The 230,686-nt window shown below is 55.7% G+C and carries 201 protein-coding genes, 1 pseudogene, 1 riboswitch and 1 other annotated feature (1 of these 204 cut by a window edge); of the genes and pseudogenes, 120 read left to right on the top strand and 82 right to left on the bottom strand.

The features are described 5' to 3' along the window. From deoA to deoD, 3 genes are all read left to right on the top strand, one after another. Positions 1-1,226 carry the 3' portion of a thymidine phosphorylase gene (gene deoA, locus A3466_RS11970; protein ID WP_063450970.1) on the top strand. It extends 97 nt beyond the left edge of the window, so the window shows 1,226 of its 1,323 coding nt (coding positions 98-1,323); its start codon lies off the left edge, out of view; its stop codon occupies positions 1,224-1,226. A gap of 53 nt (positions 1,227-1,279) precedes the next feature. Then, positions 1,280-2,503 carry a phosphopentomutase gene (gene deoB, locus A3466_RS11965; protein WP_063450721.1) on the top strand — a complete coding sequence of 408 codons (1,224 nt, stop codon included), beginning with the start codon at positions 1,280-1,282 and terminating at the stop codon, positions 2,501-2,503. 125 nt (positions 2,504-2,628) lie between these two features. Next, positions 2,629-3,348 carry a purine-nucleoside phosphorylase gene (gene deoD / locus A3466_RS11960; RefSeq protein ID WP_003856538.1) on the top strand — a complete coding sequence of 240 codons (720 nt, stop codon included), beginning with the start codon at positions 2,629-2,631 and terminating at the stop codon, positions 3,346-3,348. Between the two features lie 84 nt (positions 3,349-3,432). On the opposite strand, the gene lplA is transcribed toward deoD, so the two are convergent. Together lplA and A3466_RS11950 are read right to left on the bottom strand one after the other, a co-directional pair. Continuing rightward, positions 3,433-4,449: a lipoate--protein ligase LplA gene (gene lplA / locus A3466_RS11955; RefSeq protein WP_063450720.1), complete on the bottom strand. Its 1,017-nt coding sequence runs from the start codon at positions 4,447-4,449 to the stop codon at positions 3,433-3,435. Positions 4,450-4,488: 39 nt separating this feature from the next. Next, on the bottom strand, positions 4,489-5,133 hold the full coding sequence (locus A3466_RS11950) for a YtjB family periplasmic protein (RefSeq protein ID WP_063450719.1): 645 nt from the start codon (positions 5,131-5,133) through the stop codon (positions 4,489-4,491). A 117-nt stretch (positions 5,134-5,250) separates the two neighbouring features. Between A3466_RS11950 and serB the strand changes: the two genes are divergently transcribed. The 4 genes from serB (at position 5,251) to A3466_RS11930 (ending at position 10,033) form a co-directional block, all read left to right on the top strand. Further along, the gene (serB, locus tag A3466_RS11945) at positions 5,251-6,219 is read left to right on the top strand and encodes a phosphoserine phosphatase (RefSeq protein ID WP_063450718.1); all 969 of its coding nucleotides are present in this window, start codon (positions 5,251-5,253) and stop codon (positions 6,217-6,219) included. A 74-nt stretch (positions 6,220-6,293) separates the two neighbouring features. Further along, on the top strand, positions 6,294-7,679 hold the full coding sequence (radA, locus tag A3466_RS11940; RefSeq protein WP_003856523.1) for a DNA repair protein RadA: 1,386 nt from the start codon (positions 6,294-6,296) through the stop codon (positions 7,677-7,679). 35 nt (positions 7,680-7,714) lie between these two features. Further along, positions 7,715-8,947, top strand: coding sequence for a multifunctional transcriptional regulator/nicotinamide-nucleotide adenylyltransferase/ribosylnicotinamide kinase NadR (gene nadR / locus A3466_RS11935; protein WP_063450717.1), 1,233 nt, complete (start codon positions 7,715-7,717; stop codon positions 8,945-8,947). Between the two features lie 186 nt (positions 8,948-9,133). Then, positions 9,134-10,033: a LysR family transcriptional regulator gene (locus tag A3466_RS11930; RefSeq protein WP_063450716.1), complete on the top strand. Its 900-nt coding sequence runs from the start codon at positions 9,134-9,136 to the stop codon at positions 10,031-10,033. A gap of 94 nt (positions 10,034-10,127) precedes the next feature. On the opposite strand, the gene ettA is transcribed toward A3466_RS11930, so the two are convergent. Further along, on the bottom strand, positions 10,128-11,795 hold the full coding sequence (ettA, locus tag A3466_RS11925) for an energy-dependent translational throttle protein EttA (protein WP_006810191.1): 1,668 nt from the start codon (positions 11,793-11,795) through the stop codon (positions 10,128-10,130). 226 nt (positions 11,796-12,021) lie between these two features. On the opposite strand from ettA, the gene sltY reads away from it, so the two are divergent. Both sltY and trpR read left to right on the top strand, forming a co-directional pair. Next, positions 12,022-13,959: a murein transglycosylase gene (sltY, locus tag A3466_RS11920; RefSeq protein ID WP_063450715.1), complete on the top strand. Its 1,938-nt coding sequence runs from the start codon at positions 12,022-12,024 to the stop codon at positions 13,957-13,959. A gap of 55 nt (positions 13,960-14,014) precedes the next feature. Continuing rightward, positions 14,015-14,344, top strand: a complete 330-nt coding sequence (gene trpR / locus A3466_RS11915; protein WP_003856511.1) for a trp operon repressor — start codon at positions 14,015-14,017, stop codon at positions 14,342-14,344. A gap of 27 nt (positions 14,345-14,371) precedes the next feature. Here the strand turns inward: trpR and yjjX are convergent, their stop codons facing one another. Then, complete coding sequence (gene yjjX / locus A3466_RS11910; RefSeq protein ID WP_063450714.1) at positions 14,372-14,887, bottom strand: inosine/xanthosine triphosphatase; 516 nt, start codon at positions 14,885-14,887, stop codon at positions 14,372-14,374. A gap of 47 nt (positions 14,888-14,934) precedes the next feature. On the opposite strand from yjjX, the gene gpmB reads away from it, so the two are divergent. After that, on the top strand, positions 14,935-15,582 hold the full coding sequence (gene gpmB / locus A3466_RS11905) for a 2,3-diphosphoglycerate-dependent phosphoglycerate mutase GpmB (protein ID WP_063450713.1): 648 nt from the start codon (positions 14,935-14,937) through the stop codon (positions 15,580-15,582). Here the strand turns inward: gpmB and robA are convergent. After that, the gene (gene robA, locus A3466_RS11900) at positions 15,579-16,448 is read right to left on the bottom strand and encodes an MDR efflux pump AcrAB transcriptional activator RobA (RefSeq protein ID WP_063450712.1); all 870 of its coding nucleotides are present in this window, start codon (positions 16,446-16,448) and stop codon (positions 15,579-15,581) included. The genes gpmB and robA overlap by 4 nt on opposite strands. A 215-nt stretch (positions 16,449-16,663) precedes the next feature. Here robA and creA point away from each other — a divergent pair, with 215 nt between their 5' ends. Then, positions 16,664-17,134, top strand: a complete 471-nt coding sequence (gene creA / locus A3466_RS11895; protein ID WP_063450711.1) for a protein CreA — start codon at positions 16,664-16,666, stop codon at positions 17,132-17,134. 48 nt (positions 17,135-17,182) lie between these two features. On the opposite strand, the gene arcA is transcribed toward creA, so the two are convergent. After that, a complete protein-coding gene (arcA, locus tag A3466_RS11890; RefSeq protein ID WP_003856501.1) occupies positions 17,183-17,899 on the bottom strand; it encodes a two-component system response regulator ArcA in 717 nt (238 codons plus the stop codon). A 95-nt stretch (positions 17,900-17,994) separates the two neighbouring features. On the opposite strand from arcA, the gene yjjY reads away from it, so the two are divergent. The 7 genes from yjjY to A3466_RS11865 all read left to right on the top strand — a co-directional run bounded on the left by yjjY (position 17,995) and on the right by A3466_RS11865 (position 24,858). Further along, positions 17,995-18,135, top strand: a complete 141-nt coding sequence (gene yjjY / locus A3466_RS23165; RefSeq protein WP_001541509.1) for a protein YjjY — start codon at positions 17,995-17,997, stop codon at positions 18,133-18,135. A gap of 399 nt (positions 18,136-18,534) precedes the next feature. Next, the gene (locus A3466_RS11885; RefSeq protein WP_063450710.1) at positions 18,535-19,221 is read left to right on the top strand and encodes a tRNA/rRNA methyltransferase; all 687 of its coding nucleotides are present in this window, start codon (positions 18,535-18,537) and stop codon (positions 19,219-19,221) included. A 211-nt stretch (positions 19,222-19,432) separates the two neighbouring features. Next, a complete protein-coding gene (gene thrL, locus A3466_RS22400) occupies positions 19,433-19,501 on the top strand; it encodes a thr operon leader peptide (protein ID WP_072039575.1) in 69 nt (22 codons plus the stop codon). Next, positions 19,440-19,557: a sequence feature (Thr leader region), on the top strand. It overlaps the preceding gene by 62 nt. Positions 19,558-19,581: 24 nt before the next feature. Then, the gene (gene thrA, locus A3466_RS11880) at positions 19,582-22,044 is read left to right on the top strand and encodes a bifunctional aspartate kinase/homoserine dehydrogenase I (RefSeq protein ID WP_063450709.1); all 2,463 of its coding nucleotides are present in this window, start codon (positions 19,582-19,584) and stop codon (positions 22,042-22,044) included. A gap of 1 nt (position 22,045) precedes the next feature. Continuing rightward, the gene (thrB, locus tag A3466_RS11875) at positions 22,046-22,975 is read left to right on the top strand and encodes a homoserine kinase (protein WP_063450708.1); all 930 of its coding nucleotides are present in this window, start codon (positions 22,046-22,048) and stop codon (positions 22,973-22,975) included. 3 nt (positions 22,976-22,978) lie between these two features. Continuing rightward, positions 22,979-24,265 (top strand): threonine synthase, encoded by a 1,287-nt coding sequence (gene thrC, locus A3466_RS11870; RefSeq protein ID WP_063450707.1) that lies wholly within the window; start codon positions 22,979-22,981, stop codon positions 24,263-24,265. Between the two features lie 305 nt (positions 24,266-24,570). Next, complete coding sequence (locus A3466_RS11865) at positions 24,571-24,858, top strand: DUF2502 domain-containing protein (RefSeq protein WP_063450706.1); 288 nt, start codon at positions 24,571-24,573, stop codon at positions 24,856-24,858. A 31-nt stretch (positions 24,859-24,889) separates the two neighbouring features. On the opposite strand, the gene yaaA is transcribed toward A3466_RS11865, so the two are convergent. Together yaaA and A3466_RS11855 are read right to left on the bottom strand one after the other, a co-directional pair. Then, positions 24,890-25,663 (bottom strand): peroxide stress protein YaaA, encoded by a 774-nt coding sequence (yaaA, locus tag A3466_RS11860; protein ID WP_063450705.1) that lies wholly within the window; start codon positions 25,661-25,663, stop codon positions 24,890-24,892. A gap of 66 nt (positions 25,664-25,729) precedes the next feature. Further along, positions 25,730-27,163 (bottom strand): alanine/glycine:cation symporter family protein, encoded by a 1,434-nt coding sequence (locus A3466_RS11855; RefSeq protein ID WP_063450704.1) that lies wholly within the window; start codon positions 27,161-27,163, stop codon positions 25,730-25,732. 262 nt (positions 27,164-27,425) lie between these two features. Between A3466_RS11855 and tal the strand changes: the two genes are divergently transcribed. The 3 genes from tal to A3466_RS11840 all read left to right on the top strand — a co-directional run bounded on the left by tal (position 27,426) and on the right by A3466_RS11840 (position 30,523). Continuing rightward, a complete protein-coding gene (gene tal / locus A3466_RS11850) occupies positions 27,426-28,379 on the top strand; it encodes a transaldolase (protein WP_003856481.1) in 954 nt (317 codons plus the stop codon). A 111-nt stretch (positions 28,380-28,490) separates the two neighbouring features. Further along, the gene (gene mog, locus A3466_RS11845; protein ID WP_063450703.1) at positions 28,491-29,078 is read left to right on the top strand and encodes a molybdopterin adenylyltransferase; all 588 of its coding nucleotides are present in this window, start codon (positions 28,491-28,493) and stop codon (positions 29,076-29,078) included. 122 nt (positions 29,079-29,200) lie between these two features. Further along, the gene (locus A3466_RS11840) at positions 29,201-30,523 is read left to right on the top strand and encodes an MFS transporter (RefSeq protein ID WP_063450702.1); all 1,323 of its coding nucleotides are present in this window, start codon (positions 29,201-29,203) and stop codon (positions 30,521-30,523) included. Here the strand turns inward: A3466_RS11840 and satP are convergent. After that, the gene (gene satP, locus A3466_RS11835; RefSeq protein WP_063450701.1) at positions 30,500-31,066 is read right to left on the bottom strand and encodes an acetate uptake transporter; all 567 of its coding nucleotides are present in this window, start codon (positions 31,064-31,066) and stop codon (positions 30,500-30,502) included. The genes A3466_RS11840 and satP overlap by 24 nt on opposite strands. A 296-nt stretch (positions 31,067-31,362) precedes the next feature. Here satP and dnaK point away from each other — a divergent pair, with 296 nt between their 5' ends. From dnaK to nhaR, 4 genes are all read left to right on the top strand, one after another. Continuing rightward, on the top strand, positions 31,363-33,276 hold the full coding sequence (dnaK, locus tag A3466_RS11825; protein WP_063450699.1) for a molecular chaperone DnaK: 1,914 nt from the start codon (positions 31,363-31,365) through the stop codon (positions 33,274-33,276). Positions 33,277-33,363: 87 nt separating this feature from the next. After that, positions 33,364-34,509 carry a molecular chaperone DnaJ gene (gene dnaJ, locus A3466_RS11820; protein ID WP_063450698.1) on the top strand — a complete coding sequence of 382 codons (1,146 nt, stop codon included), beginning with the start codon at positions 33,364-33,366 and terminating at the stop codon, positions 34,507-34,509. Positions 34,510-34,681: 172 nt separating this feature from the next. Next, complete coding sequence (nhaA, locus tag A3466_RS11815; RefSeq protein WP_063450697.1) at positions 34,682-35,857, top strand: Na+/H+ antiporter NhaA; 1,176 nt, start codon at positions 34,682-34,684, stop codon at positions 35,855-35,857. A 58-nt stretch (positions 35,858-35,915) separates the two neighbouring features. Continuing rightward, a complete protein-coding gene (nhaR, locus tag A3466_RS11810) occupies positions 35,916-36,815 on the top strand; it encodes a transcriptional activator NhaR (RefSeq protein ID WP_063450696.1) in 900 nt (299 codons plus the stop codon). Between the two features lie 58 nt (positions 36,816-36,873). Here the strand turns inward: nhaR and rpsT are convergent, their stop codons facing one another. Then, entirely contained in the window at positions 36,874-37,137 is a 264-nt protein-coding gene (gene rpsT / locus A3466_RS11805; protein ID WP_003856458.1) for a 30S ribosomal protein S20, read from the bottom strand. A gap of 115 nt (positions 37,138-37,252) precedes the next feature. On the opposite strand from rpsT, the pseudogene A3466_RS23815 reads away from it, so the two are divergent. From A3466_RS23815 to folA, 13 genes and pseudogenes are all read left to right on the top strand, one after another. After that, positions 37,253-37,458 (top strand): annotated as a pseudogene (locus tag A3466_RS23815) (DUF2575 domain-containing protein); the annotation flags it as partial. A gap of 7 nt (positions 37,459-37,465) precedes the next feature. Further along, positions 37,466-38,392, top strand: coding sequence for a bifunctional riboflavin kinase/FAD synthetase (gene ribF / locus A3466_RS11800; RefSeq protein WP_063450695.1), 927 nt, complete (start codon positions 37,466-37,468; stop codon positions 38,390-38,392). A gap of 45 nt (positions 38,393-38,437) precedes the next feature. Next, positions 38,438-41,254, top strand: coding sequence for an isoleucine--tRNA ligase (gene ileS / locus A3466_RS11795; protein ID WP_063450694.1), 2,817 nt, complete (start codon positions 38,438-38,440; stop codon positions 41,252-41,254). Further along, a complete protein-coding gene (gene lspA, locus A3466_RS11790; protein WP_063450693.1) occupies positions 41,254-41,754 on the top strand; it encodes a signal peptidase II in 501 nt (166 codons plus the stop codon). Before ileS ends, lspA begins: the two co-directional genes overlap by 1 nt. Positions 41,755-41,849: 95 nt before the next feature. Further along, positions 41,850-42,299: an FKBP-type peptidyl-prolyl cis-trans isomerase gene (gene fkpB / locus A3466_RS11785; RefSeq protein WP_003856450.1), complete on the top strand. Its 450-nt coding sequence runs from the start codon at positions 41,850-41,852 to the stop codon at positions 42,297-42,299. 1 nt (position 42,300) lies between these two features. Beyond that, complete coding sequence (gene ispH / locus A3466_RS11780; RefSeq protein ID WP_028015471.1) at positions 42,301-43,251, top strand: 4-hydroxy-3-methylbut-2-enyl diphosphate reductase; 951 nt, start codon at positions 42,301-42,303, stop codon at positions 43,249-43,251. Positions 43,252-43,456: 205 nt separating this feature from the next. Then, positions 43,457-44,278, top strand: coding sequence for a 4-hydroxy-tetrahydrodipicolinate reductase (gene dapB / locus A3466_RS11775; protein ID WP_063438148.1), 822 nt, complete (start codon positions 43,457-43,459; stop codon positions 44,276-44,278). A 454-nt stretch (positions 44,279-44,732) separates the two neighbouring features. Next, entirely contained in the window at positions 44,733-45,881 is a 1,149-nt protein-coding gene (carA, locus tag A3466_RS11770; RefSeq protein WP_063450692.1) for a glutamine-hydrolyzing carbamoyl-phosphate synthase small subunit, read from the top strand. A gap of 18 nt (positions 45,882-45,899) precedes the next feature. Beyond that, on the top strand, positions 45,900-49,124 hold the full coding sequence (carB, locus tag A3466_RS11765) for a carbamoyl-phosphate synthase large subunit (RefSeq protein ID WP_023315370.1): 3,225 nt from the start codon (positions 45,900-45,902) through the stop codon (positions 49,122-49,124). A gap of 140 nt (positions 49,125-49,264) precedes the next feature. Next, positions 49,265-49,498 carry a YgdI/YgdR family lipoprotein gene (locus A3466_RS11760; RefSeq protein WP_003856439.1) on the top strand — a complete coding sequence of 78 codons (234 nt, stop codon included), beginning with the start codon at positions 49,265-49,267 and terminating at the stop codon, positions 49,496-49,498. A gap of 105 nt (positions 49,499-49,603) precedes the next feature. Further along, a complete protein-coding gene (gene kefF / locus A3466_RS11755; RefSeq protein WP_063450691.1) occupies positions 49,604-50,134 on the top strand; it encodes a glutathione-regulated potassium-efflux system oxidoreductase KefF in 531 nt (176 codons plus the stop codon). After that, positions 50,127-51,992: a glutathione-regulated potassium-efflux system protein KefC gene (kefC, locus tag A3466_RS11750; protein WP_063450690.1), complete on the top strand. Its 1,866-nt coding sequence runs from the start codon at positions 50,127-50,129 to the stop codon at positions 51,990-51,992. Before kefF ends, kefC begins: the two co-directional genes overlap by 8 nt. A gap of 114 nt (positions 51,993-52,106) precedes the next feature. Further along, complete coding sequence (gene folA, locus A3466_RS11745) at positions 52,107-52,586, top strand: type 3 dihydrofolate reductase (RefSeq protein ID WP_003856431.1); 480 nt, start codon at positions 52,107-52,109, stop codon at positions 52,584-52,586. A 38-nt stretch (positions 52,587-52,624) separates the two neighbouring features. Here the strand turns inward: folA and apaH are convergent, their stop codons facing one another. Genes apaH through lptD form a run of 6 tightly spaced genes read right to left on the bottom strand, consistent with a single transcriptional unit; the run spans position 52,625 to position 59,354 of the window. Then, entirely contained in the window at positions 52,625-53,473 is an 849-nt protein-coding gene (gene apaH, locus A3466_RS11740; RefSeq protein WP_063450689.1) for a bis(5'-nucleosyl)-tetraphosphatase (symmetrical) ApaH, read from the bottom strand. A gap of 4 nt (positions 53,474-53,477) precedes the next feature. After that, the gene (apaG, locus tag A3466_RS11735) at positions 53,478-53,855 is read right to left on the bottom strand and encodes a Co2+/Mg2+ efflux protein ApaG (RefSeq protein WP_003856425.1); all 378 of its coding nucleotides are present in this window, start codon (positions 53,853-53,855) and stop codon (positions 53,478-53,480) included. Between the two features lie 3 nt (positions 53,856-53,858). Beyond that, positions 53,859-54,680: a 16S rRNA (adenine(1518)-N(6)/adenine(1519)-N(6))-dimethyltransferase RsmA gene (gene rsmA, locus A3466_RS11730; RefSeq protein WP_063450688.1), complete on the bottom strand. Its 822-nt coding sequence runs from the start codon at positions 54,678-54,680 to the stop codon at positions 53,859-53,861. Continuing rightward, entirely contained in the window at positions 54,677-55,663 is a 987-nt protein-coding gene (gene pdxA, locus A3466_RS11725; RefSeq protein ID WP_063450687.1) for a 4-hydroxythreonine-4-phosphate dehydrogenase PdxA, read from the bottom strand. Before pdxA ends, rsmA begins: the two co-directional genes overlap by 4 nt. Continuing rightward, positions 55,663-56,949: a peptidylprolyl isomerase SurA gene (surA, locus tag A3466_RS11720; RefSeq protein ID WP_063450686.1), complete on the bottom strand. Its 1,287-nt coding sequence runs from the start codon at positions 56,947-56,949 to the stop codon at positions 55,663-55,665. Before surA ends, pdxA begins: the two co-directional genes overlap by 1 nt. A gap of 53 nt (positions 56,950-57,002) precedes the next feature. Beyond that, positions 57,003-59,354: an LPS assembly protein LptD gene (gene lptD / locus A3466_RS11715; RefSeq protein WP_063450685.1), complete on the bottom strand. Its 2,352-nt coding sequence runs from the start codon at positions 59,352-59,354 to the stop codon at positions 57,003-57,005. 239 nt (positions 59,355-59,593) lie between these two features. Between lptD and djlA the strand changes: the two genes are divergently transcribed. Further along, entirely contained in the window at positions 59,594-60,406 is an 813-nt protein-coding gene (gene djlA / locus A3466_RS11710) for a co-chaperone DjlA (RefSeq protein WP_063450684.1), read from the top strand. A gap of 32 nt (positions 60,407-60,438) precedes the next feature. On the opposite strand, the gene rluA is transcribed toward djlA, so the two are convergent. The 8 genes from rluA to araB form a co-directional block, all read right to left on the bottom strand. Continuing rightward, the gene (rluA, locus tag A3466_RS11705; protein WP_063450683.1) at positions 60,439-61,098 is read right to left on the bottom strand and encodes a bifunctional tRNA pseudouridine(32) synthase/23S rRNA pseudouridine(746) synthase RluA; all 660 of its coding nucleotides are present in this window, start codon (positions 61,096-61,098) and stop codon (positions 60,439-60,441) included. Between the two features lie 12 nt (positions 61,099-61,110). Continuing rightward, positions 61,111-64,017, bottom strand: coding sequence for an RNA polymerase-associated protein RapA (gene rapA / locus A3466_RS11700; protein ID WP_063450682.1), 2,907 nt, complete (start codon positions 64,015-64,017; stop codon positions 61,111-61,113). Between the two features lie 128 nt (positions 64,018-64,145). Next, positions 64,146-66,503 carry a DNA polymerase II gene (polB, locus tag A3466_RS11695; RefSeq protein WP_063450969.1) on the bottom strand — a complete coding sequence of 786 codons (2,358 nt, stop codon included), beginning with the start codon at positions 66,501-66,503 and terminating at the stop codon, positions 64,146-64,148. A gap of 66 nt (positions 66,504-66,569) precedes the next feature. Beyond that, complete coding sequence (locus tag A3466_RS23360) at positions 66,570-66,980, bottom strand: hypothetical protein (protein ID WP_131797715.1); 411 nt, start codon at positions 66,978-66,980, stop codon at positions 66,570-66,572. A gap of 15 nt (positions 66,981-66,995) precedes the next feature. Next, on the bottom strand, positions 66,996-67,847 hold the full coding sequence (locus tag A3466_RS11685) for a hypothetical protein (RefSeq protein ID WP_063450680.1): 852 nt from the start codon (positions 67,845-67,847) through the stop codon (positions 66,996-66,998). A 137-nt stretch (positions 67,848-67,984) separates the two neighbouring features. Beyond that, the gene (gene araD / locus A3466_RS11680; protein WP_063450679.1) at positions 67,985-68,680 is read right to left on the bottom strand and encodes an L-ribulose-5-phosphate 4-epimerase; all 696 of its coding nucleotides are present in this window, start codon (positions 68,678-68,680) and stop codon (positions 67,985-67,987) included. A gap of 88 nt (positions 68,681-68,768) precedes the next feature. Next, on the bottom strand, positions 68,769-70,271 hold the full coding sequence (gene araA / locus A3466_RS11675) for an L-arabinose isomerase (RefSeq protein ID WP_063450678.1): 1,503 nt from the start codon (positions 70,269-70,271) through the stop codon (positions 68,769-68,771). 10 nt (positions 70,272-70,281) lie between these two features. Next, entirely contained in the window at positions 70,282-71,991 is a 1,710-nt protein-coding gene (gene araB / locus A3466_RS11670) for a ribulokinase (RefSeq protein ID WP_063450677.1), read from the bottom strand. 335 nt (positions 71,992-72,326) lie between these two features. Between araB and araC the strand changes: the two genes are divergently transcribed. Together araC and A3466_RS11660 are read left to right on the top strand one after the other, a co-directional pair. Beyond that, positions 72,327-73,172 carry an arabinose operon transcriptional regulator AraC gene (araC, locus tag A3466_RS11665; RefSeq protein ID WP_028015490.1) on the top strand — a complete coding sequence of 282 codons (846 nt, stop codon included), beginning with the start codon at positions 72,327-72,329 and terminating at the stop codon, positions 73,170-73,172. A 128-nt stretch (positions 73,173-73,300) separates the two neighbouring features. Next, positions 73,301-74,068 carry a DedA family protein gene (locus tag A3466_RS11660; RefSeq protein WP_063450676.1) on the top strand — a complete coding sequence of 256 codons (768 nt, stop codon included), beginning with the start codon at positions 73,301-73,303 and terminating at the stop codon, positions 74,066-74,068. Positions 74,069-74,111: 43 nt separating this feature from the next. Here the strand turns inward: A3466_RS11660 and thiQ are convergent, their stop codons facing one another. From thiQ to sgrR, 4 genes are all read right to left on the bottom strand, one after another. After that, a complete protein-coding gene (gene thiQ, locus A3466_RS11655) occupies positions 74,112-74,813 on the bottom strand; it encodes a thiamine ABC transporter ATP-binding protein ThiQ (RefSeq protein WP_063450675.1) in 702 nt (233 codons plus the stop codon). Next, positions 74,797-76,407, bottom strand: coding sequence for a thiamine/thiamine pyrophosphate ABC transporter permease ThiP (gene thiP / locus A3466_RS11650; protein ID WP_063450674.1), 1,611 nt, complete (start codon positions 76,405-76,407; stop codon positions 74,797-74,799). Before thiP ends, thiQ begins: the two co-directional genes overlap by 17 nt. After that, complete coding sequence (gene thiB / locus A3466_RS11645) at positions 76,383-77,366, bottom strand: thiamine ABC transporter substrate binding subunit (RefSeq protein WP_063450673.1); 984 nt, start codon at positions 77,364-77,366, stop codon at positions 76,383-76,385. Before thiB ends, thiP begins: the two co-directional genes overlap by 25 nt. A 31-nt stretch (positions 77,367-77,397) precedes the next feature. Then, positions 77,398-77,498, bottom strand: a riboswitch (TPP riboswitch). A 36-nt stretch (positions 77,499-77,534) separates the two neighbouring features. Then, positions 77,535-79,190, bottom strand: coding sequence for an HTH-type transcriptional regulator SgrR (gene sgrR / locus A3466_RS11640; protein ID WP_063450672.1), 1,656 nt, complete (start codon positions 79,188-79,190; stop codon positions 77,535-77,537). Positions 79,191-79,278: 88 nt separating this feature from the next. Between sgrR and sgrT the strand changes: the two genes are divergently transcribed. Together sgrT and A3466_RS11630 are read left to right on the top strand one after the other, a co-directional pair. Beyond that, positions 79,279-79,431 (top strand): glucose uptake inhibitor SgrT, encoded by a 153-nt coding sequence (gene sgrT, locus A3466_RS11635; RefSeq protein WP_003856388.1) that lies wholly within the window; start codon positions 79,279-79,281, stop codon positions 79,429-79,431. A 120-nt stretch (positions 79,432-79,551) separates the two neighbouring features. Then, positions 79,552-80,730 carry a sugar efflux transporter gene (locus tag A3466_RS11630; RefSeq protein WP_063450671.1) on the top strand — a complete coding sequence of 393 codons (1,179 nt, stop codon included), beginning with the start codon at positions 79,552-79,554 and terminating at the stop codon, positions 80,728-80,730. Positions 80,731-81,000: 270 nt separating this feature from the next. On the opposite strand, the gene leuD is transcribed toward A3466_RS11630, so the two are convergent. From leuD to leuL, 5 genes are all read right to left on the bottom strand, one after another. Next, positions 81,001-81,606: a 3-isopropylmalate dehydratase small subunit gene (leuD, locus tag A3466_RS11625; RefSeq protein ID WP_045141617.1), complete on the bottom strand. Its 606-nt coding sequence runs from the start codon at positions 81,604-81,606 to the stop codon at positions 81,001-81,003. A gap of 10 nt (positions 81,607-81,616) precedes the next feature. After that, positions 81,617-83,017 (bottom strand): 3-isopropylmalate dehydratase large subunit, encoded by a 1,401-nt coding sequence (gene leuC, locus A3466_RS11620; RefSeq protein WP_063450670.1) that lies wholly within the window; start codon positions 83,015-83,017, stop codon positions 81,617-81,619. Positions 83,018-83,019: 2 nt separating this feature from the next. After that, positions 83,020-84,111 carry a 3-isopropylmalate dehydrogenase gene (leuB, locus tag A3466_RS11615; RefSeq protein ID WP_063450669.1) on the bottom strand — a complete coding sequence of 364 codons (1,092 nt, stop codon included), beginning with the start codon at positions 84,109-84,111 and terminating at the stop codon, positions 83,020-83,022. Continuing rightward, positions 84,111-85,682: a 2-isopropylmalate synthase gene (gene leuA, locus A3466_RS11610; RefSeq protein ID WP_063450668.1), complete on the bottom strand. Its 1,572-nt coding sequence runs from the start codon at positions 85,680-85,682 to the stop codon at positions 84,111-84,113. Before leuA ends, leuB begins: the two co-directional genes overlap by 1 nt. Before the next feature lie 91 nt (positions 85,683-85,773). Then, positions 85,774-85,860 (bottom strand): leu operon leader peptide, encoded by an 87-nt coding sequence (gene leuL / locus A3466_RS23885; RefSeq protein ID WP_057979999.1) that lies wholly within the window; start codon positions 85,858-85,860, stop codon positions 85,774-85,776. 627 nt (positions 85,861-86,487) lie between these two features. On the opposite strand from leuL, the gene leuO reads away from it, so the two are divergent. From leuO to mutT, 23 genes are all read left to right on the top strand, one after another. Continuing rightward, positions 86,488-87,432, top strand: a complete 945-nt coding sequence (leuO, locus tag A3466_RS11605) for a transcriptional regulator LeuO (RefSeq protein ID WP_063450667.1) — start codon at positions 86,488-86,490, stop codon at positions 87,430-87,432. A gap of 377 nt (positions 87,433-87,809) precedes the next feature. Continuing rightward, positions 87,810-89,534, top strand: coding sequence for an acetolactate synthase 3 large subunit (ilvI, locus tag A3466_RS11600; protein ID WP_063450666.1), 1,725 nt, complete (start codon positions 87,810-87,812; stop codon positions 89,532-89,534). Between the two features lies 1 nt (position 89,535). Further along, positions 89,536-90,030 carry an acetolactate synthase small subunit gene (gene ilvN, locus A3466_RS11595; RefSeq protein WP_063450665.1) on the top strand — a complete coding sequence of 165 codons (495 nt, stop codon included), beginning with the start codon at positions 89,536-89,538 and terminating at the stop codon, positions 90,028-90,030. A gap of 176 nt (positions 90,031-90,206) precedes the next feature. Continuing rightward, on the top strand, positions 90,207-91,211 hold the full coding sequence (gene cra / locus A3466_RS11590) for a catabolite repressor/activator (RefSeq protein ID WP_063450664.1): 1,005 nt from the start codon (positions 90,207-90,209) through the stop codon (positions 91,209-91,211). A 590-nt stretch (positions 91,212-91,801) separates the two neighbouring features. After that, positions 91,802-92,260 carry a division/cell wall cluster transcriptional repressor MraZ gene (gene mraZ, locus A3466_RS11585; protein WP_014830641.1) on the top strand — a complete coding sequence of 153 codons (459 nt, stop codon included), beginning with the start codon at positions 91,802-91,804 and terminating at the stop codon, positions 92,258-92,260. Between the two features lie 2 nt (positions 92,261-92,262). Further along, a complete protein-coding gene (gene rsmH, locus A3466_RS11580; RefSeq protein WP_063450663.1) occupies positions 92,263-93,204 on the top strand; it encodes a 16S rRNA (cytosine(1402)-N(4))-methyltransferase RsmH in 942 nt (313 codons plus the stop codon). Further along, complete coding sequence (gene ftsL, locus A3466_RS11575) at positions 93,201-93,566, top strand: cell division protein FtsL (protein WP_063450662.1); 366 nt, start codon at positions 93,201-93,203, stop codon at positions 93,564-93,566. The genes rsmH and ftsL overlap by 4 nt, the downstream gene beginning before the upstream one ends. Positions 93,567-93,581: 15 nt before the next feature. Beyond that, positions 93,582-95,348 (top strand): peptidoglycan glycosyltransferase FtsI, encoded by a 1,767-nt coding sequence (ftsI, locus tag A3466_RS11570; RefSeq protein WP_063450661.1) that lies wholly within the window; start codon positions 93,582-93,584, stop codon positions 95,346-95,348. Continuing rightward, complete coding sequence (murE, locus tag A3466_RS11565) at positions 95,335-96,822, top strand: UDP-N-acetylmuramoyl-L-alanyl-D-glutamate--2,6-diaminopimelate ligase (RefSeq protein WP_063450660.1); 1,488 nt, start codon at positions 95,335-95,337, stop codon at positions 96,820-96,822. The genes ftsI and murE overlap by 14 nt, the downstream gene beginning before the upstream one ends. Next, positions 96,819-98,177: a UDP-N-acetylmuramoyl-tripeptide--D-alanyl-D-alanine ligase gene (murF, locus tag A3466_RS11560; RefSeq protein WP_063450659.1), complete on the top strand. Its 1,359-nt coding sequence runs from the start codon at positions 96,819-96,821 to the stop codon at positions 98,175-98,177. The genes murE and murF overlap by 4 nt, the downstream gene beginning before the upstream one ends. Further along, positions 98,171-99,253, top strand: a complete 1,083-nt coding sequence (mraY, locus tag A3466_RS11555; RefSeq protein ID WP_003856353.1) for a phospho-N-acetylmuramoyl-pentapeptide-transferase — start codon at positions 98,171-98,173, stop codon at positions 99,251-99,253. The genes murF and mraY overlap by 7 nt, the downstream gene beginning before the upstream one ends. A gap of 2 nt (positions 99,254-99,255) precedes the next feature. Then, positions 99,256-100,572, top strand: a complete 1,317-nt coding sequence (gene murD, locus A3466_RS11550; RefSeq protein ID WP_063450658.1) for a UDP-N-acetylmuramoyl-L-alanine--D-glutamate ligase — start codon at positions 99,256-99,258, stop codon at positions 100,570-100,572. Beyond that, a complete protein-coding gene (ftsW, locus tag A3466_RS11545; protein WP_063450657.1) occupies positions 100,572-101,816 on the top strand; it encodes a cell division protein FtsW in 1,245 nt (414 codons plus the stop codon). The genes murD and ftsW overlap by 1 nt, the downstream gene beginning before the upstream one ends. Next, a complete protein-coding gene (gene murG / locus A3466_RS11540) occupies positions 101,813-102,877 on the top strand; it encodes an undecaprenyldiphospho-muramoylpentapeptide beta-N-acetylglucosaminyltransferase (RefSeq protein WP_063450656.1) in 1,065 nt (354 codons plus the stop codon). Before ftsW ends, murG begins: the two co-directional genes overlap by 4 nt. A gap of 58 nt (positions 102,878-102,935) precedes the next feature. Beyond that, complete coding sequence (gene murC, locus A3466_RS11535) at positions 102,936-104,411, top strand: UDP-N-acetylmuramate--L-alanine ligase (RefSeq protein ID WP_063450655.1); 1,476 nt, start codon at positions 102,936-102,938, stop codon at positions 104,409-104,411. Next, positions 104,404-105,324 (top strand): D-alanine--D-alanine ligase, encoded by a 921-nt coding sequence (locus tag A3466_RS11530; protein ID WP_063450654.1) that lies wholly within the window; start codon positions 104,404-104,406, stop codon positions 105,322-105,324. Before murC ends, A3466_RS11530 begins: the two co-directional genes overlap by 8 nt. Position 105,325: 1 nt before the next feature. After that, positions 105,326-106,165, top strand: coding sequence for a cell division protein FtsQ (gene ftsQ / locus A3466_RS11525; RefSeq protein ID WP_063450653.1), 840 nt, complete (start codon positions 105,326-105,328; stop codon positions 106,163-106,165). Continuing rightward, a complete protein-coding gene (gene ftsA / locus A3466_RS11520; RefSeq protein ID WP_003856340.1) occupies positions 106,162-107,418 on the top strand; it encodes a cell division protein FtsA in 1,257 nt (418 codons plus the stop codon). The genes ftsQ and ftsA overlap by 4 nt, the downstream gene beginning before the upstream one ends. Before the next feature lie 60 nt (positions 107,419-107,478). Beyond that, positions 107,479-108,630 (top strand): cell division protein FtsZ, encoded by a 1,152-nt coding sequence (gene ftsZ / locus A3466_RS11515; RefSeq protein WP_003856338.1) that lies wholly within the window; start codon positions 107,479-107,481, stop codon positions 108,628-108,630. A gap of 101 nt (positions 108,631-108,731) precedes the next feature. Next, complete coding sequence (gene lpxC / locus A3466_RS11510) at positions 108,732-109,649, top strand: UDP-3-O-acyl-N-acetylglucosamine deacetylase (protein ID WP_006810110.1); 918 nt, start codon at positions 108,732-108,734, stop codon at positions 109,647-109,649. Between the two features lie 280 nt (positions 109,650-109,929). After that, positions 109,930-110,433, top strand: a complete 504-nt coding sequence (secM, locus tag A3466_RS11505) for a secA translation cis-regulator SecM (protein ID WP_074161027.1) — start codon at positions 109,930-109,932, stop codon at positions 110,431-110,433. 58 nt (positions 110,434-110,491) lie between these two features. Further along, positions 110,492-113,197 (top strand): preprotein translocase subunit SecA, encoded by a 2,706-nt coding sequence (gene secA / locus A3466_RS11500; RefSeq protein WP_063450652.1) that lies wholly within the window; start codon positions 110,492-110,494, stop codon positions 113,195-113,197. Positions 113,198-113,254: 57 nt separating this feature from the next. Next, entirely contained in the window at positions 113,255-113,647 is a 393-nt protein-coding gene (gene mutT, locus A3466_RS11495; protein ID WP_063450651.1) for an 8-oxo-dGTP diphosphatase MutT, read from the top strand. A 34-nt stretch (positions 113,648-113,681) separates the two neighbouring features. Here the strand turns inward: mutT and yacG are convergent, their stop codons facing one another. From yacG to coaE, 3 genes are read right to left on the bottom strand one after another with little or no spacing between them, the layout of a single operon-like run. Next, positions 113,682-113,876 carry a DNA gyrase inhibitor YacG gene (yacG, locus tag A3466_RS11490; RefSeq protein WP_003856332.1) on the bottom strand — a complete coding sequence of 65 codons (195 nt, stop codon included), beginning with the start codon at positions 113,874-113,876 and terminating at the stop codon, positions 113,682-113,684. Positions 113,877-113,885: 9 nt separating this feature from the next. Continuing rightward, entirely contained in the window at positions 113,886-114,629 is a 744-nt protein-coding gene (gene zapD, locus A3466_RS11485; RefSeq protein WP_063450650.1) for a cell division protein ZapD, read from the bottom strand. Beyond that, a complete protein-coding gene (coaE, locus tag A3466_RS11480) occupies positions 114,629-115,249 on the bottom strand; it encodes a dephospho-CoA kinase (protein WP_063450649.1) in 621 nt (206 codons plus the stop codon). Before coaE ends, zapD begins: the two co-directional genes overlap by 1 nt. Positions 115,250-115,477: 228 nt before the next feature. On the opposite strand from coaE, the gene A3466_RS11475 reads away from it, so the two are divergent. Further along, positions 115,478-116,521 carry a GMP reductase gene (locus A3466_RS11475; RefSeq protein WP_022647054.1) on the top strand — a complete coding sequence of 348 codons (1,044 nt, stop codon included), beginning with the start codon at positions 115,478-115,480 and terminating at the stop codon, positions 116,519-116,521. Positions 116,522-116,554: 33 nt separating this feature from the next. Here the strand turns inward: A3466_RS11475 and hofC are convergent, their stop codons facing one another. The 4 genes from hofC to nadC all read right to left on the bottom strand — a co-directional run bounded on the left by hofC (position 116,555) and on the right by nadC (position 120,627). After that, positions 116,555-117,739 carry a protein transport protein HofC gene (gene hofC / locus A3466_RS11470; protein WP_063450648.1) on the bottom strand — a complete coding sequence of 395 codons (1,185 nt, stop codon included), beginning with the start codon at positions 117,737-117,739 and terminating at the stop codon, positions 116,555-116,557. Next, entirely contained in the window at positions 117,729-119,108 is a 1,380-nt protein-coding gene (gspE, locus tag A3466_RS11465) for a type II secretion system protein GspE (RefSeq protein WP_063450647.1), read from the bottom strand. The genes hofC and gspE overlap by 11 nt, the downstream gene beginning before the upstream one ends. A gap of 12 nt (positions 119,109-119,120) precedes the next feature. Then, the gene (gene ppdD, locus A3466_RS11460; protein ID WP_063450646.1) at positions 119,121-119,558 is read right to left on the bottom strand and encodes a prepilin peptidase-dependent pilin; all 438 of its coding nucleotides are present in this window, start codon (positions 119,556-119,558) and stop codon (positions 119,121-119,123) included. A 175-nt stretch (positions 119,559-119,733) separates the two neighbouring features. Then, entirely contained in the window at positions 119,734-120,627 is an 894-nt protein-coding gene (gene nadC, locus A3466_RS11455) for a carboxylating nicotinate-nucleotide diphosphorylase (protein ID WP_063450645.1), read from the bottom strand. Positions 120,628-120,714: 87 nt separating this feature from the next. Here nadC and ampD point away from each other — a divergent pair, with 87 nt between their 5' ends. Continuing rightward, positions 120,715-121,278, top strand: coding sequence for a 1,6-anhydro-N-acetylmuramyl-L-alanine amidase AmpD (gene ampD / locus A3466_RS11450; RefSeq protein ID WP_063450644.1), 564 nt, complete (start codon positions 120,715-120,717; stop codon positions 121,276-121,278). Beyond that, complete coding sequence (ampE, locus tag A3466_RS11445) at positions 121,275-122,129, top strand: beta-lactamase regulator AmpE (RefSeq protein ID WP_063450643.1); 855 nt, start codon at positions 121,275-121,277, stop codon at positions 122,127-122,129. The genes ampD and ampE overlap by 4 nt, the downstream gene beginning before the upstream one ends. A gap of 18 nt (positions 122,130-122,147) precedes the next feature. On the opposite strand, the gene A3466_RS11440 is transcribed toward ampE, so the two are convergent. The 3 genes from A3466_RS11440 to aroP all read right to left on the bottom strand — a co-directional run bounded on the left by A3466_RS11440 (position 122,148) and on the right by aroP (position 126,041). Continuing rightward, complete coding sequence (locus A3466_RS11440; RefSeq protein WP_063450642.1) at positions 122,148-123,098, bottom strand: glycoside hydrolase family 43 protein; 951 nt, start codon at positions 123,096-123,098, stop codon at positions 122,148-122,150. A gap of 10 nt (positions 123,099-123,108) precedes the next feature. Beyond that, positions 123,109-124,506, bottom strand: coding sequence for a glycoside-pentoside-hexuronide (GPH):cation symporter (locus A3466_RS11435; protein WP_063450641.1), 1,398 nt, complete (start codon positions 124,504-124,506; stop codon positions 123,109-123,111). 164 nt (positions 124,507-124,670) lie between these two features. Beyond that, positions 124,671-126,041, bottom strand: a complete 1,371-nt coding sequence (gene aroP / locus A3466_RS11430) for an aromatic amino acid transporter AroP (RefSeq protein ID WP_063450640.1) — start codon at positions 126,039-126,041, stop codon at positions 124,671-124,673. A gap of 536 nt (positions 126,042-126,577) precedes the next feature. On the opposite strand from aroP, the gene pdhR reads away from it, so the two are divergent. From pdhR to lpdA, 4 genes are all read left to right on the top strand, one after another. Continuing rightward, the gene (pdhR, locus tag A3466_RS11420; RefSeq protein WP_006173806.1) at positions 126,578-127,342 is read left to right on the top strand and encodes a pyruvate dehydrogenase complex transcriptional repressor PdhR; all 765 of its coding nucleotides are present in this window, start codon (positions 126,578-126,580) and stop codon (positions 127,340-127,342) included. A gap of 123 nt (positions 127,343-127,465) precedes the next feature. After that, positions 127,466-130,129, top strand: coding sequence for a pyruvate dehydrogenase (acetyl-transferring), homodimeric type (gene aceE / locus A3466_RS11415; RefSeq protein WP_063450638.1), 2,664 nt, complete (start codon positions 127,466-127,468; stop codon positions 130,127-130,129). A 14-nt stretch (positions 130,130-130,143) separates the two neighbouring features. Beyond that, positions 130,144-132,045, top strand: coding sequence for a pyruvate dehydrogenase complex dihydrolipoyllysine-residue acetyltransferase (aceF, locus tag A3466_RS11410; RefSeq protein WP_063450637.1), 1,902 nt, complete (start codon positions 130,144-130,146; stop codon positions 132,043-132,045). Between the two features lie 175 nt (positions 132,046-132,220). Next, complete coding sequence (gene lpdA / locus A3466_RS11405) at positions 132,221-133,645, top strand: dihydrolipoyl dehydrogenase (protein WP_063450636.1); 1,425 nt, start codon at positions 132,221-132,223, stop codon at positions 133,643-133,645. Positions 133,646-133,698: 53 nt separating this feature from the next. Here lpdA and A3466_RS11400 read toward each other — a convergent pair whose 3' ends face one another. Together A3466_RS11400 and A3466_RS11395 are read right to left on the bottom strand one after the other, a co-directional pair. Next, a complete protein-coding gene (locus A3466_RS11400; RefSeq protein WP_063450635.1) occupies positions 133,699-134,490 on the bottom strand; it encodes a DUF2950 family protein in 792 nt (263 codons plus the stop codon). A gap of 10 nt (positions 134,491-134,500) precedes the next feature. Then, on the bottom strand, positions 134,501-135,994 hold the full coding sequence (locus A3466_RS11395; RefSeq protein WP_063450634.1) for a DUF3300 domain-containing protein: 1,494 nt from the start codon (positions 135,992-135,994) through the stop codon (positions 134,501-134,503). An 894-nt stretch (positions 135,995-136,888) separates the two neighbouring features. On the opposite strand from A3466_RS11395, the gene acnB reads away from it, so the two are divergent. Next, positions 136,889-139,486 carry a bifunctional aconitate hydratase 2/2-methylisocitrate dehydratase gene (gene acnB / locus A3466_RS11390; RefSeq protein ID WP_063450633.1) on the top strand — a complete coding sequence of 866 codons (2,598 nt, stop codon included), beginning with the start codon at positions 136,889-136,891 and terminating at the stop codon, positions 139,484-139,486. Positions 139,487-139,676: 190 nt separating this feature from the next. Further along, positions 139,677-140,039 (top strand): protein YacL, encoded by a 363-nt coding sequence (gene yacL / locus A3466_RS11385; protein WP_022647069.1) that lies wholly within the window; start codon positions 139,677-139,679, stop codon positions 140,037-140,039. A 31-nt stretch (positions 140,040-140,070) separates the two neighbouring features. Here the strand turns inward: yacL and speD are convergent, their stop codons facing one another. The 3 genes from speD to A3466_RS11370 form a co-directional block, all read right to left on the bottom strand. Then, positions 140,071-140,865, bottom strand: a complete 795-nt coding sequence (gene speD / locus A3466_RS11380) for an adenosylmethionine decarboxylase (RefSeq protein WP_063450632.1) — start codon at positions 140,863-140,865, stop codon at positions 140,071-140,073. Then, positions 140,866-141,735 (bottom strand): polyamine aminopropyltransferase, encoded by an 870-nt coding sequence (gene speE, locus A3466_RS11375; RefSeq protein WP_063450631.1) that lies wholly within the window; start codon positions 141,733-141,735, stop codon positions 140,866-140,868. A 101-nt stretch (positions 141,736-141,836) separates the two neighbouring features. Further along, a complete protein-coding gene (locus tag A3466_RS11370; protein WP_003856306.1) occupies positions 141,837-142,184 on the bottom strand; it encodes a YacC family pilotin-like protein in 348 nt (115 codons plus the stop codon). A gap of 145 nt (positions 142,185-142,329) precedes the next feature. Between A3466_RS11370 and cueO the strand changes: the two genes are divergently transcribed. Further along, a complete protein-coding gene (gene cueO, locus A3466_RS11365) occupies positions 142,330-143,889 on the top strand; it encodes a multicopper oxidase CueO (protein WP_063450630.1) in 1,560 nt (519 codons plus the stop codon). An 86-nt stretch (positions 143,890-143,975) separates the two neighbouring features. Here the strand turns inward: cueO and A3466_RS11360 are convergent, their stop codons facing one another. After that, the gene (locus A3466_RS11360) at positions 143,976-146,366 is read right to left on the bottom strand and encodes a glucose/quinate/shikimate family membrane-bound PQQ-dependent dehydrogenase (RefSeq protein ID WP_063450629.1); all 2,391 of its coding nucleotides are present in this window, start codon (positions 146,364-146,366) and stop codon (positions 143,976-143,978) included. A 205-nt stretch (positions 146,367-146,571) separates the two neighbouring features. On the opposite strand from A3466_RS11360, the gene hpt reads away from it, so the two are divergent. Continuing rightward, positions 146,572-147,108 carry a hypoxanthine phosphoribosyltransferase gene (gene hpt / locus A3466_RS11355; protein ID WP_063450628.1) on the top strand — a complete coding sequence of 179 codons (537 nt, stop codon included), beginning with the start codon at positions 146,572-146,574 and terminating at the stop codon, positions 147,106-147,108. 65 nt (positions 147,109-147,173) lie between these two features. Here the strand turns inward: hpt and can are convergent, their stop codons facing one another. Next, complete coding sequence (gene can / locus A3466_RS11350) at positions 147,174-147,836, bottom strand: carbonate dehydratase (protein ID WP_003856301.1); 663 nt, start codon at positions 147,834-147,836, stop codon at positions 147,174-147,176. Between the two features lie 107 nt (positions 147,837-147,943). Here can and A3466_RS11345 point away from each other — a divergent pair, with 107 nt between their 5' ends. The 4 genes from A3466_RS11345 (at position 147,944) to A3466_RS11330 (ending at position 151,501) form a co-directional block, all read left to right on the top strand. Next, positions 147,944-148,870 carry an ABC transporter ATP-binding protein gene (locus A3466_RS11345; RefSeq protein ID WP_003856300.1) on the top strand — a complete coding sequence of 309 codons (927 nt, stop codon included), beginning with the start codon at positions 147,944-147,946 and terminating at the stop codon, positions 148,868-148,870. Continuing rightward, positions 148,867-149,637 (top strand): ABC transporter permease, encoded by a 771-nt coding sequence (locus A3466_RS11340; protein WP_006810078.1) that lies wholly within the window; start codon positions 148,867-148,869, stop codon positions 149,635-149,637. Before A3466_RS11345 ends, A3466_RS11340 begins: the two co-directional genes overlap by 4 nt. 112 nt (positions 149,638-149,749) lie before the next feature. After that, positions 149,750-150,190, top strand: coding sequence for a PTS sugar transporter subunit IIA (locus A3466_RS11335; RefSeq protein ID WP_063450627.1), 441 nt, complete (start codon positions 149,750-149,752; stop codon positions 150,188-150,190). Between the two features lie 63 nt (positions 150,191-150,253). Next, a complete protein-coding gene (locus A3466_RS11330; RefSeq protein WP_063450967.1) occupies positions 150,254-151,501 on the top strand; it encodes a polysaccharide deacetylase family protein in 1,248 nt (415 codons plus the stop codon). Between the two features lies 1 nt (position 151,502). Here the strand turns inward: A3466_RS11330 and A3466_RS11325 are convergent, their stop codons facing one another. From A3466_RS11325 to thpR, 16 genes are all read right to left on the bottom strand, one after another. After that, positions 151,503-152,579 (bottom strand): fimbrial protein StkG, encoded by a 1,077-nt coding sequence (locus tag A3466_RS11325; RefSeq protein WP_082830932.1) that lies wholly within the window; start codon positions 152,577-152,579, stop codon positions 151,503-151,505. Between the two features lie 34 nt (positions 152,580-152,613). After that, the gene (locus A3466_RS11320) at positions 152,614-153,216 is read right to left on the bottom strand and encodes a fimbrial-like protein (RefSeq protein WP_074161013.1); all 603 of its coding nucleotides are present in this window, start codon (positions 153,214-153,216) and stop codon (positions 152,614-152,616) included. A gap of 29 nt (positions 153,217-153,245) precedes the next feature. Continuing rightward, the gene (locus A3466_RS11315) at positions 153,246-153,803 is read right to left on the bottom strand and encodes a fimbrial protein (protein ID WP_063450625.1); all 558 of its coding nucleotides are present in this window, start codon (positions 153,801-153,803) and stop codon (positions 153,246-153,248) included. 23 nt (positions 153,804-153,826) lie between these two features. Beyond that, positions 153,827-154,405 carry a fimbrial protein gene (locus tag A3466_RS11310; RefSeq protein WP_063450624.1) on the bottom strand — a complete coding sequence of 193 codons (579 nt, stop codon included), beginning with the start codon at positions 154,403-154,405 and terminating at the stop codon, positions 153,827-153,829. 13 nt (positions 154,406-154,418) lie between these two features. Next, positions 154,419-156,998: an outer membrane usher protein gene (locus A3466_RS11305; RefSeq protein WP_063450623.1), complete on the bottom strand. Its 2,580-nt coding sequence runs from the start codon at positions 156,996-156,998 to the stop codon at positions 154,419-154,421. A 65-nt stretch (positions 156,999-157,063) separates the two neighbouring features. Next, a complete protein-coding gene (locus A3466_RS11300; RefSeq protein ID WP_063450622.1) occupies positions 157,064-157,801 on the bottom strand; it encodes a fimbrial chaperone in 738 nt (245 codons plus the stop codon). A 62-nt stretch (positions 157,802-157,863) separates the two neighbouring features. Then, the gene (locus A3466_RS11295; protein ID WP_063450621.1) at positions 157,864-158,451 is read right to left on the bottom strand and encodes a fimbrial protein; all 588 of its coding nucleotides are present in this window, start codon (positions 158,449-158,451) and stop codon (positions 157,864-157,866) included. 398 nt (positions 158,452-158,849) lie between these two features. After that, positions 158,850-159,230 carry an aspartate 1-decarboxylase gene (panD, locus tag A3466_RS11290; protein ID WP_003856284.1) on the bottom strand — a complete coding sequence of 127 codons (381 nt, stop codon included), beginning with the start codon at positions 159,228-159,230 and terminating at the stop codon, positions 158,850-158,852. 32 nt (positions 159,231-159,262) lie between these two features. Next, positions 159,263-160,114, bottom strand: a complete 852-nt coding sequence (panC, locus tag A3466_RS11285; protein WP_063450620.1) for a pantoate--beta-alanine ligase — start codon at positions 160,112-160,114, stop codon at positions 159,263-159,265. 11 nt (positions 160,115-160,125) lie between these two features. Then, the gene (panB, locus tag A3466_RS11280) at positions 160,126-160,917 is read right to left on the bottom strand and encodes a 3-methyl-2-oxobutanoate hydroxymethyltransferase (RefSeq protein ID WP_063450619.1); all 792 of its coding nucleotides are present in this window, start codon (positions 160,915-160,917) and stop codon (positions 160,126-160,128) included. Between the two features lie 122 nt (positions 160,918-161,039). Beyond that, the gene (folK, locus tag A3466_RS11275; protein WP_063450618.1) at positions 161,040-161,519 is read right to left on the bottom strand and encodes a 2-amino-4-hydroxy-6-hydroxymethyldihydropteridine diphosphokinase; all 480 of its coding nucleotides are present in this window, start codon (positions 161,517-161,519) and stop codon (positions 161,040-161,042) included. Continuing rightward, positions 161,516-162,913: a polynucleotide adenylyltransferase PcnB gene (gene pcnB, locus A3466_RS11270; protein ID WP_074161026.1), complete on the bottom strand. Its 1,398-nt coding sequence runs from the start codon at positions 162,911-162,913 to the stop codon at positions 161,516-161,518. The genes folK and pcnB overlap by 4 nt, the downstream gene beginning before the upstream one ends. A 42-nt stretch (positions 162,914-162,955) precedes the next feature. Beyond that, complete coding sequence (gluQRS, locus tag A3466_RS11265) at positions 162,956-163,846, bottom strand: tRNA glutamyl-Q(34) synthetase GluQRS (protein ID WP_063450616.1); 891 nt, start codon at positions 163,844-163,846, stop codon at positions 162,956-162,958. Between the two features lie 57 nt (positions 163,847-163,903). Then, positions 163,904-164,359 (bottom strand): RNA polymerase-binding protein DksA, encoded by a 456-nt coding sequence (gene dksA, locus A3466_RS11260; RefSeq protein WP_001155232.1) that lies wholly within the window; start codon positions 164,357-164,359, stop codon positions 163,904-163,906. A gap of 176 nt (positions 164,360-164,535) precedes the next feature. After that, positions 164,536-165,240, bottom strand: coding sequence for a DNA/RNA nuclease SfsA (gene sfsA, locus A3466_RS11255; protein ID WP_063450615.1), 705 nt, complete (start codon positions 165,238-165,240; stop codon positions 164,536-164,538). Next, positions 165,230-165,784 carry an RNA 2',3'-cyclic phosphodiesterase gene (gene thpR / locus A3466_RS11250; protein WP_063450614.1) on the bottom strand — a complete coding sequence of 185 codons (555 nt, stop codon included), beginning with the start codon at positions 165,782-165,784 and terminating at the stop codon, positions 165,230-165,232. The genes sfsA and thpR overlap by 11 nt, the downstream gene beginning before the upstream one ends. A gap of 73 nt (positions 165,785-165,857) precedes the next feature. Between thpR and hrpB the strand changes: the two genes are divergently transcribed. The 10 genes from hrpB to fhuB all read left to right on the top strand — a co-directional run bounded on the left by hrpB (position 165,858) and on the right by fhuB (position 182,360). Further along, entirely contained in the window at positions 165,858-168,287 is a 2,430-nt protein-coding gene (gene hrpB, locus A3466_RS11245; protein WP_063450613.1) for an ATP-dependent helicase HrpB, read from the top strand. A 181-nt stretch (positions 168,288-168,468) separates the two neighbouring features. Next, complete coding sequence (mrcB, locus tag A3466_RS11240) at positions 168,469-170,994, top strand: bifunctional glycosyl transferase/transpeptidase (RefSeq protein WP_063450612.1); 2,526 nt, start codon at positions 168,469-168,471, stop codon at positions 170,992-170,994. Positions 170,995-171,337: 343 nt separating this feature from the next. After that, the gene (locus A3466_RS11235) at positions 171,338-171,910 is read left to right on the top strand and encodes a fimbrial protein (protein WP_063450965.1); all 573 of its coding nucleotides are present in this window, start codon (positions 171,338-171,340) and stop codon (positions 171,908-171,910) included. A 42-nt stretch (positions 171,911-171,952) separates the two neighbouring features. Then, a complete protein-coding gene (locus A3466_RS11230; RefSeq protein ID WP_063450611.1) occupies positions 171,953-172,666 on the top strand; it encodes a fimbrial biogenesis chaperone in 714 nt (237 codons plus the stop codon). A gap of 20 nt (positions 172,667-172,686) precedes the next feature. Then, a complete protein-coding gene (locus tag A3466_RS11225; RefSeq protein WP_063450610.1) occupies positions 172,687-175,164 on the top strand; it encodes a fimbria/pilus outer membrane usher protein in 2,478 nt (825 codons plus the stop codon). Positions 175,165-175,177: 13 nt separating this feature from the next. Then, the gene (locus A3466_RS11220) at positions 175,178-176,185 is read left to right on the top strand and encodes a fimbrial protein (RefSeq protein WP_063450964.1); all 1,008 of its coding nucleotides are present in this window, start codon (positions 175,178-175,180) and stop codon (positions 176,183-176,185) included. 202 nt (positions 176,186-176,387) lie between these two features. After that, positions 176,388-178,643, top strand: a complete 2,256-nt coding sequence (gene fhuA / locus A3466_RS11215) for a ferrichrome porin FhuA (protein ID WP_063450609.1) — start codon at positions 176,388-176,390, stop codon at positions 178,641-178,643. A 50-nt stretch (positions 178,644-178,693) separates the two neighbouring features. Continuing rightward, positions 178,694-179,491: a Fe3+-hydroxamate ABC transporter ATP-binding protein FhuC gene (gene fhuC / locus A3466_RS11210; RefSeq protein ID WP_063450608.1), complete on the top strand. Its 798-nt coding sequence runs from the start codon at positions 178,694-178,696 to the stop codon at positions 179,489-179,491. Further along, the gene (gene fhuD, locus A3466_RS11205) at positions 179,491-180,381 is read left to right on the top strand and encodes a Fe(3+)-hydroxamate ABC transporter substrate-binding protein FhuD (protein ID WP_063450607.1); all 891 of its coding nucleotides are present in this window, start codon (positions 179,491-179,493) and stop codon (positions 180,379-180,381) included. The genes fhuC and fhuD overlap by 1 nt, the downstream gene beginning before the upstream one ends. Next, on the top strand, positions 180,378-182,360 hold the full coding sequence (gene fhuB / locus A3466_RS11200) for a Fe(3+)-hydroxamate ABC transporter permease FhuB (protein ID WP_063450606.1): 1,983 nt from the start codon (positions 180,378-180,380) through the stop codon (positions 182,358-182,360). The genes fhuD and fhuB overlap by 4 nt, the downstream gene beginning before the upstream one ends. 533 nt (positions 182,361-182,893) lie before the next feature. On the opposite strand, the gene hemL is transcribed toward fhuB, so the two are convergent. Beyond that, positions 182,894-184,174 carry a glutamate-1-semialdehyde 2,1-aminomutase gene (gene hemL, locus A3466_RS11195; RefSeq protein WP_063450605.1) on the bottom strand — a complete coding sequence of 427 codons (1,281 nt, stop codon included), beginning with the start codon at positions 184,172-184,174 and terminating at the stop codon, positions 182,894-182,896. A 177-nt stretch (positions 184,175-184,351) separates the two neighbouring features. On the opposite strand from hemL, the gene clcA reads away from it, so the two are divergent. Both clcA and erpA read left to right on the top strand, forming a co-directional pair. Then, complete coding sequence (gene clcA / locus A3466_RS11190) at positions 184,352-185,752, top strand: H(+)/Cl(-) exchange transporter ClcA (protein WP_063450604.1); 1,401 nt, start codon at positions 184,352-184,354, stop codon at positions 185,750-185,752. 85 nt (positions 185,753-185,837) lie between these two features. Beyond that, positions 185,838-186,182 carry an iron-sulfur cluster insertion protein ErpA gene (gene erpA / locus A3466_RS11185; protein ID WP_003856230.1) on the top strand — a complete coding sequence of 115 codons (345 nt, stop codon included), beginning with the start codon at positions 185,838-185,840 and terminating at the stop codon, positions 186,180-186,182. A gap of 58 nt (positions 186,183-186,240) precedes the next feature. On the opposite strand, the gene A3466_RS11180 is transcribed toward erpA, so the two are convergent. From A3466_RS11180 to mtnN, 3 genes are read right to left on the bottom strand one after another with little or no spacing between them, the layout of a single operon-like run. After that, positions 186,241-186,864 (bottom strand): TRIC cation channel family protein, encoded by a 624-nt coding sequence (locus tag A3466_RS11180; RefSeq protein ID WP_063450603.1) that lies wholly within the window; start codon positions 186,862-186,864, stop codon positions 186,241-186,243. A gap of 23 nt (positions 186,865-186,887) precedes the next feature. Continuing rightward, a complete protein-coding gene (gene btuF, locus A3466_RS11175) occupies positions 186,888-187,697 on the bottom strand; it encodes a vitamin B12 ABC transporter substrate-binding protein BtuF (RefSeq protein WP_063450602.1) in 810 nt (269 codons plus the stop codon). After that, positions 187,690-188,388 carry a 5'-methylthioadenosine/S-adenosylhomocysteine nucleosidase gene (gene mtnN, locus A3466_RS11170; RefSeq protein WP_063450601.1) on the bottom strand — a complete coding sequence of 233 codons (699 nt, stop codon included), beginning with the start codon at positions 188,386-188,388 and terminating at the stop codon, positions 187,690-187,692. Before mtnN ends, btuF begins: the two co-directional genes overlap by 8 nt. A gap of 82 nt (positions 188,389-188,470) precedes the next feature. Between mtnN and dgt the strand changes: the two genes are divergently transcribed. The 3 genes from dgt to A3466_RS11155 all read left to right on the top strand — a co-directional run bounded on the left by dgt (position 188,471) and on the right by A3466_RS11155 (position 192,858). Further along, positions 188,471-189,985, top strand: a complete 1,515-nt coding sequence (dgt, locus tag A3466_RS11165) for a dGTPase (protein WP_063450600.1) — start codon at positions 188,471-188,473, stop codon at positions 189,983-189,985. A gap of 132 nt (positions 189,986-190,117) precedes the next feature. After that, positions 190,118-191,554: a serine endoprotease DegP gene (gene degP, locus A3466_RS11160; RefSeq protein ID WP_063450599.1), complete on the top strand. Its 1,437-nt coding sequence runs from the start codon at positions 190,118-190,120 to the stop codon at positions 191,552-191,554. 146 nt (positions 191,555-191,700) lie between these two features. Continuing rightward, entirely contained in the window at positions 191,701-192,858 is a 1,158-nt protein-coding gene (locus A3466_RS11155; protein ID WP_003856217.1) for a CdaR family transcriptional regulator, read from the top strand. Between the two features lie 92 nt (positions 192,859-192,950). Here A3466_RS11155 and A3466_RS11150 read toward each other — a convergent pair whose 3' ends face one another. The 4 genes from A3466_RS11150 to map all read right to left on the bottom strand — a co-directional run bounded on the left by A3466_RS11150 (position 192,951) and on the right by map (position 197,838). Continuing rightward, a complete protein-coding gene (locus tag A3466_RS11150; RefSeq protein ID WP_063450598.1) occupies positions 192,951-193,337 on the bottom strand; it encodes a DUF3461 family protein in 387 nt (128 codons plus the stop codon). A gap of 111 nt (positions 193,338-193,448) precedes the next feature. Then, positions 193,449-194,273, bottom strand: a complete 825-nt coding sequence (gene dapD / locus A3466_RS11145) for a 2,3,4,5-tetrahydropyridine-2,6-dicarboxylate N-succinyltransferase (RefSeq protein WP_003856214.1) — start codon at positions 194,271-194,273, stop codon at positions 193,449-193,451. A gap of 32 nt (positions 194,274-194,305) precedes the next feature. After that, complete coding sequence (glnD, locus tag A3466_RS11140; protein ID WP_063450597.1) at positions 194,306-196,981, bottom strand: bifunctional uridylyltransferase/uridylyl-removing protein GlnD; 2,676 nt, start codon at positions 196,979-196,981, stop codon at positions 194,306-194,308. A gap of 62 nt (positions 196,982-197,043) precedes the next feature. Further along, positions 197,044-197,838 carry a type I methionyl aminopeptidase gene (gene map, locus A3466_RS11135; RefSeq protein ID WP_022647104.1) on the bottom strand — a complete coding sequence of 265 codons (795 nt, stop codon included), beginning with the start codon at positions 197,836-197,838 and terminating at the stop codon, positions 197,044-197,046. A 321-nt stretch (positions 197,839-198,159) separates the two neighbouring features. On the opposite strand from map, the gene rpsB reads away from it, so the two are divergent. The 20 genes from rpsB (at position 198,160) to tilS (ending at position 221,640) form a co-directional block, all read left to right on the top strand. After that, on the top strand, positions 198,160-198,885 hold the full coding sequence (gene rpsB, locus A3466_RS11130) for a 30S ribosomal protein S2 (protein ID WP_003856207.1): 726 nt from the start codon (positions 198,160-198,162) through the stop codon (positions 198,883-198,885). A 117-nt stretch (positions 198,886-199,002) separates the two neighbouring features. Continuing rightward, positions 199,003-199,854 (top strand): translation elongation factor Ts, encoded by an 852-nt coding sequence (tsf, locus tag A3466_RS11125; protein ID WP_006810044.1) that lies wholly within the window; start codon positions 199,003-199,005, stop codon positions 199,852-199,854. Between the two features lie 149 nt (positions 199,855-200,003). Further along, positions 200,004-200,729 carry a UMP kinase gene (pyrH, locus tag A3466_RS11120; RefSeq protein WP_008501910.1) on the top strand — a complete coding sequence of 242 codons (726 nt, stop codon included), beginning with the start codon at positions 200,004-200,006 and terminating at the stop codon, positions 200,727-200,729. A 167-nt stretch (positions 200,730-200,896) separates the two neighbouring features. After that, a complete protein-coding gene (gene frr, locus A3466_RS11115; protein WP_003856180.1) occupies positions 200,897-201,454 on the top strand; it encodes a ribosome recycling factor in 558 nt (185 codons plus the stop codon). 92 nt (positions 201,455-201,546) lie between these two features. Next, positions 201,547-202,746 carry a 1-deoxy-D-xylulose-5-phosphate reductoisomerase gene (gene ispC / locus A3466_RS11110; RefSeq protein WP_063450596.1) on the top strand — a complete coding sequence of 400 codons (1,200 nt, stop codon included), beginning with the start codon at positions 201,547-201,549 and terminating at the stop codon, positions 202,744-202,746. A 185-nt stretch (positions 202,747-202,931) separates the two neighbouring features. Beyond that, positions 202,932-203,690: a (2E,6E)-farnesyl-diphosphate-specific ditrans,polycis-undecaprenyl-diphosphate synthase gene (ispU, locus tag A3466_RS11105; RefSeq protein WP_003856176.1), complete on the top strand. Its 759-nt coding sequence runs from the start codon at positions 202,932-202,934 to the stop codon at positions 203,688-203,690. Between the two features lie 12 nt (positions 203,691-203,702). Beyond that, on the top strand, positions 203,703-204,560 hold the full coding sequence (gene cdsA, locus A3466_RS11100) for a phosphatidate cytidylyltransferase (protein ID WP_063450595.1): 858 nt from the start codon (positions 203,703-203,705) through the stop codon (positions 204,558-204,560). Between the two features lie 11 nt (positions 204,561-204,571). Then, positions 204,572-205,924: a sigma E protease regulator RseP gene (gene rseP / locus A3466_RS11095; RefSeq protein ID WP_063450594.1), complete on the top strand. Its 1,353-nt coding sequence runs from the start codon at positions 204,572-204,574 to the stop codon at positions 205,922-205,924. Positions 205,925-205,955: 31 nt separating this feature from the next. Next, positions 205,956-208,373 (top strand): outer membrane protein assembly factor BamA, encoded by a 2,418-nt coding sequence (gene bamA / locus A3466_RS11090; protein ID WP_063450593.1) that lies wholly within the window; start codon positions 205,956-205,958, stop codon positions 208,371-208,373. Between the two features lie 123 nt (positions 208,374-208,496). Next, positions 208,497-208,991, top strand: coding sequence for a molecular chaperone Skp (gene skp / locus A3466_RS11085; protein WP_006810039.1), 495 nt, complete (start codon positions 208,497-208,499; stop codon positions 208,989-208,991). 3 nt (positions 208,992-208,994) lie between these two features. After that, positions 208,995-210,020 (top strand): UDP-3-O-(3-hydroxymyristoyl)glucosamine N-acyltransferase, encoded by a 1,026-nt coding sequence (gene lpxD, locus A3466_RS11080; RefSeq protein WP_063450592.1) that lies wholly within the window; start codon positions 208,995-208,997, stop codon positions 210,018-210,020. Between the two features lie 104 nt (positions 210,021-210,124). Further along, a complete protein-coding gene (gene fabZ / locus A3466_RS11075) occupies positions 210,125-210,580 on the top strand; it encodes a 3-hydroxyacyl-ACP dehydratase FabZ (RefSeq protein ID WP_003856165.1) in 456 nt (151 codons plus the stop codon). 3 nt (positions 210,581-210,583) lie between these two features. After that, positions 210,584-211,372 (top strand): acyl-ACP--UDP-N-acetylglucosamine O-acyltransferase, encoded by a 789-nt coding sequence (gene lpxA, locus A3466_RS11070; protein ID WP_063450591.1) that lies wholly within the window; start codon positions 210,584-210,586, stop codon positions 211,370-211,372. Beyond that, positions 211,372-212,520 (top strand): lipid-A-disaccharide synthase, encoded by a 1,149-nt coding sequence (gene lpxB, locus A3466_RS11065; protein ID WP_063450590.1) that lies wholly within the window; start codon positions 211,372-211,374, stop codon positions 212,518-212,520. Before lpxA ends, lpxB begins: the two co-directional genes overlap by 1 nt. Beyond that, complete coding sequence (gene rnhB, locus A3466_RS11060) at positions 212,517-213,113, top strand: ribonuclease HII (protein WP_006810035.1); 597 nt, start codon at positions 212,517-212,519, stop codon at positions 213,111-213,113. The genes lpxB and rnhB overlap by 4 nt, the downstream gene beginning before the upstream one ends. 38 nt (positions 213,114-213,151) lie before the next feature. Next, positions 213,152-216,634 (top strand): DNA polymerase III subunit alpha, encoded by a 3,483-nt coding sequence (dnaE, locus tag A3466_RS11055; RefSeq protein WP_063450589.1) that lies wholly within the window; start codon positions 213,152-213,154, stop codon positions 216,632-216,634. A 12-nt stretch (positions 216,635-216,646) separates the two neighbouring features. Further along, the gene (accA, locus tag A3466_RS11050; protein ID WP_006810033.1) at positions 216,647-217,606 is read left to right on the top strand and encodes an acetyl-CoA carboxylase carboxyl transferase subunit alpha; all 960 of its coding nucleotides are present in this window, start codon (positions 216,647-216,649) and stop codon (positions 217,604-217,606) included. Between the two features lie 100 nt (positions 217,607-217,706). Then, positions 217,707-219,839, top strand: coding sequence for a lysine decarboxylase LdcC (locus A3466_RS11045; RefSeq protein ID WP_063450588.1), 2,133 nt, complete (start codon positions 217,707-217,709; stop codon positions 219,837-219,839). 66 nt (positions 219,840-219,905) lie between these two features. Then, positions 219,906-220,295, top strand: coding sequence for a VOC family protein (locus A3466_RS11040; protein WP_003856151.1), 390 nt, complete (start codon positions 219,906-219,908; stop codon positions 220,293-220,295). A 58-nt stretch (positions 220,296-220,353) separates the two neighbouring features. Beyond that, positions 220,354-221,640 carry a tRNA lysidine(34) synthetase TilS gene (gene tilS / locus A3466_RS11035; protein WP_063450587.1) on the top strand — a complete coding sequence of 429 codons (1,287 nt, stop codon included), beginning with the start codon at positions 220,354-220,356 and terminating at the stop codon, positions 221,638-221,640. 26 nt (positions 221,641-221,666) lie between these two features. On the opposite strand, the gene rof is transcribed toward tilS, so the two are convergent. Next, a complete protein-coding gene (rof, locus tag A3466_RS11030) occupies positions 221,667-221,927 on the bottom strand; it encodes a Rho-binding antiterminator (RefSeq protein WP_063450586.1) in 261 nt (86 codons plus the stop codon). Continuing rightward, on the bottom strand, positions 221,914-222,114 hold the full coding sequence (locus A3466_RS11025) for a YaeP family protein (protein WP_003856146.1): 201 nt from the start codon (positions 222,112-222,114) through the stop codon (positions 221,914-221,916). Before A3466_RS11025 ends, rof begins: the two co-directional genes overlap by 14 nt. A gap of 196 nt (positions 222,115-222,310) precedes the next feature. Here A3466_RS11025 and A3466_RS11020 point away from each other — a divergent pair, with 196 nt between their 5' ends. The 3 genes from A3466_RS11020 to nlpE are packed head-to-tail and all read left to right on the top strand — an operon-like array spanning position 222,311 to position 224,007. Beyond that, complete coding sequence (locus A3466_RS11020; RefSeq protein WP_063450585.1) at positions 222,311-222,856, top strand: YaeQ family protein; 546 nt, start codon at positions 222,311-222,313, stop codon at positions 222,854-222,856. Then, positions 222,853-223,269, top strand: coding sequence for an alternative ribosome rescue aminoacyl-tRNA hydrolase ArfB (gene arfB, locus A3466_RS11015; RefSeq protein WP_063450584.1), 417 nt, complete (start codon positions 222,853-222,855; stop codon positions 223,267-223,269). Before A3466_RS11020 ends, arfB begins: the two co-directional genes overlap by 4 nt. 39 nt (positions 223,270-223,308) lie before the next feature. After that, entirely contained in the window at positions 223,309-224,007 is a 699-nt protein-coding gene (nlpE, locus tag A3466_RS11010) for an envelope stress response activation lipoprotein NlpE (RefSeq protein WP_063450583.1), read from the top strand. A gap of 45 nt (positions 224,008-224,052) precedes the next feature. Here nlpE and proS read toward each other — a convergent pair whose 3' ends face one another. From proS to metN, 6 genes are all read right to left on the bottom strand, one after another. Further along, on the bottom strand, positions 224,053-225,771 hold the full coding sequence (gene proS / locus A3466_RS11005; RefSeq protein ID WP_063450582.1) for a proline--tRNA ligase: 1,719 nt from the start codon (positions 225,769-225,771) through the stop codon (positions 224,053-224,055). Between the two features lie 112 nt (positions 225,772-225,883). After that, a complete protein-coding gene (tsaA, locus tag A3466_RS11000; protein ID WP_063450581.1) occupies positions 225,884-226,591 on the bottom strand; it encodes a tRNA (N6-threonylcarbamoyladenosine(37)-N6)-methyltransferase TrmO in 708 nt (235 codons plus the stop codon). Next, complete coding sequence (gene rcsF, locus A3466_RS10995; RefSeq protein ID WP_063450580.1) at positions 226,588-226,992, bottom strand: Rcs stress response system protein RcsF; 405 nt, start codon at positions 226,990-226,992, stop codon at positions 226,588-226,590. Before rcsF ends, tsaA begins: the two co-directional genes overlap by 4 nt. A gap of 106 nt (positions 226,993-227,098) precedes the next feature. Then, positions 227,099-227,914 carry a methionine ABC transporter substrate-binding lipoprotein MetQ gene (gene metQ / locus A3466_RS10990; RefSeq protein WP_006810023.1) on the bottom strand — a complete coding sequence of 272 codons (816 nt, stop codon included), beginning with the start codon at positions 227,912-227,914 and terminating at the stop codon, positions 227,099-227,101. A 40-nt stretch (positions 227,915-227,954) separates the two neighbouring features. Next, positions 227,955-228,608 (bottom strand): methionine ABC transporter permease MetI, encoded by a 654-nt coding sequence (locus A3466_RS10985; RefSeq protein WP_003856130.1) that lies wholly within the window; start codon positions 228,606-228,608, stop codon positions 227,955-227,957. After that, a complete protein-coding gene (metN, locus tag A3466_RS10980) occupies positions 228,601-229,632 on the bottom strand; it encodes a methionine ABC transporter ATP-binding protein MetN (protein WP_063450579.1) in 1,032 nt (343 codons plus the stop codon). The genes A3466_RS10985 and metN overlap by 8 nt, the downstream gene beginning before the upstream one ends. Positions 229,633-229,820: 188 nt before the next feature. Between metN and gmhB the strand changes: the two genes are divergently transcribed. Continuing rightward, positions 229,821-230,387, top strand: a complete 567-nt coding sequence (gene gmhB, locus A3466_RS10975; protein WP_063450578.1) for a D-glycero-beta-D-manno-heptose 1,7-bisphosphate 7-phosphatase — start codon at positions 229,821-229,823, stop codon at positions 230,385-230,387. Positions 230,388-230,686 lie beyond the last annotated feature (299 nt).

Raw genomic sequence — 230,686 nt, 5'->3', positions numbered from 1 at the left:
CCGTCTCAGAAGGGCAGATTGCTGCCCTGGCGATGACCATTTTCTTCCACGATATGTCGATGCCTGAGCGCGTGTCGCTGACCATGGCGATGCGAGATTCAGGAACCGTTCTGGACTGGAAAAGCCTCAACCTCAACGGCCCGATTGTGGACAAACACTCCACCGGCGGCGTGGGGGATGTGACTTCGCTGATGCTCGGCCCTATGGTGGCAGCCTGCGGCGGTTACGTTCCCATGATCTCCGGGCGCGGCCTGGGCCACACCGGCGGTACGCTCGACAAACTGGAAGCCATTCCGGGCTTCGATATCTTCCCGGATGACAATCGCTTCCGCGACATTATTAAAGACGTTGGCGTGGCGATTATCGGCCAGACCAGCTCTCTTGCGCCGGCAGACAAGCGTTTTTACGCGACGCGCGATATTACCGCCACCGTAGACTCCATTCCGCTGATCACCGCCTCTATCCTCGCCAAAAAACTGGCGGAAGGGCTGGACGCGCTGGTGATGGACGTGAAGGTGGGCAGCGGCGCGTTTATGCCGACCTATGAACTCTCTGCTCAGCTTGCCGAAGCGATCGTTGGCGTCTCCAACGGCGCAGGCGTGCGCACCACCGCGCTGCTGACCGACATGAACCAGGTGCTGGCGTCCAGCGCCGGTAACGCGGTTGAAGTGCGCGAGGCCGTGCAGTTCCTGACGGGTGAATACCGCAACCCGCGCCTGTTCGACGTCACCATGGCGCTGTGCGTGGAGATGCTGATTTCCGGCAAGCTGGCCAAAGACGATGCGGAAGCCCGCGCGAAGCTTCAGGCGGTGCTTGATAACGGCAAAGCGGCGGAGATCTTTGGCCGTATGGTGGCGGCGCAGAAAGGCCCGACCGACTTCGTGGAAAACTATGCGAAATACCTGCCAACCGCGATGCTCAGCAAGGCGGTCTACGCGGACAGCGAAGGTTTTGTCTCCGCCATGGACACCCGCGCGCTCGGCATGGCTGTCGTGTCTATGGGCGGCGGTCGTCGTCAGGCATCGGACACCATTGATTACAGCGTCGGCTTTACCGATATGGCCCGTCTGGGCGACAGCGTTGACGGTCAACGTCCGCTGGCGGTGATCCACGCGAAGGACGAAGCCAGCTGGCAGGACGCGGCGAAAGCGGTGAAAGCGGCAATATCTCTTGACGATAAAGCACCGGAAACCACACCGACGGTCTATCGTCGTATCACTGAATAGCGGTATACTGATCTGATCGCATTTTTATGAAGCACTAAGTACGGAGAACAATTATGAAACGTGCATTTATTATGGTGCTGGACTCATTCGGCATCGGCGCAACCGAAGATGCAGAACGTTTTGGTGACGTGGGTTCCGATACCCTGGGTCACATCGCGGAAGCCTGTGCAAAAGGCGAAGCGGATAACGGTCGTAAAGGCCCTCTGACTCTACCTAATCTGACCCGCCTCGGGCTGGTAAAAGCGCATGAAGGCTCTACCGGTAAAATCGCAGCTGGTATGGACGGTAACGCGGAAGTGGTGGGCGCCTACGCCTGGGCGCACGAGCTCTCTTCCGGGAAAGATACCCCGTCCGGCCACTGGGAAATTGCCGGTGTGCCGGTGCTGTTCGACTGGGGTTACTTCTCCGATCACGAGAACAGCTTCCCGCAGGAGCTGCTCGATAAGCTGGTGAAGCGTGCCAACCTGCCGGGCTACCTCGGTAACTGCCACTCTTCCGGCACCGTGATTCTGGATCAGCTCGGCGAAGAGCACATGAAAACCGGCAAGCCGATTTTCTACACCTCTGCTGACTCCGTGTTCCAGATTGCCTGCCACGAAGAGACGTTTGGCCTGGATAAACTCTACGAGCTGTGCGAAATCGCCCGTGAAGAGCTGACCGAAGGCGGCTACAACATTGGCCGCGTGATCGCACGTCCGTTTATCGGCGACAAAGCGGGTAACTTCCAGCGTACCGGTAACCGTCACGACCTGGCCGTTGAGCCACCGGCACCTACCGTGCTGCAAAAGCTCGTCGACGAGAAAGGCGGTCAGGTTGTTTCCGTGGGTAAAATCGCGGATATTTACGCCAACTGCGGCATTACCAAAAAGGTCAAAGCGACCGGTCTGGATGCGCTGTTCGACGCCACCATCAAAGAGATGAAAGAAGCGGGCGATAAGACCATTGTCTTCACCAACTTCGTGGACTTCGACTCCTCCTGGGGCCATCGTCGCGATGTAGCCGGTTATGCGGCAGGCCTGGAGCTGTTCGACCGCCGTCTGCCAGAGCTGATGGAGCTGGTGGGAGAAAATGACATTCTGATCCTGACCGCCGACCACGGCTGTGACCCAACCTGGACCGGTACTGACCACACCCGCGAGCACATTCCGGTGCTGGTGTACGGCCCGAAAGTAAAACCGGGTTCGCTGGGGCACCGTGAAACCTTCGCGGACATCGGCCAGACGATTGCGAAATACTTTGGTACGTCTGACATGGAATATGGCAAGGCTATGTTCTAAACGGATTGGGTGCGGCCTGATGCCCTCACCCCGGCCCTCTCCCACAGGGAGAGGGAGAACAGAATGTAGGCCGGGTAAAGCGTAGCCGCCACCCGGCAAAAACAACAATGTAAAAGGAACTGAAGATGGCAACTCCTCACATTAATGCAGAAATGGGTGATTTCGCTGACGTCGTATTGATGCCGGGCGACCCGCTGCGCGCGAAGCACATTGCAGAAACCTTCCTCGAAGACGTGCGTGAAGTGAACAACGTTCGCGGCATGCTGGGCTTCACCGGTACCTATAAAGGCCGCAAAATCTCCGTTATGGGCCACGGCATGGGTATCCCGTCCTGCTCCATCTACACCAAAGAGCTGATCACCGATTTCGGCGTGAAGAAAATCATCCGCGTAGGCTCCTGCGGTGCGGTGCGTATGGACGTTAAGCTGCGTGACGTGGTGATCGGCATGGGCGCATGTACCGACTCTAAAGTTAACCGCATCCGCTTTAAGGATCATGACTTTGCGGCAATCGCTGACTTTGACATGGTGCGTAACGCGGTTGACGCGGCAAAAGCGCTGGGCGTTGACGCGCGCGTGGGCAACCTGTTCTCTGCCGATCTGTTCTACTCGCCAGAAGGCGACATGTTTGATGTGATGGAAAAATACGGCATCCTGGGCGTGGAAATGGAAGCGGCGGGTATCTACGGCGTGGCGGCTGAGTTTGGTGCGAAAGCGCTGACCATCTGCACCGTGTCTGACCACATCCGTACTCACGAGCAGACCACCGCTGCCGAGCGTCAGACCACCTTCAACGACATGATCAAAATCGCGCTGGAATCCGTTCTGCTGGGCGATAAAGAGTAAGAGCTGTTGTGCCGGGTGGCGGCTTCGCCTGACCCGGCCTACGTTTTGCAGGCCCGCTAAGCGCAGCGCCAGCGGGCTTTTTTACTAGCGTACTGCCTGCGCAATCCATGCTGATAAGTCCCGCAACTCTTGTTCCTGTTCCGGGAAATCAACAAGTAACGCGTCACACTCCTGTTGCAGCATATCCGCCCGGTACAAACAGCCCTGCAAACGTGCCGCCAGCGCCTCCAGCGGTGCCGGATTCAGGCTATCGGTAAACACTTGCGTACGGGAGATATGACCTTTTTCCACGTCAAAGTGCAGCTCCACGCCGCCCCAGGTGAAGCGCTCGTCCAGCAGGTGTGAAAACGCCGGTGCCTGGCCGAAGTTCCACTCCCAGCTGCTCTGGCGGGCAAAGGTTTCAGCGAAGTTGGGCAGGTCGGGGGTCTTATCCGGCGAAATCACTTCCGCCTCCACGCGCTCGCCGTAATGCTCAAAGAAGGCTTCACGGATCGCATCGCAAATTTGCTTGTGGGTAATGCCCGGCAGCAGTTCCACCAGATTCGTCACGCGACCGCGTACGGAGGTGATCCCTTTCGCCTGGAGCTTTTTCTTGTCCGGGTTGAGGTAGTTTGCCAGACGGCTCAGGTCGGCGTTCAGCAGCAGGGTACCGTGGTGGAATCCGCGATCCGGGGTTTCGCGGTAGGCGGAGCCTGACACTTTCCGATTGCCCTCGGGCGTTTTCACGACCAGATCGTTACGTCCGGAGGCTTCGGCCTTCACGCCGAGCGCATTGAGCGCGTTGAGGACAATAGAGGTCGAGATGGTTTTATCGTATTCCGGCTTGCCCGCCATAAAGGTAAAGCAGGTATTGCCCAGATCGTGAAACACTGCGCCACCGCCGCTGCTGCGGCGGGCCAGGCGGACGTTGTCCTCTTCCATACGGCGGGTGTTACACTCTTTCCAGGGGTTTTGCGCGCGGCCAATGACGACCGTATCGGCGTTGCGCCAGAGAAACAGCACGCGCTGGGTGGCGGGCATCTGGCGGAAGATGCACTCTTCCACCGCCAGGTTAAACCAGGGATCGTAAGAGTCAGAGATAAGCAGGCGTAACGTCGTCATGGCAGAGTTCCTTTTCCGAATCATCTGCCTACTTTATCACTATTCTTTCTTCTCGCTCTCTTCCTCTTCGGGAACCGGCTTACTGGCGGTTAGCAGGAATGGCGACTGCTGCCAGCGGGTGCGCTTGCCCTGAAGCAACGTGCGCGCCAGCACGACGCCAATCGCCAGCGAGAGGAGCAGCATCAGGCGCAAAATATTGGTGGTGTTATCCACCTGTTTGGCTTCGGTTGGCAGGGTGTGGGTATCGAGCGTCAGGCGTAAATAGCCGAGCGGACCATTTTTGCCCTCAATAGGTTCGACGATTTGCTGATTGAAATAACCGCCGGCTTTTTTGCCGTCCAGCGCCAGCCTGTCGCGCACGTCGACATGCTCACCCGCGCGGGCAATCAGGTCGCCCTGTTCATCGTACACGCCCGCATCCAGAATGCGGCTGTTTTCCGTGAGCTGTCGTAACACCAGGGCTATCCGCTTGTCGTCCGGCGTTTCGGTGCGCATAGACGGCGCAACGTTAAGCGTCACCTGGCGCGCCAGCGTGCGGGCCAGCTCTTCAAACTGCGGGTTACGTTGCCGTTGGTGATTCTGGCTAAACCAGGATGCCCCCTGCATCAGCGCCACTAACAGGGCGAGACAGATAAGGACGATCACGGCGCGATGAAGCCGGAATTTCAGTTTTGCGCGAGCCATATTCCACCTGCTGAAAATTTACGGCTTAATGTTGCCAGAAGTGATGGTTACAGGGTAGCCTCATGCGTTATTTTCCCTCGGGAACCTTCCGGCGCGAACGAAATTACAGGAGCTTCAATGCCGAACATTACCTGGTGCGACCTGCCAACGGATGTCTCTTTATGGCCAGGATTGCCGCTCTCGTTAAGTGGCGATGAGGTGATGCCTCTCGATTACCACGCTGGCCGTAGCGGCTGGCTGCTGTACGGACGCGGCCTGGATAAGCAGCGCCTGACCCAGTATCAAACCAAACTGGGCGCAGCGATGGTCATCGTTGCGGCCTGGTGCGTGGAAGATTATCAGGTCATTCGCCTCGCGGGTTCCCTGACGCAGCGCGCCACGCGCCTGGCGCACGATGCCGGGCTGGACGTTGCCCCGCTCGGCAAGATCCCGCATCTGAAAACGCCGGGCCTGCTGGTGATGGACATGGACTCTACCGCCATTCAGATCGAATGTATCGACGAGATCGCTAAACTGGCGGGCAGCGGCGAACTGGTGGCGGAAGTCACCGAGCGCGCGATGCGCGGCGAGCTGGATTTCACCGCCAGCCTGCGACAACGCGTGGCGACGCTGAAGGGAGCCGATGCGAACATTTTGCGTCAGGTGCGCGATGAACTGCCCCTGATGCCGGGGCTGACGCAGCTGGTGCTCAAGCTGGAGACGCTCGGCTGGAAAGTGGCGATTGCCTCCGGTGGGTTCACCTTCTTTGCCGATTACCTGCGTGACAAGCTGCGTCTGACCACCGTGGTGGCAAACGAGCTAGAGATCATGGACGGCAGGCTGACCGGTCAGGTCATCGGCGACATCGTGGATGCGCAGTACAAAGCCAGAACCCTGACGCGCCTGGCGGAAAAGTATGAGATTCCGGTCGAGCAGACCGTCGCCATCGGCGATGGCGCGAACGATCTGCCGATGATCAAAGCTGCCGGTCTGGGTATTGCCTACCACGCCAAGCCAAAAGTGAATGAAAAGACGGAAGTTACTATCCGTCACGCTGACCTGATGGGGGTGTTCTGCATTCTCTCCGGCAGCATCAACCAGAAATAACGGTCTGCGCTGTAGGCCGGGTAAGCGTAAGCGCCACCCGGCACGCAGGCTGCACAGAAATAACGAGGTAAACCGTGGCGAAAGCTCCAAAACGCGCATTTGTCTGTAATGAATGTGGTGCGGATTATCCGCGCTGGCAGGGGCAATGCAGTGCCTGTCATGCCTGGAACACCATAACCGAAGTGCGTGGTGTGGCGGCTTCGCCGAGCGTGGCCCGCAATGAGCGTCTGAGCGGCTATGCGGGCAATGCAGGCGTGTCGAAGGTACAAAAACTTTCGGATATCAGCCTTGAGGCGCTGCCGCGCTTCTCAACCGGATTCAAAGAATTTGACCGCGTGCTCGGCGGCGGCGTGGTGCCGGGCAGCGCGATTCTGATCGGCGGTAACCCGGGGGCGGGGAAATCGACCCTGCTGCTGCAAACGCTCTGCAAGCTCGCCGAACAGATGAAAACCCTGTACGTGACGGGTGAAGAATCCCTCCAGCAGGTGGCGATGCGCGCTCACCGTCTCGGCCTGCCGACCGGTAACCTGAACATGCTGTCGGAAACCAGCATCGAGCAGATCTGCATGATCGCCGAAGAAGAGCAGCCGAAGCTGATGGTCATCGACTCCATCCAGGTAATGCACATGGCGGACATCCAGTCCTCGCCGGGCAGCGTGGCGCAGGTGCGTGAGACCGCCGCTTACCTGACGCGCTTTGCCAAAACGCGCGGCGTGGCGATTGTGATGGTGGGCCACGTCACCAAAGACGGTTCGCTGGCGGGTCCGAAGGTGCTGGAGCACTGTATCGACTGCTCGGTGATGCTCGACGGCGATGCGGACTCCCGCTTCCGTACCCTGCGCAGCCACAAAAACCGCTTCGGCGCGGTGAATGAACTGGGCGTTTTTGCCATGACCGAGCAGGGGCTTCGCGAAGTCAGCAACCCGTCGGCCATCTTCCTGAGCCGCGGCGATGAGATCACCTCCGGCAGTTCGGTAATGGTGCTGTGGGAAGGGACGCGTCCGCTGCTCGTCGAAATTCAGGCGCTGGTGGATCACTCGATGATGGGCAACCCACGGCGGGTGGCGGTCGGTCTGGAACAGAACCGCCTGGCGATCCTGCTGGCGGTGCTGCACCGTCACGGCGGCCTGCAAATGGCGGATCAGGATGTGTTCGTCAACGTGGTCGGTGGCGTGAAGGTGACCGAAACCAGCGCGGACCTGGCGCTTCTGCTGGCGATGGTCTCCAGCCTGCGCGACAGGCCGCTGCCGCAGGATCTGGTGGTGTTTGGCGAAGTGGGGCTGGCGGGCGAAATTCGCCCGGTGCCGAGCGGACAGGAGCGTATCTCCGAAGCGGCAAAACACGGCTTCCGCCGCGCGATTGTTCCGGCCGCCAACGTGCCGAAAAAAATCCCGGAAGGGATGCAGGTTTTTGGCGTTAAAAAACTCGCAGATGCGTTAAATGTCTTTGACGACTTATAATTACGTATTCGATTTTGCAGGAGGCACCGTAATTTATGTCATCATTTGACTACATCAAGACCGCGATCCGCCAGAAGGGCTGCACGTTGCAGCAGGTGGCGGACGCCAGCGGCATGACCAAGGGCTACCTGAGCCAACTGCTGAACGCCAAAATCAAAAGCCCCAGCGCGCAGAAGCTTGAAGCGCTGCACCGTTTTCTGGGGCTTGAATTTCCGCGGATGCAAAAGAACATTGGCGTGGTGTTCGGCAAGTTCTACCCGCTGCATACCGGGCACATCTACCTGATCCAGCGCGCCTGTAGCCAGGTCGACGAGCTGCATATCATCATGGGCTACGACGAAACCCGCGATCGCCAGCTATTTGAAGACAGCGCCATGTCGCAGCAGCCCACGGTGCCGGACCGCCTGCGCTGGCTGCTTCAGACGTTTAAGTATCAGAAAAATATTCGCATTCATGCCTTTAATGAAGAGGGCATGGAGCCGTATCCGCATGGCTGGGACGTGTGGAGCAACGGCGTCAAAGCGTTTATGGAAGAGAAGGGCATTACGCCTAACTGGATCTACACCTCTGAAGAGTCCGATGCGCCGCAGTTCCGCGAGCATCTGGGCATTGAAACCGTGCTGATCGATCCTAAACGCACCTTTATGAACATCAGCGGTGCGCAGATCCGTGAGAACCCGTTCCGTTACTGGGACTATATCCCGACCGAGGTGAAGCCGTTCTTCGTGCGTACGGTGGCGATCCTTGGCGGCGAGTCGAGCGGCAAATCGACGCTGGTCAATAAGCTGGCGAATATCTTCAACACCACCAGCGCGTGGGAGTACGGACGCGATTATGTCTTCTCACACCTCGGCGGTGACGAGATGGCATTGCAGTATTCCGACTACGATAAAATTGCGCTGGGACACGCCCAGTACATTGATTTTGCGGTGAAATACGCCAACAAAGTCGCGTTTATTGATACTGATTTCGTTACCACGCAGGCGTTCTGTAAAAAGTACGAAGGACGTGAGCACCCGTTTGTGCAGGCGCTGATTGACGAATATCGCTTTGACCTGGTGATCCTGCTGGAAAACAACACGCCGTGGGTGGCCGACGGCATGCGCAGCCTGGGCAGCTCGGTGGACAGGCGCGAGTTCCAGACCATGCTGGTTGAGATGCTTAACGAAAACAACGTTGATTTTGTGCATGTTGAAGAGTCGGACTACGACACCCGTTTCCTGCGCTGCGTCGAGCTGGTGAAGGAGATGATGGGGGAGCAGGGTTAGGGTGAGGGGAACTATCCACTCAGAACTCAACCACTACCTCCCCACGCATATACCCCTGCGGCGCAATCATTTCACTGACCTGTGCTCCTCGATGAAATGCGTCTTGTTGAGGCTAGTCTGGTAAGGGATCAGCTGCGTGATAAGATGGACAATCCAGAGCTCACCGTTCGCACGGGGTGAACAATCATGTTTAAACAGCTTCAGGATATGGCGCTGTTTGCGCTGGTGGCAGAAATGGGCAGCTTTACCGCGGCGGCGCTGAAAGCTGAGCTGCCGAAATCCAGCGTCAGCCAGCGCATCAGCCAGCTTGAACAGCAGGTGGGGATCCGTCTGCTGAATCGCACCACGCGCAGGATCAGCCTGACGTTCGCGGGCGAGCACTATCTGGTGCACTGTCGCGAGATGCTGGCGGCCAGCGAGCGGGCGGAATATGCCATTCAGCGCCTGCGCGAAAACCCCAGCGGACGGCTGCGTATGACGTGTCCGGCGGGGATTGGCGCGACCCTGCTGGCGCATATGAATGCCGAATTCCAGCTTCGCTATCCTGACGTTTCGCTCGATGTCTCAATTTCAGATGATGTCCTCGATCTTGTGGAATCGGGTTTCGACGTTGCCCTGCGAACCGGGAAACCTCAGGACTCTTCCCTGATCGGCCGCATGATAGGGCACTGTCCACGCTACATGCTGGCATCGCCCGACTATCTGGCGCGCCGGGAGCCGTTAACCCATCCCCGACAGCTGGTGGATCACCGCTGTATTACCCATAAATCCTGGGCTGAGTGGTTGTTGCAGAGCGAGAGCGAGGATTATCGCTTTCTGCCGGATAACGCCCATCTGACGGATAACCTGGTGTACGCCCGCGAATGCGCGATTGCCGGGGCGGGGATCACGCTGCTACCCGCATTCCTGCTGGAAGACAAAATCAAGAGGGGCGCGCTGGTGAAAGTGCTGCCGGAGTGGAGCGTTGAGGGAAACGATCTGTGGCTGGCCTATCCGAGCCGTAAGCTCAATTCGCCCGCGCTGATGAGCTATATCGAGTTTGCGATGCAGTTTGACGAGGTGAAGCGGTATTACGTTGGCAAATAAAAAAGCCGGGTGGCGGCTTCGCCTTACCCGGCCTACAAACAGCGCAGAACCGTAGGCCGGGTAAGCGTGAGCGCCACCCGGCTTTTTTGGGCACTTACTTAGCAATACGCTTGTACTTAATACGCTTCGGCTCCAGCGCGTCAGCGCCCAGCGTGCGTTTCTTGTACTCTTCGTATTCGGTGAAGTTACCTTCGAAGAACTCCACTTTACCTTCGTCCTGGTAGTCCAGGATGTGGGTCGCGATACGGTCAAGGAACCAGCGGTCGTGCGAGATAACCATGGCGCAGCCCGGGAACTCCAGCAGGGCGTTTTCCAGTGCGCGCAGGGTTTCGATGTCCAGGTCGTTGGTCGGTTCATCGAGCAGCAGAACGTTGCCGCCAACCTGAAGCAGTTTCGCCAGGTGCAGACGACCACGCTCACCGCCGGACAGTTCGCCCACGCGTTTACCCTGGTCGGTGCCCTTGAAGTTAAAGCGGCCAACATAGGCGCGGCTTGGCATCTCGGTATTGCCGATACGCATGATATCCAGCCCGCCGGAGACTTCTTCCCACACGGTTTTGCTGTTGTCCATCGCGTCGCGGAACTGGTCCACGGAGGCCAGCTTCACGGTCTCACCCAGGGTGATAGAGCCGCTGTCAGGCTGCTCCTGACCGGACATCATACGGAACAGGGTCGATTTACCCGCGCCGTTCGGACCGATAATGCCCACGATCGCACCTTTCGGTACGGAGAAGGTCAGATCGTCGATCAGCAGGCGGTCGCCGTATGACTTACGCAGGTTGGTCACTTCAACCACTTTATCCCCCAGACGTGCTCCTGGCGGGATAAACAGTTCGTTGGTTTCGTTACGCTTCTGGTATTCGGTGTTGTTCAGCTCTTCGAAGCGCGCCAGACGGGCTTTGCCCTTAGACTGACGGCCTTTCGCGCCCTGACGAACCCACTCCAGCTCTTTCTCGATAGACTTGCGACGGGCCGCTTCCTGAGACGCTTCCTGCGCCAGACGCTGATCTTTCTGCTCCAGCCAGGAAGAGTAGTTGCCTTCCCACGGAATACCTTCACCGCGGTCCAGCTCCAGGATCCAGCCTGCCACGTTGTCGAGGAAGTAACGGTCGTGGGTAATTGCCACCACGGTGCCTTCGAAGTCGTGCAGGAAGCGCTCCAGCCAGGCCACGGATTCCGCATCCAGGTGGTTGGTCGGTTCGTCGAGCAGCAGCATGTCTGGTTTTTCCAGCAGCAGGCGGCACAGCGCCACGCGGCGGCGTTCACCACCGGAGAGATTCGCGATTTTCGCATCCCAGTCCGGCAGACGCAGGGCATCGGCCGCGCGCTCCAGCTGCACGTTCAGGTTGTGACCGTCGTGCGCCTGGATAATTTCCTCATATTTGCCCTGCTGAGCGGCCAGTTTGTCGAAGTCCGCATCCGGCTCGGCGTATTTGGCATACACTTCATCCAGACCTTTCAGCGCGTTAACCACCTCGGACACCGCTTCTTCCACGGATTCACGTACGGTGTGTTCCGGGTTCAGCTGAGGTTCCTGCGGCAGGTAACCGATCTTGATGCCAGGCTGCGGACGGGCTTCACCTTCGATGTCTGTATCGATGCCGGCCATGATGCGCAGCAGGGTGGACTTACCGGCACCGTTGAGACCCAGCACACCAATTTTTGCGCCCGGGAAGAAGCTCAGCGAGATATTTTTAAGAATATGACGTTTCGGCGGGACAACTTTGCCGACACGATGCATGGTATAAACGAATTGAGCCACGTTGGACTTCGCCTCTTTTATCGTGATGAGAATGAATTTCAGCCTCGAAGTGTAGCCTTTTTCACGCCCTAATCCCAGCCAGGAACGTCGGGAGTGTTAAAACGTGCAAGAAAGGTAAAAAAGTGTCCACGACGTGGCGCGTTGTAGGATGCCTGGTTAGCATAAGTTGAGGTAACTTTGACGTGGCAAGACGCTGCAACTAACGAAAAACAATGAGGAAGAGCTTGTGGAAAAAGCCAAACGGGTGGTCTGGCGTCTGCTGGCTGCCAGCGTATGCGTAATGGCGGTAAGCCAGGCGGTGCATGCCGATTCACTGGATGAACAACGTAACCGCTATGCCCAGATTAAACAGGCATGGGACAACAAGCAGATGGATACCGTGCAGGCGCTGATGCCGACGCTTAAGGATTATCCGCTGTATCCGTACCTTGAGTATCGCCAGATCACGGACGATCTTATGAATCAACCGACCGTCACCGTGAATAACTTCATTCAGGCGAACCCGACCCTGCCGCCCGCGCGCACCCTGAAATCCCGGTTCGTGAACGAGCTGGCCCGTCGTGAAGACTGGCGCGGCCTGCTGGCCTTCAGCCCGGATAAACCGGGTGCGACGGAAGCGCAGTGTAATTACTATTATGCGAAATGGGCGACCGGTCAGCAGGAGGAAGCCTGGGCCGGGGCGAAAGATCTGTGGTTGACGGGCAAAAGCCAGCCAAACGCCTGTGACCCGCTTTTCAGCGCCTGGCGCGCCTCGGGCAAGCAAGATCCGCTCGCTTACCTGGAACGCATTCGCCTGGCAATGAAGGCCGGAAACACCCGGCTGGTCAACGTGCTGGCGGGCCAGATGCCAGCGGATTATCAGACCATTGCGTCTGCCGTTATCGGTCTGGCAAACGATCCCAACACCGTGCTGACGTTTGCGCGTACCACCGGCGCGACCGATTTTACCCGTCAAATGGCGGCGGTGGCCTTCGCCAGCGTGGCGCGTGACGATGTGGAAAACGCGCGGCTAATGATCCCGCAGCTGGTGCAGGCCCAGCAGCTTAATGACGATCAAACCCAGGAGCTGCGCGACATTGTGGCGTGGCGACTGATGGGCACGGATGTCACCGACGAACAGGCGCGCTGGCGTGACGATGCGGTGATGCGTTCAAACTCCGTTTCGCTGGTGGAGCGCCGCGTGCGCATGGCGCTGGGCATGGGCGACCGCCGCGGCCTTAATACCTGGCTGGCGCGTCTGCCGATGGATGCCAAAGAGAAAGATGAGTGGCGTTACTGGCAGGCGGACCTGCTGCTGGAGCGTGGCCGTGAAGACGAAGCCAAAGCGATCCTCCACTCCCTGATGCAGCAGCGCGGATTCTACCCGATGGCGGCGGCACAGCGTCTGGGCGAGGAGTACACGCTGAAGATCGACAAAGCGCCCGCCAACGCGAACCCGGCGCTGACCCAGGGGCCAGAAATGGCCCGCGTGCGCGAGCTAATGTACTGGAATCTGGATAATACCGCGCGCAGCGAGTGGGCCAATCTGGTCACCAGCCGTACCGTCGATGAGAAGGCGCAGCTTGCCCGCTACGCGTTTGATAATCGCTGGTGGGATCTGAGCGTACAGGCGACGATCGCCGGCAAGCTGTGGGATCATCTTGAGGAGCGTTTCCCGCTGGCGTACAACGATCTCTTTGAGCGCTACACCCGCGACAAAGATATCCCGCAGAGCTACGCAATGGCAATCGCGCGCCAGGAGAGCGCCTGGAACCCGAAAGTGCGTTCTCCGGTGGGGGCCAGCGGCCTGATGCAGATTATGCCGGGCACCGCGACGCACACGGTGAAAATGTTTAATATCCCGGGGTACAGCAGCCCGTCCCAGCTACTGGATCCGGATACCAACATCAACATCGGTACCAGTTACTTGCAGTACGTCTATCAGCAGTTCGGTAATAACCGCATCTTCGCGTCAGCGGCGTACAACGCAGGGCCTGGGCGCGTGCGGACGTGGCTCGGCAACAGCGCAGGGCGACTCGACGCCGTGGCGTTCGTTGAAAGCATTCCGTTCTCGGAAACGCGCGGATACGTGAAGAACGTGCTGGCGTATGACGCCTACTATCGGCACTTCATGGGGGAAAAAGATGCCCTGATGAGCGATGCCGAGTGGCAGAGACGTTACTGATCGGCGTGGGTTGTGTTATGCTGTACTCGTTAATGAGTACAAGAGGCAGCATAACATGACCCAGCATTCCCCGTATTCCTCGGCCATGGCCGAACAGCGTCATCAGGAGTGGCTTCGTTTTGTGGAGCTGCTTCGACAGTCTTATGACAAAGATCTGCATTTACCGTTGCTCCAGCTGATGCTGACGCCAGACGAGCGTGAAGCGCTGGGTACGCGGGTACGCATTATTGAGGAACTGCTGCGCGGCGAAATGAGCCAGCGCGAGCTGAAAAACGAGCTGGGCGCGGGCATCGCGACGATCACCCGTGGATCGAACAGCCTGAAGTCTGCGCCGGTTGAGCTGCGCCAGTGGCTGGAAGCGGTATTGCTGAAAAACGCCGGATGACGGCTTCGCCTTATCCGGCCTACAAACTTAACGATAAATCGCGTTATGAAACGGGCTCAGCGCCAGGATCACCGCCTGATGGTAAACCCCTGAACGCGTGAGCTTACCCGCCGTAAAGACGCCAATCGCCCCTTCTTTACGCCCAATTTCATCAATGCCGGTGTACTGTGACATCACTGGCCCGAGCGCTTCACCTGCGCGGACTTTTTCCAGAATGACCTCCGGCAGCGGCAGGGTGGCTGAACGCGCTTCGCCGCGCTGCTCGCGGCTTTCGATGACAACCCAGCTAAAGGTTGCCCCTTCGTCGATGCCCGCTTCAATCGCGACCCAGAAGTCAGCGTCGGGTGCGGCGGCTTTTGCATTCGCCACGCGATTTCGTGCGCCAGCGCGCGTTTCCTCGCTGCCAAACGGCTGTTCCGGCACGCCACTCTCGACGCCGACGGCGTCAATATGGCAGGATCCTTCGCCGAAGATCTCTTCAAATGCCCTTAGAATTGCCTGAATTTTGGCAGGATTGGTGGTAGCAGAGATAACATGGTGCATAATTAAGCTCGATTAAAAAATTCATCGCAGTATAACGGAAAAAAAGCATGTTACAGGTATACCTTGTTCGCCACGGTGAAACGCAGTGGAACGCCGAGCGACGTATTCAAGGCCAGTCAGACAGTCCTCTCACCGACAAGGGTGTGCAACAAGCGTGGCAGGTGGCGGAGCGCGCCAGAACGCTGGGCATCACTCACGTTATCTCCAGTGATTTGGGCCGCACGCAGCAGACGGCACGCATCATCGCCGATGCCTGTGGCTGTGACGTCACCCTCGAACCGCGCCTGCGCGAGCTGGATATGGGTGTGCTGGAAAAACGTCCTATCGATACGCTGACGGAAATCGAAGAAGGCTGGCGTCGCATGCTGGTGAACGGTACCGAAGATGGTCGTATTCCTGAAGGGGAATCCATGCAGGAGCTGAGCGTGCGTATGCATGCCGCGCTGGCGGAATGCCTCAAGCTTCCGGCAGGCAGCCGTCCGCTGCTGGTGAGTCACGGTATCGCGCTGGGTTGCCTGGTGAGCACCATTCTGGGTCTGCCGGCTTACGCCGAGCGCCGTTTACGTCTGCGCAACTGTTCCATTTCCCGTATCGACTATCAGGAAAGCGCCTGGCTGGCATCGGGGTGGGTGGTTGAAACGGCAGGGGACATTTCGCATCTTGATGCCCCTGCACTGGACGAATTACAGCGTTAACGACGTACCGGAATCAGGAATTCCATACGCAGATTGATAGGGCCTTCTTCCGGTTTAGCATCCTGTGCCGGATAGTAGCGCTCAATGTCCTGACCTTTACGGCGATTCAGATTCAGCATCGGCATGCAGGTCCCGTAAACGGTCAGGATGAACTCCTGTACGCCCGTTCCTAACCCTTCGTATGAGAACATTACATATTCGCCGCCTTCCAGCACGACAGGCTGCGAGCCATGAATGTACCCGTTCGCCATGTCAGGCGTGAGCGCCGTGGTATAAAACACCTCCTGCTCGTCGTCTTTTTCCTGGCTTGGATGCGTTTCGTTCAGGCCATACAAAATCGGCGGGATCGCCGGCGCGTGGCTTAAAAATTCGCGCCAGAACTGAACGCGCATCTGATGGCGGAACTCGGAGATCTGCTCCAGGGAACAGGAGTAGCTCTGGGTGGTGCCGACCAGGTGCGTTTCCGGCAGGGTGATGATTTCATATTTCGGCATCGCGAACTCGCCCAGACGCAGCGGCGGACGCATACCAAAGGAGCTCCAGTCAGGCGAGCGACGATAAAGCGCTGGCGTTAACGAGAACTGTTTCTTAAAGGCGCGGGTAAAGGTTTGCTGTGAATCGAAGCGATATTGCAGAGCAATATCGAGGATGGGTCGCGCGGTCAGACGCAACGCAACAGCAGACTTTGATAACCGACGTGCACGAATATAGGCACCGATAGCATGACCGGTGACATCCTTGAACATCCTTTGCAGATGCCACTTGGAATAGCCTGCTTTTGCCGCCACATTATCCAGTGACAATGGCTGGTCGAGATGACCTTCCAGCCAGGTGAGCAGGTCGCGAATAATTCCAGCCTGATCCATATACTATCCTCATCCTTAAAACTGCCGCAGGTGCCTGTTTACAGGTTAGCGGATAATAGCATTTTTTGACGTTTTAGCATTCAGTGTTTTTTTTGCGCATAAATGCTTTTTGTGGGGGGTTATGTGCGGATATATTCTAATCCTGTGATCTTGCTACATTTTTAGCTAACGTGTTGAATAATCGCTCAGCGTAATTTTTTATGAATGGTAACAATATGAAATACAAGGCTTTACTCTTTACGGCGTTGGTACTCATGGCGGGAAGCGCAGCGCAGGCTGAACAGGTGGGCTCTGTGGATACCGTGTTTAAAATGTTTGGGCCGGACCACAAAATTGTGGTGGAGGCCTTTGACGATCCGGATGTTAAAAACGTCACCTGCTACGTCAGCCGGGCAAAGACGGGCGGGATTAAAGGCGGACTGGGGCTGGCTGAGGATACGTCTGACGCGGCCATTTCCTGCCAGCAGGTTGGCCCGGTTGAATTGAGCGACAAAATTAAAAACGGCAAAGCGCAGGGCGACGTCGTATTCCAGAAACGGACCTCGCTGGTGTTCAAAAAGCTACAGGTGGTGCGTTTCTACGATGCGAAACGCAACACGTTAGCTTATCTGGCTTATTCCGACAAAGTCGTGGAAGGCTCACCGAAAAACGCGATCAGCGCGGTGCCCATTATGCCGTGGCATTGATAAAAAAAACGGCGCAAATGCGCCGTTTTTTACTGCGTGACGGGAGGATTATTCCTGTAGGTCACCGCAGAAACGATAGCCTTCACCATGGATGGTGGCGATGATTTCCGGCGTATCAGGCGTAGATTCGAAATGTTTACGAATGCGACGGATGGTAACGTCAACGGTACGATCGTGTGGCTTCAACTCACGACCGGTCATTTTCTTCAGCAGTTCTGCACGGGACTGGATCTTGCCCGGGTTTTCGCAGAAGTGCAGCATCGCGCGGAATTCACTGCGCGGCAGTTTATACTGCTCACCGTTCGGGCTAATCAGCGAACGGCTATTGATATCAAGTTCCCAGCCGTTGAATTTGTAGCTGTCGACGCTACGACGCTCTTCACTGACCGTACCCAGATTCATGGTGCGGGACAGCAGGTTGCGTGCACGAATGGTTAACTCGCGTGGGTTAAACGGCTTGGTGATGTAGTCGTCCGCGCCGATTTCCAGACCAAGAATTTTATCAACCTCGTTGTCACGGCCTGTCAGGAACATCAACGCGACGTTCGCCTGTTCACGCAGTTCGCGCGCCAGAAGAAGGCCGTTTTTGCCCGGCAGGTTGATATCCATAATCACCAGGTTGATATCATTTTCAGAAAGGATCTGATGCATCTCTGCGCCATCGGTCGCTTCAAAGACATCGTAGCCTTCTGCTTCGAAAATGCTCTTTAACGTGTTGCGTGTTACCAACTCGTCTTCAACGATAAGAATGTGCGGGGTCTGCATGTTTGCTACCTAAATTGCCAACTAAATCGAAACAGGAAGTACAAAAGTCCCTGACCTGCCTGATGCATGTCGCAAATTAACATGATCGGCCTAACGTGACTAAAGTACGTAATTGCGTTCTTGATGCACTTTCCATCAACGTCAACAACATCATTAGCTTGGTCGTGGGTACTTTCCCTCTGGACCCGACAGTGTCAAAAACGGCTGTCATCCTAACCATTTTAACAGCAACATAACAGGCTAAGTGACACCGGACACCCAATAAAACTACGCTTCGTTGACATATATCAAGTTCAATTGTAGCACGTTAACAGTTTGATGAAATCATCGTAGCTGAATGCTAGCCTTTGTCACAATTTTTCAATAAACCAACTAGTTGCGGACATTGATTGATAAACGATACGAATCCAATCAGAAAAGAGTATTCGTATAGTCATTATCATTACAAAACATAAGGATAATAGACTTCTGTTAACATTCTAACTGATTGTTCAGCCACAAAATAGTTTAGCTTTTTTTAATTGTTATGAAACGCTATTTCGGTGATTTGTGTTGCAAAATTGTAAATTCGTGCTGCGTAATATGTTGAAGTGAATCACATTTTTATCTGCTAACTGATTAAAAAGAGAGCATAAATGCATCTGTCTATTGTGCTGGTGGCACCAGCAAGAGCTGAAAATATTGGCGCTGCGGCGCGTGCCATGAAGACCATGGGTTTTACCGATTTGCGTATCGTGGACAGCACGGCGCATCTGGAGCCTGCCGCACGGTGGGTAGCGCACGGTTCGGGTGATATTCTCGATAATATAACCACTTACGCGACGCTCGCTGACGCCCTGCACGATATTTCGTTTACCGTCGCGACCACCGCGCGCAGCCGGGCGAAGTTTCACTATTACGCCACGCCTGCTGAACTGGTGCCCATGCTGGAAGAAAAAAGCCAGTGGCTGGAGAAAGCCGCGCTGGTGTTTGGGCGCGAAGATTCGGGGCTGACGAATGAAGAACTGGAGCTGGCTGACGTGCTGACGGGCGCGCCGATGGTGGCGGATTATCCATCACTCAATCTGGGCCAGGCGGTGATGGTTTACTGCTATCAATTAGCATCCTTAATACAAATTTCTCAGCCACCGGTGACAGAAACGGATGAAAACCAGCTGGCGGCCCTGCGCGTTCGCGCTGACAAACTGCTTATGCAGCTGGGCGTGGCTGACGATCGGAAAATGGTGGACTGGTTGCAGCAGCGCCTGGGACGTCTGGAACAGCGCGATACGGCAATGCTGCACCGATTGCTCCATGATATTGAAAAAAAATTATCCGAGTAAAATGCTGCTATAAGTTTTTAATATGGCCGATCTCGCTGATAGCTGGGGTTGCATATGGGGTATTCGGATGAAAATAAATCTGCTCGCAGCGGGACGTGAGAATGCCCCAAATTGTGATCAAATTAAAAATTCATTGACTTAAGGTGCCCGATCCTTTAACCCTAAAAGAATAGAGCACAGACAGATAATAATGACAGAGTACACAACATCCATGAAACGCATCAGCATCACCACCATTACTACAACCACCATCATTACCACAGGTAACGATGCGGGCTGACGCGTACAGGAAAAACAGAAAAAAGCCCGCACCTGAACAGTGCGGGCTTTTTTTTCGGCTAAAGGAAATGAGGTAGAACCATGCGAGTGTTGAAGTTCGGCGGTACGTCAGTGGCAAATGCGGAGCGTTTTCTGCGCGTTGCCGATATCCTGGAAAGCAACGCCAGGCAGGGGCAGGTTGCCACCGTGCTCTCTGCCCCGGCCAAAATCACGAACCACCTGGTGGCGATGATTGAAAAAACCATTGGTGGTCAGGATGCACTTCCGAACATCAGCGACGCTGAGCGTATCTTCACCGAGCTGCTTCAGGGGCTGGCAGATGCCCAGCCGGGCTTCCCGCTGGCGCAGCTGAAAACCACCGTTGAACTCGAATTTGCCCAGATTAAACATGTCCTTCACGGTATCAGCCTGCTGGGTCAGTGCCCGGACAGCATCAACGCGGCACTGATTTGCCGGGGTGAAAAACTCTCCATCGCCATCATGGCGGGCGTGCTGGAAGCGCGCGGTCACTGCGTGACGGTCATCGATCCGGTTGAAAAACTGCTGGCGGTGGGCCACTACCTCGAATCCACCGTCGATATTACCGAATCGACCCGCCGTATCGCCGCGAGCAAAATCCCCTCTGACCATATGATCCTGATGGCGGGCTTTACCGCCGGGAACGAGAAGGGCGAATTAGTCGTGCTGGGCCGTAACGGCTCTGATTACTCCGCCGCCGTGCTGGCCGCGTGCCTGCGCGCAGACTGTTGTGAGATCTGGACTGACGTCGACGGCGTTTATACCTGCGATCCGCGCCAGGTGCCGGACGCCAGGCTGCTGAAGTCCATGTCGTATCAGGAAGCGATGGAACTTTCCTACTTCGGCGCCAAAGTACTTCACCCGCGCACCATCTCCCCGATTGCCCAGTTCCAGATCCCATGCCTGATTAAAAACACCGGTAACCCGCAAGCGCCGGGCACGCTGATTGGCGCCAGCGCGGATGAAGATGACCTGCCGGTGAAGGGCATTTCAAACCTCAATAACATGGCGATGTTCAGCGTCTCCGGCCCGGGGATGAAGGGGATGGTCGGCATGGCTGCACGCGTGTTTGCCGCCATGTCCCGCAACGGGATCTCTGTTGTGCTGATCACCCAGTCCTCTTCCGAATACAGCATCAGCTTCTGCGTACCGCAGGGTGATTGCCTGCGCGCCCGTCGCGCGCTGGAGGAAGAGTTCTATCTGGAGCTTAAAGAGGAGCTGCTGGAGCCGCTCTCTATTCAGGAGCGTCTGGCGGTGATCTCCGTCGTTGGCGACGGCATGCGCACCCTGCGCGGTATCTCTGCCAAATTCTTTGCCGCGCTGGCGCGGGCTAATATCAACATCGTGGCGATTGCGCAGGGCTCTTCCGAGCGTTCAATTTCAGTTGTAGTCGATAACGACGATGCCACCACCGGCGTGCGCGTGGTTCACCAGATGCTGTTCAACACCGATCAGGTCATCGAGTTGTTCCTGATTGGCGTCGGCGGCGTCGGCGGTGCGCTGCTGGAGCAGGTGAAGCGCCAGCAGGAGTGGCTCAAGAAAAAGCACATCGATCTGCGCGTCTGCGGAATTGCGAATTCGAAAGCGCTGCTCACTAACGTCCACGGTCTGAACCTGGAAAACTGGCAGGCGGAGCTGGAAGAGGCGAAAGAGCCGTTCAACCTGGGTCGCCTGATCCGCCTGGTGAAAGAGTATCACCTGCTCAACCCGGTGATCGTCGACTGTACCTCGAACCAGGCGGTGGCCGAACAGTACGCCGACTTCCTGCGCGAAGGTTTCCACGTGGTAACGCCGAACAAAAAGGCCAATACCTCGTCGATGGATTACTATCACCAGCTGCGCCTGGCGGCGAGCAAGTCGCGCCGCAAGTTCCTGTACGACACCAATGTCGGCGCCGGCCTGCCGGTCATCGAGAACCTGCAAAACCTGCTGAACGCGGGCGATGAATTGCAGCGTTTCTCCGGCATCCTCTCCGGCTCCCTGTCGTTTATCTTCGGTAAGCTGGATGAAGGCATGAGCCTGTCGGAAGCCACCCGTGCCGCGCGCGAGCTGGGCTACACCGAGCCGGATCCGCGCGACGATCTCTCCGGGATGGACGTGGCGCGCAAGCTGCTGATCCTGGTGCGCGAAACGGGCCGCGAGCTTGAGCTTTCGGATATCGTGATTGAGCCGGTGCTGCCAGCGGAATTTGATGACAGCGGTGACGTCAGCGCCTTTATGGCGAATTTACCTCAGCTTGACGATGCCTTTGCCGCACGCGTGGCGAAAGCCCGTGATGAAGGTAAGGTATTGCGCTATGTTGGCAACATTGAAGAGGATGGCGTTTGCCGGGTGAAGATTGCCGAAGTGGATGGCAACGATCCGCTGTACAAGGTGAAAAACGGCGAGAATGCCCTGGCGTTCTACAGCCACTATTATCAGCCACTGCCGCTGGTGCTTCGCGGCTATGGCGCAGGGAATGATGTAACGGCGGCGGGCGTGTTTGCCGATCTGCTGCGTACCCTGTCATGGAAGTTAGGAGTTTAAAATGGTTAAAGTATATGCCCCGGCTTCCAGCGCCAATATGAGCGTCGGATTTGACGTGCTGGGCGCGGCGGTGACGCCGGTGGACGGTTCGCTGCTGGGCGATACGGTAACGGTTGAGGCGGCAGAGCGCTTCAGCCTGAATAACGTTGGCCGTTTCGCCAGTAAGCTGCCGCCTGAACCACGCGAGAATATCGTTTATCAGTGCTGGGAACGCTTCTGTCAGGAGATCGGCAAAAACGTGCCGGTCGCCATGACGCTGGAAAAAAGCATGCCGATTGGCTCGGGACTGGGCTCCAGCGCGTGTTCGGTAGTCGCCGCGCTGGTGGCGATGAACGAGCACTGCGGCAAGCCGCTGAACAACAGCCGTATGCTGGCGCTGATGGGCGAGCTGGAAGGGCGCATCTCCGGCAGTATTCACTATGATAACGTCGCACCGTGCTTCCTCGGCGGCATGCAGCTGATGATTGAAGAAAATGGCATCATCAGCCAGCAGGTGCCAGGGTTTGATGAGTGGCTGTGGGTGCTGGCGTATCCGGGCATCAAGGTCTCTACCGCGGAAGCGCGTGCGATCCTGCCTGCGCAGTATCGTCGCCAGGACTGTATCGCCCACGGGCGTCATCTGGCGGGCTTTATCCACGCCTGCTACACCCGCCAGCCGCAGCTGGCGGCGAAACTCATGAAAGACGTGATTGCCGAGCCGTACCGCACGAAGCTGCTTCCTGGCTTTAACGAGGCGCGACAGGCTTCAATGGATATCGGCGCGCAGGCATGCGGCATCTCCGGCTCCGGCCCGACGCTGTTCGCCCTGTGCGACAAACCAGACACCGCGCAGCGCGTGGCGGACTGGCTCTCTAAACACTACCTGCAAAATCAGGAAGGCTTTGTTCATATTTGCCGTCTGGACACGGCTGGCGCACGAGTACTGGGATAACGAATGAAACTCTACAACCTTAAAGATCATAACGAGCAGGTCAGCTTCGCGCAGGCGGTCACGCAGGGGCTGGGCAAAAATCAGGGGCTGTTTTTCCCGCACGACCTGCCGGAATTCCAGCTGACCGAAATCGATGAGCTGCTGAAGCAGGACTTTGTCACCCGCAGCACCAAAATTCTGTCTGCGTTTATTGGCGATGAAATCCCGCAGGAGCTGCTGGAAGAGCGCGTGCGTGCGGCGTTTGCTTTCCCGGCTCCGGTTCAGCAGGTGGAGCCGGATGTCGGCTGTCTGGAACTGTTCCACGGCCCGACGCTGGCGTTTAAAGACTTCGGCGGCCGCTTTATGGCGCAGATGCTGACCCACATCAGCGGCGACAAACCGGTGACGATTCTGACCGCGACCTCCGGCGATACCGGTGCGGCGGTGGCCCATGCGTTCTACGGCCTGAAAAACGTCCGCGTGGTGATCCTCTATCCGAAGGGCAAAATCAGTCCGCTTCAGGAAAAACTTTTCTGCACCCTCGGCGGCAACATTGAAACCGTGGCGATCGACGGCGATTTCGATGCCTGTCAGGCGCTGGTGAAGCAGGCCTTCGACGACGAAGAGCTGAAGGTGGCGCTGGGTCTGAACTCCGCCAACTCGATCAACATCAGCCGTCTGCTGGCGCAGATCTGCTACTACTTCGAAGCGGTGGCGCAGCTGCCGCAGGACGCGCGCAATCAGCTGGTGGTTTCCGTGCCAAGCGGCAACTTCGGCGACCTGACGGCGGGCCTGCTGGCGAAATCACTCGGTCTGCCGGTGAAGCGCTTTATTGCCGCCACTAACGCCAACGACACCGTGCCGCGCTACCTGAAAGACGGGAAATGGGCGCCGAACGCGACGCAGGCCACGCTCTCCAATGCGATGGATGTGTCACAGCCTAACAACTGGCCGCGTGTGGAAGAGCTGTTCCGCCGTAAGGTCTGGCGTCTGGGCGACCTCGGCTACGCTGCGGTGACGGATGAAACCACCAAGGCGACCATGCGTGAGCTGAAAGCCGTGGGCTATACCTCTGAGCCGCACGCGGCGATTGCTTACCGTGCGCTGCGCGACGCGCTTCAGCCGGGCGAGTATGGCCTGTTCCTCGGAACCGCTCATCCGGCGAAGTTTAAGGAGAGCGTGGAAGCGATCCTGGGTGAAACGCTGCCGCTGCCAAAAGAGCTGGCCGAGCGCGCCGATCTGCCGCTGTTGTCCCATGAGCTGCCGGCAGATTTTGCGGCACTGCGTAAGCTGATGATGACCCGAGCGTGAGTTTGTTGCCCGGTGGCGGCTACGCCTAACCGGGCCTACAAGATCCACAACGACCCCATTCGTAGGCCGGGTAAGCGCAGCGCCACCCGGCAACGACAGCTCCGGTCCGTAGGCCGGGTAAGGCGCAGCCGCCACCCGGCTTTTTTTATGGAGAAATTAAGGAGAAAAACAGCAGGAAAAAAGCAGAAATTCCCAATAAATGCGGCCACTTAGCGTTTAGGATTGCAGAGAATAACATCCGCCGTTCCCATCACGTACTCTCCTTACATCGGCCCACGCTGGGCAAGAAGAATAAGGAGTCATCTATGTCTACACTGAAACCTGCACTCATCGCGCTCTCACTGATGCTGGTCGCTCCTATGGCGGTGCAGGCCGCTGAGATCATCCTCGTGCCTGCGGTAAAGCTGCAAATTGGCGATCGGGATAATAACGGACACTACTGGGATGGCGGCCGATGGCGCGACCATGACTGGTGGAAAGCGCACTATGACTGGCGCGACAACCACTGGCGTCCGCACGATGAACATCGCGATCGTCACGATCGCCACCGTCATGACGATCATCGTCCGGGCCCGGACAGGAAACACCATTAACACAAACCCCGCCAGCTGGCGGGGTTGTCTTTTATTGCTCGTGACGCTTAAACACCAGCTCGTTTTTGCCTGACGATGCCTCGTCGAAGAAATACCCTTCGCTGTTAAAAGCGGTGAGCTGCTCCGGCTTTGTCAGGCGGTTTTGAATGATGAAGCGGCTCATCAGACCGCGCGCTTTTTTGGCGTAGAAGCTGATCACTTTAAATTTGCCGTTCTTCTCGTCGAGGAACACCGGCTTGATAATGTGCGCATTCAGCTTTTTCGGCTTCACCGATTTGAAGTACTCATCGGAAGCCAGGTTGATCACCACGTTATCTCCCTGGGCTTGCAGCGCCGCGTTAAGCTTGTCGGTGATCGTATCGCCCCAGAAGTGGTACAGATCTTTGCCTTTGGCGTTTTCCAGGCGAATACCCATTTCCAGACGATACGGCTGCATCAGATCCAGCGGGCGCAGTACGCCATACAGGCCGGACAGCATGCGCAGATGCTGCTGGGCAAAATCGAAATCGGCTTCGCTAAACGTTTCTGCTTGCAGGCCAGTGTAGACGTCACCTTTAAAGGCCAGCAGCGCCTGGCGCGCGTTGTCGGGCGTGAAGTCAGGCTGCCACTCGTGAAAACGGGTGGCGTTCAGGTCGGCGAGTTTATCGCTGATGCTCATCAGCGAGGCGATCTGCGGAGCCGACAGTTTACGCGCCTCGTGGATCAGCTGTTGCGAGTAGTCCAGCAGTTCCGGCTGGGTATAACGCTCAGTGGCGAGCGGGCTCTGGTAGTCGAGCGTTTTTGCAGGTGAAATCAGAATCAGCATATCCAGTCCTTGCAGGAAATTTAGAGCGACTTTAACAAAAAATCGCCCTGATTTGATCGATAGCTGTTATTGCCGCGGCAAATCATCCCAGGTGCCGGGGGCAATTTGTGACTCGATTTCGGGATAGCGTGTGGCGTCAAAGACGGGCGGCACGCCAAGCTTGCGCTGACGCAGATAATCCCGCGCGATCAGCGCCACAACCGGTGAAAGCAGCAAAATGGCCGTCAGGTTAGTGATGGCCATCAGCGCCATAATGACGTCCGCTATTTGCCAGACCATCGGCATGCTGAGCAGGGAGCCGACGAACACCATCCCCAGCACAGCCGCGCGAAGGACGTTGCGGGCCAGACGCGAATCGACGTTCAGAAAGACAAGGTTGTTTTCGGCATAGATATAGTTCACCGCAATCGAGCTGAAGGCAAAAAGCCCCACGACAAGGGCGACAAGACCGGCGCCCCAGCCGCCAACGAGTGAGACCAGCGCCTGTTGTACCCAATGAATGCCTGCCGTACTGCCGGATGGATGTTCAACGGCGCCGGCCAGCAGCATTATCATCGCACTGGCGGAGCAGATAACAATGGTGTCCGTGAAGACGCCAATCATCTGCACAATGCCCTGCGCGGCGGGATGCGGAGGCCAGGATGCGGCCGCGGCGGCGGCATTTGGCGTGGAGCCCATTCCCGCTTCGTTGGAGAACATCCCCCGCTGAAACCCGGCAGTGAGGGCCTGGCTAACGGTATAACCCAGTGCGCCGGACGCCGCTTCGCGCCAGCCAAACGCGCTTTTGAAGATGGTGGCGATGACGTTCGGCACCTCGTCGATATGTATCGCGCATACCAACAGGCTGGTGGACACCCACAGCAGCGCCATCAGGGGAACCAGCCACTGCATCAGGCGGGCAACCCCTTTAAGCCCGGTCACAATGGTCAGCAGGGTGAGAAGGGCAAGCGCGCCGCCCGTCAGCCACTCCGGACAATTGAAGGCAAAGCGCAGCGCGTGGGCGACGGAATTTGCCTGAATGGTGTTGAAAATCAGGCCATACGCCACCAGCAAAAAGATCGAGAACAGAACGCCCATCCAGCGCATTCCCAGCCCGCGAGCCATATACCAGGCAGGTCCGCCGCGAAACTGGCCTTTGCTGTCTTTTTCTTTGTAGAGCTGGGCCAGCGAGCACTCAGCAAAGGCGGTGGCCATGCCGATAATCGCCGTTACCCACATCCAGAACACCGCGCCCGGACCGCCCGCGCCGATCGCCAGCGCAACACCGGCCAGGTTACCGCTGCCGATGCGTGCGGCGAGGCTGGTACAGAGCGCCTGAAACGAGGTCAAACCGCCCGGTTGTGGGGTGACGCTGTTTTTCAGACTTCTGCCAAATTTGCGGATATAGCGAAACTGAATCATCCCGCTGCGCCACGTAAACCAGATACCTGCCCCTGAAAGCAGGTAAATCATGATCGAACCCCAGAGGACTTCGTTGATAAAGAAAAAGAAATCAGGCACTAACGTCCCTCTTGTTGATGCCAACGTGAATATGTAAGCGCTACCACTGATTGTGCATGCTGTTACTTAGCAGCCTGTTAATATTGTGAGTTTATCATACTCTGCCTAAGCGCACTGTCTGCGGTTGCGCTGCCTCTCACTCGTGTTATCATCAGGGCAGACCGGTTACATCCCCCTAACAAGTAAACCTGTCATTTTTCCGCTGCTGGCAGGCTGTCGGTAGTGTGAATTATCCAGGGAACGTTAAAAGAGAAACACTATCATGACGGATAAATTGACCTCCCTTCGTCAGTTCACCACTGTCGTCGCTGACACCGGAGATATTGCGGCAATGAAGCTGTACCAGCCGCAGGATGCTACAACCAACCCTTCTCTGATCCTTAACGCTGCGCAGATCCCTGAGTATCGCAAACTGATCGACGAAGCGGTGACCTGGGCGAAAGCGCAGAGCAATGACCGCGCGCAGCAGGTTGTGGATGCTACCGACAAACTGGCGGTGAACATCGGTCTGGAAATTCTGAAACTGGTTCCTGGCCGTATCTCAACTGAAGTTGATGCTCGCCTGTCCTACGACACCGAAGCGTCTATCGCCAAAGCAAAACGTCTGATCAAACTGTACAACGATGCGGGCATCAGCAACGACCGTATCCTGATCAAACTGGCCTCTACCTGGCAGGGCATTCGCGCCGCCGAGCAGCTGGAAAAAGAAGGGATCAACTGTAACCTGACTCTGCTGTTCTCCTTCGCGCAGGCGCGTGCCTGTGCCGAAGCTGGCGTATACCTGATTTCTCCGTTCGTGGGCCGTATTCTGGACTGGTACAAAGCCAACACCGACAAGAAAGAGTACGCGGCGTCTGAAGATCCAGGCGTGATTTCCGTGACGGAAATCTACGAATACTACAAACAGCACGGCTATGAGACCGTTGTGATGGGCGCAAGCTTCCGCAACGTCGGTGAAATCATCGAGCTGGCCGGCTGTGACCGCCTGACCATCGCCCCTGCGCTGCTGAAAGAGCTGGCAGAAAGCGAAGGCGCTATCGAGCGTAAACTGTCTTACACCGGTGAAGTGAAAGCGCGCCCGGAGCGCATCACGGAATCCGAGTTCCTGTGGCAGCATAACCAGGATCCAATGGCAGTAGACAAGCTGGCGGACGGTATCCGTAAGTTTGCTATCGACCAGGAAAAACTGGAAAAAATGATCGGCGACCTGCTGTAATCATTCTGCGTGACCGGGCTCCCGGTCACGCGTCTTTCCCCCCGCCTCTGTCTGAATTTTCTCTCTGCGTGTATCATTCCCATTAATCAGTACTTTTTGAATGGAATGGATATGAATACCTTACGCATCGGCTTAGTGTCGATTTCTGACCGCGCCTCCAGCGGTGTTTATCAGGATAAAGGCATCCCTGCTCTGGAAGAATGGCTGGGTAGCGCGCTGACTACCCCGTTTGAGATCCAGACTCGCCTGATCCCGGACGAGCAGCCGATCATCGAGCAGACCCTGTGCGAGCTGGTGGATGAGATGAGCTGCCACCTGGTGCTGACGACGGGCGGAACTGGCCCCGCGCGCCGCGACGTGACGCCTGACGCGACGCTGGCTATCGCCGATCGGGAAATGCCGGGCTTCGGTGAACAGATGCGCCAGATCAGTCTACACTTTGTTCCGACGGCCATTCTTTCCCGTCAGGTCGGTGTGATCCGTAAACAGGCGCTGATCCTGAACCTGCCGGGGCAGCCGAAGTCGATCAAAGAGACGCTGGAAGGCTTAAAAGCCGAGGATGGCAGCGTCATCGTCCACGGCATCTTTGCAAGTGTACCGTATTGTATACAGCTGCTTGACGGTCCGTACGTTGAAACTGACGACAAAGTGGTAGCAGCATTTCGTCCTAAAAGCGCACGCCGCGAGACAATCTCCTGAAGTTGATTAAAATGTGACATTAGCGCCAGCGGCAGTAGCGTGTAAATGGATTTACGATATAGTAATTTTTTCTTTACTATTGCTGTAAAAATAAATCCACAACACACGCACAATGGTTCGCTATGTCACATAACGCCCGACCTCTGAATCGACAGGACTACAAAACCCTCACGCTCGCTGCCTTAGGCGGCGCGCTGGAGTTTTACGACTTCATCATCTTCGTTTTCTTCGCCGCCGTCGTGGGTGCGCTGTTCTTCCCGGCCGATATTCCGGAATGGCTGCGCCAGGTACAAACCTTCGGCATTTTCGCTGCCGGGTATTTGGCGCGTCCGCTGGGCGGCATCGTCATGGCGCACTTTGGCGATCTGGTCGGGCGCAAGAAGATGTTTACCCTCAGTATCCTGCTGATGGCCGTGCCGACGCTGGCCATTGGCCTCTTGCCGACCTATGCGTCGATGGGCATTATCGCTCCGTTATTGCTGCTGCTGATGCGCGTGCTCCAGGGCGCGGCCATCGGTGGAGAAGTGCCGGGCGCGTGGGTGTTTGTCGCCGAGCACGTCCCGGCGCGCCGCATCGGCATTGCGTGCGGAACGCTGACGGCCGGGCTAACGGTTGGCATTCTGCTTGGCTCCGTGGTTGCTACCCTCATCAATACCAGCATGACGCAGCAGGCCGTTTACGACTGGGGCTGGCGGATTCCTTTCCTGCTGGGGGGGGCGTTCGGGCTGGTGGCGATGTACCTGCGTCGCTGGTTGCAGGAGACGCCAATATTTCTGGAAATGCAGCAGCGGAAGACGCTGGCACAAGAACTGCCGGTGAAAACGGTGGTGGTGCGGCACAAAAAAGCGGTGGTGGTGTCGATGCTGCTCACCTGGCTGCTGTCTGCGGGTATCGTGGTGGTCATTTTGATGTCGCCGGTCTGGCTGCAAAAGCAGTACGGTTTTGCGCCTGCGGTAACGTTGCAGGCGAACAGCATCGCGACGATTATGCTCTGCTTTGGCTGTCTGGCCGCCGGGCTGGCGGCGGATCGTTTTGGTGCCAGCGTGACCTTTATCGTCGGCAGCCTGCTGCTGGCCGCGTCGAGCTGGGCTTTTTATCATCTGGCGGGCACCCATCCTGAACAGCTGTTCCTGCTGTACGGCATCGTTGGGCTGTGCGTGGGGGTCGTTGGTGCGGTACCGTACGTGATGGTCCGGGCCTTTCCGCCGGAGGTACGCTTCACCGGGATCTCGTTCTCTTATAACGTCTCGTATGCCATTTTCGGTGGGCTGACGCCAATAGTGGTCACGATGTTGATGGGCGTGTCGCCGCTTGCACCAGCGTGGTACGTGCTGGCGTTATCCCTGATGGGGCTGGTATTGGGGATATGGCTTCGTCAGTCTGGAGGTTATCGTGCCCGCGATGCGGGCACGACAGAGGGATCAGTGTTTTTCACCAATCGGTAATACGGTGCGACCGAACTGCTCGTTCAACACTTCACCCATTGCCAGGTAGATAGCGCTTGCGCCGCACACCAGACCGACCCAGCCGGCAACGTGAACGATGCCTTCGTTATCCGCCAGGTGACCCATTGCCAGCAGGGCGAACAGCACGGTCAGGCTCAGGAAGACGAATTGCAGCGCGCGGTTCGCCTTCAGGGTGCCGAAGAACATGAACAGGGTGAAGACGCCCCACAGTCCCAGGTATACGCCCAGGAAGTGGGCGTTTGCCGCATCCGCCAGACCCATTTTAGGCATCAGCAGAATCGCGACCAGCGTCAGCCAGAACGAACCGTAAGAGGTAAAGGCGGTTAAGCCGAAGGTATTGCCTTTCTTATATTCCAGCAGGCCCGCGAAGATTTGTGCGATACCGCCGTAAAAAATGCCCATCGCCAGGATTACGCCGTCCATCGGGAACATCCCGATGTTATGCAGGTTCAGCAGAATGGTGGTCATGCCAAAACCCATCAGGCCCAGCGGAGCCGGATTAGCCAACTTAGTGTTGCCCATAAGTCCTCAAAAAAATCATCATTAAAATGGTGAAATGGTTAAACCCGCGTCAGTTCTACCTGACAGGGCGCGGCATCATAATGGGCGGCATCGGCGCCGTCTATGATCTCATCAGGGTGAAATTAAAAATTTTTTTATGTCTCCCCCTTGATGGATGACGTTGCGACCCCATCTTGTAAGCAACCGCAGTGTGTGGACCTGAAAAAAATCAAATCTGGGCAGTTGAAAAAGCACGTTCTGCCCTTATTACAGGTACACAACCACATGTTGACTGAATTTTTAGTGGAGACGTTTAGATGGGTAAAATTATTGGTATCGACCTGGGTACTACCAACTCTTGTGTAGCGATTATGGATGGCACTACTGCACGCGTGCTGGAGAACGCCGAGGGCGATCGCACCACGCCTTCTATCATTGCTTATACCCAGGATGGTGAAACTCTGGTTGGTCAGCCGGCTAAACGTCAGGCAGTGACAAACCCGCAAAACACCCTGTTTGCGATCAAACGCCTGATTGGCCGCCGCTTCCAGGACGAAGAAGTTCAGCGTGACGTTTCCATCATGCCTTACAAAATCATCGCAGCCGATAACGGCGATGCATGGCTTGATGTGAAAGGCACCAAAACGGCACCTCCGCAGATCTCTGCTGAAGTGCTGAAGAAAATGAAGAAAACCGCAGAAGATTACCTGGGCGAACCGGTAACTGAAGCTGTTATCACCGTACCTGCTTACTTCAACGATGCTCAGCGTCAGGCAACCAAAGATGCTGGCCGTATCGCAGGTCTGGAAGTAAAACGTATCATCAACGAACCAACCGCAGCGGCGCTGGCTTACGGTCTGGATAAAGAAGTCGGCAACCGTACTATCGCGGTGTACGACCTGGGTGGTGGTACTTTCGATATCTCTATTATCGAAATCGACGACGTTGACGGCGAAAAAACCTTCGAAGTTCTGGCAACCAACGGTGATACCCACCTGGGTGGTGAAGACTTCGATACCCGTCTGATCAACTACCTCGTTGACGAGTTCAAGAAAGATCAGGGCATTGACCTGCGTAACGACCCGCTGGCGATGCAGCGCCTGAAAGAAGCCGCTGAGAAAGCGAAGATCGAACTGTCTTCCGCTCAGCAGACCGACGTGAACCTGCCGTACATCACCGCAGACGCGACCGGTCCTAAACACATGAACATCAAAGTGACTCGTGCGAAACTGGAAAGCCTGGTAGAAGACCTGGTGAACCGTTCTATCGAGCCACTGAAAGTTGCATTGCAGGACGCTGGCCTGTCCGTGTCTGACATTCAGGACGTTATCCTGGTAGGTGGTCAGACCCGTATGCCAATGGTTCAGAAGAAAGTGGCTGAATTCTTTGGTAAAGAGCCACGTAAAGATGTGAACCCGGACGAAGCGGTAGCTATTGGTGCTGCGGTTCAGGGTGGTGTATTGACCGGTGAAGTGAAAGACGTACTGCTGCTGGACGTTACCCCGCTGTCTCTGGGTATCGAAACCATGGGTGGCGTGATGACTCCGCTCATCAACAAAAACACCACTATCCCGACGAAACACAGCCAGGTGTTCTCTACCGCTGAAGACAACCAGTCTGCGGTAACCATCCATGTGATTCAGGGTGAGCGTAAGCGTGCGGCGGATAACAAATCTCTGGGTCAGTTCAACCTGGACGGTATCAGCCCGGCACCACGCGGTATGCCACAGATCGAAGTCACCTTCGACATCGATGCTGACGGTATCCTGCACGTGTCTGCGAAAGACAAAAACAGCGGTAAAGAGCAGAAGATCACCATCAAGGCATCTTCTGGCCTGAACGAAGCGGAAATCGAAAAAATGGTTCGTGATGCCGAAGCTAACGCGGAATCCGACCGTAAGTTCGAAGAGCTGGTTCAGACCCGTAACCAGGGTGACCATCTGCTGCACAGCACCCGTAAGCAGGTTGAAGAAGCGGGCGATAAACTGCCAGCGGAAGACAAAACTGCGATCGAAACTGCACTGAGCGCGCTGGAAACGTCTCTGAAAGGCGAAGACAAAGCGGACATCGAAGCGAAGATGCAGGAGCTGGCACAGGTTTCTCAGAAACTGATGGAAATCGCTCAGCAGCAGCACGCACAGCAGCAAGCGGGCGCTGATGCTTCGGCGAACAACGCGAAAGACGACGACGTTGTCGACGCTGAGTTCGAAGAAGTGAAAGATAAAAAATAATCGCCCTGATGCAGGGTAATTAATCGGCACGGGCGTAGGAGAATTCTCCACGCCCGTGCTCGCATGTTAAGGGGCTTAAAAAAACCAATGGCAAAGCAAGACTATTACGAGATTTTAGGCGTTCCGAAAACTGCGGAAGAGCGTGAAATCAAAAAGGCGTATAAGCGCCTGGCCATGAAATATCATCCGGACCGCAATCAGGGTGACAAAGAGGCTGAAGCCAAATTTAAAGAGATTAAAGAAGCCTACGAAGTCCTGACCGACGCGCAAAAACGCGCGGCTTATGACCAGTATGGTCACGCGGCCTTTGAACAGGGCGGCATGGGCGGCGGTGGATTTGGTGGCGGCGGCTTCGGCGGCGGCGCTGATTTCAGCGATATCTTTGGTGATGTATTCGGTGATATCTTCGGCGGCGGTCGTGGTCGTCAGCGCGCGGCGCGCGGCGCAGACCTGCGCTACAACATGGAGCTGACGCTGGAGGAAGCGGTTCGCGGCGTTACCAAAGAGATCCGTATTCCGACGCTGGAAGAGTGTGACGTTTGCCACGGCAGCGGCGCGAAAGCGGGGACTCAGCCACAAACCTGTCCAACCTGTCACGGTTCCGGACAGGTGCAGATGCGCCAGGGCTTCTTCGCGGTGCAGCAGGCGTGTCCGCACTGTCACGGTCGCGGTACGCTGATTAAAGATCCGTGCAACAAGTGTCACGGCCACGGTCGCGTTGAGAAAACCAAAACCCTGTCCGTTAAGATCCCGGCAGGCGTCGATACGGGCGACCGCATCCGTCTGGCAGGCGAAGGCGAAGCGGGCGAGCACGGCGCACCGGCAGGCGATCTGTACGTTCAGGTTCAGGTGAAGCAGCACGCCATTTTCGAGCGTGAAGGCAACAACCTGTACTGCGAAGTGCCGATCAACTTCGCGATGGCAGCGCTGGGCGGCGAAATCGAAGTGCCGACGCTGGACGGTCGTGTGAACCTGAAGGTGCCGGGCGAAACGCAGACCGGCAAGCTGTTCCGCATGCGCGGCAAAGGCGTTAAATCCGTTCGCGGTGGCGCGCAGGGCGACCTGCTTTGCCGCGTGGTAGTCGAAACGCCAGTTGGCCTGAACGACAAGCAGAAACAGCTGCTGAAAGAGCTTCAGGAAAGTTTTGGCGGCCCGACGGGTGAGAAAAACAGCCCGCGCTCCAAAAGCTTCTTCGATGGCGTCAAAAAATTCTTCGATGATTTAACCCGCTAACCCGTCAGCTGGTTACTATCCTTTAAAGCCCGGAAGCGATTCCGGGCTTTTTCTTTACAGCGTTATTGCTCGGTTAAACTGAATCCATACCCAATATTAATCTGTTTTTACCGATCTGTTTGCGCTGATATTATGGTTTTACCGAGGTATTGTTGTAAAAGAGAGAATTAACGTGAAATTACTACACCGTTTCTTTAGCAGTGAGGCATCCGGCGGCGTCATCCTGATTATTGCTGCTGCGGCCGCCATGCTGCTCGCCAATATGGGTATGACGCGCGATCTCTATCACGCATTTCTGGAAACGCCCGTCGAGCTGAAGGTCGGGGCGCTGGAAATCAACAAAAACATGCTGCTTTGGATCAACGATGCGCTGATGGCGGTATTTTTCCTGCTGGTGGGCCTGGAGGTCAAACGTGAGCTGGTGAGCGGCTCGCTTGCCAGCCGTCAGCGCGCGGCGTTCCCTGCGATCGCGGCGATTGGCGGGATGATCGTTCCGGCGCTGCTCTTCCTCGCGTTCACGTGGCAGGATCCGGTTGCGCGCGACGGCTGGGCGATCCCAGCCGCAACGGATATCGCGTTTGCGCTCGGGGTATTAGCCTTGCTCGGTAGCCGCGTCCCGGTAGCACTGAAAATTTTCCTGATGGCGCTGGCGATTATCGATGACCTGGGCGCTATCGTGATTATCGCGCTGTTCTACACCAGCGATCTGTCCGTTCTTTCGCTGAGCGTGGCGGCCGTGGCTATCGCGGTGCTGGCGTTGCTGAACGTCTTCAACGTCCGACGCACGGGCATCTATATTCTGGTGGGAATGGTGCTGTGGACGGCAGTGCTGAAATCCGGCGTGCACGCTACGCTGGCGGGCGTCATCGTTGGTTTCTTCATCCCACTGAAGGAGCATGACGGCAAATCGCCTGCCAGACAGTTAGAGCACGTGCTTCACCCGTGGGTAGGCTTTATGATCCTGCCGCTGTTTGCGTTTGCCAACGCGGGCGTTTCCCTGGCAGGGGTGACTTTGGACGGCCTCACCTCCGTGCTGCCGCTGGGTATTATCGCCGGTCTGTTTATCGGTAAGCCGCTGGGCATCAGCCTGTTCTGCTGGCTGGCGCTGAAGCTTAAGCTGGCGTCATTGCCAAACGGGACCACCTTTAGTCAGATTATGGCCGTCGGGGTGCTGTGCGGTATTGGATTCACCATGTCGATCTTTATCTCGACGCTGGCGTTTGGCGCAAGCGCGCCTGAGCTTATCGTCTGGGCGAAACTCGGCATTCTTATCGGGTCGCTGCTGGCCGCGATTATCGGCTATACCTTGTTGAAGGTGAAGTTGTCCGGACAGGCTGCCCGGGCATAACGGGAAACCGGGAGGAGGGAAGCCTTCTCCCGATAAACTATCAGGGAGTGAAAACGTGATGTCTCATTTGAACTACAACCATCTCTATTACTTCTGGCATGTCTACAAGCAGGGCTCGGTCGTGGGAGCCGCAGAGGCGCTCTACCTGACGCCACAGACCATTACCGGGCAAATCAAAGCCCTGGAAGAGCGCTTGCAGGGCAAGCTTTTTAAGCGGAAAGGGCGTGGCATTGAGCCGAGCGAACTGGGTGAGCTGGTGTTCCGTTACGCGGACAAGATGTTCACCCTGAGCCAGGAGATGCTGGATATCGTTAACTATCGCAAAGAGTCTAACCTGCTCTTTGACGTGGGCGTGGCGGATGCGCTATCCAAACGGCTGGTAAGCGGCGTGCTGGATGCGGCGGTGGTGGAAGATGAACAGATTCATTTACGCTGCTTTGAGTCCACCCACGAGATGCTGCTGGAACAGCTGAGCCAGCATAAGCTGGATATGATTATTTCGGATTGCCCCATCGACTCCACCCAGCAGGAAGGCTTGTTCTCGGTGAAAATTGGCGAGTGCGGCGTCAGCTTCTGGTGCATCAATCCGCCACCGGAAAAACCGTTTCCGGCCTGCCTGGAAGAGCGTCGCCTGCTGGTGCCGGGAAGACGGTCAATGCTCGGACGTAAGCTGCTGAACTGGTTTAATTCCCAGGGGTTGAACGTGGAAATCCTCGGCGAGTTTGACGATGCCGCGCTGATGAAGGCCTTTGGCGAGGCGCACAACGCGATCTTCGTTGCCCCGACGCTGTACGCGCACGATCTCTATTCAGACGACAAGATTACGGAGATTGGCAGGGTGGAAAACGTGATGGAAGAGTATCACGCCATATTCGCCGAAAGGATGATTCAGCACCCCGCGGTGCAGCGTATCTGCAACCGGGACTACTCGGCGCTGTTTACGCCACCGGCAATCTGAAGACATAAAAAAACCCGCGTTAAGCGGGTTCTTTCAAACAAGCAACAACAAGTGGCGATTAAGCCAGTTTGTTGATCTGCGCGGTCAGGTTTGCTTTATGACGCGCTGCTTTGTTTTTGTGGATCAGACCTTTAGCAGCCTGACGATCCACGATTGGTTGCATTTCGTTAAATGCGTTCTGCGCTGCAGCTTTGTCGCCAGCTTCGATTGCTGCGTATACTTTCTTGATGAAAGTACGCATCATAGAGCGACGGCTTGCATTGTGCTTACGAGCCTTTTCAGACTGAACGGCACGTTTCTTAGCTGATTTGATATTAGCCAAGGTCCAACTCCCAAATATGATCTATGTGGACAATTCAAAGGCCGAGGAATATGCCCTCTATACCTTCTTTTGTCAATGGATTTGTGCAAATAAGCGCCGTTAATGTGGCGACGCTACGTTACGTAGTGATGGCGCAGGATTCTACCAGCTTGTCGTTCGTGAATACAGCTTTTCGGCGTAAAAAACGCTGTTCGCGGGCAGATTTTTTTGCTGTGAAAGGTCAGCGTGATGAAATCATACGGCTTTCTGTTTCGCGTGAACAATCGCCGGTTAACCTTAACCGCTGTACAAGGTATACTTTGGCGATTTTCACTGTTTTGAGCCAGTCATGAAGCTGATACGCGGCATACATAATCTCAGTCAAGCCCCGCGCGGGTGCGTGCTGACCATTGGTAATTTCGACGGCGTGCATCGTGGGCATCAGGCGCTGTTGCAGGGATTGCGTAAAGAAGGCGAGGCGCGAGGCCTGCCCGTCGTGGTGATGATTTTCGAGCCTCAGCCGCTGGAGCTGTTTGCGGGCGAGAAATCCCCCGCACGGCTGACCCGCCTGCGCGAGAAGTTACGCTATCTGGCGGAGTCCGGCGTGGACTACGTCCTGTGCGTACGTTTCGACCGTCGATTTGCCGCGCTGACCGCACAAAACTTTGTCAGCGATCTGCTGGTCAGGCAGCTTGGCGTGCAGTTCCTCGCGGTAGGGGATGATTTCCGCTTTGGCGCTGGTCGTCAGGGCGATTTCTTGTTATTACAGAAGGCTGGTCTGGAGTACGGGTTTGACGTCACCAGTACCATGACCTTCTGCGAGGGCGGCGTACGCGTCAGCAGCACGGCGGTACGCCAGGCGCTGGCGAACGATGATCTGGACACGGCAGAAACGCTGCTGGGCCACCCGTTCACGATTTCAGGTCGCGTGGTCCATGGCGATGCGCTGGGCCGCACGATAGGTTTCCCGACGGCGAACATACCGCTGCGTCGTCAGGTCTCCCCGGTTAAAGGGGTATATGCGGTGGAAGTGGCAGGACTGGGCGAGAAGCCTTTCTACGGCGTCGCCAACATTGGCACGCGTCCAACGGTTGCCGGTGTGCGTCAACAGTTAGAAGTACACCTGCTGGACGTTGTAATGGACCTCTACGGTCGCCATATAGATGTGATACTGCGTAAAAAAATACGCAATGAACAGCGATTCGCTTCGCTGGACGAGCTTAAGGCGCAAATCGCGCGAGATGAATTGACGGCCCGCGAGTTTTTTGGGCTTTAGAACCGGCTTAACTGCCTACGTGATAAATACGGAACCGAGAATCTGATGAGTGACTATAAATCAACCCTGAATTTGCCGGAAACAGGGTTCCCGATGCGCGGCGATCTCGCCAAGCGCGAACCGGGAATGCTGGCGCGTTGGACCGATGATGACCTGTACGGCATCATTCGTGCAGCCAAAAAAGGCAAAAAAACCTTCATTCTGCACGATGGCCCTCCATATGCGAATGGCAGCATTCATATTGGTCACTCTGTAAACAAGATTCTGAAAGACATTATCGTGAAGTCCAAAGGACTCGCGGGATATGACTCGCCTTACGTTCCGGGCTGGGACTGCCACGGCCTGCCAATCGAGCTGAAAGTTGAGCAAGAGTATGGCAAGCCAGGCGAGAAGTTCACCGCCGCTGAGTTCCGCGCGAAATGCCGCGAATATGCTGCCACCCAGGTTGACGGCCAGCGCGCAGACTTTATCCGTCTGGGCGTGCTGGGCGACTGGTCGCACCCGTACCTGACCATGGACTTCAAAACCGAAGCCAACATCATCCGGGCGCTGGGCAAAATCATCGGTAACGGTCACCTGCACAAAGGCGCTAAGCCGGTGCACTGGTGCGTGGACTGCCGCTCTGCGCTGGCTGAAGCCGAAGTGGAGTATTACGACAAAACGTCTCCTTCTATCGACGTGGCTTTCGAAGCGGTCGATCAGGACGCGATCAAAGCTAAATTCGGTCTGCCTGGCGTAAGCGGCCCGATCTCGCTGGTTATCTGGACCACTACCCCGTGGACGCTGCCAGCCAACCGCGCAATCTCTCTCTCTGGCGAGTTTGAGTACGCGCTGGTGCAGGTTGACGGCCGCGCGGTTATCCTGGCGAAAGATTTGGTTGAAAGCGTGCTGAAGCGCGCGAACATCACCAACTACACCGTGCTGGGCACCGTGAAAGGCGACGCGCTGGAGCTGATGCGCTTCAAACACCCGTTCCTGGACTTCGACGTTCCGGCGATCCTGGGCGACCACGTCACGCTGGACGCGGGTACCGGTGCGGTGCATACCGCTGGCGGTCACGGTCCTGACGATTACAACATCAGCCTGAAATACGGTCTGGAAATCGCCAACCCGGTTGGCCCGGACGGGTCTTACCTGCCTGGCACCTACCCGGCGCTGGACGGTATCAACGTCTTTAAAGCCAACGACATCATCGTTGAGATGCTGCGTGAGCGCGGTGCGCTGCTGCACGTTGAGAAAATGCAGCACAGCTATCCGTGCTGCTGGCGTCACAAGACGCCGATCATCTTCCGTGCGACCCCGCAGTGGTTCGTCAGCATGGATCAGAAAGGCCTGCGCGAGCAGTCCCTGAAAGAGATCAAGGGCGTGCAGTGGATCCCTGACTGGGGCCAGGCGCGTATCGAATCCATGGTGGCTAACCGTCCTGACTGGTGTATCTCCCGTCAGCGTACCTGGGGCGTGCCGATGTCGCTGTTCGTGCACAAAGAGACGCAGGAACTGCATCCGAACACCCTGGAACTGATGGAAGAAGTGGCGAAGCGCGTTGAAGTTGACGGCATTCAGGCGTGGTGGGATCTCGACGCCCGCGACATCCTGGGCGCGGACGCGGATAACTACGAGAAAGTGCCGGATACCCTGGACGTGTGGTTCGACTCCGGTTCAACCCATGCCTCTGTGGTTGACGTGCGCCCTGAGTTCGCCGGTCACGCTGCCGACATGTATCTCGAAGGCTCCGACCAACACCGCGGCTGGTTCATGTCATCGCTGATGATCTCCACCGCCATGAAGGGCAAAGCACCTTACCGTCAGGTACTGACCCACGGCTTCACCGTGGATGGTCAGGGCCGTAAGATGTCCAAGTCCATCGGTAACACCGTTTCGCCGCAGGACGTCATGAACAAGCTGGGCGCGGACATCCTGCGTCTGTGGGTAGCCTCTACCGACTACACCGGCGAAATGGCGGTGTCTGACGAGATCCTGAAACGTGCTGCCGACAGCTATCGTCGTATCCGTAACACCGCGCGCTTCCTGCTGGCGAACCTCAACGGGTTCGATCCGGTAAAAGATATGGTTAAGCCCGAAGAGATGGTCGTGCTCGATCGCTGGGCGGTAGGCTGCGCGAAAGCGGCGCAGGAAGATATCCTGAAAGCGTATGAGTCTTACGATTTCCACGAAGTGGTGCAGCGCCTGATGCGCTTCTGCTCCATCGAGATGGGCTCGTTCTACCTCGACATCATTAAAGACCGTCAGTACACCGCGAAAGCGGACAGCGTGGCGCGCCGCAGCTGTCAGTCTGCGCTGTACCACATCGCAGAAGCGCTGGTGCGCTGGATGGCGCCGATCATGTCCTTCACCGCGGATGAAATCTGGGGTTACCTGCCGGGCGAGCGTGAGAAGTATGTCTTCACTGGCGAGTGGTACGACGGTCTGTTCGATCTCTCCAGCACCGAAGCGATGAACGATGCCTTCTGGGACGAGCTGCTGAAAGTGCGTGGCGAAGTGAACAAGGTTATCGAGCAGGCGCGTGCTGACAAGAAAGTCGGCGGCTCTCTGGAAGCGGCAGTAACCCTGTACGCCGAACCGGAACTGGCGGCGAAGCTGACGGCGCTGGGCGATGAATTACGATTTGTCCTGTTGACCTCCGGTGCGAAAGTTGCGGATTATGCTGACGTGTCTGCTGATGCTCAGCAGAGCGAACTGCTCAAAGGACTGAAGGTCGCACTGAGCAAAGCCGAAGGTGAGAAGTGCCCGCGCTGCTGGCATTACACTACCGATATCGGCCAGGTGGCGGAACACGCAGACATCTGCGGACGCTGTGTAAGCAACGTCGCCGGTGACGGCGAAAAACGTAAGTTTGCCTGATGAGTAAAACTCTCTGTTCAACAGGACTGCGCTGGCTGTGGCTGGTGGTGCTGGTGCTGATTATCGATCTGGGCAGCAAGTTCCTGATCCTCCAGAATTTTTCTCTGGGGGATACGGTCCCGCTGTTCCCGTCGCTTAACCTGCACTACGCCCGCAACTACGGCGCGGCGTTTAGTTTCCTGGCCGACAGCGGTGGCTGGCAGCGCTGGTTCTTCGCAGGTATCGCAATGGGTATCTGCGTTGTGCTGGCGGTGCTGATGTACCGCTCGAAAGCAACGCAAAAGCTGAATAACATCGCCTACGCGCTGATCATTGGCGGCGCGCTGGGCAACCTGTTTGACCGCCTGTGGCACGGCTTTGTGGTCGATATGATCGACTTCTACGTCGGCAACTGGCACTTCGCGACCTTTAACCTCGCCGATAGCGCAATTTGCATCGGTGCGGCGTTAATTGTGCTGGAAGGCTTCTTGCCTAAACCGGCGGCGAAAGAGCAGGCGTAACCAAACCAGCCGGGTGACGCGTAGCGATCCCGGTCTACGGTTAATGTAGGCCCGGTAAGCGCAGCGCCACCGGGCAAAACAAGCGAGCAATTTGCATGTCTAAATCCGTACAGAGCAACAGCGCGGTACTCGTTCACTTCACGCTGAAGCTGGATGACGGTTCCACGGCTGAATCCACCCGCAATAACGGCAAACCGGCGCTGTTTCGTCTGGGCGATACCTCCCTGTCTGAAGGCCTTGAGCAGCAGCTTCTGGGTCTGAAAGAGGGCGAGAAAAAGGCGTTTTCGCTGGAGCCGGATGCGGCATTTGGCGTGCCAAGCCCGGATCTTATCCAGTACTTCTCGCGCCGTGAGTTTATGGATGCGGGCGAGCCGGAAATCGGAGCGATTATGCTCTTTACCGCTATGGACGGCAGCGAAATGCCTGGCGTGATCCGCGAAATCAACGGGGACTCCATCACCGTTGACTTCAACCATCCGCTTGCCGGGCGTACCGTTCATTTTGATGTTGAAGTGCTGGAGATCGATCCGGCACTGGAGGCCTGAAATGCAGATCCTGTTGGCTAACCCGCGCGGTTTTTGCGCCGGTGTAGACCGCGCTATCAGCATTGTTGAAAACGCGCTGGAAATTTACGGCGCGCCGATTTACGTGCGTCATGAAGTGGTACACAACCGCTACGTGGTCGACAGCCTGCGCGAGCGCGGGGCGATTTTCATCGAGCAAATCAGCGAAGTGCCGGACGGCGCGATCCTGATCTTCTCCGCGCACGGCGTATCGCAGGCCGTGCGTAACGAAGCCAAAAGCCGCGATCTGACCGTCTTCGACGCCACCTGTCCACTGGTCACTAAGGTCCATATGGAAGTGGCGCGCGCCAGCCGTCGCGGTGAAGAGTCGATCCTGATTGGTCACGCCGGTCACCCGGAAGTCGAAGGCACCATGGGCCAGTACAGCAACCCGGAAGGGGGGATGTACCTTGTTGAGTCACCGGAAGATGTCCTGACGCTGAACGTGAAAAACGAAGCGCGTCTGTCGTTTATGACCCAGACTACGCTCTCCGTAGACGACACTTCAGACGTGATTGACGCCCTGCGCCAGCGCTTTCCGAAAATCGTCGGGCCGCGTAAGGATGATATCTGCTACGCCACCACTAACCGTCAGGAAGCGGTGCGCGCGCTGGCGGAACAGGCGGACGTGGTGCTGGTGGTCGGTTCAAAAAACTCCTCTAACTCTAACCGTCTGGCCGAACTGGCACAGCGAATGGGCAAGGCGGCGTTTTTAATAGACGACGCAACGGACATACAGGAAGCGTGGGTTAAAAACGCGGCCTGCGTCGGCGTCACCGCAGGGGCTTCTGCGCCGGATATCCTCGTGCAAAACGTCATTGCCCGCCTGCAAGAGCTGGGCGGTGGTGAAGCCGTTCCGCTCGAAGGCCGCGAAGAGAATATCGTCTTCGAAGTGCCGAAAGAGCTGCGTATCGACGCCCGCGAAGTGGAATAATTTCTTTTCTGATGAAAGGCCAGCACCTCCTGTGCTGGCCTTTTTTTTGCTCCGGACTTTATCGTGACGACAAAATCATGTCTTTTACTGATATCTGAATCGGTTTCACGTTAAATTCTAATTATTGGTGTTTTCAGTTGGCAGCCTTTACGAAGGCTGGTTAATCTGAAAACGGTTTACATCATTTTAACGTAAGAGAATAACTATGCATGATGCACAGATCCGTGTCGCCATTGCGGGCGCGGGTGGACGTATGGGTCGCCAGCTGATTCAGGCGGCAATACAAATGGATGGCGTGGCCCTCGGCGCGGCGCTGGAGCGTGAAGGTTCATCCCTGCTGGGATCCGATGCGGGTGAACTGGCCGGCGCGGGCAAGACAGGTGTTACCGTTCAGAGCAGCCTTGATGCGGTGAAAGATGACTTTGACGTGTTCATCGACTTTACCCGTCCGGAAGGTACTTTGACTCACCTGGCGTTTTGCCGCCAGCACGGTAAAGGGATGGTGATTGGTACCACCGGCTTCGATGATGCGGGTAAACAGGCCATTCAGGATGCAGCCACCGACATTGCGATTGTCTTTGCCGCGAACTTCAGCGTAGGCGTTAACGTCATGCTGAAGCTGCTGGAAAAGGCGGCGAAGGTGATGGGCGACTACACCGACATTGAAATTATTGAAGCGCACCACCGTCATAAAGTTGATGCTCCATCAGGCACGGCGCTGGCGATGGGCGAAGCGATTGCTTATGCAATGGATAAAGATTTAAAAGACATCGCAGTCTATTCCCGTGAAGGGCATACCGGAGAACGCGTGCCGGGCACCATTGGTTTCGCAACCGTACGGGCGGGCGATATCGTCGGCGAACACACGGCGATGTTCGCCGATATTGGCGAACGTGTTGAGATTACGCATAAAGCGTCAAGCCGCATGACGTTCGCCAATGGCGCAGTACGCTCCGCATTGTGGTTGAAATCGAAAGAAAATGGTCTTTTTGATATGCGAGATGTGCTTGATCTCACTAACTTGTAAGAGTTATTACCCATCGTGATGTGGTTATTGCAGTCGTAATGTATTGATTGCATAGGGCAATAATTTATTGCCCTCTTATTTTATCTGTTTTGTATGAAATTTTGTTTTTAATGGTCATAAACCTGGGTTTTATACCATTGTTCTGTGAACTGAATGTAAATTTTGACCATTTGGTCCACTTTTTATCGCTCCCGCCTCTCAAATTCCAAAAAACCTACCGCGCAAGCGTTTTCCAGGATGATTTACCTGATCTTTTTGCCCTTTAAATCCCATTCAAGGCGCCAGTCCTGCAAAAGAATAAACAAAATACCCGTTTTAAGTTGACTTTTACATGCCAAATCCCCAGAATGCCGCCGTTTGCCAAAAATCCGCTGGCAACACATTTGCATTGATTCATGACGTGGTTATGAATTAATATGCAAATAAAGTGAGTGAATATTCTCTGGAGGGTGTTTTGATTAAGTCAGCGCTATTGGTTCTGGAAGACGGAACCCAGTTTATCGGTCGGGCCATAGGGGCAACGGGTTCGGCGGTTGGGGAAGTCGTTTTCAATACTTCAATGACCGGTTATCAAGAAATCCTCACTGATCCTTCCTATTCTCGCCAAATCGTTACTCTTACTTATCCTCATATCGGCAATGTCGGCACCAACGCGGCTGACGAAGAATCCTCTCAGGTACATGCGCAAGGCCTGGTCATTCGTGACCTGCCGCTGATTGCCAGCAACTTCCGCAACACCGAAGATCTTTCTTCTTACCTGAAGCGCCATAATATTGTGGCGATTGCCGATATCGATACCCGCAAGCTGACGCGTCTGCTGCGTGAGAAGGGTGCACAGAACGGCTGCATCATCGCAGGGGATAACCTCGACGCGACGCTGGCGCTGGAAAAAGCGAAAGCCTTCCCGGGCCTGAACGGTATGGACCTGGCGAAAGAAGTGACCACGGCGGAAGCCTACAGCTGGACGCAGGGGAGCTGGACGCTGGAAGGTGACCTGCCGGAAGCGAAAAAAGAGAACGAACTGCCGTTCCACGTGGTGGCCTATGATTTTGGCGCCAAACGCAACATCCTGCGCATGCTGGTTGACCGCGGCTGCCGACTGACGGTGGTTCCGGCACAAACGTCCGCTGAAGACGTGCTGAAGATGAACCCGGACGGCATCTTCCTTTCTAACGGCCCAGGCGACCCGGCGCCGTGCGATTACGCTATCGACGCCATCAAGTCCTTCCTCGAAACCGATATCCCGGTATTTGGCATCTGCCTCGGCCATCAGCTGCTGGCGCTGGCGAGCGGAGCGAACACCGTGAAGATGAAGTTTGGCCACCACGGTGGGAACCACCCGGTGAAAGACATCGACAACAACACGGTGATGATTACCGCGCAGAACCACGGCTTTGCCGTCGATGAAGCCTCGATGCCCGCTAACCTGCGCGTGACGCACAAATCCCTGTTCGATGGCACCTTGCAGGGTATCCATCGCACCGATAAGCCTGCGTTCAGCTTCCAGGGCCACCCTGAAGCCAGCCCGGGCCCGCACGATGCCGCGCCGCTGTTCGATCACTTCATCGAACTTATCGAGCAATACCGTAAGACTGCTAAATAATCAGGAGCTGAGAAGACCATGCCAAAACGTACAGACATAAAAAGCATCCTGATCCTTGGCGCTGGCCCGATCGTGATCGGCCAGGCCTGTGAATTTGACTATTCCGGTGCGCAGGCGTGTAAAGCCCTGCGCGAAGAGGGTTACCGCGTCATCCTGGTCAACTCTAACCCGGCCACCATCATGACCGACCCGGAAATGGCAGACGCGACCTACATCGAGCCAATTCACTGGGAAGTGGTACGCAAAATCATTGAAAAAGAGCGTCCGGACGCGGTGCTGCCAACCATGGGCGGCCAGACGGCGCTGAACTGCGCGCTGGAGCTGGAGCGTCAGGGCGTGCTGGAAGAGTTCGGTGTGACCATGATCGGTGCAACCGCTGACGCGATTGATAAAGCTGAAGACCGTCGCCGCTTCGACGTGGCGATGAAAAAAATCGGCCTCGACACCGCGCGTTCCGGTATCGCACACAATATGGAAGAAGCGCTGGCCGTTGCGGCTGAAGTAGGTTATCCGTGCATCATCCGTCCTTCCTTCACCATGGGCGGAACCGGCGGCGGTATCGCCTACAACCGCGAAGAGTTTGAAGAGATTTGCGAGCGCGGCCTGGATCTCTCCCCAACCAAAGAGCTGCTGATTGATGAATCGCTGATTGGCTGGAAAGAGTACGAGATGGAAGTGGTGCGTGATAAAAACGACAACTGCATCATCGTCTGCTCCATCGAAAACTTCGATGCGATGGGGATCCACACCGGCGACTCCATTACCGTTGCGCCAGCCCAGACGCTGACCGACAAAGAGTATCAAATCATGCGTAACGCCTCGATGGCGGTACTGCGTGAAATTGGCGTGGAAACCGGCGGCTCTAACGTGCAGTTCTCGGTGAACCCGAAAACCGGTCGTCTGATCGTTATCGAAATGAACCCGCGCGTCTCCCGTTCCTCCGCGCTGGCCTCCAAAGCCACCGGCTTCCCGATTGCGAAAGTGGCGGCGAAGCTGGCGGTGGGTTATACCCTCGACGAGCTGATGAACGACATCACCGGTGGCCGCACGCCTGCGTCCTTCGAGCCGTCCATCGACTACGTTGTGACTAAAATTCCTCGCTTTAACTTCGAGAAATTCGCGGGCGCGAACGACCGTCTGACGACCCAGATGAAATCTGTCGGTGAAGTGATGGCGATTGGCCGCACACAGCAGGAATCCCTGCAAAAAGCGCTGCGCGGCCTGGAAGTGGGCGCGACCGGCTTTGACCCGAAAGTGAGTCTGGACGACCCGGAAGCGCTGACCAAAATCCGCCGCGAGCTGAAAGACGCGGGTGCAGAGCGTATCTGGTACATCGCCGATGCCTTCCGCGCGGGCCTGTCCGTCGACGGCGTATTTAACCTGACTAACATCGACCGCTGGTTCCTGGTGCAGATTGAAGAGCTGGTGCGTCTGGAAGAGAAAGTGGCGGAGCTGGGCATCAACGGCCTCGATGCAGACTTCCTGCGCATGCTGAAGCGTAAAGGCTTCGCCGATGCGCGTCTGGCTAAACTGGCGGGCGTGCGTGAAGCGGAAATCCGCAAGCTGCGCGACCAGTATGACCTGCACCCGGTTTACAAGCGTGTGGACACCTGTGCGGCAGAGTTCTCGACCGATACCGCGTACATGTACTCCACCTATGAAGACGAGTGCGAAGCGAACCCGTCCGTCGACCGCGACAAGATCATGGTGTTGGGCGGCGGTCCAAACCGTATTGGCCAGGGCATCGAGTTCGATTACTGCTGCGTACACGCCTCGCTGGCGCTGCGCGAAGACGGTTACGAGACCATCATGGTCAACTGTAACCCGGAAACCGTGTCGACCGACTATGACACCTCCGACCGCCTCTACTTCGAGCCGGTAACCCTGGAAGACGTCCTGGAAATCGTGCGCATAGAGAAGCCAAAAGGCGTGATCGTGCAGTACGGCGGCCAGACTCCGCTGAAGCTGGCGCGCGCGCTGGAAGCCGCAGGCGTGCCGGTTATCGGCACCAGCCCGGACGCGATTGACCGCGCGGAAGACCGTGAGCGTTTCCAGCAGGCGGTTGACCGTCTCAAGCTGAAACAGCCGGCGAACGCCACCGTGACTGCCATTGAAATGGCCGTAGAGAAGGCGAAAGAGATTGGCTACCCGCTGGTGGTGCGCCCGTCCTACGTGCTGGGCGGCCGCGCGATGGAAATCGTCTACGACGAAGCCGACCTGCGCCGCTACTTCCAGACGGCGGTGAGCGTTTCCAACGATGCGCCAGTGCTGCTTGACCGTTTCCTCGACGACGCGGTTGAGGTGGACGTGGATGCCATCTGCGACGGCGAAATGGTGCTGATTGGCGGCATCATGGAGCATATCGAGCAGGCGGGCGTGCACTCCGGTGACTCCGCCTGTTCTCTGCCGGCCTACACGCTGAGCCAGGAAATTCAGGACGTGATGCGCCAGCAGGTGCAGAAGCTGGCCTTTGAGTTGCAGGTTCGTGGCCTGATGAACGTTCAGTTCGCGGTGAAAGACAACGAAGTTTATCTGATTGAAGTCAACCCGCGTGCGGCGCGTACCGTACCGTTCGTCTCTAAAGCGACCGGTATTCCGCTGGCGAAAGTGGCGGCGCGCGTGATGGCTGGCCAGACGCTGGCGCAGCAGGGCGTCACCAAAGAAATCATCCCGCCGTATTACTCGGTGAAAGAGGTGGTGCTGCCGTTCAACAAATTCCCGGGCGTTGACCCGCTGTTAGGGCCAGAGATGCGCTCGACCGGGGAAGTGATGGGCGTGGGCCGTACCTTCGCAGAAGCGTTTGCCAAGGCGCAGCTGGGCAGCAGCTCTACCATGAGAAAATCGGGCCGTGCGCTGCTCTCCGTTCGCGAAGGCGATAAAGAGCGCGTGGTTGACCTGGCCGCCAAGCTGCTAAAACAGGGCTTCGAGCTGGACGCAACCCACGGTACGGCGATTGTGCTGGGCGAAGCGGGTATCAACCCGCGTCTGGTGAACAAAGTGCATGAAGGTCGTCCGCACATTCAGGACCGCATCAAGAATGGCGAGTACACCTACATCATTAACACCACCGCAGGTCGCCAGGCGATTGAAGACTCCAAGCTGATTCGCCGCAGCGCGCTGCAATACAAAGTGCACTACGACACCACCCTGAACGGCGGTTTCGCGACGGCCATGGCGCTGAATGCGGATGCTACCGAGAAGGTGATTTCGGTGCAGGAAATGCACGCACAGATTAGCAAGTAACCCCCATTGCCCGGTACCGTTCGGTTGCCGGGCAATTTTCCCATCTTAAGAACCTTCTGGTTTTTCATCCGCTTTCAGTCAGTTAGCCTAAAATGGTTAGGTCGATAACGAAAATTCAACTGAGAGCAGGGGAAAACACCATGCAAAATAAACTACTGATCGCTTCCGTTCTGGCTGCCACCGCAATGTTCACCGTAGCGGGTTGTTCGTCCAATCAGGCCGTAAAAACCACCGATGGCAAAACGATTGTCACCGACGGTAAACCGCAAGTGGATGACGATACCGGGCTGGTGTCGTACAAAAACGCCGAAACCGGTCAGACTGAACAGATTAACCGCGACCAGGTGAAATCTATGGGCGAGCTGGATAACTAATTCAGTTTTCTGACGTTAGCCCGTCAATAATATTCACTATTAGCCTGTTGAATTACTGTCTACACTCTTCTGATAAAAGAAGGCAGTAAAACAACAGGCTACTCAATGATTCTGATAATTTATGCGCACCCTTATCCGCAGCACTCGCACGCGAATAAGCGGATGCTTGAGCAGGCAAGGACGCTCGAAAACGTAGAAATACGTTCCCTCTATCAACTCTATCCCGATTTTAATATCGATATCGCCGCCGAACAGGAGGCGCTCTCTCGTGCCGATCTGATCGTCTGGCAGCATCCGATGCAGTGGTACAGCACGCCACCGCTGCTGAAATTGTGGATCGACAAAGTCTTCTCGCACGGTTGGGCATACGGACACAACGGCAAAGCGCTTCAGGGCAAAAGCCTGATGTGGGCCGTAACCACCGGCGGCGGTGAAAGCCACTTTGAGATTGGCGCTTTTCCGGGATTTAAGGGGCTGGCGCAGCCGCTTCAGGCTACCGCCCTTTACTGTGGCCTGACCTGGCTTCCGCCTTTTGCAATGCACTGTACCTTTGTCTGCGATGATGAAACCTTGCAGGCGCAGGCTCGTCACTACAAACAACGTTTACTCGAGTGGCAGGAGGCGCACAATGGATAGCCATACGCTGATACAGGCGCTGATTTACCTCGGCGCGGCGGCATTAATTGTGCCGGTAGCGGTGCGTCTGGGGCTGGGATCGGTCCTCGGCTATCTGATTGCCGGATGTGTCATTGGCCCCTGGGGCTTCCGCCTGGTGACGGATGCCGAGTCGATCCTGCATTTTGCAGAGATCGGCGTGGTGCTGATGCTGTTTGTGATTGGCCTGGAGCTGGATCCGCAGCGGCTGTGGAAGCTGCGCGCTTCGGTATTTGGCGGAGGCGCTCTGCAAATGCTGGCCTGCGGCCTGCTGTTGGGCGGATTCTGTATTTTGTTAGGCATGGAGTGGAAAGTCGCGGAGCTGATCGGCATGACGCTGGCGCTCTCCTCGACGGCGATTGCCATGCAGGCAATGAACGAGCGTAACCTGACGGTTTCGCAAATGGGTCGCAGCGCCTTTTCCGTTCTGCTGTTCCAGGATATTGCCGCGATCCCGCTAGTGGCGATGATCCCGCTGCTGGCAACCAGCGGCGCGTCAACGACGCTGGGAGCGTTTGCCCTCTCGGCGCTGAAGGTGGTCGGCGCGCTGGCGCTGGTGATCCTGCTGGGCCGCTACGTAACGCGTCCGCTGCTGCGCTTTGTTGCGCGCTCTGGCCTGCGCGAAGTGTTCAGCGCCGTTGCGTTATTCCTGGTGTTTGGTTTTGGTTTGCTGCTGGAAGAGGCCGGGCTGTCGATGGCGATGGGTGCCTTCCTCGCGGGCGTTTTACTGGCAAGCTCCGAATATCGGCACGCGCTGGAAAGCGATATCGAGCCGTTTAAAGGGCTGCTGCTGGGGCTGTTTTTCATCGGCGTCGGGATGTCTATCGACTTCGGAACGCTGGTCACCCATCCGCTGCGCATCATCATTCTGCTGGTGGGCTTCCTGGTTATAAAAATGACCATGCTGTGGCTGATTGCCCGTCCGTTAAACGTGCCAAAACCGCAGCGCCGCTGGTTTGCCGTGCTGCTGGGGCAGGGGAGTGAGTTTGCGTTCGTGGTCTTTGGCGCGGCGCAAATGGCCAACGTACTCGATCCGGAATGGGCAAAAGCCTTGACGCTGGCGGTCGCGCTGTCGATGGCCGCAACGCCGATCCTGCTGGTGCTGCTGACGCGTCTGGAAAAAGCGGGAAGCGAACAGGAGCGAGAAGCCGACGAGATCGACGAAGAACAGCCGCGCGTAATCATCGCTGGGTTTGGCCGCTTCGGGCAAATCACTGGCCGTTTACTGCTCTCCAGCGGTGTGAAAATGGTTATCCTCGATCACGATCCCGACCATGTCGATACGCTGCGTAAGTTCGATATGAAGGTGTTTTACGGCGATGCGACCCGGGTTGACCTGCTGGAATCCGCCGGCGCGGCGAAGGCCGAGGTGCTGATTAACGCCATCGACGATCCTGAGACCAGCATGCAGATGGTTGAGCTGGTCAAAGAGCACTTCCCGAATCTGACGATTATTTCCCGCGCGCGCGATGTGGATCATTACATCCGGCTGCGTCAGGCGGGAGTGGCGGCACCGGAGCGTGAAACCTTCGAAGGGGCGCTCAAATCGGGCCGCATGGCGCTGGAAAGCCTGGGGCTTGGTGCGTATGAAGCGCGTGAGCGTGCCGATCTGTTCCGTCGTTTTAATCATGAGATGGTGGAAGAGATGGTGGCGATGGCGAGCAGTACGGCAACCGAACGCGCAGCGGTGTTTAAACGCACCAGCACCATGCTGACGGAAATCATTAACGAGGATCGTAATCACCTGTCGCTGGTTCAGCGCCACGGCTGGCAGGGGACGGAAGAGGGCAAGCATACCGGTAATCCGGAAGATGAACCGGAGAGTAAACCCTCTGCGTGAAGTGGAGTTGCCAGCAATATTAAAAAATTTCTAATTCTTTACCCTGCCGCCAGTCGACGAAAGATTAAGCTTTCCGTATAGTGGCGGCAATTTTTTGCATCCGGGAAATTTTCAATGATCAGTCTGATTGCAGCGCTGGCGGTAGACCGCGTTATCGGCATGGAAAACGCCATGCCGTGGAACCTGCCTGCCGATCTCGCATGGTTTAAACGTACGACGTTAAACAAGCCGGTAGTGATGGGCCGCCTGACCTGGGAGTCGATTGGTCGTCCATTGCCAGGGCGTAAGAATATTGTGATCAGTAGCCAGCCGGGCACAGACGATCGCGTTCAGTGGGTTAAGTCCGTTGATGAAGCGATTGCCGCCTGCGGTGATGCCGAAGAGATCATGGTGATCGGCGGCGGTCGTGTTTATGAGCAGTTCCTGCCAAAAGCGCAGAAGCTGTATCTGACCCACATTGATGCGGAAGTGGAAGGGGATACGCATTTCCCGGATTACGATCCGGATGAGTGGGAGTCCGTGTTCAGCGAGTTTCACGATGCGGATGCGCAAAACTCACACAGCTACTGCTTCGAAATTCTGGAACGTCGTTAACGGTTTTATCCTCTCCCGGTGGGAGAGGATAAACATCCTCAGGAAGCGACCGCTTCACCCTCACCTAAGTCCAGCTGTCGGTTTGATGGCTGCACAAAATAAGTTTTATCTTCCCAGCGTAAGCAGGTTAAATCCCCACCCCAGCAGCATCCGGTATCCAGCGCATAGATATTTTCCGGCGTACCTTTCCCTTCCAGCGAGGCCCAATGGCCAAATACCACGCTGTATTCATTCGTCACGGGGCCCGGAATGGCAAACCACGGCTTAAGCGGCGCAGGGGCATTTTCCGGCGTATCTTTGCAATACATATCCAGTTGCCCGTTCGGGAAGCAGTAGCGCATCCGCGTAAACGCATTGGTGATAAAACGCAGTCGCGCAAGGCCGCTGAGGTCATCACTCCAGTTGTTCGGCATGTCGCCGTACATCGCATCGAGGAAGAACGGATAGGAGTCGCTCGCCAGCACCGCTTCCGCGTCGCGCGCGCAGGTTTTTGCCGTCTCAAGATCCCACTGAGGCGTGATGCCGGCATGGGCCATCACCAGTTTTTTCTCTTCGTCAATCTGGAGCAGCGGCTGGCGACGCAGCCAGTTGAGCAACTCGTCGGCGTCCGGTGCTTCCAGCAGAGGGGTAATACGATCTTTCGGCTTATTACGGCTGATCCCGGCGTATACGGCCAGCAAATGCAGATCGTGGTTGCCCAGCACCAGCCGCACGCTGTCGCCCAGAGATTTGACATAGCGGAGGACGTCCAGCGAGCCTGGACCGCGCGCCACTAAGTCGCCTGTGAGCCAGAGCGTGTCCTGCCCGGGAATAAAGTCGACCTGTTTTAATAATGCGATCAGTTCATCGTAGCAACCGTGAACGTCGCCAATCAGATATGTAGACATTAGATTAATGAATAAGTGTAGGTACGGCGAGACGGAATACGGGAATGGCAATGCGGAAGGCATTACCGTCGGCATCGACCATTTCATAATGGCCCTGCATGGTGCCCAGCGGCGTTTCAATTACCGCGCCGCTGGTGTACTGATACTCTTCGCCAGGGGCGATATGAGGTTGTTCACCGACCACACCTTCACCCTGGACTTCAATTTCACGGCCATTGCCGTTGGTGATAAGCCAGTAGCGCCCGAGCAGCTGCACGGGCATCCGCCCCAGATTGCGAATGGTTACGGTATAAGCAAAAACAAAACGTTCTTCATCCGGTGTGGATTGGGACTCAATGTAGACGCTTTGAACCTGAACACAGACGCGGGGCGAATCAATCATGGCTTAGCTCTCCTTCGGCGGCGCATTGTCGCTGATGTAATTAGCCAGTTTGCAGTACTGCTCAACGGAAATATTTTCCGCACGCATTGCCGGGTCGATACCCAACTCAGCTAACACGTCAACGGTAAACAGATTGCCAAGGCTGTTACGAATCGTTTTACGACGCTGGTTAAAGGCTTCAGTGGTAATACGGCTCAGCACGCGCAGGTCTTTGACCGGGTAAGGCATCGTTTTATGCGGCACCAGGCGTACCACCGCAGAATCCACTTTTGGCGGCGGCGTGAACGCGGTAGGCGGTACTTCTAATACCGGGATCACGTTGCAGTAATATTGCGCCATCACGCTTAAACGACCATACGCCTTACTGTTCGGCCCTGCAACCAGACGGTTAACGACCTCTTTTTGCAGCATGAAGTGCATGTCGGCAATGGCATCAGTATAGCTAAACAGATGGAACATCAGCGGGGTGGAGATGTTGTACGGCAGGTTACCGAACACGCGCAGCGGCTGGCCCATTTTTTCTGACAGTTCGCCGAAGTTCATGGTCATCGCATCTTGCTGATAAATCGTCAGCTTCGGCCCGAGGAACGGATGCGTTTGCAGACGCGCGGCCAGATCGCGGTCAAGTTCGATAACGGTCAGTTCGTCAAGGCGTTCGCCTACCGGCTCGGTCAGCGCGGCAAGACCCGGGCCGATTTCGACCATGGCCTGGCCTTTCTGCGGATTAATGGCAGAGACGATGCTGTCGATCACGAACTGATCGTTGAGAAAGTTTTGCCCGAAGCGTTTACGGGCTAAGTGGCCCTGATGGACTCGATTAGTCATTGAGTATTAACAATCATTTTGATGGCGAGATTAAGCGCCGTAATAAAACTGCCGACATCTGCTTTTCCCTGGCCTGCCAGATCCAGCGCAGTACCGTGGTCAACGGACGTTCGAATAAAGGGTAAACCGAGGGTGATATTCACTCCGCGGCCAAAGCCCTGGTATTTTAGCACGGGCAGACCCTGATCGTGGTACATCGCGAGCACGGCGTCAGCATTATCCAGGTATTTGGGCTGGAAAAGGGTGTCGGCAGGCAATGGCCCGCTGAGGTTCATCCCCTTCGCCCGCATCTCTTCAAGTACCGGAATGATGGTGTCGATCTCTTCGGTGCCCATATGTCCGCCCTCACCCGCGTGCGGATTCAGGCCACATACCAGCACATGCGGCTGCGGAATGCCGAATTTGGTTTGCAGATCGTGATGCAAAATGCCGATGATCTCACGCAGGAGTTCAGGCGTGATGGCATCCGGAATGGCTTTGATGGGCAGGTGAGTCGTGACCAGCGCAACGCGCATTTCTTCGGTTGCCAGCATCATGACCACTTTCGGGCTGTGCGAACGCTCTTCGAAAAATTCGGTATGCCCGGTAAACGGAATGCCCGCGTCGTTGATTACGCCTTTATGCACTGGACCGGTGATCAGGGCGGCAAATTCGCCCTTCAGACAACCGTCACAGGCGCGCGCCAGCGTCTCGACAACGTAGTGGCCGTTTTCAGTGTGTAACTCACCGGGGACAACAGGTGCACGAAGCGGAACAGAGAGCAGGGTGAGGGTGCCAGCCTGCTGCGGTGCGGGCTGTTGGCCTTCAACGTAAGGGATGAGCGTTAAAGGCAGACCGAGCAAGGCTGCCCGGTCTTGTAACAGTGTTGCATCAGCGCAGACAACCAGCTCGACCGGCCAGCTGCGCTGGGCGAGCTGAACCACAAGGTCAGGCCCAATCCCGGCGGGTTCACCGGGAGTGATCGCAACACGATGCGGCTTCATCAGTTGCTCAGAACCTTCACGTAAGCGCTGGCGCGTTGTTCCTGCATCCAGGTTGCGGCTTCTTCAGAGAACTTACGGTTGAACAGCATGCGATACGCTCGGTCTTTCTGTGCCGCGTCGGTTTTATCCACGTTGCGGGTGTCCATCAGCTGGATCAGATGCCAGCCGAAGGAAGAGTGCACTGGTGCGCTCATCTGGCCTTTGTTCAGCTTCATTAACGCATCGCGGAAAGCCGGATCGTAAATATCGGCTGCCGCCCAACCCAGGTCACCGCCCTGGTTAGCAGAGCCAGGATCCTGAGAGAACTCTTTTGCCGCTTTATCAAAGGTGGTTTTACCGCTCTTGATGTCTGCTGCGATCTGTACCAGCTTCGCACGGGCCTGATCGTCAGTCATGATCGGAGACGGTTTAAGCAGGATATGACGCGCGTGAACTTCGGTGACGGAAATGTTCTGGCTCTGGCCGCGCAGATCGTTCACTTTCAGAATGTGGAAGCCCACACCGGAACGGATTGGACCGACGATGTCGCCTTTCTTCGCCGTGCTCAGCGCCTGTGCAAACAGGGATGGCAGCTCCTGAATACGCCCCCAGCCCATCTGGCCGCCTTTCAGCGCCTGCTGGTCAGCAGAGTACGTGATGGCCAGCTTGCCGAAGTCATCGCCATTACGCGCCTGCTCAACGATAGCGCGCGCCTGGCTTTCTGCCTCAGCCGCCTGATCGGAGGTTGGGTTTTCCGGCAGTGGGATCAGGATGTGGCTCAGGTTAAGCTCGGTGCTGGCATCATTCTGATTACCTACCTGTTTTGCCAGAGCTTCCACTTCCTGGGGCAGGATGGTGACGCGGCGACGGACTTCATTATTACGCACTTCTGAAATCAGCATCTCTTTACGGATCTGATTACGGTAAGTGGCATAGCTGATGCCGTCATAGGCCAGGCGGCTACGCATCTGATCCGGGGTAATGTTGTTCTGCTTTGCGATGTTGGCAATCGCCTGATCGAGCTGCTCGTCAGAGATCGTCACGCCCATTTTCTGGCCCATTTGCAGGACAATCTGATCCATGATCAGACGTTCCAGGATCTGGTGGCGCAGCGTGGCGTCATCCGGAAGTTGTTGACCTGCTTCGCCCGAGTTGAGCTTTACAGATTTCATCAAACCGTCAACGTCACTTTCAAGTACGACGCCGTTGTTAACCACAGCCGCGACTTTATCGACAACCTGTGGGGCCGCGAAGCTGGTATTCGCAACCATAGCGACACCGAGTAGCAGCGTTTTCCAGTTCTTCATACTTTTTCCATTTCAATTAACCGCAAAGCGGATTACGTTGTAAATCAAGCACATTACAATGAACTACGATACGGCAGAATGTTCGAGCGCAGCATCTGCTGCGTGCCCAGACCGTAGTTAGAACTCAGGCCGCGCAACTCGATATTAAAGCCAATCACGTTATCGTATTTGCCCTGACTGTTTTGCGTATCCCAGCCGTTAAGTTTGCGTTCGTAACCGACACGTATTGCGTAACAGCAGGAGTTATATTGCAGACCTAACATCTGGTCGGCAGGTTTTTGGGCATTCGTGTCATAGTAGTAGGCCCCGACGACTGACCAGCGATCGGCGATCGGCCAGCTCGCGGCAGTACCTACCTGTGAAATACCGTCTTTGTATTGGTCCGTATTCGCATAGTTAGGCAGCGTTGCCTGGATATACTCCGGGCTGGCGTAACGATACGTCAACTGCAACATGCGGTCTTCATCACGACGATACTCAATGGCAGCGCTGCCCGTCGCGATATTGTCCAGTCGTGTATCGTACTGAACACCACCGCGCAGACCCCAACGATCCGTCATGCGCCAGTAGGTGTCGCCTGCCCATACCAGTGAGCCCGTTTTGTTGTCTTTCTCCCAGTTAATGTCATCATCACCGGTACGAGACTCGGTGAAATAGTAGATTTGACCAACAGAAACGTTAAAACGTTCAACGGCAGCATCATCATAAACGCGCGTTGTGACGCCGGTCGTTAACTGGTTAGCAGACGCAATACGGTCAAGGCCGCCGTAGGTACGGTCACGGAACAGGCCGCTGTAGTCTGATTGCAGGAAAGACGAGTCGTAGTTTTGAATTTTGCTCTGATCGCGATAAGGCACGTAGAGATACTGCATACGTGGCTCAAGCGTCTGGGTGTATCCATCGGCGAGAAGGCCCATATCACGTTCGAAGATCAGCTTCCCGTCCATTTTGAACTGCGGAAGCGTACGGTTTACCGACTCTTCAAGATCGGTGCCATAGCGTTTGTTATACCAGTCCAGATTCTTCTGCTGGTAGTGGGTGGCCATCAGCTTGGCTTCGGTGTTGAGGCTCGCCCAGTCGTTTGACCATGGCAGATTGATCGTCGGCTCGATATGCAGACGCGTTGATTCCGGCATATCCGAGTTGGTGTTGACGAAATGAACCGCCTGAGCATAAACGCGCGTGTCGAAAGGACCCACATCGTTCTGATACCAGTTCACGTCCAGCTGCGGCTCTGCACCGTAGGTACTGCGCGATTGCGTATCAAATACCTGGAACTGCTTGGTCGACACGGTGGCGTCAAAGTTCTCAATGGCGTAGCCCACGCTAAATTTCTGCGTGGCGTAACCGTCGGTACTGGACCCGTATTTAGAGTCAAAGTCGTTGAAGTAATACGGATCGCTGACCTTGGTATAGTCGACGTTGAAGCGCCATACCTGATCCAATACCCCGGCGTGCTTCCAGTAGTACATCCAACGGTGCTTATCACCTTCGGAAGGATGCTCGTCCTGGAACACTTTATCTGATGGCAGATAATCGAATTCCATCAGACCCGCGCCCGCCCTGGTCAGATAGCGGAACTCGTTCTCCCACATGATGTTACCGCGCTTGTGGATATAGTGCGGCGTGATCGTGGCGTCCATGTTGGGCGCAATGTTCCAGTAGTACGGCAGGTAGAACTCAAAGTAGTTCGACGTGCTGTACTTGGCGTTCGGGATCAGGAAGCCCGAACGACGTTTGTCGCCCACCGGCAGTTGCAGGTAAGGACTATAGAAAATCGGCACTGGGCCAAGCTTGAAGCGGGCGTTCCAGATCTCAGCGACCTGTTCTTCACGGTCGTGAATCACTTCACTGCCCACGACGCTCCAGGTATTTGACCCTGGTAAACAGGACGTAAACGTGCCGTTTTCGAGAATGGTGTAGCGGTTTTCGCCGCGCTGCTTCATCAGGTCTGCGGTTCCGCGACCCTGACGGCCCACCATCTGGTAATCACCTTCCCAGACGTTGGTATCTTTCGTATTCAGATTTGACCAGGCTTTCGGACCTTTCAGGATGACCTGATTGTCGTCATAGTGCACATTACCCAGCGCATCCACCGTACGGACAGGCGCCTGGGCACCTTCCGGTTGCTTCTGGTGCAATTGCACTTCGTCAGCCAGCAGACGGCTGTTTCCCTGGTTAATATCGACATTGCCCGTAAAGGTCGCGTTGTCAGGGTAATTACCTTTTGCGCTGTCGGCATTAATGGTGACGGGTAAGTTATTCGTATCGCCTTTCACCAGTGGGCGATTGTAACTTGGGACGCCAAGCATACACTGCGAGGCGAGATCGGCTGCGAGCCCCTGTTGGCTATACAGGGCGGTGCCAATCATTGTGGCCAGAAGGGTGGGGATACGTTTTTTCATACGTTATATTTTATTGTTCCGTCATCAGTGGCTACGGCTTACAAACGCTCAGAGACTATCTTACTCATCAGCGCAGTACCAGCGTTAATCCTGCCCGTTTGCGCGCCAGAGTGTTAGGCTCGCTATCGAATGACGAGTATGATAATGCAAATTATAGGCGATGTCCCTCAATTGACCGTGGCGCGACCACTGTAATGATGGCGTTGCGTCGGCCAGGAACATGACCATTCGGGGAGTATATGCAGTATTGGGGTAAAATAATCGGCGTTGCGTTCGCAATTATTATGGGTGCCGGATTCTGGGGCGTCGTTCTTGGCCTCATTATCGGCCACATGTTTGATAAGGCACGCAGCCGCAAAATGGCCTGGTTTGCCAACCAGCGCGAGCGCCAGTCACTCTTTTTCTCCACCACCTTCGAGGTGATGGGGCATTTAACCAAATCAAAAGGGCGCGTAACGGAAGCCGACATTCAGGTCGCCAGCGTCTTTATGGACCGCATGAATCTGCACGGCGAATCACGCATCGCGGCGCAGAATGCGTTCCGGATTGGTAAATCAGATAACTACCCGCTGCGAGAAAAAATGCGGCAGTTCCGTAGCATCTGTTTCGGGCGCTTTGATTTAATTCGGATGTTTCTGGAAATTCAAATCCAGGCCGCTTTCGCGGATGGCTCTCTGCATCCGAATGAACGGGACGTCTTATACGTGATTGCCGAAGAGCTGGGCATTTCCCGCATGCAGTTCGACCAGTTCCTGCGCATGATGCAGGGCGGTGCGCACTTTGGCGGCGGTTATCAGCAGCAATCGTCCGGCGGCTGGCAGCAGGCGCAGCGTGGCCCTACGCTTGAAGATGCCTGTAACGTCCTCGGCGTGAAGCCGTCTGACGATGTCACGACCATCAAACGCGCGTATCGTAAGCTGATGAGCGAGCACCATCCGGATAAGCTGGTGGCGAAAGGCCTGCCGCCAGAGATGATGGAGATGGCGAAACAGAAAGCGCAGGAAATCCAGAAAGCCTACGAGCTGATTAAAGAGCAGAAAGGTTTTAAATAAAAAAAGGCCCGACACAGCGTCGGGCCTTTTTTTCAGAAGTCCACCGGGGCTTTGAACGTCATGGTGTTGCCGAAAGCAGGGTGGGTGATGGTGAGCGTCTGCGCATGCAGTTGCAGGCGCGGCGCTAACGCCAGCGCTTCCGGCGGCGCATAGAATCTGTCCCCCAGAATGGGGTGGCCCATCGCCAGCATATGCACGCGCAGCTGGTGGGAGCGCCCGGTAATCGGTTTCAGCAGGACGCGCGCGGTGTTATCCAGCGCGTACTCCAGCACTTCATACTCGGTTTGCGCGGCCTTGCCGGTTTCATAACACACCTTCTGCTTTGGCCGGTTCGGCCAGTCGCAAATCAGCGGTAAATCTACCAGCCCTTCCGCCTGCGCCGGATGGCCCCACACGCGGGCGACATACTGCTTCTTCGGCTCGCGCTCGCGGAACTGACGCTTAAGTTCGCGCTCCGCAGGTTTATTCAGCGCCACCACAATCACGCCGCTGGTGGCCATATCCAGACGATGGACAGACTCGGCCTGCGGATAATCGCGCTGAATGCGCGTCATCACGCTGTCCTTGTGCTCATCCAGACGGCCCGGCACGGACAACAAGCCGCTTGGCTTGTTGACCACCATAATGTGCTCATCCTGATACAGAATGACCAGCCACGGTTCCATCGGGGGATTGTAGGGCTCCATTACCATCTTGCGCTCCGCTTACTGATGCGTCACAACGATAAGACGCAGGGCGTCGAGACGCCATCCCGCCTGATTCAGGCTTTCCAGCACCTGCTGACGGTTGCTCTCTATCGCGGCCAGTTCATCGTCACGAATGTTCGGGTTCACCGCTTTCAACGCTTCCAGACGCGACAGTTCAGCTGACAGCTTCTCGTCGGCTTCGCTGCGCGCCGCATCGATCAGCTCTCTGGCCGCTTTTTCGGCCTGAGCTTCACCCAGTTGCAGGATGGCATGCACGTCCTGCTGCACTGCATTCACCAGCTTGCTGCCGGTATGGCGGTTGACCGCGCTCAACTGGCGGTTGAAGCTTTCAAACTCCACCTGGCCGGCCAGGTTCGTACCGTTTTTATCCAGCAGCAGACGCACCGGCGTTGGCGGCAGGAAGCGGTTAAGCTGAAGCTGTTTCGGCGCCTGCGCTTCCACAACGTAGATCAGCTCCACCAGCAGCGTGCCCACGGGCAACGCTTTGTTCTTCAACAGGGAGATGGTGCTGCTGCCGGTATCGCCGGAGAGGATCAGATCCAGACCGTTGCGGATCAGCGGGTGCTCCCAGGTGATGAATTGTGCGTCTTCGCGGGACAGCGCCACATCACGCTCAAAGGTGATGGTGCAGCCATCTTCCGGCAGGCCCGGGAAATCCGGCACCAGCATGTGATCGGACGGGGTCAGGACGATCATGTTCTCGCCGCGATCGTCCTGATTAATGCCGACGATGTCGAACAGGTTCATGGAGAAGCTGATCAGGCTGGTGTCGTCATCCTGTTCTTCAATACTTTCGGCAAGCTGCTGCGCTTTTTCACCGCCGTTGGAGTGGATTTCGAGCAGGCGGTCGCGACCTTGCTCCAGCTGGGCTTTCAGCGCGTCGTGCTTCTCGCGGCAGGATTTGATCAGCTCATCAAAGCCGTCGGTATTTTCCGGCGCCGCGAGATAACCGATCAGATCGCTATGCACCTGGTCATAAATGGTGCGGCCCGTCGGGCAGGTATGTTCAAACGCATCCAGACCTTCGTGATACCAGCGAACCAGAACGGACTGGGCGGTTTTCTCCAGATACGGAACGTGGATCTGAATGTCGTGCGCCTGACCGATACGATCCAGACGGCCGATACGCTGCTCCAGCAGATCCGGGTTAAACGGCAGATCAAACATCACCAGATTGCTGGCAAACTGGAAGTTACGGCCTTCAGAACCGATTTCGGAGCACAGCAGAACCTGTGCGCCGCTGTCCTCTTCACCAAACCAGGCCGCAGCGCGGTCGCGCTCGACAATGGACATGCCTTCGTGGAACACGGCGGCGCGAATGCCTTCGCGCTCGCGCAGAACTTGTTCCAGCTGAAGCGCGGTGGCAGCCTTGGCGCAGATCACCAGCACCTTCTGGGAACGGTGCGCGGTCAGGTAGCCCATCAGCCACTCCACGCGCGGATCGAAGTTCCACCAGGTGCCGGTATCGCCTTCAAATTCCTGATAAATCTGCTCCGGGTAAAGCATGTCGCGCGCGCGATCTTCCGCCGATTTACGGGTGCCCATGATGCCGGAGACTTTAATCGCGGTCTGATACTGGGTCGGCAGCGGCAGCTTGATGGTGTGCAGCTCGCGTTTCGGGAACCCCTTCACGCCGTTACGGGTGTTGCGGAACAGCACGCGGCTGGTGCCGTGACGGTCCATCAGCATATCGATCAGCTCTTTACGCGCGGATCCCGCGTTATCGCTGTCGCTGTTCGCAGCCTGAAGCAGCGGCTCGATATCCTGCTCGCCAATCAGATCGCTCAGGGTGTTGAGTTCATCATCAGAGAGACGATTACCTGCCAGCAGCAGCGCGACGGCATCCGCCACCGGACGGTAGTTTTTCTGCTCTTCAACAAACTGCTCGAAATCGTGGAAACGGTTCGGGTCGAGCAGGCGCAGACGGGCGAAGTGGCTCTCAAGACCCAGCTGCTCCGGCGTTGCGGTCAGGAGCAGAACCCCCGGTACGCGCTCGGCAAGCTGCTCGATCGCCATGTATTCGCGGCTTGGCGCATCTTCGCTCCAGACGAGGTGGTGGGCTTCGTCGACGACCATCAGATCCCATTCAGCATCGCACAGATGCTCCAGGCGCTGCTTGCTGCGGCGCACGAAGTCCAGGGAGCAAATGACCAGCTGTTCGGTTTCAAACGGGTTATCCGCGTCGTGCTGGGCTTCGGCATAACGCTCGTCGTCGAACAGGGAGAAGCGCAAGTTAAAGCGGCGCAGCATCTCGACCAGCCACTGATGTTGCAGCGTTTCCGGCACCACAATCAGCACGCGCTCGGCAGCGCCAGAGAGCAGCTGCTGGTGCAGGATCATGCCGGCTTCGATGGTTTTACCGAGGCCCACTTCGTCAGCCAGCAGCACGCGAGGCGCATGGCGACGGCCCACGTCATGGGCGATGTTCAGCTGATGGGGGATCAGGCTGGTACGCTGACCGCGCAGGCCGCTCCACGGCATGCGGTACTGTTCACTCTGGAACTTACGCGCGCGGTAGCGCAGGGAGAAGCGATCCATTCGGTCGATTTGCCCGGCAAACAGACGGTCCTGCGGCTTGCTGAACACCAGTTTGCTGTCGAGCAGTACTTCACGCAGGATGACATTTGTCTCGTCGGTATCAAGGCGCGTTCCGATGTAGGCGAGCAGTCCATTCTCTTCTTTTACGTCTTCAACCTTTAGCTGCCAGCCGTCATGGCTGGTCACGGTATCACCCGGATTGAACATTACGCGGGTAACAGGGGAGTCATTGCGAGCGTACAGGCGGTTTTCACCGGTAGCAGGGAAAAGGAGGGTAACCATGCGCGCATCGACGGCAACGACGGTTCCTAATCCAAGTTCGCTTTCTGTATCGCTGATCCAGCGTTGACCAAGTGTAAAAGGCATAGTTGTTCGGCTCTAATCTTTAATTGCAGGCAATAGTTCGACCCCCGTCAAAAAAGACGGTCATCGAAAAATGGGTCCGGGAATGGAAAGGGCGCTATGGTACTGGATGGCAACGGTTTCGTCACGCGTCAAAATAGCCCAAGTTGTCCTGTCACTAGTGTAGCAAAGTCGTCGTCGATGAACGGTAAAATTCCCTCCGCAACCGGCTGAAGCTGGCGGGTCAGGTAGTGATCGTAATCGAGAGGCGACTGTTGATAATCAACGGGTTCCGGTCCGTTCGTTGTCCAGACGTATTTTATCGTCCCCCGGTTCTGATACTGCGGCGCGCGTCCCCGACGAACGTTCTCTTCGTCCGCCAGCCGCGCGGCGCGCACGTGGGGCGGGACGTTGCGCTGGTACTCCACCAGCGGGCGGCGCAGGCGCTTGCGATACACCAGCCGGTCATCCAGCTCGCCGGCCATCAGGCTGGCGATGGTTTCGCGGATGTAGTCCTGATAGGGCTCGTTGCGGAAGATCCGCAGGTAGAGCGTCTGCTGGAACTGCTGGGCCAGCGGCGTCCAGTCAGTGCGCACCGTCTCCAGCCCCTTAAACACCATTCTCTGCTTTTCACCCTCCAGGATCAGCCCGGCGTAGCGCTTCTTGCTGCCCTGGTCGGTTCCGCGAATGGTTGGCATTAAAAAGCGGGTGAAATGGGTTTCAAACTCCAGCTCTAACGCGCTGGTTAACCGCTCTTTTTGCAAAGTTTCGCGCCACCAGTCGTTCACAAAGGCGACCAGATCTTTGCCGATTTGCGCGGCGTCGTCTTCCGAATGGGCGGCTTTCAGCCAGACAAAGGTGGAGTCGGTATCGCCATAAATGACGTCATAGCCCCGGGATTCAATCAGCGCTTTGGTCTGGCGCATAATCTCGTGCCCGCGCATGGTGATAGACGACGCCAGACGCGGATCAAAGAAGCGGCAGGCGCTGGTACCCAGCACACCGTAAAAGGCGTTCATAATGATTTTCAACGCCTGCGAGAGCGGTTTGTTGCCGTGGCGTTTCGCCTCGTCGCGGCCGTGCCAGATGTTTCCCACGATTTCCGGCAGGCAGTGTTTTTCGCGCGAGAAGCGTGCCCCAAGAAAACCTTCAGTGCTGTGTTCATCATCTGGCTGCGCCATCCCCTCCACCAGCCCTACCGGGTCAATCAGGAAGGTACGGATAATTGACGGGTACAGGCTTTTGTAGTCCAGCACCAGAACCGAGTCATACAGTCCTGGGCGGGAGTCCATCACGTAGCCGCCAGGGCTGGCCTGCGGCGGCACGTCACCGAGGTTAGGGGCGACGTAGCCCGCGCGGTGCATCCGCGGGAAATAGAGGTGGCTGAAGGCCGCTACCGAGCCGCCGTGCCTGTCGACCGCCAGGCCGTTCACCGTTGCGCGCTCCAGCAGGAACGGCATGATCTCGGTTTTGTGAAAAATCTGCGTTACCAGCTCACAGTCCTTCAGGTTATAGGTGGCGAGCGCCGGCTTATCCTGGTTAAAGCGCCGCTCAATCTCGTCCATTCTGTCCCAGGGATTGTCGATGGATTTCCCTTCGCCGAGCAGCTCCCGGGCGACCGCTTCGAGGGAGAATGACGAAAAGTTCCAGAAGGCGGATTTTAGCGCCTCGATGCCGTCGAGAATCAGGCGACCATTGGCCAGGGCAAAGAAAACGCCGTTTTTGAAACCATGCTCACGCCACTCCAGCTCACTGTTGCCGCGTCCCAGTATTAAGGGAATGCGGTAACGTTCGGCATGTTTTTGCAGCACGCGCAGGTCAAACTGGACGACGTTCCAGCCGATCAGCACGTCCGGATCGTGCTCGGCAAACCACTGGTTAAGTTTCTCCAGCAGCTGCGGGCGGCTGCTGACGTACTCAAGCTGAAAATCCAGCGCGGACGCATCGCCGTTCGGTGGCCCGAGCATATAGACTACCCGCTGCCCGCAGCCTTCCAGGCCAATGCAGTACAGTTCACCGTGGCGGGTGGTTTCGATGTCCAGCGAGACCCACTTGAGCGGGGGGCGATAATTCGGGTTAGGCTTAAGGCGCGCGTTCACGAGACTGCCATTCTGTTCCGCGCCGTCTACCCAGACGGGCGCGGTAATAAACCGCTCCATCAGAAAACGTTCCGGCGGGCGAATGTCCGCTTCGTAGAGCGTTACGCCCGCTTCGCGCAGCAGCTTTTCGTAGCGCATCAGCTGGCGATGGGCGCGGCAGTAAAGGCCATACACCGGCTGACGGTGGAAATCTTTTAGCTCAAGAGGCGTGAGGCGCCAGCCGTTTTCACCGCGCAGCAGCTGCTTTACCTTCTCGACGTGGCCTTGAGGGATAAACGCCACGGACTCCTGAGGCGGCAGGGTAACGTGCAGCGGGCCGTTATCCGTCGCCAGCCAGAACGCAACCTCGGTGCCCTGAGGGGTATCCCGCCAGTGTCGGGTCAGTAAAAAGCCTTCTTGCGCCTGTGCCACGCTGCGATCCCACAAAACAAAACCAGGCCTGATTATAGCCTGGTTTGCTGTGTTTTTATACAGCGTTTATTTTGCGATTTCAAAAAACTCAAGTTCCAGAGTGTTGCCTTTTTTATATACACAATAGCGTTGATAATCATTGCTGTAATCGTTATGGTTTTTATAAACCCATGCACAGTTATATTTGCTAATCCCTTTGAATTTATTAATGAAGTTAAATATTTTTTGTTCCTGCTTAGTAATGTCTTTTATGTTTTTATATTGGATGCTTACTATTGTTTCTTGATGATCGATATCATAGCTATAGCTAAACATCATATCTGTTGATAATTGTGGCGCGTCTTTTAGCGCATTAGGGGTATAGAGCCACCATGAGAATAAATCATCACGTTTGTAATGATGGTCTCCAGATTTAAATGTAAAAGCACTAAAGAAAAATAAAAAAGGAGCCAGGAGCAAGACTGCGAGAATAAACATGTATCTTTTCATGATTCACCAACGACTTACTGGTGTATGAGGATTTAGTAGAAAAAATAATGGCCTTTCAAAAGGGGATGTTGAGTAAGTTTTACTGTTTTTTATTGATATGGTTCCGTAAAGTTCATGATTTAGTTGATTGTCTTTGCGAAAGTAGCTTTTTATGCGGCTGTTCTTATATTCATTAAAGAGTAATCCTGAGTTTGCGTGGTCTAATGGATTTATATAATTCATCCATTTAGGCAGTTCTCTTTTAATAGGCTCGCCATATTTAAAGGGCACCTTTTTTTGAAATAAATAAGGAGCAAATTTTCTGTTCTTAAACTGTCCGGGTGAACCACTTGCATCCCATATCTGAATTGCTGTCTGATATGACACAGGTTTTGCTAGCCAGAGTGGATCGGGGCCAGAACCAAAAACACGATAAAAACCAACTAAATCTGAAAGTAAGTCTTCCGCACTAAAACCGCTGTCAGTATACCAGCGAAAGAGGAGGGAATTTTGCCATGCTTCGAATCTTTTTGCCGTCCCATACATTAATGTCAAGGCGACTCTTGCTTTCATAAATGGGGAAAGGCATGAGCGAACCATAATTTTTGTAAAGACGCCTGTATGAAAGGATAGATCCATGCCTAAAATGGTTTTACGTGCTATCATTTCCTGATTATAGGAAACCGGGAAATACCAATCATTAAATTCTTTATAGTATGTCGAGTGCCATTCTTGATCTAGTTTGCTTTTTAACCTTCCCGCATCATCCCCTTGGGCATGACCTAAATCTACCCATCCTAATTCTTGGGTGTAAATAAGGCCATTTTTTTTTGTGGTTGCGAATGCCCCGTCAGTAATATCTTTCCTGTTGCTCATCTATCAATCTCCTTTTCGATACGTTGTTGTAACAAAAGAAATGTTGATGAGCAAATATCATGTTTTTATCTTTCAATTATTAATAATTAATTTGATGAATGGTAAAGATGCCTGATGTTCAGACATCTTTACCATAATTATTGCCCGTAGTACGCCTTCGCGCCGTGCTTGCGAAGATAATGCTTATCAAGCAGGGTTTGCTGCATATCCGGCAGCTGCGGTGCCAGCTGGCGGCAGAAGATCCCCATGTAGGCGATTTCCTCCAGCACTATCGCGTTATGCACCGCGTCTTCCGCATTTTTCCCCCAGGCAAACGGGCCGTGGGAGTGCACCAGCACGCCGGGCATTTGCGCCGCGTCGATTCCCTGTTTTTCGAAGGTTTCGACAATCACGTTACCCGTTTCCCATTCGTACTCACCGTTAATTTCCGCATCGGTCATCAGACGCGTGCAGGGAATGGTGCCGTAAAAGTAGTCCGCGTGGGTGGTGCCGGTGGCCGGAATGGACTGGCCCGCCTGCGCCCAGATGGTCGCATGGCGCGAATGGGTATGCACGATGCCGCCGATAGTCGGGAAGGACTGATACAGCAGACGGTGGGTGGGCGTATCGGACGACGGTTTTTTGTTACCTTCCACCACCTCACCCGTTTCGATGCTGACCACGACCATATCCTCTGCGGTCATCACCGTGTAATCCACGCCCGAAGGCTTGATCACGAATACCCCTTTTTCCCGGTCAACGGCGCTGACGTTGCCCCAGGTCAGGGTCACCAGGTTATGTTTTGGCAGCGCCAGGTTAGCTTCAAGTACCTGACGTTTGAGATCTTCTAACATGGTTGTCTCCAGTGCCGGATGGCGCTTCGCTTATCCGGCCTACAGGATCGTAGGCCCGGTAAACGCAGTGCCACCGTGCATTGCGTACTTAGCGTTTTGAACCGTAATAGACTTCGTTCCAGCGCAGCGCGTCTTTAAAGGCTGGCAGACGGGTGTCGTTATCAATCACGGTCAGCTCGATATCGTGCAGCTCGGCAAACTGGCGCATATCGTTCAGGTCCAGTGCGTGGCTGAAGACGGTGTGGTGCGCGCCACCCGCCAGGATCCACGCCTCTGACGCGGTTGGCAGGTCCGGCTGCGCTTTCCACAAGGCGTTGGCGACCGGCAGCTTCGGCAGAGAGTGCGGGGTTTCAACCGCATCGACGCAGTTCACCAGCAGGCGGAAGCGGTCGCCGAGGTCGATCAGGCTGGCGTTGATGGCCGGACCGGTACGGGTGTTAAAGATAAGACGGGCCGGATCCGCTTTGCCGCCAATGCCGAGGTACTGCACGTCAAGGATCGGTTTCTCTTCAACCGCGATAGAGGGACACACTTCCAGCATGTGCGAGCCGAGCACCAGATCGTTGCCGTTCTCGAAGTGGTAGGTGTAGTCCTCCATAAAGGAGGTGCCGCCCTGTAGACCGGTCGACATCACCTTCATGATGCGAAGCAGAGCGGCAGTTTTCCAGTCGCCTTCGCCCGCAAAGCCGTAGCCCTGCTGCATCAGACGTTGTACTGCCAGACCCGGCAGCTGTTTCAGGCCGTGCAGGTCTTCAAATGTAGTGGTAAAGGCGTGGAAACCGCCCTGTTCCAGAAAACGCTTCATGCCCAGCTCAATGCGTGCGGCATCCAGCACGTTCTGGCGCTTATCGCCGTTGACTTGCGCCGCAGGCGTCAGGCGGTAGCTGCTTTCATATTCATCTACCAGCGCGTTAACGTCACCCTCGCTGATGTCATTCACCACCTGCACCAGGTCGCCCACCGCCCAGGTGTTGACGGAGAAGCCAAACTTGATCTGCGCGGCCACTTTGTCACCGTCGGTGACCGCCACTTCGCGCATGTTGTCGCCGAAACGCACCACCTTCAGGTGACGGGTGTCCTGCTTAGAGACCGCCTGACGCATCCAGGAGCCAATGCGTTGTTGTGCCTGGCCGTCCTGCCAGTGGCCGGTCACCACGGCATGCTGCTGGCGCATGCGCGCGCCGATGAAGCCGAACTCGCGGCCGCCATGCGCGGTCTGGTTCAGGTTCATGAAGTCCATGTCGATGCTGTCCCACGGCAGGGAAGCATTGAACTGAGTGTGGAATTGCAGCAGCGGTTTGTTGAGGATTGCCAGGCCGTTGATCCACATTTTGGCCGGTGAGAAGGTGTGCAGCCACACCACCAGACCGGCGCATTTGTCGTCGTAGTTGGCATCGCGGCAGATGTTGGTGATTTCGTCCGGCGTCGTCCCCAGCGGCTTTAGCACCAGTTTGCACGGCAGTTTGGCTTCCGCGTTCAGGGCATTCACAACGTGCTCCGCATGTTTCGTCACCTGCTGCAACGCTTCCGGCCCGTACAAATGCTGGCTGCCAATCACAAACCACACTTCATAATTATTAAAAATGGTCATTATCGTGTCCTTAATGTGTCAGGGTTGCCGTAGTGTCCGCGGTACTTTTGGCCGGGGCGGCGACAGGGAGATAGTGAAGTTCGGCGCTTTTTGCCCATTGCTGGTAGCGCTGATAAAGCTGTTCAAAGCGTTGTGCCTGCTGAGGCTGCGGCTGGAGCGTACTTTCGACGGCGCTCGCCATATGCTGTTGCGCAGTCGGGATATCCGCATGCACGCCTGCGGCCACGGCGGCGAAAATCGCGGCGCCCAGCGCACAGCACTGATCGGAGGCCACTATTTGCAGCGGCCGGTTCAGCACGTCGCAGCAGGCCTGCATAATCACCGGGTTTTTACGGGCGATACCGCCCAGCGCCATCACGTTGTTCACGTCGATGCCCTGTTCGGTGAAGCACTCCATAATGGCGCGCGCGCCGAACGCGGTGGCGGCAATCAGGCCGCCGAATAGCGCGGGCGCGTCGGTTGCCAGGTTGAGATCGGTGATCACCCCTTTCAGGCGCTGGTTCGCGAACGGCGTGCGGCGACCGTTGAACCAGTCCAGCACCACCGGAAGGTGGTCGAGGGACGGATTTTTTGCCCAGGCTTCGGTGAGCTGCGGCAGAAGCTGTTTTTTGCTCGCCATAATCTGCGCTTTCAGCTCAGGATGCGCGGCAGCCAGCTGATCCAGCGGCCAGCCGAGCACGCGGCCAAACCAGGCGTAGATATCGCCAAACGCGGACTGACCGGCTTCAAGGCCGATAAAGTCCGGCACCACGCTGCCGTCAACCTGACCGCAGATCCCTTTTACCGCGCGGTCGCCGACGCTGGCCTTATCTGCCGTCAGAATGTCGCAGGTGGAGGTACCAATCACTTTCACCAGCGTGTTAGGCTGCGCACCCGCCCCCACGGCGCCCATGTGGCAGTCGAACGCGCCGCCGGAAATGGTCATGTTTTGCGGCAGACCGAGACGCGTCGCCCACTCTTCGCAGAGCGTGCCGACCGGAATATCGGCGGTGAAGGTGTCGGTAAAGAGCGGGTATGTCAGGTTTTTGTTGATGATCGGGTCAAGCTCATCGAAGAACGCTGCCGGAGGAAGACCGCCCCAGCCTTCATGCCACAGGGATTTATGCCCGGCGCTACAGCGACCACGGCGGATATCCTGCGGGCGAGTGGTGCCGGAAAGCAGGGCGGGCACCCAGTCGCACAGCTCAATCCATGATGCCGCGGCCTGGGCGACCGAAGCGTCCGCGCGGGTAACGTGCAGGATTTTGGCCCAGAACCATTCGCTGGAGTAGATGCCGCCTATGTAGCGTGAGTAGTCGGTTTTGCCCGGCTGATGGCATAAGCGGGTGATGGCTTCCGCCTCTTCCACGGCGGTATGGTCTTTCCACAGCACGAACATGGCGTTCGGGTTGTCGGCAAACTCCGGGCGCAGCGCCAGCACGCGGCCTTCAGCGTCCACCGGAGCTGGCGTTGAACCGGTGCTGTCGACGCCAATCCCCACGACGTCGGCCCGCTGGGCGTCCGTCAGTTCAGCCAGCACGGTTTTGATCGCCGCTTCCATCGATTCAATGTAATCGCGCGGGTGGTGACGAAACTGGTTGTTTGGCGCATCGCAATAGCGCCCCTCTTGCCAGCGCGGATACCACTCAACGCTGGTTGCTATCTCCTGGCCAGTCGTACAGTCCACTGCCAGCGCGCGAACCGAGTCGCTGCCAAAATCGAGGCCAATTGCAATTGCCATGGTGTTGCTCCATCCGAAACAGGTATGGAAGAACATTAGAGACTGGGGACAAAAATCGTCAGGCAGGATCCGCTAATCTTATGGACTAAATTGCTGTAGCAACGGAAAGTGTGACGCCGTGCAAATATTCAATGTGGACATTTCTGCCGCACTTATAGACACTTTTGTTACTGCTTCTCTGCCCGTGTCGGCAGAAAAATCAGGGGAAAAGGCTGAAACATGGCGGACGTAAAAGAGGCGTGATGCTTTTTGGATCTTTTCGCGGGCCATTTTTATACTGCTTTTATCGATATGGACAAATGGTTTCCTTCAGGACCCTTTGGAGAACTGAATCTATGGCCGAACCGCAAAACGATCCCCTGCTGCCGGGATACTCATTTAACGCCCATCTGGTGGCGGGGCTGACGCCAATTGAGGCCGAGGGATATCTCGATTTTTACGTCGACCGACCGCTCGGCATGAAAGGGTATATTCTGAACCTGACCGTACGTGGTGAAGGGGTGATCAAAAACGGCGATCGGCAGTTTGTTTGCCGCCCGGGCGATATGCTGCTGTTCCCGCCGGGGGAGATCCATCACTACGGGCGTCACCCGGACGCCAAAGAGTGGTATCACCAGTGGGTCTATTTCCGCCCGCGCGCCTACTGGCAGGAGTGGCTCTCATGGCCAGCTATTTTCGCGCAAACCGGTTTTTATCGTCCGGATGAGGCGCATCTGGCGCAGTTTCGTGAGCTGTTCGCACAAATTATTGAGGCGGGGCAGGCTGGCGGGCGCTATGCCGAACTGCTGGCAATCAACCTGCTTGAGCAGGTGCTGCTGCGCCGCATGGAGGCGATCAACGAATCGCTTAACCCGCCGCTGGATAACCGCGTCCGTGATGCCTGTCAGTACATCAGCGACCATCTGGCCGACAGCCAGTTTGATATCGCAAGCGTCGCCCAGCACGTCTGTCTTTCGCCGTCTCGCCTGTCACACCTGTTCCGCCAGCAGCTTGGCGTGAGCGTGCTCAGCTGGCGTGAGGATCAGCGCATCAGCCAGGCGAAACTGCTGCTCAGCACCACCCGAATGCCTATCGCCACCGTCGGACGTAACGTGGGCTTTGAAGATCAGCTCTATTTCTCTCGCGTGTTTAAGAAGTGCACCGGCGCCAGCCCCAGTGAATTTCGCGCGGGATGTGAATAATCGGTAAAAAAAGCTAAACATACAGGTGAACTCAGAAAGCACCCTGTAAACTATTCAGACAATTGTTGCCTTGACGCGGTGCAGGGCGCTAAGCAGAATCGCTGATTCGTTTTCTGACCGGAATAGTTATGCAGGCATTGCTGGAACATTTTATTACCCAGTCCGTTATGTATTCGCTCATCGCCGTGGCGCTGGTGGCGTTTCTGGAATCGCTGGCGCTGGTCGGGCTGATCCTGCCCGGCACCGTGATGATGGCGGGGCTTGGGGCGCTTATCGGCAGCGGTGAGGTCAATTTCTGGCAGGCGTGGATGGCCGGGATTATCGGCTGTTTGCTGGGGGACTGGATCTCCTTCTGGCTGGGCTGGCGCTTTAAGAAGCCGCTGCACCGCTGGTCGTTCATGAAAAAGAACAAAGCGCTGCTGGATAAAACCGAGCATGCGCTGCATCAGCACAGCATGTTCACCATCCTCGTGGGGCGCTTCGTTGGCCCAACGCGTCCGCTGGTGCCGATGGTTGCCGGGATGCTGGACCTGCCCGTCGCGAAATTCGTGGTGCCGAACATCATTGGCTGCGTCTTCTGGCCGCCGTTCTACTTCCTGCCGGGTATTCTGGCAGGCGCGGCTATTGATATCCCTGACGGTATGCAAAGCGGTGAGTTCAAATGGCTGCTGCTGGGAACGGCGGTACTGCTGTGGCTGGCGGTCTGGCTCTGCTGGCGGCTATGGCGCAGCGCGAAAGCCAGCGTCGATCGCCTGACGCGCTATCTCCCGCGCACGCGCCTGCTCTGGCTGGCCCCGCTGACGCTGGGCGTGGCGGTGGTAGCGCTGGTCGTGCTGATTCGTCATCCGCTGATGCCGGTGTACGGCGAAATCCTGCTGAAGGTGGTGAGCCGTTAAGGTGTTTTCCCTCTCCCCGTGGGAGAGGGCCAGGGTGAGGGCGTCAGACCGCACGAATGCCCAACAATGAAGACGCCCCCGTGTTACCACTCAGAAGTTCTTCTGTTTCTCCATCCCACAAAATCCGTCCCTCCGCGATCACTACCGATCGCGGCGCGATGCGTGCGGCATCTTCAATGCTGTGCGAGACCATCAGCATTGTGATCTGCTGGCGCTGGCAAACCTCCTCAACCAGCGAGAGCATCTCCTGACGCAGGGCCGGATCAAGGGCCGAGAAGGGTTCGTCGAGCAGCAGCAGCGGCTGTTCGCGCACCAGACAACGTGCCAGCGCCACGCGCTGACGCTGGCCGCCGGAAAGCTCGCAGGGCAGTCTGGAAATCAACGCGGACAGGCCCATTTGTTCGGCAATCGCCGCCAGCTTCTGACGCTGCGCAGCATTGAGTTTTAACCCCGGATCGATTCCCAGCGCGATGTTCTGCCACACCGTAAGGTGATTAAACAGATTGTTTTCCTGAAACAGCATCGACACCGGGCGTTTAGCCGGCGGAGCGTAGGTATACTCGCCATTATCAATGACGATCGACCCGCTGGCAGGCTGCAAAAAACCGGCAATCAAATTGAGGAGGGTACTTTTTCCGGCCCCGCTTGGGCCAAGCACCGCAATTCGCTCTCCCTGACGAACGGAGAGGGTAAAACGCATGGGCAGGTGCTCGTAAAGCCAGGTTACATCAGTCAGTTTTAACATCACGCCCCGGAAGTTTTTCGATAACGGTAAATAAGGCAAAGCACAGCAGCAGCAGGAGCAGCGCCGTGACGGCACCGTCCTGGCTGCGGTAGGAGCCAATTTGCTGATAAAGCCAGAACGGCAGCGTGCGGAAATCCTCGTTGCCAAAGAGGGCCACCACGCCAAAATCCCCGATCGACAGCACGCAGGCGAAGGCCATCGCCTGGGCGAGCGGCCGTTTCAGGGCGCGTAGTTCAACCACTTTCAGCCGTCGCCAGCCCATAATGCCTAGGGACTGACACAGGGCGCTGTACCGGCTGTTAACATCCCGCATCGGGTTTTCCAGCACCTTCAGCGCATACGGGATGGCCATTAAGGCGTTGGTAAAAATGACGATGCCATCGGCGCTTTCCGGCAGGCCGATGGTGCTGTTAAACAGTAAAAAAAAGCCGGTCGCGAGCACGATGCCCGGCATCGCCAGGATCAGCATACCCGTCAGTTCCAGCGCGTGTCCGGCTTTGCGGGCATGGCGCGCGTACAGCTCGCGGCTGCTCCAGAGCAGCATCATGGTCAGGATCACGCACAGGAGCCCGGCTGCCAGCGCGATGCGCAACGAGGTCCACGTGGCCTGCCACAGGACCGGCTGTTGCAGTACCGACACCACATTCCTGTTGAGGCCATCGGCGAACACGGCCAGCAGCGGCGGCAGCAGAAGCAGGAGCGCCAGCGCGATCAGCATCACGTCCGAGATGCGGCTATGCATGCTGTCCTGCGGATCGCGCCAGCCGGAAAGGTTATTGCTTCCTGCGGGGATCGCTTTGCTCAGCCGCTGGCTGAGTAACACCAGCGCCAGGCAGCACACCATCTGCACGATCGCCAGCAACGCGGCGCGCCCCGGATCGTAGTCGTAGCTTAACGCCTGATAGATCGCCAGCTCGATGGTGGTGGCCTGCGGCCCGCCGCCGAGCGAAAGGACGGTGGCAAAGCTGGCGAAGCAGAGCATAAAGATCAGCGCGGCAACCGGGGCGATCTGGCGTCGCAGCCACGGCCATTCGACAAAACGGAAGAACGACCAGCCGCGCATGCCAAGCTGGGCGGCAATCTGTCGCTGCTCGCCGGGAATGTTCTCCAGCGCCTGTAAAAACAGGCGCGTCGCCATCGGCATATTGAAAAAAATATGCGCCAGCAGAATGCCCTTCAGGCCGTAAGGGGAGAAGGTCCATTCCAGACCAAGCAGGTTGAAGAGGGAGGCCAGCCAGCCCTGGCGACCGTATACGCTCAGAATCCCGAACACCGCCACCAGCACGGGCAGGATCAGCGTCATGGCGCACAGGCGCAGCAGGGCCAGCCTGCCGGGGAAACGTCTGCGATAGAGGGCACGCGCAAGGAAAATGGCCGGGATGACTGACAGCAGCGCGGAGAGAAACGCCTGCCAGAAGGAGAAACGGATAACGTGCCAGAGATAGCTATCGTGCCAGAGCGCGAGCAGATCGCTCTCTGGCGCGTTGAACCACAGCGCGAGAAACGCGCCCAGACTGACGACCACCATCAGTATGGCGGCAATCAGTCCGGGCACTAACCAGCCGGGGATCAGCGGCTGACGGCGCGTTGCCATTCGCTTATCCATGCGGCGCGCTGAGCGGCAACCTGCTGCGGCGTAAATTCCAGCGCGGTCTGCGGTTTGTTCAGCTTCTCAAAGCCTGCCGGCAGCGCCGCGTCGGTAACCGGGTACATCCAGTTGCCCGTCGGAATGGCGTTCTGGAATGCCGGGGAGACCATAAATTTCAGGAATTTTTCGGCCAGTTCCGGCTGCTTGCTGGCAGCGGTCCGCGCCGCCACTTCCACCTGGAGATAATGCCCTTCGGCAAAGTTCGCGGCGGCGTAGTTATCTTTCTTCTCGGCAATAATGTGGTAGGCCGGAGAGGTGGTGTAGCTCAGCACCAGGTCGCTTTCGCCTTTCAGGAACAGGCCATAGGCTTCGCTCCAGCCTTTAGTGACCGTAACGGTTTTCGCAGCCAGCTTCTGCCACGCCTCCGGCGTTTTGTCGCCGTAGACTTTCTGCATCCACAGCAGCAGCCCCAGGCCCGGCGTGCTGGTGCGCGGATCTTCATAAATCACGCGCCATTTCTGGTCGCTTTCGACCAGCTCTTTCAGGCTCTTCGGCGGGTTCTTCAGCTTGTTTTTATCGTAGACGAACGCAAAGTAGCCGTAATCGAAGGGAACGAAGGTGTCGTTTTTCCAGCCGCCCGGCACGTTGACGGCATCTGCCGCTACGCCGCTTTTGGCAAACAGTCTGGTTTGCGTGGCGGCTTCCAGCAGGTTGTTATCCAGCCCGAGCACCACGTCGGCCTTGCTGTTTTTGCCTTCCATGCGCAGACGGTTGAGCAGCGACACGCCATCTTCCAGTGCCACGAACTTCAGCTCGCAGTTGCAGTCGGCTTCAAAGGCTTTTTTCACCGCTGGGCCGGGGCCCCAGTCGGCGGAGAAGGAGTCGTAGGTATAGACCGTCAGAACAGGCTTAGCAAAAACAGGCAGCGCAAACAGCGCCAGCAGAGGAAGAACGTTTTTTAACACTTTGCACCTCAGGGTTGAGTGGCAAAGGATTTTGAGAAACAGCCTCAAATCCCTTCGCCGGCGTTATCCGGATCAGGTTCGACGGGTATTATCTCAGCGCACATCAGTGATGCAGCACCCCGTTGAGAACGGCGCTATTGTAATGATTTGGTGAATATTACGAAAGCGTTATGGCTCCGGCGGCGCAAACCACGCGGATTTAAAATCAAACCAGCCCAGGGTGTTCATCCGCAGGCCACGCATGCTGCGCTGCCCCTGGATCAGTAGCCAGTGGTGAATTAACGGTACGATCGTCTGCCCGGCCAGCAGCTCCTGGCACCAGGCGGCCAGATCCATCTCTCCTGCCCGCCACCTTGCGGCGTCCTGCTGCCAGTCCCGGCTGATGCAGTGCTGAATAAGAGGCACTTCATACAGGTGTGAAAAGAGCGAGAAATCCAGCGGCAGCGTGAAGTTCGCGCTGTTGAGCCAGATATCGCTGATCACATCCCCGCGGTGCCACTCATCATAGTCCACTTCCTGTATCGCCAGCGTCACGCCCTCGGCCGCGAGCAGCTTACTCATGATCCTCGCGATAAACCGGTGCTCAATATGATCGCGATAGTAGCTGAGGGTGATGGTCTCCAGCCCGGCAGGTTTCTCGCTGTGGACCGGCTGTGCATGATGCCAGCGCGGAAGCAGGCCATAGGCCGGGAACCACCAGGTCTGGTATTGCTCTTCAGCGTGATAAATCAGGTTAGCGGGAGCCAGAATATGGCTGATCCACTTGCGGACGTCGTGATTCGCCCCGCGATGGCTGCGGCTGTCAAAAAGCAGATAGTAGCAACCCTCTTCCAGGCGACTCTCGAACGCCTTTTCGCTGGTTGTTGGCCCCTCCAGGGTGAGGCCTGCGCTAAGCTCTTCGTTGAGATCCGGTAACACCCAGACGTTCACTTCGTCGATCAGCGCCCGATAGCCAAAATAGTCATCAAAGGCGCGGATCTTCAGCTGATTGCTGTTATTGCGCGTAACGGAGTAGGGGCCTGTACCAATCGGCTGGCTGGAAAAATTGTTCAGGGATCGCCACTCGGCAGGCAGGATCATCGAGGGCACATAGCCCAGAAGCCATGGAAGCCAGTTGTCCGGCTGCGATAGCTCAATATCCAGCGTCCAGGCCGTTGGGGAGTGGATCCGCGTGATATGCGAATAGAGCGGCAGCGTGCGGGCGCGCTCTAAAGAGGCGATAACGTCACGCATTTCCAGCTCGCGTCCATGGTGGAAATGAATGCCGGGTCGTAAAAAGAAGCGCCAGTGCAGCGGGGAAAGCTGCTGCCAGTGGTGGGCGATATCCGCTTCCAGTTCCCCGTTTTCCTCATTTATTTTCGTCAGGCCGCTGAATATCTGCCGTGCCATATGAGTTTCTGAGCGACGCAGCGCCGTACCGGGCAGCAGATTTTTCATTGGGCGGTAGTAAAGCACCCGCAGAATGTGGCGTCCCTGGCGAAAGCTGCGTCCCAGGTGCGAGACCAGCATCTGGCGCACGGCGGCTTTGTCGCCCACCAGCTGGACCAGCTGATCGATGCGGTCCTGCTCCAGCAAGTCCTCCGCCCGCTGCTGCTGCAACGCCAGGCCGGTATAAAGGAACGTCAGGCGCGAGCGCTTGCCGCGTCCCGCCTCCGCTTCCCAACTGAGCCAGCCGTGCTGCTGCATGGTGTTGAGGAGGGTGCGCATATGACGCCGGGAGCAGTTAAGCAGCGCGGCCAGTTCGTTTAGCGTAGTCTCCTGCGACTGCCCCTCGCAGCACTGCCACAGGCGGATGAATTGTTGTTGCAGACGACCGGAAGGCATAAAAGAGGAACTCCTGACAAAAAACCAGCAATTTATTTATCCCTATATTAGGCCAATAATTCTTCCCGATGAAGCGAGGAGGTAAATTATGAAGAGGTCTACCGCACGTCAGTTTTATCAGCACTATTTTTCAGCGACAAAGGGAGTGTCCTGGCTGGCCCGCCAGTGCGCAGAGCAGCGGCTGAGAATCCTGGAAGATCTGATGCAGTGGGACGTTACGAAACCGACCTCTTCTCGCTAACTCGCCTCGATCATGTGTGACTGAGTATTGGTGCTAATCACCCGCCAGCAAAATGTTTTTGCTGGCTTTTTTCGTTTACTATTTCACCCAAATTCGATTCGCTTTCACAAGGACTTGCGCATGCTCTGGTTGATGACGATGGGGCGACGCCTGAACGGCGTGTACGCCGCTTTTATGCTGGTGGCCTTTATGATGGGCGTGGCCGGTGCGCTACAGGCACCGACGCTGAGCCTGTTTCTCAGCCGCGAGGTGGGGGCGCAGCCGTTTTGGGTGGGGCTGTTCTATACCGTCAACGCCATTGCCGGGATCCTCGTCAGCCTGTGGCTGGCGAAACGATCTGACAGCCGGGGCGATCGCCGCAAACTGATCCTCTTTTGCTGCGCCATGGCCGTGGGCAACGCGCTGCTGTTTGCCTTCAACCGCCATTACCTGACCCTCATCACCTGCGGCGTGCTGCTGGCTTCTCTGGCGAACACCGCCATGCCGCAGCTGTTCGCCCTGGCCCGGGAGTACGCCGATAACTCGGCGCGGGAAGTGGTGATGTTCAGTTCGGTGATGCGTGCCCAGCTCTCTCTCGCGTGGGTCATCGGCCCGCCGCTGGCGTTCATGCTGGCGCTGAACTACGGTTTCACCGCCATGTTCTCCATCGCCGCGGGGATTTTTGCCATCAGCCTGGCGCTGATTGCCTTTGCGCTGCCGTCGGTGGAACGCGTGGAGCAGGCGTCGGACAAGCCCATCACGCAGGTAAGTGGCTGGCAGGATAAAAACGTCCGCATGTTGTTTATCGCCTCCACGCTGATGTGGACCTGCAACACCATGTACATCATCGACATGCCGCTGTGGATCAGCAGCGATCTGGGGCTGCCGGACAAGCTTGCGGGGATCTTAATGGGTACCGCTGCCGGGCTGGAAATTCCGGCAATGATTCTGGCGGGATATTACGTCAAGCGCTTCGGAAAACGCAAAATGATGGTGATGGCGGTTGCCGCCGGGGTGATGTTCTATATCGGGCTGATCTTCTTCCACTCGCACAACGCGCTGCTGGCGCTGCAACTGTTTAATGCCGTGTTTATCGGGATTGTCGCCGGGATAGGCATGCTCTGGTTCCAGGATCTCATGCCTGGACGCGCTGGTTCGGCGACCACGCTGTTTACCAACAGTATCTCAACGGGCGTAATTCTGGCAGGGGTGATTCAGGGGGCGCTGGCGCAAAGCTATGGTCATGCATCCGTGTACTGGGTAATAGCGGCGATTTCGATTGTCACGCTGGTGTTGACGTGCCGGGTTAAAGACGTTTGATTCTGGAAGGCGGCTTCACGAAATGAAACGATTTTCTGACAGATACAGAGAAGGCGCATAGAGTGCGTGACGGGTGCTTGAGGCTGTTTGCCTCAGGCTTTCGCAAGAGACAAACAGTGGAGAGTCCCACATCAAAAAACTGATGGGGAGACCAACTTCACAACGATCATTGCTCTTCATTGCCGAAAAGCAATAAGGAGGCTGGAATGCCAAAACGTACTTGCCTCAACGCACCCTTATCAATGGCCCGCGCCCTGCGGGCCATTGCTTCTACCCCATAAACGCAGGCTGTTTTTTCTCGTAGGCGGAGATAGCCTCTTCGTGTTGCAGCGTCAGGCCAATGCTGTCCAGACCGTTCAGCATGCAGTGGCGACGGAACGCGTCAATGCTGAAGCTATAGGTTTTATCCCCGGCTTTCACCACTTCCGCTTCCAGATCCACCTCAAACGAAATCCCGGGATTCGCCTGCACCAGCGCAAACAGTTCATCGACCTGCTCGTCGCTCAGCGTCACCGGCAGCAGCTGGTTGTTGAAGCTGTTGCCGTAGAAGATATCCGCGAAGCTCGGGGCAATAACCACCTTAAAGCCATAGTCGGTCAGCGCCCAGGGCGCGTGTTCACGCGACGATCCGCAGCCAAAGTTTTCCCGCGCCAGCAGAATCGACGCGCCTTTGTATTCCGGAAAGTTCAGGACGAACTCCGGGTTGGGCACTTCGCCTTTGTCATCGAGGAAACGCCAGTCGTTGAACAGGTGCGCGCCAAAGCCCGTGCGCGTCACTTTCTGCAAAAACTGCTTAGGAATGATCGCGTCCGTATCAACGTTCGCGGCGTCCAGCGGGACAACACGGCCCGTATGTTGGGTAAATTTCTCTGCCATGATTGTCTCCTTATTTCAGGCTGCGAATATCGGCGAAATGACCGGTGACTGCCGCGGCGGCGGCCATTGCCGGGCTGACCAGGTGGGTGCGTCCACCCCGGCCCTGTCGGCCTTCGAAGTTACGGTTGCTGGTGGATGCGCAACGCTCACCCGGATTCAGGCGGTCGTTGTTCATCGCCAGACACATGGAGCAGCCCGGCAGGCGCCACTCGAAGCCCGCGTCGATAAAGATCTTATCCAGACCTTCCGCTTCCGCCTGGGCTTTCACCGGACCGGAACCCGGCACAACCAGCGCCTGCACGCCCGGCGCCACTTTGCGACCTTTGGCAATCTCTGCCGCCGCGCGTAAATCTTCGATACGGGAGTTGGTGCAGGAGCCGATGAACACCTTATCAATGCTCACGTCAGTCAGCGGTACGCCGGGTTTCAGCCCCATATAGGCCAGCGCTTTTTCCGCACTGGCGCGTTCGACCGGATCGGCGAAGGAAGCCGGGTCAGGAATGCTGTCGTTGACGGAGATGACCTGGCCCGGATTGGTGCCCCAGGTGACCTGGGGGGCGATCTCTTCCGCCTGCAACGTCACCACGGTATCAAAAACTGCCCCCTCATCCGTTTTCAGGGTTTTCCAGTACGCGACCGCGTCGTCAAAATCCTGTGCTTTCGGGGCATGCAGACGCCCCTTCACATAGTTGAAGGTGGTTTCGTCCGGTGCGACCAGCCCTGCCTTGGCACCCATCTCAATGGCCATATTGCACAAGGTCATACGGCCTTCCATGCTCAGCGCCTGGATAGCGTCACCGCAAAATTCAACCACGTGACCGGTGCCGCCTGCGCTGCCGGTTTTGCCGATAATCGCCAGCACGATATCTTTCGCGGTGATACCCGGTGCGGCTTTGCCCTTCACCTCAATCTTCATGGTTTTGGCGCGGCCCTGTTTCAGGGTCTGTGTCGCCAGAACGTGTTCAACTTCAGAGGTGCCAATCCCGAACGCCAGCGCGCCAAACGCGCCGTGCGTCGCGGTATGGGAGTCGCCGCATACGATGGTCATGCCCGGCAGCGTAATACCCTGCTCAGGTCCCATCACGTGGACGATCCCCTGATACGGGTGGTTCAGATCGTACAGCTCCACGCCAAATTCGTTGCAGTTCTTGATCAGCTCCTGCATCTGGATGCGCGCCATCTCGCCGGAAGCATTAATGTCTTTGGTCTGGGTGGAGACGTTGTGATCCATCGTGGCAAAGGTTTTACCCGGCTGACGCACCGGGCGCTTGTGCGCACGCAGTCCGTCGAAGGCCTGAGGGGAGGTCACTTCGTGCACCAGATGGCGGTCAATGTACAGCAGCGGGGTTTCGTCTGGCGCCTCGTGGACAACGTGCGCATCAAACAACTTCTCATATAACGTTTTAGCCATGATTACACCCCTTCAGCGACATAGCGGGCAATGATGTCGCCCATTTCATCGGTACTGACTGCCGCCGTGCCGCGTGCTAAATCACCGGTACGGACGCCTTCTTCTAACGCGCGGTTAATGGCGTTTTCAATTGCGGTTGCTGCATCGCCTGCATCCAGGCTGTAGCGCAGCAGCAGGGCCAGCGAAAGAATTTGCGCAATCGGGTTGGCAATGTTTTTGCCTGCGATATCCGGCGCGGAGCCGCCCGCCGGCTCGTACAGGCCAAAGCCTTCTTCGTTCAGGCTGGCAGAAGGCAGCATGCCCATCGAGCCGGTAATCATTGCGCACTCGTCCGAGAGAATATCGCCGAACAGGTTGGAACACAGCAGGACGTCAAACTGTGACGGGTCCTTGATCAGCTGCATCGTCGCGTTGTCGATGTACATGTGCGACAGCTCAACGTCCGGGTACTGCTTAGCCACTTCGCTGACGATTTCGCGCCACAAAATAGACGACTGGAGTACGTTCGCTTTATCGATGGAGGTCACCTTGCGGCGGCGTTTGCGCGCAGACTCAAAGGCGATATGGGCGATACGTTCAATTTCAAAACGGTGATAGACCTCGGTATCAAACGCTTTTTCATGCTGGCCGCTGCCTTCGCGGCCTTTTGGCTGACCGAAGTAGATGCCGCCGGTCAGCTCACGCACGCACAGGATGTCGAAACCGTTGGCCGCGATATCCGCGCGCAGCGGGCAAAACTCTTCCAGCCCCGGGTACAGCTTCGCCGGACGCAGGTTGCTGAACAGCTTGAAATGTTTACGCAGCGGCAGCAGCGCGCCGCGCTCAGGCTGCCCGGCCGGCGGCAGGTGTTCCCACTTCGGGCCGCCCACGGAGCCAAACAGCACGGCATCGGCATTTTCACAGCCTTCCACCGTTGCATTTGGCAGTGGCGTACCGTGGTTATCAATCGCAATACCGCCCACGTCGTAGTGGCTGGTGGTAATTTTCATCGCAAAACGCGAGCGAACGGCTTCCAGTACTTTCAGCGCCTGTGCCATCACTTCCGGGCCAATACCGTCACCCGGCAACACGGCAATATGGTAATTCTTCGACATCACACGGTTTCCTTGTTGTTCTCTTTATTCTGAGCTTTGCGTTGCAACTCTTTTTCGACTTCAGCGGCGCGCCAGATGTTGTTCAGGACATGCACCATCGCTTTTGCGGAGGATTCGACAATATCTGTCGCCAGACCCACACCGTGGAAGCGGCGACCGTTGTAGTTGACGACGATATCAACCTGGCCCAGGGCATCTTTGCCGTGCCCTTTTGCCGTCAGGTCGTATTTCACCAGCTCTACGTCGTACTCGGTAACGCGGTTAATCGCCTGGTAAATGGCATCCACAGGGCCGTTACCGTTGGCGGCTTCCGCTTTAATTTCCTCGCCGCAGGCCAGCTTGACGGAGGCGGTAGCGATATCGCTTGAACCTGACTGCACGTTGAAGTAGTCCAGACGGAAATGCTCTGGCTCTTCCTGCTGCTTGTTGATGAAGGCCAGCGCTTCCAGGTCGTAATCGAATACCTGGCCTTTCTTGTCGGCCAGCTTCAGGAAGGCGTCGTACAGCTGATCCATGTTGTAATCGCTGTCCTGATAGCCCATCTCTTCCATACGGTGTTTCACCGCAGCGCGGCCAGAGCGTGAGGTCAGGTTCAGCTGAACCTGGTTCAGACCGATGGATTCCGGGGTCATGATTTCGTAGTTTTCACGGTTCTTCAGCACGCCGTCCTGGTGAATACCGGAGGAGTGGGCGAACGCGCCGGTTCCAACAATCGCCTTGTTAGCCGGGATCGGCATGTTGCAAATCTGGCTCACGGTCTGGCTGGTGCGCCAGATTTCGTTGTGATTAATGCGGGTGTGCACGTTCATGATGTCTTTGCGCACCTTGATCGCCATGATCACTTCTTCCAGCGAGCAGTTGCCGGCACGTTCCCCAATGCCGTTCATTGCGCCTTCAACCTGACGCGCACCGGCGTGGACGGCGGCGATGGCGTTACCCACCGCTAAGCCCAAATCATCGTGGGTGTGCACGGAGATGATGGCTTTATCAATATTTGGCACGCGGTCGTACAGGCCGGTAATGATGTTGGCGAACTCAAACGGCATGGTGTAGCCGACGGTGTCCGGGATGTTGATGGTTCTGGCACCGGCGTTGATGGCGGCTTCCACCACGCGGGCCAGATCGTCAATCGGCGTGCGGCCAGCATCTTCACAGGAGAATTCAACGTCATCGGTGTAGTTGCGTGCGCGCTTAACCATGTATACCGCGCGTTCAATGACCTCATCCAGCGTACTGCGTAACTTGGTCGCAATGTGCATAGGTGAGGTGGCAATGAACGTATGGATTCGGAAGGCTTCTGCAACTTTCAGGGATTCCGCGGCCACATCGATATCTTTCTCAACGCAGCGCGCCAGGCCGCACACGCGGCTGTTTTTGATGGTGCGGGCGATGGTCTGCACAGACTCAAAATCACCCGGCGAGGAGACAGGAAAACCAACCTCCATTACGTCTACACCCATGCGTTCCAGGGCCAGCGCAATTTGCAGTTTCTCTTTAACACTCAGGCTCGCCTGTAATGCCTGTTCACCGTCACGTAAAGTAGTATCGAAAATAACGACTTGCTGGCTCATGGGTTAGGTCCTTGTCAGTCTTAGGGCGCCTTGCTACGAGCATAAAAAAACCCGCGCAGTGGCGCGGGTTTTTAGTTTTACTGAAGACGATTCAACGCTGAATTTCGCCCGCCAGTCTACCGCGCACAGTGGATGCGTTTAGTAGTAGTAGACCGGTGAAACGAAGGGTGCGAATCATGAATCGTGCTCCAGGTGAATGCGTTATGCTTTTAGTGGTACTGGATACGCTGACGCATGTCAACCCCTCACAGGCAAAACGGCTATTCAGTACAGGGTAAGTACGTTAGCTAATTGTGCTGGTTTTGGCATGGCTAATCGACTTTATTGTCTATTATTGGACTGAAGATTCATCTCTGGAATAACTTGAATAGAATTGGTAGCAATTGAACACAGTATTTTTACCGACACGCTGTGAAAAGAAAACAGTTGCATGTTGTTGATTTATAAGTGACGTGAATGGGTTTCGGGTAAGTAAGCAATCAATATTGATATCGGTATGTTAATGAAATTGCGGTGTATGCCATTAATAGTTTAATAATACTTAAGTCATTATTCACGAGGGCAGTGATTGTGTATTTGTCTGGTTTATGGTTTCATGCCTTTATTAAAGTTTAAGATATCATTCGAACGTTTTTAGCACTTCATTTTTGGGAGGCGTAATGCCACTCCAGAAACGAGGGGTCTTTATATATTCCGAATTTTAAACAATTCTCTTTCGCTTGTTGTATATGCATGGTAAATCATATTTTTCGAAGTTATTACTGTACTTTGGCAAAGGGAATTTAGCGTGACGGTGGAGTCAGAAATGCCAGAAAATAATATTAACCAACCACAGACTTATGATGGGGTTAAGCCTCAGTTACGCACAGTGGATCTTAACTTGTTAACTGTATTTGATGCAGTGATGCAGGAGCAGAATATTACGCGAGCAGCGCAATCTCTGGGAATGTCGCAACCTGCCGTGAGTAATGCCGTAGCCAGGCTTAAGGTGATGTTTAACGACGAGTTATTCGTTCGTTATGGACGAGGAATTCAGCCTACGGCGCGTGCATTCCAGCTATTCGGTTCGATTCGTCAGGCGCTACAGCTGGTTCAAAATGAGCTTCCCGGTTCGGGCTTTGAACCCTTAAGCAGTGAGCGAGTTTTCCATCTCTGTGTTTGCAGTCCGTTAGACAATTATTTGACGTCTGTTATATATAATAAAGTTGAACAGATCGCCCCAAATATTCACCTCGTTTTTAAATCATCATTAAATCAAAACACTGAGCACCAGCTTCGTTATCAGGAAACAGAGTTTGTTCTGGGCTACGAAGAGTTCCGGCGTCCAGAATTTGCCTGCGTTCCATTATTCAAAGATGAAATGGTATTAGTTGCCAGTAAAAAACATCCCCGTATGAATTCGCCGCTGCGTGAAAGCGATGTTTACAGCGAGCAGCACGCCGTTGTTGCGCTTGACCGATATGCTTCATTCAGTCAGCCGTGGTATGACACCGCCGATAAACAAGCCAGCGTGGCCTATCAGGGGATGGCCATGGTCAGCGTATTAAACGTCGTTTCTCAGACCCATTTGGTCGCCATCGCACCGCGCTGGCTTGCTGAAGAGTTCTCCGATTCGCTGGACCTGCAAATTTTACCTCTGCCGCTCAAGCTTAATAGCCGTACCTGTTTCCTTTCATGGCATGAAGCCGCGGGTCGGGATAAAGGGCATCAGTGGATGGAAGAGCTGCTGATCGCTATTTGTCGTCGCTAAGTTCGGGTGAATAAGCCGCATGGTGTCATGCGGTTTATGCTGTGATTTTTCATACGGGCAAAATTTTATTCTGCTTTCATTTTTTTCACTCACGCAGACATGTTCAAAAATAGATGATTTCCTGATCCCTCCTCTTTTTAAGAGATGAATTATTAATCTCTCCACGCATTGCAGACGAATACACCATATTCGTATCTGTCACCTGTTTATTCTGCTTTTCTTACCCCTTCCCGCTTCCGGTTTGCTAATTGCCTGCCTCATAACGAGCGGTTAAGGTAGCAATCACTCTGCAAATTATAAGATGGGTTAACCCTGTCAGAAGACGGCGCGGAAATGAATTCTGTAGACCGTCTATAACAAAAGCCTGGAGGCAAAGCATGGAGATGTTGTCTGGCGCGGAAATGGTCGTCCGATCGCTTATCGATCAGGGCGTGATGCAGGTGTTCGGCTATCCTGGCGGCGCGGTTCTCGATATCTATGACGCGCTGCACACGGTAGGCGGTATCGATCATGTTCTGGTTCGTCATGAACAGGCCGCTGTGCATATGGCTGACGGTCTGGCCCGCGCCACGGGCGAAGTGGGTGTTGTGCTGGTCACTTCCGGGCCGGGGGCGACCAATGCCATTACCGGCATCGCGACGGCGTACATGGATTCCATTCCGCTGGTCATTCTTTCCGGACAGGTGGCGACGTCACTGATTGGCTATGATGCGTTTCAGGAGTGCGACATGGTGGGGATCTCACGCCCCGTGGTGAAGCACAGCTTTCTGGTTAAGCAAACTGAAGACATCCCGGGCGTACTGAAAAAAGCCTTCTGGCTGGCGGCCAGCGGTCGTCCCGGGCCAGTGGTCGTCGATCTGCCAAAAGATATTCTCAACCCGGCAAATAAACTGCCTTACCTGTGGCCTGACTCGGTGAGCATGCGTTCGTACAATCCAACGACGCAAGGGCACAAAGGCCAGATTAAGCGTGCGCTGCAAACGCTGCTGGCTGCGAAAAAGCCGGTAGTCTATGTGGGCGGCGGCGCCGTCAATGCGGCCTGTGAAACGCAACTACGCGAACTGATCGAGAAGCTTAATCTTCCTGTCGCGTCATCGCTGATGGGGCTGGGGGCATTCCCGGCTACCCACCGTCAGGCGCTGGGCATGCTGGGTATGCATGGCACCTATGAAGCCAATATGACAATGCACAACTCTGATGTCATTTTTGCCGTCGGCGTACGTTTTGACGATCGCACCACCAATAACCTGGCGAAATACTGTCCGAATGCGACGGTGCTGCATATTGATATCGATCCTACCTCTATCTCTAAAACGGTGCCGGCGGATGTACCGATCGTGGGTGACGCCCGTCAGGTGCTGGAACAAATGTTGGATCTGCTGGCGCAGGAATCCGCGTCTCAACCGCTGGACGAGATCCGCGACTGGTGGCAGCAAATCGAGCTATGGCGGAGCCGTCAGTGCCTTAAATACGACACGCACAGTGAGAGCATCAAGCCGCAGGCGGTGATCGAAACGATCTGGCGTCTGACGAACGGCGATGCGTATGTGACGTCTGACGTGGGCCAGCATCAGATGTTCGCTGCGCTGTATTACCCGTTTGATAAACCGCGTCGCTGGATCAACTCAGGCGGGCTGGGCACGATGGGCTTTGGCCTGCCTGCCGCGCTGGGGGTGAAGCTGGCGTTGCCGAACGAAACGGTCATCTGCGTAACGGGTGACGGCAGTATTCAGATGAATATTCAGGAGCTTTCTACCGCGCTGCAATATGAGCTGCCAGTGCTGGTGCTGAACCTGAATAACGGTTACCTCGGCATGGTGAAGCAGTGGCAGGATATGATTTATTCCGGCCGTCACTCTCAGTCTTATATGAGGTCACTTCCGGATTTTGTCCGTCTGGCTGAAGCCTATGGTCATATTGGCATGCGGGTAACCGCTCCGTCAGAGCTGGAAGCGAAGCTCGGCGAAGCGCTTGAGCACGTTAAAAACAATCGCCTCGTCTTCATGGACGTGATTGTTGACGGCTCAGAACACGTTTATCCGATGCATATTCGCGGCGGTGGTATGGATGAAATGTGGTTAAGCAAAACGGAGAGAACCTGATATGCGCCGGATATTATCTGTATTACTGGAAAATGAGTCGGGCGCACTGTCGCGCGTCATTGGGCTTTTTGCGCAGCGTGGCTACAACATTGAAAGCCTGACCGTTGCACCGACCGACGATCCCACGCTCTCCCGCATGACGATCCAAACCGTCGGTGATGCGAAAGTGCTTGAGCAGATCGAAAAGCAGCTTCATAAGCTGGTGGACGTGTTGCGCGTCAGCGAGCTGGGGCAGGGGGCTTACGTTGAACGTGAAGTGATGCTGGTGAAAATCCAGGCCAGCGGTTACGGCCGTGAAGAGGTCAAACGTAACACGGATATCTTCCGTGGGCAGATCATCGACGTCACGCCTTCTATATATACTGTGCAGCTTGCCGGAACGAGCGATAAGCTGGACGCATTCCTGGCGACTGTCAGGGATGTGGCAAAAATAGTTGAAGTTGCGCGCTCTGGCGTTGTTGGCCTCTCGCGCGGCGATAAAATCATGCGTGAGTAGCGCAAAAGGTTCGCCTCTTTCAGCCCGGTAGCCAAAGCCGGGCTTTTTTTTGCGTAATCCGCCGATAACGTAGACAAAAGCGGTTGCCGTGAAGGCTATTCTGCGTTTAGATGTTAAAATATTTAACCATAACCTTGACAAGGCCATGGACTTTTTTCTTTTTTTGAGAGGCAATTGTGAAACTGGATGAAATCGCCCGGCTCGCCGGCGTGTCGAGAACCACGGCCAGCTATGTGATTAACGGTAAAGCAAAGCAGTATCGTGTCAGCGATAAGACCGTTGAGAAAGTGATGGCAGTCGTTCGTGAGCATAATTACCATCCGAATGCTGTCGCCGCAGGTTTACGTGCCGGGCGCACCCGCTCAATTGGTCTGGTGATCCCGGACCTGGAAAACACCAGCTATACCCGCATCGCCAACTATCTGGAACGTCAGGCTCGCCAGCGTGGCTATCAGCTGCTGATTGCCTGCTCCGAGGATCAGCCCGACAACGAAATGCGCTGCATTGAGCATCTGCTGCAACGCCAGGTTGACGCTATCATCGTGTCGACCTCTTTACCACCGGAGCATCCTTTCTATCAGCGCTGGGCGAACGATCCGTTCCCTATTGTGGCGCTGGATCGTGCGCTTGACCGCGAGCATTTCACCAGCGTTGTGGGTGCCGATCAGGACGATGCAGAAATGCTGGCTGCCGAGCTGCGTACCTTCCCGGCTGAAACGGTGCTGTATCTTGGCGCGTTGCCTGAACTCTCCGTGAGCTTCCTGCGTGAACAAGGGTTCCGTGCCGCATGGAAAGACGATCCGCGTGACGTTCACTATCTGTATGCCAACAGCTATGAGCGCGAAGCGGCTGCTCAGCTGTTCGAGAAATGGCTGGAAACGCACCCCATGCCGCAGGCCCTGTTTACCACCTCGTTTGCCCTGTTGCAGGGGGTCATGGACGTCACATTACGTCGCGATGGCAAGCTGCCATCCGATCTGGCGATTGCGACCTTCGGCGATAACGAACTGCTCGACTTCCTGCAATGTCCGGTGCTGGCCGTGGCCCAGCGTCACCGCGACGTCGCCGAGCGGGTGCTGGAAATCGTTCTGGCAAGCCTGGATGAACCCCGTAAACCGAAACCCGGGCTGACGCGCATCAAACGTAATCTTTATCGGCGCGGAATTTTGAGCCGCCATTAATCTCTCAGCGGGGGGAGTGAAAACTGCCCCTTAGCTGTACATTTATTACGTAAAATAAAATCCGGATAAAAATTAAGATTATTCCTTATGAAAGATAGCCTGCTATTTTTCTGAATCTTTTTTAGCTTATAAAAGCCGCTTTATTGCTTTATAAAAGATTTTCTTTGTATTGTTTTGTTACAAACAGACGCCAGCCGATGAATATTCAGTCATTTTTTAAAACGTCTCCAGCCCTTACGGCGCGTGAAGGGCAACTTATCGCCTTATCGCTCATCTGAGGCTGTCCTCACCCGCCAATATGTCTTAAAATGCTGCCCGCGTCGCAAACTGACACTTTATATTTCCCTGCGATGATATTGAGTGAGTCTTAACGCTCGTGTGCATATTCGGTTTTTTTCTTACAAATATTCATAACGTTAATTTTGCCTCGCCAGTTGTGTAGTTATTAGCCAGGTCACTCTTACTCTGTAAATACGGTGCTTTCGCCCGGGTATAGAGAGAGTCCTGGCTTGACAAGCTTTTCCCTCGCTCCGTAAACTCCTTCAGGTGGGAATTTGTGGGTTAAAGTGGTGAGGAGGGGTGAGGCTGGCATGTTCCGTGGAGCAACGTTAGTCAATCTCGACAGCAAAGGGCGTTTATCGGTACCAACCCGATACCGCGACCAGCTGATTGAGAACGCTTCGGGTCAACTGGTTTGCACCATTGACATCAACTCCCCCTGCCTGCTGCTTTACCCTTTGCCTGAATGGGAAATCATTGAGCAAAAGCTGTCGCGACTGTCGAGCATGAACCCGCAGGAACGCCGCGTGCAGCGGCTGTTATTGGGTCATGCCAGTGAATGTCAGATGGATAGCGCCGGGCGATTATTGATTGCGCCGGTGTTGCGGCAACATGCCGGTCTGACAAAAGAAGTGATGCTGGTCGGGCAGTTCAACAAGTTTGAACTGTGGGACGAAACGACCTGGTATCAACAGGTCAAGGAAGATATCGACGCTGAGCAATCTGATTCCGCAACATTGTCGGAACGGTTGCAGGACTTGTCACTATAAATATGATGGAAAATTATAAACATACAACGGTGCTGCTGGACGAGGCCGTTAACGGCCTGAATATTCGTCCGGACGGCATCTATATCGATGGCACTTTTGGTCGCGGTGGTCACTCGCGTTTGATCCTCTCTCAGCTTGGAGCGGAAGGACGCCTGCTGGCAATTGACCGCGACCCGCAGGCGATTGCCGTTGCGCAAACCATCGATGACCCTCGCTTTTCCATCGTGCATGGACCTTTCTCTGCGCTTGCGGATTATGTTGCCGAGCGCGGCCTGACCGGCAAAATCGACGGGATCCTCCTCGATCTTGGCGTCTCTTCACCACAGCTTGATGATGCAGAACGCGGCTTCTCCTTTATGCGCGACGGCCCGCTGGATATGCGTATGGACCCCACCCGCGGTCAGTCTGCCGCTGAGTGGTTACAAACCGCCGACGAAGCGGATATCGCCTGGGTGATCAAAACCTTCGGCGAAGAGCGTTTTGGCAAACGTATCGCGCGCGCCATCGTTGAGCGCAACCGTATTGAGCCAATGACTCGCACCAAAGAGCTGGCAGAAGTCATCGCGGCGGCAACGCCGGTGAAGGATAAGCACAAACATCCTGCGACCCGTACCTTCCAGGCGGTTCGCATCTGGGTAAACAGTGAACTGGAGGAAATAGAGCTGGCGCTAAAAAGCTCGCTCGGCGTGCTGGCCCCAGGTGGGCGGTTATCGATCATCAGCTTCCATTCGCTGGAAGATCGCATCGTGAAGCGTTTTATGCGTGAACAGAGCCGCGGTCCACAGGTTCCAGCGGGGCTGCCGATGACGGAAGAACAACTCAGGAAACTGGGCGGCCGTCAGTTGCGAGCATTAGGCAAGTTGATGCCGGGCGAAGAAGAGGTGGCAGAGAATCCACGTGCCCGTAGTTCAGTGCTGCGCATTGCAGAGAGGACGAACGCATGATCGGCAGAGTGACAGAGACCCTAAGCAAAGTTAAGGGATCGTTAGGAAGCAACGAGCGCCATGCCTTGCCTGGCGTGATCGGCGACGATCTTTTGCGGTTTGGGAAGCTGCCACTCTGCTTGTTCATTTGCATCATTGTGACGGCAATCATGGTGGTCACTACCGCGCACCATACTCGTTTATTGACTGCGCAGCGCGAGCAGATGGTGCTGGAACGCGATGCGCTGGATATTGAATGGCGAAACCTGATCCTTGAAGAAAATGCGCTCGGCGATCACAGCCGGGTTGAACGGATCGCAACGGAAAAGCTGCAATTGCAGCATGTTGATCCTTCGCAGGAAAATATCGTAGTACAAAAATAAGGGAAAACGCGACGCATGAAAGCAGCGGCAAAAACGCTAAAACCAAAACGTCAGGAAGAACAGGCCAACTTTGTCAGTTGGCGTTTTGCGTTGCTTTGCGGCTGCATTTTACTGGCGCTGGGTTTCCTGCTGGGCCGCGTGGCGTGGCTGCAAATCATCGCGCCCGACATGCTGGTGCGTCAGGGTGATATGCGTTCTCTGCGCGTGCAGGAAGTCTCTACCTCTCGTGGGATGATCACCGACCGCTCCGGCCGTCCGCTGGCGGTAAGCGTGCCGGTGAAGGCGATCTGGGCCGATCCGAAGGAACTGCACGACGCCGGCGGGATCTCGCTGGATAACCGCTGGAAGGCGCTCGCAGACGCGTTAAAAATGCCGCTGGACCAGCTGGCTTCCCGCGTGAATGCCAACCCGAAAGGGCGCTTTATCTATCTGGCCCGTCAGGTAAACCCTGATATGGCTGACTATATTAAAAAGTTGAAGCTGCCGGGCATTCATCTTCGTGAAGAATCCCGCCGCTACTATCCTTCCGGCGAAGTAACCGCTCACCTCATTGGCTTCACTAACGTGGACAGCCAGGGGATCGAGGGCGTTGAAAAAAGCTTCGATAAATGGCTGACTGGCCAGCCCGGCGAGCGAATCGTTCGTAAAGACCGCTATGGCCGGGTTATTGAAGACATTTCCTCGACAGACAGCCAGGCCGCGCACAACCTCGCTCTGAGTATTGATGAGCGCTTGCAGGCGCTGGTCTACCGCGAGCTGAATAACGCCGTGGCGTTTAACAAGGCGGAATCGGGCAGTGCCGTGCTGGTGGATGTGGCGACAGGTGAAGTACTGGCGATGGCCAGTAGCCCCTCATACAACCCAAATAATTTTGCCGGTACAGCAAAAGATGCGATGCGTAACCGCTCAATCACCGATGTGTTTGAACCCGGCTCAACCGTAAAACCCATGGTGGTGATGACGGCTCTACAGCGAGGCATCGTCAACGAAAATACCGTTCTGAATACCATCCCTTACCGAATTAACGGTCACGAAATCAAAGACGTGGCGCGGTACAGCGAACTGACCCTGACCGGGGTCTTACAGAAGTCGAGTAACGTCGGTGTGTCAAAGCTGGCGTTAGCGATGCCGTCCTCAGCGTTAGTAGATACTTACTCACGTTTTGGGCTGGGAAAGGCGACCAATTTGGGGTTGGTCGGAGAACGCAGTGGCTTATATCCTCAAAAACAACGGTGGTCTGACATAGAGAGGGCCACCTTCTCTTTCGGCTACGGGCTAATGGTAACCCCGTTACAGTTAGCGCGAGTCTACGCAACGATTGGCAGCTATGGCATTTATCGCCCGCTGTCGATCACCAAAGTTGATCCACCGGTTCCGGGTGAACGCGTTTTCCCTGAATCTATCGTGCGTACCGTTGTGCATATGATGGAAAGCGTTGCGCTGCCCGGCGGTGGCGGCGTGAAGGCTGCGATTAAGGGCTATCGTATCGCCATTAAAACCGGTACGGCTAAAAAAGTGGGGCCGGACGGCCGCTATATCAACAAATACATTGCCTATACCGCAGGCGTAGCGCCTGCAAGCAATCCGCGTTTTGCGCTGGTGGTTGTCATCAATGATCCGCAGGCGGGTAAGTACTACGGCGGCGCCGTCTCCGCGCCTGTGTTCGGGGCTATTATGGGCGGCGTGTTGCGCACCATGAATATTGAACCGGATGCGCTGGCGACGGGCGAAAAAAGTGAATTTGTAATTAATCAAGGCGAGGGAACAGGTGGCAGATCGTAATTTGCGCGACCTTCTTGCTCCGTGGGTGCCAATGCTACCTGCGCGAGCACTGCGAGAGATGGTACTGGACAGCCGCGTAGCGGCTGCTGGCGATCTTTTTGTGGCAGTGGTAGGTCATCAGGCGGACGGGCGTCGTTATATCCCGCAGGCGATTGCGCAAGGTGTTGCTGCCGTTATTGCTGAGGCCAAAGATGAGGCAACAGACGGTGAGATCCGTGAAATGCACGGCGTGCCGGTCATCTATCTCAGCCAGCTGAATGAGCGTCTCTCCGCGCTGGCAGGACGTTTTTACCACGAACCTTCCGACCAGTTAAAACTGGTTGGCGTGACAGGAACCAACGGAAAAACCACCACAACCCAGCTGATGGCGCAGTGGGCGCAGCTTCTGGGCGAAACCGGCGCCGTCATGGGCACGGTGGGGAACGGTCTTCTGGGCAAAGTCAGCCCGACGGAAAACACCACCGGCTCGGCGGTTGACGTGCAGCGTGTGCTGGCGGGCCTTGCAGAGCAGGGGGCGACCTTTGCCGCGATGGAAGTCTCTTCCCATGGCCTGGTACAACATCGCGTGGCGGCGCTGAAATTTGCCGCCTCCGTCTTTACCAACCTGAGCCGCGATCACCTTGATTATCACGGTGATATGGAACACTACGAAGCGGCGAAATGGCTGCTCTATTCCACTCACCACCACGGACAGGCGATCATTAACGCCGACGACGAAGTCGGTCGCCGCTGGCTGGAAAAACTGCCGGATGCGGTAGCGGTGTCGATGGCAGATCATATCAACCCGAACTGCCATGGCCGCTGGCTGAAGGCGGTCGAGGTGAACTACCACGATAGCGGGGCGACGATCCGCTTTGCTTCCACCTGGGGCGACGGTGAGATCGAAAGCCGCCTGATGGGGGCCTTCAACGTCAGCAACCTGCTGCTGGCGCTGGCGACGCTGCTGGCGCTGGGGTACCCGATGGCGGAGCTGCTGAAAACGGCTGAGCGTCTGCAACCGGTTTGTGGCCGAATGGAAGTGTTCAGCGCGCCGGGCAAGCCGACGGTGGTGGTGGATTACGCCCACACGCCGGATGCGCTGGAAAAAGCGCTGGAAGCGGCGCGTCTGCACTGCGCAGGCAAGCTCTGGTGCGTATTTGGCTGCGGCGGCGATCGCGACAAGGGCAAACGACCGCTGATGGGCGCGATTGCCGAGCAGTTCGCGGATATTCCGGTGGTGACCGATGACAACCCGCGTACCGAAGAGCCGCGTGCCATTATCAACGACATTCTGGCCGGCATGCTGGATGCGGGCCGCGCGCGCGTGGTCGAAGGCCGTGCGGAGGCCGTGACTAACGCCATTATGCAGGCGCAGGAGAATGATGTGGTTCTGCTGGCCGGTAAGGGTCATGAAGATTATCAGATAGTCGGCAATCGTCGTCTGGATTACTCGGACCGCGTGACGGCAGCGCGTCTGCTGGGAGTGGTGGCATGATTAGCATTACCTTAAGCCAGGCCGCTGCGGTATTACAGGGGGCACTGCATGGTCAGGATCTGACCATCGAGGCCGTGACGACCGACACCCGTAAAGTGACTGCGGGCTGCCTGTTTGTGGCGCTGAAGGGCGAACGTTTTGACGCCCACGATTTTGCTCAGCAGGCCAAAGATAACGGCGCCGGCGCGCTGCTGGTTAGCCGCAAGCTCAATATCGATCTGCCGCAGATTGTGGTGAAAGATACGCGCCTGGCGTTTGGCGAGCTGGCGGCATGGGTTCGCCAGCAGGTGCCGACCCGCGTAGTGGCGCTGACGGGCTCGTCGGGAAAAACCTCCGTTAAGGAGATGACGGCGGCCATCCTCAGCCAGTGCGGCAACACGCTTTACACGGCGGGCAACCTTAATAACGACATCGGCGTGCCGATGACGCTGCTGCGCCTGAGCAAAGAGCATGAATATGCGGTGATTGAGTTAGGGGCTAACCATCAGGGCGAAATCGCCTGGACCGTGAGCCTGACGCGTCCGGAAGCGGCGCTGGTGAATAACCTGGCGGCGGCACACCTTGAAGGTTTTGGTTCGCTGCAAGGCGTGGCGAAAGCGAAAGGTGAAATCTATACCGGCCTGCCGGATGACGGCATCGCCATCATGAACGCCGATAACAACGACTGGCTGAACTGGCAGAACATCATCGGTTCACGCAAGACCTGGCGCTTCTCGCCAAACGCGGCAAACAGCGATTTTTCGGCGACCAACATTCATGTGACGTCACACGGTACTGAGTTCACCCTCTCTACCCCAACGGGCGACATTGACGTGCTGCTCCCGCTGCCGGGTCGTCATAACATCGCCAACGCGCTTGCTGCGGCAGCGCTGTCGATGGCGGTAGGTGCCTCACACGATGCGATCAAAGCAGGTCTGGCAAACTTAAAAGCCGTGCCGGGACGTCTGTTCCCGATTCAGTTGGCTGAAAACAAACTGCTGCTGGATGACTCCTACAACGCCAACGTCGGCTCCATGACCGCAGCCGTGCAGGTGCTGTCTGAAATGCCGGGCTATCGCGTTATGGTTGTGGGCGATATGGCCGAGCTGGGTGATGAAAGCGAAGCCTGCCATATTCAGGTTGGCGAAGCGGCAAAAGCGGCCGGACTTGACCGCGTACTGAGCGCCGGCACGCTGAGCAAGGCTATTTCTGATGCCAGTGAAGTTGGCGAACATTTTGCCGATAAATCTGCACTGATTGAACGCCTGAAGGCGCTGATTGCAGAAAAACAAATTGTGACTGTTTTAGTTAAAGGTTCACGTAGTGCCGCCATGGAAGAGGTTGTGCACGCATTACAGGAGAGCGGGACATGTTAGTTTGGCTGGCCGAACATTTGGTCAAATATTATTCAGGCTTTAACGTCTTTTCCTATCTGACGTTTCGCGCCATCGTCAGCCTGCTGACTGCGCTGTTCATCTCGCTGTGGATGGGCCCGCGCATGATTGCCCGTCTGCAAAAACTCTCTTTCGGCCAGGTTGTGCGTAACGACGGTCCGGAATCGCATTTCAGCAAACGCGGTACGCCGACCATGGGCGGGATCATGATCCTGACCGCGATTGTGGTGTCCGTTCTGCTGTGGGCATATCCGTCTAACCCGTACGTCTGGTGCGTGCTGACGGTTCTGGTTGGCTACGGGATCATCGGCTTTGTGGATGACTACCGCAAAGTTGTGCGCAAAGACACCAAAGGCCTGATCGCCCGCTGGAAGTATTTCTGGATGTCGGTGATTGCGCTGGGCGTGGCGTTCGCGCTGTACCTGGCGGGTAAAGACACCCCGGCCACTGAGCTGGTGGTGCCGTTCTTCAAAGACGTGATGCCGCAGCTGGGGCTGTTCTACATCCTGCTGGCCTATTTTGTCATCGTCGGCACCGGTAACGCCGTCAACCTGACCGATGGTCTGGATGGCCTGGCCATCATGCCAACCGTTTTTGTCGCCGGCGGTTTCGCGCTGGTAGCGTGGGCGACCGGTAACATGAACTTTGCTAACTACCTGCACATTCCGTACCTGCGTCACGCGGGTGAGCTGGTGATCGTCTGTACGGCGATTGTCGGGGCGGGTCTCGGCTTCCTGTGGTTCAACACCTATCCGGCGCAGGTCTTTATGGGCGACGTCGGTTCGCTGGCGCTGGGCGGCGCGCTGGGCATTATCGCCGTGCTGCTGCGTCAGGAGTTCCTGCTGGTGATCATGGGCGGTGTGTTTGTGGTTGAGACTCTGTCGGTGATTTTGCAGGTCGGTTCCTTCAAGCTGCGCGGTCAGCGCATCTTCCGTATGGCACCGATTCACCACCACTATGAACTGAAAGGCTGGCCGGAGCCGCGCGTCATTGTGCGCTTCTGGATTATTTCGCTGATGCTGGTGCTGATTGGCCTGGCAACGCTGAAGGTACGTTAATCATGGCAGATTACCAGGGCAAAAAAGTCGTTATCATCGGGTTGGGCCTGACTGGGCTCTCCTGCGTGGACTTTTTCCTTGCGCGTGGCGTGACGCCGCGCGTGATGGATACGCGTGTCTCTCCGCCGGGTCTGGACAAGCTGCCGGAGCAGGTTGAACGCCACCTGGGTGGTCTGAATGATGAGTGGCTGCTGGCCGCGGATCTGATTGTTGCCAGCCCGGGCATGGCGCTGGCGCACCCTTCGCTGAGCGCCGCGGCGGATGCCGGGGTTGAGATCGTTGGCGATATCGAACTGTTCTGCCGGGAGGCGCAGGCCCCGATCGTTGCCATTACCGGTTCAAACGGTAAAAGCACCGTCACCACGCTGGTGGGTGAGATGGCGAAAGCGGCGGGTAAAAATGTCGGCGTGGGCGGTAACATTGGTCTGCCCGCGTTGATGCTGCTCGATAAAGGCTGTGAGCTGTTTGTACTGGAGCTTTCCAGTTTCCAGCTGGAAACCACCTCAAGTCTGCATGCGGCGGCGGCGACGATCCTTAACGTCACCGAAGATCATATGGACCGCTACCCGTTCGGCTTGCAGCAGTACCGCGCGGCCAAGCTGCGCGTCTATGAAAATGCCAACGTTTGCGTGGTGAATGCCGATGATGCGCTCACCATGCCGGTGCGCGGCGCGGACGATCGCTGCATTAGCTTCGGTATTAACATGGGTGACTATCACCTCAACCGTCAGCAGGGCGAAACCTGGCTGCGGGTGAAAGGTGAGAAGGTGCTGAACGTGAAAGAGATGATACTTTCCGGCCAGCATAACTACACCAATGCCCTGGCAGCGTTGGCGCTTGCGGATGCCGTTGGCCTGCCGCGATCGTCCAGCCTGAAAGCGCTGACCACCTTTACCGGTCTGGCGCACCGTTTCCAGCTGGCGCTGGAGCATAACGGCGTGCGCTGGATAAATGATTCTAAAGCCACCAACGTAGGCAGCACCGAAGCCGCGTTGAACGGCCTGCACGTTGACGGCACGCTGCACCTGCTGCTGGGCGGCGACGGTAAATCGGCCGACTTCTCCTCGCTGAAGCCGTATCTCGGCGGCGATAACGTGCGCCTGTACTGCTTTGGCCGCGACGGTCGCGAGCTGGCGGCGCTGCGTCCTGAGGTTGCCGAGCAAACCGAGACCATGGAGCAGGCGATGCGCCTTATTGCCCCGCGCGTGAAGCCCGGCGATATGGTGCTGCTCTCGCCTGCCTGCGCCAGCCTCGACCAATTTAAGAATTTCGAACAGCGGGGCGATCTCTTTACCCGCCTGGCGAAGGAGTTAGGCTGATGCGTTTTTCTCTCCCTCGCCTGAGAATGCCGCGCCTGCCAGGATTTGGCATCCTGGTGTGGCTGTTTGAGGCGCTGAAAGGCTGGGTGATGGCTTCCCGGGATAAAGATTCCGACAGCCTGATCATGTATGACCGTATGCTGTTCTGGCTCACGCTGGGTCTGGCAGCAATCGGTTTTATCATGGTCACCTCGGCGTCAATGCCCGTTGGACAACGTCTGGCAAACGATCCGTTCCTGTTTGCCAAGCGTGACGGGCTGTACATCATTCTGGCGTTCTGCCTGGCGATGATCACCTTACGCCTGCCGATGACGTTCTGGCAGCGGCACAGTACGGCCATGCTGATTGCGTCGATTATTATGCTGCTGATCGTTCTGGTGGTCGGGAGCTCCGTTAACGGGGCATCGCGCTGGATCGCCTTTGGTCCACTGCGTATTCAGCCTGCGGAGTTCACCAAGCTTTCGTTGTTCTGCTACCTGGCAAACTATCTGGTGCGTAAAGTCGACGAAGTTCGTAACAACCTGCGCGGCTTCCTAAAACCGATGGGCGTGATTCTGGTGCTGGCGATCCTGCTGCTGGCGCAGCCCGACCTCGGTACGGTAGTCGTACTGTTTGTCACTACGCTGGCGATGCTGTTCCTGGCGGGCGCAAAGCTGTGGCAGTTCATCGCCATTATCGGAATGGGGATCTCGGCGGTTGTGCTGCTGATCCTGGCTGAGCCATACCGTATCCGCCGCGTAACCTCGTTCTGGAACCCGTGGGAAGATCCGTTCGGCAGCGGCTATCAGCTGACGCAGTCGCTGATGGCGTTTGGCCGCGGCGAAGTCTGGGGGCAAGGCTTGGGCAACTCGGTGCAAAAACTGGAGTATTTACCGGAGGCGCACACCGACTTCATCTTCTCCATTATTGGGGAAGAACTGGGTTATATCGGTGTGGTATTGGCGCTATTAATGGTATTCTTCGTCGCTTTCCGCGCCATGTCGATTGGCCGTAAAGCGCTGGAGATCGATCACCGCTTCTCCGGTTTCTTAGCCTGCTCAATTGGTATCTGGTTTAGCTTCCAGGCGCTGGTAAACGTTGGGGCCGCAGCGGGTATGCTGCCAACCAAAGGTCTGACGCTGCCGCTGATCAGTTATGGTGGTTCGAGTCTGTTGATCATGTCGACGGCCATCATGTTTTTGTTACGCATAGATTATGAAACGCGTCTGGAGAAAGCCCAGGCGTTTACACGAGGTTCACGATGAATCAACCGAAGCGGTTAATGGTGATGGCAGGCGGGACCGGCGGACACGTGTTCCCGGGGCTGGCGGTTGCGCACCATTTAATGGATCAGGGCTGGCAGGTACGCTGGCTGGGAACCGCAGACCGCATGGAAGCCGACCTGGTACCGAAGCACGGTATCGAGATCGACTTTATTCGTATTTCCGGCCTTCGTGGCAAAGGAATTAAGGCGCTGCTGCTGGCCCCGGTGCGTATTTTCAACGCCTGGCGTCAGGCGCGCGCCATTATGAAGCGCTTTAAGCCTGACGTCGTATTAGGTATGGGCGGTTACGTTTCCGGCCCTGGCGGACTGGCGGCGTGGTCGCTGGGGATCCCCGTTGTTCTGCACGAGCAGAACGGTATTGCCGGTTTGACCAACAAATGGCTGGCAAAAATTGCCACCAAAGTGATGCAGGCTTTCCCGGGCGCTTTCCCGAAGGCGGATGTCGTAGGGAACCCGGTGCGCGTGGACGTGCTGGCGCTGCCGCTGCCAGAGGTGCGTCTGGCCGGTCGCGAAGGGCCGGTGCGCGTGCTGGTTGTTGGCGGTTCACAGGGCGCACGTATCTTAAACCAGACGATGCCGCAGGTTGCCGCAAAACTGGGTGACGCCGTGACCCTCTGGCACCAGAGCGGGAAGGGCGCACAGCAGACCGTTGAGCAGGCCTACGCGACAGAAGGTCAGCCGCAGCATAAGGTCACTGAATTTATTGATGACATGGCCGCAGCCTATGCCTGGGCCGATGTCGTGGTCTGCCGCTCTGGCGCGCTGACGGTGAGCGAAATCGCCGCCGCCGGCTTGCCAGCGCTGTTCGTGCCGTTCCAGCACAAAGACAGACAGCAGTACTGGAATGCGCTACCGCTGGAGAAAGCGGGCGCGGCGAAAATTTTTGAGCAGCCACAATTTACCGCTGAAGCGGTCGCCACTACCCTGGCGGGCTGGAACCGGAATGTATTACTGGAGATGGCGCAACGCGCGCGCGCGACCGCTATCCCGGATGCAACGGAACGGGTGGCAAAAGAAGTGAGCCTGGCAGCCCAGGCATAATTCTCGCAGCGCGTGTTGCGCTGCACGATTTTTTGAAGTAGTCGATGGCGTTTAGAGAATGAATACACAACAACTGGCAAAACTGCGTTCTATCGTGCCCGAGATGCGTCGCGTCCGGCACATTCACTTTGTCGGCATCGGTGGTGCCGGCATGGGTGGTATTGCCGAAGTGTTAGCTAACGAAGGCTATCAGATCAGCGGGTCTGACCTGGCGCCAAACCCTGTTACGCAGCAGCTGGCGTCGCTTGGGGCGACTATCTATTTCAATCATCGCCCGGAAAACGTGAGCGATGCGAGCGTGGTGGTGGTATCCAGCGCCATCTCCGCAGATAACCCGGAAATCGTTGCGGCGCATGAGGCGCGCATTCCGGTGATCCGTCGCGCGGAAATGCTGGCGGAACTGATGCGTTTCCGTCACGGCATTGCGGTGGCCGGTACGCACGGCAAAACCACGACCACGGCGATGGTCTCCAGCATTTATGCGGAAGCGGGTCTCGATCCGACGTTCGTCAACGGTGGTCTGGTGAAAGCCGCTGGCGTACATGCGCGTCTGGGTCACAGCCGTTATCTGATTGCTGAAGCGGATGAGAGCGACGCGTCGTTCCTGCATCTGCAACCCATGGTGGCGATCGTCACCAATATCGAAGCTGACCATATGGATACCTACCAGGGTGACTTCGAGAACTTAAAGCAAACCTTTATCAATTTCCTGCACAACCTGCCGTTTTATGGCCGTGCGGTAATGTGCGTGGACGATCCGGTGATCCGCGAGCTGCTGCCGCGCGTCGGGCGTCAAATCACCACCTATGGTTTCAGCGAAGACGCTGACGTACGCGTCGAAGATTACAAGCAGATTGGTGCGCAGGGGCATTTCACCCTGGCACGTCAGGACAAAGACCTGCTGCGTGTCACCCTGAACGCGCCGGGACGCCACAACGCCCTGAATGCGGCTGCGGCCGTGGCGGTTGCGACAGAAGAAGGCATTGACGATGAGGCGATCCTGCGCGCGCTGGAAAGCTTCCAGGGAACGGGCCGTCGCTTCGACTTCCTCGGTGAGTTCCCACTGGAGCCGGTGAACGGTAAGCCAGGTTCTGCGATGCTGGTAGACGACTACGGTCACCATCCGACCGAAGTGGACGCCACCATCAAAGCGGCACGTGCGGGTTGGCCAGAAAAGAATCTGGTTATGATCTTCCAGCCGCACCGTTACACGCGTACCCGCGATCTGTACGACGATTTTGCCAACGTGCTTTCGCAGGTCGATACCCTGCTGATGCTGGACGTTTATGCCGCAGGCGAAAATCCAATTCCGGGTGCGGACAGTCGTTCTTTATGTCGTACCATCCGTGGACGAGGTAAAGTGGATCCTATTCTGGTTCCCGACCCGGCACAGGTAGCAGAAATGCTTGCCCCGGTCCTGACAGGCAACGATCTGATCCTGATTCAGGGTGCGGGAAATATCGGCAAAATCGCCCGTACCTTAGCTGAAATCAAACTGAAGCCGCAAACTCAGGAGGACGAGCGTCATGGCTGATAAGATTGCTGTCCTGTTTGGCGGCACCTCCGCCGAACGCGAGGTTTCTCTGAATTCGGGCGCTGCCGTGCTGGCGGGCCTGCGTGAAGGGGGCGTGGATGCGCACCCGGTTGATCCGAAAGACGTGGACGTTACGCAGCTGAAAGCGATGGGCTTTGATAAAGCCTTCATCGCGTTGCACGGTCGCGGCGGTGAAGACGGCACGTTACAGGGGCTGCTGGAGCTTATCGGTATGCCGTATACCGGCAGCGGCGTGATGGCCTCAGCCATCTCCATGGATAAACTGCGCAGCAAACTGCTGTGGCAGGGCGCGGGCCTGCCCGTTGCGCCATGGGTTGCACTGACGCGTCGTGAATATGAATTAGGCCTGTCGGACAGCGTTAATACACGCATTGCCGCGCTGGGCTTACCGGTTATTGTTAAGCCGAGCCGTGAAGGGTCGAGCGTGGGAATGTCCAAAGTGGATAAAGCTGGCAATTTAGCGTCTGCTTTAGCGTTGGCATTTCAACACGATGAAGAAGTATTGATTGAAAAATGGCTTAGCGGGCCGGAATTTACCGTCGCGATGCTTGGCGAAGAAATTTTACCGTCAATTCGCATCCAACCCGCGGGAGTCTTCTATGATTATGAGGCGAAGTATCTCTCTGATGAGACGCAATATTTCTGTCCTGGTGGCCTTGAAGCAGACCGTGAAGCCGAATTACAGTCTCTGGTGCTTAAAGCCTGGAATGTTCTGGGATGCCGTGGCTGGGGACGCATCGACGTGATGCTCGACGGTGACGGGCAATTTTATCTGCTGGAAGCAAACACGTCTCCGGGTATGACCAGCCATAGCCTTGTGCCAATGGCGGCGCGTCAGGCAGGAATGAGTTTCTCGCAGTTAGTCGTACGTATTCTGGACCAGGCGGGCTGATATGTCTCAGGCTGCATTGAACACGCGCAACCGCGAGGAAGAAGAATACACTTCTTCTCGCCGAAGCAATGGTACGCGTCTTGCAGGTATCATCTTCCTGCTCGGGGTGCTGTGCACCGTGTTTATCAGCGGCTGGATGGTGCTGGGCTGGATGGAAGACGCACAGCGGTTGCCGCTGTCGAAGCTGGTGGTGACCGGGGAGCGTCACTACACGCGTAACGATGACATTCGCCAGTCTATTCTGGCACTGGGGTCGCCTGGCACCTTTATGACGCAGGACGTCAACATTATCCAGAGTCAGATTGAACGTCTGCCCTGGATTAAACAGGCGAGTGTCAGAAAGCAATGGCCTGATGAATTGAAGATTCATCTGGTTGAATATGTGCCGATTGCGCGTTGGAATGATCAGCATATGGTTGACGTAGACGGAAATTCGTTCAGCGTCCCGAGCGATCGTGTTAACAAGCAGAATTTACCGATGTTGTATGGCCCGGAAGGCAGCGAAAACGAAGTCTTGCAGGGTTTTCGTGAGATGGGGCAGGTGCTGGCTAAGGATCGTTTTGCGTTAAAAGAAGCTGCGATGACGGCGCGCCGCTCCTGGCAGCTGACGCTTACGAACGGCATTAAGCTCAACCTTGGCCGCGGCGACACAATGAAACGTCTGGCGCGTTTTGTAGAACTTTACCCGGTTTTACAGCAGCAGGCGCAGACGGATGGCAAACGGATAAGCTACGTTGATTTGCGCTATGACTCAGGCGCAGCAGTCGGTTGGGAGCCGGCTCCGGTCGAGGAACCTAATCAGCAACAGAATCAGGCACAGGTACAGGCAGAACAACAATGATCAAGTCGACGGACAGAAAATTGGTAGTAGGACTGGAGATTGGCACCGCGAAGGTTGCCGCTTTAGTAGGGGAAGTTCTGCCCGACGGTATGGTCAATATCATTGGCGTGGGCAGCTGCCCGTCCCGTGGTATGGATAAAGGTGGGGTAAACGACCTTGAGTCGGTGGTGAAATGCGTTCAGCGCGCCATCGACCAGGCTGAATTGATGGCAGATTGCCAGATTTCCTCTGTCTATCTGGCCCTTTCTGGTAAGCACATCAGCTGCCAGAATGAAATCGGTATGGTGCCGATTTCCGAAGAAGAAGTGACGCAGGAAGACGTTGAGAACGTTGTCCACACGGCGAAATCCGTGCGCGTTCGCGACGAGCACCGTGTGCTGCATGTGATCCCGCAGGAATACGCGATCGACTACCAGGAAGGCATCAAGAATCCGGTCGGTCTGTCGGGCGTGCGTATGCAGGCAAAAGTGCACCTGATCACATGTCACAACGATATGGCGAAGAACATTGTAAAAGCCGTTGAACGTTGTGGCCTGAAAGTTGACCAACTTATTTTCGCCGGTCTTGCCGCGAGCTATTCCGTGCTGACCGAAGACGAACGTGAACTGGGCGTCTGTGTGGTGGATATTGGTGGTGGTACAATGGACATGGCTGTCTATACCGGCGGTGCGTTGCGCCACACCAAAGTGATCCCGTACGCCGGGAATGTGGTAACCAGCGATATCGCTTACGCCTTTGGTACACCACCGAGCGACGCAGAGGCGATTAAAGTGCGCCATGGTTGCGCGCTGGGCTCTATCGTCGGCAAAGACGAAAGCGTTGAAGTGCCGAGCGTAGGTGGGCGACCGCCGCGCAGCCTGCAACGCCAGACCCTGGCAGAGGTGATTGAGCCGCGCTATACCGAGCTGCTCAACCTGGTCAACGAAGAGATTTTGCAGTTACAGGAACAGCTTCGCCAGCAGGGTGTGAAACATCATCTCGCGGCGGGGATTGTATTAACCGGCGGGGCAGCGCAAATTGAAGGTCTTGCGGCCTGCGCTCAGCGCGTGTTCCATACGCAGGTGCGTATCGGTGCGCCGCTGAATATCACCGGTTTAACGGATTATGCTCAGGAGCCGTACTATTCAACGGCGGTGGGCCTGCTGCACTACGGGAAAGAGTCCCATTTAAGTGGTGAAGCAGAGGTGGAAAAACGCGTCTCGGTGGGGTCGTGGGTCAAACGACTTAACACCTGGTTGCGAAAAGAATTTTAATTTTTTAAGAGACCGGAGAGAATTAGCGGTCTCGGGCGACAGGCACAACGGAGAGAAACTATGTTTGAACCAATGGAATTAACCAACGACGCGGTGATTAAAGTCATCGGCGTCGGTGGCGGCGGCGGTAACGCCGTAGAGCATATGGTGCGCGAGCGCATTGAAGGTGTTGAATTCTTCGCGGTGAACACCGATGCACAGGCACTGCGTAAAACGGCTGTTGGCCAGACCATTCAGATCGGCGGTGGCATCACCAAAGGTCTGGGAGCAGGCGCTAACCCGGAAGTGGGCCGCAACGCGGCTGAAGAAGATCGTGAAGCGCTGCGCGCTGCACTGGACGGTGCTGACATGGTCTTCATCGCAGCGGGTATGGGCGGCGGTACAGGTACCGGTGCAGCACCCGTTGTGGCGGAAGTCGCAAAAGATTTAGGTATTCTGACCGTTGCTGTCGTGACCAAGCCTTTCAACTTTGAAGGCAAGAAGCGTATGGCTTTCGCGGAGCAGGGTATCACCGAGCTGTCCAAGCACGTGGACTCTCTGATTACCATCCCGAACGACAAGCTGCTGAAAGTGCTGGGTCGCGGTATTTCTCTGCTGGACGCCTTTGGCGCAGCAAACGACGTGCTGAAAGGCGCGGTTCAGGGTATTGCTGAACTGATTACCCGTCCTGGCCTGATGAACGTTGACTTTGCAGACGTTCGCACCGTGATGTCCGAAATGGGCTACGCGATGATGGGTTCTGGCGTGGCAAGCGGCGAAGACCGTGCGGAAGAAGCGGCTGAAATGGCGATCTCTTCTCCACTGCTGGAAGATATCGACCTGTCCGGTGCGCGCGGCGTGCTGGTCAACATCACCGCTGGCTTTGACCTGCGTCTGGATGAGTTCGAAACCGTGGGTAACACTATCCGTGCATTCGCCTCTGACAACGCGACCGTGGTAATCGGTACGTCACTTGACCCGGAAATGAACGACGAACTGCGTGTGACTGTTGTCGCCACCGGTATCGGTATGGACAAGCGTCCTGAGATCACCCTGGTAACCAACAAACAGACTCAGCAGCCGGTGATGGATCGTTACCAGCAGCACGGTATGGCGCCTCTGACTCAGGAGCAAAAACCGGCGGCAAAAGTGGTGAACGACCCGACTCCACAAACGGCAAAAGAGCCAGATTATCTGGATATCCCGGCGTTCCTGCGTAAGCAAGCTGACTAAGAATTGGCTGGAATTTGGGGATTTGCGCTCTTTGTGCTAAACTGGCCCACCGTTAGTGATATACACTCTCGGTTGGATAGTTAATTTGGCGAGATTATACGATGATCAAACAAAGGACACTTAAACGTATCGTTCAGGCGACGGGTGTCGGTTTACATACCGGCAAGAAAGTCACACTGACGTTACGCCCTGCGCCGGCCAATACCGGGGTCATCTATCGTCGCACCGACTTGAATCCACCGGTAGATTTTCCGGCCGATGCCAAATCTGTGCGTGATACTATGCTCTGTACTTGTCTGGTGAACGAGCATGACGTGCGGATTTCTACCGTAGAGCACCTGAACGCCGCCCTGGCGGGTCTGGGTATCGACAACATTATTGTTGAAGTCGATGCGCCAGAAATCCCGATCATGGACGGGAGTGCTGCTCCGTTCGTTTATTTGCTGCTGGATGCCGGCATCGAAGAACTGAACTGCGCGAAGAAATTTGTTCGCATTAAAGAGACCGTTCGCGTCGAAGATGGCGACAAATGGGCTGAATTCAAACCGTACAATGGTTTCTCGTTGGACTTCACCATCGATTTTAACCACCCGGCGATTGATTCCAGCACCCAGCGCTACGCGATGAACTTCTCTGCGGATGCGTTTATGCGTCAGATCAGCCGAGCGCGTACTTTCGGCTTCATGCGTGATATCGAATATTTGCAGTCCCGCGGCCTGTGCCTGGGCGGCAGCTTCGATTGTGCCATCGTTGTTGACGATTATCGCGTACTGAACGAAGACGGCCTGCGTTTTGAAGATGAATTTGTTCGTCACAAAATGCTGGATGCGATCGGCGACCTCTTCATGTGTGGTCACAATATCATTGGTGCCTTTACCGCGTTTAAATCCGGTCATGCACTGAACAACAAGCTGTTGCAGGCAGTCCTGGCAAAACAGGAAGCCTGGGAATATGTGACCTTCGAAGACGAAGCTGAACTGCCGCTGGCGTTCAAAGCACCGACTATGGTCCTGGCGTAACGGTTAAACCCGTTTCGTAAGAAAAGCGACTGGTTCACCTGGTACTCTCTCCGACCAGGGAAGCCAGTCGTTTTTATTTCTGCCTTTCTTTGATTTGCCTCTCTCACCCTGGCGCGTGTCAGGTGCCGAATAACGGTGTGTTCGCTGCATTATTGACCGTTTTTACCTGCTGCAAGGTGTCATTCCTGCTGCCGTGTATTGGCTTTAGTGGTAATATCTGGGCGCTAAAAAAAGAATAACTGAATTCAGCCTGCACCGGCGGGCGAACGTGGTGGAGCAAGTGAGCGGAATACTGACGCGCTGGCGACAATTTGGCAGACGTTACTTCTGGCCGCATCTCTTATTAGGGATGGTCGCGGCGAGTCTCGGCTTGCCTGTGCTCAGCAACAGTGCAGACGCGGCAACGCCAGCACGCTCCACGACGACCAAACACGATCTCACCACGCGGGTTAATTTTACTAATCTTGCCTGGCTTGAAGCCAGCCGTCGTCCCAATTTCTCCGTTGATTACTGGCAGCAACACGCTATACGCACGGTTATCCGCCATCTGTCGTTCGCGATGGCGCCGCAGACGATGCCTGTTGCTGAAGAAACGCTGCCGGTTCAGGCCCAGCATCTTGCCCTGCTCGATACGCTTAATGCGCTGCTGACGCAGGACAATCAGCCGCCTGTGGCCGTAAGCCAGACGGCACAAACCGATTTTGTTCCCCCTTCATCCTTCTCTGTTTCGACATGGATTAGCCAGGTTCACGGCATCCGTGCCGGGCCTCTGCGCCTCAGCTAAATTAATTTTTTTCAATACCTTAATTTATCTGCCCGTCTGGGGCGTTTGAGAATTTATTATGCTAATCAAATTATTAACCAAAGTTTTTGGTAGTCGTAACGATCGTACCCTGCGCCGTATGCGCAAAGCTGTAAACGTCATCAACGGTATGGAACCGGCGATGGAGAAGCTCTCTGATGATGAGCTGAAGGCGAAAACTGCGGAGTTCCGTGCGCGCCTGGAGAAAGGCGAAACCTTAGAAAGCCTGATCCCGGAAGCTTTCGCCGTTGTGCGTGAAGCGAGTAAACGTGTGTTCGGCATGCGTCACTTCGACGTTCAATTGCTGGGCGGTATGGTGCTTAACGAACGCTGCATCGCGGAAATGCGTACAGGTGAAGGTAAAACCCTGACCGCTACGCTGCCGGCCTACCTGAACGCGCTGACCGGGAAAGGCGTTCACGTTGTTACCGTCAACGACTACCTGGCGCAGCGTGACGCCGAAAACAACCGTCCACTGTTCGAATTCCTCGGCATGACCGTCGGCATTAACATGTCCGGCCTGCCGGCACCCGCCAAGCGTGAAGCCTATAACGCGGATATTACTTACGGAACGAACAACGAATACGGCTTCGACTACCTGCGCGATAACATGGCGTTCAGCCCGGAAGAGCGCGTCCAGCGTAAGCTGCACTACGCGCTGGTGGATGAGGTTGACTCCATTCTGATCGATGAAGCGCGTACCCCGCTGATCATCTCCGGCCCGGCCGAAGACAGCTCCGAGATGTACCGTAAAGTCGACAAAATCATTCCACACCTGCTGCGTCAGGAAAAAGAAGACTCTGATACCTTCCAGGGTGAAGGTCACTTCTCCGTGGATGAAAAAGCGCGCCAGGTGAACCTGACCGAACGCGGTCTGGTGAAAATCGAAGAGCTGCTGGTGGCTGAAGGCATTATGGAAGAGGGTGAGTCCCTGTATTCACCGAGCAACATCATGCTGATGCACCACGTGACCGCCGCACTGCGCGCGCACGCGCTGTTCACCCGCGACGTTGACTACATCGTGAAAGACGGTGAGGTCATCATCGTCGATGAACACACCGGTCGTACCATGCAGGGCCGTCGCTGGTCCGATGGCCTGCACCAGGCCGTGGAAGCGAAAGAAGGCGTGGACATTCAAAACGAAAACCAGACGCTGGCATCTATCACCTTCCAGAACTACTTCCGTCTGTACGAGAAGCTGGCGGGGATGACCGGTACCGCAGATACCGAAGCGTTTGAGTTCAGCTCTATCTACAAGCTGGATACCGTGGTGGTGCCAACCAACCGTCCAATGATCCGTAAGGATATGCCGGACCTGGTATACATGACCGAAGCGGAAAAAATTCAGGCGATCATCGAAGATATTCGCGATCGCACTGCGAAGGGGCAGCCAGTACTGGTGGGGACCATCTCCATCGAGAAATCCGAAGTGGTGTCTAACGAGCTGACCAAAGCGGGCATTAAACACAACGTACTGAACGCTAAGTTCCACGCAAAAGAAGCGGATATCGTAGCTCAGGCGGGTTATCCGGCTGCCGTGACCATCGCCACCAACATGGCGGGTCGTGGTACCGATATTATGCTCGGTGGTAGCTGGCAGGCCGAAGTCGCGGAGCTGGAAAACCCAACTCCAGAGCAAATCGCGCAGATCAAAGCCGACTGGCAGGTGCGTCACGACGCGGTGCTGGCATCCGGTGGTCTGCACATCATTGGTACCGAGCGTCATGAATCTCGTCGTATCGATAACCAGCTGCGTGGCCGTGCGGGCCGTCAGGGGGATGCCGGTTCTTCCCGCTTCTACCTGTCTATGGAAGATGCGCTGATGCGTATTTTCGCCTCCGACCGCGTGTCCGGCATGATGCGTAAACTGGGCATGAAGCCCGGTGAAGCGATTGAGCACCCATGGGTTACCAAAGCGATTGCCAACGCCCAGCGTAAAGTGGAAAGCCGCAACTTCGATATTCGTAAGCAGCTGCTGGAATATGATGACGTGGCCAACGACCAGCGTCGTGCGATCTACACCCAGCGTAACGAACTGCTGGACGTGTCTGACGTGAGCGAAACCATCAACAGCATTCGTGAAGATGTGTTCAAAGCCACTATCGACGCGCACATTCCGCCGCAGTCCCTGGAAGAGATGTGGGATATCGAAGGCTTGCAGGAACGTCTGAAAAATGACTTCGACCTCGAGCTGCCAATCAAAGAGTGGCTGGACAAAGAGCCTGAACTGCACGAAGAGACGCTGCGCGAGCGTATCTACGAAACCGCGCTGGACGTCTACAAGCGTAAAGAAGAAGTGGTTGGCGCTGAGATGATGCGTCACTTCGAGAAAGGCGTTATGTTGCAGACGCTGGATTCCCTGTGGAAAGAGCACCTGGCGGCAATGGACTACCTGCGTCAGGGTATCCACCTTCGTGGTTATGCGCAGAAAGATCCAAAGCAGGAGTACAAGCGTGAATCCTTCGCCATGTTTGCTGCCATGCTGGAATCGCTGAAGTATGAAGTCATCAGCACCCTGAGCAAAGTTCAGGTGCGTATGCCGGAAGAGGTGGAAGCGATGGAGCAACAGCGCCGTGAAGAAGCTGAACGTCTGGCGCAGATGCAGCAGCTGAGCCACCAGACCGATGAAAGCGAAGCCGCAGCGGCAATCGCCGCGCAAACGGGCGATCGTAAGGTCGGTCGTAACGATCCGTGCCCATGCGGTTCCGGCAAAAAATACAAGGCGTGCCACGGCCGCCTGAGCTAAGAATATAACTAACTGAAAAGGCGCAGATATCTGCGCCTTTTTTATGGACGTGACACGATGAAAACACTGCAAATTGCTGTCGGGATCATTCGCAACCCGCAAAATCAGATCTTCATAACCCAACGCGCCGCCGATGCGCACATGGCGAACAAATGGGAATTTCCGGGCGGGAAAATTGAATCCGGTGAAACGCCGGAGCAGGCGCTGGTGCGTGAGCTTCAGGAAGAGGTGGGGATCACCCCGATTGGCGCAACGCTGTTCGATAAGCTGGAATACCAGTTTCCGGACAGGCACATCACGCTGTGGTTCTGGCTGGTGGAAAGCTGGGATGGGGAACCCTGGGGGAAAGAGGGGCAACCGGGTGGCTGGGTTACGCTTCATGCGAGTGATGCCGAAAAATTTCCTCCGGCAAATGCGCCCGTCATATCCCGGCTAACGGGCAACCTGTAGGCCTGCTAAGCGAAGCGCCAGCAGGCGTTGAACGCTACTGCTGGTTCTCGCTCCAGTCATCGCTATCGGAGAGATCGCCTTCGCTGGGAATGCGTTTCTCTTCCGCCGCCCATTCGCCCAGGTCTATAAGCTGACAGCGCTTGCAGCAGAACGGGCGAAACGGACTCACTTCTCCCCAGACGACAGTTTTCCCACAGGTTGGGCAGTTTACGGTGGTTACGTCAGACATCGGCACTCCTTAACAACAGGCCAGTTCAAAATCGAGGCGTTCCGGCACGGTGCCATGTTCACTGTCCAGCGGCATGAAGCGGATCGCGAAACGGCTTTTATGCCCGGAAATTTGCGGGTAAAGCTGCTCGCCAAGAGCCAGATTCAGACGCAGAAGATCGGCGTCGTCGCCGTTGTCCTGATAGAAACCGTTGAGACTGGTTTGCTTGCGGAACGGGGCAGAGTTACGCACAAGATCGAGGATCAGCGATAACGTCTGATTCATCGGCTCAAGGCTGCCCAGCCAGCTGTTTACCTGACGATCGCGCTGTTCCTGCGGCATGTGCAACCACATATGTAGCGTTGGCAGGTCAAAGCTACAGCACCCGCCTGGTATGCTCAGGCGCTGGCGCACCAGCGCAATGAGACGGTCCTCTCGTAAAAACTGCCCGACGCGCGGCGCGGCCATCAGCGTTGTGCTGCTGTTTTTCAGCTGCTGGCGGAGAGCGTCGATGCGACTTTGATCGACGCCAGGGACTTCGGCCCAGGCCTGCAATTTACGCTGCTGGCGCTCCAGCTCTTTCAACAGCTCCGTGCGGACATCGCCGCGTTCAATCACATCCAGCAGATCGCCCACGTTGCGGAAAAAATGCAGCGCGGTAGCGTGATCGTTGACGGGCAGATGTTGTGAAAGCTGTTGAATAAGGAATTCTATGCGTAGCCAGGTACGCATTTTTTCGTTAAGCGGGTGCTCAAAAAGGATATGAGTCGACATTATGGTTTTTCCTGTGCAACGGCCTGCGCGGCGAAGGTCAGATACTGCGCGTGCAGACGAGCAACATCCGATGCAATGGCATCTGGTGCGCCGTTATTATCAATAACATCATCCGCAACGGCGAGGCGCGCTTCGCGCGTGGCCTGTGCGGCAAGAATTTGTTCAGCATGCTCGCGGGAAACGTGGTCACGCGCCATGGTTCTCTGGATTTGCGTTTCGCGGGAAACGTCAATCACCAGTGTTCTGTCTGCTTTATTCTGAAGCTGATTTTCAACCAGTAACGGGACCACCCACAACACATAGGGCGAACGGGCTGCGGCAATTTGACGCTGGGTTTCCTGGTGGATAATGGGGTGGAGCAGGGCATTAAGCCAGGCTTTTTCCGCAGGATCGGAAAATATGCACTCGCGCAGCTGCCGACGATTCAGGGTGCCGTCAGCCTGTATAACACTGCGACCAAAATGCGCTTCGATGGCGTTTAAGGCGGGTGTATTGGGTTCTACCACCTGACGGGCAATGATGTCGGCGTCGATAATCGTGATGCCGAGACGAGCAAACGCCTGCGCAACGGTGCTTTTACCACTACCGATGCCGCCGGTTAATGCGACGATATACCCCATTAAATCGGATCCTGGGAATTATTCATTTTTAAAATCAGTTGCTTAAAATTCAAACTTACAACAGCCAATGTTTAGCTCTCTTTACCCGCTTTTTACCAGGTAAATTTATAGGATTGTAGCGTAAAAAAAGAGAATTTCGCAGTCTTGCGGAGCAGGTATTAGTGCGTATGATAGCGTCACTGGAGTTGTGCTTTTAATAAATTTGCCTCTAACCCCAGGAATCCGCACATGCGTATCGAAGAAGATCTGAAGTTAGGTTTTAAAGACGTTCTTATCCGCCCTAAACGCTCTACACTGAAAAGTCGCTCAGACGTTGAACTTGAACGTCAATTCACCTTTAAGCATTCCGGTCAGACGTGGTCTGGCGTGCCGATTATCGCGGCCAACATGGACACGGTCGGGACCTTCGAGATGGCGACTGCACTGGCGCAATTCGACATTCTTACTGCGGTACACAAACACTACAGCCCTGAGGAGTGGAATGCGTTTGTCGCCTCCGCCTCCGCTGACGTGGTGAAGCATGTGATGGTCTCGACCGGTACGTCTGATGCCGACTTCGAGAAAACCAAACAGATCCTGAACGCGAACCCTGCGCTGAATTTTGTCTGCATTGACGTGGCAAACGGGTATTCCGAGCATTTCGTCCAGTTCGTCAGTAAGGCGCGTGAAGCCTGGCCAACCAAAACCATCATCGCGGGCAACGTGGTGACCGGTGAAATGTGTGAAGAGCTGATCCTCTCCGGTGCCGACATTGTGAAAGTGGGCATTGGCCCGGGGTCCGTATGCACCACGCGCGTGAAAACCGGTGTGGGTTATCCGCAGCTGTCTGCGGTCATTGAATGCGCTGACGCCGCGCACGGTCTGGGCGGCCAAATCATCAGCGACGGTGGTTGCACCATGCCGGGCGATGTCGCGAAAGCTTTCGGCGGCGGCGCAGACTTCGTGATGCTCGGCGGCATGCTGGCAGGCCACGAAGAGAGCGGCGGTACCGTGGTGGAAGAAAACGGCGAGAAATTCATGCTGTTCTACGGCATGAGCTCTGAATCTGCGATGACCCGTCACGTGGGTGGCGTAGCCAAATACCGTGCGGCGGAAGGCAAAACCGTTAAGCTGCCGCTGCGTGGTCCGGTTGAGAACACGGCGCGCGATATTCTCGGCGGTCTGCGCTCCGCCTGTACCTACGTTGGGGCTTCCCGCCTGAAAGAGCTGACTAAACGCACGACGTTTATCCGCGTTCAGGAGCAGGAAAACCGCGTATTTAATAGCCTCTGACGGCTACGGCTGGCGCGCGTCCGTGCGCCAGCGTTACCCCACGCTCATTGCATCCCCCAGATGAAAAATCGGCAGATACATCGCCACCACCAGCGTGCCGATAATCAGTCCCGTCACGACAAGTAACAGAGGCTCAAGAAGCGCCGCCAGATTGTCTGCCTGCTGAAATGTCTGCTCCGTATGGTGACGGGCCAGATTTATCAGCATTACATCCAGCGAACCCGATATTTCGCCGGTGCGAATGAGCTGAATACACAGTGGCGTAAAAACAGAGGCCTTCTTGAAGGAGGACCATACGGGCATGCCCTGTTCGATATCGCTGCGTATCACGCGGAGTTTCTCCTGCCAGTAGCCACGCTCAACGATCTCCTCCACGCTTTCCAGCCCTTGTAAAAAGGTAATGCCGGCCTGCTGGGTTAATGACAGCACGGTAAAAATTTGTCCCAGCATTTGCCCGCGCGTCAGCGTGCCCATTACCGGTACGTGTAACAAGACATACTGCCAGCGTGGGTGCCGCCGCAGTTTACAGGCGATGATAGCCAATATGATGAGCAGGGCGACAAGGGTAAGAATATGCGTCTGAACAAAGGCCGCCAGCCCCATGACGGCCTGCGTGAGCAAAGGCAGCGGCGTATTGAATGTTTTGTAGATTGCAGCAAACTCAGGCAACACCAGCGTGACCATGGCCAGCACCACGAAAACGGCCAGCGTCAGAATGATCGTTGGATAGCGCAGCGCTTTCTTTACCTTTGCATTGAGCTGCTGCTGTGATTTCTGCTGCTGCGCAAGCTGACGGCAGCACGCTTCGAGCTTTCCCGTCAGCTCACCCGTTTTCACCATTGAGACATACAGGGGGCTGAACACCTCTGGCCTTTTCTTCATGGCCTCTGACAGGGCGCAACCTTCACTGAGGTCATCAGCAAGACTGTGCAGCAGCGCCTGCCACTGTTTCAGAGGATGCTGTTCCGCCAGCATTTGCAGGCTTTGGGACAGCGTGAGTCCGGCCTGTAACAGCGTGGCGAGCTGGCGAAAAATCTCGTAGCAGTGCTGCACCTGCCATCGGTGGCGTCTCTGACAGCGCTTGAGCGCCAGCGGGTGCAGCTGTTTAAGCACCAGTGCGGTGAAAGCTGCGTCACGATCGATGGCCCAGAGAGTGCCCGTTTGCACGTCCCCCTCGGTGGTAAGAGCACGCCAGCGCCAGAGCGAATTAGCAGCCATCGGGCATTCCCAGTACGCGCAATAGCTCTTCGAGCGTGGTCAGCCCTTGCTCCACGGCCATGCAGCCATGCTCAAACAAAGAGGCCATTCCCGCCTGTCGTGCGCTGGAGCCAATCACCTCCGCACTTGCTCCGCTGGCAATGGCCTGACGGAGCGCATCGTCAATGACCAGCACTTCAAAAATGGCTACGCGACCGTAAAAACCGTGATAGCAGCGATCGCAGCCGGTGGGTTGCCAGCGAGGAAGCGGACGGGGCCACAGCGTGCGCGGCAGTTCGGCGTGGCGGCTGGTTTCCTGCCGGCAGTACGGACATAAACGGCGTACCAGCCGCTGGGCAATCACCATCGAGAGCGCCGAGGAGATCATCCAGCGTGCGACGCCCATCTGTTGCAGCCTGACCAGCGTTTCAGTCGTCGAGTTAGTATGAAGGGTGGACAGCACCAGATGCCCGGTTTGCGCGGCCTTAATCGCAATTTCTGCCGTTTCGCCGTCGCGAATTTCACCCACCATAATGATGTCAGGATCCTGCCTGAGCAGAGCGCGCAACACGTTCTGAAAGGTCAGCCCTGCGCGCGGATTAATCTGCGTCTGGTTTAAGCCTGCAAGGGGAATTTCAACCGGATCTTCCACGCTGCAAATATTGACGTCAGGGGTATTCCGGGCCTGCAACGCGCTGTACAGCGTCACCGTTTTCCCGCTACCGGTCGGGCCGGTGACCAGAATTAAACCCTGAGGGCTGTTAAGCACTCCGGCAAAACGGGCCTGCTGGTCTGCGCTCATCCCCAGCTGTTCAAGCTCCAGAGCTTGCTGTACCTGATGAAGCAGGCGGAGCACGATTTTTTCTCCACCGCTACAGGGAAGGGTTGCGATACGAAAAGAGACGGGGACGCTTGCCAGCTCCACCGTAAACTGACCGTCCTGCGGCAGGCGACGCTCTGCAATATCCAGCTGGCCCAGCACCTTCAGGCGTGCGGCAAGCGTCGTCCCGAGAGCGGCAGGGATCGGCGGCTGTGGGTAGAGAACGCCGTCAATTCGTAACCGGATCTGGTAGCCGTTGTCGGTCGGTTCAAAATGGATGTCGGAGGCCCGCTGGTTTACTGCCTGCTGCAACGTTGTGTTGAGCACATCTGCGGCTGAGTTTGGCGCTATGCCCGGCAGATGTGATGATGAAACGGGCTGTAGCCTTTTTTCCATCCGCTCGGCCGTCCAGCACTCGATATCAATACGCTTCTGTGTGGCGAAGCGTAACGCCTCCATCAGCTCAGAGGCAGGGTTACCCACCACCGCAATGCTGATCGTGTCGGTGTCGCTTGCGAGCAGCAGTGCGTGATGGCGCTGACAGAGCGTCATAAGTTGTTCGGTATTCATTGCCCACTCCTGTCAGTTGGTGTCGAAGCGGAAAACATCTTCACAGGCTTGTCTGAGCGCACTGTCGGACGCAATTTTGCAGTCACGCGTCCAGCCCGTCATACCGTTACCGTCGCTCCAGATCGGCGTCATCAGCACTTCGAGTCCGTTTAGACTTTCCTGTCCTGTTAACGATACGACCCCCTTCGCCACGCTCATCGCCGAAACGTAACGCGTGGTTGTCGGAGAGGGAATACCATTGGCGCCTGCGTCGCAGCCATCCACGCCCCCCCGATCCAGGGCGCAAAGCTCAATGGCGGTGCGGTAGGGAATGAATGTTTGCAGCATATCGGTGAGCGCCGCTTTTCGCAGGTAGTTCTGGTAAGCCGGGACGCCAATTGCGCTCAGGATGGCAATAATGCCAATGACGACCATTAGCTCAATCAGCGTAAATCCTTGTTGTCTGTTCATGTCTGCTCCTTACGTTAGGTGGCGCTACTCTGGCAGTGACGGAATGCCGAAACGAGGGGCAAAAGCGTGAACGTGAAGGGGCTTTCAGGGAAATGATTCAGCGTTGCAGAGAGGGACAGCGTAATTGCGAGCGGTCTCGTATTTCCCCCCTCCGGGCGGAGAGGGGGAGGGCAAATTATTTGAAGCGCATCGAGAGGTCGAGGGCGCGTACGTGCTTGGTCAACGCGCCAACGGAGATGTAGTCGACGCCGGTCTCAGCAAATTCGCGGAGGGTGTCGAACGTCACGTTGCCGGACACCTCCAGCTGCGCCTGGCCGTTTGTGCGTTTGACCGCTTCACGCATCTGCTCCGTGTCGAAGTTATCGAGCATGATGATGTCAGCCCCCGCCTTGATGGCCTCGTCCAGCTCGTCCAGATTTTCCACTTCCACTTCGACCGGCACATCCGGATGCAGCCAGAAGGCTTTTTCTACTGCCTTGCGCACTGAGCCGGAGGCAATAATGTGGTTCTCTTTGATCAGGAAGGCGTCGGATAAGCCCAGACGATGGTTTGCGCCGCCGCCGCAGAGCACGGCGTATTTCAGCGCGGTGCGCAGGCCTGGCAGGGTTTTACGGGTGTCCAGCAGTTGCGTGCGGGTACCTGCCAGCAGGTCAACGTAGCGGCGCACTTCGCTGGCGACGCCAGAGAGCGTTTGCACAAAGTTGAGCGCGGTGCGTTCGCCGGTCAGCAAGACGCGGGACGGACCGTCCAGCTCGAAAAGGGGCTGATTCGCACTGACCACATCACCGTCGTCAACGTGCCATTTTACCTGCACCTCGTCGCCCGCCAACTGGGTAAAGACCTCCTCAACCCAGCGTTTGCCGCAAAATACGCCGTCTTCGCGGGTGATGATGACCGCGTGCGAGCGTGTCTCTTTTGGCAACAATTGGGCGGTAATATCGTTATCGGCGCTGACGTCGCCGCCCAAGTCTTCTTTCAGAGCATGGGCAACGCTTGTCGGAATATCACTATTAATACGTTCCAGAAGCGCGTCACGTCGGTGGTCGGGGTTATAGCGGCGAGGCGGCATGATAAAACTCCAAATTGGTAACGAATCATAATATTGAAACATGCTACTCTGAACCGAGTAACAGCACCATAGATAAGGAGTTCCAGCATGTTGTTAGAAAACGGATGGCTGGTGGACGCGCGACATGTACCGTCGCCGCACCACGATTGCCGCCCGGAGGATGAAAAACCCACACTGCTGGTGGTTCATAACATTAGTCTCCCGCCGGGTGAATTTGGCGGTCCGTGGATCGACGCGTTATTCACTGGAACGATAGATCCCGATGCACACCCTTTCTTTGCTGAGATTGCACACCTGCGCGTATCGGCGCACTGCCTGATCCGTCGTGACGGCGAAGTGGTTCAGTATGTTCCCTTTGATAAGCGAGCCTGGCATGCGGGCGTATCGATGTACAAAGGACGCGAGCGCTGCAACGATTTTTCCATTGGAATTGAGCTGGAAGGCACCGACACCACGCCTTACACCGATGCGCAATATCAGAAACTGGTTGCTGTGACGAAAACGTTAGTCGGGCTTTATCCCGCCATTGCAGACAATATTACGGGGCACAGCGACATCGCCCCCAAAAGAAAAACTGACCCCGGCCCGGCGTTTGACTGGTCACGGTTTCACGCCATGCTTACCACGTCGTCAGATAAGGAGATAACATGACGTTGTTTACCATGCTGCTGGTTATGATCGCCGAACGCCTGTTTAAGCTCGGCGAGCACTGGCATCTGGATCACCGGCTGGAAGTGTTATTCCGCCGCATCAGGCATTTTTCCATGCTACGCACGCTCCTGATGACGGCCGGAGTGATGGTCATTACCTTCCTGCTGCTGCGAGCGCTTTACGGCCTCTTTTTTAACGTGCCGCTGCTGGTGGTGTGGATCCTGCTGGGCGTGCTGTGCATCGGCGCGGGCAAGGTGCGTATGCACTATCATGCCTACCTGAAAGCCGCTTCACGGGACGATGCCCACGCGCGCGGCGCGATGGCAAGCGAGCTCACGATGATCCACGGCGTGCCGCCGGACTGCGATGAACGCGAGTTCCTGCGCGAGCTGCAAAACGCACTGCTGTGGATCAACTTCCGTTATTACCTGGCGCCCCTGTTCTGGTTTGTGGTGGGCGGCCCGTGGGGGCCGGTTCTGCTGATGGGCTATGCGTTCCTGCGCGCCTGGCAGACCTGGCTTGCCCGTTATCTGACCCCGCATGAGCGTTTGCTTTCCGGCATTGATGCCATTCTGCACGTGCTCGACTGGATCCCGGTGCGTCTGGTGGGCGTGGTCTATGCCCTTATCGGTCACGGCGAAAAAGCGCTGCCCGCGTGGTTTGCCTCCCTTGCGGACCGCCATACGTCGCAGTATCAGGTGTTAACCCGCCTGGCGCAGTTCTCGCTGGCGCGTGAGCCGCACGCGGACAAAGTCGAAACGCCAAAAGCAGCCGTCTCAATGGCGAAGAAAACGTCGTTTGTGGTGGTGGTGGTGGTGGCGCTGCTGACGATTTACGGCGCGCTGATCTAAGCCAGCGCGCCGAAGCCGTTACAGCGTATCCGCAGGCGGGATGCCGAAATCAGGCATCCCGTTTTCGTCCCAGCGGACGCCCTTCAGTCGAGTGTGGCGATTGGGATCGTACAGCGGATCGCCTTCAATTTCAGTGTAGTTTCGCGCATGGTAGACCAGCACATCGTCGCCTTCAGGCGTCTGCGTAAAGCTGTTATGGCCTGGCCCATACTGCCGGTTTTCGTAGCTGGTGACGAACACCGGGCGCGGGGATTTCTGCCAGTTAGCCGGGTTTTGCGGATCGGCGTTCACGTCTATCCAAAGTAGCCCCATGCAGTAGTTCTCGTCGGTGGCGCTGGCGGAGTAGCTGATAAACAGCTTATCGCCGTGGAACAGCACTGCCGGACCTTCGTTGACCAAGAATCCACGGCATTCCCAGTCGTATTCTGGCTTGCTGAGCATCACCGGCTCGCCTTTCAGCGTCCACGGGTTCTCCATTTCACACAGATAGAGGTTAGAGTTGCCGGAAATATCCGGGTCTTTTTGCGCCCACAGGTACCAACGTTTGCCCTGATGAACAAAGGTGGTGGCGTCCAGCGCGAAGGTGTCGAAAGGCGTTTTGATTTGCCCTTTTTCCACCCACGTCCCTGTGAGCGGATCGCCGTCGGCGCACGCCAGCGCAAACATGCGGTGCTGGAACATCCCCAGCTTGTCGAGCGCCTGCGTATGCGTGGCGGCAAAATAGATGTACCACTTGTCGTCAATGTGGTGCAGTTCGGGTGCCCAGATCAGCTGGCTCATCGGGCCGGCGTCAGGCTTGCGCCAGACCACCACCTCTTCAGCATCGCGTAAACCTTCCAGCGATTCCGCGCGGCGGATCGCCAGCCGATCGTACTCCGGCACGGAGGCGATAAAGTAATATTGCCCGTCGTGGCGCAGGATGTACGGGTCGGCGCGTTGTTCAATAAACGGGTTTGGCCAGGTTAGCATTCGGCTTTCCTTATTTAGTCTCAGCGGCGCTGATTTCCTGATACTCGTTCAGCTCGCGATAGTTAATGCGGCGCTTCTCCAGGTCTTCCTGGATCCGCTTCATTGTTTCCCGGTCAACTTTCAGCAGACGCACCACGCCAGCGGTTATGAGATACCCGACGCCCGGAATGACGGTAAAGAGCAGCACGATGCCGTTGATGGCATCCGCGCTCTGCGCTTTCGCCCCCGCGTCGTAACCGTACCAGGAGAGCAGGAAGCCCACCATCGCACCGGCAATCGCCAGGCCCAGCTTGAGGAAGAAGATGTTGCCGGAGAAGCTGATCCCGGTGATGCGCTTCCCGGTTTTCCATTCGCCGTAGTCGTCCACGTCGGCCATCAGCGACCAGTGCAGCGGGGAGGGGATCTGGTGCAGGATGTTGAGCAGGACGTAGAGCACCACGATGGTGACGGTGGCTTTCGGGTCAAAGAAGTAGAAGGCGCAGGAGAAAATCGCCAGCGCGATGTTGGTCCAGAAGAAGACCTTCAGCTTACACCAGCGGTCGGTCAGCACTTTCGCCAGCATGCTGCCGAACATCATGCCGACAACGCCCAGGCTGATAAACAGCGTGGCAAAATGGGTGCTTTGACCCATTACCCAGGTAACGTAATACATGGTTGCCGCCATGCGGATAAAGCCCGGGCAGACGTTGCATAGCGTGAGCAGCAGAATGCGCACCCACTGGTCGTTCTTCCACACGTCCTTCAGGTCATTTTTCAGCTCGTCATGGGTTTGCACCGCCGGACGTACGCGCTCGCGCACGGTGGCGAAGCAGAACAGGAACATGCAGGTACCCACCAGCGCCAGCACGGTCATCGCCATCTGGTAGCCTTTGGCTTTGTTATCCCCGCCGAACCAGTCGGCCATCGGCAGCAGCGTTAAGGAGAGCAGCAGCGTGGCGATACCGACCATTACAAAACGATAGGACTGGCAGGCAACGCGCTCTTTCGGGTCGTTGGTGATCACGCCCCCGAGCGAGCAGTACGGAATGTTGATGGCGGTATAGGTCAGCGACAGCAGGAAATAGGTGACGAACGCATAGATAACCTTGCTGTTATAGCTCCAGTCGGGCGTAGTAAACATCAGGATGCTGAACAGCGCGTACGGGAAGGCAATCCACAGCAGCCATGGACGAAAACGACCATATTTGCTGCGGGTACGGTCGGCAATCGCGCCCATGATTGGGTCCGTTACGGCATCGATGACGCGTACGGAAAGCAGCAAAACGCCAACCAGCGCAGGCGCAAGACCAAATATATCCGTATAAAAATAGTTAACAAATAACATGATGGCGCCAAAGATAATGTTGCATCCGGCGTCACCCATGCCATAGCCGATCTTTTCTTTTACTGACAGTTTATTGTTATCCATCGACAGCTCTCCGGGTTTCGGTATGGAGAGAATTATTCGCTGGCAAACAAATATATGCGTTGCAGTATAAGGGCGGTGATATGGATGATTTTGCTGTTGGCGTGAATTTGTGAGGAAGGTAACAAGACGCTGCGCCCGGCAGGACGGGCGCAGCGAGAAAACAGTTAGTGCGCTTTCACCGTTTTGGCATTTTTCTGCTTCACCAGATAGCCCACGCCGAGGATCGCAATCCACACCGGGATCAGATAAACGGAGATTGCCATGCCGGGGGTGATGAGCATGATAACCAGCACGGCCGCCATGAACACCAGGCAAACCCAGTTCCCCAGCGGATAGAGCAGGGCAGGGAAGCGAGTGGTGACGCCCTGCTGCTGCTTGGCGCGGCGGAACTTGATGTGCGCGAGGCTAATCATCGCCCAGTTGATCACCAGCGCGGAAACCACCAGCGCCATCAGCAGGCCGAAGGCCGATTCCGGGGCCAGGTAGTTAATCAGCACGCACAGCGCCGTCACGACCGCCGACACGATAATGGTATTAACCGGTACGCCACGTTTATCAACGGTAAGCAGCGCTTTCGGCGCGTTGCCCTGCTGCGCCAGGCCGAACAGCATACGGCTGTTGCAGTAAACGCAGCTGTTATAAACAGAGAGCGCGGCGGTCAGCACCACGACGTTGAGCGCGTTCGCTACGAAGGTGTCGCCCAGCTCGTGGAAGATCAGCACGAACGGACTGGTATCCGCCGTGACGCGCGTCCACGGCAGCAGGGAGAGCAGTACCGCCAGGGAGCCCACATAGAAGATCAGAATACGGTAGATAACCTGGTTAGTGGCTTTCGGGATACTCTGCTCCGGGTTGTCGGCTTCCGCAGCGGTGATGCCCACCAGCTCCAGACCACCGAAAGAGAACATAATGATCGCCATCATCATCACCAGGCCGGTCATGCCGTGCGGCAGGAAGCCACCCTGTTCCCAGAGGTTGCGTACGGTGGCCTGCGGGCCGCCGTTGCCGCTGAAGAGCAGCCAGCCGCCGAAGATGATCATCGCCACCACGGCAATGACTTTGATAATCGCAAACCAGAACTCCATCTCGCCGAACACTTTTACGTTGGTCAGGTTAATGGCGTTGATGATAACGAAGAAGGCCGCGGCTGACGCCCAGGTGGGGATCTCCGGATACCAGAACTGAATGTACTTCCCGACCGCGGTTAGCTCGGCCATGGCAACCAGAACGTACAGAACCCAGTAGTTCCAGCCGGAGGCGAAGCCCGCAAAGCTGCCCCAGTATTTGTAGGCAAAGTGGCTGAACGAGCCTGCGACCGGCTCCTCGACGACCATTTCACCCAGCTGGCGCATAATCAGAAAAGCAATGAAACCCGCAATCGCGTAACCCAAAATAATGCCTGGACCGGCAGACTGGATTACGGATGCGCTGCCCAGAAACAGGCCAGTACCAATAGCACCGCCCAGGGCGATGAGCTGAATATGGCGGTTTTTAAGGCCGCGCTTTAGCTGATCGCCATGCTGTTGAGCTTCCATTTGAAACCTCGTGTGTGGTTGTTATGTTCACGCTGTGCGTGTGTAATTATGAAAGTCCATATTCTGTATTTATTTCTTTACGGTTAACGATACCGAAAAAAGCGGAGATGGCTTCCGTTAGCGCCAGAATAGTGGTAAGCGCAGCTGAATGCACCTGCTTTATGAAGGGATGAAGACGACTTGAATAAAAAGAAACCAATTGTAAATCGGTACGTTAACCCCTCATACCCAACCTATAGAATAGAAATGCGTCAAAAGCGGGCGAATTTTCATTTTTTGCCCTGTTGAATCGCTTCAGATTGCAATAACCCTCGTTTAATTATGGTTAAAACTGCCTCTTTAGGAGTAACCATTTCATTTGTGCAAAGTTACATTCCTGAAACGTTAGTTCTGTAAGGTTGTTAAAATCTGCCGGGTTTACTGATTTCAATCAAAACCAATATGGACAGAAGGTGAATACTTTGTTACTTTAGCGATACGAACATGAAATTGGTAAGACCAATTGACTCCGGGCAAAAAGGCGTAAGACAGGGAATATGGCCTACAGCAAAATTCGCCAACCAAAACTTTCCGATGTGATTGAGCAGCAGCTGGAGTTTTTAATTCTCGAAGGGACACTGCGCCCGGGCGAGAAGCTCCCGCCAGAACGCGAGCTGGCCAAACAGTTCGACGTTTCACGTCCCTCTCTGCGTGAGGCGATTCAACGTCTCGAAGCAAAGGGCCTGTTGCTCCGTCGCCAGGGGGGCGGAACCTTTGTGCAAAACAGCCTGTGGCAGAGCTTCAGCGATCCGCTGGTAGAACTTCTCTCTGACCACCCAGAATCCCAGTTTGATCTGCTTGAGACCCGTCACGCGCTGGAAGGTATTGCGGCCTATTACGCCGCCCTTCGCAGCACTGATGAAGATCGCGTGCGTATTCGCGAGCTGCATCAGGCCATTGAACGGGCACAGCAGTCCGGCGATTTAGACGCCGAGTCCAGCGCCGTCGTCCAGTATCAAATTGCCGTCACCGAAGCGGCGCACAACGTGGTGCTCCTCCATCTGCTACGCTGCATGGAGCCGATGCTGGCCCAGAACGTTCGTCAGAATTTTGAATTGTTGTATGCCCGTCGGGAGATGCTCCCGCTGGTAAGCAACCATCGCACCCGAGTATTCGAGGCGATAATGGCCGGGGAACCGGAGCAGGCGCGTGAAGCGTCGCACCGCCATCTGGCCTTCATTGAGGAAATCTTGCTGGACCGCAGCCGTGAACAATCGCGTCGCGAACGTTCATTACGCCGCATACAGCAACGAAAGGATTAAGCGCCAGGTACTTTTAGAGCGCGGCAACTAAACGCAGAACCTGTCTTATTGTGTTTTCTGGCGAAAATACAATGGGACAGGTTCCAGACAAATCAACGTATTAGATAGATAAGGAATACCCCCATGTCAGAACGTCTCCAAAATGACGTGGATCCGATCGAAACTCGCGACTGGCTACAGGCGATCGAATCGGTCATCCGTGAAGAAGGTGTTGAGCGCGCTCAGTATCTGATTGATCAGCTGCTTTCAGAAGCGCGCAAAGGCGGCGTGAAAGTGGCTTCAGGTGCAGGGGCTAGCAACTACGTAAACACGATTGCCGTCGAAGACGAACCGGAATACCCGGGCAATCTGGATCTGGAACGCCGTATCCGTTCTGCTATCCGCTGGAACGCCATCATGACCGTTCTGCGCGCATCCAAGAAAGACCTGGAGCTGGGTGGCCACATGGCGTCCTTCCAGTCTTCAGCGACCGTTTACGAAGTGTGCTTCAACCACTTCTTCCGTGCAGCTAACGAGAAAGATGGCGGCGATCTGGTGTACTTCCAGGGCCACATCTCTCCGGGCATCTATGCGCGTGCCTTCCTGGAAGGTCGTCTGACTGAAGAGCAGATGAACAACTTCCGTCAGGAAGTTCACGGTAAAGGTCTGTCTTCTTACCCGCACCCTAAACTGATGCCTGAGTTCTGGCAGTTCCCGACCGTTTCTATGGGTCTGGGCCCAATCGGTGCGATCTATCAGGCTAAATTCCTGAAGTACCTGGAACATCGTGGTCTGAAAGACACCTCTGAGCAGACCGTTTACGCCTTCCTGGGCGACGGTGAAATGGATGAGCCAGAATCTAAAGGTGCGATCACCATCGCAACCCGTGAGAAGCTGGACAACCTGTGCTTCATCATCAACTGTAACCTGCAACGTCTGGATGGTCCGGTAACCGGTAACGGCAAGATCATCAACGAGCTGGAAGGCATCTTCGCGGGCGCTGGCTGGAACGTGATCAAAGTCATGTGGGGCGGTCGTTGGGATGAGCTGCTGCGTAAAGACACCAGCGGTAAGCTGATCCAGCTGATGAACGAAACCGTTGACGGCGACTACCAGACCTTCAAATCCAAAGACGGTGCGTACGTACGTGAGCACTTCTTCGGTAAATACCCTGAAACCGCAGCACTGGTTGCAGACTGGACTGACGAGCAGATCTGGGCCCTGAACCGTGGCGGTCACGATCCGAAGAAAGTCTACGCTGCACTGAAAAAAGCGCAGGAAACCAAAGGTAAAGCGACCGTAATCCTGGCCCATACCATCAAAGGTTACGGCATGGGTGATACCGCAGAAGGTAAAAACATCGCTCACCAGGTTAAGAAAATGAACATGGACGGCGTGCGTTACATCCGCGACCGTTTCAACGTTCCAGTCACCGATGAGCAGGTAGAAAACCTGTCTTACATCACCTTCCCGGAAGGTTCTGAAGAGCACAAGTACCTGCACGAACGTCGTCAGGCGCTGAAAGGCTACCTGCCTGCTCGTCAGCCTAACTTCACCGAGAAGCTGGAACTGCCAGCGCTGGAAGACTTCTCTCAGCTGCTGGAAGAGCAGAACAAAGAGATCTCCACTACCATCGCTTTCGTTCGTGCCCTGAACGTGATGCTGAAGAACAAGTCGATCAAAGATCGTCTGGTTCCAATCATCGCCGACGAAGCGCGTACTTTCGGTATGGAAGGTCTGTTCCGTCAGATCGGTATCTACAGCCCGAACGGCCAGCAGTACACCCCGCAGGACCGTGAGCAGGTTGCCTACTACAAAGAAGACGAGAAAGGTCAGATCCTTCAGGAAGGTATCAACGAGCTGGGCGCAGGCGCATCCTGGCTGGCTGCTGCGACCTCTTACAGCACCAACAACCTGCCGATGATCCCGTTCTATATCTACTACTCCATGTTCGGGTTCCAGCGTATCGGTGACCTGTGCTGGCAGGCAGGCGACCAGCAGGCTCGCGGCTTCCTGATCGGTGGTACTTCTGGTCGTACGACCCTGAACGGTGAAGGTCTCCAGCACGAAGATGGCCACAGCCATATTCAGTCTCTGACTATCCCGAACTGTATCTCTTACGATCCGTCCTACGCGTACGAAGTGGCCGTCATCATGCATGATGGCTTGCAGCGCATGTACGGCGAAGCGCAAGAGAACATTTACTACTACATCACTACTCTGAACGAAAACTACCACATGCCGGCAATGCCAGCAGGTGCCGAGGAAGGTATCCGTAAAGGTATCTACAAACTCGAAACCCTCGAAGGTAGCAAAGGTAAAGTTCAGCTGCTGGGCTCCGGCTCTATCCTGCGTCACGTTCGTGAAGCAGCGCAGATCCTGGCGAAAGACTACGGCGTCGGTTCCGACGTGTACAGCGTTACCTCCTTCACTGAACTGGCGCGCGATGGCCAGGATTGTGAGCGCTGGAACATGCTGCACCCACTGGAAACCCCACGCGTTCCGTACATCGCTCAGGTGATGAACGACGCGCCAGCGGTGGCGTCTACTGACTATATGAAACTGTTCGCTGAGCAGGTTCGTACTTACGTTCCAGCTGATGATTATCGCGTACTGGGTACTGACGGCTTCGGTCGTTCTGACAGCCGCGAAAACCTGCGTCACCACTTCGAAGTTGATGCTTCCTACGTGGTGGTAGCAGCACTGGGCGAACTGGCTAAACGTGGCGAAATCGATAAGAAAGTGGTTGCGGACGCAATTACCAAATTCAACATCGATGCAGATAAAGTTAACCCGCGTCTGGCGTAAGAGGTAAAAGAATAATGGCTATCGAAATCAATGTACCGGACATCGGGGCTGATGAAGTTGAAATCACCGAGATCCTGGTCAAAGTGGGCGACAAAGTTGAAGCTGAACAGTCGCTGATCACCGTAGAAGGCGACAAAGCCTCTATGGAAGTCCCGTCTCCTCAGGCTGGCATCGTTAAGGAGATCAAAGTCTCCGTTGGCGATAAAACCGAGACCGGCAAACTGATCATGATTTTCGATTCCGCCGACGGTGCAGCAGCAGCTGCACCTGCGCAGGAAGAGAAGAAAGAAGCCGCTCCGGCCGCCGCTGCTCCAGCAGCTGCCGCGAGCGCGAAAGACGTTAACGTGCCTGACATCGGCGGTGACGAAGTTGAAGTTACCGAAATCCTGGTGAAAGTGGGCGACAAAGTTGAAGCTGAGCAGTCACTGATCACCGTAGAAGGCGACAAAGCCTCTATGGAAGTACCGGCGCCGTTCGCGGGTACCGTTAAAGAGATCAAGATCAACACCGGTGACAAAGTGTCTACTGGCTCCCTGATTATGGTCTTTGAAGTGGCGGGCGCTGAAGGCGCTGCGGCTCCAGCGAAAGCGGAAGCTGCTCCGGCTCAGGCGGCTGCACCAGCGGCTGCTGGCGGTGCGAAAGACGTTAACGTACCGGACATCGGCGGTGACGAAGTTGAAGTCACCGAAGTGATGGTGAAAGTAGGCGATAAAGTTGCCGCTGAACAGTCACTGATCACCGTTGAAGGCGACAAGGCTTCCATGGAAGTGCCTGCGCCGTTCGCCGGTACCGTTAAAGAGATCAAAATCAGCACCGGCGACAAAGTGTCTACCGGCTCCCTGATCATGGTCTTCGAAGTGGAAGGCGCTGCGCCTGCCGCAGCTCCGGCTGCCGCGGCTGCTCCAGCACCGGCTGCTGCACCGGCTCAGGCTGCTAAACCAGCCGCTGCCCCTGCTGCAAAAGCAGAAAAATCAGAGTTCGCTGAAAACGACGCGTACGTCCACGCCACCCCGCTGATTCGTCGCCTGGCGCGCGAGTTCGGCGTGAATCTGGCGAAGGTGAAAGGTACCGGCCGTAAGGGTCGTATCCTGCGCGAAGACGTTCAGGCTTACGTGAAAGACGCGGTGAAACGCGCCGAAGCTGCACCTGCGGCAGCCGCTGGCGGCGGTATCCCGGGCATGCTGCCATGGCCGAAAGTGGACTTCAGCAAGTTCGGCGAAATCGAAGAAGTGGAGCTGGGCCGTATCCAGAAAATCTCTGGTGCTAACCTGAGCCGTAACTGGGTGATGATCCCGCACGTTACGCACTTCGATAAGACCGATATCACCGATCTGGAAGCGTTCCGTAAGCAGCAGAACGCCGAAGCCGAGAAGCGTAAGCTGGACGTGAAATTCACCCCAGTGGTCTTCATCATGAAAGCCGTTGCCGCTGCTCTGGAGCAGATGCCACGCTTCAACAGCTCCCTGTCCGAAGACGGCCAGAAGCTGACGCTGAAGAAATACATCAACATCGGTGTTGCGGTAGATACGCCAAATGGTCTGGTTGTTCCGGTCTTCAAGGACGTGAACAAGAAGAGCATTACCGAGCTGTCTCGTGAACTGACCACCATCTCCAAAAAAGCGCGTGATGGTAAGCTGACTGCCGGCGAAATGCAGGGCGGCTGCTTCACTATCTCCAGCATCGGCGGCCTGGGTACCACCCACTTCGCGCCGATTGTTAACGCGCCGGAAGTGGCTATCCTCGGTGTGTCCAAGTCCGCGATGGAGCCGGTGTGGAATGGCAAAGAGTTCGTGCCGCGTTTGATGATGCCAATCTCTCTGTCCTTCGACCACCGTGTGATCGACGGGGCTGATGGTGCGCGTTTCATCACCATCATCAACAACACCCTGAGCGACATTCGCCGCCTGGTGATGTAATCGAAAAGCCGGCCAATCGGCCGGCTTTTTTCTGATAACCTCATGGGGCTTTGGAGGTTATTGGTGAAAGCGATAATTCGTGAGCCGTTTGTTGTTTCAAAATTGTTAACAATTTTGTAAAATACGGGCGGATAGAACGACCCGGTGGACGACGGGTATACATTAAGAGGTCATGATGAGCACAGAAATCAAAACTCAGGTCGTAGTACTTGGGGCAGGCCCGGCAGGTTACTCCGCAGCATTTCGCGCAGCGGATTTAGGTCTGGAAACCGTCATCGTAGAACGTTACAGCACCCTCGGCGGTGTTTGTCTGAACGTCGGCTGTATCCCTTCTAAAGCGCTGCTGCACGTAGCGAAAGTTATCGAAGAAGCCAAAGCGCTGGCTGAACACGGTATCGTCTTCGGCGAGCCAAAAACCGACATCGACAAAATTCGTACCTGGAAAGAAAAAGTTATCACTCAGCTGACCGGCGGTCTGGCTGGCATGGCGAAAGGCCGTAAGGTAAAAGTGGTTAACGGTCTGGGTAAATTCACCGGTGCGAACACCCTGGAAGTGGAAGGCGAAAACGGCAAAACCGTGATCAACTTCGACAACGCGATCATCGCGGCAGGCTCTCGCCCAATCGAACTGCCGTTCATTCCACATGAAGATCCGCGTGTGTGGGATTCCACCGATGCCCTGGAGCTGAAAACCGTTCCTAAGCGCCTGCTGGTGATGGGCGGCGGTATCATCGGTCTGGAAATGGGTACCGTGTACCATGCGCTGGGTTCAGAGATCGACGTGGTTGAAATGTTCGACCAGGTTATCCCTGCAGCTGACAAAGACATTGTTAAAGTTTTCACCAAGCGCATCAGCAAGAAATTCAACCTGATGCTGGAAACCAAAGTGACTGCCGTTGAAGCGAAAGAAGACGGTATTTACGTTTCCATGGAAGGCAAAAAAGCCCCTGCTGAACCACAGCGTTACGACGCCGTGCTGGTGGCTATCGGCCGCGTGCCGAACGGTAAAAACCTTGACGCCGGTAAAGCGGGCGTGGAAGTGGACGACCGTGGATTCATCCGCGTTGACAAACAGCTGCGCACCAACGTGCCGCACATCTTTGCTATCGGCGACATCGTCGGTCAGCCAATGCTTGCGCACAAAGGCGTTCACGAAGGTCACGTTGCCGCTGAAGTTATCGCTGGCATGAAGCACTACTTCGATCCGAAAGTGATCCCATCCATCGCGTACACTGAGCCAGAAGTGGCATGGGTCGGTCTGACCGAAAAAGAAGCGAAAGAGAAAGGCATCAGCTACGAAACCGCCACCTTCCCGTGGGCTGCTTCTGGCCGTGCTATCGCGTCCGACTGCGCAGACGGTATGACCAAACTGATCTTCGACAAAGAGACTCACCGTGTCATCGGTGGTGCGATTGTCGGCACCAACGGCGGCGAGCTGCTGGGTGAAATCGGTCTGGCTATCGAAATGGGCTGTGACGCGGAAGACATCGCGCTGACCATCCACGCGCACCCGACTCTGCACGAGTCCGTGGGCCTGGCGGCAGAAGTGTTTGAAGGTAGCATTACCGACCTGCCAAACGCGAAAGCGAAGAAGAAATAAGTTTCTTCAGATGAAAAAAAGCGGCCTGAGGCCGCTTTTTTTATGCGCTGCGTTCAGGGGGCGACAGGCTGCCAGGTTTTATCCGGGTGATATTCAGACAGAGCCTGCGCTTTCTGCGCTGAGTTGTTACCGAGATCAGCCTGATAGACCTCGTCATTCTGGTTGACAACAAAGCTCATTATCCCCGTCTGCCCGTAGCTCACGGGCCAGGCAACCATGGCAAAGCCATTCTTATCCGACAGGATGCGGAAGCGATAGCCATGGTAACCCGCCCCCGGCTGTGGTGGACTAAACGCCGGACCAAGCGGACTTGGCGCATCGCCTGGCGAGACGGGCCAGTACAGCCCATCCTTTTTCCCTTCAGAACTGACAATTTTCTGCGCGTATTTCTGGTTCAGTGCAAAGTACCGCTGCTGCGCATCGACGTAGGCGTGAAGCGCTTCGATGGTCGCGAGCTCGTTGCGACCGATTTCGCGGGTCTGGATCTCTTCAGCGGCTTTCTGCATGTCGAACTGCCAGCCTGAAGCGGTTTTGATTACCGGTATCGGCAGCTGCCAGCCGTTCTCGCCCACCGCAAGGTGTGCCACGTCGCCATTGACGACGGTTTCATGGCGAACTTTCCAGTCTCTCAAAAAACGATCCACGGCATCGGGATCGACCCCTTCGGGCGGCAGAACGTCGCGCCATTTTTCGCCGAGCAGCGCGCTCATCGTGCTTTCGTTATGCTCGCTGATGGCGGTTGCCAGCGCGCGGGTCGCCCGATCCGGCGAGCTGAAGGATTGTTGCGCCATAACCGCTGCCGACACCATGAACAACACCATTCCACTGAGTAGTTTACTTTTCATGTCGGCTCCCTTAACGATGACGGAATTCGCGGTGTTCGGTACGGTCGACGGTGCGCTGTCGGGGATGCTGCTGCGCCGACAGGTGGCGGCTTTGCGCCCCGCGCTGCTGCTGGGCCTGCCAGCTGGCCGAGCGGCTGTCGTTGCCGCTAAGGGCATTGGCGCGGTGTGCGCTGGCAGGGTGCCGCGCCGTCTGCGTAATACGCTTCTCAGGAGCCTGATGATTTTCACGCTGCGGCGCGCTGGTCCGCCTTACGGCTTGCGGCCTGGCGTCATACCCGCGGAAATTATTGCGCTGTGATATCTGCTTAAGCTGCTGCGTTGAGGCCAGACGCTGGGCGTCTCGCGCGCCCGTATCTGTCGAATGTGGGAACGTTTTGCCCGTCGCTTTTTCCATCTGGCTGAGAGCGGCCTGGCGCTGGCTATCGCGATTGACCGGCCTTTGCTGGGTCGCACTTAATCCCGTCGCCGCGTTCGTGGAGTGGAAACGGTTAGCCAGTTGGTTATTCGGATAAGCAACGCCTTCACGATAAGCAGGGTTGTGCTGCCAGGTGCGGTTATTGCCGTTCAGGTGCTGCCCGCTGATTCTGTTGAAGTTATCCACGTTGATATTAATATTGTTATCACCGTTACGGTTATAGCCGCCGTGATTGTCCCAGTCATCATCGTGATGATGGTGATCCCAGTCGTCGTCATCCCAGTCGATATTGCTGAAGATGGCGTAGGTTGTCGCGACCCCGAGGCTGAAGCCTAATCCTTTAACCAGGCTGTCGGTAAACTGTTCGCCGGGTGAGGGCGGAAGATAGACGGGCGGGTACGCGGGTTCAGGCCAGGTGCCGTAAACCGTATTTGGGTTATAGGTAGGGACATACACCTCCTGCGGATCGGCGGATTCAATCTTGATCACCGTTGGGCTGGAAGGGGGTGCGGTTGTCGCGGTTTTTGTCGGTGCAGCCTTTGTGACGGTAGTGACCGTCTGCTGCGGCGTGGATTGTAGCGCACCCGTTTGTTGGGCCAGCAGGCGCAACCGCTGTACTGAATCCATCACATCCTTCGGCTGTGCAAGAAAGGCATCCCCCAGGTTCTGTACCCACGGCGGATTTTCGCCCATCAGCGACATCAGCTGCGGAAACGCGACCAGAGATTTTACGCTGGGATCCCATGGCTGGTTGGCGACCGCCTGAATGGAGGCATCCCCCTGCATTTTGGGGTGATCTTTTGACCATTGGGCGGCCTGAATAACGTTAGACGGGTAGGTCGACGCCATCAGGATTTGCGCCAGCAGGGCATCCGGGTAAAGCGCAACAGGGGCAACCCACTGGTCGATTTGCGCAGCAGTGTAGGCCGGGGTAGCGACGGCAGCAGGTTGGGCTGCCGGTGGGGCAGAAGGCTGTGCAACCGGAGCAGGCTCCGTTACGCGGCTTTTAACAAACATGACACCCGAGGCGGCAAACAGTCCCGCACTGCAAAGCAGAACAAGAAGATGGGGTTTAAAAGGCAACTTCATAAAATGGCTCCAACGAGACGAGTGCAGTGCCGGGAGGCGTTGCTGTTGTCGCGAGTATCATTCACCCGTGTTTTACCGTTTTGACTTTTCTTGGGAAACCACCCGGCGCGTCCGGATAAAGAGTGTGTGCATTTATTACACAATTCTATCTGGTGGCTAAAAAGGCGACGGGAATTCAGAAGGCCGCTCTTGCGAGCGGCCAGCAGCTAGTTGCCGAGGTTGACGACAAACAGCACCGTGATGTCGGATATGTTCCAGCCACCGTGCAGTGCGATAAGCAGTAAACCAATCACAACGATCAGCGCAGTGATTCGCATCTCCATTGCGTGCGTTCCTGTACAGGCTACGCGGGTTCATTCTCCACCGGGAAAGGCAGAACCAGGCAAATGAGTACATTGCCGCGTAGGTTACGGAACTGCTTCCGGGCCCGGTGACTGGTTGCTACACCAGCGAAGCAGGCCGAGCGCAACGGTATTACAGCCGAAATGGACTTAAAAGAGGTGAAATGCAGTTTCATTCTTTTTCATGCGGAACTGGATGGAGGCTCGTAAACACAGAACATGTGCTTGCAGTTCTGCATACACAGGAGCATTATTTATGGCGAGTGCATTGCCGCAAAACTGCCAGCCCGGTGTGCTACCACCGCAAGGCAACAAATTAACCGCTATCAGGCGGTTTTTTTGTATCTAAAATTCGACGCGTCTCCCTGCTACACCATGCTTAACGATTCAGCAAATAATTTAATGTTGCTTTTTTGTAAACAGATTAACACTGTGCAGAAATCCTGCTATGCTGCCCGACGCGGTATCGGGCATTTACCCTACAAACTGCTGTCTCACAGGAGCGTGAAGAGAACGCCCGCCGCATATGACAATGAGAGCGAGGAGAACCGTCGTGCTAGAAGAATACCGTAAGCACGTAGCAGAACGTGCCGCCGAGGGAATTGTACCCAAACCTTTAGATGCAACCCAAATGGCCGCGCTCGTCGAGCTGCTGAAGAACCCGCCTAAGGGCGAAGAAGAATTCCTGTTAGATCTGTTGATCAACCGTGTACCGCCTGGCGTAGATGAAGCTGCCTACGTAAAAGCCGGATTCCTTGCCGCCGTTGCCAAAGGCGAAGCCACCTCCCCACTGGTTACTCCTGAAAAAGCGATTGAACTGCTCGGCACCATGCAGGGTGGTTACAACATTCATCCGCTGATTGACGCGCTGGATAACGACACGCTGGCACCGATTGCCGCCAAAGCGCTCTCTTCAACGCTGCTGATGTTCGATAATTTCTACGATGTGGAAGAAAAAGCCAAAGCGGGCAACGTTTACGCGAAGCAGGTCATGCAGTCCTGGGCCGATGCCGAATGGTTCCTGAACCGCCCTGCGCTGGCTGAAAAAATTACCGTGACCGTCTTTAAGGTGACCGGTGAAACCAACACCGATGACCTGTCTCCGGCACCGGACGCGTGGTCTCGTCCTGATATCCCGCTGCACGCCCTGGCGATGCTGAAAAACGCCCGTGAAGGGATCGAGCCGGATCAGCCGGGCGTAGTGGGACCGATCAAACAGATCGAAGCGCTGCAACAAAAAGGTTTCCCGCTGGCCTACGTCGGTGACGTTGTGGGTACCGGTTCTTCCCGTAAATCCGCGACCAACTCCGTGCTGTGGTTCATGGGCGACGATATTCCGCACGTGCCAAACAAGCGCGGCGGCGGCCTGTGCCTCGGCGGCAAAATTGCACCGATCTTCTTTAACACCATGGAAGATGCGGGCGCGCTGCCGATCGAAGTGGATGTTTCTAACCTGAACATGGGCGACGTGATTGACGTTTACCCGTTTAAGGGCGAAGTGCGCAATCACGAAACCAACGAACTGCTGGCAAGCTTCGAGCTGAAAACCGACGTGCTGATCGACGAAGTGCGTGCCGGTGGCCGTATCCCGCTGATCATCGGTCGTGGCCTGACCACCAAAGCGCGTGAAGCGCTGGGTCTGCCGCACAGTGACGTATTCCGTCAGGCGAAAGACGTGGCGGAAAGCAACCGCGGCTTCTCGCTGGCACAGAAAATGGTGGGGCGCGCCTGCGGCGTTGCCGGTATCCGTCCTGGCGCGTACTGCGAGCCGAAGATGACCTCCGTGGGTTCTCAGGACACCACTGGCCCGATGACCCGTGATGAACTGAAAGACCTGGCGTGCCTGGGCTTCTCTTCTGACCTGGTGATGCAGTCCTTCTGCCACACGGCGGCGTATCCGAAGCCGGTTGACGTGACCACGCACCACACGCTGCCGGACTTCATCATGAACCGCGGCGGCGTCTCCCTGCGTCCGGGTGATGGCGTTATCCACTCCTGGCTGAACCGCATGCTGCTGCCGGATACCGTGGGTACCGGCGGTGACTCCCATACCCGTTTCCCAATCGGGATCTCCTTCCCGGCGGGCTCCGGCCTGGTGGCGTTTGCCGCCGCGACTGGCGTAATGCCGCTCGACATGCCTGAATCCGTGCTGGTGCGCTTCAAGGGCAAAATGCAGCCGGGCATCACGCTGCGCGACCTGGTTCACGCGATCCCGCTGTATGCCATCAAACAGGGGCTGCTGACCGTTGAGAAGAAAGGGAAGAAAAACATCTTCTCTGGCCGCATTCTTGAAATTGAGGGGCTGCCGGATCTGAAAGTGGAGCAGGCGTTCGAGCTGACCGACGCCTCCGCCGAGCGTTCTGCGGCAGGCTGTACCATCAAGCTGAACAAAGAGCCGATTATCGAGTATCTGACCTCCAACATCGTGCTGCTGAAGTGGATGATTGCAGAAGGCTACGGTGACCGTCGTACGCTGGAGCGTCGTATTCAGGGCATGGAGAAATGGCTGGCGGATCCGCAGCTGCTGGAAGCCGACGCTGACGCAGAGTACGCGGCGGTGATCGACATCGATCTGGCGGATATCAAAGAGCCGATCCTGTGCGCGCCAAACGATCCTGACGATGCGCGTCTGCTCTCTGACGTGCAGGGCGATAAGATCGACGAAGTGTTCATCGGCTCCTGCATGACCAACATCGGCCACTTCCGCGCAGCCGGTAAGCTGCTGGATACCCACAAGGGCCAGCTGCCGACCCGCCTGTGGGTGGCACCGCCAACCCGTATGGACGCGGCTCAGTTGACCGAAGAGGGTTACTACAGTGTGTTCGGTAAGAGCGGGGCGCGTATCGAAATCCCTGGCTGCTCCCTGTGTATGGGTAACCAGGCGCGCGTGGCCGACGGTGCGACGGTGGTTTCCACCTCTACCCGTAACTTCCCGAACCGTTTAGGTACCGGTGCGAACGTCTACCTGGCCTCTGCGGAGCTGGCGGCGGTTGCGGCGCTGATTGGCAAACTGCCAACGCCGGAAGAGTACCAGACCTTTGTGGCGCAGGTGGATAAGACGGCGGTGGATACCTATCGCTATCTGAACTTCGACCAGCTCTCTCAGTACACCGAGAAGGCCGACGGGGTGATCTTCCAGACGGCAGTATAAACAGCAAAACCGTCTCTGCGAGACGGTTTTTAATGTTTGCCCCCTCTCCCGAGGGAGAGGGACGGGGTGAGGGCATCAGGCCGCAGGGTCTTGCTCTCACCTTTTTATTTTCATTCCTCCCACCTCTCCCGCTTTTTTTCTTCCTCTCTGCTGCGATAATTACCCTAATGGCTTTGCAGAGGAAAACGCTATGGATTACGAATTTTTGCGCGACATCACCGGCGTGGTGAAAGTGCGAATGTCGATGGGGCACGAAGCCGTTGGGCACTGGTTTAACGAAGAGGTGAAAGAGAACCTCGCGCTGCTGGATGAAGTCGAACAGGCGGCGGAAACGGTGAAAGGCAGTGAACGCTCCTGGCAACGTGCCGGGCATGAGTACACCCTGTGGATGGATGGCGAAGAGGTGATGGTGCGCGCTAACCAGCTTGAGTTTTCGGGGGATGAGATGGAAGAGGGGATGAGCTACTACGACGAAGAGAGCCTGTCGCTGTGTGGTGTGGAAGACTTCCTGAAAGTGGTGAACGCTTACCGCGACTTTATGAAACAGAAGTAACTCCCCGAAGCGTCCCTGCTTCGGGTCACGTTTACACGGTCGGAATATTGCGGCCGTAGTAGATCTCGCGCATCTCTTTCCAGAGCAGGTCGGTAATGACCTTACGCTCTTCTTCACTCAAATCTTCCGGCCTGGTGTGGAACATATAGTGCTTAAGGTCGAATTCTTTAAGCATCATCTTGGTATGGAAGATGTTTTCCTGATAGACGTTCACATCCATCATGTCGTACAGCGACTTCATATCGTCGGACATGAAGTTCTGAATGGAGTTGATCTCATGATCGATGAAGTGCTTCATGCCGTTAATATCACGGGTAAAACCGCGCACGCGATAATCAATGGTGACGATGTCTGATTCCAGCTGGTGAATTAAGTAATTCAACGCATTCAGCGGTGAAATCACCCCGCAGGTCGACACTTCAATATCCGCGCGGAACGTACACAGTCCGCCTTCAGGGTGGCTTTCCGGGTAGGTATGAACGCAGATATGGCTTTTATCGAGGTGCGCCACCACCACTTCGGGCAGCGGGCCGGGATGTTCGGTTTTGTCGATCAGCTGCGGGTCAACCGGCTCTTCACTGACCAGGATGGTGACGCTCGCGCCCTGAGGCTCATAATCCTGGCGCGCAATGTTCAGGATATTCGCGCCGATAATCGAGCAGGTCTCTGACAGGATCTCGGTCAGACGGTTGGCGTTGTAGAGTTCATCGATATAGGCGATATAACCATCGCGCTCTTCTGCCGTTTTGGCGTAGCAGATATCGTAAATACAAAAACTCAGGCTTTTAGTCAGATTGTTAAAGCCATGCAGTTTAAGCTTTTTCAATTAGTTCACCTCCTTTGAGGACAGCGCGTCTTGCAGGTATTGAGGCAACGCAAAGGCTGCGGTGTGGATCGCCGGATTGTAGTACCGGCACTTGAGTCCGGCCTGGTGGAAGCGGGCCTGAATGATCTCGGTGGAGAGATGGCGCAAGACGTCGTTATCCGTCGCCCAGGCAAAGGTCATAATCCCGCCGTAGTAAGTCGGGATCGCCGCCTGATAGAAGCTGACGTCGCTAAAATAGGTGCTCAGCTTACGGTGGCTATCCAGCGCTTCATCCTGTTGCAGGAAGCAGACGCCGTTTTGCGCCACAAAAATCCCGCCAGGTTTCAGGCAGCGCTTGCAGCCTTCGTAAAACGAAGAGGTAAACAGCGACGCGCCGGGGCCGATAGGGTCGGTACAGTCAGATATAATGACATCAAACGTTTGCGTAGTCTGGTTAACAAAATTGACGCCATCGTCGATAACCAGCGTAAAGCGCGGATCGTCATAGCTGCCGGCATTGTGGTTTGGCAGATACTGGCGGCAAAACGACACCACTCCGGCGTCGATTTCCACCATGGTGATGGTTTCGACATTCTGGTGGCGAGAGACTTCACGCAGCATGGCGCCGTCACCGCCCCCAATAATCAGCACGTGCTTCGCGTGGCCGTGGGCCAGCAGCGGGACGTGGGTCATCATTTCGTGATAGATAAACTCGTCGCGCTCGGTGGTCTGCACCACGCCATCCAGCGCCATGACGCGGCCAAAGGCAGCGTTCTCGAAGATTATCAGATCCTGATGATCGGTTTTCTCATGATAGAGCACGTTATCCACGGCAAAATATTGACCAAACTGGTCATGCAGCGTTTCTTGCCATACCGTTTTATCGGTCATGGGGAGCACCTCCTTCGTTAACATCCATTACATCCGGCAGATGGGCGCAACACAAAACCGCCGTGAGGCGGTTAGCGGGTCAACAAGGGGCGTCGGGAAGGTTACTTCACGTAGGCGAGCAGGCTGAGTGAATCGCGTGCCAGCGCTTTGCATTTTTTAGCAGTGGGAATACCGATACCGCTTAAATCACGGTAGCTGTCTTCACCGAGCGCCTTCATGTCGAAGCTGTCGTAGTTGCTGAGGTCCCATTGGTTCTGCTGGGCAAAAAAGACCAGTGCGCGACGAATTTGCCCATTGGGTAAATTCTGGTAACCACAATCGTTCTTCAGAAAAACAAAAACTGCCGTCAGATCGGCCATATCTTCCGCTTCGTTTTCACTAAGCGCGTAACTGTTCGCACACATCGCCATCAGGCTGGCGAACAAAATTGTTCTGAAAAACGTCTTCATTGCCTTTACCACTGCATCACGGAAAATTAACGTTAGCATACTTGATGCCAGGCCGACGATCTTTATTATTGCCGCCGTGCTTGACCTTCCGGTAAGGGGAGGGTTTATGCTCAAAAGATCGCCGCCTGGAAATAAGGAAATGCACATGCAACGTCGTGATTTTTTAAAATATTCTGCTGCGCTGGGGGTTGCCAGCGCGTTACCGCTCTGGAGCCGCGCTGTTTTTGCCGCCGACAGACCTGCTTTACCCATCCCTGAGTTACTCAGCGCAGATGCCCGCAGCCGCATCCAGCTTGTGGTGCAGGCAGGCAAAACCACGTTCGGGCAACACGCCGCGACGACGTGGGGTTATAACGGCAATCTGCTCGGCCCGGCGTTGCAGCTACGAAAAGGGAAAGCGGTGACGGTAGACATTCATAACTCGCTTTCTGAAGAGACCACGGTGCACTGGCACGGGCTGGAAGTCCCGGGCGAAGTGGATGGTGGTCCCCAGGGCGTTATCAAGCCTGGGGGGAAACGCAGCGTAACCTTTACCCCTGACCAGCGGGCGGCAACCTGCTGGTTCCACCCGCATCAGCATGGCAAAACGGGCCATCAGGTGGCGATGGGGCTGGCCGGACTGGTGTTGATTGAGGATGATGAAAGCCGTCTTCTGCGCCTGCCAAAACAGTGGGGTATCGACGATGTGCCGGTGATTGTGCAGGACAAAAAATTCAGCGCTGATGGGCAAATTGACTATCAGCTGGATGTGATGAGCGCGGCGGTAGGCTGGTTTGGCGATACGTTGCTGACCAACGGGGCAATCTACCCACAGCATGCCGCCCCGAAAGGCTGGCTGCGCTTACGCCTGCTTAACGGCTGTAACGCCCGCTCGCTGAACTTCGCCACCAGCGATAAGCGCCCGCTTTACGTGGTGGCAAGCGACGGTGGCCTGCTGCCGGAACCGGTAAAAGTGAGCGAGCTGCCGATGCTGATGGGCGAACGCTTCGAGGTGCTGGTGGATATCAGCGATGGTAAAGCGTTTGACCTCGTGACCCTGCCGGTCAGCCAGATGGGGATGGCCGTCGCGCCGTTTGATAAACCACACCCGGTGCTGCGCATTCAGCCACTACAGATCACCGCCTCCGGCACGCTGCCGGACACCCTGACCACGCTGCCTGCGCTCCCGTCGCTGGATGGGCTGACGCAGCGTAAGCTTCAGCTCTCTATGGACCCGATGCTCGATATGATGGGCATGCAGGCGCTGATGAAGAAGTATGGCAATCAGGCCATGGCGGGAATGCACCACGGCCAGATGATGGGTCACATGAATATGGACCACGGCAAAATGGGCGGCATGGATCACGGCGGACATGGTTTCGATTTCCACAACGCCAACCGTATCAACGGCCAGGCGTTCGATATGAACACACCGATGTTCGCCGCCACGAAAGGGCAGTTTGAGCGCTGGGTCATTTCAGGCGAAGGCGACATGATGCTGCACCCGTTCCATATCCACGGCACGCAGTTCCGTATTCTCTTCGAGAACGGTAAAGCGCCGGACGCGCATCGCGTGGGCTGGAAAGATACGGTGAGGGTGGAAGGCGGCGTCAGCGAGGTGCTGGTGAAGTTCGACCACGAGGCGCCGAAAGAGTTTGCTTATATGGCGCACTGTCACCTGCTGGAGCATGAAGATACGGGGATGATGCTGGGCTTTACCGTATAAAAAAAGCCGGGTGGCGGCTTCGCCTTACCCGGCCTACATAGGACACCCGAAAGCCCGGTATGCGTTAGCGCCACCGGGCTTTTTCATTACTTAGCGTCGTCAGGCAGTGCATACGCGACAATATAGTCGCCCATCTTCGTACCAAACGAACCGTGACCACCCGCAGAGATGACAACGTACTGCTTGCCATTCACTTCATAGGTCATCGGCGTTGCCTGACCACCGGCCGGCAGACGGCCTTGCCACAGTTTTTCACCGTTGGTCATGTTGTACGCGCGCAGGTAGTTATCTGCGGTCGCCGCGATGAACAGCACGTTACCGGCGGTGGAGATTGGGCCACCCAGCATTGGCATACCCATATTGAACGGCACAGGAACCGGCATTGGGAACGGCATGCTGTCCTGTGGCGTACCAATACGTTTCTTCCAGACAATCTTGTTGGTCTTCAGATCCAGGCCGGAGATATAACCCCAGGCAGGCTGTTTACACGGCAGACCGAACGGAGAGAGGAACGGATTGAGAGTCACGCCGTAAGGGACGCCATACTGCGGCTGGATACCGGCTTCGGTACCGCTGCCTTTCGCATCTTTCGGCTGTTCCATTGGGTTACCCGGACCGCGTGGGATCAGACGGGACACGAACGGCAGCGCCATTGGGTTAGCGATAGCGACCTGACGGTTCGGGTCAACGGAGATCCCGCCCCATTCGAACATCCCCAGGTTACCTGGGAAGACCAGCGTACCCTGCTCTGACGGTGGGGTGAAAATCCCTTCGTAGCGCAGCTGGTGGAACATCACGCGGCATACAAGTTGGTCAAACATGGTGGCACCCCACATGTCTGCACCGCTGAGATTTTTCTCCGGACGGAAGCTCAGATCAGAGAACGGCTGAGTTTTGGTGACATAGTCGCCTTTGGCAGCACCCTGTGGAACCGGTTTTTCCGGTGCAGGCACAACCAGCTTACCGTTGCTGCGATCCAGCACGAAGATGTTACCGGTTTTCGCCGGGGCGTAAATCACCGGAACGGTTTTACCGTTAACGGTAATGTCCGCCAGCGTCGGCTGGGATGGCATATCCATATCCCACAGATCGTGGTGAACGGTCTGATAGCTCCATGCCAGTTTACCGGTCGTTGCGTTCAGCGCCACGATGGAGCTGGCGTAACGTTCCTGCTCCGGCGTGCGGTTACCGCCCCAGATATCCGGCGTGGTCACACCCATTGGCAGGTAAACCAGGTCCAGCTTCGCGTCATACGCGGCTGGTGCCCAGGAGTTCGGCGAGTTAAAGGTAAAGGTGTGCTCGTCAGACGGGATCGCGTTTGGATCTTTCGCGCCCGGGTCGAAGGCCCACAGCAGTTTACCGGTGTTCACGTCGAAACCACGGATAACGCCAGAGGTTTCACGTGTAGAGAAGTTATCCGTTACCGAACCGGCAATCACGATGGTTTTATCGGTGATGATTGGCGGGGAGGTTGGCTCATACAGACCCGGCGTGGTGTCCGGCATATTGGTCTGAAGATTCAGGATACCTTTATTGGCGAAGGTTTCGCACAGCTTGCCGGTCTCAGCGTTAATGGCAAACAGGCGGCCATCGTTGACCGGCAGCATAATGCGGCGAGGACAGTCGGCAATGACTTCCGGGCTGGCATTATCCGCGCGCGCTTCGTGGTAAGAGACGCCGCGGCAGGTGATGTGCTGGAACGACGGATTAGAGTTCAGCTGTGGATCGAAGTGCCATTTCTCTTTACCGGTGGCCGCGTCGAGCGCGAACAGACGCTGGTGCGCCGTACACAGGTAGAGCATGTTGCCCACTTTAATCGGGGTCACTTCGTTGGTCAGCTCACCCGGATCGTTTGGCATTTTCAGGTCGCCGGTGCGGAATACCCAGGCTTCCTTCAGGTTTTTCACGTTGTCCGCGTTGATCTGCTTCAGTGGAGAGTAACGTTGACCTTCCTGATTACGGCCATAGGCTGGCCAGTCGCCGTCAGCCACCTGCGAAATAGCCGCGGCAGGCGTGGATTCTGTGTTCAGCGTACCGTGGATCTCCTGCGGGTCGTTGAAACCGGCCCAGGTCAGGATACCGCCGCTAATCAGCAGGGCAACGAGCAGGCCGGCTACGGCACCGCTGGACGGAACGATCAGGCGACGCCAGACAAACGGCAGGATCAGCCAGATACCGAAGAAGACCAGAATGTCGCTGCGCGGCGTCAGCGCCCAGAAGTCGAACCCGACTTCCCACACGCCCCAGATCATTGTGGCAAGGAGCAGGGCGGCATACAGCCACAGAGCAGAACGCTTTCTTCGCAACAGCAGGACGGTTACGCCAACCATAACCAGACCCGCAATCGGGTAGTACCAGGAGCCGCCAATAGCGACCAGCCATACGCCACCGATCAACAAATACAGCGCGCAGAATGCGGCAAACGCGGCTGTTAATGTCACCAGTAGACGCGGCTGCTTAGTTTTTGTTTCAGCCATAGAAAAGTACTCGTCAGTTTTGTTAATTATTTGCTAGCAATTAATTATAGGTATTAACAACTGTGATCGAAATCACAAATATTGCTTTTATAACTCATACGCCAGGCTTATCCATTTACTGATATAATGGCTGGCTTGCGTATCGATGCCGGAGCAAGATTCATCCGCATTGAGAGATTTTCATTAAAATCATTTGGTTAGTAATATGAAACATACTGTTGAAGTGATGATCCCGGAAGCCGAGATCAAAGCGCGTATCGCCGAACTGGGTCGTCAAATCACCGAGCATTACAAGGACAGCGGCAGCGAAATGGTGCTGGTTGGTCTGCTGCGCGGTTCTTTCATGTTCATGGCAGACCTGTGCCGTGAAGTGCAGGTACCGCACGAGGTCGATTTTATGACCGCTTCCAGCTACGGCAGCGGCATGTCCACAACCCGTGATGTGAAAATCCTGAAAGATCTGGATGAAGATATTCGTGGCAAAGATGTGTTGATCGTTGAGGACATCATCGACTCCGGCAACACGCTCTCGAAAGTACGGGAGATCCTGAGCCTGCGCGGACCAAAATCGCTGGCGATTTGTACCCTGCTGGATAAGCCTGAGCGCCGTGAAGTGCAGGTGCCGGTGGAGTTCGTTGGCTTCTCCATCCCGGATGAATTCGTTGTAGGTTACGGCATTGACTACGCGCAGCGTTATCGTCATTTGCCGTATGTTGGTAAGGTCGTGATGCTGGACGAGTAATTGCGGGCTGATGCCCTCACCCCAGCCCTCTCCCACAGGGAGAGGGTGAAAACCCCCGGCTTTGTTTATTTGTGGTTAACGTGCTTAAGCTTGAGGTTGGCAATCCCCGAGCGGTAACGCTGCTCCAGCGTTTCACGGTTGGTGGCGGTCACTTCCAGATTGCGCAGCAGGCCGTCGTGAATACCGTACGCCCAGCCGTGGATAGAGACCTTCTGCCCGCGTTTCCACGCCGACTGCATAATGGTAGAGTGGCCCAGGTTGTACACCTGCTCCATCACGTTCAGCTCGCACAGGGTGTCGAGACGGCGTTCCTGCGGCATTTCGCCCAGCAGTGAGCTATGTTTGAACCAAATATCACGAATGTGCAGCAGCCAGTTATCGATTAACCCCAGCTCTGTATTTTCGACCGCCGCCTGCACGCCGCCGCAGCCGTAGTGGCCGCAGATAATAATGTGCTCGACCTCCAGAACATCAACGGCATACTGAACAACCGAAAGGCAGTTGAGATCGGTATGAATAACCAGATTAGCAACGTTGCGGTGAACAAACAGTTCGCCAGGCTCAAGACCGGTCAGTCGTTCGGCGGGGACGCGGCTGTCGGAACATCCAATCCAGAGAAAGCGCGGGTTCTGCGCTTGTGCTAGTTTTCCAAAAAATCCGGGGTCTTCCTCCACCAGCATTTTTGACCATAGTGCATTGTTGCTGATGAGTGTATCTATGTCGTTCATGGAGGTTAGCGACCTGTAACCAAGTGATTGCGTTGCGCTACTATAGGGTAACCCGACTTTTAATGAAACCACACAACGTGTGTCAGAACTTAAGGTAAGTTGAATTCATGGCGATTGCACTGGAGCTGGAACAGCTCAAAAAAACCTACCCGGGAGGCGTTCAGGCGCTGCGCGGGATAGATCTTAAAGTCGAAGCGGGAGATTTCTACGCGCTTCTGGGGCCGAACGGGGCGGGGAAATCTACCACCATCGGTATCATCAGCTCGCTGGTCAACAAAACTTCCGGCCGCGTCAGCGTGTTTGGCTACGATCTGCAAAAAGATGTGGTCAACGCTAAGCGTCAGCTGGGGCTGGTGCCGCAGGAGTTTAACTTCAACCCGTTTGAAACGGTGCAGCAGATTGTGGTTAACCAGGCGGGCTACTACGGCGTCGAGCGTAAAGAGGCGCTGGAGCGCAGCGAAAAGTACCTGAAACAGCTCGATCTGTGGGAAAAGCGTAACGAACGCGCGCGAATGTTGTCCGGGGGGATGAAGCGCCGCCTGATGATTGCCCGCGCGCTGATGCATGAGCCAAAGCTGCTTATTCTCGATGAGCCGACCGCCGGGGTGGATATCGAACTGCGTCGCTCCATGTGGGGGTTCCTGAAGGATCTGAACGATAAAGGCACCACCATCATTCTGACCACGCACTATCTGGAAGAGGCGGAAATGCTGTGCCGCAATATCGGCATTATCCAGCACGGCGAGCTGGTGGAAAACACCTCGATGAAGAATCTGCTCTCTAAACTGAAATCAGAGACCTTTATCCTCGATCTGGCGGCGAAAAGCGCGCTGCCGAAGCTGGAGGGGTATAACTACCGTCTGGTCGATACCTCGACGCTGGAAGTAGAAGTGCTGCGCGAGCAGGGGATCAACAGCGTGTTTTCACAGCTGAGCGCGCAGGGCATTCAGGTATTAAGTATGCGTAACAAAGCGAACCGACTGGAAGAGCTGTTTGTCTCTCTGGTGCACGATAAACAAGGAGACAAGGCATGACGCATCTTTACTGGGTCGCGCTGAAAAGCATCTGGGCGAAAGAGATCAACCGCTTTATGCGTATCTGGGTGCAAACCCTGGTGCCGCCGGTTATCACCATGACGCTTTACTTCATCATTTTCGGTAACCTGATTGGTTCCCGCATCGGTGAGATGCACGGTTTCACCTATATGCAGTTCATCGTGCCGGGCCTGATCATGATGGCGGTGATCACCAATGCTTATGCGAACGTGGCGTCGTCGTTCTTCAGTGCCAAGTTCCAGCGCAACATTGAAGAGCTGCTGGTGGCGCCGGTGCCAACGCACGTCATCATCGCCGGTTACGTGGGCGGGGGCGTGGCGCGCGGGCTGTGCGTGGGGATCCTGGTAACGGCCATTTCGCTGTTCTTCGTGCCGTTTCAGGTTCACTCCTGGCTTTTCGTGGCGCTGACGCTGCTGCTCACCGCGATTCTGTTCTCGCTGGCCGGCTTGCTGAATGCGGTGTTCGCTAAAACCTTTGACGACATCAGCCTGATCCCGACCTTTGTGCTGACGCCGCTGACCTACCTCGGCGGGGTGTTTTACTCCCTGACGCTGCTGCCGCCGTTCTGGCAGGCACTCTCGCACCTGAACCCGATTGTCTACATGATCAGCGGTTTCCGCTTCGGTTTCCTCGGCATCACCGACGTGCCGCTGTTCACCACCGTCGTCGTGCTGGCGGTGTTTATCGTGGCGTTCTACCTGCTGTGCTGGTATTTGATCCAGCGTGGCCGCGGGCTGCGCAGCTAATCCTCTGCCTTCTGCCCGGCGACGTACCGTCTGCCGGGCGCTTTCTTTGACAGTTATCACCATAAACTAACCTTCACTTCGGTAAACTACTCGCCTGCTAAGGAGAGACGTTATGCTGGGATGGGTGATCACCTGCCACGATGAAGTGGCGCAGGAAATGTTGCTGACGCTGGAGGCCCGGTTTGGTCCCCTGGCGCAATGCCGTGCTGTAAATTACTGGCGAGGGTTAAGCACCAACATGCTCAGCCGGATGATGTGCGACGCGCTGCATGAAACCGACACCGGTGATGGGGTGATTTTTCTTACCGACAGAGCGGGGGCGGCACCTTATCGTTCAGCGGCGTTAATGAGCCACAAGCACGATAACTGTGAAGTGATCTCCGGTATCAGCCTGCCGTTACTCGAGGTCATGTATCCGCTACGCGCAACGTTGAACAGCGCTGAGTTTCGTCACGCCATTGTGGCACAGGGCTTGCCGGGAGTGAGTAGCTTATGGCACCAGCAGAAGAAAAACCCGCCTTTCGTTCTGCTTCACGATCTGTATAAGCATTAAACATTGGTATTGATGACGCTTTTGCTACAATGGCGTCTGATTTTCCGTGTCGATTTATATCTCATGCTCATGCGCGTTATCTTTCTCCTTCTGCTACTGATTTCCGGTGGTACGTTTGCCAGCCTGACCAGTCAGCAAGGCCTACCTGCTCAATATATGCAAACCACTGAAGATGCGGCCATATGGGCGCAGGTGGGTAACGCCGTGGTGAACGTGGGTAACGTCCGCGCCGGACAGATCCTCGCCGTTTTTCCGGCGGCGGCTGATTACTATGAATTTCGTTTTGGATTTGGCACGGGCTTTATTGATAAAGACCATCTTGAGAAAGTGCAGGGTAAACAACGCGTTGAGGATAGCCTGGGCGACCTCAACAAGCCGCTCAGTAACCAAAACCTCATCACCTGGAAAGACACGCCGGTGTATAACGCCCCCAGCAGCGGAAGCGCGCCGTTCGGGACCTTAAGCGCCAATCTTCGCTATCCGATCCTGAATAAGCTGAAAGACCGCCTGAACCAGACCTGGTTCCAGATCCGTATCGGCAATCGTCTGGCGTGGATCAGCAGCCTGGACGCGCAGGAAGATAACGGGCTGCCGGTTCTGACCTACCATCATATTCTGCGTGATGAAGAGAACACCCGTTTTCGACACACCTCTACGACGACCAGCGTACGCGCGTTTAATAACCAGATGGCCTGGCTACGCGATCAAGGCTATACCACGCTGACGATGTACCAGCTGGAAGGGTACGTGCGTAACAAGATGAACCTCCCCGCGAAAGCGGTGGTGATCACCTTTGATGATGGCCTCAAATCGGTGAGCCGCTACGCCTATCCGGTGCTGAAAGAGTATGGCTTCAACGCGACGGCATTTATTATTTCATCCCGTATCAAGGGCCATCCGCAAAAGTGGGACCCTAAATCGCTACAGTTTATGAGCGTTCAGGAAATTAAGAGCATCCAGGACGTGTTCGACATCCAGTCTCACACCCATTTTCTGCACCGCGTGGATGGTTATAAACACCCCATCTTACTGAGCCGCAGCTATCATGTGATCCTGTTTGATTTTGAACGCTCACGTCGTGCGCTGGCGCAGTTTAATCCGCGCGTGCTGTATCTCTCCTACCCGTTTGGTGGGTATGACAATAAAGCGATAAAGGCGGCGAATGATGCCGGATTCCATCTGGCAGTGACGACGGTGAAGGGGAAGGTGAAGCCGGGGGATAATCCGTTCTTACTGAAACGACTCTATATCTTAAGAACGGATTCGCTGGAGACGATGTCGCGGCTGATCAGCAATCAGCCGCAGGGATAAGCTATTCGTAGGTGATCTGCAACGTGCCGATGGCGCTGAACGTGCCTGAAGTCACTTTTTCTGTACCAGACTTAACCAACTGAGCCGTGAGAGACTCGCTGAATGACGGGATGATGGTGTTCCCTTTTGTCGCATAGTTGTTAGTTGAATTAGGCACCGCCAGGCTGTTGTCCGGCCACTTCAGCAACACGCCCACGCCTTTTGCCGCATTCGACGATGCGGTGTTCGCGAGTATAGAGCCATCAGTCCCGGTTGTCTTGCTGGTGGTCAACTTCATCGTAATTTTGCGTGTGTTTGTGCAATTCCCTGACACGGTAGCAGAGACTTTTTGCGTGTTATCGTTCTCGACATCGGAAACATCATACTCCCCCAGGTCTACGGTTTTAGGGGCCGTAAGAGTGCAGGTCGGTTTTTCAACAGGAACATTGAAGGCCATATCGGGTATCGTGATTAACGGACGTGGATGGTCACTTTCATCTGAGCTCCAGGGGTTACCTACGACAATATTGCCAATATTCCCGGCCACTGGACCAATCTGTGTGACGCTTGCGGGCACGCCAGCATATGAGGGTAATTGATAAAATTCCATACGGGCATACCACCATACTGCTTTAACCAGATCTGAATTATTTTCATGATTGGCCGTTTCTACATAACTTCCTGTAGTCGAAGGGAAAAAGGCATTAAAAGCGTTGTTGGTCGGGTACATGGCCAGCGTATAGGCGATCCCCGTTACGTTAGTTTTAAAGAGTGCTTTTCCGTCCACGCCACCGACGACCAGTGTACTGTCCGTTTTCTGATAGACGCGATCGCCATCATTACCCAATGAGCACCAGGAGTAGAGGCCCGGAGTCACCTGCAAATCAATAAGGCCGCTTATTTTTGTTGGCGCGCTGACGCTCTCCAGGGGAACGATCTTAGGCTTTGCACCTTTGACATCCGAAATAGGCTGAACACTGTATCCATTAAATTTACATTCATACGCTGATGCAGAAAAACTTATTGCAAGAATTGACAAAGCAAGGCCTGCACCTTTTATTAAGAAATGATTTGTTCCGGCTCCTGCTATATAACACATTCAAAAATTCCTTATATCCGATGCTTGGTTTGTTTTAATTGTAAATAACGCTGACCAGCACGCTTGTGGTAACTTTCCCCGCGCTGACAATCCCTGTGTCTTGATAACGGGCATAGAAATTATAATTTGTTAAATACTGGCTTTCGGTTTGGTTAGATACATCAAAAATAACATCTGACGTTCCTGACGCATTGACCACATTGGTATTGTCTTTTTCTGAGAAAATCACAACGCCGACGTTTTCTGCGCCCCCCCCAGAGGCAGGAATTTCATTGGCGAACACCTGTTGAGCGCTTCCGATCACTTTCCCACTTTGAGGTTTAAACTCAAAATGCAGGGTTTTTGCCAGTCCAGATTCACTTTCCGCACAGCTTTTCAGCTGTATTTCGAAGCGAGTTCCCCCAGCTGCGTCATTGGGTTGTAGCCGTGGGCTGCCGTCGGAGTTATAAAACCAACCTTTGCCAACGATCGGTAAAATGACTTTGCCATCATTCGGAATACTTACCTGACACGTATTGTTGATGATGTTTGCCGTCATATCCATCTCCAGACTCGAGGCAAAACCTGCTGCGGGAAACCCCAGACAGCAGGCGAGCCACAACATCGCACTTCTAAAGTTTAAGCGGGAGTGGAACATCCTGTTTAAGCTACCAGTCTTAATAAACATTATTGATAGGTCACGATAAAAGTCACAGGGGCGCTGACCGAACCAGTGGTCACGTCAGAAATGGCTTTGTCTTTAGCAATAACGATGCGCGCATCCATTTCAAATTTTCCCGCCCCGTTAGACAGGTTGACGATAGACGTTGGGGCCGTGGCGCAGTTCAGCAGGGAACCTGAGTCGACAGAACCTTTCCAGATTTCAAAACCAACGTTATGCCCGGCTGCATATGAGTTCCCATTTTTGGCATTGCCAGTACAGGACCCGCCAGCACCCGGCGTGGCTTGAACGGAGGCATTTTTGACCCCGGCACAGTTAGTGAACGCTATTTTGAATGCCCCTGTTCGGTTCTGGCTCACCAGATCGGACTTAAATACATCGCCAAACGGCAAAATGCTAATGGGAGCCCCGCTCGCATCCTGAATCTCGGCATTACAGGTTCCGGCTTCAATGGTGGACGTAAAGGTGGCCTGAACGCTCGTCGTACCCGTAATGGCGCTTAAACAAACGGAAGGCAGGATGGCAGTCATCGCAAACACCAGTGATGTCATTTTCTTTTTCATATTAACGCTCCGTATTGCGCCAGTTATTCATAGGTGAAATTAAACGTAGCGATACCGCTAAAGTTGCCTGTCATGCCTTGCCCGCTTGCCGTTTCCACCAGCGTCGCCAGGAGTTGAACTTCGCCAGCACTTATCTCTCCGCTCGACCAGACGAGGCGCTGAGTATCAGTAGATGAATTAATGACAAAAGGGGCATCCGGAGTGGCGGTGCGGGAAATCGCCACGCCAATATTTTCTGCGCTGCCCTCACCGGAGAGTGAATTTTTAATTGCCGTATTCAGTGGGCTGGCACTACCGCTAATGGTCGTGTTCAGCTTTGTCAGACTCGATGGGCAAGAGACCATTTTGAGTTTAAAATTTGTTGTTGCTTTGGCATTTTTGAGGATGATGTAATCCAGGCGCACCTTGCCGTCAGTACCAATGGGAATAACGTTGCTGGAACCATCACCGCTGCCACCTTCAATTTTCATATCGCAGGTGGTGTCACGGATATTAGCGGTAAAGGTAATATCGAGATTATCGGCGAGTGTTCCGAGCGACAGCGCCATCAGCCCCGAACTTAATACCCATAATCCTGTTTTTTTCCCAGGTTTAAAAAGCATGCTCTAACTCCTTTTATAATACTGTGATGTGGCAGGTCTGGCCTGACAGCAGCGTTGTTGGTCCAATCTTTTTCGCATTGGGCGGAATCTGATAGGAGACAGTACAGGATGTGCCGGACTCACTTCCCCAGACGATTTTTAATAACCCTTTATCTTCAATTCCGCGAATCCAGGCCTGCCCTGCCTGGCCTACGCTACCTACGGATACGCCTTGCTCAGTTTGAACATCGGCGCCTAGCGGAATAAACCCACCGTCGTCACGCGTCAGTTCCATTAACACTGAACGCCCTTGATCGGTCTCAAAATTAACCAGCACAACGGCACCGCTACGAGGGACAGTAGTGGAACGGGTATTTTTCACTTCAACGTCAGAGCGCATATTGCTGATATCAAGACCGACGTTGTTTTCACGGTAGGCAGACAGATAGGGCATAAGGGCATAGCCTGAAGAGCCAATTTCACCGTTACCGATGGAGACTCGGGCACCTTCTGCTCCCTCAGCTTTAATCAGCGCAAGCGTATCGCTTTCGCTGATGCTGCCAGGGGCGAGTGTTATGCCACCAGAGTGCAGAATCATCCCGCCGCTATAGCTGGCGGAATATTGTCGGCTATCGTCATCGGACGCGGAGACGGAAAGACTCACCGGTCCATGCGGGCCGTTATAACTCCCGTAACCGCTTAGCTGATTTAACGTATCGTCGTTACGCGTGGTGCTTTCAGTGATGCTGTAACTGAACCGGTTATCTTCGGTGTTGCCGTTGGCGCTGGCGTTAAAGCTTCCACCGCCTTTTAGATCGCTGCCGATGCCCGTGGTGAGGGATGAGAACCCGCCTGAACGCTTGCCGTTACCCATCAGCGTGTCGAAAGGAATTGTGAGGCTAAGATAGACACTATCATCTTTTTCCCCGAACTCGTTGTAGGTGCGCTGCACGGAGAGGCTGTAACTTCCCCAGCTTAACGATTGACTGTGCCCAACCGAGTACTGCGCTGATGAGCTGCTTTCATTCCAGTAGTCCTGCCAGGTGGAGTTGACATACAGCGATCCCAAATCAAGGCCGTTAAAGGCCAGTGGCTGACTGATGTTCACCTGGATCTGGTTCTTCATGCGCTGGAAAGTCTGGTACACATCGCTGTTATCACGGTCAGGGTTACGCTCCCTGTCACGGTATTTGATCTCGTTGGTCAAGGAAGCTGCATCGCTCAGGCTGAGATAGTCAGATGTCGAAAACCGGTATGCTGCTACGTTGAAAGAGGTATTCGTGGCTTCCATGAGTTTGCTGTAGGAGATACGATAACTCTCACCTGTAAGATGCCGTAAGCCGTCGATCCGGGCATCAGAATGCGTGACATCAAAGGCGAATGCGCCAATGCGGGTGTTCATAGCCAAACCCACCAATGCGGCGTAAAAATCGCTATCGGTGTACTCCAGACCCGCATAACCTGTGAAGGTATTGGTTAATCCATAATAGCCCGTGGCGTAACCTACCTTTGGCTTGTCGCGAAGGTTATCGTCACGCAGTTCACCCACGCCGACATCCCATCGGGAGTAGCCCGGGCGCAGCATTTGCGCGACTGAGGAATACGCGACAGAGAAGGAACGTTTGCTGCCATCCGCTTCTTCTACAGTGACGATAAGATCGCTGCCATAACCCGTCGTACTCAGATCTGAGATTTCAAAGGGCCCCGGCGGGACGGAGGTTTCGTAAATCGTGTTTCCGCTCTGGGCGATCGTGACTTTGGCGTTGCTGTTTGCCACACCCCGAATCACCGGCGCATAAGTCGATATGCCATTAGGAAGCATTCGATCATCGTTATATAAACGCGCCCCGCGCAGACTAATAGAATCGAAAGCATCTCCACGGGTGTAGGAATCTCCTGCGATAAACTGTGCTTTCAGCGGCGTGATATCACGCTGGAGATAAATGTCCTGGCTGGCGTAGTGGCTACCGGAATCCCGATCCCAGTTCAGATTACCTCGTGCCCGGAGCCGCCACGGGCCCAGGTTTGCTCCATAGCGCAATCCTGCATAGGCCGTATCGGTGCTGTAATCAGACGTGTCCGCGTGCCAGCCGTTAAGATCCCAGGAGAGCATCGCCGCCGGGATCCCGTCTTCCCAAAGTGAAGGATCGACAAATCCCGCCGGCCGCTGAATGACGAAAGCCTGGGGAATAGAAAGGTCCAACTCCTGTGTGGAAGGATCGTAAGCCACACGTGAGCCGGGATAGGCGTCTGACACAGAGATGCACGTACCTTCGGAATCATCCCCGGATGGTTTAAGTTGCTCGGTTGCTACATTTGTCTGGGTGAGCAGTTTACGTGTGATGCAGGGTGTGGCGCGCGGTGTACCATTCTCTTTAAACACAAGATCCGTGGTAATGGAAGGTTTCCCGTTAATAACCACCTTCACCTTATACGTCCCGGCAAGAACAGGGTTGCCTTTTGAAAAACGGCTGACATCAATTGATGTACCGGTGTTATAAAGAAACTGATCGTTAAACTGCACGTCTTCTTCTTTATTATTTTCAGCAGCAAATGCACAAAACGGCAATACCGCACTTATCGATAAACATAGTAGTGAACGTTTAAACCGCATGATGTACTCTGTCCCAGAGTTAAGCCAATTATAGTTATTCCGAATGATACGAGGCTGATAAGTAATCAATTCTGTATGGATTCATACTTATCAATTCCACCGAAATCATTGATGGCTTGCCAGGTGATTTTGTTATACCCCAAGGTGTTATGATTTTTTACGTTCATAGTCTGGCTTGAGAAGGGCTCAATATAATGTGTTTCAATATCGTAGCTTTTAGTACCAGCAATAAGCGTTGCCCCCGCCAGTGATACATAATAAGGTGAATCATTCTTCGCACTTAAAACGATCTTTTGACCTTGCCGGGTTTCAGTCCATTTAAGATTTTTAGCCGCATCTGTCGGTTCTCCTTTCAAACCTGTAGGCCGGAAAAAGAGTTTTATGCGGGTACGGAATGCCAGCTGAAGCATGCTTTGCGTATCGCTTTCCTTTGCCTTTGGCGGAACTTCCAGAACGTTGAACCAGAACAGGGATTCTTTATCTTTTGGCAATGACTGACCAAGCCAGGTGATTCTGACCGTTTGCCCTTTTTGCGGTTCTACACGCGATACAGGAGGCGTGACAATAAAGGGAAGTTTCAGCTCTTGAGGATTTGTGGTATCTCTTCCGTCATCGAGCCAGGTTTGTACCAGTAAAGGTCTGGTGCCACGGTTATCCATAGACACCGTTACGTCTTTTGCCGATTCTGGATAAATGACACGGGTGCCGGAAATCACAATATCTGCACTGGCGTTAAGAGCAAAAACGCTCACCGAGGCCAGCAGCAGGGCTTTTAATCCGCTCTTAATATTCAGTAAGTACATGTCTACTCTCAAATAATACGAAAAAATGTGCCCGGCTGGGCACATTAACAGGACGAATTAAATTATTCGTAGCTCATGGTGAAGTAAGCGTTGGCGCTAACTTTACCTGACTGCACAGGGCTAGTATCTTTCACCCAGTTGGAGCCAGGGACATAAGCAACGCGGTAGAACAGTTTACCGGAGCCGGCTTTCAGGTCTGTTTTCTGCGTATTATTGTCAGGCTGGCCTACCATAATACGAGATGAAACGGTTGGGGCATTGTTAAACAGGGCAAGTGCAACGTTGGTTGCAGAGCCTTGTACGTTAGCATCGGGTTCAATAGTACCGTTCGCAATAGCGCCCATGTTTTTTGACATGAAGCTTGCAGAAGCATTCTTCAATGTCTCAGGGCAATTGGTGAGCAGCAGCTCAAAGTTTTTGGAACCGACGCCAGTATCAATAGTTGTGGATTCAACTTCAGATTTTTTAACGACGGGTAAGGTAATAGTAATATTGTTTTGTGATTCACCATTAGAGGTGGAAATATTACATGTTGTGTCTGTTACCGCACCATCAAAGGTGATTAAACCAAGATCCGTATCTGCGATTGCTGAAAAAGAACCTACTGCAAACAAAGCTACAGCTGAAGCTAATAACGTTTTTTTTAACATAATTGAAATTCCATTTAAAAAACATTGTAATGATTTAATACAAGCAGAACGATGATAGGGGGCTCTGTATACGTTGGGTATTTATAATTACTAAAAGTTTTCATTAGAAAAATTAAAAATTGATAAGTCATTGAAAAAGATTTTGAAAATGTTCTCAAAAAAAACACTGGGGGTTGTTTTTTATTGCGTTGATATGATATTGGCAGGCTTGGATTATTAATGGTATAGATCATTTTCCCTTCGTATATAACTGAGGGGAATGTTTATTTAAGAAAGGAGATGCGAAAAGCGTGGTAAAAATAAGAGAAATGAGTAAAGAGATGCTATTTACATAATTCAGAATGATGTGTTTTTTCCTGTTAAGGAGCGGATCCAGAGGGTTCCGCTCCTTGTTGTAATCAGGCAACCTGAACCGGAATCGCCTTTGCGGTGCGCTTCATTTCATTGTCGCCTTCGAAGTAGGCTACTTTAGGCTGCCAGCGGCGCGCTTCTTCATCAGACATCATGACGAAGCTGGCGATGATCACAATATCACCCACGTCAGCGCAGTGCGCCGCAGCACCGTTCACGGAGATGATTTTAGAGCCGCGCTCGGCGGCGATCGCGTACGTGGAGAAGCGTTTGCCGTTATTCACGTTCCAGATATCAATCGCTTCGTTTTCGAGAATACCCGCCGCGTCGAGAAAATCCTGGTCGATCGCGCAGGAGCCTTCATAGTGCAGGTCGGCCTGAGTGACTTTCACACGGTGAAGCTTACCTTGCAGCATTTTGCGAATCATTACGTTTACCTTTAATTGTCAAGGGTGAAGAACTACGCCAGCTCAACCACTTTATTGTCAATCAGGCGTGCCTGGCCGAGCCATGCCGCCACCAGGATGACTGCGCGCTTGCTGTTCTGAGTTAATTCCAGCAGCGTATCAGCATCACGAATTTGTACGTCGTCAGCACGAAGGCCCTTATCGTTAAGCGCCTGCTCGGCAAGGGCAATAATCTCTTCTGCGGTTAACGCTTTCGCCAGCAGCTGCTCTGCCATGGTGTTCATAACCTTGCTTAAGCCCGGCGCAATTTTACGCTGTTCGGCGGTCAGGTAGCCGTTACGTGAACTGAGCGCCAGGCCGTCTTTTGCACGCACAATCGGCACGCCGACAATCTCTATGTCGTAGCCCATGTCGGCAACCATTTTGCGGATCAGCGCCAGCTGCTGGAAATCTTTTTCACCGAAGCAGGCGATGTCCGGCTGCACCAGGTTAAACAGCTTGCTGACGATGGTGGAGACGCCGCGGAAATGGCCCGGGCGGCTGGCGCCTTCCAGCATGGTGGAAATGCCCGGTACGTCCACGTAGGTTGCTTCACCGGTTCCCTGTGGGTAGACGTCTGCCGGAGCCGGCGCGAAGACAATATCCGCATGACGTTTTTTGAGCTTCTCGCAATCTTCCTGCAAGGTACGTGGGTAGCGCGCCAGATCGTCTTCGCGATCGAACTGCATCGGGTTAACGAAGATACTGACTACCACGATATCCGCACGGGCTCTCGCTTCATCGACCAGCTTCATATGACCGTCGTGCAGGTTGCCCATGGTTGGGACCAGTGCGATACGTTTACCTTCCTGACGCGCCCGGCGGATATGCTGGCGCAGCAGCGGCAGGGTTTCTATGATTAGCACACCTTGACTCCTTAATGGAAACTGTGTTCTTCGCCCGGATACACGCCGGACTCAACCTCGGCAATATACTGCCGCACCGCAGCGCGCATGTCGCCTGCTTCTGTCAGGAAATTTTTGGCGAATTTTGGAATGTGCCCGCCGGTGATCCCGAAAGCATCATGCATCACCAGAATCTGGCCGTCGGTGACGTTGCCCGCGCCGATGCCGATAACCGGAATCGACAGCGCCTCGGTGATGCGTTTAGCCAGCTCAACCGGCACGCACTCCAGCACCAGCAGCTGCGCGCCGGCGGCTTCCAGCGCCACGGCGTCATCAAACAGCGTCTGCGCCGCATCGCCGCGCCCCTGAACCTTATAGCCACCAAAAATGTTTACTGACTGCGGCGTCAGCCCTAAGTGTCCGCAAACCGGCACGGCGCGTTCGGTGAGCATTTTCACCGTCTCGACCAGCCAGGCGCCGCCTTCAATTTTGACCATATTGGCGCCGGCGCGCATCACGGCTGCCGCATTTTCAAAGGCCTGTTCCGGGGTGGCATACGCCATAAACGGCAGATCGGAAAGCAGCAGGCAGGCGGGAGCGCCCCGGCGCACGGCGCAGGTATGGTAAGCAATATCCTCGACCGTGACCGGCAGAGTGGAATCATGTCCTTGTACCGTCATCCCTAACGAGTCTCCGACCAGCATGACGTTGATCCCTTCTTCGGCAAACAGTTTTGCGAAGCTGTAGTCATACGCGGTGATGGTGGCGAAGCGTTTTTTTTCCTGTTTGCATTTCTGCAATAAGGAGATGGTGGTTGGTTTCATACTGTTTCCTGATGGCCCAAAAGCGAATCTTTGCGCATTCTAACAGTAACATTCGAGGGAACAATGATTTTAGGTAATCGATTAACCACAATTAAAAAATGGCTAATCGACAGTGACGCGGATTACCAGCGGGCCGGTTTTTCCGCGTTAAGGTTTTGCAGAACGGTCTTCAGCGAGGTGCCGTCAGGGAAGGTGAGCGCGGGGGCGATTTCAAACAGCGGCCAGAGCATAAAGCCACGGTTTTTCATGTCGTAATGCGGAACGGTTAGGCGTTCGGTGTTAATCACCTCAAGGCCGAAAAGCATCATATCCAGGTCGAGCGTGCGCGGCCCCCAGCGTTCGGCTTTGCGGACGCGACCCTGCTGTAGCTCAATGCGCTGGGTGTTATCCAGCAGCGTTTCAGGATCAAGGGCCGTTTCCAGCGCCACGGCGGCGTTCAGATAGTCAGGCTGATCCTGCGGGCCAAGCGGCGGCGTACGGTAAAACGAAGAGACCGCAACGATACGGCTTTGCGGGATCTGCCCCAGCGCCTGCACGGCAGCGTTAACCTGCTCCAGCGGAGAGGCCAGATTGCTGCCGATGGCGATATACGCGAGGGTCACGCCGTGCCTTCACGACGCGGTGCGCGCTTGCGCGGACGACGGTGACGGCGGCGCGGTGCCGGCTCATCATCCAGATCCGTAAGCATATCTTTCTGCTCCGGTGGCGCAGAAACCTGAAACTCGCCCCACCACTGCGCCAGGCGCTGTAGCTCCGGGTTCCTTTCCACTTCTGCACGCAGAGAGAGCAGGTCGAACGCGGCACGGAACTTCGGATGCTCCATCAGCTTCCAGGCGCGTTTACCCTGACGTCGAGACATGCGCAGCTGAAGTTGCCAGATATCACGCACCAGCGTGGTAATACGTTTCGGGATCGCCAGCGTGCGACAGCCTTCGTCCAGCACGTCGTTTGCCGCCAGCGCGAACGCATCATAATAGGCGAGACCGCTCTCCTGAGTGATACGCTGTGCCGTTTCCAGCAGCGGATACCAGAACATGGCCGCGAACAGGAATGCCGGGTTAACGCGCATATCATTATGAATGCGGGTGTCAGTGTTCTTCAGCACCTGCGCAATCATCCGTTCCATTGCGCTGTCACCGTTTTCGGTGAAGTAGCGGGTAATGGTCGGGAACAGCGGCTGGAACAGGTTGTATTCACGCAGCAGATTGTAAGTTTCAAACCCGTAGCCTGCCTGGAGCAACTTTAATGACTCTTCGAACAGACGGGCAGGGGGCACGTCGTTAATCAGCGTTGCCAGGCGTGGAATAGGTTCTGCGGTTTCCGGGCTGATACGCATATTCAGCTTGGCGGCGAAACGCACGGCGCGCAGCATTCGGACCGGATCTTCGCGATAGCGCGTTTCTGGCGTGCCGATCAGACGAATCAGGCCGTCTTTCAGGTCCTGCATGCCGCCGACGTAGTCACGCACGGTGAAATCCGCCACGCTGTAGTAAAGGCTGTTGATGGTGAAATCGCGACGCTGCGCATCTTCTTCAATAGATCCGAATATGTTGTCGCGCAGCAGCATGCCGTTTTGACCGCGCTGGGAAGTGGTGCGATCGTTGACGCCCGCTTCGTGGTGACCGCGGAAGGTCGCCACTTCAATAATTTCCGGGCCAAACATCACGTGCGCCAGACGGAAACGGCGGCCAACCAGACGGCAGTTGCGGAATAATTTACGCACCTGCTCAGGCGTGGCGCTGGTCGTCACGTCGAAATCTTTTGGTTTTTTGCCCAGCAGTAAATCGCGAACCCCGCCGCCGACGAGATAGGCCTCGTAGCCTGCTTTATTCAGACGATAGAGCACCTTGAGGGCATTTTCACTGATATCTTTGCGGGAAATGTTGTGCTGCTCACGCGGAACGACCGACATGTGTGGCTGTGCATTAGCGTCGTTCGCCATGCTCTCTTCGCGGCTCAGCACTTTACGGCAAAAATTAGCGACTCGGGTAAAAATAGTACACCTCGTAGTGTGTTTTGTTATCAAAAAAGCGGCTAATCATAGCTCAGCGCAACGCATTTGAGAATGCTGGATTTTTGGCACGGCCATTAGCGTCCAGCCAGCAACCGCTCTTTTCAGCAATTCATCCAGACTCAGATCCTGCCATTCCTGCGTTACATTCTGGTTGAGAAATCGTAGCGCGTCGATCAAAACCGGGCGCGGATCGCCGTCAGGCAGCGCCGGGGCATGGTTCTGTTTTGACAGCTTATTCCCCTGTTCATTGACCGCCAGCGGCAGATGAATGTAATCCGGCACCGTCCAGCCAAACTGCTGGTAAAGCGATATCTGCCGCACGGTAGGTTCCACGAGATCCGCCCCACGCACGATTTCCGTGACGCCCTGAAAATGGTCATCGACCACGACCGCCAGATTATAGGCAAACAGACCATCACGACGGTGAATAATAAAATCCTCACGCGCCAGGCGCTCATCGGCCTGAAGGGTGCCTGAGAGCACGTCGGTAAACTGCGTCACCGGAGAGCGCTGTATCAACCGTACGGCGGCATTTTCAGGACCGTTGTGCAGCGTACGGCAGTGGCCGTCGTAAACGCCACCCACGCTCTGAATACGCGCGCGCGTGCAGGTGCAGTTATAGGAAAGACCCTGTTCAGCAAGCCATGCCAGGCGTTCACGGTAGGCATCATGGCGTTGCGACTGCCAGAGCACTTCGCCGTCCCAGTGAAGACCGTAATGTTCCAGCTGACGCAGAATGGTTTCTGCTGCACCGGGAACTTCACGCGGAGGATCGATATCTTCAATGCGGACCAGCCATTTACCCTGACGGGCGCGAGCCTGTAGGTAGCTGCCGAGCGCGGCAATTAATGAGCCGAAGTGTAATTCACCGGAGGGAGATGGCGCAAAGCGCCCAATATAGTGAGATTCAGACATATCAACGGTAACAAGGCGGGAGAGACTCCCGCCTTTGCAGTAGTGAGAGGGCAGGCGTTAACCGGCCATCTGTTTTTCGCGGATTTCTGCCAGCGTTTTACAGTCGATGCACAGATCGGCTGTTGGACGCGCTTCCAGGCGACGAATACCGATTTCAACACCGCAGGATTCGCAGTAGCCAAAATCTTCGTCCTCGACCTTCTTCAGCGTTTTTTCGATCTTTTTGATCAGTTTGCGCTCGCGGTCACGGTTACGCAGTTCGAGGCTGAACTCTTCTTCCTGAGCGGCACGGTCGACCGGATCCGGGAAGTTAGCAGCTTCATCCTGCATATGTGTAACGGTGCGATCGACTTCATCCCTGAGTTGATTACGCCATGCTTCAAGAATACGCTTGAAGTGCGACAGCTGGGCTTCGTTCATATACTCTTCGCCCGGCTTCTCTTGATACGGCTCCACCCCAGCGATGGCGAGAATACTCAGGGACGATGTTTTACGGTTTTGCCCTTCTTGCATGTTGCTTCTCCTTAACACGCACTATCGATCCCCATGTTGGGGGAAAAATCAGGTCGCTATAAATAGCAGATGCTTTTCCGTATGGCAATTATCTAAACGTAACACTTGACAACCCTGTGAGGAAAAGCGTATTTGCGCACGCGGCCAGAACACTTATTAGTCAATCGTCTAATCCCTTATAAGACAATGGGAAGAGAGGATCTCAGAGTCATATTATCGGCAGAAAGTTCCGCTTTATAAGCCAAAATCTCTACCCCCTGCTTTTGTGCCTCATTCAACAATTGCGCGTATTTAGGATCAATATGACGGGCCGGGGAAAACCGTTCAATGGCTGAATGCAGAACCGCAAACAGCAACACGGCGCGCTTGCCCGCCGCCGCCACACTCATTAGCTCTCGCAGATGCTTCTGGCCACGTAGCGTTACCGCATCCGGAAAGAAGCCGTTTTCCTGTTCTGCTAACGTCACTGATTTCACTTCAATATAGCACTCAGGCCGGTCTTCCGCCTGGAGCATAAAATCAATTCTGCTGCCTTCATCGCCATATTTCACTTCGCTTTTTTGCGTGCCGTAACCCACAAGTTCAGGAAGGGTTCCATGGGTCAGGGATTCCTTAACCAGCTGATTGGCGCGCAGGGTATTAACACAAATAAATGCCCCGTTTTGCGTTTCGGTCATTTCCCAGGTATGGGGATATTTGCGTTTAGTATTTTCTGAAGTGGAATACCAGACCGTATCACCCGGCGTGGCGCAACCGGTCATGGCGCCGGTGTTAGGGCAGTGCAGCGTGAGCGTTTCGCCCTCAGGCGTGATTACGTCAGCGAGAAAGCGTTTGTAACGCTGGAGCAGCGTGGCGGGCTGGAGTGCAGGGCTAAACTTCATCAGGATTCCTTAGCGTGTCGCCCAGCGTCCAGCGCTGGAGCGGAGTATAGCGGGTGCGTCCTTGTACAAAGGCAGATTCGTAAAGCGCAAATTCCTTCACCTCAAAGGACCAGTGAAAGCCCGGTGGCGGGATGGCAACGGCCTGACCCGCATCGCGCAGCAGGGTAATGTGGGGATGAAACGGCTGCGGGCTCTGGTAACAGCCGCTGCGCGCGGCCTGCGCCCGCAGCATGCTGGCGAGCTGGAGCAGCCCGCGAGGGGGCTGACGCGTCCCCAGCCAGACCACCCGAGAGCGCAGCCATTGCCCGGCATCGTCAAGATGCAGCGTAAACCCCGGCTGGGAAATGCGTCCGGCCAGTGCGCTTAAGGCGCGCTGCTTTTCAGCGCTTACATCGCCGAGAAACGCTAACGTCAGGTGCATATTGGCGGCGGCGACAGGGCGGCCCGCTTCTGCCGGGAAGTGGCTGGCGCGCCAGCGAACAATTTGCCGTTGAAGCGAGGCGGGTAATTCAATGGCGAAGAACAGCCGTTTTGACTCAGACATGCGCAAGACTCGGTAATGATATGCGCCGATGCTACAATGTACGCCGATTAATGTTAACCCTCTGGAGCCGTAAGTGTCTTCTTTGCCCGTTGCCGTTGTCCTTCCTGAGCTTCTTGCCGCCTTAGAACATGCGCCACAGGTTTTGCTCAGCGCGCCCACGGGAGCGGGTAAATCCACCTGGCTGCCCCTGCAAATCCTGCGTGATGGGAACATCAGCGGGAAAATTATCCTGCTGGAGCCGCGCAGGCTGGCCGCGCGCAACGTGGCGCAGCGCCTCGCGGAACTGCTGAATGAAAAACCGGGCGAGACGGTAGGGTACAGGATGCGCGCCGAAACCTGCGTTGGCGCGTCCACGCGGCTGGAGGTGGTCACCGAAGGCATTCTCACCCGCATGCTGCAAAACGATCCGGAGCTGACCGGCGTCGGGCTGGTGATCCTTGATGAATTTCACGAGCGCAGCCTACAGGCCGATCTGGCCCTTGCGCTGCTGCTTGACGTACAGCAGGGGCTGCGCGACGACCTTCGCCTGCTGATTATGTCGGCGACGCTGGATAACGAGCGGCTCCGGCAGACGCTCCCAGACGCGCCGATGATTGCCTCCGAAGGACGAGCCTTTCCGGTTGAGCGCCGCTATCAGCCGCTGCCTGCGCATCAGCGCGTTGACGAAGCCGTTGCCATCGCCACCGCCGAACTGCTCCGCCAGGAGCCCGGCTCGCTGCTGCTGTTTTTACCCGGCGTAGGTGAAATCCAGCGCGTACAGGAGCAGCTGACGTCACGGGTGAGCAGCGATGTCGCGCTTTGTCCGCTGTATGGCGCCCTGTCGTTAAGCGACCAGCGCAAAGCGATCCTTCCCGCCCCGGCGGGGCAGCGCAAAGTGGTGCTGGCGACCAATATTGCCGAAACCAGTTTGACCATCGAAGGCATTCGCCTTGTGGTGGACAGTACGCAGGAGAGGGTCGCCAGCTTTGATCCGCGCACCGGGCTGACCAGGCTGCTGACGCAGCGCATTAGCCAGGCCTCGATGGTGCAGCGCGCTGGGCGAGCCGGGCGTCTTGAGCCGGGTATTTGTCTGCATTTAACCAGCGCCGAGCAGGCGGAGCGTGCGGCACTACAAAGCACGCCTGAAATTTTACAAAGCGATCTCTCCGGGCTGGTGATGGATCTGATGCAGTGGGGCTGCCCGGATCCTGACCAGCTCACCTGGCTTAATCCTCCGCCTGTCGTGAACCTCACCGCCGCGCGCAGCCTGCTGACCCAGCTTGGTGCGCTGGAAGGCGAGCGACTGACGGCGCGCGGCCAGAAAATGGCGGCGCTGGGCAACGATCCGCGACTGGCGGCGATGCTGGTGGCCGCGCAGGGCGAAGATGAAATTGCCACGGCGGCAAAACTGGCGGCTATTCTTGAGGAGCCGCCGCGCGGCGGCAGCAGCGATCTGGGACAGGCCTTTTCACGCAATCAGGGAAACTGGCAGCAGCGGGCACAGCAGCTATGTCATCGTCTGAAGAGCCGGGGAGGATCGCCTGACAGCGATAAAATGACTTCTCTGCTGGCACAGGCTTTTCCGGACAGGATTGCGCGCCGCCGCGGACTTGACGGCCGCTATCAGCTGGCAAACGGGATGGGCGCGATGCTCGACAGCGATGATGCCCTGACGCGTCATGAGTGGCTCATTGCCCCTCTGCTGCTACAGGGCAGCCATTCCCCGGATGCGCGCATCTCGCAGGCGATTGCGGTGGATATTGACGCCCTGACGCGTGCCTGCCCGCAGCTGCTTCAGCAATCTGATATCGTCGAATGGGATGATGCCCAGGGTACGCTGAAGGCGTTCCGTCGTAGTCAGATTGGTAAACTGACGCTCGGGACGACACCGCTGGCGAAGCCGTCGGAAGAAGAGTTACACCAGGCGATGCTGAACGGCATTCGGGAAAAAGGGCTGAGCGTTCTGAACTGGACACCGGAGGCGGAGCAGTACCGTATTCGTCTGCACTGCGCCGCGAAATGGCTGCCGGCATACGGCTGGCCAGCGGTGGATGACGATACCCTGCTCGCGACGCTTGAACAGTGGCTACTGCCGCAGATGAACGGTGTGCACTCGCTGCGCGCCCTTAAGGCGCTTGATGTTAAGGCAGCGTTACAGAATTTACTGGACTGGTCGTTACGTCAACGTCTGGATAGTGAACTGCCTGGGCATTACACTGTGCCAACCGGGAGCCGGATTGCTATTCGTTATCATGAGGATAATCCTCCGGCGCTGGCGGTTCGGATGCAGGAGATGTTTGGTGAGGCCACCACGCCGTCGATCGCTGAAGGGCGCGTACCGTTGGTGCTTGAGCTGCTTTCGCCCGCGCATCGTCCCTTGCAGATCACCCGCGATCTGGGCGCGTTCTGGGCGGGGAGCTATCGTGACGTGCAGAAAGAGATGAAAGGGCGGTACCCCAAACACGTCTGGCCGGACGATCCGGCGAATACCGCGCCGACGCGGCGCACGAAGAAATATTCGTGATGGGGAAAGTGCGGCTTGATGCCCTCACCCCCGGCCCTCTCCCACGGGGAGAGGGAGAAAACACTAAAGACTTTCCTGTCAGGAAAGTCTTGCATATTTATTTTGAGAGATTTCTTCTTTCACTGACCTGTGCAAGATAAGAAAATCTGGCCTTTGCGCCTGAATGTTGCGGAGAAAAAGCATGGCGGGGAATGACCGCGAGCCAATAGGACGTAAGGGAAAGCCAGCGCGTCCGGCGAAAGAAAAGGTAAGCCGTCGTCGCCTCAGAGATGAGGAGTATGACGATGACTATGAAGACGATTATGAGGATGAAGAACCGATGCCGCGTAAAGGGAAAGGCAAAGGGCGTAAGCCTCGTGGGAAGCGCGGCTGGTTCTGGCTGCTGCTGAAGCTGTTCATTGTTTTTGTTGTTCTGATCGCGATTTACGGCGTGTATCTGGATCAGAAGATCCGCAGCCGTATCGACGGGAAAGTCTGGCAATTGCCGGCGGCAGTGTATGGTCGCATGGTGAACCTTGAGCCGGACATGTCCATCAGCAAAAACGAAATGGTGAAACTGCTGCAAGCTACGCAGTATCGTCAGGTCACGAAAATGACCCGTCCGGGCGAATTTACCGTCCAGGCGAAAAGCATTGAGATGATCCGCCGTCCGTTCGACTTCCCGGACAGCAAAGAGGGCCAGGTGCGCGCGCGTCTGACCTTTGACGGCGATCGCCTGGAAACTATTGAGAACATGGATAACGACCGCCAGTTCGGTTTCTTCCGTCTCGATCCGCGCCTGATCACCATGCTGTCGTCCGCAAACGGCGAACAGCGCCTGTTCGTGGCGCGTAACGGCTTCCCGGATCTGCTGGTGGATACCTTGCTGGCAACCGAAGACCGTCACTTCTACGAGCACGACGGTATTAGCCTCTACTCCATTGGCCGTGCGGTGCTGGCGAACCTGACCGCCGGGCGTACGGTGCAGGGGGCGAGTACGCTTACCCAGCAGCTGGTGAAAAACCTGTTCCTCTCCAGCGAGCGCTCTTACTGGCGTAAAGCCAACGAAGCGTACATGGCCGTGCTGATGGATGCGCGCTACAGCAAGGATCGTATCCTTGAGCTGTACATGAACGAGGTGTACCTCGGCCAGAGCGGCGATAACGAAATCCGCGGCTTCCCGCTGGCGAGCCTGTACTACTTTGGCCGTCCGGTGGAAGAGCTGAGCCTCGATCAGCAGGCGCTGCTGGTGGGCATGGTAAAAGGGGCGTCAATCTATAACCCGTGGCGTAACCCGAAACTGGCGCTGGAGCGTCGTAATCTGGTGCTGCGTCTGCTGCAACAGCAGCAGGTGATTGACCAGGAGCTGTACGACATGCTGAGCGCGCGTCCGCTGGGCGTTCAGCCGCGCGGTGGCGTGATCTCCCCGCAGCCTGCCTTTATGCAGATGGTGCGTCAGGAGCTGCAATCTAAGCTTGGGGATAAAGTAAAAGATCTCTCCGGAGTGAAGATCTTTACCACCTTTGACTCCGTGGCGCAGGATGCGGCAGAAAAAGCAGCGGTTGAAGGTATTCCGGTTCTGAAGAAGCAGCGTAAGCTGAGCGATCTGGAAACCGCGATGGTGGTGGTTGATCGCAACACCGGCGAAGTTCGCGCCATGGTGGGCGGCGCCGAGCCGCAGTATGCGGGCTATAACCGTGCGATGCAGGCGCGTCGTTCGATTGGTTCTCTGGCAAAACCGGCGACCTATCTGACCGCGCTGAGCCAGCCGAACCTCTATCGCCTGAACACCTGGATTGCCGATGCGCCCATCTCCCTGCGCCAGCCTAACGGCCAGGTATGGTCTCCGCAGAACGACGATAAGCAGTTCAGCGGTCAGGTGATGCTGGTGGATGCGTTAACCCGCTCAATGAACGTGCCGACGGTTAACCTCGGCATGGCGTTGGGCCTGCCGGCCATCACCGATACCTGGCAGAAGCTGGGTGTGCCGAAAGATCAGCTGCACCCTGTTCCGGCCATGATCCTGGGTGCGCTTAACCTGACGCCAATCGAAGTGGCCCAGGCGTTCCAGACCATCGCCAGCGGCGGTAATCGTGCTCCGCTTTCCGCCCTGCGTTCGGTGATAGCGGAAGATGGCTCCGTGCTGTATCAAAGCTTCCCGCAGGCTGAGCGTGCGGTTCCCGCGCAGGCAGCCTATATGACGTTATGGACGATGCAGCAGGTTGTTCAGCGCGGTACCGGGCGTCAGCTGGGGGCGAAGTATCCGGGTCTGCATCTGGCAGGTAAAACCGGGACCACCAACAACAACGTTGATACCTGGTTTGCCGGTATTGACGGCCGTGAAGTGGTGATCACCTGGGTGGGTCGCGACAACAACCAGCCGACCAAACTGTATGGTGCAAGCGGTGCAATGTCGATTTACCAGCGCTATCTGGCAAATCAGTCTCCGGTGCCGCTGAACCTCGTTGCGCCGGAAGATATCGTCGATATGGGCGTGGACAGCTCAGGTAACTTCATCTGCGGCGGCGGCGTGCGTTCGCTGCCGGTCTGGACGACCAATCCGGATGCGCTGTGCCAGCAAAGCCAGCCTGAGCAGCCAACGGGCAATCCGTTTGACCAGTCTTCTCAGCCTCAACAGCCGCAGCAGCAACAGCCGCAGCAGCAGGACGAGAAGAAAGACAGCGACGGCGTCGCCGGCTGGATCAAGGACATGTTCGGCGGAAATTAATTAATTCCCTGAATTTAAAAGCCGCTTTCTCGTAAAGCGGCTTTTTTTATTTCCCTCCGTTGCTTTATTATAATTATTAAATACTGATTGTAGAATTATTAATCTTATAGACTGGTTTTATAAATCAGGGGGTTATAATAATCGTGACCGATTTTACCCTTTTGCACGCTGGACATGATAAAGAATAATCTGATGTAATCCCGCCATGAAATTCATCATTCGTCAGGACATTCTTATTTGGATGGGGTGGAAAATGAATGATGTCTCGCTTTACCTGACATTCTGATGCAAATTCGCTTTGCCGGGAATGGATACCTTCATCAGCAAATATAAGGATATTGTTATGCGTAAATATATTATTACTTCTTTACTGGGCGGAAGCATTTTGGCTGCGCTGTCGCTTCCGGTTTTAGCATCGAATGATTCCGGCACGGTGAACTTTGCCGGGAAAATTGTTGCGGATACCTGCGAAATTAACGTTGATGGCACCGGTACGAATGCATCGACCGTAACGTTTGCCGATACCTATCCTTCGGATTATAGCGGCGACGGCTCGGTGGGAACGTCAAAAGCGTTCAAAATTGAGGTGAAGAAATGTGACCCGCTGGTCGCAAAACTGAACCTGAAGTTCAGCGGCTCCACCACGGACGCCGCCTACAAACGTCTTCAGAACGATCTGACCGGTGATGGTAATGCCACCAACGTCGGTATTATCGTCAGCAATGAGAATGGCACGAAAGGGGACGTGATTTTTGACGGATCTACCCCTGACGCGGGCACTGACGTTGCGAACGATGCGACGGGACAGGCTGCTTCCGTCTTTAACTACACCGCGAAGGTTATTCAGGTTGGAGAAGATGCGCCAACGGCGGGTCATTATGCCTCCTCTGCCACGTTCGAGGTTGTTTATCGCTAAAAAAATCGGGCAGCCTGAAAAGGCTGCCTTCTGGAACGCAGGATGAAACATTTAATTAAAGTGTTATGCGGCTGCCTGGTTATTTCCTGCTGTACAGTGCAGGCCAGCGTGGTTCTCGGTGGAACGCGAATCGTTTATCCATCGAATAAGTCTGAAGTGCAAATTGCCCTCAAAAATAAAGATCCTCATACGCGTTATCTGGTACAGAGCTGGGTGAGCTATCCCGATAATGCGAAAGCCCCCTTTGTTATCACGCCTCCCGTGTATAAATTACAGGAAAATCGCCAGACGCTTTTACATATTATTTTTACCGGCGATAAAAAAAGCCTGCCTGCGGATCGGGAGTCGCTATTTCTGGCTAACGTTAAATCCGTTTCGGCCTTATCACCGGAATTAAAAGATAAGAATACCCTTCAGTTTGCGATGAAAACGCGTCTGAAGCTGTTCTGGCGCCCTGCGCAGCTGAAAGAAACGGACGCGCTGCACGCCTTTGAAAAAATCACGTTTCGCCGTCAGGGTGACACTCTGATTGCAAAAAATTCCACGCCTTTTTACGTCTCATTTGGCGAGCTGGCCGTTGGCGGCAAAAGCGTGCCGGTGGTGGATAACAAAGCCACGCCGGGAGCGATTTCCATGATGGTTGCGCCATTCAGCGAGCAGCGTTTCGCCCTGCCCGGTTCGGCAAAAGGTGCCGTGACGTGGACGGCAATCAACGATTTCGGCGCGCAAACCCCTCAACGCAGTCAGGCACTGTAAACCGATCATGCTGGTATCGTATGTCATCATCGTCACGGCTCGAACAGGTTCTGAAGGGGATCGCGCTGGCATTGCTGGCCGCAATCCAGCCTGCCGCGGCTGATGACGACTTCAATCTGCGGATTCTGGAGCTGGATACGCCGCTTGAAAATACCGCGACGCTGAAAAACTTCATCAATGATAACGGCCTGCTGCCCGGCAGTTATCAGACCACGATCCTCTGGGACGGGGATGTTCTGGATAAGCGCCCCGTAACGTATGTTCTCTCGGCGGACAAACAGCGCCTGCTGCCTGAGCTGACCAAAGCCGAGCTGCGCGCGCTGGGGGTAAAGGTGGATGTCATTGCCGATATGGCCGGGCTGGACGACGCGGCGCACATCGACGATATCTCCCGTTTTATAAAAAATGCCCGCTACGAATTTAATCAGGATAATCAAACGCTGACGCTGGTTATCCCCCAGATGTACCGCGATCGGGCGACGGCGGGGGCCATCAGCCCTAAGCTGTGGGATGACGGTGCTCCGGCGGCCTGGACCAGCTACCAGCTTAGCGGTTCGCAGCAGCGCTATAGCGGGGGCAAAACCTCGTCAACCTGGCTGGGCCTGGACTCCGGTATTAACGTGGGCGCATGGCGCCTGCGCAATAACAGTACCTGGAGCGATACCGCCGGCTGGGATGCTATCGCCACCACGCTACAGCGCGACGTTAAACCCCTGCAAAGCCAGATGGAGATTGGCCAGACCTATACCAACGGTGAACTTTTCGACAGTATTCAAATGACCGGGGTGAAGCTCGAGACTGACACGTCCATGCTTCCCACCGGCCAGCAGGGTTTTGCTCCGGTCGTGCGCGGCATTGCGAACAGCGACGCGAAGGTCACCGTGAAACAAAACGGCTACACGATTTACCAGAGCAACGTCTCGCCGGGGCCGTTCGCGATCCGTGATTTGAGCCAGGTGGCGTCGGGCGCCGATCTGGAAGTGACCGTCGAAGAGGCGGATGGCAGCGAGCACAGCTTTATCCAGGCCAGCGCGTCGGTGCCGGTGCTCCAGCGCGAAGGAAACCTGAAATATTCTCTGGCGATGGGGCGCTATCGCGGCAGCGAGGGCGAGGATGCGCCTGCGTTTGCCCAGGGAACGGTGATCTATGGCTTTCCGTATGGCATAACGGCCTATACCGGCGTGCTGGGCGCGTCGCTGTATCATGCGGCGCTGGTCGGGGCGGGGGCGGATTTGGGGCGCTTCGGCTCGGCATCGGTGGATGTCACGGGTGCCCGCACCGCCGTTGATGACGGTCGTGATGACGCGAGCGGATTATCCTGGCGCGCGCAATATGCGAAAGATATTCCGGATACCAACACCACCGTCACGCTTGCCAGCTACCGCTACTCCACCGCCGGTTTCTACACCTTTCAGGAGGCGATAGACCAGCGCGACGGTGAGATTGACGACGGAATTTATACCTATCGTCTGACCAACAACCGGCGGAGCCGTATGCAGCTTAACCTTTCTCAGCGCCTTTCGGACTGGGGGTCGGCTTACCTGAACACCTATCAGCAGGATTACTGGGACATGGATGGCCGCGAGCGCAGCGTCAGCGCCGGGCTGAGCTCCAGCTGGCGTGATATCTCCTGGTCATTAAGCTACAGCCTTACCCGGACGCCCGATGCGGTTGCTGACCGACAGATGGCCCTGACGCTGAATATTCCCTTCTCCCACTGGCTGCCCAACGCCTGGGCGAGCTACAGCGTCAACACCGCCAGCGGAGGTTTTGTTTCGCATCAGGTGGGGCTCGGCGGCACCGCGCTGGAGGATAATAAGCTCAGCTACAGCCTTCAGCAGACGTACGCTAATCACGATACCGGCTACGGCGGCAGCCTGTCCGGCCGCTATCGGGGAGCCTCCGGCGATCTGGGGCTGGGGTACAGCTATGGCGGCGATAACCGGCAGTGGAACTACAGCGCACAGGGCTCCGTCGTGGCGCATGAACATGGCGTGACCTTAGGGCAGCCAGTCCGCGACGCGTTCGCCGTTGTGCATATCGAGGGCGGCGACAACGTTAAGGTTCAGAACGGTCGGGGGATTTCAACCGATCGCTTTGGCAACGCCGTTGTCCCGTCGCTGACGGCCTACCGGCATAACGTCATCACGGTAAATACCCAGGATCGGGACGATATCGATATTGAGGCAGCCACGCAGGATCTTGTCCCGACGAAAGGGGCGGCGCTGGCCGCAACGTTCGACGCGCGCGTCGGGCGGCGGGCGCTGGTCACGTTGCTTCATCGGGGCAAGGCCGTGCCGTTCGGGGCTGTGCTCGCCCTGCAAAACGCGACCGCCATCGTGGGAGACGAAGGGGAAGTGTATTTAACCGGGCTGCGCGGCAGCACAGCGTTTAACGTGCAGTGGGGAGAAGAGGGGGACGCGCAGTGCCGCGGCACGCTCGACGTACCCGCCGACGGCGCGACAGGCATTTTTAAAACAACGGTAAACTGCCAATAAAATGGGTGAAACAATGCGTCTACGTTTTTCTGTCCCCTCGCTTGTCGCCTGCGCGCTGGTGCTGGGCGCGGTTGTCTTTATTCACCCGGCGAGCGCCAACTGTAGCTTCAGCGGCGGCGAGGGTAACGGCGGGGTCGTCACGTTCCAACTGCCTGCGGTCATCGCCGTCGCGCCCGACGCGCCGGTGGGCACCGTGATTTATGACGGTAGCGTTGAAAGTAATGAAATTACCGTGGATTGCGGTGGCACCGACGCCCAGATCCGCCGCGGCTATCTGTCCATCACCAGTGCCGACGCGCGCGAAGACGTCATGCCCGGCGTATACAGAACCAACGTGCCGGGAATCGGGATCCGCGCTGCCTCATCCACGGAAAAGCACCCCAGCTATACGTCAGGCGATCTCGTGCGCCCGTGGGAGTATCTGGGAACCATGCATGGTTATTCGCATCAGGTACTGGCCTTCCGCGCCGCCGCGCAGCTGCTGGTGATCGGGAATGTTGAAGAGGGGAACCTCGATACCGGACGATTAACCGCGCAGGATACGCTGGGCGGCGCGGTTATCGGCGAAATGCGCTTCTCGCCCACCAGCGTGCGCATTACGACCAATACCTGTAACCTGGTCGACCGGAATATTTACGTCCCGCTGAAGACCGTCAACACGCAGGATTTTACCGGGCAGTACACCGACGTGCTGACCGATAACAGCTTTAAAATTGAGATAAGCGAGTGTGCCGCAGGCACAAAGGTGGATTATCAGTTTACGAGCACAGGATCGACGGGCGTCACAAACGGAAATACGTTAGGTATTGCTGCCGGGGATCATGCCGCTGCGGGAGTGGGGATCCAGATTCTGGACGGCAATAATACGGTGCTGCAATTCGACCATAGCTATACGGCGATAACCAGCACGCAGGATAACGTGCCCGTGGAAATTCCGCTGAAAGCGCGCTACGTCAAAACGGGAGAGGTGAAAGCCGGCAAGGTTGATGCGGTTGCCACTTTTGAACTTTTTTATCGCTGATCGCCGCCCGCCCGCGCGGGTTTTTACGATCATTTCGCTACACTTTTTAACCCTCTCTTTTCATCTGGTTATTTCTTAAACCCTCAATTCTTGTAGGGCCGCATATCGCTTGCTATGCCGCCAGCGTTTCGCATATTATTCTGCGGTCATAATAATAATTCTCGTTTACGTTATCATTCACCTTTTTCATCAGAGATCCATCATGGCGCTTTCCAATACTGCTCAGCCAATTAATACGTCGCTGCGTAAAATCGCAGCCGTCGTAGCCACAGCGGTTGCCGGCATGTCTGCTTACGCACAGGCCGCTGAAACCCCCAAGAAAGAAGAAACCATCACCGTGACTGCCGCACCGGCTGCACAGGAAAGTGCCTGGGGTCCTGCTGCGACTATCGCCGCTCGCCAATCTGCGACCGGTACCAAAACAGACACGCCAATTCAAAAGGTTCCACAGTCTATTTCTGTGGTAACTGCCGAAGAGATGGCGCTGCATCAGCCACGTTCCGTTAAAGAAGCTCTGAGCTATACCCCGGGCGTTGCAGTAGGCACCCGTGGTGCTTCAAATACATACGACTACCTGGTTATTCGCGGATTCGCGGCCGATGGCCAGAGCCAGAACAACTACCTCGACGGTATGAAGATGCAGGGCAACTTCTATAACGACGCGGTGATTGATCCTTATATGCTGGAGCGCGCTGAAATCATGCGCGGTCCGGTTTCCGTTCTGTACGGAAAAAGCAGCCCTGGTGGCCTGTTGAACATGGTAAGTAAGCGTCCAACAACCGAGCCGCTGAAAGAGATCCAGTTTAAAGCTGGTACTGACAACCTGTTCCAGACCGGCTTTGACTTCAGCGATGCCATCGACGATGACGGCGTTTACTCCTACCGCCTGACGGGCGTTGCGCGTTCTAATAACGCACAGCAGGAAAATAAAGGCGAGCAGCGTTATGCCATCGCGCCATCTTTCTCCTGGCGCCCGGATGATAAAACCACTTTCACCTTCCTCTCCTACTTCCAGAACGAGCCTGAAACGGGCTATTACGGCTGGCTGCCAAAAGAGGGAACGGTCGATCCGCTGCCAAACGGCGATCGCCTGCCGACTGACTTCAACGAAGGCGCGAAGAACAACACCTATTCCCGTAACCAGAAAATGGTGGGATACAGCTTCGACCATGAATTCAACGATACTTTCACCGTGCGTCAGAATCTGCGCTTTGCCGAGAACAAAACCTCGCAAAACAGCGTTTACGGTTACGGCATGTGTTCCGATCCGCTCTATTCGAGTAATCCGGCATCCAGCCCTTGCGCGAGTGTTCCTCAGTCGCAATGGGGGCATACGCTGACTCGCCAGTATGTGATCGATGACGAGAAGCTGCAAAACTTCACCGTTGATACGCAGCTTCAGAGCAAGTTCGCGACGGGGGCTCTCGACCATACCCTGCTGACAGGCGTTGATTTCATGCGCATGCGTAATGACATTAACTCCTGGTTCGGCTACGCCGGCTCCGTTGCGCCATCCGATATTTACGATCTCGATCGTGGCGATTTCGATTTTGGTTCACACCCTGGACCGTCTGGCGCTTACCAGGTGCTGAACAAGCAGAAGCAGACCGGCGTTTACGCTCAGGATCAGATCGAATGGGATAAAGTGCTGGTGACACTGGGCGGCCGTTACGACTGGGCCGATCAGGAGTCCTACAACCGCGTATTAAATACCACCGCCAAGCGTGATGATACTCAGTTCACCTGGCGTGGCGGCGTTAACTACCTGTTCGACAACGGGGTAACTCCTTATTTCAGCTACAGCGAATCCTTCGAACCGGCTTCCCTGACCGATGCTCAGGGTAAACCGTTCTCGCCGTCTAAAGGCAAACAGTACGAAGCGGGCGTGAAATACGTGCCGAACGATCGTCCGATCGTGATCACCGGTGCAGTGTATCAGTTGACCAAAACCAACAACCTGATGGCTGACCCGGCGGGCTCACCCTTCTCCGTTGAGGGTGGTGAGATCCGTGCCCGTGGCGTAGAGCTGGAAGCGAAAGCGGCGCTCTCTGCAAGCGTTAACGTTGTAGGTTCTTATACCTATACCGATGCTGAGTACACCACTGACACTAACTACAAAGGCAACACGCCGGCGCAGGTACCAAAACATATGGCATCCGTGTGGGGTGATTACACGATGTTTGATGGCCCACTGTCTGGCCTGACGCTGGGTACTGGCGTGCGTTATACCGGCTCCAGTAAAGGTGACCCGGCGAATAGCTTCACTGTTGGTAGCTATACACTGGTTGATGCACTGGTCAGATACGATCTGGCGCGTGTAGGCATGGCGGGCTCAAACATCGCGCTTCACGTGAACAATCTGTTCGATCGTGAGTACGTTGCCAGCTGCTTCAACACCTACGGTTGCTTCTGGGGTGCTGAACGCCAGGTTGTCGCCACCGCGACCTTCCGCTTCTAACCTCTTTATGGGCACGGTTCGCCGTGCCCTTTTTATTTAAGTTGGCTGACATGCAGGATAATAAAACGCAATCCGACTCCACCTTCACGCTCAACAATCTCTCCTTTCGCGTACCCGGGCGTACCTTGTTGCATCCGCTCTCTTTGACCTTTCCCGCAGGTAAAGTTACCGGCTTAATCGGCCACAATGGTTCTGGTAAATCGACCCTGCTCAAGATGCTGGGCCGCCATCAGCCGCCGTCCGAGGGCGAGATTCTGCTGGATGACCATCCGCTGGCAAGCTGGAGCAGTAAAGCCTTTGCCCGCAAAGTGGCCTATCTGCCGCAGCAGCTACCGCAGGCGGAAGGGATGACGGTGCGCGAGCTGGTGGCGATTGGACGTTATCCGTGGCACGGTGCGCTCGGGCGTTTTGGCGTCGCTGACAGAGAGAAAGTGGAAGAGGCGATTGCGCTGGTCGGGCTCAAACCGCTGGCGCACCGTCTGGTGGATAGCCTGTCCGGCGGCGAGCGTCAACGTGCGTGGATCGCGATGCTGGTGGCGCAGGACAGCCGCTGCCTGCTGCTCGACGAACCTACCTCGGCGCTGGATATTGCCCATCAGGTTGACGTGCTGGCGCTGGTGCACCGCTTAAGCCAGCAGCGCGGCCTGACGGTGATTGCCGTTCTGCATGACATCAATATGGCGGCGCGCTATTGCGACTATCTGGTGGCGCTGCGCGGCGGTGAAATGATCGCTCAGGGCACGCCTGACGAGCTGATGCGCAGCGAAACGCTGGAGCATATCTACGGTATTCCAATGGGTATTCTGCCTCACCCTGCCGGGGCTGCTCCCGTGAGCTTTGTTTACTGATGCTGGATTCAACATACATTAGCCGCCGTCGCCTGCTGACGGCCATGGCGCTCTCGCCGCTGCTGTTGAAGATGGCCCCGGCCCGCGCCGCCGCTATCGATCCGCACCGCATCGTGGCGCTGGAGTGGTTACCCGTCGAGCTGATGATGGCCCTGGGTATCACGCCTTACGGCGTGGCCGACATTCCCAACTACACCCTGTGGGTGAATGAGCCAAAACTGCCGGACTCGGTCATCGATATCGGTCTGCGCACGGAGCCAAACCTTGAGCTTCTCACGCAGATGAAACCGTCTTATTTGTTCTGGTCTGCGGGGTATGGCCCGTCGGAAGAGATCATGGCGAAGATTGCGCCGGGACGAGGCTTTTCCTTTAGCGACGGTAAAAAGCCGCTGACCATGGCAAAAAATTCTATCCACGAGATGGCCCAGTTCCTCAACCGGGAGGTGGAAGCAAAACAGCATCTGGATGAGTTTGATGCGCTGATTGAGTCCCTTAAGCCGCGCTTTGCCCGCCGAGGCGATCGGCCTCTGCTGATGGTGACGCTGCTGGACGCCCGCCATATGCTGGTCTTTGGAAAAAACTGCCTGTTCCAGGAAGTGCTCGACAGCTTCGGCATTCGCAACGCCTGGGAAGGCGAGATGACGTTCTGGGGAAGCACCGCCGTGGGCATCGACCGCCTGGCGGCGTTTCGCGACGTCGACGTGCTGTGCTTTGACCACGGCAACGAGCGTGAAATGCAAACCCTGATGGCAACGCCGCTCTGGCAGGCGATGCCGTTCGTGCGCGAGCAGCGCTTCCTGCGCGCCCCTGCGGTATGGTTTTACGGCGCGACGCTGTCGGCAATGCACTTTGCCCGCGTGCTGGACAACGTGATGGGGGGCAAAGCATGAGTACGCGTATTGCCCGTTTCCCGGCGCTGCTGCTGGGGCTGATTTTTCTGGCAGCGCTGGCGCTAACCGGGTTCAACCTCTCCACGGCACTGCCGCGCGAGCAGTGGGCGGCCGCGTTTGCCGCTCCGGATATCGACAATATTCAACAGATGCTGTTCCACTACAGCCTGCTGCCGCGCCTTAGCATCTCCCTGCTGGTCGGCGCGGGGCTGGGACTGGTGGGCGTGCTGTTCCAGCAGGTGCTGCGTAACCCGCTGGCGGAGCCCACCACGCTGGGCGTGGCGACGGGTGCACAGCTGGGGATCACCATCACCACACTCTGGACGCTGCCGGGGGCATTAACCTCCCAGTTTGCCGCGCTGGCAGGCGCCTGCGTCGTGGGCGCGCTGGTCTTTGGCGTGGCCTGGGGAAAACGTCTCTCGCCGGTCACGCTGATCCTCGCCGGGCTGGTCGTTAGCCTCTACTGCGGCGCGATTAACCAGCTGCTGGTGCTGTTTCACCATGACCAGTTGCAAAGCATGTTTATGTGGAGCACCGGCACGCTCACCCAGACCGACTGGAGTATCGTCCAGCGCCTGTGGCCGCAGCTGTTTGGCGGCGTGGTGCTCACGCTGCTGCTGCTGCGCCCGCTCACGCTGATGGGGCTGGATGACGGCGTGGCGCGCAACCTGGGGCTGGCGCTGTCGCTGGCACGGCTGGCGGCCCTGACGCTGGCGATTGTGCTGAGCGCGCTGCTGGTTAACGCCGTCGGCATCATCGGGTTTATCGGCCTGTTTGCGCCGCTGCTGGCGAAAATGCTCGGCGCGCGCCGTCTTCTGGCGCGCCTGATGCTGGCGCCGCTGATTGGCGCGTTGATCCTCTGGCTTTCCGATCAGCTCATTCTCTGGCTGGCGCGCGTCTGGATGGAGGTCTCCACGGGGTCGGTAACTGCCCTTATCGGCGCGCCGCTGCTGCTCTGGCTGCTGCCGCGCTTGCGCAGCATTAGCGCGCCGGCGATGGACGCCGGGGATAAGGTTTTGGCAGAACGTCAGTCGATAGTGTGGTTCAGCCTTGCCGGGCTGGCGGTACTGGCGATCGCCTCGTTCGCCGCGCTCTCGCTGGGGCGCGATGCTACCGGCTGGCACTGGGCTACCGGTGATTTGCTGAGTGAACTTATGCAGTGGCGCTGGCCGCGGATCTTCTCCGCGCTGATTGCGGGCGTGATGCTGGCGGTGGCGGGCTGTATTATCCAGCGTCTGACCGGCAACCCGATGGCAAGCCCTGAAGTCCTGGGAATCAGCTCCGGTGCCGCGTTTGGCGTGGTGTTGATGCTGTTCCTCGTGCCGGGAAATGCGTTCGGCTGGCTGATGCCTGCCGGCAGTATCGGTGCGGCGGCGACGCTGATGATTATCCTGATCGCCTCCGGGCGGGGCGGATTCTCGCCTCATCGTATGCTGCTGGCCGGGATGGCGCTCAGCACCGCGTTTACCATGCTGCTGATGATGTTGCAGGCGAGCGGCGATCCGCGCATGGCGCAGATCCTGACCTGGATTTCCGGTTCAACGTACAACGCCACAGGCAGCCAGGTGGTGCATACCGGGATCGTGATGGTCGTGCTGCTGGCGATAGTGCCGCTGTGCCGTCGCTGGATGACCATTCTGCCGCTGGGCGGTGACACCGCGCGCGCGGTCGGGCTGGCGCTGACGCCAACGCGTATCGCCCTGCTGCTGCTGGCCGCGTGCCTGACGGCGACGGCCACCATGACTATCGGCCCGCTCAGTTTTGTCGGATTAATGGCACCGCACATCGCCCGTATGATGGGCTTTCGCCGGACAATGCCGCATATCGTCATGTCTGCGCTGACGGGCGGGGCGATTCTGGTCTTTGCTGACTGGTGCGGAAGGATGGTGCTGTTCCCGTATCAGATCCCGGCGGGCCTGCTGTCGACCTTTATCGGCGCGCCGTACTTTATTTATCTGTTGAGAAAGCAGAGTCGGTAGTCAGGTGCGGCCTGATGCCCTCACTCCGTCCCTCTCCCACGGGGTTGAGGGATCCCCACAAAATAATGTATGCGCTGAACAGTCCCCTCGCCCCTTTGGGGAGAGGGTTAGGGTGAGGGGAACATACGGCTGTGGTGGTCATTCCGTTCACTTTATGTTCCTTGCTACTCTGTAGCGACATAACCGGTGAACGTGCCAGGGTGGCTCAGTCGCCACCACCCTGGCGACCCGGGCTCCCGGCGGTAAATCGCCGCTTCGCGGTACCCTCGGCTTATTCCTTCCGGCTTATCGGGTACGGGCGGAGGTAACGTCCCTGTAAAGCCCGCCCTCTCGGCGCATCCCTGCGCCTCGCCCCGGCCGGAAGGCAAACGCCTCAGCGATTTACAGCCGGACCAGGTCATCGCTGAAAGCCCTCCGTTATTCTGAAGGCAGCGTTATTGGTTCTGATTTCAAATTAGTGGGGAACCCCCAGCCCACGGGGAGAGGGAGAGCATCGTAGGCCGGGTAAGCGTTAGCGCCACCCGGCAATGCCCTTAAAGCTTCGCAAATGCCTTACGCGCCGCGTCGATGGTGTTATTGATATCTTCTTCGCTGTGCGCCACGGACATAAAGCCCGCTTCAAACGCTGACGGGGCAAGATACACCCCTTCTTCCAGCATCAGGTGGAAGAAGCGCTTGAACCGTTCCACGTCGCACTTCACCACGTCCTGATAGCAGGTCACGGTTTTCGCCTCGGTGAAGAAAATCCCGAACATCCCGCCAACGTGGTTCACCACCAGCGGAATACCCGCTTCTTCAGCGGCTTCCAGCAGGCCGTTCGCCAGTTGCGTCGTGCGGGCGGTCAGGGTTTCGTGGATGCCCGGCTGGGCGACTTCGGTCAGACAGGCGAAGCCCGCCGCCATCGCAATCGGGTTACCGGAGAGTGTTCCCGCCTGGTAAACCGGACCGGTTGGCGCCAGCGCGTCCATCACGTCCTTACGGCCGCCAAACGCACCGACGGGCATGCCGCCGCCGATGATTTTGCCAAGGCAGGTCAGATCCGGCTCTACGCCGTAATATGACTGCGCGCCCGCCAGCGCTACGCGGAAGCCGGTCATCACTTCGTCGATGATCAGCAGTGCGCCAAACTCATCGCACAGCGCGCGCAGGCCCGGCAGGAAATCTGGCTGCGGTGGAATGCAGTTCATGTTGCCCGCCACCGGCTCAACGATAATGCAGGCGATCTCCTGCGGATACTGCTCGAACGCCGCACGAACGGTGTTCAGATCGTTATAGGTGCAGGTCAGCGTGTGCTTCGCGAAATCAGCCGGCACGCCCGGGGAGTTCGGCTGGCCGAGGGTCAGCGCGCCGGAACCGGCTTTTACCAGCAGGCAGTCGGCGTGGCCATGATAACAGCCTTCGAACTTGATGATTTTGTCACGGCCGGTAAAACCGCGCGCCAGGCGGATAGCGCTCATGGTGGCTTCGGTACCGGAGTTCACCATACGCACCATGTCCATCGTTGGCACCAGCTCGGTGACCAGCTCCGCCATTTTGACTTCCATCTCGGTTGGCGCGCCGAAGCTCAGGCCGCGCTGAGCGGCTTCAATCACCGCGTTGCGGATCGCCGGGTGGTTATGCCCCAGCACCATCGGGCCCCAGGAGCCGACGTAATCGACATAGGCTTTGCCATCCACATCATACAGATACGCGCCGTCCGCACGTTCGATAAACAGCGGGGTGCCGCCCACGCCGGTAAAAGCGCGCACCGGAGAGTTCACGCCGCCCGGGATTAGCTCGCGGGCTGCACTGTAGAGGTTTTCAGACTTGCTCATGGCGTCGTTCCTGGTTCGTAGAAATAAGTTAAGGGGACTATTCTAAGTGATCCAGAAGAGGTTATAAAATTTTTGCCCCTCAACGGGCTTACCAATTGTTAAGTATTTTTCAGGGGACGAGGGAATTGTCTCTGGTAGAATCCTTGCGGCCTTTTGTATGACGAAACAGAACAGGTAATGAACGAGAACACGCCTTCTTTTGAACAACAACAATTTACGCGCGCGAAGCACCGGGTCAGCATCCGGCGGCTGCTCAACCGCGACAAAACCCCGTTAGCCATTCTGCTGGCAGCCGCCGTGGTGGGTACGCTGGCCGGACTGGTGGGCGTCGCGTTTGAAAAAGCCGTCAACGCGGTGCTCAACTGGCGCATCGGTACCGTTGCCAGCTTTGCGGATCGGGAATGGCTGGTCTGGGTGTTGGCATTTGGCCTTTCGGCACTGTTCGCCATGGTGGGGTATTTCCTGGTGCGTAAATTTGCGCCCGAAGCCGGCGGCTCGGGGATCCCTGAAATTGAAGGGGCGCTGGAAGAGCTGCGCCCGGTTCGCTGGTGGCGCGTGCTTCCCGTGAAATTCATCGGCGGGATGGGGACGCTCGGGGCGGGCATGGTGCTGGGTCGCGAAGGGCCAACGGTACAGCTGGGCGGCAACGTCGGGCGGATGGTCGGCGACCTGTTCCGCATGCGCAGCGCTGAAGCGCGCCATACGCTGCTGGCGACGGGGGCGGCGGCGGGGCTGTCTGCCGCGTTTAACGCGCCGTTGGCGGGTATCCTGTTCATTATCGAAGAGATGCGCGCCCAGTTCCGCTACAACCTGATCTCCATTAAAGCGGTGTTTACCGGCGTGATTATGTCGAGCATTGTCTTTCGTCTCTTTAACGGCGAAGGGGCGGTGATTGAGGTTGGCAAGCTGACCAATGCCCCGGTCAATACCCTGTGGCTGTATCTGGTTCTTGGGATGATTTTTGGCATCGTCGGCCCGCTTTTCAATACCCTGATTTTACGTGCGCAGGATATGTTTCAGCGCATCCATGGCGGAAATACCACTAAATGGGTGCTGGTGGGAGGCCTGCTTGGCGGCGTGTGCGGGATCCTCGGCTTTATCGAACCGAACGCGGCGGGCGGCGGTTTCGGGCTGATTCCCATTGCCGCGGCGGGGAATTTCAGCGTGGGGCTGCTGTTGTTTATGTTTATCTCGCGGGTGATCACGACCGTGCTGTGCTTCTCCTCTGGCGCACCGGGCGGCATCTTTGCCCCGATGCTGGCGCTGGGAACGCTGCTGGGCACGGCGTTTGGCATGGCGGCAGCGGTTGGGTTCCCGGCCTATCATCTGGACGCGGGGACGTTTGCGGTGGCGGGAATGGGGGCGCTGCTGGCGGCCTCCCTGCGCGCGCCGCTGACCGGGATCGTGCTGGTGCTGGAGATGACCGACAATTACCAGCTCATTTTGCCAATGATCATTACCTGCCTTGGCGCGACACTATTAGCCCAATTCCTGGGTGGAAAACCGCTATACTCCACCATTCTTGCCCGTACCCTGGCAAAACAGGAGGCTGAACAGGCCCTGAAGCAGAATACTTGAATGAATTACCAGGGTATTAGATAATGACAAAAAGAATTGGGTGATTTTTACCCAATAGCAGTCGCAGTATTCATGGGAGCATAAGATGAGTGATGACGTAGCGTTGCCGCTGGAATTTACCGAAGCCGCAGCGAAAAAAGTGAAAACCCTGATTGCCGACGAGGACAATCCGGACCTTAAACTGCGTGTTTATATTACCGGCGGCGGCTGTAGTGGCTTCCAGTATGGTTTTACCTTTGACGACCAGGTCAACGATGGTGATATGACTATCGAGAAACAGGGCGTCGCGCTGGTGGTTGACCCGATGAGCCTGCAATATCTTGTAGGCGGTTCAGTGGACTACACTGAAGGTCTGGAAGGCTCGCGCTTCGTGGTGACGAACCCGAACGCGACCAGCACCTGCGGGTGTGGTTCATCGTTCAGTATTTAAGCCTGAATGCGGATTGTAGGCCCGGTAAGCGCAGCGCTACCGGGCTTATCAACAACCCCTACCTTGAATTTTCATCCAGCGCAAACGTCGGCAGCTTCAGGTGCCAGCGTATCGCCGCTAAACGGATCGCCAGCGTGACCACCATCCCCAACATCGCCGCGTTTTCCAGCGGGACAGCGAAGGTGTAATACGCCGTGGCGTGAACGATTCCCCCAATAATACAGGCCGTCGCGTAGATCTCCGTTCGCAGGATCATCGGGACTTCTCGCGCCAGAATGTCGCGAATAATCCCCCCGCCCACGCCGGTCAGTACGCCCATGCAGATTGCCACCAGCGGCCCTGTCCCGGCAATAAAGGCTTTGTTGACACCTATGCCCACAAAGACGGCCAGGCCGACGGCGTCCAGCACCGGCAGCACCCATTTGGGGAGCCTGCGCGGCTGACGCACCAGCACGATGGTCAGCAGGCAGGTGACCATTGCCACCACCAGGTCTGTCGGATCTTTTACCCAGAATACCGGGCCGTTTGCCAGCGCCATATCGCGGATCGTTCCGCCGCCTACCGCCGTAACGACGCCGAGCACCAGCACGCCAAAGGGATCCATGCGCAGTTTTCCGGCAAGCAGAACGCCGGAGATAGCAAAAACGGCTGTGCCAAGAATATCCAGCCAATACACGAGCATCGTTAAATCCTCGAATAGGGTATTTATCTGTTTGAATGACGCTCTGCCAGTTCGGCGCAGAGCTGTTTTGCGGCGAGGATAATACGCGGGCCGGCGCGTTCAAACCAGTCGCTGTTGAGGGCGATCACCGGAATTTTAAGCTGGTGATGCCAGAATTGTTTAATTTTAGGAATGTCGCTCGCATTTCCGACCACCACAATGGCCTGCGGCTGCCGGGCCAGGACCTGCTCACGGCTGACCTGCGGCCAGGGCACCCGACTTTCGGCAAAGATATTTTCACCTCCACAAGTCTCAAGCACCTGATTCTGGATCGAACCTTTCCCGGTAGTGAACAGCGGCTGGCTGCCAAATTGCAAAAAAACGCGTTGTTTCGGCTGCGTGCCGTACCGGGCTTTTAGCGCGGCAAAATCGTTGAGCATCTGCTGTGCTGCCTGCCCGGCGCGTTGTGGGGTCGGGCTGAAGGGCGCGAGGTCACGCAGGGCTTGCGCCACCTGTTCGATGCTCACCGCATCCACCCATTTCACGGTTATTCCCAGCGATGAGAGCTGATTCACCTGCCGCTCGGCATTACCGCCGCGCCAGGCGAGGACGAGATCGGGCTTGAGCGCCACAATGCGTTCCAGGTTCATTCCCTGCCAGGTGGCAACCTGTTCGATATGGGCGGCCTGCGGGGGGTAATCGGAAAAACTGCTCACCGCAACGGGCGTGATCCCCGCGGCAAACGCCAGTTCCGTATTGGCAGGGGAGAGGGTAATCACCCGCGGCGCGGCGATGAGCCAGGCCGGGGCGAGCAGAAGCAGGGCGACCAGCGCCCTGAAGAACACCTTACCCACGCGCCAGTTTCTGCACCAGGGTTTCCACCATCACGGTGGACTGTTTTGCCGCAACGGCCAGGAATTCGTCGAAGCTGATGTGGGACTGCTGGTCCGCCACGTCAGAGATCGCGCGAACGACCACGAACGGCACGCTGAAGTTATGGCACACATGCGCGATAGCCGTGGCTTCCATCTCAACGGCGACAGCCTGCGGGAAGTTATGACGGATTTTCGCCAGACCGACAGAGCCGTTGATAAAGGCATCGCCGCTGACGATCAGGCCACGTACCGCGTTGAGGTTCAGCTCGTTGATGCAGCTTTCAGCGGCGCTAATCAGCTTATCATCCGCCTTAAACCCGGCCGGGCAGCCCGGAAGTTGGCCATATTCGTAGCCAAATGCGGTGACGTCTGCATCGTGGTAACGCGCTTCGTCGGAAACCACGATATCACCCACTTTCAGCGTCGGCGCCAAACCGCCCGCAGAACCTGTGTTAATGATAACGTCAGGCTTGCAGCGCTCAAGCAGCAGGGTCGCGCCCAATGCCGCTGCAACTTTACCGATGCCTGATTTCAGCAGAGCCACGTCAACGCCGTTCAGCTGGCCGATGTAGATCTCACAGCCACCGAGGGAGAGGGTCTGACGGTTCTCAATTTTGTCACGCAGCAGCGTAACTTCTTCTTCCATTGCACCAATAATGCCGATTTTCATAGATTTACTCGCGATGTGCCTTGTTAAGATGCATAGTCTATCATGCGGTTAAGGGGAAACGCATTCTCACGCGGGGGAGCACATGGCACCAATCGATTTTCGCACCAAAATTAACTGGCACCGACGTTTCCGTTCGCCACAGGGCGATAAGAGCGAACATGAGATCCTGCGTATTTTCGAAAGCGATCGCGGACGCATCATCAACTCGCCCGCTATCCGCCGGTTACAGCAAAAAACCCAGGTATTCCCGCTGGAGCGTAACGCTGCGGTGCGTACGCGGTTAACGCACTCCATGGAAGTGCAGCAGGTGGGGCGCTACATTGCAAAAGAGATCCTTAGCCGTCTCAAAGAGCAACGTCTGCTGGAGACCTACGGGCTGGATGAACTGACCGGGCCGTTCGAAAGCATCGTTGAGATGGCCTGCCTGATGCACGATATCGGCAATCCGCCCTTTGGTCATTTCGGCGAGGCCGCCATCAATGACTGGTTTAAACAGCGGCTTTTTCCCTCTGACGCCATAAGCCAGCCGCTCAGCGATGACCGCTGCGTGGTCCGCGATTTATGCCTGCGCGAGGGCGAAGAGAGCCTGAACGACCTGCGCCGCAAGGTGCGTCAGGATCTGTGTCATTTTGAAGGTAATGCGCAGGGTATTCGCCTGGTGCACTCCCTGATGCGCATGAATCTGACCTGGGCGCAGGTGGGCTGCATTCTTAAATACACGCGTCCCGCGTGGTGGATGGGGGAAACGCCCGCTACCCATAGCTACCTGATGAAAAAACCGGGCTATTACCTGTCGGAAGAAGCGTACGTTGAACGGCTGCGTAAAGAACTTTCGCTGACGCCGAATGGCCGTTTTCCATTGACGTGGATTATGGAAGCCGCCGATGATATTTCCTATTGCGTGGCCGACCTGGAAGACGCGGTTGAAAAAAGAATATTCAGCGTCGAAGAGCTGTATCAGCATCTTCATGATGCCTGGGGGGAGCATGAAAAAGGGTCTCTGTTTGCGCAGGTCGTCGAAAATGCGTGGGAGAAATCGCGTTCAAATACCCTGAGCCGCAGCACCGAAGATCAGTTCTTTATGTATTTGCGGGTCAACACGCTGAATAAACTGGTGCCGTATGCGGCCGCCCGTTTTATTGATAATTTGCCGATGATATATAGCGGGGAATTTAATCACGCCCTGCTGGAAGATGAGAGCAGTTTTAGTCAGCTTCTTGAATTATATAAAAACGTGGCGGTTCGCCATGTTTTCAGCCACCCGGATGTCGAACAACTCGAGCTGCAAGGATACCGGGTTATCAGTGGGTTGCTGGAGATCTATGGCCCACTGCTCCAACTGACGGTCGATGAGTTCAGCGAGTTGGTAGAACATGAGCGTGTTCGCCGTCTGCCAATTGAATCTCGCCTCTATCAGAAACTTTCAACCCGTCACAGGCTGGCATACATTGAAGCCGTCAGTAAAATAGATCGCCATTCTTCACAATGGCCAGTTATGGAATATTATTATCGCTGCCGGCTTATCCAGGACTATATCAGCGGGATGACTGATTTGTATGCCTGGGATGAATACCGCAAGCTGATGGCCGTTGAATAAGCCATGAGTTTTGTAAAGACGACCAATAAATTTTTACTTTTTCCATAAACTTAATCCCGGAACTAAGCGGTATAAAACGAATCTGAGTTACACAGCAATTTTGCGTTATCTGGTAAATCGAGATTGAGAAACATGAAAAAAACCACATTAGCAATGAGTGCACTGGCTCTGAGTTTAGGTTTAGCGCTGTCCCCTCTGGCAGCGACGGCAGCCGAGACAGCTTCCTCGGCAGCGACTGCGCAGCAGATGCCAAGCCTGGCCCCGATGCTCGAAAAAGTGATGCCATCGGTGGTAAGTATTAACGTTGAGGGCAGCACAACCGTCAATACGCCGCGTATGCCGCGTAACTTCCAGCAGTTCTTCGGCGACAATTCGCCATTCTGCCAGGACGGTTCGCCATTCCAGAGCTCCCCGTTCTGTCAGGGCGGCGGTGCAGGGGATGACGGCATGGGCGGCGGCCAGCAGCAGAAATTCATGGCGCTTGGCTCGGGCGTGATCATTGATGCAGCCAAAGGCTACGTGGTGACCAATAACCACGTGGTAGATAATGCTAACACCATTAAAGTGCAGATGAGCGATGGCCGTAAATTCGATGCCAAAGTGGTCGGTAAAGACCCGCGCTCCGACATTGCGCTGATTCAAATTCAGGATCCGAAGAACCTGACGGCGATTAAGCTTGCCGATTCCGACGCGCTGCGCGTCGGTGACTACACCGTCGCCATCGGTAACCCGTTTGGTCTGGGCGAAACCGTGACCTCGGGTATCGTCTCTGCGCTGGGACGCAGTGGCCTGAACGCGGAAAACTATGAAAACTTCATCCAGACGGATGCGGCCATCAACCGCGGTAACTCCGGCGGTGCGCTGGTGAACCTGAACGGCGAGCTGATCGGTATCAATACCGCTATCCTCGCACCGGACGGTGGCAACATCGGTATCGGTTTCGCTATTCCGAGTAACATGGTGAAAAACCTCACTGCGCAGATGGTCCAGTATGGGCAGGTGAAACGCGGTGAACTGGGTATCATGGGTACCGAACTGAACTCAGAGCTGGCGAAGGCGATGAAGGTGGACGCTCAGCGCGGCGCGTTCGTAAGCCAGGTCATGCCGAACTCCTCGGCGGCGAAGGCCGGTATCAAAGCGGGTGATGTGATCACCTCTCTGAACGGTAAACCTATCAGCAGCTTTGCCGCCCTGCGTGCGGAAGTCGGTTCTATGCCAATCGGCAGTAAAGTGACCCTCGGCCTGCTGCGTGAAGGTAAGCCGGTCAACGTGAGCCTGGAACTTCAGCAGAGCAGCCAGAATCAGGTGGATTCCAGCACCATCTTCAGCGGTATTGAAGGTGCCGAGATGAGCAACAAAGGGGCAGATAAAGGCGTGGTGGTGAACAACGTGAAAGCGAACTCACCTGCTGCCCGTATCGGACTGAAAAAAGGTGATGTGATCATGGGCGCTAACCAGCAGCCGGTGAAAAACATTGCTGAACTGCGCAAAATTCTCGACAGCAAGCCTTCCGTGCTGGCGCTGAATATTCAGCGTGGTGATACCTCTATTTATCTCCTGATGCAGTAACCTTCTTAAGCCCCTGTTCGCAGGGGCTTTCTCGTTTCTGTGACCTCTCCCACAACTCCATACATCTCTCTCCGCCTTTGGGCATTTGCACAATGCGGCCTTAGCTGAACTTCCCTATGCTTGAGCTCTGCTCACGGGAGGGTTATATGGCTGGCTGGCATCTGGATACCAAAATGGCGCAGGATATCGTGGCGCGAACCATGCGCATCATCGATACCAATATCAACGTAATGGATGCACGCGGGCGCATTATCGGCAGCGGCGATCGTGAGCGTATTGGTGAATTGCACGAAGGGGCATTGCTGGTGCTTTCTCAGGGGCGCGTGGTCGACATAGATGACGCCGTGGCGAAACATCTGCACGGGGTCCGTCAGGGGATCAACCTGCCGCTGCGTCTGGAAGGAGAAATTGTTGGCGTTATCGGGCTGACCGGCGATCCTGAATCGCTGCGTAAATACGGCGAGCTGGTCTGCATGACGGCGGAGATGATGCTGGAGCAGTCGCGCCTGATGCACCTGCTTGCTCAGGACAGCCGCCTGCGTGAAGAGCTGGTGATGAATTTGATCCAGGCGGAAGAGCATACGCCTGCCCTGAGCGAGTGGGCGCAGCGTCTGGGCATTGACCTGAACCAGCCCCGCGTTGTTGCCGTCATCGAGGTAGATAGCGGTCAGCTTGGCGTAGACAGCGCCATGGTAGAGCTCCAGCAGCTGCAAAACATGCTGGCGACGCCGGAGCGTAACAACCTGGTGGCAATTGTCTCTTTGACGGAAATGGTGGTGCTTAAGCCTGCGCTTAACCAGTTTGGTCGCTGGGACGCGGAAGATCATCGTCGTCGCGTGGAGCTGCTCATCGAGCGCATGAAGGAGAACGGTCAGCTCCGTTTTCGCGTCGCGCTGGGGAATTACTTTACCGGTCCGGGGAGTATCGCTCGTTCATGGCGAACCGCGCGCACCACCATGATGGTAGGTAAACAGCGCATGCCGGAGAGCCGCAGTTATTTCTATCAGGACTTGATGCTGCCGGTCCTGCTCGACAGCCTGCGCGGTGGCTGGCAGGCCAACGAGCTGGCGCGTCCGCTGGTGCGTCTGAAAGCAATGGACAACAACGGTCTGCTGCGCCGCACCTTGCAGGCGTGGTTCCGGCATAACGTTCAGCCGCTGGCAACGTCAAAAGCGCTGTTTATTCATCGTAATACGCTTGAGTATCGGCTAAACCGCATCTCGGAGCTGACGGGGCTGGATTTGGGGAATTTTGACGACCGGCTGCTGCTGTATGTGGCGTTGCAGCTGGATGAGCAGAGATAGCTGAGTGCGGTCTGGTGCCCTCACCCCATCCCTCTCCCACAGGGAGAGGGCGCAAACATTAAAAACGGCAATCAAGGATTGCCGTTTTGCTTTTATTTCCGCGTCAATTTCTCAAGATCTGCTTCAATCTCGCTGATCTTATTGGTGACGACGCTTTCAAGGTGACGAAGATCGTCAAGGATCTTACGTTTTAAATCGATTTCGCTGCGATCGCGCTGGCAGATCTGATCGAGTTCGTCGATCACATAGCGCAGGTTAGGGCTGATTTCCTGTACTTCTTTATATCCCTGACCGATACCGTCAGCGACAACGGTCTTACGCTGGCGTGGGTATTTAAACTTCACGCTTTTAGCGAAAAACTCTCCTTTGTCCTTGTGAAAATAGATTTTCAAAATATCGTTATTCGCTTCCTGGCGGAGACTATAACGATCAATTTCATCAGGATTGGTAATGCCCAGACTTTTCAGATTATCGTACATAGCGGTACCCTTGATCTCAACATAACCTATGAATAATTAACGAAAAAATCTATTTCCGCCACCTTCAGATATAAAAAAAGCGGGGTTGCCCCCGCTTTTTGTTATACCTGATTAATCGATGGTGCGCAGCAGTTCGTTGATACCGACCTTACCGCGGGTTTTCGCGTCCACTTTCTTCACGATGACCGCGCAGTACAGACTGTATTTGCCGTCTTTAGACGGCAGGTTGCCGGAGACCACAACGGAACCGGCGGGTACGCGGCCGTAATGGATTTCACCGGTTTCGCGGTCGTAAATACGGGTGCTCTGACCGATGTAGACGCCCATGGAGATCACAGAACCTTCTTCGACGATCACGCCTTCAACCACTTCGGAACGCGCGCCAATGAAGCAGTTGTCTTCGATGATGGTTGGGTTAGCCTGAAGTGGCTCCAGAACGCCACCGATGCCCACGCCGCCGGACAGGTGAACGTTTTTACCGATCTGCGCGCAGGAACCGACGGTGGCCCAGGTGTCTACCATGGTGCCTTCGTCAACGTAGGCACCGATGTTCACGTAGGATGGCATCAGCACGGTATTGCGTGCGATGAAGGCACCCTGACGAACCGCCGCCGGTGGCACCACGCGGAAGCCCTCTTTCTGGAAGCGCGCTTCGTCGTAGTCCGCAAATTTCATTGGCACTTTGTCGAAGTAGCGGCTTTCTGCTCCGTCGATAACCTGGTTATCGTTGATACGGAAAGAGAGCAGCACAGCTTTCTTCAGCCATTGATGAGTGACCCACTGACCGTCGATTTTTTCTGCCACGCGCAGTGCGCCGGAATCCAGCAGGGAAATAACCTGGTTAACCGCTTCACGGGTCACGGTATCCACATTTGCCGGAGTGATGTCGGCGCGACGCTCAAAAGCGGACTCAATAACGTTCTGTAACTGCTGCATTGTTTACTCTTTCCATTTCACTAAAAAACACGTCACCCTTTATCGTTTGGATTGAGGGCTGCTGTCAACCGTTGTTGCACTTCAAGTTGCAGGTCATTATTAAGGGCACGCCGGTCGGCGGTGGCGATTATAAATAAATCTTCTACTCGCTCGCCAATGGTTGTAATTCGGGCGCCGTGAAGCGAAATTCCCAGATCGGCAAAAACCTGGCCGACGCGGGCGAGCAGCCCTGGCTGGTCGAGCGCGATCAGCTCCAGGAACGATTTACGATCGGTATGGGTCGGCAGGAAATTCACCTCGGTATCGACGGTAAAGTGGCGCAGTTTCGCCGGCTGACGGCGCGGCTGCGGCGGCTGCCAGCTGCGCTGGGTAATCGCCTGTTCCAGACCGAAGCGTATTCCTTCATGACGATCGGCTGAGAGCGGGCTGCCGTCCGGCTCCAGCACAATAAAGGTGTCCATTGCCATGCCGTCACGGGTGGTAAAAATCTGCGCGTCGTGAACGCTCAGGTTACGCCTGTCCAGCTCTGCACAGACCGCAGCAAACAAATAGGGCCGGTCCGGGCTCCAGATAAAGATCTCCGTCCCGCCGCGCGTGGCCTGCGGGCTGAGCAGGATCATCGGTTTCGTCAGGTCATGCTTCAGCAGATGTCGGGCGTGCCAGGCAAGCTGGTTTGGGCTGTGGCGCACAAAGTAGTTGGCGCGACAGCGCGCCCAAATCTGATGCAGCGCCTCTTCGTTGATGTTATCCATACGCAGCAGGGCCAGCGCCTGCAACTGGTGGTGACGCACGCGCTCGCGCATGTCCGGGGTGTTCTGCATCCCGCGACGCAGCTGTTTTTCGGTGGCGAAGTACAGCTCGCGCAGCAGGCTCTGCTTCCAGCTGTTCCACAGGGTTTCGTTGGTGGCGCAGATATCGGCTACCGTCAGGCAGACCAGATAGCGCAGGCGGTTTTCCGTTTGTACCTCTTCGGCGAACTGCTTGATCACTTCCGGATCCTGAATGTCACGACGCTGAGCGGTAACCGACATCAGCAGATGATGGCGGACCAGCCAGGCCACCAGCTGCGTTTCGCGCGAGTTCAGGCCGTGCAGCTCGGCAAATTTCAGCACGTCCTGGGCACCGAGCACGGAGTGGTCGCCGCCGCGGCCTTTGGCGATGTCGTGGAACAGGGCGGCAATCAGGATCAGCTCCGGGTGCGCCAGACGTGGCCACAAATCAACGCACAGCGGATGGCGGGATCGCGTTTCTTCTTTAGCGAAGCTTTCCAGCTTCAGCATGACGCGGATCGTGTGCTCATCTACCGTGTACGCGTGAAACAGGTCAAACTGCATCTGCCCGACAATATGTGACCACTGCGGCATATAGGCCCACAGCACGCTGTGGCGGTGCATCGGCAGCAGACCGCGGCTGACGGCGCCCGGATGACGAAGCATGCTCAGGAACAGCGAGCGCGCCTCCGGGATGTAGCACAGCGGTTGCTTCAGATGACGCCGTGCGTGGCGCAGATGGCGCAGGGTGGTGGAGTAGATCCCGGTAATGGTGCTGTTGCGCACCATGGTGTAAAACATTCGCAGGATCGCTTCCGGTTCGCGGATGAACAGCGTTTCGTCGCGCAGATCGATCAGCGTGCCGCGCAGCTGAAACTCGTCATCAATCGGACGCGGTTTTTCATCCGCCGTCAGCGCGAGGATCGCCTCATCGAACAGCTGCAACAGCATCTGGTTCAGTTCAGAGACGCGGCGGGTGACGCGGAAGAAATCCTTCATCATCTGCTCAACCGGCTCGTTGCCTTCGCCCTGGTAATTCAGGCGCTGCGCCACGCTGAGCTGGCGGTCAAACAGCAGGCGGTTATCATAGCGGGTGACTTCCAGATGCAGGGCAAAACGAATGCGCCAGAGCAGGTGCAGACACTCATTGAGTTCGTTACGTTCCGCTTCGGTCAGAAAACCGAAACCGACCATTTCGTCCAGCGAAGTTGCCCCAAAATGACGACGGGCGACCCATTGCAGCGTGTGGATATCGCGCAGGCCACCGGGGCTGCTTTTGATATCCGGCTCAAGATTATAGCTGGTGCCGTGATAGCGCTGGTGGCGCTGGTTTTGTTCTTCGACTTTTGCGGCGAAGAATTTTTCCGAGGGCCAGAAGCCGTCGCTAAATATGTGCTTTTGCAACTCGAGGAACAGCGCCACGTCGCCAATCAGCAGGCGGGTTTCAATCAGGTTGGTGGCGACGGTCAGGTCAGATAACCCCTCCAGCAGACACTCTTCCAGCGTGCGCACGCTGTGGCCCACCTCCAGTTTTACGTCCCAGAGCAGAGTCAGCAGTTCACCGATTTTTTGCGCCCGATCGTCCGGCAATTTTTTACGGCTTAAGATCAGCAGGTCGATATCAGAGAGCGGATGCAGTTCACCCCGGCCATAACCGCCGACCGCAACCAGCGCGACGTCGCTCACCTGCCCGAAACCGTAGTCGATCCACAGACGTTGCAGGAGCTGGTCGATAAACTCGGTACGCGCTTCAATGAGCTGCTCGGCTGACACGCCTGCGTCAAACGCGCTACCCAGCCAGCGATGGAAAACCGCCATATGGGCTTTGATATGCGCGCAGGTCAGCTCATGCGCCGGCCAGACGCCCGGGTTGTCAGGCTGGTCGGGGAGGGTGGGAAGAGCCGTGTTAGCATACTGTTCGGGTAAAAGATTACTCATCGTGCGCCACCCATAAGAAAAAGCTATCGCCATTAAAAAAGCCGGCATTCGCCGGCTTTTTATCACTCAATGTTCGTCAGTATCGCCGGGATGGTGTCATCCTTGCGCAACGTCATAATTTCGCAGCCGTTGTCTGTTACCACAATAGTATGCTCGTACTGGGCCGACAAGCTTCTGTCCTTGGTTTTTACCGTCCAGCCATCTTTCATGGTGCGGATGCGGTAATCGCCCGCGTTGACCATTGGCTCGATGGTGAAGGTCATGCCTTTTTGCAGGACCACGCCGCCGTCGTCAGCATCGTAATGCAGTACCTGCGGCTCTTCGTGGAATACGCGGCCAATGCCGTGACCGCAGTATTCGCGCACCACGGAGAAACCTTCTGCTTCCACGAACTTCTGAATTGCCGCGCCGATAGTGCGCAGGCGGATGCCCGGCTTCACCATCTTCAGCGCCAGGTAGAGGCTGTCCTGGGTGACCTTGCACAGGCGCTCACCCAGAATGGTTGGCTTGCCAACGATGAACATCTTAGAGGTGTCACCGTGGTAATCGTCTTTAATGACGGTCACGTCGATGTTGACGATGTCGCCATCTTTCAGCAATTTCTCGTCATCCGGGATGCCGTGGCAAACCACTTCATTGATAGAAATGCAGACGGATTTCGGGAAACCGTGATAGCCCAGGCAGGCGGAGACCGCGTGCTGCTCGTTGACGATATAGTCGTTACAGATGCGATCCAGTTCGCCAGTGCTGACGCCCGGTTTCACAAACGGTTCGATCATTTCCAGCACGTCCGCGGCCAGACGACCGGCGACGCGCATCTTTTCAATTTCTTCAGGTGTCTTAATAGAGATAGCCATGTAATCTGTCCATCGGTGTCGATTTTTTCGACAATACTAGTGTAAGTGTTGTCAATGGTATCAGTCAGGCGCACCCCGTGCCAAATTGAGAATCATTAACAGCACACTCAGCCAACAACTATTGGTTTCCGACCGTGTTTTATGGTATAAAGCGCGCCGGACTTCCGATCCATCTCAGATACACAGGCTGGACGGGAGCGACAAATCTCACTTTGTGTAACAACACACACGTATCGGCACATATTCCGGGGTGCCCTTCGGGGTCGGTAATATGGGATACGTGGAGGCATAACCCCAACTTTTAATATAGAGGTTTTAAACATGGCAACTGTTTCCATGCGCGACATGCTCAAGGCTGGTGTTCACTTCGGTCACCAGACCCGTTACTGGAACCCGAAAATGAAGCCTTTCATCTTCGGCGCGCGTAACAAAGTTCACATCATCAACCTTGAGAAAACTGTACCAATGTTCAACGAAGCCCTGGCTGAGCTGAACAAGATCTCTTCCCGTAAAGGTAAGATTCTGTTCGTTGGTACCAAGCGCGCTGCAAGCGAAGCTGTGAAAGATGCTGCTAACAGCTGCGATCAGTTCTTCGTGAACCATCGCTGGTTGGGCGGCATGCTGACCAACTGGAAAACTGTTCGTCAGTCCATCAAGCGCCTGAAAGATCTGGAAACCCAGTCTCAGGACGGTACTTTCGATAAGCTGACTAAGAAAGAAGCGCTGATGCGCACTCGTGAGCTGGACAAGCTGGAAAACAGCCTGGGCGGTATCAAAGATATGGGCGGCCTGCCAGACGCGCTGTTCGTAATCGATGCAGACCACGAGCACATCGCCATCAAAGAAGCTAACAACCTGGGTATCCCGGTATTCGCTATCGTTGATACCAACTCCGATCCGGACGGTGTTGACTTCGTTATCCCGGGTAACGACGACGCAATCCGTGCTGTTAGCCTGTACCTGAGCGCTGTAGCTGCTACCGTTCGTGAAGGCCGTTCCCAGGATCTGGCTTCTCAGGCGGAAGAAAGCTTCGTAGAAGCTGAATAATAAGGTTTTACCCCTTATTAGTACCGTGTATGAATAGGGGCCCATTATCGGCCCCTTTTTTCAATTTATACTGTTTGGCTCCCGGCCGGGCAGTTCACATCTCCCGAGGATTTAAGAATGGCTGAAATTACCGCATCCCTGGTAAAAGAGCTGCGTGAGCGTACTGGCGCAGGCATGATGGATTGCAAAAAAGCGCTGACCGAAGCGAACGGCGACATCGAGCTGGCAATCGAAAACATGCGTAAATCCGGTGCGATCAAAGCAGCTAAGAAAGCAGGCAACGTGGCTGCTGACGGCGTGATCATCACCAAAATCGACGGCACCTACGGCATCATTCTGGAAGTTAACTGCCAGACTGACTTCGTTGCTAAAGATGCTGGTTTCCAGGCATTTGCTAACAAAGTTCTGGACGCAGCGGTTGCAGGCAAAATCACTGACGTTGAAGTACTGAAAGCACAGTTTGAAGAAGAGCGTGTTGCGCTGGTTGCTAAGATCGGTGAGAACATCAACATCCGTCGCGTTGCTTCCCTGGAAGGTGACGTTCTGGGCTCTTACCAGCACGGCGCGCGTATCGGTGTTCTGGTTGCGGCTAAAGGCGCTGACGAAGAGCTGGTTAAGCAGCTGGCAATGCACATCGCTGCAAGCAAGCCAGAATTCGTTAAGCCAGAAGACGTGTCTGCTGAAGTGGTAGAGAAAGAGTACCAGGTTCAGCTGGACATCGCGATGCAGTCCGGTAAGCCAAAAGAAATCGCAGAGAAAATGGTTGAAGGCCGCATGAAGAAATTCACCGGCGAAGTTTCTCTGACTGGCCAGCCTTTCGTTATGGATCCAAGCAAGTCTGTTGCTCAGCTGCTGAAAGAGCACAACGCTGACGTGACTGGCTTCATCCGCTTCGAAGTGGGCGAAGGCATCGAGAAAGTTGAGACTGACTTCGCAGCAGAAGTTGCTGCAATGTCCAAGCAGTCTTAATGATGCAAAAGGAGCCGCCTGAGGGCGGCTTCTTTTTGTCACCCGTCTCACGAAATCAGACAGGCTCCAGTATCGCTGTGCTGATATGCGACATATCATGTCGCCAGAATTAACCCCATCTTAATCGTTGACAGTCTCAGGAAAGAAACATGGCTACCAATGCAAAACCCGTGTACAAACGCATTCTGCTTAAGCTGAGTGGCGAAGCGCTGCAAGGATCGGAAGGCTTCGGTATTGACGCAAGCATCCTTGATCGCATGGCACAGGAAATCAAAGAACTGGTCGAACTGGGTATTCAGGTTGGCGTGGTCATTGGCGGTGGCAACCTTTTCCGTGGTGCTGGTCTGGCGAAAGCGGGGATGAACCGCGTTGTGGGCGACCACATGGGTATGCTGGCAACCGTGATGAATGGCCTGGCGATGCGTGATGCGCTTCATCGCGCCTATGTGAACGCTCGCCTGATGTCCGCGATTCCTTTGAATGGCGTATGCGATAACTACAGCTGGGCAGAGGCCATCAGCCTGCTGCGCAATAACCGCGTGGTGATCCTCTCCGCCGGTACGGGTAACCCGTTCTTTACCACCGATTCCGCTGCCTGCCTGCGCGGTATCGAAATCGAAGCCGATGTGGTGCTGAAAGCGACCAAAGTGGATGGCGTGTTTACTGCCGATCCGGCAAAAGATCCGTCTGCGACCATGTACGATCAGCTGAGCTACAGCGAAGTGCTGGATAAAGAGCTGAAAGTGATGGATCTTGCCGCCTTTACGCTGGCTCGTGACCACAAACTGCCGATTCGTGTCTTCAACATGAACAAGCCTGGCGCGCTGCGTCGCGTTGTTATGGGCGAAAAAGAAGGCACTTTGATCACGGAATAATTTCCGTCGACGATAAATACAGGTAAGATTCCGCTTTACTTTGTAGTGGTATCTTACCTGGACGCGCCTTTGGCGCTGTCATGATTTAAACGCGACTATACTTAGCACACCTGTAGCGCTGTGCTGGCGGATAGTCTGCCTGAGACAAGTTTTCAAGGATTCGTAACGTGATTAACGACATCAGAAAAGATGCTGAAGTACGCATGGACAAATGCGTAGAAGCGTTCAAAAACCAAATCAGCAAAATCCGTACTGGCCGTGCTTCCCCAAGCCTGCTGGATGGCATCATCGTAGAATACTACGGTACGCCAACGCCACTGCGTCAGCTGGCGAGCGTGACGGTAGAAGATACCCGTACCCTGAAAATCAACGTGTTCGATCGCTCGATGAGCCCGGCCGTTGAAAAAGCTATTATGGCATCTGACCTGGGTCTGAACCCAAGCTCAGCGGGCGCGGACATTCGCGTTCCACTGCCTCCGCTGACGGAAGAGCGTCGTAAAGACCTGATCAAAGTCGTGCGTGGTGAAGCTGAGCAGGGGCGCGTTTCCGTACGTAACGTGCGTCGCGATGCGAACGATAAAGTGAAAGCGCTGCTGAAAGAAAAAGAGATCAGCGAAGACGACGATCGTCGTTCCCAGGACGACATTCAGAAAATGACCGACGCGGCGATCAAGAAAATTGATGCGGCGCTGGCAGAAAAAGAAGCGGAACTGATGCAGTTCTGATTTTCGCTGTACACTGATAAACGCCGTTCAGAAGGACATTGAGTCTTGCTGGCGGCGTTTTGCTTTTATCTGGTCTAACTTTTGGGCATCTCATGAAGCATCTCACTCTCCTCGGCTCGACTGGCTCTATCGGTTGCAGCACTCTCGACGTTGTTCGTCATAACCCTGACAGCTATACCGTGACCGCTCTCGTGGCCGGAAAAAACGTGCAGCGAATGGTCGAGCAGTGTCTGGAGTTTACCCCCCGTTTTGCGGTGATGGATGATGAAGAGAGCGCCCGGCAGGTGAAAGCGCTGTTACTGGAAAAGGGCAGCCGTACCGAGGTGCTCAGCGGGCAACAGGCGGCCTGCGATATGGCGGCGCTGGATGAGGTTGATCAGGTGATGGCGGCAATCGTCGGGGCGGCGGGTCTTCTGCCGACGCTTGCCGCTATTGATGCGGGAAAAGATGTCCTGCTCGCGAACAAAGAGTCGCTGGTTACCTGCGGACGCCTGTTTATGGAGGCGGTAAAACAGCGTGGGGCGCGTCTATTGCCGGTCGATAGCGAGCACAACGCGATTTTTCAGAGTTTGCCTCAACCTTTTCAGCAGAACCTGGGGTACGCTGACCTCGAGCAGAATGGGGTTGTGTCGATTCTGCTTACCGGGTCTGGTGGCCCGTTCCGTGAAACGCCACTGTCTGAACTGCGCGCAATGACGCCGGATCAGGCGTGTCGCCATCCGAACTGGTCGATGGGGCGTAAGATCTCCGTCGATTCGGCCACCATGATGAATAAAGGTCTGGAATACATTGAAGCTCGCTGGCTGTTTAACGCGTCGGCGAAACAGATGGAAGTGCTGATCCACCCGCAGTCGGTGATTCACTCAATGGTGCGCTATCAGGACGGCAGCGTGCTGGCGCAGTTGGGCGAGCCGGATATGCGTACGCCTATTGCTCATTCGATGGCGTGGCCAAACCGCGTGAAATCCGGCGTAAAGCCGCTCGACTTTTGCAAGCTGAGTTCACTGACGTTTAGCGAGCCGGATTACGACCGATATCCGTGCCTGAAGCTGGCGATGACGGCGTTCGATCAGGGGCAGGCGGCGACAACAGCGCTTAATGCAGCCAATGAAGTGACCGTTGAAGCCTTTCTGAATCAGCAGATCCGCTTTACTGATATCGCCGCGTTGAATTTAACCGTGCTGGAGATGATGGATCTGCGTGAGCCACAAAGTGTGGAAGAGGTGCTGGCCGTAGATGCACAGGCACGCATTGTTGCGCGTAAACAGGTGACACGTCTCGCAAGCTGGTGATAAAGCAAGCACTAGTCGTCGTGCTATTTGTTAGCGTTGGGCTTCAGTGATATAGTCTGCGCCACCTGATCGCAGGTATTTGGCTTTAAGTGGTCAGGTAAGCCGTGGTTTGACACGGCTTTTTTATGTATAGGCTTCAGTATTCCTGTGTACCGTTAAATCCTTTCAGGGACTAAAAACGCGTTATGTTGTCTGCGAATCAACCAATAAGCGAAAACTTGCCAGCACATGGCTGTCGCCATGTTGCAATCATCATGGATGGCAATGGCCGCTGGGCGAAAAGACAAGGGAAGATACGAGCCTTTGGGCATAAAGCTGGGGCGAAATCTGTTCGCCGCGCCGTTTCTTTTGCCGCCAATAACGGCATTGATGCGTTAACGCTCTATGCTTTTAGTAGTGAAAACTGGAATCGACCTGCGCAGGAAGTGACTGCGTTGATGGAACTGTTTGTGTGGGCGCTCGATAGCGAAGTAAAAAGCCTGCACCGCCACAACGTCCGCCTGCGTATTATTGGCGAAACCAGTCGTTTCAACTCACGTCTACAGGAACGGATTCGCAAAGCAGAAGCGCTGACGGAAAATAATACCGGCCTGACGCTCAATATCGCGGCGAATTACGGCGGACGCTGGGATATTATCCAGGGGGTTCGGCATTTGGCTGAGCAGGTTCAGGAAGGGCTGCTAAGACCCGACCAGATTGATGAAGAGGCGCTGAGTCAGCAAATCTGCATGAATGAACTGGCACCCGTGGATTTGGTTATAAGGACAGGGGGGGAGCATCGCATAAGTAACTTTTTGCTGTGGCAAATTGCCTACGCCGAACTTTACTTTACGGATGTTCTTTGGCCAGATTTTGATGAACAAGACTTTGAAGGTGCGCTGCATGCCTTTGCCAATCGAGAGCGTCGTTTCGGCGGCACCGAGCCTGGTGGCGATAACGCCTGATGGGGGTAGCTTTTGCTGAAGTATCGCCTGATTTCCGCTTTTGTATTAATACCCGTCGTTATCGCAGCGCTGTTTTTACTGCCTCCGGTGGGATTCGCTATTGTTACGCTGGTGGTGTGTATGCTCGCCGCGTGGGAATGGGGGCAGCTTAGCGGCTTTACCTCGCGCACTCAGCGGGTATGGCTGGCGGTACTCTGTGGTTTTTTACTGGCCCTGATGCTGTATACCTTGCCTGCATACCATCACGACGTTCACCAGCCGCTGGTGGCCGGATCCTTATGGTTATCGCTGGCGTGGTGGATTGCTGCGCTTGTTTTAGTGCTTTTCTATCCGGGCTCTGCGGCAATCTGGCGTAACTCTAAAGTGTTGCGCCTTATTTTTGGCCTGCTCACCATCGTTCCGTTTTTCTGGGGAATGGTGGCGCTGCGCGCCTGGCACTACGACGAAAACCACTACAGCGGCGCGATATGGCTGCTTTATGTCATGATTCTCGTCTGGGGGGCTGACTCCGGGGCCTATATGTTTGGTAAACTGTTTGGCAAACATAAGCTGGCGCCAAAAGTTTCCCCAGGTAAAACCTGGCAAGGCTTCATCGGCGGCCTGTTTACGGCGGCGATCATCTCCTGGGGCTATGGCGTCTGGGCGAATCTTGAGGTTGCCCCCTCAACGCTGCTGATATGTTCGATTTTCGCGGCGCTGGCATCGGTACTGGGTGATTTAACCGAGAGTATGTTTAAGCGTGAAGCAGGGATTAAGGACAGTGGTCACCTGATTCCAGGACACGGCGGAATACTGGATCGCATTGACAGCCTGACAGCGGCTGTTCCAGTGTTTGCTTGCCTGCTTTTACTGGTGTTTGGGACGATATAACGGAAGGTTTTATGCTGAGCATTCTCTGGAATCTGGCGGCGTTCATTGTTGCACTGGGTGTACTGATTACCGTGCATGAATTTGGCCATTTCTGGGTTGCCCGGCGCTGTGGTGTGCGGGTAGAGCGATTCTCGATTGGCTTTGGCAAATCGCTCTGGAAGCGCACCGATAAGCATGGCACCGAGTTTGTCATTGCTCTGATTCCCCTGGGCGGCTACGTCAAAATGCTCGACGAACGCGTTGAGCCCGTCGCCCCAGAACTTCGACATAGCGCGTTTAACAACAAAACGGTTGGACAACGTGCTGCCATCATCGCTGCCGGCCCGGTAGCCAATTTCATCTTCGCTATCTTTGCCTACTGGCTGGTGTTTATCATCGGCGTGCCTGGCGTGCGCCCGGTTGTGGGCGAAATCACCACGGGTTCCATTGCGGCAACAGCGCAAATTGCACCGGGAATGGAACTTAAAGCGATTGATGGTATCGAAACCCCTGATTGGGATGCCGTGAGGTTACAACTGGTCGCCAAAATCGGTGATGAGCAGACAACCGTCAGCGTATCGCCTTTTGGTTCCGACCAGCGGCAGGAAAAAGTGCTGGATTTACGCCACTGGCGCTTTGAGCCTGATAAAGAAGATCCCGTCGCCGCTCTGGGGATTCGCCCGCGCGGCGCGCAGATCGAGCCGGTGTTAGCCGAAGTACAGTCTCATTCGGCGGCAAGTAAAGCAGGTTTACAAGCGGGTGACAGGATCGTTAAAGTCGATGGTCAACCATTAACACAATGGATGACCTTTGTTACTCTGGTGCGCGATAATCCAGGCACGCCGCTCGCGCTGGAAGTGGAAAGGCAGGGGAGTTCGCTCTCGCTGACCCTCACCCCGGATACCAAATCGGGCGGCGGTAAGGCGGAAGGGTTTGCCGGCGTTGTGCCGAAAGTGATCCCACTGCCAGATGAGTACAAGACAATACGCCAGTATGGGCCGTTTAGCGCCATCGTTGAGGCCACGGATAAAACATGGCAGCTGATGAAGCTAACGGTCAACATGTTGGGGAAATTGATAACCGGTGATGTCAAACTGAACAACCTCAGTGGGCCAATTTCGATTGCTCAAGGGGCTGGGATGTCAGCGGAGTTCGGGGTGATTTACTATCTCATGTTCCTTGCGCTGATTAGCGTGAACCTGGGGATAATCAACCTGTTCCCGCTTCCCGTATTAGATGGGGGCCATCTGCTGTTTTTAGCGATTGAAAAGCTAAAAGGCGGACCGGTATCCGAGCGAGTTCAAGACTTTAGTTATCGCATTGGCTCGATTTTGCTGGTGCTGTTAATGGGGCTTGCACTTTTCAATGATTTCTCTCGGTTGTAAGAGAGTTAGTTAGGAAGAACGCATAATAACGATGGCGATGAAAAAGTTGCTCATAGCGTCGCTGCTGTTTAGCAGCGCGACCGTATACGGTGCTGACGGGTTCGTAGTGAAAGATATTCATTTCGAAGGCCTTCAGCGTGTCGCCGTTGGTGCGGCCCTCCTCAGTATGCCTGTGCGCCCCGGCGATACGGTTAATGATGAAGATATCAGTAACACCATCCGTGCTCTGTTTGCCACCGGCAACTTTGAGGACGTCCGCGTCCTGCGCGATGGTGATACGCTGGTGGTTCAGGTAAAAGAACGTCCAACGATTGCCAGCATCACTTTCTCCGGTAACAAGTCGGTGAAAGATGACATGCTCAAGCAGAACCTTGAGGCATCGGGTGTTCGTGTGGGGGAATCTCTGGACCGCACAACGCTTGCAGACATTGAAAAAGGTCTGGAAGACTTCTACTACAGCGTCGGTAAGTACAGCGCGAGCGTGAAAGCGGTTGTCACTCCGCTGCCGCGTAACCGCGTTGACCTGAAGCTGGTCTTCCAGGAAGGTGTTTCTGCGAAGATCCAGCAGATCAACATCGTGGGTAACCACGCCTTCAGCACCGACGAACTGATCTCCAACTTCCAGCTGCGTGACGAAGTGCCGTGGTGGAACGTGGTGGGCGATCGTAAATACCAGAAACAGAAGCTGGCGGGTGACCTTGAAACCCTGCGCAGCTACTACCTGGATCGCGGTTACGCCCGTTTCAACATCGATTCAACTCAGGTGAGTCTGACTCCGGACAAGAAAGGTATCTACATTACCGTTAACATCACAGAAGGCGATAAGTACACGCTTTCGGGTGTAGAAGTCAGCGGCAACCTGGCAGGGCATTCAGCTGAAATTGAATCTTTGACCAAAATTCAGCCGGGCGATCTGTACAGCGGTTCTAAAGTCACCAAAATGGAAGACAGCATTAAGAAGCTGCTTGGTCGTTATGGTTATGCGTATCCGCGCGTGCAAACGCAGCCGGAAATTAACGACACGGATAAAACCGTTAAGCTTCACGTTAACGTTGATGCGGGCAACCGTTTCTACGTGCGTAAGATCCGCTTCGAAGGTAACGACACCTCCAAAGATTCCGTTCTGCGCCGTGAAATGCGCCAGATGGAAGGGGCATGGCTGGGAAGCGATCTGGTAGACCAGGGTAAAGAACGTCTGAACCGTCTGGGCTACTTCGAAACGGTTGATACCGATACGCAGCGTGTACCGGGCCGTCCGGATCAGGTTGATGTTGTTTATAAAGTTAAAGAACGTAATACCGGTAGCTTCAACTTTGGTATTGGTTACGGTACTGAAAGTGGCGTGAGCTTCCAGGTTGGCGTTCAGCAGGATAACTGGCTGGGTACAGGCTACTCTGTCGGGATCAACGGGACGAAAAACGACTACCAGACCTATTCTGAGTTCTCCGTAACTAACCCATACTTCACCGTTGACGGTGTAAGCCTGGGCGGTCGTATCTTCTATAACGACTTTAAAGCGGACGACGCGGACCTCTCCTCGTATACCAACAAGAGTTACGGTCTGGATGGTACGCTCGGCTTCCCGGTTAACGAATACAACACCCTGCGTGCAGGTTTAGGATACGTGCATAACGACCTGTCCAACATGCAACCGCAGGTGGCGATGTGGCGTTATCTGGACTCCATCGGTCAGTCGGCGAGTACGTCCAGCGATGACAACGGTTTCGCTGCGGATGACTTCACCTTCAACTACGGTTGGACCTACAACCGTCTTGACCGTGGCTTCTTCCCAACGGAAGGTTCACGCGTCAACCTGAACGGTAAAGTGACGATCCCGGGCTCCGATAACGAGTTCTATAAGGTCACGCTGGATACGGCGTCCTACTTCCCAATTGATGACGACCACAAGTGGGTCGTCCTGGGTCGTACACGCTGGGGCTATGGTGACGGTATCGGAAGCAAAGAGCTGCCGTTCTATGAGAACTTCTACGCCGGTGGTTCAAGCACTGTTCGTGGCTTCCAGTCCAATAACATTGGTCCGAAAGCAGTTTACTACGGCGGTAATGACGAAGATAACTGCGCAAGCCGCGATCCAAAACAGGTCTGTAGCTCTGATGATGCGGTAGGCGGTAACGCCATGGCCGTGGCGAGCCTTGAGTTCATCACGCCTACGCCGTTTATCAGCGATAAGTACGCGAACTCTGTCCGTACCTCCTTCTTTATGGATGCAGGTACGGTGTGGGATACCAACTGGGAGAACACCGCTCAGATGCGTGCAGCGGGCGTTCCGGACTATAGCGATCCGGGCAACATTCGCATGTCCGCAGGTATCGCATTACAATGGATGTCACCGCTGGGGCCGTTGGTCTTCTCTTACGCCCAGCCGTTTAAGAAATACGATGGAGACAAAGCGGAGCAGTTCCAGTTTAACATTGGTAAAACCTGGTAATAATCCGCTGCAATGGAATGCGTTGGCAGTGTAGCGCTGACAACCGGCGATCGGTAAAACGGTCGCCTTGCCACGCAAAGAACGGTACCCCACGGGTGCCAATGGGATGGTAAGGAGTTAATTGTGAAAAAGTGGTTATTAGCTGCAGGTCTCGGTTTAGCGATGGCAACTTCTGCTCAGGCAGCGGATAAAATTGCAATCGTCAACATGGGTAATTTGTTCCAGCAGGTCGCGCAGAAAACCGGTGTTTCTGCAACCCTGGAAAACGAATTCAAAGGCCGTGCGAGCGAACTGCAACGTATGGAAGGTGATCTTCAGTCCAAGATGCAGCGTTTACAGCGTGATGGTTCTACCATGAAAGCGAGCGAGCGCAGCAAACTGGAAAAAGACGTCATGTCTCAGCGCCAGACCTTCTCTCAGAAAGCGCAGGCTTTCGAGCAGGATCGTCAGCGTCGTTCTAACGAAGAGCGTGGCAAGCTGGTGACTCGCATTCAGTCTGCCGTTAAAGCAGTAGCAGCCGATCAGAGCATCGATCTGGTTGTTGATGCGAACGCCGTTGCATTCAACAGCAGCGATGTTAAAGACATCACCGCTGATGTTCTGAAACAGGTTAAATAAGTAATGCCTTCAATTCGACTGGCTGATTTAGCTCAGCAGTTGGATGCAGAATTACACGGTGATGGCGATATCGTCATCACCGCTGTTGCGTCCATGCAATCAGCTAAAGCAGGCACTATTACCTTCATGGTAAGCCCTAAGTACCGTGAACACCTGGCCCAGTGCCAGGCGTCTGCCGTTGTTCTGACGCAGGACGATCTTCCGTTTGCCGCTTGCGCTGCGCTGGTAGTGAAAAATCCCTATCTGACGTATGCACGTATGGCCCAAATTCTTGATACCACGCCGCAGCCGGCACAGAACATTGCAGCCAGTGCTGTGATTGATCCGACGGCGCAGCTGGGTAACAACGTAGCAGTCGGCGCAAACGCCGTTATCGAGTCCGGCGTTGTGCTGGGCGATAACGTGGTGATTGGCCCTGGCTGCTTTGTTGGAAAAAATACGAAAATTGGTGCAGGGACTCGTCTGTGGGCCAATGTTTCTGTCTACCATGAGGTTGAGATTGGCGAGCATTGTCTCGTTCAGTCCAGCACGGTGATTGGTTCTGATGGATTTGGTTACGCCAACGATCGGGGTAACTGGGTTAAGATCCCTCAGCTGGGTCGCGTAATTATTGGCGATCGCGTTGAGATCGGCGCGTGCACAACCATTGACCGTGGTGCGCTTGACGACACCATTATTGGTAACGGTGTTATCATTGATAACCAGTGCCAGATTGCACATAACGTTGTGATTGGCGACAATACCGCAGTTGCGGGTGGTGTTATCATGGCAGGCAGCCTGAAAATTGGCCGCTACTGCATGATTGGTGGTGCCAGCGTGATCAATGGCCATATGGAAATATGCGACAAAGTCACGGTGACGGGGATGGGCATGGTGATGCGTCCCATCACTGAGCCCGGCGTTTACTCCTCGGGTATTCCGCTGCAACCGAACAAGGTCTGGCGTAAAACAGCTGCTCTGGTGATGAATATTGATGATATGAGCAAGCGACTCAAAGCGATTGAGCGCAAAATCGATCAACAAGACTAAGCGTTCATCCGTTTAACGCTAAATTTCCCGGCCTGTCGGCTTTGTTTATAAACCGGCAGGCCGTGTTATTATTGCTACTTAGTACATTTGACAGGAAGAGTATTTTGACTACTGACACTCATACTCTGCATATTGAAGAGATTTTAGAACTTCTGCCGCACCGCTACCCGTTTTTGCTGGTAGACCGTGTGCTGGATTTTGAAGAAGGTCGTTTTCTGCGCGCAGTGAAAAATGTCTCCGTTAACGAGCCGTTCTTCCAGGGGCACTTCCCTGGTAAGCCTATCTTCCCGGGTGTGTTGATCCTGGAAGCGATGGCACAGGCTACTGGTATTCTGGCGTTTAAAAGCGTAGGTAAACTGGAGCCGGGTGAACTCTATTACTTCGCGGGTATCGATGAAGCGCGCTTCAAGCGTCCGGTCGTGCCTGGTGATCAAATGATCATGGAAGTCACTTTTGAAAAAACGCGTCGCGGCCTGACTCGCTTTAAAGGCGTAGCTATGGTTGACGGCAAAGTTGTTTGCGAAGCGACAATGATGTGTGCGCGTAGCCGGGAGGCCTGATACGTGATTGATAAATCCGCCTTTATTCATCCTACCGCTATTGTGGAAACGGGTGCCATTATTGGCGCAAACGTCCACATTGGCCCGTTTTGTATCGTTGGACCCCAAGTCGAAATTGGTGAGGGTACAGTACTGAAATCTCACGTTGTGGTGAATGGTCATACGACCATTGGCTGCAACAATGAGCTCTATCAGTTCGCCTCCATCGGCGAAGTTAACCAGGATCTTAAGTATGCTGGCGAACCGACCCGTGTGGAAATCGGCGATCGTAACCGCATTCGCGAAAGCGTCACCATTCATCGTGGTACAACGCAAGGCGGTGGATTGACGAAGGTGGGCAGCGACAACCTGTTTATGGTTAATGCGCATATTGCACATGACTGTTCCGTGGGTGACCGCTGTATTCTCGCCAACAACGCAACGCTGGCGGGACACGTATCGGTTGATGACTTCGCAATTATCGGCGGCATGACCGCAGTCCATCAGTTCTGCATCATTGGTGCACACGTGATGGTTGGCGGATGCTCCGGTGTGGCGCAGGACGTCCCACCGTTTGTGATTGCGCAGGGCAACCATGCCACGCCGTTTGGCGTGAACATCGAAGGCCTCAAGCGTCGTGGCTTCAGCCGCGAAGCGATTACAGCGATCCGCAACGCGTACAAATTGCTGTACCGTAGCGGTAAAACGCTGGAAGAGGCGAAGCCGGAAATTGCCGAACTGGCGAATAAGCACGATGAAGTGAAAGCGTTCATGGAATTCTTTGAACGTTCCACGCGTGGTCTGATTCGTTAATGGTCGACAGTCGTCCGCTTACCATCGCCCTGGTCGCCGGAGAAACCTCCGGCGATATTCTTGGTGCAGGTCTTATCCGCGCGCTGAAAGCCCGCGTACCCAACGCCCGCTTTGTTGGCGTGGCTGGCCCGCTGATGCAGGCCGAGGGCTGTGAAGCCTGGTACGAAATGGAAGAACTGGCCGTGATGGGCATCGTCGAAGTGCTGGGTCGCCTGCGTCGCCTGCTACATATTCGCGCCGATCTTACCCGCCGTTTTACCGACCTCAAACCCGATGTGTTTGTCGGTATTGATGCGCCTGATTTCAATATTACCCTTGAAGGGAACCTGAAAAAGCAGGGTATCAAAACTATCCATTACGTCAGTCCGTCCGTCTGGGCGTGGCGACAGAAACGCGTTTTCAAAATCGGACGGTCCACCAATCTGGTGTTGGCTTTTCTGCCTTTCGAAAAAGCGTTTTACGACAGATTTAACGTCCCGTGTCGTTTTATCGGCCATACCATGGCGGATGCCATGCCGCTGGATCCGGATAAAAACGCGGCGCGCGACGCGCTGGGCATCCCGCATGATGTGCACTGTCTGGCGCTGCTGCCGGGCAGCCGTGGCGCAGAGGTCGAGATGCTGAGCGCTGATTTCCTGAAGACCGCGCAGATTCTTCGCCAGACCTATCCCGATCTTGAAGTGGTTGTGCCGCTGGTGAATGCCAAACGCCGCGAGCAGTTCGAGCGTATCAAAGCCGACGTTGCCCCGGATCTTCACGTTCGTCTTCTCGACGGGAAAGGGCGTGAGGCCATGTATGCTAGCGATGCCGCACTGCTGGCTTCCGGCACGGCAGCGCTGGAGTGTATGCTGGCGAAATGCCCGATGGTGGTCGGTTATCGCATGAAGCCGTTTACCTTCTGGCTGGCAAAACGTCTGGTAAAAACAGATTACGTATCTCTGCCAAACCTGCTTGCGGGTCGCGAGCTGGTGAAAGAGCTCTTGCAGGATGAATGTCAGCCGCAGGCACTGGCTGATGCATTACTGCCGCTGCTGGCCAACGGTAAAACCAGCCACCAGATGCACGATACGTTCCGTGAACTCCATCAACTGATCCGCTGTAATGCTGATGAGCAGGCAGCCGATGCGGTGCTGGAGTTAGCACAATGATGGAATTTATCTATCCCCATACCCACCTTGTTGCCGGTGTGGATGAAGTCGGCCGTGGCCCGCTGGTGGGCGCGGTCGTGACCGCGGCGGTGATCCTCGATCCCGCCCGCCCGATCGTGGGCCTGAACGACTCGAAAAAACTGAGCGAAAAGCGTCGCCTGGCGCTGTTCGATGAAATTAAAGAGAAGGCGCTGGCCTGGAGTCTCGGGCGCGCAGAGCCGGAAGAGATCGACGACCTGAACATTCTGCATGCCACTATGCTGGCGATGCAGCGTGCCGTTGCGGGCCTGAAGATTGTGCCCGAGTATGTGCTGATTGACGGTAACCGTTGCCCGGCGCTGCCGATGCCTTCAATGGCTGTTGTTAAAGGCGATAGCCGCGTCGCAGAAATCAGCGCGGCGTCAATCATTGCCAAAGTGACGCGCGACGCCGAAATGGCCGCGCTGGACCTCACCTATCCCGCGTATGGTTTCGCCCAGCATAAGGGATATCCAACAGCTTTCCATCTGGAAAAGCTGGCTGAACATGGCGCAACTGAACATCATCGGCGCAGTTTTGGCCCGGTGAAACGCGCGCTGGGACTGGTGTCCTGAATCAAGACGCAAGCAATTAAGTAACGCGGGATCTGAAGATGGCTGAACCACGTTTCGTACACCTGCGGGTGCATAGCGACTACTCCATGATCGATGGGCTGGCAAAAACCGGGCCGCTGGTAAAAAAGGCGGCCTCGCTTGGCATGCCTGCGCTGGCGATCACCGATTTTACCAACCTGTGTGGCCTGGTGAAGTTCTACGGAACGGCGCATGGCGCAGGATTAAAGCCCATCGTCGGCGCGGATTTTCACGTGCAGAGCGACCTACTCGGCGATGAGATGACGCAAATATCCGTGTTAGCCATGAATAACACGGGTTATCAGAACCTCACTCTGCTGATTTCAAAAGCCTACCAGCGCGGCTACGGTGCGCTGGGACCGTGGATTGACCGCGACTGGCTGGCGGAGCTGAACGAAGGTTTGCTGCTGATCTCCGGCGGCCGTATGGGCGATGTCGGCAAAAGCCTGCTGCGCGGTAACAGCGCGCTGGTGGATCAGTGCGTCTCCTTCTACGAAGAGTATTTCCCGGATCGCTATTATCTGGAGCTGATCCGTACCGGGCGCGCGGACGAAGAGAGCTATCTGCATGCGGCAGTCGCCCTCGCAGAAGAGCGTGGCCTGCCTGTGGTGGCCACTAACGACGTGCGCTTCCTCGAGGCGGGCGATTTTGACGCGCACGAAATCCGCGTTGCGATCCACGACGGCTTCACCCTCGACGATCCGAAACGCCCGCGCAACTACTCCTCGCAGCAGTACATGCGCAGCGAAGAAGAGATGTGCGAGCTTTTCTCGGACATCCCGGAAGCGCTGGAAAACAGCGTAGAAATTGCCAAGCGCTGTAACGTTACCGTACGTCTCGGCGAATACTTCCTGCCGCAGTTCCCGACGGGCGACATGACCACAGAAGATTTCCTGGTCATGAAATCGAAAGAGGGCCTTGAAGAGCGCCTGGAATTTCTCTTCCCGGATGAAGCGGTCCGTAAAGAGAAGCGTCCTGAATATGACGAGCGTCTGGATATTGAGCTCCAGGTGATCAACCAGATGGGGTTCCCGGGCTACTTCCTGATCGTGATGGAGTTCATCCAGTGGTCGAAGGATAACGGCGTGCCGGTAGGCCCGGGCCGTGGTTCCGGTGCCGGCTCGCTGGTGGCGTATGCGCTGAAAATCACCGACCTCGATCCGCTGGAATTTGACCTGCTGTTCGAACGTTTCCTTAATCCGGAACGTGTCTCCATGCCCGACTTCGACGTCGACTTCTGCATGGAAAAACGTGACCAGGTGATTGAGCACGTGGCCGATATGTACGGCCGTGATGCGGTTTCGCAGATCATTACCTTCGGTACGATGGCGGCGAAAGCGGTTATCCGCGACGTGGGCCGCGTGCTGGGCCATCCGTACGGTTTCGTCGATCGTATCTCGAAGCTGGTGCCGCCCGATCCGGGCATGACCCTGGCGAAAGCCTTTGAAGCCGAACCTCAGCTGCCGGAAATCTACGACGCCGACGAAGAGGTGAAAGCGCTCATCGACATGGCGCGCAAGCTGGAAGGCGTGACGCGAAATGCCGGTAAGCATGCGGGGGGCGTGGTTATCGCCCCGACCAAAATCACTGACTTCGCGCCGCTGTACTGCGACGAAGCGGGCCAGCATCCGGTGACCCAGTTCGACAAGAACGATGTGGAATACGCCGGGCTGGTGAAGTTCGACTTCCTCGGTCTGCGTACGCTCACCATCATCAACTGGGCGCTGGAGATGATCAACGCCCGCCGTGAGAAGAACGGCGAGCCGCCGCTGGATATCGCGGCTATCCCGCTTGATGACAAGAAAAGTTTCGACATGCTGCAACGCTCGGAGACGACAGCCGTCTTCCAGCTTGAATCCCGCGGCATGAAAGATTTGATTAAGCGTCTGCAACCAGACTGCTTCGAAGATATGATCGCGCTGGTGGCCCTGTTCCGTCCGGGTCCGTTGCAGTCGGGGATGGTGGATAACTTTATCGACCGTAAACACGGGCGCGAAGAGATTTCCTACCCGGACGTGCAGTGGCAGCATGAAAGCCTGAAACCGGTACTGGAGCCGACCTACGGCATCATCCTGTATCAGGAACAGGTCATGCAGATCGCCCAGGTGCTTTCTGGTTACACCCTTGGCGGCGCGGACATGCTGCGTCGTGCGATGGGTAAGAAAAAGCCGGAAGAGATGGCCAAGCAGCGTTCCATCTTTGAAGATGGGGCGAAGAAAAACGGCGTCGATGGCGAACTGGCGATGAAAATCTTCGACCTGGTGGAGAAATTCGCCGGGTACGGATTTAACAAATCCCACTCCGCCGCCTATGCTTTGGTGTCGTATCAAACGCTGTGGCTCAAGGCCCACTATCCCGCTGAGTTTATGGCGGCGGTCATGACCGCAGATATGGACAACACCGAGAAGGTGGTTGGCCTGGTGGACGAGTGCTGGCGCATGGGGCTGAAGATCCTGCCGCCGGATATTAACTCGGGTCTGTACCATTTCCACGTTAACGATGACGGGGAAATCGTCTACGGGATCGGCGCGATCAAGGGCGTGGGTGAGGGGCCGATCGAGGCGATCATCGAAGCGCGTAACAACGGCGGCTACTTCCGCGAGCTGTTCGATCTGTGCGCCCGTACCGATACCAAAAAACTGAACCGCCGCGTGCTGGAAAAACTGATCATGTCCGGCGCGTTTGACAGGCTGGGGCCGCACCGCGCCGCGCTGATGAACTCGCTCGGCGATGCGTTGAAGGCGGCCGATCAGCATGCGAAAGCGGAAGCTATTGGCCAGGCGGATATGTTCGGCGTGCTGGCGGAAGAGCCAGAGCAGATCGAGCAGTCCTATTCCAACTGCCAGCCGTGGCCAGAACAGGTAGTACTGGATGGAGAGCGGGAAACGTTAGGTCTGTACCTGACGGGGCACCCGATCAACCAGTATCTTAAAGAAATTGAGCGCTATGTCGGCGGCCACAGGCTTAAAGACATGCATCCGACAGAACGTGGTAAAATCACCACGGCTGCGGGGCTCGTGATTGCTGCAAGGGTAATGGTCACCAAGCGCGGCAATCGTATCGGCATCTGTACCCTGGATGACCGTTCCGGGCGTCTGGAGGTGATGTTGTTCACCGACGCGCTGGATAAATACCAGCAATTGCTGGAAAAAGACCGCATACTTATCGTCAGCGGACAGGTCAGCTTTGATGACTTCAGCGGGGGGCTTAAAATGACCGCCCGCGAAGTGATGGACATTGACGAAGCCCGGGAAAAATATGCTCGCGGGCTTGCTATCTCGCTGACGGACAGGCAAATTGATGACCAGCTTTTAAACCGACTCCGTCAGTCTCTGGAACCCCACCGCTCGGGGACCATTCCAGTACATCTCTACTATCAGAGGGCGGATGCACGTGCGCGGTTGCGCTTTGGTGCAACGTGGCGTGTCTCTCCGAGCGATCGTTTACTGAACGATCTCCGTGGCCTCATTGGTTCGGAGCAGGTGGAACTGGAGTTTGACTAATACAGGAATACTATGAGTCTGAATTTCCTTGATTTCGAACAGCCGATTGCAGAGCTGGAAGCGAAAATCGATTCTCTGACAGCAGTTAGCCGTCAGGATGAAAAACTGGATATTAACATCGACGAAGAAGTGCATCGTCTGCGCGAAAAAAGCGTAGAGCTGACGCGCAAAATCTTTGCCGATCTCGGCGCATGGCAGATCGCCCAGCTGGCGCGTCATCCACAGCGTCCGTACACCCTGGATTATGTCCGCCTGGCGTTTGACGAATTTGACGAACTGGCAGGCGACCGCGCATACGCTGACGATAAAGCTATCGTTGGCGGTATCGCGCGTCTGGATGGACGTCCGGTGATGATCATTGGTCACCAGAAAGGCCGTGAAACCAAAGAGAAAATCCGTCGTAACTTCGGTATGCCAGCACCAGAAGGCTACCGTAAGGCCCTGCGTCTGATGGAGATGGCTGAGCGTTTCAATATGCCAATCATCACCTTCATCGACACGCCGGGAGCTTACCCGGGTGTTGGCGCGGAAGAGCGCGGCCAGTCTGAAGCCATCGCACGCAACCTGCGTGAGATGTCTCGCCTGAGCGTACCGGTCATCTGTACCGTTATCGGTGAGGGGGGTTCCGGCGGTGCGCTGGCAATTGGCGTGGGCGATAAAGTGAATATGCTTCAGTACAGCACCTATTCCGTTATCTCTCCGGAAGGCTGTGCCTCCATTCTGTGGAAAAGCGCCGACAAAGCGCCGCTGGCTGCGGAAGCGATGGGCATCATTGCCCCGCGTCTGAAAGAGCTGAAGCTGATCGACACCGTCATCCCTGAACCGCTGGGTGGCGCACACCGTAAGCCAGAAGTGATGGCCGCGTCCCTGAAAGCGCAGCTGCTGGCAGACCTGGCAGACCTGGACGTGCTGAGTAAAGAAGATCTGCTCAACCGTCGTTACCAGCGTCTGATGACCTACGGTTACGCATAAGCCTCACAATTATCCTAAAAGCCGCACCTTGTTGCGGCTTTTTTTATACCTGCCGTTTACCTTAACTATGCTTATCTGATGTTTTTCAAGGAGGTAAACCATGAACATCATCGCCATCATGGGGCCACACGGCGTCTTTTATAAAGACGAACCCATCAAGGAGCTGGAGCAAGCCCTTAAGGCACGCGGTTATCAGCTGATCTGGCCGCAAAACAGCGCCGACCTGCTGAAATTCATCGAACATAATCCGCGCATCTGTGGCGTGATATTCGACTGGGACGAATACGACATGGAGTTGTGCAGCGAGATCAATAAGCTCAACGAATACCTTCCGCTGTATGCCTTTATCAACACCCACTCGACCATGGACGTGAGCGCGCACGATATGCGCATGGCGCTGTGGTTCTTCGAATACGCGCTCGGCGTGGCTGAGGACATTGCGACCCGCATTCAGCAGTACACCGGTGAATATCTGGATAACATCACGCCGCCGTTTACGCGCGCGCTGTTCACCTATGTGAAAGAGGGGAAATACACCTTCTGTACGCCGGGACACATGGCCGGAACGGCCTATCAAAAAAGCCCGGTGGGGTGTCTGTTCTATGATTTCTTCGGCGGCAATACGCTGAAGGCGGATGTGTCGATTTCAGTGACCGAGCTGGGCTCGCTGCTGGATCATACCGGCCCGCACCTGGAAGCTGAAGAGTACATTGCCCGCACCTTTGGCGCCGAGCAAAGCTACATGGTGACCAACGGTACCTCGACGTCGAACAAAATCGTCGGGATGTACGCCGCGCCTGCCGGCAGCACCCTGCTGATTGACCGGAACTGCCACAAGTCGCTGGCGCACCTGCTGATGATGAGCGACGTCGTTCCGATCTGGCTGTCACCCACGCGTAACGCGCTGGGAATTCTCGGCGGCATTCCGCGCCGGGAGTTCACGCACCAAGCCATCGAAAGTAAGGTTGCGGCGACCCCTGAGGCAAGCTGGCCCGTTCACGCGGTGATCACCAACTCCACCTATGACGGGCTGCTGTATAACACTAACTGGATCAAGCAGACACTGGATGTGCCGTCGATCCACTTTGATTCCGCGTGGGTGCCTTATACCAACTTCCACCCGATTTACTCGGGCAAAAGCGGGATGAGCGGCGAGCGCGTGCCGGGCAAGGTCTTTTTCGAAACGCAGTCGACGCACAAAATGCTGGCCGCGTTTTCCCAGGCGTCTCTCATTCACATCAAGGGCGAGTACGACGAGGATACCTTCAACGAAGCCTTTATGATGCACACCACCACCTCACCGAGCTATCCGCTGGTGGCATCCATCGAAACGGCGGCGGCGATGCTGCGCGGAAATCCGGGTAAACGCCTGATCAACCGTTCGGTGGAGCGGGCGCTGCATTTCCGCAAAGAAGTTCAGCGTCTTAAAGATGAAGCGGACGGCTGGTTCTTTGATATCTGGCAGCCGGAAGAGATCGACGAAGCGGAGTGCTGGCCCGTCGCGCCGGGGGAGAGCTGGCACGGCTTCCGGGATGCCGATGCGGACCATATGTTCCTCGATCCGGTTAAGGTGACGATCCTGACGCCGGGCATGGACGAGCAGGGCGTGATGGGCGATGAGGGGATCCCCGCCGCGCTGGTGGCGAAGTTCCTCGACGAGCGCGGCGTGGTGGTGGAAAAAACCGGCCCTTACAATCTGCTGTTCCTGTTCAGTATCGGGATCGATAAAACCCGGGCAATGGGGCTGCTCCGCGGGCTGATGGAGTTCAAGCGCGCATACGATCTGAACCTGCGGGTGAAGAACATGCTGCCGGATCTCTATGCGGAAGATCCTGACTTTTACCGCAATATGCGCATTCAGGATCTGGCACAGGGGATCCACAGGCTGATCCGCCAGCACGATCTGCCGCGCCTGATGCTCCAGGCTTTTGACGTGCTGCCGGAAATGAAGCTGACGCCGCACAAGGCGTGGCAGCAGCAGGTGAAAGGGGAGGTGGAAACCGTTGAGCTGGAGAACCTGGTGGGACGGGTATCGGCCAATATGATCCTGCCGTATCCGCCGGGTGTGCCGCTGCTGATGCCGGGCGAGATGATCACCGAGAAGAGCCGGTCAGTGCTCGATTTCCTGCTGATGCTCTGTTCGGTGGGGCGCCACTATCCGGGCTTTGAGACGGATATTCACGGCGCGAAACGCGATGATAACGGCGTGTACTGGGTGAGAGTCCTAAAATAAAAGGGGCCGCTTGCCAGGGGCCGGCTGTCGGTTGTAACGTTCAGTGCATCATAAAAAGGAGAAGCTATGCTGGGTTTAAAAGCGGTTCATCATATTGCGATTATCGCCACCGATTACGCGAAAAGTAAGGCATTCTACTGTGACGTACTCGGCTTCACGCTGTTAAGCGAGGCCTACCGTGAGGAGCGCGACTCCTGGAAAGGCGATCTGGCGCTGAACGGGCAATATGTGATTGAGCTGTTCTCTTTTCCTTTCCCGCCCGCTCGTCCTTCGCGCCCGGAAGCCTGCGGCCTGCGCCATCTGGCTTTCAGCGTCGACGATCTGGACAGCGCGGTAAAACATCTGGAAGCCCACGGCGTGGCCTGTGAAGCGATTCGCGTCGATCCCTTTACCGATAAGCGTTTTACCTTTTTCAACGATCCGGACGGCTTGCCGCTGGAGCTTTACCAGCAGTAATCGCCGTCATGTGTGATAATGCCCGTTCATTTCGGGCATTTTTTATGTGTGATTTCCTATGACCTTACCCGCTATCGCGCACGCCGTTTCGCCCTACCGCCAGCTGTTGGTGGGGTTCAGCGGTGGCCTGGATTCCACCGTTTTGCTTCATCGCCTTAAGCTCTGGCGCGACCGCGAGCCTGACGTCCAGCTGCGGGCGATGCATATCCATCACGGCTTGAGTCCCCATGCTGATGACTGGGTGGCGCACTGCGAAGCGGTGTGCGCAGCGTGGGCGATCCCGCTGATCGTGGAACGGGTCACGCTGGAGGAGGAAGGGCTGGGCGTTGAAGCGCAGGCGCGAAAAGCCCGCTACGCTGCGTTTTCCGGCGCATTGCGGCCTGGAGAAGCGTTGGTTACCGCCCAGCATCTGGACGATCAGTGTGAAACATTCTTACTGGCGCTCAAGCGGGGGAGCGGGCCCGCGGGCTTATCCGCCATGCCTGAGCGCGCTGATTTTGCTGGAACAGAACTCATCCGCCCGCTGCTGAACGAGACGCGCGCGTCACTGGAAGCCTGGGCCCATCACTATCATCTGCGCTGGATAGAGGACGAAAGCAATCAGGACGACAGTTATGACCGTAATTTCCTGCGCCTGCGCGTTTTACCGCTTCTGACCGAGCGCTGGGCACATTTTTCCGAAGCGGCAGCCAGAAGCGCCATACTGTGTGCTGAACAAGAAAGCTTGCTGGATGAGCTGCTGGGCGAGGAGCTGACGACGCTGATTACCGCTGACGGCGCGCTGGATATTGCGCCGTTGAAGATGATGAGCCCCGCGCGTCGGGCTGCACTGATCCGTCGCTGGCTGGCTTTTCACCGTGCGGCCATGCCGTCCCGGGCGATGCTCAACCGTATCTGGGACGAGGTCGCCCAGGCAAGGGAAGATGCCGTGCCGTGCGTACACCTGAACGGTTTTGACGTCAGGCGCTATCAGGACCGGCTCTGGTGGGTAAAATCCGCACCGTCGCTGACTGACGTTGTGCTCGACTGGCCGTCGCCGGAGAAAGCATTAACGCTACCGTTGAATGCGGGCGTGGTTGCGTTGAGTCGTTCGGGTAACGTGCGTTTACCCGAGCCGGACGAGAAGGTCACCGTACGCTTCAGGGCCAGCGGCATGCTGCATATCGTCGGGCGTAACGGCGGGCGTAAGCTGAAGAAAATCTGGCAGGAGAATAACGTTCCGCCATGGAAGCGTGATACCACGCCGCTCCTGTTTTACGGCGATACGCTCGTGGCGGCGGCAGGGGTGTTCATCACGGAAGAGGGGTGGGCTGAAGCGGGTGTGAATTTTGACTGGAAAGCGTAACGGGCAGCCTGGCTGCCCGTTGGTTGTCAGGATTCGCTCACCACGACAGTGCCGATTTCCGGATGGCTGAAACTGGCAATCCTGTCGAGGCGCAGCTCGCGGGTTGCACCTGCATCTTCTACAACCAGATATTCCACGTTTTTACGGGAAACCAGGTCGCTGGCCTTTGCCTTTAGCACTTCGCCATCTTTGAGTTCCAGCGTCAGTATTAAATGATGCTGGCAGGCGAGTTCGAGGTTGTCATAGTCATCACAATTGATGGGTTGATAGGTATCATTCATCGACATAATCGCTCACCAGTAAATTCGCCGCAGCATACGCTGCTTTTTCCCTGACCGATTCAGAAAGGCTCTCATCAGAGGCCACTTCATTTAGCACGTTCAATACACAGCCCAACGCATCCGGGATGTACCCCAGATCTCCGCTGGCGATTTCCGCATACCGTCTGCGAATCAACTCACAATAATTATTCACATCTCCTCCTGCCAGCGTACTGACTTACTGTGAGATATCATTAAGCCTACGAAGTTAAACTCGGTTTAGCAAGGTGACTATACCATACTCATTTAAGCATTATCAGCGCCTTGATAAGGGGGGATTCACCACCTCGTAACAGCCTTTTGCTGCGGTTTTCGCTACAATGTACGCCTGATTCGAAAGGAGTTCTCTCATGGCGCTGAAAGCGACAATTTATAAAGCTGTGGTCAACGTGGCGGATCTTGACCGTAACCAGTTTCTGGATGCGTCATTGACGCTGGCGCGTCACCCCTCTGAAACCCAGGAGCGCATGATGCTGCGCCTGCTGGCGTGGATTAAATATGCCGATGATCGTCTGCAATTTACCCGTGGCTTAAGCGCGGAAGATGAACCGGAAGCCTGGTTACACAACGATCACCTGGGTATCGACTTATGGATTGAGCTTGGCCTTCCGGATGAACGCCGGATCAAAAAGGCATGCACCCAGTCCGCAGAGGTGGCGCTGTTTGCCTACAACCAGCGCGCCGCAGAGATCTGGTGGCAACAAAACAGAAATAAGTGTGCGCAGTTCAAAAATCTTACCGTCTGGTATCTGGATGATGAACAGCTGGCACAGCTGAGCGCGTTCGCCAGCCGGACAATGGCGCTCCAGGCAACCATTCAGGACGGCGCTATCTGGCTTTCTGATTCTCAGAATAATCTGGAAATTCATCTTACGGCCTGGCAGCCCGCATCATGATTGTGTTGTCCCGAAACGTCAGCATTCCTGATAACGAGCTGGAGATCACCGCCATCCGGGCTCAGGGAGCAGGGGGCCAGCACGTTAACAAGGCCTCAACGGCTATCCATTTGCGCTTTGACATTCGGGCCTCCAGCCTGCCAGAGTATTATAAAGAAAGCCTGCTTGCCGCCAGTCATCACCTGATCACCAGCGAGGGGGTGATCGTGATCAAAGCGCAGGAATATCGCAGCCAGGAAATGAACCGGGAAGCGGCACTTTCCAGACTGGTGGCGGTCATAAAAGAATTAACAACAGTGCAAAAAAGCCGCCGGGCAACGCGTCCAACGCGGGCATCGAAAGAACGTCGATTGTCATCGAAGGCGCAAAAATCCACCGTAAAATCACTGCGTGGCAAAGTCCGTCACCCGTAATGTGACGAAAGGGACACCCTTTTTCATAAGGAATGTATTGTGAAAAAAGCATTATTATCAGCGCTGGCCGTGACGAGCCTGTTCGCGCTTTTTGGCTGTAACAACCGTTCGGAAACACAGGTATTACCGCCAACGCAAAATGAAGAATTAAAGCCGATGCAGCAGAGCTGGCGCGGCGTATTGCCATGTGCAGATTGTGAGGGTATCGAAACTTCCCTGTTCCTGCAAAAAGATGGCACCTGGGTAATGAATCAGCGATATCAGGGGGCGAAAGAGCCGTCATCTTTTGCAACTTACGGAACGTGGGCGCGTACGGCTGAGAAGCTGGTATTGACCGATACCACGGGCGATAAAACCTGGTTCCGCCCTAAAGGCGAGAACATGGAGATGCTCGATCGCGAAGGCAACCCGATTGAATCCCAGTTCAATTACACGCTGGCCCCGGTGAAAGCGTCTCTGCCTGCAACCCCAATGGCGATGCGAGGGATGTATTTCTACATGGCGGATACGGCGATCTTCACGGATTGCGCAACCGGTAAGAAAATCAGCGTGGCGAACAATGCCCAGCTGGAGCGTGACTATGCCGTCGCGCGCGGCAATGACAGTAAGCCCGTGTTGCTGACGGTTGAAGGGCACTTTACCCTGGAGGCAAACCCGGATAGCGGCGAGCTGGTGAAAACGCTGGTGGCTGATAAAGACGTGAAGTTTGCAGCGGGTAAAAACTGCGAAAGCAAATAGGATTTAGCCATTAAAAAACCCCGCGCTTGCGGGGTTTTTTGTTTCTTAACCTTTGATGGCTTTCACCAGGTAATCAAGAATGTCGCCCGTCTTGATCATCTGTTTTTCGCCGTTGCGACGGTACTTGTATTCAATCTCGTCGCTGTCGAGGTTACGGTCGCCGATAACGACGGTGTGCGGAATACCGATCAGTTCCATGTCAGCAAACATCACGCCAGGACGCTCTTTACGGTCATCCATCAGTACGTCGATACCTTTCGCGCTCAGCTCAGCGTAGAGTTTCTCGGCCAGCTCCTGCACGCGGTAAGACTTGTGCATGTTCATTGGCAGGATAGCCACCTGGAACGGTGCGATGTTATCCGGCCAGACGATACCGCGCTCGTCGTAGTTCTGCTCGATAGCGGCAGCAACCACGCGGGTTACGCCAATGCCGTAGCAGCCCATGGTCAGAACCTGATTACGACCATCCTCGCCCTGAACCGCCGCGTTCATTGCGCGCGAGTACTTATCGCCCAACTGGAAGATGTGACCTACTTCGATACCGCGTTTGATCATCAGGGTACCCTTGCCGTCCGGGCTTGGATCGCCTGCGACCACGTTACGGATGTCAGCCACTTCCGGCGTCGCCACGTCACGATCCCAGTTGATGCCGAAGTAGTGTTTCCCGTCAATGTTTGCGCCCGCAGAGAAGTCGCTCATTGCCGCAACGGTGCGGTCAATCACCACAGGAACAGGCATATTCACCGGACCCAAAGAACCTGGGCCTGCGTTCACCACGGCGCGGATTTCGGCTTCCGTCGCAAAGGTCAGCGGGCTGGCAACCTGCGGCAGCTTCTCGGCCTTCACTTCGTTTAGCTCGTGATCGCCACGGACCAGCAGGGCAACCAGCGGGTAAGCGCTGCCTTCAGCAGATTTCACCAGCAGCGTTTTGACCGTTTTTTCGATCGGCAGAGTAAACTGCTCAACCAGCTCGGCGATGGTTTTCGCGTTTGGCGTATCAACCAGCGTCATCTCTTGGGTTGCTGCCGCACGAGGTTCTTTTGGTGCCAGCGCCTCTGCGAACTCAATGTTGGCGGCGTAATCAGAGGAGTCAGAGAAAATGACATCGTCTTCGCCGCTCTGCGCCAGAACCTGGAATTCATGAGAGGCGCTGCCGCCGATTGAACCGGTATCAGCCTGTACAGCACGGAAATCCAGCCCCATGCGGGAGAAGATTTTGCTGTAAGCCACGTACATTTTGTCGTAGGTCTCTTGCAGAGATTCCTGAGAGGTATGGAAAGAGTAAGCGTCTTTCATCAGGAATTCGCGAGAGCGCATAACGCCAAAGCGTGGGCGCACTTCGTCACGGAACTTGGTCTGGATCTGGAAGAAGTTCAGCGGCAGCTGTTTGTAAGAGCTCAGCTCGTTACGGATCAGATCGGTGATCACTTCTTCATGCGTTGGGCCGAGAACAAATGGACGATCGCCACGATCGGCAATACGCAGCAGCTCCGGGCCGTACTGCTCCCAGCGACCGCTCTCCTGCCACAGTTCAGAAGGCTGAACCACCGGCATTAACACCTCGATTGCACCGGCGTTGTTCATCTCTTCACGCACGATGTTTTCGACTTTTTTCAGGACGCGCACGCCGGTCGGCAGCCAGGTGTATAACCCGGAGGCCAGCTTGCGGATCATCCCGGCGCGCAGCATCAGCTGGTGGCTGATCACCTCGGCGTCGGCAGGTGTCTCCTTCAGAGTGGAGAGCAGATATTGGCTAGTACGCATGTTGTTACGGTTCCATTTCGACGATTGGAACAGGCTGAAACGCCAGCCTGACACAAAAAAAGTGGTTTAGTTTACCAGTGTGGCAAAGATGCCAAAAGAGAGGAGAACAAAATTACCTGGGTTCCAGGGCAAACACTTCAAAACCCGCATCAGTCACGCGCCAGCGCACGTTAAAGTCCAGCAGCCAGACGGCGTACGTTTTTCCGGCGTCTTCCTCTTTGCGGTAGGCGGGACGAGGGTCCTGCGCCAACACTTCAACGATAAAGTCACGCAGACGGGGATAGCGTTTTTCCAGCTGGCCGATTTGCGTCGCTATTTCAGACGTGAAGTAAACCGGCATATCTGCCTGCGGCGCGTCCTGAGCATAGCTTGCACGCGCATTCGGCAGCGCTTCGGCAAAGGGCAGGTAAGGCTTAATATCAATGACCGGCGTGCCGTCTACCAGGTCAAGGCTGCCTAACTCCAGGATCACCCGATCTTTCTGACAGCGTATTCCTTTCAGTTCGACCAGCGACATCCCAACTGGATTCGGTCGGAACGTTGAGCGGGTGGCAAAAACCCCCATTCTGGCATTACCGCCCAGACGAGGCGGGCGCACGGTCGGACGCCAGCCGCCTTCCATGGTCTGGTGAAAGACAAAAACCACCCATAAATGGCTGAACGCCTCAAGCCCGCGCACCGCATCGGCCTGATTGTAGGGCGCGACGAGATGCAGCTCGCCGCCGCCGTTAATGACCAAACCCGGCTGACGCGGCACGGCGAACTTTTCTTTATAAGGAGAGCGGATAACGCCTATCTGCTCGAACTGAAATGCACTCATTTCGCCGTGATGTTAAGCGCAGAACCGATGCATACCGCCTGACGGTAGCAGCCTGGCGTACCGCTGGTGACTTCACAGCTGTGCAACAGCACCGCGTTCGCTTTCATTTTCGACGCGTTGATTTGCATACGCTTGCGGGCTGTTGGGATATTTGGAGGGGAGTCCTGATTCGTTGCCTGACAGGATTCGCCGCTCACTTCGCCCAGTTCACGGAATGGCTTACCGACCAGCTCTTCGGCTTTGGTAATAATACGAACCGGCGCAGCGCGAGGCGCTTTCGGTTTTGCTGGCTCCGCTTTTGGCGGGGTTGCAGTGCTTTGAACGGGTTCAACAGGAGATCTGCTTAGCATAGAACAGCCGCTCAGCATCAGTGCTAAAAGACAGATCGGTAAAGCACGCATAATAATTCCTCAGTGGATAATCAAAACGTCAGATATTGAAGCAGTTGACCGCACAAATGACAAGACGGGCAAATGCCCGTCTTGATGATATTACACTGAGGTGAGATTACCAGCCTTTAACAGCGCCGCCGTTAAACACCTTATTGGCTTCCTGGTAAACTTCTTCAGACTGATATGCCTGAAGGAATTTCTTCACGTTTTCCGCGTCTTTGTTGTCTTCGCGAGTCACGATCAGGTTGACGTACGGGGAATCTTTGTCTTCAACGAAGATGCCATCTTTCGCAGGGGTCAGGCCGATCTGGCTGGCGTAAGTGGTGTTGATAACGGCCAGCGCGATCTGTGCATCGTCCAGAGAACGTGGCAACTGAGGGGCTTCCAGTTCAACAATTTTCAGATTTTTCGGGTTTTCGGTGACGTCCAGAACGGTCGGCAACAGGCCAACACCTTCTTTCAGTTTAATCAGGCCCACTTTCTGGAGCAGAAGCAGCGAACGGCCAAGGTTGGTTGGGTCGTTAGGGACGGCAACCTGTGAACCCGGCTGGAGTTCATCCAGAGATTTAATTTTCTTGGAATAACCGGCAATCGGGTAAACGAAGGTGTTACCGACAGCAACCAGCTTGTAGCCGCGATCTTTGATCTGCTGATCCAGGTACGGTTTATGCTGGAAGGCGTTAGCGTCAATGTCGCCTTTGCTCAGCGCTTCGTTCGGCAGAACGTAATCGTTGAAAGTCACCAGCTCAACGTCCAGGCCGTATTTTTCTTTCGCGATTTTCTGCGCGGCCTCAGCAACCTGCTGCTCTGCACCGACGATAACGCCTACCTTGATGTGGTTTGGATCTTTTTCGTCCTGACCGCAACCCACCAGTGCCAGCGAACCAATCAGTGCGCCTACTGCTGCAAAGGTCTTAAATTTAAACGCCATGTTATATCCTTAACTCGTCGAGTTTGTGTTGTTTGTAACGTTATTTATGCGTAACAGCCCGGACGATACGATCGCCAGAGAATTGGATTAAGTAAACCAGCACAACCAGCAATACCAGAACGGTATTCATTACGGTAGCGTTATAGCCAATATAGCCGTACTGATACCCAATCTGGCCTAAACCGCCGGCACCCACGGCACCGCCCATCGCGGAATAACCGACCAGCGTGATAAGCGTGATGGTTGCTGCATTCACCAGCCCTGGTAACGCCTCAGGCAGCAGAACTTTACGAACGATCTGCATTGGCGTTGCACCCATCGCGCGGGAAGCTTCAATCAGGCCCGTTGGGATTTCCAGCAGGGCGTTTTCCACCATGCGGGCGATAAACGGCGCGGCGCCTACGGTTAGCGGGACGATTGCCGCCTGCAAACCAATCGACGTTCCGACAATCACGCGGGTAAACGGAATCATCCACACCAGCAGAATAATGAACGGTATAGAACGGAAAATGTTGACCAGCGCAGAAAGCGTACGATACAGCTTCGCGTTTTCAATAATTTGACCCGGGCGCGTGACGTACAGCAGCACGCCGACCGGCAGCCCAATCACAAAGCCAAAAAAGCCCGATACGAAGGTCATTGCCAGCGTTTCCCAAACGCCGCGAACCAGTAGCCACATCATCGGCTCAGACATAACCCAGTACCTCTACTTTTACATGATGTTCTTGCAGCCAGGCAATTGCCGCCTGGGTTTCTTCCTGCGTGCCGTGCATTTCCGTCAGCATGATGCCGAACTTGACGCCGCCGGCGTAATCCATCTGTGCGCTGATAATGTTGTTGTTCACGTTAAAGCGACGCGCGGTTTCGGAAAGCAGCGGGGCATCTACGGACTGACCCGTAAACTCCATGCGCAGCATTGGAACGCTGTCCGCCGCAGCGTCTGTTTTCAGTCGTTCCAGATAATCTTCCGGAATATCCAGATGCAGGGTGGACTGAATGAACTGCTGAGCCAGCGGCGTCTTAGGATGTGAAAACACTTCGCTGACGGTGTCCTGCTCGATCAGCTCACCGTTGCTGATGACGGCGACACAGTCGCAGATACGCTTCACCACGTCCATCTCGTGCGTAATAAGGAGGATAGTCAGGCCCAGACGACGGTTAATGTCTTTCAGCAGTTCCAGGATAGAACGCGTGGTTGCCGGATCTAACGCGCTGGTGGCTTCATCACACAGCAGCACTTTTGGGTTACTTGCCAGCGCGCGCGCAATCGCCACGCGCTGCTTTTGCCCGCCGGAGAGATTGGCCGGGTAGCTGTCATGCTTATCACCCAGCCCAACCAGATCCAGCAGCTCGGTGACGCGACGCGTAACTTCTTCCTTCGGCGTGTTGTCCAGCTCCAGCGGCAACGCCACGTTTCCGAAAACGGTGCGTGAGGCCAGCAGGTTAAAGTGCTGGAAAATCATGCCGATCTGACGACGTGCTTTCGTGAGTTCTTTTTCGGAGAGCGCCGTAAGCTCCTGGCCGCCAACTTCTACGCTGCCCTGGGTTGGGCGCTCAAGCAGGTTAACACACCGGATCAGCGTACTTTTACCTGCACCCGATGCGCCAATGACGCCATAAATTTGACCAGCAGGCACATGCAGGCTGACATTGTTCAGCGCCTGAATGGTACGGTTCCCCTGCTGGAACACTTTGGTGATATTGGAAAGTTTAATCATTAGATTATTTTTATCGTAAGTAAGTTAGCCGTGGCATTTTCTTCTGCCAGATACGGGGTATGACCGTAAACAAAATGGATGTTAAGGCATCCAGACGTCTAAATCAATCCAACTCTGTGCGATGAGCACTTTATTGCGCTGCGATTCATGAGATACTAGCTGAACAAGCCTTTTTCAGGAGCAAACCGGTGGCAAAATCTGTACCCGCAATTTTTCTCGATCGTGATGGCACTATTAATGTGGATCACGGTTACGTCCATGAGATTGATGAGTTCGAATTTATTGAGGGCGTAATAGATGCCATGCGCCAGCTGAAAGAGATGGGTTACGCGCTGGTGGTGGTAACTAATCAATCCGGTATCGCCCGGGGGAAATTCACCGAAGCACAGTTTGAAACGCTGACGGAATGGATGGATTGGTCTCTGGCCGATCGCGGCGTCGATCTTGATGGCATCTATTATTGTCCGCATCATCCACAGGGAACCGTAGAAGCATATCGTCAGACCTGTGATTGCCGTAAGCCACACCCGGGCATGTTTATCTCTGCCCAGGAATTCCTGCACATTGATATGGCCGCGTCTTATATGGTGGGCGATAAACTGGAAGATATTCAGGCAGCGGCGGCGGCAGGTGTGGGAACCAAAGTATTAGTGCGGACCGGTAAACCAGTCACGCCAGAAGCAGAAAATGCAGCCGACTGGGTGATAAATAGTCTGGCAGATCTGCCAAAAGAGATTAAAAAGCACCAAAAATAGACGTTTTGGTGAAAAGGTGAGCGGTTGATATAAAAATGCATTTTTCCGCTTGTCATTCCTCGGCGGCTCCCTATAATGCGCCTCCATCGACACGGCGGATGTGAATCACTTCACAGACAACCCGGTCGGCTGAAGAGAAAAAATCCTGAAATAACGGGTTGACTCTGAAAGAGGAAAGCGTAATATACGCCACCTCGCGACAGTGAGCGAAAGCGCGTTGCAACTGCTCTTTAACAATTTATCAGACAATCTGTGTGGGCACTCAAAGTGACATGGATTCTTAACGTCGCAAGACGATA

This window comes from Enterobacter genomosp. S (genome assembly GCF_001631805.1).
GTDB lineage: Bacteria > Pseudomonadota > Gammaproteobacteria > Enterobacterales > Enterobacteriaceae > Enterobacter > Enterobacter quasihormaechei.
The sequence above is the reverse complement of the archived record's forward strand: the minus strand, read 5'-3'. Positions and strand labels throughout refer to the sequence as shown.

What these genes read in the sequence shown, in the direction of transcription:
- hpt (WP_063450628.1), top strand. Translation starts at nt 146,572, where the DNA reads ATGAAACATACTGTTGAAGTGATGATCCCGGAAGCCGAGATCAAAGCG.
- lplA (WP_063450720.1), bottom strand. Translation starts at nt 4,449, where the DNA reads ATGACGACGTTACGCCTGCTTATCTCTGACTCTTACGATCCCTGGTTT.
- panD (WP_003856284.1), bottom strand. Translation starts at nt 159,230, where the DNA reads ATGATTCGCAAAATGCTGCAAGGTAAGCTTCACCGTGTGAAAGTCACT.
- kefF (WP_063450691.1), top strand. Translation starts at nt 49,604, where the DNA reads ATGATTCTGATAATTTATGCGCACCCTTATCCGCAGCACTCGCACGCG.
- A3466_RS11400 (WP_063450635.1), bottom strand. Translation starts at nt 134,490, where the DNA reads ATGAAAAGTAAACTACTCAGTGGAATGGTGTTGTTCATGGTGTCGGCA.
- A3466_RS11155 (WP_003856217.1), top strand. Translation starts at nt 191,701, where the DNA reads ATGGCTGGCTGGCATCTGGATACCAAAATGGCGCAGGATATCGTGGCG.
- ispH (WP_028015471.1), top strand. Translation starts at nt 42,301, where the DNA reads ATGCAGATCCTGTTGGCTAACCCGCGCGGTTTTTGCGCCGGTGTAGAC.
- leuD (WP_045141617.1), bottom strand. Translation starts at nt 81,606, where the DNA reads ATGGCAGAGAAATTTACCCAACATACGGGCCGTGTTGTCCCGCTGGAC.
- bamA (WP_063450593.1), top strand. Translation starts at nt 205,956, where the DNA reads ATGGCGATGAAAAAGTTGCTCATAGCGTCGCTGCTGTTTAGCAGCGCG.
- ftsW (WP_063450657.1), top strand. Translation starts at nt 100,572, where the DNA reads ATGCGTTTTTCTCTCCCTCGCCTGAGAATGCCGCGCCTGCCAGGATTT.
- A3466_RS11840 (WP_063450702.1), top strand. Translation starts at nt 29,201, where the DNA reads ATGTCACATAACGCCCGACCTCTGAATCGACAGGACTACAAAACCCTC.
- ilvI (WP_063450666.1), top strand. Translation starts at nt 87,810, where the DNA reads ATGGAGATGTTGTCTGGCGCGGAAATGGTCGTCCGATCGCTTATCGAT.
- thrC (WP_063450707.1), top strand. Translation starts at nt 22,979, where the DNA reads ATGAAACTCTACAACCTTAAAGATCATAACGAGCAGGTCAGCTTCGCG.
- thpR (WP_063450614.1), bottom strand. Translation starts at nt 165,784, where the DNA reads ATGTCTGAGTCAAAACGGCTGTTCTTCGCCATTGAATTACCCGCCTCG.
- araC (WP_028015490.1), top strand. Translation starts at nt 72,327, where the DNA reads ATGGCCGAACCGCAAAACGATCCCCTGCTGCCGGGATACTCATTTAAC.
- dgt (WP_063450600.1), top strand. Translation starts at nt 188,471, where the DNA reads ATGGCACCAATCGATTTTCGCACCAAAATTAACTGGCACCGACGTTTC.
- clcA (WP_063450604.1), top strand. Translation starts at nt 184,352, where the DNA reads ATGAACGAGAACACGCCTTCTTTTGAACAACAACAATTTACGCGCGCG.
- yaaA (WP_063450705.1), bottom strand. Translation starts at nt 25,663, where the DNA reads ATGCTGATTCTGATTTCACCTGCAAAAACGCTCGACTACCAGAGCCCG.
- tal (WP_003856481.1), top strand. Translation starts at nt 27,426, where the DNA reads ATGACGGATAAATTGACCTCCCTTCGTCAGTTCACCACTGTCGTCGCT.
- thiQ (WP_063450675.1), bottom strand. Translation starts at nt 74,813, where the DNA reads ATGTTAAAACTGACTGATGTAACCTGGCTTTACGAGCACCTGCCCATG.
- thrB (WP_063450708.1), top strand. Translation starts at nt 22,046, where the DNA reads ATGGTTAAAGTATATGCCCCGGCTTCCAGCGCCAATATGAGCGTCGGA.
- can (WP_003856301.1), bottom strand. Translation starts at nt 147,836, where the DNA reads ATGAACGACATAGATACACTCATCAGCAACAATGCACTATGGTCAAAA.
- apaG (WP_003856425.1), bottom strand. Translation starts at nt 53,855, where the DNA reads ATGATTGATTCGCCCCGCGTCTGTGTTCAGGTTCAAAGCGTCTACATT.
- A3466_RS11630 (WP_063450671.1), top strand. Translation starts at nt 79,552, where the DNA reads ATGCTCTGGTTGATGACGATGGGGCGACGCCTGAACGGCGTGTACGCC.
- A3466_RS11760 (WP_003856439.1), top strand. Translation starts at nt 49,265, where the DNA reads ATGCAAAATAAACTACTGATCGCTTCCGTTCTGGCTGCCACCGCAATG.
- kefC (WP_063450690.1), top strand. Translation starts at nt 50,127, where the DNA reads ATGGATAGCCATACGCTGATACAGGCGCTGATTTACCTCGGCGCGGCG.
- trpR (WP_003856511.1), top strand. Translation starts at nt 14,015, where the DNA reads ATGACCCAGCATTCCCCGTATTCCTCGGCCATGGCCGAACAGCGTCAT.
- murD (WP_063450658.1), top strand. Translation starts at nt 99,256, where the DNA reads ATGGCAGATTACCAGGGCAAAAAAGTCGTTATCATCGGGTTGGGCCTG.
- ftsA (WP_003856340.1), top strand. Translation starts at nt 106,162, where the DNA reads ATGATCAAGTCGACGGACAGAAAATTGGTAGTAGGACTGGAGATTGGC.
- metQ (WP_006810023.1), bottom strand. Translation starts at nt 227,914, where the DNA reads ATGGCGTTTAAATTTAAGACCTTTGCAGCAGTAGGCGCACTGATTGGT.
- serB (WP_063450718.1), top strand. Translation starts at nt 5,251, where the DNA reads ATGCCGAACATTACCTGGTGCGACCTGCCAACGGATGTCTCTTTATGG.
- ilvN (WP_063450665.1), top strand. Translation starts at nt 89,536, where the DNA reads ATGCGCCGGATATTATCTGTATTACTGGAAAATGAGTCGGGCGCACTG.
- ftsI (WP_063450661.1), top strand. Translation starts at nt 93,582, where the DNA reads ATGAAAGCAGCGGCAAAAACGCTAAAACCAAAACGTCAGGAAGAACAG.
- sgrT (WP_003856388.1), top strand. Translation starts at nt 79,279, where the DNA reads ATGAAGAGGTCTACCGCACGTCAGTTTTATCAGCACTATTTTTCAGCG.
- accA (WP_006810033.1), top strand. Translation starts at nt 216,647, where the DNA reads ATGAGTCTGAATTTCCTTGATTTCGAACAGCCGATTGCAGAGCTGGAA.
- A3466_RS11305 (WP_063450623.1), bottom strand. Translation starts at nt 156,998, where the DNA reads ATGCGGTTTAAACGTTCACTACTATGTTTATCGATAAGTGCGGTATTG.
- mrcB (WP_063450612.1), top strand. Translation starts at nt 168,469, where the DNA reads ATGGCGGGGAATGACCGCGAGCCAATAGGACGTAAGGGAAAGCCAGCG.
- rsmA (WP_063450688.1), bottom strand. Translation starts at nt 54,680, where the DNA reads ATGACTAATCGAGTCCATCAGGGCCACTTAGCCCGTAAACGCTTCGGG.
- yjjX (WP_063450714.1), bottom strand. Translation starts at nt 14,887, where the DNA reads ATGCACCATGTTATCTCTGCTACCACCAATCCTGCCAAAATTCAGGCA.
- secA (WP_063450652.1), top strand. Translation starts at nt 110,492, where the DNA reads ATGCTAATCAAATTATTAACCAAAGTTTTTGGTAGTCGTAACGATCGT.
- creA (WP_063450711.1), top strand. Translation starts at nt 16,664, where the DNA reads ATGAAATACAAGGCTTTACTCTTTACGGCGTTGGTACTCATGGCGGGA.
- dapB (WP_063438148.1), top strand. Translation starts at nt 43,457, where the DNA reads ATGCATGATGCACAGATCCGTGTCGCCATTGCGGGCGCGGGTGGACGT.
- deoD (WP_003856538.1), top strand. Translation starts at nt 2,629, where the DNA reads ATGGCAACTCCTCACATTAATGCAGAAATGGGTGATTTCGCTGACGTC.
- A3466_RS11180 (WP_063450603.1), bottom strand. Translation starts at nt 186,864, where the DNA reads ATGCTCGTGTATTGGCTGGATATTCTTGGCACAGCCGTTTTTGCTATC.
- A3466_RS11345 (WP_003856300.1), top strand. Translation starts at nt 147,944, where the DNA reads ATGGCGATTGCACTGGAGCTGGAACAGCTCAAAAAAACCTACCCGGGA.
- leuL (WP_057979999.1), bottom strand. Translation starts at nt 85,860, where the DNA reads ATGATTCGCACCCTTCGTTTCACCGGTCTACTACTACTAAACGCATCC.
- sgrR (WP_063450672.1), bottom strand. Translation starts at nt 79,190, where the DNA reads ATGCCTTCCGGTCGTCTGCAACAACAATTCATCCGCCTGTGGCAGTGC.
- nhaR (WP_063450696.1), top strand. Translation starts at nt 35,916, where the DNA reads ATGTCTCATTTGAACTACAACCATCTCTATTACTTCTGGCATGTCTAC.
- A3466_RS11235 (WP_063450965.1), top strand. Translation starts at nt 171,338, where the DNA reads ATGCGTAAATATATTATTACTTCTTTACTGGGCGGAAGCATTTTGGCT.
- lpdA (WP_063450636.1), top strand. Translation starts at nt 132,221, where the DNA reads ATGAGCACAGAAATCAAAACTCAGGTCGTAGTACTTGGGGCAGGCCCG.
- A3466_RS11295 (WP_063450621.1), bottom strand. Translation starts at nt 158,451, where the DNA reads ATGTTAAAAAAAACGTTATTAGCTTCAGCTGTAGCTTTGTTTGCAGTA.
- A3466_RS11320 (WP_074161013.1), bottom strand. Translation starts at nt 153,216, where the DNA reads ATGTTCCACTCCCGCTTAAACTTTAGAAGTGCGATGTTGTGGCTCGCC.
- murG (WP_063450656.1), top strand. Translation starts at nt 101,813, where the DNA reads ATGAATCAACCGAAGCGGTTAATGGTGATGGCAGGCGGGACCGGCGGA.
- rseP (WP_063450594.1), top strand. Translation starts at nt 204,572, where the DNA reads ATGCTGAGCATTCTCTGGAATCTGGCGGCGTTCATTGTTGCACTGGGT.
- ftsQ (WP_063450653.1), top strand. Translation starts at nt 105,326, where the DNA reads ATGTCTCAGGCTGCATTGAACACGCGCAACCGCGAGGAAGAAGAATAC.
- lpxD (WP_063450592.1), top strand. Translation starts at nt 208,995, where the DNA reads ATGCCTTCAATTCGACTGGCTGATTTAGCTCAGCAGTTGGATGCAGAA.
- carB (WP_023315370.1), top strand. Translation starts at nt 45,900, where the DNA reads ATGCCAAAACGTACAGACATAAAAAGCATCCTGATCCTTGGCGCTGGC.
- A3466_RS11310 (WP_063450624.1), bottom strand. Translation starts at nt 154,405, where the DNA reads ATGCTTTTTAAACCTGGGAAAAAAACAGGATTATGGGTATTAAGTTCG.
- tsaA (WP_063450581.1), bottom strand. Translation starts at nt 226,591, where the DNA reads ATGAGTGCATTTCAGTTCGAGCAGATAGGCGTTATCCGCTCTCCTTAT.
- panB (WP_063450619.1), bottom strand. Translation starts at nt 160,917, where the DNA reads ATGAAACCAACCACCATCTCCTTATTGCAGAAATGCAAACAGGAAAAA.
- rof (WP_063450586.1), bottom strand. Translation starts at nt 221,927, where the DNA reads ATGTCGATGAATGATACCTATCAACCCATCAATTGTGATGACTATGAC.
- A3466_RS11950 (WP_063450719.1), bottom strand. Translation starts at nt 5,133, where the DNA reads ATGGCTCGCGCAAAACTGAAATTCCGGCTTCATCGCGCCGTGATCGTC.
- lspA (WP_063450693.1), top strand. Translation starts at nt 41,254, where the DNA reads ATGAGTAAAACTCTCTGTTCAACAGGACTGCGCTGGCTGTGGCTGGTG.
- rcsF (WP_063450580.1), bottom strand. Translation starts at nt 226,992, where the DNA reads ATGCGTGCTTTACCGATCTGTCTTTTAGCACTGATGCTGAGCGGCTGT.
- A3466_RS11315 (WP_063450625.1), bottom strand. Translation starts at nt 153,803, where the DNA reads ATGAAAAAGAAAATGACATCACTGGTGTTTGCGATGACTGCCATCCTG.
- rnhB (WP_006810035.1), top strand. Translation starts at nt 212,517, where the DNA reads ATGATGGAATTTATCTATCCCCATACCCACCTTGTTGCCGGTGTGGAT.
- pdxA (WP_063450687.1), bottom strand. Translation starts at nt 55,663, where the DNA reads ATGAAGCCGCATCGTGTTGCGATCACTCCCGGTGAACCCGCCGGGATT.
- gluQRS (WP_063450616.1), bottom strand. Translation starts at nt 163,846, where the DNA reads ATGTCTGAATCTCACTATATTGGGCGCTTTGCGCCATCTCCCTCCGGT.
- folA (WP_003856431.1), top strand. Translation starts at nt 52,107, where the DNA reads ATGATCAGTCTGATTGCAGCGCTGGCGGTAGACCGCGTTATCGGCATG.
- apaH (WP_063450689.1), bottom strand. Translation starts at nt 53,473, where the DNA reads ATGTCTACATATCTGATTGGCGACGTTCACGGTTGCTACGATGAACTG.
- fhuD (WP_063450607.1), top strand. Translation starts at nt 179,491, where the DNA reads ATGCTGGATTCAACATACATTAGCCGCCGTCGCCTGCTGACGGCCATG.
- yacL (WP_022647069.1), top strand. Translation starts at nt 139,677, where the DNA reads ATGGATTACGAATTTTTGCGCGACATCACCGGCGTGGTGAAAGTGCGA.
- A3466_RS23360 (WP_131797715.1), bottom strand. Translation starts at nt 66,980, where the DNA reads ATGTTTATTCTCGCAGTCTTGCTCCTGGCTCCTTTTTTATTTTTCTTT.
- glnD (WP_063450597.1), bottom strand. Translation starts at nt 196,981, where the DNA reads ATGAGTAATCTTTTACCCGAACAGTATGCTAACACGGCTCTTCCCACC.
- A3466_RS11435 (WP_063450641.1), bottom strand. Translation starts at nt 124,506, where the DNA reads ATGGATAACAATAAACTGTCAGTAAAAGAAAAGATCGGCTATGGCATG.
- robA (WP_063450712.1), bottom strand. Translation starts at nt 16,448, where the DNA reads ATGGATCAGGCTGGAATTATTCGCGACCTGCTCACCTGGCTGGAAGGT.
- aceF (WP_063450637.1), top strand. Translation starts at nt 130,144, where the DNA reads ATGGCTATCGAAATCAATGTACCGGACATCGGGGCTGATGAAGTTGAA.
- A3466_RS11335 (WP_063450627.1), top strand. Translation starts at nt 149,750, where the DNA reads ATGCTGGGATGGGTGATCACCTGCCACGATGAAGTGGCGCAGGAAATG.
- arfB (WP_063450584.1), top strand. Translation starts at nt 222,853, where the DNA reads ATGATTGTGTTGTCCCGAAACGTCAGCATTCCTGATAACGAGCTGGAG.
- ampD (WP_063450644.1), top strand. Translation starts at nt 120,715, where the DNA reads ATGTTGTTAGAAAACGGATGGCTGGTGGACGCGCGACATGTACCGTCG.
- rsmH (WP_063450663.1), top strand. Translation starts at nt 92,263, where the DNA reads ATGATGGAAAATTATAAACATACAACGGTGCTGCTGGACGAGGCCGTT.
- lpxB (WP_063450590.1), top strand. Translation starts at nt 211,372, where the DNA reads ATGGTCGACAGTCGTCCGCTTACCATCGCCCTGGTCGCCGGAGAAACC.
- A3466_RS11020 (WP_063450585.1), top strand. Translation starts at nt 222,311, where the DNA reads ATGGCGCTGAAAGCGACAATTTATAAAGCTGTGGTCAACGTGGCGGAT.
- A3466_RS11685 (WP_063450680.1), bottom strand. Translation starts at nt 67,847, where the DNA reads ATGAGCAACAGGAAAGATATTACTGACGGGGCATTCGCAACCACAAAA.
- proS (WP_063450582.1), bottom strand. Translation starts at nt 225,771, where the DNA reads ATGCGTACTAGCCAATATCTGCTCTCCACTCTGAAGGAGACACCTGCC.
- aroP (WP_063450640.1), bottom strand. Translation starts at nt 126,041, where the DNA reads ATGGAAGCTCAACAGCATGGCGATCAGCTAAAGCGCGGCCTTAAAAAC.
- dksA (WP_001155232.1), bottom strand. Translation starts at nt 164,359, where the DNA reads ATGCAAGAAGGGCAAAACCGTAAAACATCGTCCCTGAGTATTCTCGCC.
- lptD (WP_063450685.1), bottom strand. Translation starts at nt 59,354, where the DNA reads ATGAAAAAACGTATCCCCACCCTTCTGGCCACAATGATTGGCACCGCC.
- mraZ (WP_014830641.1), top strand. Translation starts at nt 91,802, where the DNA reads ATGTTCCGTGGAGCAACGTTAGTCAATCTCGACAGCAAAGGGCGTTTA.
- A3466_RS11340 (WP_006810078.1), top strand. Translation starts at nt 148,867, where the DNA reads ATGACGCATCTTTACTGGGTCGCGCTGAAAAGCATCTGGGCGAAAGAG.
- nadR (WP_063450717.1), top strand. Translation starts at nt 7,715, where the DNA reads ATGTCATCATTTGACTACATCAAGACCGCGATCCGCCAGAAGGGCTGC.
- A3466_RS11150 (WP_063450598.1), bottom strand. Translation starts at nt 193,337, where the DNA reads ATGTACGATAATCTGAAAAGTCTGGGCATTACCAATCCTGATGAAATT.
- leuC (WP_063450670.1), bottom strand. Translation starts at nt 83,017, where the DNA reads ATGGCTAAAACGTTATATGAGAAGTTGTTTGATGCGCACGTTGTCCAC.
- A3466_RS11300 (WP_063450622.1), bottom strand. Translation starts at nt 157,801, where the DNA reads ATGTACTTACTGAATATTAAGAGCGGATTAAAAGCCCTGCTGCTGGCC.
- dnaK (WP_063450699.1), top strand. Translation starts at nt 31,363, where the DNA reads ATGGGTAAAATTATTGGTATCGACCTGGGTACTACCAACTCTTGTGTA.
- satP (WP_063450701.1), bottom strand. Translation starts at nt 31,066, where the DNA reads ATGGGCAACACTAAGTTGGCTAATCCGGCTCCGCTGGGCCTGATGGGT.
- ampE (WP_063450643.1), top strand. Translation starts at nt 121,275, where the DNA reads ATGACGTTGTTTACCATGCTGCTGGTTATGATCGCCGAACGCCTGTTT.
- mutT (WP_063450651.1), top strand. Translation starts at nt 113,255, where the DNA reads ATGAAAACACTGCAAATTGCTGTCGGGATCATTCGCAACCCGCAAAAT.
- cueO (WP_063450630.1), top strand. Translation starts at nt 142,330, where the DNA reads ATGCAACGTCGTGATTTTTTAAAATATTCTGCTGCGCTGGGGGTTGCC.
- tilS (WP_063450587.1), top strand. Translation starts at nt 220,354, where the DNA reads ATGACCTTACCCGCTATCGCGCACGCCGTTTCGCCCTACCGCCAGCTG.
- deoB (WP_063450721.1), top strand. Translation starts at nt 1,280, where the DNA reads ATGAAACGTGCATTTATTATGGTGCTGGACTCATTCGGCATCGGCGCA.
- A3466_RS10985 (WP_003856130.1), bottom strand. Translation starts at nt 228,608, where the DNA reads ATGTCTGAGCCGATGATGTGGCTACTGGTTCGCGGCGTTTGGGAAACG.
- ftsZ (WP_003856338.1), top strand. Translation starts at nt 107,479, where the DNA reads ATGTTTGAACCAATGGAATTAACCAACGACGCGGTGATTAAAGTCATC.
- A3466_RS11660 (WP_063450676.1), top strand. Translation starts at nt 73,301, where the DNA reads ATGCAGGCATTGCTGGAACATTTTATTACCCAGTCCGTTATGTATTCG.
- A3466_RS11930 (WP_063450716.1), top strand. Translation starts at nt 9,134, where the DNA reads ATGTTTAAACAGCTTCAGGATATGGCGCTGTTTGCGCTGGTGGCAGAA.
- A3466_RS11360 (WP_063450629.1), bottom strand. Translation starts at nt 146,366, where the DNA reads ATGGCTGAAACAAAAACTAAGCAGCCGCGTCTACTGGTGACATTAACA.
- A3466_RS11885 (WP_063450710.1), top strand. Translation starts at nt 18,535, where the DNA reads ATGCATCTGTCTATTGTGCTGGTGGCACCAGCAAGAGCTGAAAATATT.
- ftsL (WP_063450662.1), top strand. Translation starts at nt 93,201, where the DNA reads ATGATCGGCAGAGTGACAGAGACCCTAAGCAAAGTTAAGGGATCGTTA.
- mraY (WP_003856353.1), top strand. Translation starts at nt 98,171, where the DNA reads ATGTTAGTTTGGCTGGCCGAACATTTGGTCAAATATTATTCAGGCTTT.
- ispC (WP_063450596.1), top strand. Translation starts at nt 201,547, where the DNA reads ATGAAGCATCTCACTCTCCTCGGCTCGACTGGCTCTATCGGTTGCAGC.
- rluA (WP_063450683.1), bottom strand. Translation starts at nt 61,098, where the DNA reads ATGGTAATGGAGCCCTACAATCCCCCGATGGAACCGTGGCTGGTCATT.
- leuB (WP_063450669.1), bottom strand. Translation starts at nt 84,111, where the DNA reads ATGTCGAAGAATTACCATATTGCCGTGTTGCCGGGTGACGGTATTGGC.
- fhuA (WP_063450609.1), top strand. Translation starts at nt 176,388, where the DNA reads ATGGCGCTTTCCAATACTGCTCAGCCAATTAATACGTCGCTGCGTAAA.
- hofC (WP_063450648.1), bottom strand. Translation starts at nt 117,739, where the DNA reads ATGGCTGCTAATTCGCTCTGGCGCTGGCGTGCTCTTACCACCGAGGGG.
- pyrH (WP_008501910.1), top strand. Translation starts at nt 200,004, where the DNA reads ATGGCTACCAATGCAAAACCCGTGTACAAACGCATTCTGCTTAAGCTG.
- aceE (WP_063450638.1), top strand. Translation starts at nt 127,466, where the DNA reads ATGTCAGAACGTCTCCAAAATGACGTGGATCCGATCGAAACTCGCGAC.
- dapD (WP_003856214.1), bottom strand. Translation starts at nt 194,273, where the DNA reads ATGCAGCAGTTACAGAACGTTATTGAGTCCGCTTTTGAGCGTCGCGCC.
- A3466_RS11395 (WP_063450634.1), bottom strand. Translation starts at nt 135,994, where the DNA reads ATGAAGTTGCCTTTTAAACCCCATCTTCTTGTTCTGCTTTGCAGTGCG.
- A3466_RS11230 (WP_063450611.1), top strand. Translation starts at nt 171,953, where the DNA reads ATGAAACATTTAATTAAAGTGTTATGCGGCTGCCTGGTTATTTCCTGC.
- metN (WP_063450579.1), bottom strand. Translation starts at nt 229,632, where the DNA reads ATGATTAAACTTTCCAATATCACCAAAGTGTTCCAGCAGGGGAACCGT.
- A3466_RS11530 (WP_063450654.1), top strand. Translation starts at nt 104,404, where the DNA reads ATGGCTGATAAGATTGCTGTCCTGTTTGGCGGCACCTCCGCCGAACGC.
- A3466_RS11475 (WP_022647054.1), top strand. Translation starts at nt 115,478, where the DNA reads ATGCGTATCGAAGAAGATCTGAAGTTAGGTTTTAAAGACGTTCTTATC.
- murF (WP_063450659.1), top strand. Translation starts at nt 96,819, where the DNA reads ATGATTAGCATTACCTTAAGCCAGGCCGCTGCGGTATTACAGGGGGCA.
- rapA (WP_063450682.1), bottom strand. Translation starts at nt 64,017, where the DNA reads ATGCCTTTTACACTTGGTCAACGCTGGATCAGCGATACAGAAAGCGAA.
- leuA (WP_063450668.1), bottom strand. Translation starts at nt 85,682, where the DNA reads ATGAGCCAGCAAGTCGTTATTTTCGATACTACTTTACGTGACGGTGAA.
- murC (WP_063450655.1), top strand. Translation starts at nt 102,936, where the DNA reads ATGAATACACAACAACTGGCAAAACTGCGTTCTATCGTGCCCGAGATG.
- sfsA (WP_063450615.1), bottom strand. Translation starts at nt 165,240, where the DNA reads ATGAAGTTTAGCCCTGCACTCCAGCCCGCCACGCTGCTCCAGCGTTAC.
- ispU (WP_003856176.1), top strand. Translation starts at nt 202,932, where the DNA reads ATGTTGTCTGCGAATCAACCAATAAGCGAAAACTTGCCAGCACATGGC.
- arcA (WP_003856501.1), bottom strand. Translation starts at nt 17,899, where the DNA reads ATGCAGACCCCGCACATTCTTATCGTTGAAGACGAGTTGGTAACACGC.
- araA (WP_063450678.1), bottom strand. Translation starts at nt 70,271, where the DNA reads ATGACCATTTTTAATAATTATGAAGTGTGGTTTGTGATTGGCAGCCAG.
- araD (WP_063450679.1), bottom strand. Translation starts at nt 68,680, where the DNA reads ATGTTAGAAGATCTCAAACGTCAGGTACTTGAAGCTAACCTGGCGCTG.
- yacG (WP_003856332.1), bottom strand. Translation starts at nt 113,876, where the DNA reads ATGTCTGACGTAACCACCGTAAACTGCCCAACCTGTGGGAAAACTGTC.
- pdhR (WP_006173806.1), top strand. Translation starts at nt 126,578, where the DNA reads ATGGCCTACAGCAAAATTCGCCAACCAAAACTTTCCGATGTGATTGAG.
- zapD (WP_063450650.1), bottom strand. Translation starts at nt 114,629, where the DNA reads ATGTCGACTCATATCCTTTTTGAGCACCCGCTTAACGAAAAAATGCGT.
- map (WP_022647104.1), bottom strand. Translation starts at nt 197,838, where the DNA reads ATGGCTATCTCTATTAAGACACCTGAAGAAATTGAAAAGATGCGCGTC.
- A3466_RS11440 (WP_063450642.1), bottom strand. Translation starts at nt 123,098, where the DNA reads ATGCTAACCTGGCCAAACCCGTTTATTGAACAACGCGCCGACCCGTAC.
- A3466_RS11325 (WP_082830932.1), bottom strand. Translation starts at nt 152,579, where the DNA reads ATGTGTTATATAGCAGGAGCCGGAACAAATCATTTCTTAATAAAAGGT.
- speE (WP_063450631.1), bottom strand. Translation starts at nt 141,735, where the DNA reads ATGACCGATAAAACGGTATGGCAAGAAACGCTGCATGACCAGTTTGGT.
- A3466_RS11220 (WP_063450964.1), top strand. Translation starts at nt 175,178, where the DNA reads ATGCGTCTACGTTTTTCTGTCCCCTCGCTTGTCGCCTGCGCGCTGGTG.
- leuO (WP_063450667.1), top strand. Translation starts at nt 86,488, where the DNA reads ATGCCAGAAAATAATATTAACCAACCACAGACTTATGATGGGGTTAAG.
- fkpB (WP_003856450.1), top strand. Translation starts at nt 41,850, where the DNA reads ATGTCTAAATCCGTACAGAGCAACAGCGCGGTACTCGTTCACTTCACG.
- mog (WP_063450703.1), top strand. Translation starts at nt 28,491, where the DNA reads ATGAATACCTTACGCATCGGCTTAGTGTCGATTTCTGACCGCGCCTCC.
- degP (WP_063450599.1), top strand. Translation starts at nt 190,118, where the DNA reads ATGAAAAAAACCACATTAGCAATGAGTGCACTGGCTCTGAGTTTAGGT.
- tsf (WP_006810044.1), top strand. Translation starts at nt 199,003, where the DNA reads ATGGCTGAAATTACCGCATCCCTGGTAAAAGAGCTGCGTGAGCGTACT.
- rpsB (WP_003856207.1), top strand. Translation starts at nt 198,160, where the DNA reads ATGGCAACTGTTTCCATGCGCGACATGCTCAAGGCTGGTGTTCACTTC.
- A3466_RS11225 (WP_063450610.1), top strand. Translation starts at nt 172,687, where the DNA reads ATGTCATCATCGTCACGGCTCGAACAGGTTCTGAAGGGGATCGCGCTG.
- thiP (WP_063450674.1), bottom strand. Translation starts at nt 76,407, where the DNA reads ATGGCAACGCGCCGTCAGCCGCTGATCCCCGGCTGGTTAGTGCCCGGA.
- gspE (WP_063450647.1), bottom strand. Translation starts at nt 119,108, where the DNA reads ATGAATACCGAACAACTTATGACGCTCTGTCAGCGCCATCACGCACTG.
- ribF (WP_063450695.1), top strand. Translation starts at nt 37,466, where the DNA reads ATGAAGCTGATACGCGGCATACATAATCTCAGTCAAGCCCCGCGCGGG.
- araB (WP_063450677.1), bottom strand. Translation starts at nt 71,991, where the DNA reads ATGGCAATTGCAATTGGCCTCGATTTTGGCAGCGACTCGGTTCGCGCG.
- A3466_RS11040 (WP_003856151.1), top strand. Translation starts at nt 219,906, where the DNA reads ATGCTGGGTTTAAAAGCGGTTCATCATATTGCGATTATCGCCACCGAT.
- nadC (WP_063450645.1), bottom strand. Translation starts at nt 120,627, where the DNA reads ATGCCGCCTCGCCGCTATAACCCCGACCACCGACGTGACGCGCTTCTG.
- erpA (WP_003856230.1), top strand. Translation starts at nt 185,838, where the DNA reads ATGAGTGATGACGTAGCGTTGCCGCTGGAATTTACCGAAGCCGCAGCG.
- lpxC (WP_006810110.1), top strand. Translation starts at nt 108,732, where the DNA reads ATGATCAAACAAAGGACACTTAAACGTATCGTTCAGGCGACGGGTGTC.
- A3466_RS11865 (WP_063450706.1), top strand. Translation starts at nt 24,571, where the DNA reads ATGTCTACACTGAAACCTGCACTCATCGCGCTCTCACTGATGCTGGTC.
- hemL (WP_063450605.1), bottom strand. Translation starts at nt 184,174, where the DNA reads ATGAGCAAGTCTGAAAACCTCTACAGTGCAGCCCGCGAGCTAATCCCG.
- ileS (WP_063450694.1), top strand. Translation starts at nt 38,438, where the DNA reads ATGAGTGACTATAAATCAACCCTGAATTTGCCGGAAACAGGGTTCCCG.
- fhuB (WP_063450606.1), top strand. Translation starts at nt 180,378, where the DNA reads ATGAGTACGCGTATTGCCCGTTTCCCGGCGCTGCTGCTGGGGCTGATT.
- A3466_RS11330 (WP_063450967.1), top strand. Translation starts at nt 150,254, where the DNA reads ATGCTCATGCGCGTTATCTTTCTCCTTCTGCTACTGATTTCCGGTGGT.
- thrA (WP_063450709.1), top strand. Translation starts at nt 19,582, where the DNA reads ATGCGAGTGTTGAAGTTCGGCGGTACGTCAGTGGCAAATGCGGAGCGT.
- A3466_RS11045 (WP_063450588.1), top strand. Translation starts at nt 217,707, where the DNA reads ATGAACATCATCGCCATCATGGGGCCACACGGCGTCTTTTATAAAGAC.
- A3466_RS11370 (WP_003856306.1), bottom strand. Translation starts at nt 142,184, where the DNA reads ATGAAGACGTTTTTCAGAACAATTTTGTTCGCCAGCCTGATGGCGATG.
- ppdD (WP_063450646.1), bottom strand. Translation starts at nt 119,558, where the DNA reads ATGAACAGACAACAAGGATTTACGCTGATTGAGCTAATGGTCGTCATT.
- mtnN (WP_063450601.1), bottom strand. Translation starts at nt 188,388, where the DNA reads ATGAAAATCGGCATTATTGGTGCAATGGAAGAAGAAGTTACGCTGCTG.
- gpmB (WP_063450713.1), top strand. Translation starts at nt 14,935, where the DNA reads ATGTTACAGGTATACCTTGTTCGCCACGGTGAAACGCAGTGGAACGCC.
- dnaE (WP_063450589.1), top strand. Translation starts at nt 213,152, where the DNA reads ATGGCTGAACCACGTTTCGTACACCTGCGGGTGCATAGCGACTACTCC.
- dnaJ (WP_063450698.1), top strand. Translation starts at nt 33,364, where the DNA reads ATGGCAAAGCAAGACTATTACGAGATTTTAGGCGTTCCGAAAACTGCG.
- coaE (WP_063450649.1), bottom strand. Translation starts at nt 115,249, where the DNA reads ATGGGGTATATCGTCGCATTAACCGGCGGCATCGGTAGTGGTAAAAGC.
- fhuC (WP_063450608.1), top strand. Translation starts at nt 178,694, where the DNA reads ATGCAGGATAATAAAACGCAATCCGACTCCACCTTCACGCTCAACAAT.
- djlA (WP_063450684.1), top strand. Translation starts at nt 59,594, where the DNA reads ATGCAGTATTGGGGTAAAATAATCGGCGTTGCGTTCGCAATTATTATG.
- surA (WP_063450686.1), bottom strand. Translation starts at nt 56,949, where the DNA reads ATGAAGAACTGGAAAACGCTGCTACTCGGTGTCGCTATGGTTGCGAAT.